The 230,686-nt window shown below is 47.4% G+C and carries 212 protein-coding genes, 3 tRNA genes and 2 pseudogenes (2 of these 217 only partly in view); 108 read left to right on the top strand and 109 right to left on the bottom strand.

Annotated elements, in window-relative coordinates:
• From OIR97_RS09280 to OIR97_RS09350, 15 genes are all read right to left on the bottom strand, one after another.
• On the bottom strand, nt 1-392 hold the 5' portion of the coding sequence (locus tag OIR97_RS09280) for an alkaline phosphatase family protein (protein WP_169545365.1). Its footprint begins 1,183 nt before the window's first position; only the first 392 of its 1,575 coding nucleotides appear in the window; its start codon is at nt 390-392; its stop codon lies off the left edge, out of view.
• Nucleotides 385-1,233, bottom strand: coding sequence for an alpha/beta fold hydrolase (locus OIR97_RS09285; protein WP_169545366.1), 849 nt, complete (start codon nt 1,231-1,233; stop codon nt 385-387). The genes OIR97_RS09280 and OIR97_RS09285 overlap by 8 nt, the downstream gene beginning before the upstream one ends.
• A 77-nt stretch (nt 1,234-1,310) precedes the next feature.
• Complete coding sequence (locus OIR97_RS09290; RefSeq protein ID WP_169545367.1) at nt 1,311-3,914, bottom strand: PAS-domain containing protein; 2,604 nt, start codon at nt 3,912-3,914, stop codon at nt 1,311-1,313.
• A complete protein-coding gene (locus OIR97_RS09295; RefSeq protein ID WP_169545368.1) occupies nt 3,898-4,836 on the bottom strand; it encodes an ATP-binding protein in 939 nt (312 codons plus the stop codon). The genes OIR97_RS09290 and OIR97_RS09295 overlap by 17 nt, the downstream gene beginning before the upstream one ends.
• On the bottom strand, nt 4,826-6,079 hold the full coding sequence (locus tag OIR97_RS09300; RefSeq protein ID WP_169545369.1) for a SpoIIE family protein phosphatase: 1,254 nt from the start codon (nt 6,077-6,079) through the stop codon (nt 4,826-4,828). Before OIR97_RS09300 ends, OIR97_RS09295 begins: the two co-directional genes overlap by 11 nt.
• A 10-nt stretch (nt 6,080-6,089) precedes the next feature.
• Nucleotides 6,090-6,398, bottom strand: coding sequence for an STAS domain-containing protein (locus OIR97_RS09305; RefSeq protein ID WP_169545370.1), 309 nt, complete (start codon nt 6,396-6,398; stop codon nt 6,090-6,092).
• A gap of 15 nt (nt 6,399-6,413) precedes the next feature.
• On the bottom strand, nt 6,414-7,667 hold the full coding sequence (locus tag OIR97_RS09310) for a methyl-accepting chemotaxis protein (protein WP_246201979.1): 1,254 nt from the start codon (nt 7,665-7,667) through the stop codon (nt 6,414-6,416).
• 75 nt (nt 7,668-7,742) lie between these two features.
• Nucleotides 7,743-8,807 carry a protein-glutamate methylesterase/protein-glutamine glutaminase gene (locus OIR97_RS09315; RefSeq protein WP_169545372.1) on the bottom strand — a complete coding sequence of 355 codons (1,065 nt, stop codon included), beginning with the start codon at nt 8,805-8,807 and terminating at the stop codon, nt 7,743-7,745.
• A gap of 9 nt (nt 8,808-8,816) precedes the next feature.
• Complete coding sequence (locus OIR97_RS09320) at nt 8,817-9,464, bottom strand: hypothetical protein (protein ID WP_219821707.1); 648 nt, start codon at nt 9,462-9,464, stop codon at nt 8,817-8,819.
• Nucleotides 9,465-9,468: 4 nt separating this feature from the next.
• Nucleotides 9,469-10,332: a CheR family methyltransferase gene (locus OIR97_RS09325; RefSeq protein WP_169545373.1), complete on the bottom strand. Its 864-nt coding sequence runs from the start codon at nt 10,330-10,332 to the stop codon at nt 9,469-9,471.
• Between the two features lie 57 nt (nt 10,333-10,389).
• Entirely contained in the window at nt 10,390-13,590 is a 3,201-nt protein-coding gene (locus tag OIR97_RS09330) for a methyl-accepting chemotaxis protein (RefSeq protein ID WP_169545374.1), read from the bottom strand.
• A 25-nt stretch (nt 13,591-13,615) separates the two neighbouring features.
• A complete protein-coding gene (locus OIR97_RS09335; protein WP_169545375.1) occupies nt 13,616-14,173 on the bottom strand; it encodes a chemotaxis protein CheW in 558 nt (185 codons plus the stop codon).
• Nucleotides 14,174-14,177: 4 nt separating this feature from the next.
• Entirely contained in the window at nt 14,178-16,373 is a 2,196-nt protein-coding gene (locus OIR97_RS09340; RefSeq protein ID WP_169545376.1) for a chemotaxis protein CheA, read from the bottom strand.
• A gap of 29 nt (nt 16,374-16,402) precedes the next feature.
• The gene (locus tag OIR97_RS09345; protein ID WP_169545377.1) at nt 16,403-16,768 is read right to left on the bottom strand and encodes a response regulator; all 366 of its coding nucleotides are present in this window, start codon (nt 16,766-16,768) and stop codon (nt 16,403-16,405) included.
• Nucleotides 16,768-17,070, bottom strand: a complete 303-nt coding sequence (locus tag OIR97_RS09350; RefSeq protein ID WP_169545378.1) for an STAS domain-containing protein — start codon at nt 17,068-17,070, stop codon at nt 16,768-16,770. Before OIR97_RS09350 ends, OIR97_RS09345 begins: the two co-directional genes overlap by 1 nt.
• A gap of 576 nt (nt 17,071-17,646) precedes the next feature.
• Between OIR97_RS09350 and OIR97_RS09355 the strand changes: the two genes are divergently transcribed.
• The gene (locus OIR97_RS09355; RefSeq protein ID WP_169545379.1) at nt 17,647-18,474 is read left to right on the top strand and encodes a GGDEF domain-containing protein; all 828 of its coding nucleotides are present in this window, start codon (nt 17,647-17,649) and stop codon (nt 18,472-18,474) included.
• Between the two features lies 1 nt (nt 18,475).
• Here the strand turns inward: OIR97_RS09355 and OIR97_RS09360 are convergent, their stop codons facing one another.
• Both OIR97_RS09360 and OIR97_RS09365 read right to left on the bottom strand, forming a co-directional pair.
• A complete protein-coding gene (locus OIR97_RS09360) occupies nt 18,476-19,129 on the bottom strand; it encodes a pseudouridine synthase (RefSeq protein WP_169545380.1) in 654 nt (217 codons plus the stop codon).
• 71 nt (nt 19,130-19,200) lie between these two features.
• Nucleotides 19,201-20,349: an acyl-CoA dehydrogenase family protein gene (locus OIR97_RS09365; RefSeq protein ID WP_169545381.1), complete on the bottom strand. Its 1,149-nt coding sequence runs from the start codon at nt 20,347-20,349 to the stop codon at nt 19,201-19,203.
• Between the two features lie 392 nt (nt 20,350-20,741).
• On the opposite strand from OIR97_RS09365, the gene OIR97_RS09370 reads away from it, so the two are divergent.
• Together OIR97_RS09370 and OIR97_RS09375 are read left to right on the top strand one after the other, a co-directional pair.
• Nucleotides 20,742-22,034: a GGDEF domain-containing response regulator gene (locus OIR97_RS09370; RefSeq protein ID WP_169545382.1), complete on the top strand. Its 1,293-nt coding sequence runs from the start codon at nt 20,742-20,744 to the stop codon at nt 22,032-22,034.
• 83 nt (nt 22,035-22,117) lie between these two features.
• On the top strand, nt 22,118-22,897 hold the full coding sequence (locus OIR97_RS09375; protein WP_169545383.1) for a hypothetical protein: 780 nt from the start codon (nt 22,118-22,120) through the stop codon (nt 22,895-22,897).
• A gap of 4 nt (nt 22,898-22,901) precedes the next feature.
• Here the strand turns inward: OIR97_RS09375 and OIR97_RS09380 are convergent, their stop codons facing one another.
• The 8 genes and pseudogenes from OIR97_RS09380 to OIR97_RS09415 form a co-directional block, all read right to left on the bottom strand.
• Nucleotides 22,902-23,240, bottom strand: a complete 339-nt coding sequence (locus OIR97_RS09380) for a HesB/IscA family protein (protein WP_219821708.1) — start codon at nt 23,238-23,240, stop codon at nt 22,902-22,904.
• A gap of 15 nt (nt 23,241-23,255) precedes the next feature.
• Nucleotides 23,256-23,624, bottom strand: a complete 369-nt coding sequence (locus OIR97_RS09385; RefSeq protein ID WP_169545384.1) for an SUF system Fe-S cluster assembly protein — start codon at nt 23,622-23,624, stop codon at nt 23,256-23,258.
• 10 nt (nt 23,625-23,634) lie between these two features.
• On the bottom strand, nt 23,635-24,090 hold the full coding sequence (gene sufU / locus OIR97_RS09390; protein WP_169545385.1) for a Fe-S cluster assembly sulfur transfer protein SufU: 456 nt from the start codon (nt 24,088-24,090) through the stop codon (nt 23,635-23,637).
• The gene (locus OIR97_RS09395; RefSeq protein WP_169545861.1) at nt 24,090-25,313 is read right to left on the bottom strand and encodes a SufS family cysteine desulfurase; all 1,224 of its coding nucleotides are present in this window, start codon (nt 25,311-25,313) and stop codon (nt 24,090-24,092) included. Before OIR97_RS09395 ends, sufU begins: the two co-directional genes overlap by 1 nt.
• Before the next feature lie 5 nt (nt 25,314-25,318).
• On the bottom strand, nt 25,319-26,611 hold the full coding sequence (sufD, locus tag OIR97_RS09400; RefSeq protein WP_169545386.1) for a Fe-S cluster assembly protein SufD: 1,293 nt from the start codon (nt 26,609-26,611) through the stop codon (nt 25,319-25,321).
• Between the two features lie 35 nt (nt 26,612-26,646).
• Nucleotides 26,647-27,384 (bottom strand): annotated as a pseudogene (gene sufC / locus OIR97_RS09405) (Fe-S cluster assembly ATPase SufC); the annotation flags it as partial.
• A gap of 66 nt (nt 27,385-27,450) precedes the next feature.
• On the bottom strand, nt 27,451-28,920 hold the full coding sequence (gene sufB, locus OIR97_RS09410; protein WP_169545388.1) for a Fe-S cluster assembly protein SufB: 1,470 nt from the start codon (nt 28,918-28,920) through the stop codon (nt 27,451-27,453).
• A 3-nt stretch (nt 28,921-28,923) separates the two neighbouring features.
• Nucleotides 28,924-29,397, bottom strand: a complete 474-nt coding sequence (locus OIR97_RS09415; RefSeq protein WP_169545389.1) for an SUF system Fe-S cluster assembly regulator — start codon at nt 29,395-29,397, stop codon at nt 28,924-28,926.
• Between the two features lie 659 nt (nt 29,398-30,056).
• On the opposite strand from OIR97_RS09415, the gene OIR97_RS09420 reads away from it, so the two are divergent.
• Complete coding sequence (locus OIR97_RS09420) at nt 30,057-30,836, top strand: DUF169 domain-containing protein (RefSeq protein WP_169545390.1); 780 nt, start codon at nt 30,057-30,059, stop codon at nt 30,834-30,836.
• Here OIR97_RS09420 and OIR97_RS09425 read toward each other — a convergent pair.
• Nucleotides 30,820-31,335 carry an HU family DNA-binding protein gene (locus tag OIR97_RS09425; RefSeq protein ID WP_169545391.1) on the bottom strand — a complete coding sequence of 172 codons (516 nt, stop codon included), beginning with the start codon at nt 31,333-31,335 and terminating at the stop codon, nt 30,820-30,822. The genes OIR97_RS09420 and OIR97_RS09425 overlap by 17 nt on opposite strands.
• A 1-nt stretch (nt 31,336) precedes the next feature.
• Entirely contained in the window at nt 31,337-31,984 is a 648-nt protein-coding gene (locus tag OIR97_RS09430; RefSeq protein ID WP_169545392.1) for a hypothetical protein, read from the bottom strand.
• Between the two features lie 184 nt (nt 31,985-32,168).
• On the opposite strand from OIR97_RS09430, the gene OIR97_RS09435 reads away from it, so the two are divergent.
• Nucleotides 32,169-33,662: a flavin-containing monooxygenase gene (locus tag OIR97_RS09435; protein WP_169545393.1), complete on the top strand. Its 1,494-nt coding sequence runs from the start codon at nt 32,169-32,171 to the stop codon at nt 33,660-33,662.
• Nucleotides 33,663-33,768: 106 nt separating this feature from the next.
• Nucleotides 33,769-34,656, top strand: coding sequence for an SDR family oxidoreductase (locus OIR97_RS09440; protein ID WP_169545394.1), 888 nt, complete (start codon nt 33,769-33,771; stop codon nt 34,654-34,656).
• Here OIR97_RS09440 and OIR97_RS09445 read toward each other — a convergent pair.
• Nucleotides 34,653-35,219, bottom strand: coding sequence for a hypothetical protein (locus OIR97_RS09445; protein ID WP_169545395.1), 567 nt, complete (start codon nt 35,217-35,219; stop codon nt 34,653-34,655). The genes OIR97_RS09440 and OIR97_RS09445 overlap by 4 nt on opposite strands.
• Nucleotides 35,220-35,351: 132 nt before the next feature.
• Between OIR97_RS09445 and OIR97_RS09450 the strand changes: the two genes are divergently transcribed.
• On the top strand, nt 35,352-35,975 hold the full coding sequence (locus tag OIR97_RS09450) for a LysE family translocator (protein ID WP_169545396.1): 624 nt from the start codon (nt 35,352-35,354) through the stop codon (nt 35,973-35,975).
• A 5-nt stretch (nt 35,976-35,980) separates the two neighbouring features.
• Nucleotides 35,981-36,415 (top strand): gamma-glutamylcyclotransferase family protein, encoded by a 435-nt coding sequence (locus OIR97_RS09455; protein WP_169545397.1) that lies wholly within the window; start codon nt 35,981-35,983, stop codon nt 36,413-36,415.
• A 31-nt stretch (nt 36,416-36,446) separates the two neighbouring features.
• Here the strand turns inward: OIR97_RS09455 and trhO are convergent, their stop codons facing one another.
• On the bottom strand, nt 36,447-37,358 hold the full coding sequence (trhO, locus tag OIR97_RS09460; protein WP_169545398.1) for an oxygen-dependent tRNA uridine(34) hydroxylase TrhO: 912 nt from the start codon (nt 37,356-37,358) through the stop codon (nt 36,447-36,449).
• A gap of 246 nt (nt 37,359-37,604) precedes the next feature.
• Here trhO and OIR97_RS09465 point away from each other — a divergent pair, with 246 nt between their 5' ends.
• Nucleotides 37,605-39,431 carry an ABC-F family ATP-binding cassette domain-containing protein gene (locus tag OIR97_RS09465; protein ID WP_169545399.1) on the top strand — a complete coding sequence of 609 codons (1,827 nt, stop codon included), beginning with the start codon at nt 37,605-37,607 and terminating at the stop codon, nt 39,429-39,431.
• Nucleotides 39,432-39,445: 14 nt separating this feature from the next.
• On the opposite strand, the gene OIR97_RS09470 is transcribed toward OIR97_RS09465, so the two are convergent.
• The gene (locus OIR97_RS09470) at nt 39,446-41,329 is read right to left on the bottom strand and encodes a hybrid sensor histidine kinase/response regulator (protein ID WP_169545400.1); all 1,884 of its coding nucleotides are present in this window, start codon (nt 41,327-41,329) and stop codon (nt 39,446-39,448) included.
• Nucleotides 41,330-41,440: 111 nt separating this feature from the next.
• Nucleotides 41,441-42,118, bottom strand: coding sequence for a TetR/AcrR family transcriptional regulator (locus OIR97_RS09475; RefSeq protein ID WP_169545401.1), 678 nt, complete (start codon nt 42,116-42,118; stop codon nt 41,441-41,443).
• 284 nt (nt 42,119-42,402) lie between these two features.
• Here OIR97_RS09475 and OIR97_RS09480 point away from each other — a divergent pair, with 284 nt between their 5' ends.
• The 11 genes from OIR97_RS09480 to OIR97_RS09530 all read left to right on the top strand — a co-directional run bounded on the left by OIR97_RS09480 (nt 42,403) and on the right by OIR97_RS09530 (nt 55,351).
• Entirely contained in the window at nt 42,403-43,278 is an 876-nt protein-coding gene (locus OIR97_RS09480; protein ID WP_169545402.1) for an isocitrate lyase/PEP mutase family protein, read from the top strand.
• Between the two features lie 126 nt (nt 43,279-43,404).
• Entirely contained in the window at nt 43,405-44,637 is a 1,233-nt protein-coding gene (locus OIR97_RS09485) for an aminotransferase-like domain-containing protein (protein ID WP_169545403.1), read from the top strand.
• Between the two features lie 166 nt (nt 44,638-44,803).
• A complete protein-coding gene (locus tag OIR97_RS09490; protein WP_169545404.1) occupies nt 44,804-46,351 on the top strand; it encodes an acyl-CoA synthetase in 1,548 nt (515 codons plus the stop codon).
• A 173-nt stretch (nt 46,352-46,524) separates the two neighbouring features.
• Nucleotides 46,525-47,871, top strand: a complete 1,347-nt coding sequence (locus tag OIR97_RS09495) for an NAD(P)-dependent oxidoreductase (RefSeq protein WP_169545405.1) — start codon at nt 46,525-46,527, stop codon at nt 47,869-47,871.
• Nucleotides 47,872-47,885: 14 nt separating this feature from the next.
• Nucleotides 47,886-49,160 carry an NAD-dependent dihydropyrimidine dehydrogenase subunit PreA gene (gene preA / locus OIR97_RS09500; RefSeq protein ID WP_169545406.1) on the top strand — a complete coding sequence of 425 codons (1,275 nt, stop codon included), beginning with the start codon at nt 47,886-47,888 and terminating at the stop codon, nt 49,158-49,160.
• Nucleotides 49,161-49,174: 14 nt separating this feature from the next.
• The gene (locus OIR97_RS09505) at nt 49,175-50,410 is read left to right on the top strand and encodes a Zn-dependent hydrolase (RefSeq protein ID WP_169545407.1); all 1,236 of its coding nucleotides are present in this window, start codon (nt 49,175-49,177) and stop codon (nt 50,408-50,410) included.
• 135 nt (nt 50,411-50,545) lie between these two features.
• Nucleotides 50,546-51,337 (top strand): ABC transporter ATP-binding protein, encoded by a 792-nt coding sequence (locus OIR97_RS09510; protein ID WP_407696679.1) that lies wholly within the window; start codon nt 50,546-50,548, stop codon nt 51,335-51,337.
• Entirely contained in the window at nt 51,330-52,247 is a 918-nt protein-coding gene (locus OIR97_RS09515) for an ABC transporter permease (RefSeq protein WP_169545408.1), read from the top strand. The genes OIR97_RS09510 and OIR97_RS09515 overlap by 8 nt, the downstream gene beginning before the upstream one ends.
• A complete protein-coding gene (locus OIR97_RS09520; RefSeq protein WP_219821711.1) occupies nt 52,244-53,380 on the top strand; it encodes an ABC transporter permease in 1,137 nt (378 codons plus the stop codon). Before OIR97_RS09515 ends, OIR97_RS09520 begins: the two co-directional genes overlap by 4 nt.
• A gap of 83 nt (nt 53,381-53,463) precedes the next feature.
• Complete coding sequence (locus tag OIR97_RS09525; protein WP_407696680.1) at nt 53,464-54,465, top strand: ABC transporter substrate-binding protein; 1,002 nt, start codon at nt 53,464-53,466, stop codon at nt 54,463-54,465.
• Nucleotides 54,466-54,631: 166 nt separating this feature from the next.
• On the top strand, nt 54,632-55,351 hold the full coding sequence (locus tag OIR97_RS09530) for a substrate-binding periplasmic protein (RefSeq protein ID WP_169545410.1): 720 nt from the start codon (nt 54,632-54,634) through the stop codon (nt 55,349-55,351).
• Nucleotides 55,352-55,427: 76 nt separating this feature from the next.
• Here OIR97_RS09530 and hydA read toward each other — a convergent pair whose 3' ends face one another.
• Nucleotides 55,428-56,885 carry a dihydropyrimidinase gene (gene hydA / locus OIR97_RS09535; protein ID WP_169545411.1) on the bottom strand — a complete coding sequence of 486 codons (1,458 nt, stop codon included), beginning with the start codon at nt 56,883-56,885 and terminating at the stop codon, nt 55,428-55,430.
• 180 nt (nt 56,886-57,065) lie between these two features.
• Between hydA and OIR97_RS09540 the strand changes: the two genes are divergently transcribed.
• Nucleotides 57,066-57,938 (top strand): nitrilase-related carbon-nitrogen hydrolase, encoded by an 873-nt coding sequence (locus OIR97_RS09540; protein ID WP_169545412.1) that lies wholly within the window; start codon nt 57,066-57,068, stop codon nt 57,936-57,938.
• 12 nt (nt 57,939-57,950) lie between these two features.
• On the opposite strand, the gene OIR97_RS09545 is transcribed toward OIR97_RS09540, so the two are convergent.
• Complete coding sequence (locus OIR97_RS09545; RefSeq protein WP_169545413.1) at nt 57,951-58,895, bottom strand: AEC family transporter; 945 nt, start codon at nt 58,893-58,895, stop codon at nt 57,951-57,953.
• Between the two features lie 160 nt (nt 58,896-59,055).
• Here OIR97_RS09545 and OIR97_RS09550 point away from each other — a divergent pair, with 160 nt between their 5' ends.
• Nucleotides 59,056-59,742 (top strand): hypothetical protein, encoded by a 687-nt coding sequence (locus OIR97_RS09550; RefSeq protein ID WP_169545414.1) that lies wholly within the window; start codon nt 59,056-59,058, stop codon nt 59,740-59,742.
• 5 nt (nt 59,743-59,747) lie between these two features.
• On the opposite strand, the gene OIR97_RS09555 is transcribed toward OIR97_RS09550, so the two are convergent.
• Complete coding sequence (locus tag OIR97_RS09555) at nt 59,748-60,359, bottom strand: pyridoxamine 5'-phosphate oxidase family protein (protein WP_169545864.1); 612 nt, start codon at nt 60,357-60,359, stop codon at nt 59,748-59,750.
• A gap of 125 nt (nt 60,360-60,484) precedes the next feature.
• Between OIR97_RS09555 and OIR97_RS09560 the strand changes: the two genes are divergently transcribed.
• Nucleotides 60,485-60,907 carry a GFA family protein gene (locus OIR97_RS09560; protein WP_219821713.1) on the top strand — a complete coding sequence of 141 codons (423 nt, stop codon included), beginning with the start codon at nt 60,485-60,487 and terminating at the stop codon, nt 60,905-60,907.
• Nucleotides 60,897-61,301 carry a VOC family protein gene (locus OIR97_RS09565; protein ID WP_219821714.1) on the top strand — a complete coding sequence of 135 codons (405 nt, stop codon included), beginning with the start codon at nt 60,897-60,899 and terminating at the stop codon, nt 61,299-61,301. The genes OIR97_RS09560 and OIR97_RS09565 overlap by 11 nt, the downstream gene beginning before the upstream one ends.
• Here the strand turns inward: OIR97_RS09565 and OIR97_RS09570 are convergent.
• Nucleotides 61,298-62,185 carry a DMT family transporter gene (locus OIR97_RS09570; RefSeq protein ID WP_169545415.1) on the bottom strand — a complete coding sequence of 296 codons (888 nt, stop codon included), beginning with the start codon at nt 62,183-62,185 and terminating at the stop codon, nt 61,298-61,300. The genes OIR97_RS09565 and OIR97_RS09570 overlap by 4 nt on opposite strands.
• A 59-nt stretch (nt 62,186-62,244) precedes the next feature.
• Entirely contained in the window at nt 62,245-63,495 is a 1,251-nt protein-coding gene (locus OIR97_RS09575) for a D-amino acid dehydrogenase (protein WP_169545416.1), read from the bottom strand.
• A gap of 137 nt (nt 63,496-63,632) precedes the next feature.
• Between OIR97_RS09575 and OIR97_RS09580 the strand changes: the two genes are divergently transcribed.
• Entirely contained in the window at nt 63,633-64,433 is an 801-nt protein-coding gene (locus tag OIR97_RS09580; protein ID WP_169545417.1) for a crotonase/enoyl-CoA hydratase family protein, read from the top strand.
• A gap of 55 nt (nt 64,434-64,488) precedes the next feature.
• Here the strand turns inward: OIR97_RS09580 and OIR97_RS09585 are convergent, their stop codons facing one another.
• Nucleotides 64,489-65,685, bottom strand: a complete 1,197-nt coding sequence (locus OIR97_RS09585; protein ID WP_169545418.1) for a serine hydrolase domain-containing protein — start codon at nt 65,683-65,685, stop codon at nt 64,489-64,491.
• Between the two features lie 83 nt (nt 65,686-65,768).
• On the opposite strand from OIR97_RS09585, the gene OIR97_RS09590 reads away from it, so the two are divergent.
• Complete coding sequence (locus OIR97_RS09590; protein WP_169545419.1) at nt 65,769-66,746, top strand: alpha/beta hydrolase; 978 nt, start codon at nt 65,769-65,771, stop codon at nt 66,744-66,746.
• Here the strand turns inward: OIR97_RS09590 and OIR97_RS09595 are convergent.
• Nucleotides 66,712-67,407 (bottom strand): HAD family hydrolase, encoded by a 696-nt coding sequence (locus tag OIR97_RS09595; RefSeq protein ID WP_169545420.1) that lies wholly within the window; start codon nt 67,405-67,407, stop codon nt 66,712-66,714. The two genes, OIR97_RS09590 and OIR97_RS09595, sit on opposite strands and share 35 nt — an antisense overlap.
• 112 nt (nt 67,408-67,519) lie before the next feature.
• On the opposite strand from OIR97_RS09595, the gene glmU reads away from it, so the two are divergent.
• Both glmU and glmS read left to right on the top strand, forming a co-directional pair.
• Nucleotides 67,520-68,857, top strand: a complete 1,338-nt coding sequence (gene glmU, locus OIR97_RS09600; protein ID WP_169545421.1) for a bifunctional UDP-N-acetylglucosamine diphosphorylase/glucosamine-1-phosphate N-acetyltransferase GlmU — start codon at nt 67,520-67,522, stop codon at nt 68,855-68,857.
• Between the two features lie 31 nt (nt 68,858-68,888).
• The gene (gene glmS / locus OIR97_RS09605; protein WP_169545422.1) at nt 68,889-70,712 is read left to right on the top strand and encodes a glutamine--fructose-6-phosphate transaminase (isomerizing); all 1,824 of its coding nucleotides are present in this window, start codon (nt 68,889-68,891) and stop codon (nt 70,710-70,712) included.
• Here glmS and OIR97_RS09610 read toward each other — a convergent pair.
• Together OIR97_RS09610 and OIR97_RS09615 are read right to left on the bottom strand one after the other, a co-directional pair.
• Nucleotides 70,640-71,284 (bottom strand): hypothetical protein, encoded by a 645-nt coding sequence (locus OIR97_RS09610; protein WP_169545423.1) that lies wholly within the window; start codon nt 71,282-71,284, stop codon nt 70,640-70,642. The genes glmS and OIR97_RS09610 overlap by 73 nt on opposite strands.
• Nucleotides 71,285-71,339: 55 nt before the next feature.
• Entirely contained in the window at nt 71,340-72,083 is a 744-nt protein-coding gene (locus OIR97_RS09615; RefSeq protein ID WP_169545424.1) for a sulfite exporter TauE/SafE family protein, read from the bottom strand.
• Nucleotides 72,084-72,250: 167 nt separating this feature from the next.
• Between OIR97_RS09615 and OIR97_RS09620 the strand changes: the two genes are divergently transcribed.
• The 7 genes and pseudogenes from OIR97_RS09620 to OIR97_RS09645 all read left to right on the top strand — a co-directional run bounded on the left by OIR97_RS09620 (nt 72,251) and on the right by OIR97_RS09645 (nt 77,334).
• On the top strand, nt 72,251-73,786 hold the full coding sequence (locus OIR97_RS09620) for a sensor histidine kinase (RefSeq protein WP_169545425.1): 1,536 nt from the start codon (nt 72,251-72,253) through the stop codon (nt 73,784-73,786).
• The gene (locus tag OIR97_RS09625; RefSeq protein ID WP_169545426.1) at nt 73,783-74,385 is read left to right on the top strand and encodes a response regulator transcription factor; all 603 of its coding nucleotides are present in this window, start codon (nt 73,783-73,785) and stop codon (nt 74,383-74,385) included. The genes OIR97_RS09620 and OIR97_RS09625 overlap by 4 nt, the downstream gene beginning before the upstream one ends.
• A 147-nt stretch (nt 74,386-74,532) precedes the next feature.
• Nucleotides 74,533-74,991 carry a heme-binding protein gene (locus tag OIR97_RS09630; protein WP_169545867.1) on the top strand — a complete coding sequence of 153 codons (459 nt, stop codon included), beginning with the start codon at nt 74,533-74,535 and terminating at the stop codon, nt 74,989-74,991.
• A gap of 44 nt (nt 74,992-75,035) precedes the next feature.
• On the top strand, nt 75,036-75,713 hold the full coding sequence (locus OIR97_RS09635; protein ID WP_169545427.1) for an ankyrin repeat domain-containing protein: 678 nt from the start codon (nt 75,036-75,038) through the stop codon (nt 75,711-75,713).
• Nucleotides 75,714-75,794: 81 nt separating this feature from the next.
• A pseudogene (locus tag OIR97_RS18800) lies at nt 75,795-76,376 on the top strand (recombinase family protein).
• 25 nt (nt 76,377-76,401) lie between these two features.
• A complete protein-coding gene (locus tag OIR97_RS18805) occupies nt 76,402-76,587 on the top strand; it encodes a recombinase family protein (RefSeq protein WP_169545430.1) in 186 nt (61 codons plus the stop codon).
• A gap of 165 nt (nt 76,588-76,752) precedes the next feature.
• Nucleotides 76,753-77,334 carry a hypothetical protein gene (locus tag OIR97_RS09645; protein ID WP_169545431.1) on the top strand — a complete coding sequence of 194 codons (582 nt, stop codon included), beginning with the start codon at nt 76,753-76,755 and terminating at the stop codon, nt 77,332-77,334.
• Nucleotides 77,335-77,841: 507 nt separating this feature from the next.
• Here OIR97_RS09645 and OIR97_RS09650 read toward each other — a convergent pair.
• The 3 genes from OIR97_RS09650 to OIR97_RS09660 form a co-directional block, all read right to left on the bottom strand.
• Nucleotides 77,842-78,402 (bottom strand): PadR family transcriptional regulator, encoded by a 561-nt coding sequence (locus OIR97_RS09650; protein ID WP_169545432.1) that lies wholly within the window; start codon nt 78,400-78,402, stop codon nt 77,842-77,844.
• A gap of 95 nt (nt 78,403-78,497) precedes the next feature.
• Nucleotides 78,498-79,310, bottom strand: coding sequence for an alpha/beta fold hydrolase (locus OIR97_RS09655; protein WP_169545433.1), 813 nt, complete (start codon nt 79,308-79,310; stop codon nt 78,498-78,500).
• Between the two features lie 35 nt (nt 79,311-79,345).
• Nucleotides 79,346-80,755: an MATE family efflux transporter gene (locus tag OIR97_RS09660; protein ID WP_169545434.1), complete on the bottom strand. Its 1,410-nt coding sequence runs from the start codon at nt 80,753-80,755 to the stop codon at nt 79,346-79,348.
• Between the two features lie 769 nt (nt 80,756-81,524).
• Here OIR97_RS09660 and OIR97_RS09665 point away from each other — a divergent pair.
• The 3 genes from OIR97_RS09665 to OIR97_RS09675 all read left to right on the top strand — a co-directional run bounded on the left by OIR97_RS09665 (nt 81,525) and on the right by OIR97_RS09675 (nt 83,533).
• Nucleotides 81,525-81,788 carry a hypothetical protein gene (locus OIR97_RS09665; protein ID WP_169545435.1) on the top strand — a complete coding sequence of 88 codons (264 nt, stop codon included), beginning with the start codon at nt 81,525-81,527 and terminating at the stop codon, nt 81,786-81,788.
• 626 nt (nt 81,789-82,414) lie between these two features.
• Nucleotides 82,415-82,840 (top strand): hypothetical protein, encoded by a 426-nt coding sequence (locus OIR97_RS09670; protein ID WP_169545868.1) that lies wholly within the window; start codon nt 82,415-82,417, stop codon nt 82,838-82,840.
• A 57-nt stretch (nt 82,841-82,897) separates the two neighbouring features.
• On the top strand, nt 82,898-83,533 hold the full coding sequence (locus tag OIR97_RS09675; RefSeq protein ID WP_169545436.1) for a MarC family protein: 636 nt from the start codon (nt 82,898-82,900) through the stop codon (nt 83,531-83,533).
• An 18-nt stretch (nt 83,534-83,551) separates the two neighbouring features.
• Here OIR97_RS09675 and OIR97_RS09680 read toward each other — a convergent pair whose 3' ends face one another.
• Together OIR97_RS09680 and OIR97_RS09685 are read right to left on the bottom strand one after the other, a co-directional pair.
• Nucleotides 83,552-84,052, bottom strand: a complete 501-nt coding sequence (locus OIR97_RS09680) for a PAS domain-containing protein (protein WP_169545437.1) — start codon at nt 84,050-84,052, stop codon at nt 83,552-83,554.
• A gap of 33 nt (nt 84,053-84,085) precedes the next feature.
• Nucleotides 84,086-85,015: a cation diffusion facilitator family transporter gene (locus OIR97_RS09685; RefSeq protein WP_219821717.1), complete on the bottom strand. Its 930-nt coding sequence runs from the start codon at nt 85,013-85,015 to the stop codon at nt 84,086-84,088.
• A 214-nt stretch (nt 85,016-85,229) separates the two neighbouring features.
• Here OIR97_RS09685 and gabD point away from each other — a divergent pair, with 214 nt between their 5' ends.
• The 15 genes from gabD (at nt 85,230) to OIR97_RS09760 (ending at nt 104,155) form a co-directional block, all read left to right on the top strand.
• Complete coding sequence (gabD, locus tag OIR97_RS09690; protein ID WP_181017940.1) at nt 85,230-86,687, top strand: NADP-dependent succinate-semialdehyde dehydrogenase; 1,458 nt, start codon at nt 85,230-85,232, stop codon at nt 86,685-86,687.
• A 45-nt stretch (nt 86,688-86,732) separates the two neighbouring features.
• Entirely contained in the window at nt 86,733-88,088 is a 1,356-nt protein-coding gene (gene gor, locus OIR97_RS09695; RefSeq protein WP_169545439.1) for a glutathione-disulfide reductase, read from the top strand.
• Between the two features lie 163 nt (nt 88,089-88,251).
• Complete coding sequence (locus OIR97_RS09700; protein WP_169545440.1) at nt 88,252-89,631, top strand: class II 3-deoxy-7-phosphoheptulonate synthase; 1,380 nt, start codon at nt 88,252-88,254, stop codon at nt 89,629-89,631.
• 11 nt (nt 89,632-89,642) lie between these two features.
• A complete protein-coding gene (locus OIR97_RS09705) occupies nt 89,643-90,794 on the top strand; it encodes a nicotinate phosphoribosyltransferase (protein ID WP_169545441.1) in 1,152 nt (383 codons plus the stop codon).
• Nucleotides 90,795-90,943: 149 nt separating this feature from the next.
• Nucleotides 90,944-92,302, top strand: coding sequence for an MFS transporter (locus OIR97_RS09710; protein ID WP_169545442.1), 1,359 nt, complete (start codon nt 90,944-90,946; stop codon nt 92,300-92,302).
• 95 nt (nt 92,303-92,397) lie between these two features.
• Nucleotides 92,398-94,062: an NAD+ synthase gene (locus OIR97_RS09715; RefSeq protein ID WP_169545443.1), complete on the top strand. Its 1,665-nt coding sequence runs from the start codon at nt 92,398-92,400 to the stop codon at nt 94,060-94,062.
• Nucleotides 94,059-95,390 carry a glutamate--tRNA ligase gene (gene gltX, locus OIR97_RS09720; RefSeq protein ID WP_169545444.1) on the top strand — a complete coding sequence of 444 codons (1,332 nt, stop codon included), beginning with the start codon at nt 94,059-94,061 and terminating at the stop codon, nt 95,388-95,390. The genes OIR97_RS09715 and gltX overlap by 4 nt, the downstream gene beginning before the upstream one ends.
• A 20-nt stretch (nt 95,391-95,410) precedes the next feature.
• The gene (gene cysS, locus OIR97_RS09725; protein WP_169545445.1) at nt 95,411-96,808 is read left to right on the top strand and encodes a cysteine--tRNA ligase; all 1,398 of its coding nucleotides are present in this window, start codon (nt 95,411-95,413) and stop codon (nt 96,806-96,808) included.
• Nucleotides 96,808-98,412 carry a citramalate synthase gene (gene cimA, locus OIR97_RS09730; protein ID WP_169545446.1) on the top strand — a complete coding sequence of 535 codons (1,605 nt, stop codon included), beginning with the start codon at nt 96,808-96,810 and terminating at the stop codon, nt 98,410-98,412. The genes cysS and cimA overlap by 1 nt, the downstream gene beginning before the upstream one ends.
• Before the next feature lie 12 nt (nt 98,413-98,424).
• Nucleotides 98,425-99,171, top strand: coding sequence for an RNA methyltransferase (locus tag OIR97_RS09735; protein WP_169545447.1), 747 nt, complete (start codon nt 98,425-98,427; stop codon nt 99,169-99,171).
• Between the two features lie 122 nt (nt 99,172-99,293).
• Nucleotides 99,294-99,677, top strand: coding sequence for a hypothetical protein (locus tag OIR97_RS09740; RefSeq protein ID WP_169545448.1), 384 nt, complete (start codon nt 99,294-99,296; stop codon nt 99,675-99,677).
• A 35-nt stretch (nt 99,678-99,712) separates the two neighbouring features.
• Complete coding sequence (locus tag OIR97_RS09745; protein ID WP_169545449.1) at nt 99,713-100,636, top strand: alpha/beta fold hydrolase; 924 nt, start codon at nt 99,713-99,715, stop codon at nt 100,634-100,636.
• A gap of 88 nt (nt 100,637-100,724) precedes the next feature.
• Nucleotides 100,725-101,342, top strand: a complete 618-nt coding sequence (gene rpsD / locus OIR97_RS09750; RefSeq protein ID WP_169545450.1) for a 30S ribosomal protein S4 — start codon at nt 100,725-100,727, stop codon at nt 101,340-101,342.
• A 567-nt stretch (nt 101,343-101,909) separates the two neighbouring features.
• Nucleotides 101,910-103,184, top strand: a complete 1,275-nt coding sequence (locus OIR97_RS09755; RefSeq protein ID WP_169545451.1) for a sensor domain-containing diguanylate cyclase — start codon at nt 101,910-101,912, stop codon at nt 103,182-103,184.
• A gap of 236 nt (nt 103,185-103,420) precedes the next feature.
• Nucleotides 103,421-104,155 (top strand): TerC family protein, encoded by a 735-nt coding sequence (locus OIR97_RS09760; RefSeq protein ID WP_169545452.1) that lies wholly within the window; start codon nt 103,421-103,423, stop codon nt 104,153-104,155.
• A 38-nt stretch (nt 104,156-104,193) separates the two neighbouring features.
• On the opposite strand, the gene purN is transcribed toward OIR97_RS09760, so the two are convergent.
• Together purN and purM are read right to left on the bottom strand one after the other, a co-directional pair.
• Nucleotides 104,194-104,796 carry a phosphoribosylglycinamide formyltransferase gene (gene purN / locus OIR97_RS09765; RefSeq protein WP_169545453.1) on the bottom strand — a complete coding sequence of 201 codons (603 nt, stop codon included), beginning with the start codon at nt 104,794-104,796 and terminating at the stop codon, nt 104,194-104,196.
• A gap of 35 nt (nt 104,797-104,831) precedes the next feature.
• On the bottom strand, nt 104,832-105,914 hold the full coding sequence (gene purM, locus OIR97_RS09770; protein WP_169545454.1) for a phosphoribosylformylglycinamidine cyclo-ligase: 1,083 nt from the start codon (nt 105,912-105,914) through the stop codon (nt 104,832-104,834).
• 66 nt (nt 105,915-105,980) lie between these two features.
• Here purM and OIR97_RS09775 point away from each other — a divergent pair, with 66 nt between their 5' ends.
• From OIR97_RS09775 to OIR97_RS09810, 8 genes are all read left to right on the top strand, one after another.
• Complete coding sequence (locus tag OIR97_RS09775) at nt 105,981-107,132, top strand: DUF2066 domain-containing protein (RefSeq protein WP_169545455.1); 1,152 nt, start codon at nt 105,981-105,983, stop codon at nt 107,130-107,132.
• Nucleotides 107,133-107,181: 49 nt separating this feature from the next.
• Nucleotides 107,182-107,727 (top strand): CDP-alcohol phosphatidyltransferase family protein, encoded by a 546-nt coding sequence (locus OIR97_RS09780; protein ID WP_169545456.1) that lies wholly within the window; start codon nt 107,182-107,184, stop codon nt 107,725-107,727.
• A 6-nt stretch (nt 107,728-107,733) separates the two neighbouring features.
• Nucleotides 107,734-108,816, top strand: a complete 1,083-nt coding sequence (locus OIR97_RS09785) for an AI-2E family transporter (protein WP_169545457.1) — start codon at nt 107,734-107,736, stop codon at nt 108,814-108,816.
• Complete coding sequence (locus OIR97_RS09790; RefSeq protein WP_169545458.1) at nt 108,813-109,490, top strand: HdaA/DnaA family protein; 678 nt, start codon at nt 108,813-108,815, stop codon at nt 109,488-109,490. Before OIR97_RS09785 ends, OIR97_RS09790 begins: the two co-directional genes overlap by 4 nt.
• Nucleotides 109,490-110,269: an SDR family oxidoreductase gene (locus tag OIR97_RS09795; RefSeq protein ID WP_169545459.1), complete on the top strand. Its 780-nt coding sequence runs from the start codon at nt 109,490-109,492 to the stop codon at nt 110,267-110,269. The genes OIR97_RS09790 and OIR97_RS09795 overlap by 1 nt, the downstream gene beginning before the upstream one ends.
• Nucleotides 110,270-110,293: 24 nt before the next feature.
• Nucleotides 110,294-110,728, top strand: a complete 435-nt coding sequence (locus OIR97_RS09800) for a DUF2147 domain-containing protein (RefSeq protein ID WP_219821718.1) — start codon at nt 110,294-110,296, stop codon at nt 110,726-110,728.
• Nucleotides 110,729-110,819: 91 nt separating this feature from the next.
• A complete protein-coding gene (locus OIR97_RS09805; RefSeq protein ID WP_267177707.1) occupies nt 110,820-112,973 on the top strand; it encodes an RNA degradosome polyphosphate kinase in 2,154 nt (717 codons plus the stop codon).
• A 52-nt stretch (nt 112,974-113,025) separates the two neighbouring features.
• On the top strand, nt 113,026-114,552 hold the full coding sequence (locus tag OIR97_RS09810; RefSeq protein WP_169545460.1) for a Ppx/GppA family phosphatase: 1,527 nt from the start codon (nt 113,026-113,028) through the stop codon (nt 114,550-114,552).
• On the opposite strand, the gene rnd is transcribed toward OIR97_RS09810, so the two are convergent.
• The gene (gene rnd, locus OIR97_RS09815) at nt 114,536-115,687 is read right to left on the bottom strand and encodes a ribonuclease D (protein WP_169545461.1); all 1,152 of its coding nucleotides are present in this window, start codon (nt 115,685-115,687) and stop codon (nt 114,536-114,538) included. The genes OIR97_RS09810 and rnd overlap by 17 nt on opposite strands.
• Nucleotides 115,688-115,883: 196 nt before the next feature.
• Between rnd and aspS the strand changes: the two genes are divergently transcribed.
• Both aspS and OIR97_RS09825 read left to right on the top strand, forming a co-directional pair.
• Nucleotides 115,884-117,668, top strand: a complete 1,785-nt coding sequence (gene aspS / locus OIR97_RS09820; protein ID WP_169545462.1) for an aspartate--tRNA ligase — start codon at nt 115,884-115,886, stop codon at nt 117,666-117,668.
• A gap of 97 nt (nt 117,669-117,765) precedes the next feature.
• On the top strand, nt 117,766-119,466 hold the full coding sequence (locus OIR97_RS09825; RefSeq protein WP_169545463.1) for a sensor domain-containing phosphodiesterase: 1,701 nt from the start codon (nt 117,766-117,768) through the stop codon (nt 119,464-119,466).
• A gap of 211 nt (nt 119,467-119,677) precedes the next feature.
• On the opposite strand, the gene OIR97_RS09830 is transcribed toward OIR97_RS09825, so the two are convergent.
• Nucleotides 119,678-123,358 (bottom strand): vitamin B12-dependent ribonucleotide reductase, encoded by a 3,681-nt coding sequence (locus tag OIR97_RS09830; protein WP_169545464.1) that lies wholly within the window; start codon nt 123,356-123,358, stop codon nt 119,678-119,680.
• 484 nt (nt 123,359-123,842) lie between these two features.
• On the opposite strand from OIR97_RS09830, the gene OIR97_RS09835 reads away from it, so the two are divergent.
• The 3 genes from OIR97_RS09835 to OIR97_RS09845 are packed head-to-tail and all read left to right on the top strand — an operon-like array spanning nt 123,843 to nt 125,183.
• A complete protein-coding gene (locus OIR97_RS09835) occupies nt 123,843-124,208 on the top strand; it encodes an NADH:ubiquinone oxidoreductase subunit NDUFA12 (protein WP_169545465.1) in 366 nt (121 codons plus the stop codon).
• 45 nt (nt 124,209-124,253) lie between these two features.
• Nucleotides 124,254-124,718: an outer membrane lipid asymmetry maintenance protein MlaD gene (gene mlaD / locus OIR97_RS09840; protein WP_169545466.1), complete on the top strand. Its 465-nt coding sequence runs from the start codon at nt 124,254-124,256 to the stop codon at nt 124,716-124,718.
• Nucleotides 124,719-124,766: 48 nt separating this feature from the next.
• Nucleotides 124,767-125,183: a DUF2155 domain-containing protein gene (locus OIR97_RS09845; protein WP_169545467.1), complete on the top strand. Its 417-nt coding sequence runs from the start codon at nt 124,767-124,769 to the stop codon at nt 125,181-125,183.
• Here OIR97_RS09845 and aat read toward each other — a convergent pair.
• From aat to aroQ, 4 genes are read right to left on the bottom strand one after another with little or no spacing between them, the layout of a single operon-like run.
• Nucleotides 125,120-125,770 (bottom strand): leucyl/phenylalanyl-tRNA--protein transferase, encoded by a 651-nt coding sequence (aat, locus tag OIR97_RS09850; protein WP_169545468.1) that lies wholly within the window; start codon nt 125,768-125,770, stop codon nt 125,120-125,122. The two genes, OIR97_RS09845 and aat, sit on opposite strands and share 64 nt — an antisense overlap.
• A 26-nt stretch (nt 125,771-125,796) precedes the next feature.
• The gene (gene accC / locus OIR97_RS09855; RefSeq protein ID WP_267177708.1) at nt 125,797-127,140 is read right to left on the bottom strand and encodes an acetyl-CoA carboxylase biotin carboxylase subunit; all 1,344 of its coding nucleotides are present in this window, start codon (nt 127,138-127,140) and stop codon (nt 125,797-125,799) included.
• A 13-nt stretch (nt 127,141-127,153) separates the two neighbouring features.
• Nucleotides 127,154-127,618 (bottom strand): acetyl-CoA carboxylase biotin carboxyl carrier protein, encoded by a 465-nt coding sequence (gene accB / locus OIR97_RS09860; protein ID WP_267177709.1) that lies wholly within the window; start codon nt 127,616-127,618, stop codon nt 127,154-127,156.
• 20 nt (nt 127,619-127,638) lie between these two features.
• Nucleotides 127,639-128,079 (bottom strand): type II 3-dehydroquinate dehydratase, encoded by a 441-nt coding sequence (gene aroQ / locus OIR97_RS09865; protein WP_169545469.1) that lies wholly within the window; start codon nt 128,077-128,079, stop codon nt 127,639-127,641.
• 201 nt (nt 128,080-128,280) lie between these two features.
• On the opposite strand from aroQ, the gene thiS reads away from it, so the two are divergent.
• Complete coding sequence (gene thiS, locus OIR97_RS09875) at nt 128,281-129,258, top strand: sulfur carrier protein ThiS (protein ID WP_169545470.1); 978 nt, start codon at nt 128,281-128,283, stop codon at nt 129,256-129,258.
• Nucleotides 129,259-129,323: 65 nt separating this feature from the next.
• Entirely contained in the window at nt 129,324-130,070 is a 747-nt protein-coding gene (locus tag OIR97_RS09880; RefSeq protein WP_169545471.1) for a DUF3750 domain-containing protein, read from the top strand.
• Nucleotides 130,071-130,087: 17 nt separating this feature from the next.
• Here OIR97_RS09880 and OIR97_RS09885 read toward each other — a convergent pair whose 3' ends face one another.
• Nucleotides 130,088-130,564, bottom strand: a complete 477-nt coding sequence (locus OIR97_RS09885) for a MarR family winged helix-turn-helix transcriptional regulator (RefSeq protein ID WP_169545472.1) — start codon at nt 130,562-130,564, stop codon at nt 130,088-130,090.
• Nucleotides 130,565-130,649: 85 nt separating this feature from the next.
• On the opposite strand from OIR97_RS09885, the gene hppD reads away from it, so the two are divergent.
• Nucleotides 130,650-131,720, top strand: coding sequence for a 4-hydroxyphenylpyruvate dioxygenase (gene hppD, locus OIR97_RS09890; RefSeq protein ID WP_169545473.1), 1,071 nt, complete (start codon nt 130,650-130,652; stop codon nt 131,718-131,720).
• Between the two features lie 17 nt (nt 131,721-131,737).
• Here hppD and OIR97_RS09895 read toward each other — a convergent pair whose 3' ends face one another.
• Together OIR97_RS09895 and OIR97_RS09900 are read right to left on the bottom strand one after the other, a co-directional pair.
• Nucleotides 131,738-132,511: a DsbA family protein gene (locus tag OIR97_RS09895; RefSeq protein WP_169545474.1), complete on the bottom strand. Its 774-nt coding sequence runs from the start codon at nt 132,509-132,511 to the stop codon at nt 131,738-131,740.
• Between the two features lie 92 nt (nt 132,512-132,603).
• Nucleotides 132,604-133,953, bottom strand: a complete 1,350-nt coding sequence (locus OIR97_RS09900) for a M48 family metalloprotease (RefSeq protein ID WP_169545475.1) — start codon at nt 133,951-133,953, stop codon at nt 132,604-132,606.
• Between OIR97_RS09900 and OIR97_RS09905 the strand changes: the two genes are divergently transcribed.
• Nucleotides 133,940-135,460 (top strand): gamma-glutamyltransferase, encoded by a 1,521-nt coding sequence (locus OIR97_RS09905; RefSeq protein ID WP_169545476.1) that lies wholly within the window; start codon nt 133,940-133,942, stop codon nt 135,458-135,460. The genes OIR97_RS09900 and OIR97_RS09905 overlap by 14 nt on opposite strands.
• Nucleotides 135,461-135,484: 24 nt before the next feature.
• Entirely contained in the window at nt 135,485-136,633 is a 1,149-nt protein-coding gene (locus tag OIR97_RS09910; RefSeq protein WP_219821719.1) for a pyridoxal phosphate-dependent aminotransferase, read from the top strand.
• Between the two features lie 135 nt (nt 136,634-136,768).
• On the opposite strand, the gene OIR97_RS09915 is transcribed toward OIR97_RS09910, so the two are convergent.
• Nucleotides 136,769-139,549 (bottom strand): ribonuclease E/G, encoded by a 2,781-nt coding sequence (locus tag OIR97_RS09915; RefSeq protein ID WP_169545477.1) that lies wholly within the window; start codon nt 139,547-139,549, stop codon nt 136,769-136,771.
• Between the two features lie 463 nt (nt 139,550-140,012).
• On the opposite strand from OIR97_RS09915, the gene OIR97_RS09920 reads away from it, so the two are divergent.
• From OIR97_RS09920 to prfB, 3 genes are all read left to right on the top strand, one after another.
• Nucleotides 140,013-141,200, top strand: a complete 1,188-nt coding sequence (locus tag OIR97_RS09920) for an N-acetylmuramoyl-L-alanine amidase (protein ID WP_169545478.1) — start codon at nt 140,013-140,015, stop codon at nt 141,198-141,200.
• A gap of 113 nt (nt 141,201-141,313) precedes the next feature.
• Complete coding sequence (locus OIR97_RS09925; protein WP_169545479.1) at nt 141,314-143,749, top strand: penicillin-binding protein 1A; 2,436 nt, start codon at nt 141,314-141,316, stop codon at nt 143,747-143,749.
• A gap of 61 nt (nt 143,750-143,810) precedes the next feature.
• Nucleotides 143,811-144,918, top strand: a protein-coding gene (prfB, locus tag OIR97_RS09930) for a peptide chain release factor 2 (protein WP_169545480.1) whose coding sequence is annotated in 2 segments (ribosomal slippage) — nt 143,811-143,879 and nt 143,881-144,918 — 1,107 coding nt in all. Because the reading frame shifts where the segments join, the coding sequence is not laid out codon by codon here.
• Nucleotides 144,919-144,957: 39 nt separating this feature from the next.
• Here the strand turns inward: prfB and OIR97_RS09935 are convergent.
• From OIR97_RS09935 to purC, 9 genes are all read right to left on the bottom strand, one after another.
• Nucleotides 144,958-145,698, bottom strand: a complete 741-nt coding sequence (locus tag OIR97_RS09935) for a substrate-binding periplasmic protein (RefSeq protein WP_169545481.1) — start codon at nt 145,696-145,698, stop codon at nt 144,958-144,960.
• Nucleotides 145,699-146,655: 957 nt separating this feature from the next.
• The gene (locus OIR97_RS09940; protein WP_169545482.1) at nt 146,656-147,630 is read right to left on the bottom strand and encodes a nucleoside recognition domain-containing protein; all 975 of its coding nucleotides are present in this window, start codon (nt 147,628-147,630) and stop codon (nt 146,656-146,658) included.
• A gap of 5 nt (nt 147,631-147,635) precedes the next feature.
• On the bottom strand, nt 147,636-148,667 hold the full coding sequence (locus OIR97_RS09945) for an alpha/beta hydrolase (protein ID WP_267177711.1): 1,032 nt from the start codon (nt 148,665-148,667) through the stop codon (nt 147,636-147,638).
• 165 nt (nt 148,668-148,832) lie between these two features.
• The gene (gene grxD, locus OIR97_RS09950) at nt 148,833-149,171 is read right to left on the bottom strand and encodes a Grx4 family monothiol glutaredoxin (RefSeq protein WP_169545484.1); all 339 of its coding nucleotides are present in this window, start codon (nt 149,169-149,171) and stop codon (nt 148,833-148,835) included.
• Nucleotides 149,172-149,202: 31 nt separating this feature from the next.
• Nucleotides 149,203-149,439: a BolA family protein gene (locus OIR97_RS09955; RefSeq protein ID WP_169545485.1), complete on the bottom strand. Its 237-nt coding sequence runs from the start codon at nt 149,437-149,439 to the stop codon at nt 149,203-149,205.
• Between the two features lie 6 nt (nt 149,440-149,445).
• Nucleotides 149,446-151,653 (bottom strand): phosphoribosylformylglycinamidine synthase subunit PurL, encoded by a 2,208-nt coding sequence (gene purL, locus OIR97_RS09960; RefSeq protein WP_169545486.1) that lies wholly within the window; start codon nt 151,651-151,653, stop codon nt 149,446-149,448.
• Nucleotides 151,654-151,661: 8 nt separating this feature from the next.
• Nucleotides 151,662-152,351 (bottom strand): phosphoribosylformylglycinamidine synthase subunit PurQ, encoded by a 690-nt coding sequence (gene purQ, locus OIR97_RS09965; protein ID WP_169545487.1) that lies wholly within the window; start codon nt 152,349-152,351, stop codon nt 151,662-151,664.
• A gap of 24 nt (nt 152,352-152,375) precedes the next feature.
• Nucleotides 152,376-152,618 (bottom strand): phosphoribosylformylglycinamidine synthase subunit PurS, encoded by a 243-nt coding sequence (gene purS / locus OIR97_RS09970; RefSeq protein ID WP_169545488.1) that lies wholly within the window; start codon nt 152,616-152,618, stop codon nt 152,376-152,378.
• Nucleotides 152,619-152,668: 50 nt separating this feature from the next.
• On the bottom strand, nt 152,669-153,433 hold the full coding sequence (gene purC / locus OIR97_RS09975) for a phosphoribosylaminoimidazolesuccinocarboxamide synthase (protein WP_169545489.1): 765 nt from the start codon (nt 153,431-153,433) through the stop codon (nt 152,669-152,671).
• A gap of 306 nt (nt 153,434-153,739) precedes the next feature.
• Here purC and OIR97_RS09980 point away from each other — a divergent pair, with 306 nt between their 5' ends.
• Nucleotides 153,740-154,060, top strand: coding sequence for a DUF1476 domain-containing protein (locus OIR97_RS09980; RefSeq protein WP_169545490.1), 321 nt, complete (start codon nt 153,740-153,742; stop codon nt 154,058-154,060).
• Nucleotides 154,061-154,090: 30 nt separating this feature from the next.
• Here the strand turns inward: OIR97_RS09980 and OIR97_RS09985 are convergent, their stop codons facing one another.
• Nucleotides 154,091-154,660, bottom strand: coding sequence for a GNAT family N-acetyltransferase (locus tag OIR97_RS09985; protein ID WP_169545491.1), 570 nt, complete (start codon nt 154,658-154,660; stop codon nt 154,091-154,093).
• Nucleotides 154,661-154,665: 5 nt separating this feature from the next.
• Nucleotides 154,666-155,958: an adenylosuccinate lyase gene (gene purB, locus OIR97_RS09990; protein ID WP_169545492.1), complete on the bottom strand. Its 1,293-nt coding sequence runs from the start codon at nt 155,956-155,958 to the stop codon at nt 154,666-154,668.
• A 268-nt stretch (nt 155,959-156,226) separates the two neighbouring features.
• On the opposite strand from purB, the gene OIR97_RS09995 reads away from it, so the two are divergent.
• Complete coding sequence (locus OIR97_RS09995; RefSeq protein WP_169545493.1) at nt 156,227-156,772, top strand: TetR/AcrR family transcriptional regulator; 546 nt, start codon at nt 156,227-156,229, stop codon at nt 156,770-156,772.
• 56 nt (nt 156,773-156,828) lie between these two features.
• On the opposite strand, the gene radC is transcribed toward OIR97_RS09995, so the two are convergent.
• From radC to sfsA, 3 genes are all read right to left on the bottom strand, one after another.
• Nucleotides 156,829-157,470, bottom strand: a complete 642-nt coding sequence (radC, locus tag OIR97_RS10000) for a RadC family protein (RefSeq protein ID WP_169545873.1) — start codon at nt 157,468-157,470, stop codon at nt 156,829-156,831.
• A gap of 184 nt (nt 157,471-157,654) precedes the next feature.
• Nucleotides 157,655-158,479 carry a type I methionyl aminopeptidase gene (gene map / locus OIR97_RS10005; RefSeq protein ID WP_169545494.1) on the bottom strand — a complete coding sequence of 275 codons (825 nt, stop codon included), beginning with the start codon at nt 158,477-158,479 and terminating at the stop codon, nt 157,655-157,657.
• Between the two features lie 66 nt (nt 158,480-158,545).
• Nucleotides 158,546-159,247: a DNA/RNA nuclease SfsA gene (gene sfsA, locus OIR97_RS10010; protein WP_169545495.1), complete on the bottom strand. Its 702-nt coding sequence runs from the start codon at nt 159,245-159,247 to the stop codon at nt 158,546-158,548.
• Between the two features lie 116 nt (nt 159,248-159,363).
• Here sfsA and OIR97_RS10015 point away from each other — a divergent pair, with 116 nt between their 5' ends.
• From OIR97_RS10015 to OIR97_RS10030, 4 genes are all read left to right on the top strand, one after another.
• Nucleotides 159,364-160,134: a competence/damage-inducible protein A gene (locus OIR97_RS10015; protein ID WP_169545496.1), complete on the top strand. Its 771-nt coding sequence runs from the start codon at nt 159,364-159,366 to the stop codon at nt 160,132-160,134.
• Nucleotides 160,135-160,153: 19 nt separating this feature from the next.
• Nucleotides 160,154-161,752 (top strand): AMP-binding protein, encoded by a 1,599-nt coding sequence (locus tag OIR97_RS10020; RefSeq protein ID WP_169545497.1) that lies wholly within the window; start codon nt 160,154-160,156, stop codon nt 161,750-161,752.
• Between the two features lie 91 nt (nt 161,753-161,843).
• Nucleotides 161,844-161,930: transfer RNA gene (locus OIR97_RS10025), tRNA-Leu, on the top strand.
• Nucleotides 161,931-162,288: 358 nt separating this feature from the next.
• On the top strand, nt 162,289-162,921 hold the full coding sequence (locus OIR97_RS10030) for a TetR/AcrR family transcriptional regulator (RefSeq protein WP_169545498.1): 633 nt from the start codon (nt 162,289-162,291) through the stop codon (nt 162,919-162,921).
• A 6-nt stretch (nt 162,922-162,927) separates the two neighbouring features.
• On the opposite strand, the gene OIR97_RS10035 is transcribed toward OIR97_RS10030, so the two are convergent.
• On the bottom strand, nt 162,928-164,037 hold the full coding sequence (locus tag OIR97_RS10035; protein ID WP_169545499.1) for a DUF2855 family protein: 1,110 nt from the start codon (nt 164,035-164,037) through the stop codon (nt 162,928-162,930).
• Between the two features lie 129 nt (nt 164,038-164,166).
• Here OIR97_RS10035 and OIR97_RS10040 point away from each other — a divergent pair, with 129 nt between their 5' ends.
• A complete protein-coding gene (locus OIR97_RS10040; RefSeq protein WP_267177712.1) occupies nt 164,167-164,781 on the top strand; it encodes an MlaC/ttg2D family ABC transporter substrate-binding protein in 615 nt (204 codons plus the stop codon).
• Entirely contained in the window at nt 164,778-165,617 is an 840-nt protein-coding gene (locus OIR97_RS10045; RefSeq protein WP_169545501.1) for a tetratricopeptide repeat protein, read from the top strand. Before OIR97_RS10040 ends, OIR97_RS10045 begins: the two co-directional genes overlap by 4 nt.
• 82 nt (nt 165,618-165,699) lie before the next feature.
• Here OIR97_RS10045 and OIR97_RS10050 read toward each other — a convergent pair.
• Nucleotides 165,700-165,775, bottom strand: a tRNA-Lys gene (locus OIR97_RS10050).
• Between the two features lie 258 nt (nt 165,776-166,033).
• On the opposite strand from OIR97_RS10050, the gene OIR97_RS10055 reads away from it, so the two are divergent.
• Nucleotides 166,034-166,561: a peptidylprolyl isomerase gene (locus OIR97_RS10055; protein ID WP_169545874.1), complete on the top strand. Its 528-nt coding sequence runs from the start codon at nt 166,034-166,036 to the stop codon at nt 166,559-166,561.
• Nucleotides 166,562-166,639: 78 nt separating this feature from the next.
• On the opposite strand, the gene OIR97_RS10060 is transcribed toward OIR97_RS10055, so the two are convergent.
• Nucleotides 166,640-167,398 carry a glucose 1-dehydrogenase gene (locus OIR97_RS10060; protein WP_169545502.1) on the bottom strand — a complete coding sequence of 253 codons (759 nt, stop codon included), beginning with the start codon at nt 167,396-167,398 and terminating at the stop codon, nt 166,640-166,642.
• Nucleotides 167,399-167,499: 101 nt separating this feature from the next.
• Nucleotides 167,500-169,488, bottom strand: coding sequence for a sensor histidine kinase (locus OIR97_RS10065; RefSeq protein ID WP_169545503.1), 1,989 nt, complete (start codon nt 169,486-169,488; stop codon nt 167,500-167,502).
• Between the two features lie 308 nt (nt 169,489-169,796).
• Between OIR97_RS10065 and OIR97_RS10070 the strand changes: the two genes are divergently transcribed.
• The gene (locus OIR97_RS10070) at nt 169,797-170,555 is read left to right on the top strand and encodes a DUF502 domain-containing protein (RefSeq protein WP_169545504.1); all 759 of its coding nucleotides are present in this window, start codon (nt 169,797-169,799) and stop codon (nt 170,553-170,555) included.
• Here the strand turns inward: OIR97_RS10070 and recG are convergent.
• On the bottom strand, nt 170,552-172,645 hold the full coding sequence (recG, locus tag OIR97_RS10075) for an ATP-dependent DNA helicase RecG (protein ID WP_169545505.1): 2,094 nt from the start codon (nt 172,643-172,645) through the stop codon (nt 170,552-170,554). The genes OIR97_RS10070 and recG overlap by 4 nt on opposite strands.
• A 109-nt stretch (nt 172,646-172,754) precedes the next feature.
• Here recG and OIR97_RS10080 point away from each other — a divergent pair, with 109 nt between their 5' ends.
• The 3 genes from OIR97_RS10080 to OIR97_RS10090 are packed head-to-tail and all read left to right on the top strand — an operon-like array spanning nt 172,755 to nt 176,785.
• Nucleotides 172,755-173,048: a succinate dehydrogenase assembly factor 2 gene (locus OIR97_RS10080; protein ID WP_169545506.1), complete on the top strand. Its 294-nt coding sequence runs from the start codon at nt 172,755-172,757 to the stop codon at nt 173,046-173,048.
• Nucleotides 173,041-176,538 carry a transcription-repair coupling factor gene (mfd, locus tag OIR97_RS10085; RefSeq protein WP_169545507.1) on the top strand — a complete coding sequence of 1,166 codons (3,498 nt, stop codon included), beginning with the start codon at nt 173,041-173,043 and terminating at the stop codon, nt 176,536-176,538. The genes OIR97_RS10080 and mfd overlap by 8 nt, the downstream gene beginning before the upstream one ends.
• Before the next feature lie 10 nt (nt 176,539-176,548).
• Complete coding sequence (locus OIR97_RS10090) at nt 176,549-176,785, top strand: DUF2164 domain-containing protein (RefSeq protein WP_169545508.1); 237 nt, start codon at nt 176,549-176,551, stop codon at nt 176,783-176,785.
• Nucleotides 176,786-176,790: 5 nt separating this feature from the next.
• On the opposite strand, the gene OIR97_RS10095 is transcribed toward OIR97_RS10090, so the two are convergent.
• Nucleotides 176,791-177,435, bottom strand: coding sequence for a DsbA family oxidoreductase (locus OIR97_RS10095; protein WP_169545509.1), 645 nt, complete (start codon nt 177,433-177,435; stop codon nt 176,791-176,793).
• 64 nt (nt 177,436-177,499) lie between these two features.
• Nucleotides 177,500-178,804, bottom strand: coding sequence for a diguanylate cyclase domain-containing protein (locus tag OIR97_RS10100; RefSeq protein ID WP_169545510.1), 1,305 nt, complete (start codon nt 178,802-178,804; stop codon nt 177,500-177,502).
• Between the two features lie 162 nt (nt 178,805-178,966).
• On the opposite strand from OIR97_RS10100, the gene OIR97_RS10105 reads away from it, so the two are divergent.
• Nucleotides 178,967-179,734 (top strand): SDR family NAD(P)-dependent oxidoreductase, encoded by a 768-nt coding sequence (locus OIR97_RS10105; protein WP_169545511.1) that lies wholly within the window; start codon nt 178,967-178,969, stop codon nt 179,732-179,734.
• 30 nt (nt 179,735-179,764) lie between these two features.
• Here OIR97_RS10105 and OIR97_RS10110 read toward each other — a convergent pair whose 3' ends face one another.
• A complete protein-coding gene (locus OIR97_RS10110) occupies nt 179,765-179,989 on the bottom strand; it encodes a hypothetical protein (RefSeq protein ID WP_169545512.1) in 225 nt (74 codons plus the stop codon).
• 216 nt (nt 179,990-180,205) lie between these two features.
• On the opposite strand from OIR97_RS10110, the gene OIR97_RS10115 reads away from it, so the two are divergent.
• On the top strand, nt 180,206-181,213 hold the full coding sequence (locus OIR97_RS10115; protein ID WP_169545513.1) for an aspartate/glutamate racemase family protein: 1,008 nt from the start codon (nt 180,206-180,208) through the stop codon (nt 181,211-181,213).
• A 79-nt stretch (nt 181,214-181,292) separates the two neighbouring features.
• Nucleotides 181,293-182,546, top strand: coding sequence for a flavin-dependent oxidoreductase (locus OIR97_RS10120; protein ID WP_169545514.1), 1,254 nt, complete (start codon nt 181,293-181,295; stop codon nt 182,544-182,546).
• On the opposite strand, the gene OIR97_RS10125 is transcribed toward OIR97_RS10120, so the two are convergent.
• From OIR97_RS10125 to OIR97_RS10135, 3 genes are all read right to left on the bottom strand, one after another.
• Nucleotides 182,543-182,995 (bottom strand): GNAT family N-acetyltransferase, encoded by a 453-nt coding sequence (locus OIR97_RS10125; protein WP_169545515.1) that lies wholly within the window; start codon nt 182,993-182,995, stop codon nt 182,543-182,545. The genes OIR97_RS10120 and OIR97_RS10125 overlap by 4 nt on opposite strands.
• A 59-nt stretch (nt 182,996-183,054) precedes the next feature.
• Nucleotides 183,055-183,660 (bottom strand): NADPH-dependent FMN reductase, encoded by a 606-nt coding sequence (locus tag OIR97_RS10130; protein ID WP_169545516.1) that lies wholly within the window; start codon nt 183,658-183,660, stop codon nt 183,055-183,057.
• Nucleotides 183,661-183,783: 123 nt separating this feature from the next.
• Nucleotides 183,784-184,077: a DUF1330 domain-containing protein gene (locus OIR97_RS10135; RefSeq protein WP_169545517.1), complete on the bottom strand. Its 294-nt coding sequence runs from the start codon at nt 184,075-184,077 to the stop codon at nt 183,784-183,786.
• Between the two features lie 63 nt (nt 184,078-184,140).
• Here OIR97_RS10135 and OIR97_RS10140 point away from each other — a divergent pair, with 63 nt between their 5' ends.
• Complete coding sequence (locus OIR97_RS10140) at nt 184,141-185,073, top strand: LysR family transcriptional regulator (RefSeq protein ID WP_169545518.1); 933 nt, start codon at nt 184,141-184,143, stop codon at nt 185,071-185,073.
• 91 nt (nt 185,074-185,164) lie between these two features.
• Complete coding sequence (locus OIR97_RS10145) at nt 185,165-186,376, top strand: sensor histidine kinase (protein ID WP_169545519.1); 1,212 nt, start codon at nt 185,165-185,167, stop codon at nt 186,374-186,376.
• Nucleotides 186,377-186,531: 155 nt separating this feature from the next.
• Here OIR97_RS10145 and OIR97_RS10150 read toward each other — a convergent pair whose 3' ends face one another.
• Nucleotides 186,532-186,951, bottom strand: coding sequence for a hypothetical protein (locus OIR97_RS10150; RefSeq protein WP_169545520.1), 420 nt, complete (start codon nt 186,949-186,951; stop codon nt 186,532-186,534).
• A 546-nt stretch (nt 186,952-187,497) separates the two neighbouring features.
• Complete coding sequence (locus tag OIR97_RS10155; protein WP_169545521.1) at nt 187,498-187,818, bottom strand: YciI family protein; 321 nt, start codon at nt 187,816-187,818, stop codon at nt 187,498-187,500.
• A gap of 115 nt (nt 187,819-187,933) precedes the next feature.
• Here OIR97_RS10155 and OIR97_RS10160 point away from each other — a divergent pair, with 115 nt between their 5' ends.
• A complete protein-coding gene (locus OIR97_RS10160) occupies nt 187,934-188,536 on the top strand; it encodes a TetR/AcrR family transcriptional regulator (protein WP_169545522.1) in 603 nt (200 codons plus the stop codon).
• Between the two features lie 374 nt (nt 188,537-188,910).
• On the opposite strand, the gene OIR97_RS10165 is transcribed toward OIR97_RS10160, so the two are convergent.
• Nucleotides 188,911-189,000 (bottom strand) — tRNA-Ser (locus OIR97_RS10165).
• Nucleotides 189,001-189,229: 229 nt separating this feature from the next.
• Here OIR97_RS10165 and OIR97_RS10170 point away from each other — a divergent pair.
• The 8 genes from OIR97_RS10170 (at nt 189,230) to OIR97_RS10210 (ending at nt 196,259) form a co-directional block, all read left to right on the top strand.
• A complete protein-coding gene (locus OIR97_RS10170; RefSeq protein ID WP_169545523.1) occupies nt 189,230-190,213 on the top strand; it encodes a lytic murein transglycosylase in 984 nt (327 codons plus the stop codon).
• 20 nt (nt 190,214-190,233) lie between these two features.
• Nucleotides 190,234-191,229 (top strand): septal ring lytic transglycosylase RlpA family protein, encoded by a 996-nt coding sequence (locus OIR97_RS18710; RefSeq protein ID WP_169545524.1) that lies wholly within the window; start codon nt 190,234-190,236, stop codon nt 191,227-191,229.
• Nucleotides 191,230-191,297: 68 nt separating this feature from the next.
• Nucleotides 191,298-192,485: a D-alanyl-D-alanine carboxypeptidase family protein gene (locus OIR97_RS10185; protein ID WP_169545525.1), complete on the top strand. Its 1,188-nt coding sequence runs from the start codon at nt 191,298-191,300 to the stop codon at nt 192,483-192,485.
• A gap of 7 nt (nt 192,486-192,492) precedes the next feature.
• Nucleotides 192,493-193,140 (top strand): dTMP kinase, encoded by a 648-nt coding sequence (gene tmk, locus OIR97_RS10190; protein WP_169545526.1) that lies wholly within the window; start codon nt 192,493-192,495, stop codon nt 193,138-193,140.
• A complete protein-coding gene (locus OIR97_RS10195; protein ID WP_169545527.1) occupies nt 193,137-194,228 on the top strand; it encodes a DNA polymerase III subunit delta' in 1,092 nt (363 codons plus the stop codon). Before tmk ends, OIR97_RS10195 begins: the two co-directional genes overlap by 4 nt.
• Nucleotides 194,229-194,245: 17 nt before the next feature.
• Nucleotides 194,246-195,031 carry a TatD family hydrolase gene (locus OIR97_RS10200; RefSeq protein WP_169545528.1) on the top strand — a complete coding sequence of 262 codons (786 nt, stop codon included), beginning with the start codon at nt 194,246-194,248 and terminating at the stop codon, nt 195,029-195,031.
• Nucleotides 195,031-195,789, top strand: coding sequence for an MBL fold metallo-hydrolase (locus OIR97_RS10205; protein ID WP_181017917.1), 759 nt, complete (start codon nt 195,031-195,033; stop codon nt 195,787-195,789). Before OIR97_RS10200 ends, OIR97_RS10205 begins: the two co-directional genes overlap by 1 nt.
• Entirely contained in the window at nt 195,786-196,259 is a 474-nt protein-coding gene (locus tag OIR97_RS10210; RefSeq protein ID WP_169545530.1) for a GNAT family N-acetyltransferase, read from the top strand. The genes OIR97_RS10205 and OIR97_RS10210 overlap by 4 nt, the downstream gene beginning before the upstream one ends.
• 2 nt (nt 196,260-196,261) lie before the next feature.
• On the opposite strand, the gene OIR97_RS10215 is transcribed toward OIR97_RS10210, so the two are convergent.
• A complete protein-coding gene (locus tag OIR97_RS10215; protein ID WP_169545531.1) occupies nt 196,262-196,759 on the bottom strand; it encodes a winged helix-turn-helix transcriptional regulator in 498 nt (165 codons plus the stop codon).
• Nucleotides 196,760-196,882: 123 nt separating this feature from the next.
• Between OIR97_RS10215 and OIR97_RS10220 the strand changes: the two genes are divergently transcribed.
• Nucleotides 196,883-197,860, top strand: a complete 978-nt coding sequence (locus OIR97_RS10220; RefSeq protein WP_169545532.1) for an NAD(P)H-dependent flavin oxidoreductase — start codon at nt 196,883-196,885, stop codon at nt 197,858-197,860.
• 82 nt (nt 197,861-197,942) lie between these two features.
• Here OIR97_RS10220 and OIR97_RS10225 read toward each other — a convergent pair whose 3' ends face one another.
• From OIR97_RS10225 to OIR97_RS10245, 5 genes are all read right to left on the bottom strand, one after another.
• Nucleotides 197,943-198,947, bottom strand: coding sequence for an alpha/beta hydrolase (locus OIR97_RS10225; RefSeq protein WP_219821721.1), 1,005 nt, complete (start codon nt 198,945-198,947; stop codon nt 197,943-197,945).
• Between the two features lie 195 nt (nt 198,948-199,142).
• Nucleotides 199,143-199,568 carry a VOC family protein gene (locus tag OIR97_RS10230; protein ID WP_169545533.1) on the bottom strand — a complete coding sequence of 142 codons (426 nt, stop codon included), beginning with the start codon at nt 199,566-199,568 and terminating at the stop codon, nt 199,143-199,145.
• Nucleotides 199,569-199,636: 68 nt separating this feature from the next.
• Nucleotides 199,637-200,512: an alpha/beta fold hydrolase gene (locus tag OIR97_RS10235; protein WP_169545534.1), complete on the bottom strand. Its 876-nt coding sequence runs from the start codon at nt 200,510-200,512 to the stop codon at nt 199,637-199,639.
• Nucleotides 200,513-200,631: 119 nt separating this feature from the next.
• Nucleotides 200,632-201,513, bottom strand: a complete 882-nt coding sequence (locus OIR97_RS10240; protein WP_169545535.1) for a DMT family transporter — start codon at nt 201,511-201,513, stop codon at nt 200,632-200,634.
• Nucleotides 201,510-202,439, bottom strand: coding sequence for a bifunctional helix-turn-helix transcriptional regulator/GNAT family N-acetyltransferase (locus OIR97_RS10245; RefSeq protein ID WP_169545536.1), 930 nt, complete (start codon nt 202,437-202,439; stop codon nt 201,510-201,512). Before OIR97_RS10245 ends, OIR97_RS10240 begins: the two co-directional genes overlap by 4 nt.
• 216 nt (nt 202,440-202,655) lie before the next feature.
• Here OIR97_RS10245 and OIR97_RS10250 point away from each other — a divergent pair, with 216 nt between their 5' ends.
• Complete coding sequence (locus OIR97_RS10250; RefSeq protein WP_169545537.1) at nt 202,656-203,735, top strand: NADH:flavin oxidoreductase; 1,080 nt, start codon at nt 202,656-202,658, stop codon at nt 203,733-203,735.
• Between the two features lie 444 nt (nt 203,736-204,179).
• On the opposite strand, the gene OIR97_RS10255 is transcribed toward OIR97_RS10250, so the two are convergent.
• Nucleotides 204,180-205,118: an alpha/beta fold hydrolase gene (locus tag OIR97_RS10255; protein ID WP_169545876.1), complete on the bottom strand. Its 939-nt coding sequence runs from the start codon at nt 205,116-205,118 to the stop codon at nt 204,180-204,182.
• Nucleotides 205,119-206,084: 966 nt separating this feature from the next.
• The gene (locus OIR97_RS10260; RefSeq protein WP_169545538.1) at nt 206,085-206,693 is read right to left on the bottom strand and encodes a regulatory protein RecX; all 609 of its coding nucleotides are present in this window, start codon (nt 206,691-206,693) and stop codon (nt 206,085-206,087) included.
• A gap of 462 nt (nt 206,694-207,155) precedes the next feature.
• On the opposite strand from OIR97_RS10260, the gene mazG reads away from it, so the two are divergent.
• Nucleotides 207,156-207,983: a nucleoside triphosphate pyrophosphohydrolase gene (mazG, locus tag OIR97_RS10265; RefSeq protein ID WP_169545539.1), complete on the top strand. Its 828-nt coding sequence runs from the start codon at nt 207,156-207,158 to the stop codon at nt 207,981-207,983.
• A 54-nt stretch (nt 207,984-208,037) separates the two neighbouring features.
• Nucleotides 208,038-209,567: a sensor histidine kinase gene (locus OIR97_RS10270; RefSeq protein ID WP_169545540.1), complete on the top strand. Its 1,530-nt coding sequence runs from the start codon at nt 208,038-208,040 to the stop codon at nt 209,565-209,567.
• A gap of 15 nt (nt 209,568-209,582) precedes the next feature.
• On the opposite strand, the gene hflX is transcribed toward OIR97_RS10270, so the two are convergent.
• From hflX to dusB, 10 genes are all read right to left on the bottom strand, one after another.
• A complete protein-coding gene (gene hflX / locus OIR97_RS10275) occupies nt 209,583-210,896 on the bottom strand; it encodes a GTPase HflX (protein ID WP_169545541.1) in 1,314 nt (437 codons plus the stop codon).
• Nucleotides 210,897-210,940: 44 nt separating this feature from the next.
• Nucleotides 210,941-211,180 (bottom strand): RNA chaperone Hfq, encoded by a 240-nt coding sequence (hfq, locus tag OIR97_RS10280; RefSeq protein WP_169545542.1) that lies wholly within the window; start codon nt 211,178-211,180, stop codon nt 210,941-210,943.
• Nucleotides 211,181-211,389: 209 nt separating this feature from the next.
• A complete protein-coding gene (gene dat, locus OIR97_RS10285) occupies nt 211,390-212,241 on the bottom strand; it encodes a D-amino-acid transaminase (RefSeq protein WP_169545543.1) in 852 nt (283 codons plus the stop codon).
• Between the two features lie 13 nt (nt 212,242-212,254).
• A complete protein-coding gene (locus OIR97_RS10290) occupies nt 212,255-213,742 on the bottom strand; it encodes a TrkH family potassium uptake protein (protein WP_169545544.1) in 1,488 nt (495 codons plus the stop codon).
• Between the two features lie 3 nt (nt 213,743-213,745).
• On the bottom strand, nt 213,746-215,122 hold the full coding sequence (trkA, locus tag OIR97_RS10295; RefSeq protein ID WP_169545545.1) for a Trk system potassium transporter TrkA: 1,377 nt from the start codon (nt 215,120-215,122) through the stop codon (nt 213,746-213,748).
• A gap of 28 nt (nt 215,123-215,150) precedes the next feature.
• Nucleotides 215,151-216,557, bottom strand: coding sequence for a nitrogen assimilation response regulator NtrX (ntrX, locus tag OIR97_RS10300; protein WP_169545546.1), 1,407 nt, complete (start codon nt 216,555-216,557; stop codon nt 215,151-215,153).
• Nucleotides 216,558-216,559: 2 nt separating this feature from the next.
• Nucleotides 216,560-218,785, bottom strand: a complete 2,226-nt coding sequence (locus OIR97_RS10305; RefSeq protein ID WP_169545547.1) for a sensor histidine kinase NtrY-like — start codon at nt 218,783-218,785, stop codon at nt 216,560-216,562.
• Between the two features lie 113 nt (nt 218,786-218,898).
• Complete coding sequence (gene ntrC / locus OIR97_RS10310) at nt 218,899-220,347, bottom strand: nitrogen regulation protein NR(I) (RefSeq protein WP_169545548.1); 1,449 nt, start codon at nt 220,345-220,347, stop codon at nt 218,899-218,901.
• Between the two features lie 3 nt (nt 220,348-220,350).
• Nucleotides 220,351-221,451, bottom strand: coding sequence for a two-component system sensor histidine kinase NtrB (locus tag OIR97_RS10315; protein ID WP_169545549.1), 1,101 nt, complete (start codon nt 221,449-221,451; stop codon nt 220,351-220,353).
• Complete coding sequence (gene dusB, locus OIR97_RS10320; RefSeq protein ID WP_169545550.1) at nt 221,451-222,440, bottom strand: tRNA dihydrouridine synthase DusB; 990 nt, start codon at nt 222,438-222,440, stop codon at nt 221,451-221,453. The genes OIR97_RS10315 and dusB overlap by 1 nt, the downstream gene beginning before the upstream one ends.
• A 127-nt stretch (nt 222,441-222,567) precedes the next feature.
• On the opposite strand from dusB, the gene OIR97_RS10325 reads away from it, so the two are divergent.
• From OIR97_RS10325 to OIR97_RS10335, 3 genes are read left to right on the top strand one after another with little or no spacing between them, the layout of a single operon-like run.
• Entirely contained in the window at nt 222,568-223,710 is a 1,143-nt protein-coding gene (locus tag OIR97_RS10325) for a bifunctional 2-C-methyl-D-erythritol 4-phosphate cytidylyltransferase/2-C-methyl-D-erythritol 2,4-cyclodiphosphate synthase (RefSeq protein ID WP_169545551.1), read from the top strand.
• Nucleotides 223,707-224,183, top strand: coding sequence for a phosphatidylglycerophosphatase A family protein (locus tag OIR97_RS10330; protein WP_169545552.1), 477 nt, complete (start codon nt 223,707-223,709; stop codon nt 224,181-224,183). Before OIR97_RS10325 ends, OIR97_RS10330 begins: the two co-directional genes overlap by 4 nt.
• Nucleotides 224,183-224,680 carry a CinA family protein gene (locus tag OIR97_RS10335; protein WP_169545553.1) on the top strand — a complete coding sequence of 166 codons (498 nt, stop codon included), beginning with the start codon at nt 224,183-224,185 and terminating at the stop codon, nt 224,678-224,680. The genes OIR97_RS10330 and OIR97_RS10335 overlap by 1 nt, the downstream gene beginning before the upstream one ends.
• 36 nt (nt 224,681-224,716) lie before the next feature.
• Here OIR97_RS10335 and OIR97_RS10340 read toward each other — a convergent pair whose 3' ends face one another.
• The 6 genes in view from OIR97_RS10340 to pdhA are tightly spaced (at most 58 nt apart) and all read right to left on the bottom strand, a layout consistent with a single transcriptional unit that may run on beyond the window.
• Nucleotides 224,717-225,148: a type II toxin-antitoxin system RatA family toxin gene (locus OIR97_RS10340; RefSeq protein WP_169545554.1), complete on the bottom strand. Its 432-nt coding sequence runs from the start codon at nt 225,146-225,148 to the stop codon at nt 224,717-224,719.
• 33 nt (nt 225,149-225,181) lie between these two features.
• The gene (gene lipA / locus OIR97_RS10345; protein WP_169545555.1) at nt 225,182-226,132 is read right to left on the bottom strand and encodes a lipoyl synthase; all 951 of its coding nucleotides are present in this window, start codon (nt 226,130-226,132) and stop codon (nt 225,182-225,184) included.
• Between the two features lie 58 nt (nt 226,133-226,190).
• A complete protein-coding gene (gene lpdA / locus OIR97_RS10350; RefSeq protein ID WP_169545556.1) occupies nt 226,191-227,591 on the bottom strand; it encodes a dihydrolipoyl dehydrogenase in 1,401 nt (466 codons plus the stop codon).
• A 14-nt stretch (nt 227,592-227,605) separates the two neighbouring features.
• Complete coding sequence (locus OIR97_RS10355) at nt 227,606-228,937, bottom strand: pyruvate dehydrogenase complex dihydrolipoamide acetyltransferase (protein WP_169545557.1); 1,332 nt, start codon at nt 228,935-228,937, stop codon at nt 227,606-227,608.
• Between the two features lie 11 nt (nt 228,938-228,948).
• Nucleotides 228,949-230,352 (bottom strand): pyruvate dehydrogenase complex E1 component subunit beta, encoded by a 1,404-nt coding sequence (locus OIR97_RS10360; RefSeq protein ID WP_169545558.1) that lies wholly within the window; start codon nt 230,350-230,352, stop codon nt 228,949-228,951.
• A 32-nt stretch (nt 230,353-230,384) separates the two neighbouring features.
• Nucleotides 230,385-230,686, bottom strand: partial view of a pyruvate dehydrogenase (acetyl-transferring) E1 component subunit alpha gene (pdhA, locus tag OIR97_RS10365; RefSeq protein ID WP_169545559.1) — the end only. The gene runs 697 nt beyond the window's last position; the window shows 302 of its 999 coding nt (coding positions 698-999); its start codon lies beyond the right edge, outside the window — the gene reads right to left on this strand; it ends in the stop codon at nt 230,385-230,387.

Here is a 230,686-nt window from a genome sequence, read left to right on the forward strand (position 1 = left end):
AAGCCACATTGGGCGGCAAGAACCCCGTTTTTTGAAAGCGGATCAATTCCAAGACGATCCATATTGGCCCGATCAGCACTCATATGTGTTTTCCCCAGAAGGCCGGTTTGCACCCCCAGTTCCCGCATATGATCCCCAAGCGTTGGCTGCGCGATATTCAGGGGAACACCGTTATATGTGGCACCATGGCTGAACATATAGCGACCCGTGTAAAAACACATGCGTGAAGACCCGCAAACAGGGGCTTGTACATAGGCCCTTGAGAAGTTAACCCCGCGGGCCGCCAATTGGTCGATGTTCGGCGTTTTGATTGTCGGATGACCGTTACAAGCGAGATAATCCGCTCGCAACTGATCACACATGATAAACAGTATATTTCGGGTTTTAGACATGAGTTTCTTTTGAGTAGGGAGTTCCATTGAGAAAACTGAAGATTTCCTGCCAGGCAACCGGGTTTTCTTTCATAAATAAATGACCGCCTTCATAAACCCGCAAGGTTGCCCCGGGAATAGCCTCTGCAATGGCTTCTGAATTATGGACAGGTGTAATGCCATCATCCTGTCCACAGGCGACCAAGGTAGGGCAGGAGATCTGTGGTAACTGATCATAGATATCATGATCCCTTCGGGCTTTCATCTGGGCCTTCATGGCAGCTTTTTTTACAGGATCATTAAGGGTGGCGGATGCACTTTGGAAATGATACGCAAAAATTTCTTCAGCCTCTTTGGGATTGGCCCGTTGCCACTCATCATGGTGTTTTAAATTCAATAATTTCATGAAGGCTTGCGCATACTCGTTGGCGGTTAACTCCTGAAGTTCCTGAAGCGGATAGGACGACCCGCCAGCACCGCCGCTGCTTGTGCAACACAGGACAAGACGGGTTACTCTTTCTGGATGATGTACGGCAAAATGCTGGGCGATCATACCACCAAAACTAATGCCAACGATATGGGCTTTTTCCCAGCCCAGGTGAACCATAAGATGGGCAACGTCATCCGCGTAAGCACCCATGTCCGGTGCTTGTTGAGGAGAAGAGGATTGCCCCATGCCACGGTTATCAAAACTCAGGATGGTAAATTTTTCAGAGCCAGGAACATCAAAGATATTCGGTTTATGCCGGGTGTCTGAATTGGTTCCCGAAATCAAGATCGTTTTCGGGCCTTCTCCTGATATTTTATAAAAAAGAGAATGGTCGCCTAAATTAAAAAATCCGCGTTGATATTTTTGGCTCATTCAGGGATCCGGCAAAGTGAAATAGAAGTTCGCCAGTGTCGCAGTGGTAAGCAGATTTTGCAAGCAGGGAACAGCCGTTAATCTTGAGTTGTTTGAGAACCTGGTTTCGGAGTGAAATCGGCGTTTGCAAACTCATGAAGTTTTTCGATGGCTTCATCACATTTTTGCAGCAATTCGGGGATGCGTTTGAACGCCTTATCATATTTGTTTTCTTTGCAAAGCGTATCGATTTGGATGGCGACACTCGATGCAGACATAAGTCCAAATTGGCCAAAGATGCTTTTCAACATATGAACCTCTCGGCGCAGCCTTTCAGTGTCCTTCTTATGATGTGCGGTTGTTATCTCCCTGTACCGGATTTCATACTGATCGAACATTTTTCGAACGAGGTTATGAACTATCTTCGTTCCGAGTACGTCGGTAAGTTCATTAATGAAGTGCGGATCGAGAATAACGCTCGGGCGCGATTTTTTATGAGCTTTGGGTTGAATTTCCGGTATGCAATGTCCGGTTGCGTCTTTTTGCGCCGCGGTGGTGTTGGTTGTTCCGTATGGTTGCGTGGTGTGCTTAAACAGACAAAGAACCAGTCCGTTTTGCGAAAAATGGGTAATCTGGAGTGAGACGATATCAGGACCCAGTTGAACGTCAGGAACAGTTTGGGCCCGGGGTTTTGCGTTTGGGCTCTCCGCATGGCTGGTGAGATGGAAGATCAAGTCCCGGTTTCGATCAAGGTCGATCTTCAGGAAACGGATTAAATCAGTGTAGTGCGATCCTTCTTTGAACGTTTTACGATTGAGATCGAGCATTTCGAATAAATCGGTGTTGCAGGAGACAAGAATGTGCTGATCGTCAAAAATGCAAATACCGGCGGGAATACCGGCCAGCATATCCTTTAGAATGGACTGATTGTTCAAAATCGATGTTTCCGACGGCTGAAAACCAGCCGTATCAGTCCAAATTTCGATACTACCGGATGACGGTAATCGGATTTCACAGAATTGCAATATCCTGCCGTCGGACCATTTCTGCAAGATCCAGTCATGCCCCTGTTTATGTTCTTTAAGACGCCGTTGTATCCAGTGTTGCTCCGATCCCACTGCGTCAGTAACTTTACCGCTATAGGCTGACGCCGTAAGCAACTCGACAAATTCCAGACCGGGCTCAATTATCCCTTTAAATTGATTGTTAAACCTAACAAACCTGTCATTGAAAAGGATCAACCGGTCGTGTTGATCAAAGGTTGCAATTCCTGCGGGGAGTTTCTCCAGAAGTTCCAGAACGAGAGTTTCCTGATCAGCAATGCTTTGGGTGTGGGAAACTCGAACGTAAAGGCCCGCGAGTAGCTCGGTGATTGATTTGGAAATATCCAGAAACAGCGTATCCAGCGGTGCCGGTTTTGTTCTGAAAAATTCAAGGATAGCTACGGTTTTGTTATCAACGATAACCGGCAGACCAAAACCGGATTTTAATCCTGATGCTCTAAAGGCATCCAGTCGTCTGAAGTCAGTATTGTCTGACACGTCTGTCAGACAGGATAGCTGGCAGGTTTCCCATATCGTCCCAGTGAACCCTTGCCCATATTCAATCTCCTTATCAATCGTCGCTTTCTGAAACGCGGCAAAACGTTCGGGCGTGTCAGAAAACCAATGATGTTTAAACGCGTCTGTTTCCGGGTTAATGACAAGCGCATGACCCAGATCCCATTGTCCAAATCGCGTGAGAATTTTGACATTTTTGTACAGGGCATCTGTAAAGCTTGTTGAAGCAGTCGCAATGGAGGTCCCCTTGTTCAGAATATCAATTGCAACAGTCTGTCGGTTAGCGATTGCCGAGAGTGATTTTTCCTTCTGCAAGATCCTGAGAGACCGGGCCAGAAGTCCGGCAAACAAAAACAGATATCCGAGAGTTCGGCTGAGTTCCTGCCCGATAGTATCAAAAAGAAGACTGTGTCCTTGTTTACCGAAAATCCAAAGCGTTGGAAAAAGGAGCGAAAGCACCATCAAAAAAAGCCAGAAGTCTGCACGGTACGGGGACAGGTGCTTTCTGGTGGCAAAGATGAGTGCGGCTCCGCTTTGGATACCCAGAAGGCCGAGCAGGATGGGTATTAAATGGTCTGCAAAAAATTCTGAAATAGGGATGACTTCGCCAAACAGACTTATTCCTGAAGTAATCAGGAAGAATATACTGAACAACAGATAGACACTTTTTGAAGAAAAGGGCGTGTTGATAAAACGGGTTCGGTGAAGCGCTATAACACCGGACATCACGGTTAGAAACAGTACAATAAAGAACGAATAGTAGGACAAGGCGGTCTTGGAATAATCAAAAGTCCGCATAGGATTAAAATGAGGGAGGGAGGCAAAACGTTCACCTTCAAAAAAGACGGCACCGCCCAACAACAGGATAAGAAGAAGAGAAAAACGGGTAGGGTTTCTATAATGAAATATGAAGATCGATATAAAAAGGATGCCACTCAAGAGAATATTGGCGGATTGCATGGAAAGACTGAATTCCGCTGTTTGTTTGGCTCCTAGCCACAGTGTTGCCAGGAGCGGGGGTAAGACGATGGTTAGGATTAATCCCATAGTAAGATAATCCGGGTTCCCTAATGATCGTCGCCTGATATCCGGGATTACCCGGGCGCGCTTTCGGTCCTGATGGCTATCACTGAAGAAGGCCATTATCAGCCTGACGTAATATGCTCACTTTGACCTGATTGCCGCGTCCCAGATATTCCAGATCGTCGAAACAGATTTGTTTCGCCACCTGAATACCTCGTCCATGAAAGCTGGTAAAATTATCCAAAGACATTCTTTTGGGTTTTTGGGGCAAGGCATCCAGATATTCTGACACGTTAAAGCCCGGTCCTTCATCGGAGATCGTGAAACTTATTCCGTCTGGTGTTTGTACAAATTCAATTGTTGCGGACCGTTTTCCAAGGTCTGGATCAAGAAGTCGTTTCAAAATCTCGGACTGCCATCTTCCAGCATTAAGTAACTGTCCCTTTTCTTCAAAAGAAATTTCAAGATTTCCGTGCTCAATACTGTTGATCATAAGTTCAAGCAATCCAACCGCAGCGTCACTGCTGTTCGGGCAGATCAGGGAAAGAAGTTGGGAGAGTGATTTTGCTTCTGAAAGTGTCCGGTAGGTAAAAGATCCTTTTGTCATTGCTTTCAACGAATGAACAACGGAATTCAGGTCCTCACTTAACGCCTTTTTCTGCTGATAATGACGATGGTAATCGGTCACAGTGTTTCTAACCGCATCCACGTCGATAGGGAGCGGAAGGATCTCCGAAGCTTGTGCCAGTAAGCCGGGTACCATGGTTTCAATATCGTCCGGATTGAGAAGCAGAACCAGTGAAACATCCGTGAAGCGGGAATCTCCCAAGGTATCTGCTAGTCGGTTATTAAGTGTTGGGGAGCACTGGGTGAGATCGACCACAATGACCCGTGGATCTTCAGCAATCATGTGAGGGGTTTCAACAAACGCATTGGCCGATAAAATGGAAAAGTTGGATCCCGTTTCAGTCAAATGGTCAAATGCAGGAGGTTGTTGTTCCGTTGAATAGAGAAGCAAGGCTTGCTCGGCGTTAGACGACATTGGCGTGCCCCTCATTTTTAATATGTATAATGGTTAGATCATCGTCAGCATGGGACCCTACGCGTTGATGGAAACGGTCGATCAGTTCTGAAAGCGATTTGGAGGGGGAATGTTCGTGGTACGCCTTCCAAATTTCATTTACTTCCTGTTCAAGCCCTTTTTCCCCGAGAAATCCCCCGTCCATGAGATCAACTTCAACCAATGCATCACTATATAAAATCAATTGCGCACCGATTGGAAAGTCTACAATGTTCACCGCATAATCCCAGTCAGGCCTTAATCCCAGTGGCATTCCTTTTGACTCAAGAAGTGAAAAAGAATCGAAAGGGGCGCTGCTTTGTTTTAATAACGGCGGCTGTGTTCCCGCCGCTGAATATTCAAGGACATTGTTTGTCAGATCGAGACACCCAAACAGCATGGTTGCATAGGATCCTCTGGGCAAACTCTGATACAGAAACTGATTAAGTGCCTTCAGAAGCAGATCTGGTTGGTCATATAAACTGGTCGATGAACTAAGCCAGGTCTGCATCCTGAATGTATTGAGTGCGGCCGCCACACCATGACCTGAGAAATCTGCGATATAAAAAGCGATCCGGTTTTCGTCGATGGGGTAAATGCCACCGATATCACCGCCCAATTCGGAGGAAGGCTCATAATGCCAGCCAATTCGTAATCCATAAAGAGAGTGAAATGATATAAGTTCTTCTTCTGATGGGCAAATATCCAATTGCAATTGACGCGCCTGTTCAAGTTCGCTAGCCACCCGATCATGAAAGTCGGTCAGCTTTTCAACAAAAAATCGGTGTTCCAGATGGACTTTTGTACGCGCCAGGATTTCAAACTTTTTGATGGGCTTTACGATCATATCGGTGGCCCCTAGATCAAAGGCCCGCGTGATGTCTGCCGCAGTGTCGCGGCCGCTCTGAATTAAGATAGGAATACTGGCTGTTGACTGACGGGACCGAAGTTCTTTGCATAGTTCGAAGCCATCCATGATGGGCATTTCAAGATCAAGGATTATAAGATCCGGAACTTGAAGTTCGATCACCTCTAACGCATCCTGTCCGTTTTCCGCATAACTGATGTTGAAATACCCATCGGTCATTAGGCATGCACAGATTAATTCTCTGATTAGGTCAGAGTCATCAACAACCAGGATACGGGCATTCTTAATTTTCACATCATGGCGTGTTTTCAGTAGTTCGATAGTCGATTGGGTTTCACTGGCAGCAGAAGACATCATCAGAACCTGTTCAGTCGTGCGTAATAGTCATTACTCGGTCAAATTGGGAAATTTCCAGCAATCGCTTAACCTGACCGGTTGGGGAACGGATCTCAAATCCAACTCCTTCTTTTTCGGCAGTTTCAAAGGCGATCATTAGCATCCCGAGGCCTGCGCTATCGATACTTTCAAGATGTTTTAGATCTATCTGACACTGACTTTGCTGATCTTTGTTTACCATCTTTAGAAGTTCACGAAATTTGTTGTGATCTTCAAATGTTAGTTTTTCAGAGATTACTATCTCCAAAGTGCCATCAGACTTGTTTACCTGTTCTTTCATAAACATACTCCAATGTTAAAAGAGTTCGATGTTGTCATCGTCATCGTCATCGCCATCGTCGCCAACGTCGCCATGACCGCTGTTGCTCGATTTTTGGTCGTTGCCGGTTTGGTCAAAAAGTCCATCAGTGTGGCCCCCTTCGGTCGGTTCTGGTGTTTGCGTTCCATGGACTGCGACATGGAACCGATCCCTCATTTCAGCCAATTTGACGGCCGCTACAATCTCGTTGATCCATTCCTGTTCGCTCAAGTCTGTTTCAAGCGGACCAGCATGCTGTGCCGTTAGTTCTTCGCAGGATTGCAGCGTTTGCATCGAAATTTGAGCAATGGAACACAGATTTTCCAGATGCTGGGTCGCGCGATCCTGGAATTGGAGCTGCGTGATAACGCCTGCTATATCCTGTGATATATCCTTTGATATTTCTTCAGACGATTTCAGGGCATCGGTATAATTATTGTTTTGCAGGACAATGCAATCCATCAGGTCCTTGATGGTGTCCTTGACCAATATGTTTTCCGATAGATCAATATTGGTAACTTCCTTAATTTGGGTATGTCCATCTCGAACGCCCGTCGCGACTTTAGAGACTTCCTGGCGCATGGTTGCCGCGAGTGAGTTAACGGATTTCGCCAGATCCTGAACTTCATGAGCAACAACCGCAAACCCTTTTCCAGCGTCGCCTGCACGGGCCGCTTCAATGCGGGCATTCAGGGCCAATAGATTTGTCTGTTTGTTAATGCCTTCAATGCCATCAATAAGCTTTTCAACCCGGACAACATCCTCTGCGACATCATCAAGCGCGTAAACAACCTTTACCCCATGTTTTGATGTCTCGACGATTTTGTTGACCATTTCGGAAAGGTGTTTGTCGATATTTGCCACCACTTCCGAAAGGTCAATTGGCTTACCCCGATATTCAACATGTTTCGCCGCGCCCGCGAGATCACTTACCTTGCGGCCCTGTTCGCTGGTATGAAGCGCGAGGTCGCGAAAGGTTGAGGAAATTTTTGAAATGTTTGTTTCAACAAGGTCCGAAATGCCAGTCATTTCGTCCATCATAAAATACAGGATTTTTCGCTGCCCCTGAGAAAGAGACGCCCATTTATTTAAAAGTGCGGCTGGCTCATAGGATGGCTCTTCCGTGGGCAAACTAATTTCATCAGGTTCGTTCATGAGCATCGGTGTTTCATCTGCTGTCGTAATTGGCTCAGAGAGATCGGCAGTAATTGTGTTGTCTTCCGGTTCCGTATTCATGCTGTGTGCATTCATAAGTTTGTCCTGGCTATGCATGTACGCCGCCATAGTTTTCTCCTTTTGTGCAAAGCACAGACAAGATGATGGTGATCATATTCGGATTGCCTTTGTGTCGTAGCCTTCGAGGCAGTTGAAAATTTCAGAGGCAATTTTACTGAGGGGATACTGTGTTTCGACGGCACCGCATTCAAACGCGACTTTCGGCATGCCATACACGATACTGGAGGCCTCATCCTGTCCAATGGTGTGGGCACCTGACTTTCTTAAGTTCAAAAGACCGGACGCGCCATCTCGTCCCATTCCGGTTAGGATGACACCGACCGCGTTGGCGCCCGCCGTTTTCGCTCCGGAATTAAACAGGGTATCCACAGAAGGTTTGTGTCCGCTAACCAACGGGCCATCATGCAATCGGCAGATATAGTTCGCCCCTGATCGTGCCAGCTCCATATGTTTGCCGCCGGGCGCAATATATACATGACCGGGCAGAACACGTTGCCCGGCGCTCGCTTCGCAGACAGTCACTTTTGAAACCTGATTGAGGCGCTGTGCAAATGACGTTGTAAAGGTCGCAGGCATATGTTGGGTCACCATCACAGCCGGACTGTTGGGCGGAAGGACGGTGATAATTTCCTTGAGCGCTTCAACACCTCCCGTCGAGGCACCGATTAAAATGATCTGTTCTGTTGATTTGTAACGGCTGTAGGTAAGGGGGGACTTGGAAACAGGTGACTTGGTTTTGGAGAATATCCGGGCACGAGAGGCCGTTTTTACTTTCGTGATGATTTCCGCTGTCTTTTTCTCCAGCCCATGTTGCAGGTCACTGGTGGGTTTCGCGACATAATCAACTGCGCCTAATTCAAGCGCTTGTAAAGCCACGTCCGCGCCTTCCTGAGTGAGGGAGGAAATCATGACTACGGGCATGGGGCGCAAGGTGATTATTTTTTCCAGAAAGGCCAGTCCATCCATTTTCGGCATTTCAATATCGAGGGTTAGAACATCAGGGTTCAATCGCTTGATCATCTCGCGGGCTGTAATCGGATCTGGGGCTGTACCCAAAACAGTTATATTCGGATCAGACTCCAGCATTTTTGTAAGCATCTGACGGATTAACGCAGAGTCATCTACAATAAGAACTGTTATTTTTTTTTGGCTCATTGGATATTCCTAAAACAGATCAACTTCACCACCGGCATCGATGGCATCAGGCAGACGTACACGATATTCGTTTTCTTCTTTGAGATAGACGGCATCATCTGAACGTTTGAGAAGCAGGCGGTCGACCTTACCGGTTTCCGGAAAATAGTGGATGCGCCGAGCATGAGGACCACCAAGGTCATGAGCCAATGGTGCCAAGCCTTCAAATTTCAAGTAATTAAGGGCGAACTGACCGTTATTGTCGCCCACCTTCACAATCCCCGGAGTGACGTTGCCACCACCAAAAAGTTTGATTTCCAGTCTCTCTTTCGGGCAACCGGTTTTGAGGATGGCGTTGATCAATGTTTCCATTGCGAAGTTTCCATATCGCATTGTGGCACTTACTGCTCCCCAGTTTCCGGTACTGCTTTCTGGCAACATAAAATGGTTCATTCCGCCAATACCGGTCTCAGGATCCCGGATGCAGGCTGCAACGCACGATCCCAGAATGGTTACAATCATTTCATTTCGGTGCGTACTGACATAGTGATCGCCCGGTAAAACCCGAACAACGTTCTTGTCATGCTTTGGATCGTAATAGCTGCGCCGACCGCTTTGCATCGCGGTTAGGATTTTTTCTGGCTGCCTACGATCAGCCTGCTTTATGGGGGAGGGCATGTTTTTACTCCTCCTTCTGGTAGGCGGTTCGACCGATAAGGGTCAATCCTTTGATCTTGGTTTGCAGGGATTCAGAGTGACCGAGAAATAACATACCGCCCGGGCGTAACAGATCAGTATAGCGCTTGACCAACATGTGTTTTGTTTCTGCGTCAAAATAGATAAGAACATTTCGGCAAAATATAGCGTCATATTTCTGTTTCATCGGCCACGGGTGCAATAGATTGAGTTGCTTGAAATGAACCAATGCTTTTGTGCGGTCCCGTATGTATATTTTGTCGCCTTTTTTTGTCGTGTTGTCGTTGAATACACGGCGGTATTCTGACGGAATGTCTTTGATTGCATTCACGGAATATTGACCCGCTTTTCCGGTATCCAGCATATTTGTATCTAGATCTGTCGCCAGGATTTTAACATCCCACTGGGCTAGGGACGGAAACCGGGTCAGAACAGTCGAGGCAATAGAATAGGGCTCTTCGCCCGACGAACAGCCAGCAGACCAGAAAAATACTTTTTTGTCGCCGGACCGTCTGGCGGTGTCTGATTGAATGCGACCGATATGGTCCGTTAGAAAATCAAAATGGTGGCTTTCACGGTAAAATTTAGTCAGGTTTGTGGTAATAGCGTTGACCAGAAAACCTGTTTCCTGGTTTGCATTTTGGCTATCCAGCAGGGCGCAGTATTGGGCAAATGACTGCATGCCCAACTTTCTCAGACGACGCGCCAATCGGCCGTAAACCATTTCTTTCTTATGATCACCCAGTACAATACCCGTAAGTTCCCTTACAATACCGGTCAGTCTTTTAAACTCGGTATCAGTAAAAGCAAACTCACTCTCACTGGATGTAGTCTGGCCGTTTGGGTTCATTTTTTTCTTTCCGGATACCCCTCCTGTCAGCGTTACAGGAGGGGATTAAAGGTGGACTTAAAACTCGCTCCAGTCCTCGGCGGCTGATGAGCCGTTTGCACCAGCGGATTTCGCCATCGGCATAGACGAGGGCGTTGGTGCGGACTGATACGCCGGGGCCGGGGCGTCAGCGCGGGCCTGGACTTTTTTCCGTTTTGGACGCGCACCTTGCGTTTTTTCAAGCTGGAAGAAAGAAACCCTGTCGCGCATCCCTTCGGACTGTTCCTGCAAGGTGCGGGACGCTGCGGCATTTTGCTCAACCAATGCAGAGTTTTGCTGTGTCATCTCGTCCATTTGAGAAACAGAGCGATTAATCTCTTCAATGCTTGTTGATTGTTCATTGCTGGCTGCCGCAATTTCAGAGACAATATCGCTTAGGCGGCGAATTGAATCGACGATTTCAGTCAGGGATTCACCTGCGTTTCCGACAAGTTGGACACCGTCTTTTACTTGCGATCCACTGTCATTGATTAGGCCTTTGATATCTTTCGCGGCCTGGGACGAGCGTTGGGCGAGGGTGCCGACTTCAGCAGCAACCACAGCAAAGCCTTTACCAGCGTCTCCGGCACGGGCCGCTTCCACCGCAGCGTTTAACGCCAGCAGGTTTGTCTGGAAGGCAATTTCATCAATAACACCAATGATGTCAGAGATTTTTTGTGACGAGTCTTCAATGCGTGACATGGCATCAACTACTTCGCCGACAACTTCACCACCTTTTGTCGCAACATCACGCGCCGAAATCGAAAGCTGGTTTGCCTGTTGGGCGTTTTCAGCATTCTGTTTAACAGTAGAGGCCATTTCTTCCATGGCTGCGGCTGTTTCTTCAAGGTTAGAGGCTTGCTGTTCCGTTCTTTGGGACAGGTCCATTGTGCCGGTGTTGATCTCTTGTGCGGCGCTTGCCACCTCAGAGGATGCGGCCGTAATATCGCTGACGATCTCTGAAAGTTGATCCGCTGTATTATTGGCATTCGTTTTCAGGGCATCGAACAAGCCAGCATATTCTTTTTCAATGCGCCGGGTCAGATTGCCGTCTGAAAGAGCAGAGAGCGACTGTCCCACATCTTCCATCGCGTCAGATACTGTGTTTGACAGAGAATTGATGGCTTCGGATAATTTAAGCATAAAGCCTTCTTTACCCTCCAGCTCGAGTTTGGTTGAGAAATCGCCACTGACAGCGGCCGTAACAACTTTGTCGATCTCAACTTCGATGCTCCGTTCAGCCGTAATATCGGCCCATTCAACAACAGTCCCAATGCGTTCACCATCGTCATTCGTAACCGGACTTGCGATCAGATTATAATGGCGCCCCCCAATTTCGATATCCGTATTAAAGGCACTTGTTAACCGATCGAGCATGCCCCGTTGGTGGGCCGGGTTTTTGTGGAAAATATCAATATTTGCACCGACAATTTTTCGAGCATCGAATTGAGGCAGATCTTTTTTCATATCTGCATCGTTGCGGGTAAGCATCTCGTCCATAGTTGTGTTGATATAGACGATATTATAATCCGCATCGGCGACCATCATATTGGTCGTGCAATTGTTCAGCGCAGATTTGATGCGAGAATTTTCATTCGCAACACGTTGCTCGTCACGTTCTCTTGCAAGTTTTTCGGTAACATCAGCCCACTCAACAACCGTACCAATACGGTGACCGGCGTCGTCGATGATAGGGGATACGACCAGATCAAAATCCAGTCCACCAACCTGAAGAGAGGCTTCCATAGTGTTGCGAAGCCCGTCCAGCATCTGGCGTTGATGAGCCGGATTTTTATGAAAGGTATCAATATTGGTTCCGATGATGCCTGCGGCATTAAATTTTGGTAGATCCTTTCGGAGGTCGCTTTCATTGCTGTGAAGCATATCAATCATGGTTTGGTTGACGTAAACAATGTTGTAGTCGGTATCAGCGACCATTACATTGGTCCGACAACTGTCGAGTGCTGTTTTGGTTCTAAGATTTTCTTCCGACTGTGCCACAATCATTTCAAGTGAACGACTGACGGCGGCGATCTCGTCTTCCTTCTGGGGATCGGGGAGGACCGCCCTTTTGCCTTGAGCAATATTACTAACGCCTTCTACAAGCTGTTTTAAAGGCCCCGCAATGGCGCGAGACGTAAAGAATGCGATCGCGGTAGAGCAGATGATTCCGATGGCCAATAGCGACCAAAGAAGGGTTACCAAAGAGTCGGATTGATTGGTTACCGTGGTCATGTTGGTTTCCAGGGTTGCCCGTTCTCCAGACACTAAACCTGCTGACTGAGTTCCATCGGCCTGTTTATGGCCCCTTAGAATTGTCAGGAGAGATTCTGCTTTTGGGGTTGCATCTGTTTCCAGATAATGGGCGGCAAGGTCCCATTTATTAGACTGACGAATTGCAACAATCTTAGATGAAAAACTGTTGAATTTATTTATGAAATCAATGTTCTGGTCGAGAATGCGAGCCTGTCCCCGGTTGACCAGATTGCGATTTTCCTCCAAACGTTGAAGCTGAACTGCGAGGGTTTCAGCCGCTTTATTAAAAGCGCTCAATGCAACAGTGCTTCCGTTCAACAGATAGGAGTTAAGCAGGCTGCCACTTTTTAGAAGTGTGGCTTCTACATTGACAATATCAACGAGCATCGTGCGGTTATCCTGAAGCGTATTTTCCGGATTCAGGTTTTTGGCCAACGTCGCCAGCATCGCTGCCATTTGGTCAATGAGCGGTAGCATCGTCGTGTTGAATTCCGTTACATCCGGACGCTGATCGGCACTGTGAGCAATATCCTCAACGCGTTTCTGGGCTGTCTTGAAATCTGCTAGAGTTGCCATAAAGCGCTGCCATTCAGCCTGCTTCTCGGCTGGCCACTTCGATGACAGGGCTGTGAGCGCCGAAACGCTTTTGTCCATGGCTTGCATCGTGGCCTGTCGGTCGTTTTTATAAGCCGGGTTGCCAGATGCCATCCATCCATGCAGGTCAGCCTGTGTCCGAACAATTTCTCTTTCGATATCAGCAGCCGTAAAAGCAATAGGGACTGTGACCTCTTTTGCAAGATGGATTGTGTCTTGCTGTTTTCTGGCATCCAGAACCGTTATACCGACGGCAATCGCTAAAACCGCGGTGACCACAGTAAAGCCTGCAATCAGTTTTGATTTAATGGTCAAATTGGGAATAAAAGATTTTTTCTTGGTAGCTTCGTTGAGGTCTGACCCGCCAGAAGTTGTTATTGTATTCGTCATGTTTTCTATCCTTATGCAAAGTCCACTACGCTGACAGGTCTTCAGCAGTTTCGACTGTTTGTTCAATAATCTCGGATTTAAACAGGCTCGCTGTGTCCAGCAGGGCGACCATGCGCTCTTCTGCGGTAACGAGCCCGATGATATGTTCCCCTTCCTCGCGGTCATCGATATCCGGAACGGGCCTGATTTCACTGCTGTCCACTGTTAGTATGTCAGACACGCGATCAACCAGAATTCCGATAATCCGGTCTCCCACGGCAATAATCACCACGACATGAATGTTCGTGGCGTTTGTTTTGCCTTGGTTGAACCGAGATCGAAGATCAAAAATTGGTACGATAATGCCACGCAGATTCAAAACACCGCGCATGTAGGAGGGTTGGTTCGGTAGAATAGTGACCTCCGTCCAGGCTTGAATTTCCCGCACCTGCATAATGTCGACTGCATATTCCTCGCTGCCGATTGCAAAGGTGACGAATTGCTGGGTTCCGACCCTTTCATGGTTATTCTCACCAGCCTTATCACCCTCGACCGGGCGATTGATCATTTGGGCTTGCATTTGCTCGTTTTGCGCAGCTTCCATGTGCTTATCCTATAGGTGAAGTTTGAAGGGGGGCGGCGTCTGACGGAAGAATTGACGTTTCATCCATCTCAAGAGGTGAAAAAGTCTCACTTGATCTTTCGATGTAACCCTCCTGATCGTAGGAACCATTTTTGATCATTTTTTGGGAGAGGCTGTAGAGGGCCTCTATATCAAGGATCGGAGCGACTTTTCCGTTGCCCAGAATTGTGGCCGCTGAAATTCCGGAAACCGGCTTGTAATTGGATTCAAGGCTTTTAATGACGACCTGCTGTTGACCAATAAGCTGATCTACCACAATGCCGATTGTGCCAAATTCTTCGCTTTCGACGAGAACAACCAGCGCTTTGGCCGGATCCTGCGTTGCATTCTCAATTTTAAAAATATGGCTCAGCGGGCATAACGGAATATATTCTCCGCGAATACGCACAAGCGCCTGACCATTTGGCAGTTTTTTCAAGGCATCGCGTGGGGGGCGAAAACTTTCGACGATGTTTGGAATGGGGATGACATATTTTGAAAGTCCAACCTCTACAATCATGCCATCCATGACAGCAAGTGTTAGCGGCAACGTCATCGTAAAGCGCGAGCCTTTACCGGGCGCAGAATGAATAGACACACGACCGCCAAGCGCCTGAATATTGCGGCGAACCACATCCATACCCACACCTCTACCAGACACGTCAGTCACTGTTTCCGCTGTGGAAAAACCTGGCGCAAAAATCATGTTATCGATTTCATCATCCGGTGGTGTCGCATTTTCGGCGATCAGACCCCGATCCCGGGCGCGTTTCAAAACAGCCTGACGGTTGATACCACGGCCATCATCTGAAATCGTGATCACGATCCGTCCACCTCTATGTTCGGCAGAAAGCGTTACAGATCCTTCTTCAGGTTTTCCTGCGGCCAACCGTTCTTCAGCGGTTTCCAGACCGTGATCGAGCGAATTTCGGATCATATGGGTAATTGGGTCGCTGATTTCTTCGATAACAGTTTTATCGACCTCTGTGTTTTCGCCGATCGTTACCAGTTTTACTTTCTTGTTTAATTTCACGGAAAGTTCCCGAACCAGACGGGGCATTCTGGAAAATACCGATTTCACTGGCTGCATCCGGATCGCCATAACGCTTTCCTGTAATTCTCGGGTGTGAAGGGCCAGTTCCTCCAGACCACGCGACATATTTGGAAATTGGTCGCTGGGTAGTTCATTGGTTTGCTGGGATAACATGGACTGTGTAATGACCAACTCACCAACCATATTCACCAAGCGGTCAATGCGGTCTAGGTCAACCCGTATTGATGTAACTTTTGACGCTGCCGGAGGACTGTTTGCCGGGTGTGGACTGTTTGGTTTTTCCGCGGATTTTTTGGCGTTGGATTGAGCATCATCAGGCACATTTTCTGACTGGTTTTCAGCGGGCGCAGGCTTGTTTGGATTATCCTCGAGAACGGAAATGTTGAGCGTGCAATCTTCGGTGACAAACTCAAAAACCTCTTCGACATCTTCCAAAGAGGCGCTTGTTTCAAGGAGAAATTCCCATGAGATATAGGCTTCTTCAGCATCCATCTTTGTAATTAGGGGTAGGTTGTCCAGATTTGGTATGGCCTTTAGTGTACCCAAAGCTTTCATTTCGCGGACCAAAAGAAGAGGCTCATTAGCATGCTTGAACAACTCTGACTTTGGGGCAAATGAAATTGAATAGGTTTGGGTGGTTGTATCCGCAGGACTCTCAGGATCTGCATTCGACGCATCGGATGAAGGACTATCCTGTGTTTCAGACGAGGCCGTTGATTTGTTGTCGGTTTTCTCAGGGTCTTTTCCATGAACAGTGCTTGAAATCTCGTCGAGGATTTGTTTGCCAAAATCCGAAGAAAGCTCTTGCTCATGTTCAGCGGCTTCTATCATCGCGGACAGGATGTCGGACGCGCGAAAAAGGAGGTCGATCCCTTCGTTCGTGACAGCGATGCGCCCATCCCGCATTCGATCCAGAAGGGCTTCATATTCATGAGAGAATTCCGCTAGACTCGTAAATTTGAAAGCACCTGCCCCTGCTTTGATGGAATGGACCGCCCGGAAGATTGCATGCAATATTTCAGGATCGTCTGATCCAGAACTCAATGAGGAGAGTTGAATTTCAACATCTCCCAAGAGTTCTGCGCATTCGGCGAAATAGGTTATTTTGAATTGTGCAAAATCATCCATGGTCCATATGTCCGATCAAGAGTTTTGGTTTAACTGCAAACTTTTTGAACGACTTTCAGGAGCTTCTCTGGTTCAAACGGTTTGACGATCCAACCGGTTGCTCCGGCGGCGCGACCTTCATCTTTTTTAGAGCTGTCGCTTTCAGTCGTAAGAACGAGAATAGGGGTAGAACTATGGACCGGGTTTTGACGAAGTGCTTTGACCAGACCGATCCCATCCATGTTTGGCATGTTGATGTCGGTGATAACCAAATCGACAGCGTTGTTTCCGATCGCATCCAGAGCGAGCAATCCGTCTTCCGCTTCAACCACGTCGTAACCGGCGCCCTTGAGGGTAAAGCTGACCATGTCTCGCATCGTTTTTGAGTCATCGACGGCAAGGATCTTTTTTGACATTATTTGTCACTCCATTTTTGATAGATATCCATTAGACCCAAATCATCAAAGGCCTGAATGAAGGGTGTGCTTGGGCTCAGAATGGTGAAAGTATCGCCGTTTTTCTCCATGGTTTTCCCGGCTGAAATGATGACCTGCAAACAGGGTGTCGTCAGATTAGTGACGTCTGATGCATTACAAACAAGACTGGAATGCGCTACTAATGAGTGTGTGAATTTTTCTTTTAACTCTTCGGCGGCAGCTAGGTTCAATACTGGCGGGAAGTGTAAGACAGTATCTTCCAAGCAATTTTTTTCAACCATGGTGTTGGAGCCCTTTTAACACGGAAGTCTCAGATTTTAGTTCTTTGGATGTGGCGATGAACTAATACTAACTGTGTATATAAGATGTTAATTAGTGGTTAAAAAAATTAACGATAGGATGTTTTGCGAGTATTTTATTTATGTTTATACGTGTCGAAACAAAAAAGGTTGTTTGTATCAGAAAAATATTGTCTTGTGAGTACATCGCCTTTTCATTAAAAAAAATTATTTTAAATCAATTAGTTAATGTTTGTTTATGAAGTGTTTTTACGATTCACTTATCCAAAGTTGGATTGTTTTAATGAGTTGGTTTGGTTTTTGTAAATTTAGAAAAGTAGTGATAATATGATATGATAATTTAATAAACTTAGTTGATTCTAATAATAAAACAAAGGTAGTAGATCGCGTGAATTTTTAAAACATGTTCAAATAGACGTATTGGAAACTGTCATGGCGAATTCGATACCAAAGATCAGGAACAAATTAATTTCTATTTTAATCGTTCAAGATGAAAAGGGTGAGTGCAACAAAATTAAATTAGGTGTTGAAAATAGTCTTTTTACGAGTGTTCGGATAATGGCATTTGAGGCAGTCCGCGAGACCCTTAAAAAAGATCGTCGCCCGGCTCTGGTGATACTGGATGCGACGGCCTTTGATGATAGGGTTTTAGAACGTGTGCCTGAGCTTATCAGTATGCACGAGTTGCCGGACATATCTCTTCTGTATATTGTTGATCGAAAAATGATGGGACGAGGCCTTTTTCCGATAGAAGATGGTTGTATTGACTTCCTCATGAAACCCTATCGCAAAATGGATTTGAATGCGCGTCTGGAGATATGTGCCGGAAATATCCAGAATGCAGTGCAGGCAAAACAGGCGATTACCCGGGACCCACTGACAACGCTTGCGACACGGCAAAACTTTCTGGAACATTCACGCCCCTTATATGCTAGTGCAAAGCGGGATCAGGCCACGTTATCATTGATGATTATTTCTCCGGATAATCTGGATCGGATAAATCGGGAATATGGCCAACTTGCCGGGGATATTGTTCTAATGGAAATGGCGGGTTTGCTGGATAAACGAAAAAGGGACACCGATATGCTGTGCCGTTTTGCGGGCAGCAGGTTCTGTTTGTTGACCCTGAATATGGATGAAACCCATCTAGTAACGTATCTCGACGATATGCTGGCTTTGGTACAATCCCATGATTATATCGTTGGCAAGGACGTCATTAATATTACCGCCAGCTCTGGGGCCACAACAAATATCGGAAATGATATTCACGATATGATTTTTCTGGCAGAGCAGGGATTGTTAGCTTCAAGAGAAGCCGGTCAAAATCGGTTCACCGTCTATAATGAGCTTCAGAACGTTTCATCCAAGGCCCATTCAGTTAGTTAGATCAAAAAGGGGCCGGATCTGAGACTATAATGGGTTGTTTCTTTACCGGATGCGAAAATCCGAGCGAGCAGGCATGAAGTAAAAGTCTGGATGCCTTTTGTTGCCCTTCTCGATCGCCGTACAAGCTATCCCCAAGGATGGGATGACCGATACTGAGCATATGGACCCTCAGTTGATGAGAGCGCCCTGTGATCGGTGTGAGTTCGACCCGGCTGCTATCTCCCTTGATCTTGTCAACAAGTTTCCAGTGGGTGACAGATGGTTTTCCAACATCAAAATCCACTTTTTGGCGTGGTCGGTTTGGCCAGTCGGCGATAAGCGGTAAATCAATCGTGCCTTCCGATTGCTCGGGATGCCCATCGACAATTGCGTGATACTGTTTGTTGATGGTTCGGCACTGAAAGGAAATACTTAAGGCCTTGTGGATCTCGGGCGAGAGGGCAAGCATAATCAATCCGGATGTTTCCATATCAAGGCGGTGGACAATAAGGGCGGTGGGGTGCGTCCTTTGAACCCGGCTGATCAGGCAGTCCTGTTTGTCTTCACCGCGACCGGGAACACTCAACAAGCCTGACGGCTTGTTGGCAACGATTAGAAACTCATCCTCATATACAATAGGAATTGTATGATCGGGGGGCGGTGAATAAGTGCTCATAAGGGCCCAGACATATAATGGATCGTGCTGTCATACGTCAAAGACCCCTGAATTTGCAATCCTGAAGTTTGTCAGGAATATTCTGAAATAAGCTCTTTTGAAATAATCTGCTTCATGATTTCAGAAGAGCCGCCGGCAATGCGGGTCATACGGTTGTCTGCCCATGCCCGAGTGATGGGATACTCCCACATATATCCGTATCCGCCATGAAGTTGAACGCATTCATCAAGCACCTGACACAGAATTTCAGTGGATTGCAATTTGGCCATTGCGGCTGTATTGGAATCAAGCTCTCCCGTCAAATGAGCAGCAAGACAAGCATCCACGAAGCTACGGACCATCACCGCCTGGGATTTTATTTCAGCGAGTTTAAAACGGGTGTTCTGAAAATCGGAAACGCTTTTGCCAAACGCCTTTCTCTCCATCGTGTATTTTACGGTCCAATCCAGCGCGGCCTCAATGCAGGTTGCAGATCGAAGGGCGATGACCAGGCGTTCCTGCGCGAGTTGCTGCATCAGTTGATAGAAACCTTTTCCTTCTTCTCCCAGCAGATTTGTTCTTGGAACCCGAACATCGTTGAAGAATAATTCCGATGTGTCCTGCGCTTTATAGCCGACTTTCTCCAGATTGCGGCCTCGCTCAAATCCGGCGCGATTCCCTTCCACAAGGACAAGGCTAACTCCTTTCCCTGCCGCACCCGGATCTGTTTTGCAAGCCAGAACAACCAGATCTGCCAGTTGGCCGTTACTGATAAAGACCTTTTGGCCGTTAATGACAAAATCGTCGCCCTCCGGCAGGGCAGTAGTTTTAATATTCTGCAGATCAGATCCTGCACCGGGTTCCGTCATTGCGACAGCCGAGATAACCTCGCCTGAAACCATTTTGGGGAGCCAGTATTTTTTCTGTTCTTCCGACCCGTAATGAATAAGGTAAGGGGCAACAATTTCTGAATGAAGATGAAAAGCAGGACCAGTTGCGCCGACACGGGCGACTTCCTCACAGAAAATCGCACTATACAGAAAATCGGCTCCCGGGCCGCCATATTCTTCTGGCACGGTGCAGCATAAAAAACCGGCTTCTCCGGCAGCCCGCCAAAGGCTTCGCGGCACCTGACCCTGTTTTTCCCATTCAGCATGAAAGGGAACAATCTGGGTTTCCACGAACTTCCTTGCGGAAGCCCGAAAGATGTTGTGATCTTCGTTAAACAGCGTGCGCTTCATTCTGGTTCTCTTTTTATAATTGTTGATGAATGATGGCTTGATATTAACAGTCCATGATGCAGATGCAACAGGGTGCCCATATTCAGTTTTTGTAGGGAAAATCAAAATCCGTCAGAAGACAGATGACCGATAATATCACGTTATACGGGAGTATTTATTTTAAAAAACTATCTAAGAATATATTGCAAAAATAAGAATGTAATAACGAAAAGTTGATCTGGGGCAAAATCCGGCAAAAACTATTGAGGGTGTTGTTCTTAAAGTATTTAGGGCGCGCAGATATTACTCAATTCAGAAGAATTATTTTTACACAAACTGAAATAGAGTTGAACAGTTTGTTAATACTCCTTATTTAGTTTAGTGTGTGTGTAATATAAGGCTAGGAATTGGTGTTGAAAGTATCTCCAACTGTTGATGTGGTGACTGAAATAAACAACGATCGGATTCTGGTTGTTGAGAATTCGGAAATTTACAGCAAACTAATAAAAAACTCTTTGGCGAATATCTTCGCTGGCGAGATAGATACAGCAAATTCCTTTGATCGCGTAAAGGAGTTGGTTGAGCTCTATGGCGACCGGTACTTTCTGTCCTTGCTGAATATGAGTGTTGAGGGGGCCCCAAGTGGCGAGGCCGTGGAATATGTTTGTTCCAGAAAAATACCCAGCCTTGTTTTTACCAGCAATACAGACGCAGAGTTTATCAAGAAAATAAGGTCTTATGGCGTTATTGATTATATCTTCAAGGAAAATGTTGCGAACCTGAAGGTTATGACCGGTCTGGTAAAAAGATTGTCACGAAACCGGTATTCGACGGCGCTAATCGTAGATGACAATCAGATCAATCGATTGCAGATTAACGCACTCTTATCCAAATATCTTTTTAATACAATCATCGCTGAGAATGGTCAGGAAGCGTTAGAAATTCTGAATGATAATCCGAATGTCGACCTGCTCATAACTGACTATATGATGCCGGTGATGGATGGTTTTGAACTTATTAAGAAGGTTCGGGAACACCAGGATTCAAAAGAACTTGCAATCATTGGTATCTCTGCGAATTCAGAGGGCACGCTGGCCTCGAATTTTATGCGCTTTGGTGCAGATGATTTTGTGACAAAGCCGTTTGGCCAGGAAGAATTTTGTACGCGAGTATCCATTTGTATGGACAAGCGGGACCTGCTGCAGGATTTATCGAAAAGTGCAACGACGGACTTTCTGACCGGTCTGTCAAACCGGCGGTATTTTCTTGATAAAGCCGTGTCGACCCATGCCAGCTTCAAACGCCAGCAATTGGATCTTAGCTGCGTCATGCTGGATATCGACCACTTTAAAAATGTGAACGATACCTACGGGCATGACGCTGGTGATCAGGTTCTTGTCGAGGTTTCACGTGTCCTGAAAGAACGCATACGGGATACGGATTTGCTGGCGCGCTTTGGCGGTGAGGAATTTTGCCTGCTTGCCGTAAATGCGGAAAGAGGGGAAGCTCATCAATTTTTTGAGGAAATCAGAAAGTTAGTGTCTTCGATTTCTTTTGAAATCAATGGTAAAACCTTCAGTGTTACGATCAGTATGGGGGTCTGTGATCAGTCTCTGGATACGCTTGATCAAATGATACTGGCCGCGGACCGCGCGTTGTATCAGGCAAAGAACGCGGGCCGTAATCGCATTGAGTTTGCCCGCTAACCTCCTGACGACCTGTTAATCATTTATTCACCGTGTTTTTGTAATATTGGTAATCAAATGGTTTACATCTTTATGGAAGTACCGTGACGAATTCCTTTATCGACATTGCTGATATTTATACCGTTCAAACGCTCTATGACGGAAAATGGCGGTTTGATGGTACCTATGAAACGGAGCAGGGGGCCCAGAAATATGCGGCACTGCTTGTTCCTGACTGGGGCAAGGCGCGTGTTCGGGTACTTGTGGGCCGATATGATGCGGCGCTTTGTAAGCGTCGCTATTTTAAGCTGGAAATGACCCCGCCGCTCAATTGGTATCAGTCGGTTGGACAGAAGATGTTTTCATTCACCAGTCGGACACCCTCGCAAAAGGCAGGCCCTTTACTGGGAGGCATGATCCTGATGATTATGTTGGTTGGAGGTATTGCAGCATTTCCAAGTAATGCCGCAAATTCCTCACCAACGCAAAAGGCATCATCGGTCGCACAAAATCAGGTTACAATTCCCAAAAATGTTAAGCAGTTGTTTGGAGATCTGTCCCAGAAGGGGTTTAACAAAACCAACACGTTGGCGCATGCGCCGGTACGACTCCATGGACTATGGGGTTTCTCTTGTCCAAGTGGCGGGCGGGAGTTGTTTGTGTCTAAGAACACCATTACCCATGTTGACGGGGCTGTCGCACAGGATATTCCATTGCAAGCCGTTTTCCAATCTGGACAAACTTATGGTTTTGTTCATGAAAGTGGCGCAGTCAGTGTTGTGGAGATGGTTTCGTTCGATCAGATAAAACCTGTGGGGCTGCTGGACCCGGAAGGACGGTTCGAAGCAGCTCCCAACGGTGAACTATTAAAACGCTGTCTTTAGAAGATTACACGTGGAAGGATGAGCCACAACCACAGCGGCCTTTTTCATTCGGATTTTCAAAAGTGAAACGGGACTGCAAGCCTTCTTCCAGCCAATCCATCTCAGTCCCATCGACAAATTCAATGGCGTCCTTGTTAATCAACAGTTTGAAATCGCCACTATCTATGATCGCATCATCCTGCCGCTCATCTGTTGCATAATCCATTGTATAACTCAGGCCATTGCAGCCGGTATTGGTTATACCAATGCGCAGTCCAAGGATTTCCTGATTGTTTTGAGCGATCAAAGCGCGAACACGTTCGGCAGCTTTGTCGGTTAATGTCATAATCTGTGCGTTACTCATGATCTCAGTATACTCCTAAAACATTCCAAGGTCGAGTTTTGCGGCCTCTGACATGTGGTCAGGTGTCCAAGGCGGATCCCACAAGATTTCCACCTCAACAGTATTAACTCCGTCAACGGGTTGGACAGCATCTTTTACCCAAATCGGAATTTCACCGGCGACAGGGCATCCCGGCGCTGTCAATGTCATCCCAATATAGATATTGCCTGACGGATCAATATCAATGACGTAAATCAGGCCCAAGTCATAAATGCTGACCGGTATTTCCGGGTCAAAAACAGTGCGAAGGGCCTCGATTACCGGTTCTTCCAACGCAGAACCGGTCGTCCCTTCAACAAAAGGCCCTGTTGCAACTGGACGTTCAATGGTTGTTGTGGCTGTCATTCTACTGCCTTTACTCCGTTGTCGTTTCTGCCGCGCCTTTAAACGCGGAATTCATGGCATGCCAGGATAGGGTTGCGCATTTTACACGCATCGGAAATTGTTTTACACCTGCCAGTACCATAAGCCTTTCGGTATCCTCGCCAGCATCCAAGTCCGTCCCGTCAGCTGCGACAAGTTTATGAAACTGGTCAAACAGCGACAGGGCCTCGTCTTTGGTTTTGCCCTTTAGGATTTCCGTCATCAGGGAGGCAGAGGCCAGAGAAATGGCACATCCTTTCCCATCAAAAGAAACTTCCTGAATGGTGTTTTGTTCGTCTAACGTCATGTAAACATTAACTGTATCGCCGCAAAGTGGATTATATCCATGGGCTTCATGGCTGAAATGTTCCGGTTTTCCAAAGTTTCTGGGATGCTTGGAATGGTCCAGAATAACTTCCTGATACAGCTCTTTCAGACTGTCAGACATTATCCAAAAAACTCCTGCACTGTTTTAATGGATTGGACAAGATGATCCACATCATCGCGATTGTTATACAATGCAAAAGAGGCGCGCGCCGTAGACGGGACATCAAAAAAGTCCATCAGCGGTTGCGCGCAATGATGGCCCACCCGAATGGCGACGCCGCTTTGATCCACAATCGTCCCGATATCGTGTGGATGCACCCCTTCCATTGTAAATGAGATAATCGCTGCTTTTTGCTTGGCTTGCCCGATGATCTTGACAGAATTTAGTTGGGAAAGCTGATCTGTTGCATAGGCCAACAACTTCTGTTCATGCGCCGCAATTGTATCAAATCCGATCGCGTTGACGTAATTAATCGCGGCTCCAAGACCGATAGCCTGCACAATAGGGGGGGTCCCGGCTTCAAACTTGCTGTGACCCGTTGCATATGTTGTTTTCTCAAAGGTCACCCGGTTGATCATGTCGCCGCCGCCCTGATAGGGAGGCATTTTTTCCAACCATTCATTTTTAGCATAGAGAACGCCAATGCCGGTGGGGGCAAAAACCTTGTGGCCCGTGAAGACATAAAAGTCCACGTCCAGCGCCTGGACATCAACTTTCATGTGCGGCATCGCCTGCGAACCATCCAGAAGGACGGGAATACCCATGTTATGGGCGGCTTCGATTACCTCTTTGACCGGTACAATAGTACCGATCGCGTTGGAGATATGCGTGATGGCGACAATTTTTGTTTTTGGCGAAAGGAGCTTGAGATATTCCTCCATCAAAAATTCGCCATTCTGATCAATCGGAACGGCTTTTACGGTTGCACCAACCTTTTCAGCGGCCAGTTGCCACGGAACGATGTTGGAATGGTGTTCCAGATAGGAAAGCAGGATTTCATCGCCTTCTTTTAGCGCAAGCTGACCATAGGACTGGGCGACCAGATTGATGGCTTCTGTGGTGTTCTTCGTAAAGATGATTTCATCAAGACTGGTCGCGTTCATGTGGGACCGGACAATTTCCCGTGCCCCTTCATATAACTCAGTCGATTGCTGGCTTAAATGATGAACACCCCGATGAACATTGGCATAAGTCTTGGCATAGGCATCATGAACGGCGTCCAGAACAGCCTGAGGTTTTTGAGCTGACGCGCCGCTGTCTAAAAAGGTCAGGCGTTTGCCATGCACTTTTTCGGAAAAAATCGGAAAATCCTGACGAATTCTTTCTACGTCAAATACGGTCATGTCATTCATGGCTTTGCCTGTTCTGTTGTGAGCCAATGTGTTGAAAGGGTTGAAAAATATTCTTTGACCTGTTGGTTCTTAACAGTCTCCAGAACATCTCCCAAAAAGGCCTCAATCAACATTTTCCGGGCGCGTTCCTCAGAAATTCCGCGCGATTGGAGGTAAAAGAGGGCATCCTCATCCAATTCGCCCGATGTTGCTCCATGACTGCATTTCACATCATCTGCAAAAATCTCAAGTTCAGGTTTACAATCTACCGCCGCGTAATCAGACAACAAAAGTGCCTTGCTTAACTGATCGCCCGTCACTTGCTGGGCATCTTCAGAAATATGAATTTTACCCTGAAAAACACCATGGGATCTGTCGTCCAGAACCCCTTTATATATCTGGCTGCTGGTGTTTTTTGGAACTGTATGCTCAGTCAGGGTGGTCGTGTCGGTATGTTGGCTGCCACGCATCAGATAGGCGCCGTTCAGATGGCTTTCCGCGTCTTCCCCGATAATCGTGCTTTTCAGCTCGTTTCTGGAAATCCGGCCCCCTGTGGACAGGCAAAAATTAGTGTAGTTCGCACCTTTGGCAATTTCACTGTCAATTAACGCCAGATGAAAGGCATCAACGCTTTCATTCTGTAGCTTGTAATGTTCCAGCGTTGCCCCTTCGGCCAGGGAAATTCGGGTGACCGGATTGGCAAAATACGCGCCGTCACCCTCATGTCGTTCCAAAATGGTGAGCGATGCATTCTTGCCCAGCGAAATCAGGTTCCGGCTATGATAGCCTGTATCGGATTTTGCCGAGTTGCGGAATGTAAGAACCAGTACGGTTTCAGGTGTTGCGCCGTCATCCACATGCAGGGAAAACCCGTCCTGCATATAGGCTGTATTAAGCGCCATAAGGGCCCGGTTTTCATCTTGTTCCAGATTAAATACGGCCCCCGTTCCCAAACTGCTTGCCAGATTGGATAAGGTAACCCCCTCTGGCAGAGTTGATAAAGAACTTGCTTCCGCAGAAAACTGGCCATCAATAAAAACCATCTCACAGTCTGATGCAAATTCGCCGTGAAGCGGTGCGAATGTCTGTTTCGCGGCCTGACTGTCATTGGCAGATGGTTTGGTCAAGGCAGCGAGATTTGTATAGCGCCATTCTTCAATGCGCTTATGCGGGAAGTCCAAACCGGAGAACCGGGTCAGTCCTTCTTTTCGAAGCGCTGTTACACTCCGATTATCCGATCCGGGCATCCGGGTAACAGCCTGATCAAACTGATCGATATACTGCTTTGCGAGGGGGGTCAGGTTTTTCATAATCCTATCCTTGAAATTGGGTAGTGAAAAGCAGCTTAGGCGGCGCTGATTTCCGTGTACCCTTTCTCCTCAAGTTCCAATGCCAGTGATTTATCGCCGGATTTGACGATTTTTCCGTCCGCAAGTACATGGACGAAATCCGGAATAATATAATCCAGAAGACGCTGATAGTGGGTGATCACCAGTGCGGACCGTTCCGGGCTGCGTAGACGATTGACACCATCGGCCGCGACTTTAAGTGCGTCGATATCCAATCCTGAGTCTGTTTCGTCCAGAAGCATCAGGTCAGGCTCCAGTAATGCCATTTGCAGAACTTCGTTCCTTTTCTTCTCGCCGCCGGAAAAGCCAACATTTACAGCCCGTTTCAGCATGTCATCCTTGATGCCCAGTTCAGTTGTTTTTTCGCGAACAAGTTTCAGAAACTGCATTGCGTCGAGTTCGTCTTCACCCCTGTATTTTCGTTGGGCGTTGAGGGCTGTTTTCAAGAAGGTGGCAGAGGCAACACCCGGGATTTCCACAGGATATTGAAACGCCAGAAAAATGCCGCTGCAGGCACGTTCATCAGGATCCATTTCCAAAAGGTCCTGCCCTTTATAATGAACGGAGCCACCGGTCACTTCATATCCCTGACGGCCTGATAAAACGTAGGACAGAGTACTTTTACCGGCGCCATTCGGTCCCATGACCGCATGAATTTCGCCTGGATTGATGGTCAGATTAATCCCTTTCAGGATTTCTTTTCCGCCCACTTCTGCCCGAAGATCTTTAATTTCTAACATGATCTAGCTCTTTATTTATGACTTTAAAAAATACACTTAATGTATTATTTTTAAATACAATTACCCGACACTGCCTTCGAGGCTAATGCCAACCAGTTTCTGTGCTTCTACTGCAAATTCCATCGGCAGTTTCTGCAGGACTTCCTTACAAAAACCATTGACGATAAGTGCCATGCTTTCTTCTTCTGAAAGTCCGCGCTGCTGACAGTAAAAAAGTTGTTCTTCACTAACCTTTGAGGTTGTCGCCTCATGTTCAATCTTGGCTGTACGGCTTTGGTTTTCGATATAGGGCACCGTATGGGCACCGCATTTATCACCGATCAAAAGGCTGTCACAAACGGTGTGGTTACGGGCGTTTTCTGCCTTGCGCCCCATACGCACCAGTCCGCGGTAGGTGCTTTGTGCGCGACCAGCGGAAATGCCTTTGGAAATGATCGTGCTGGACGTGTTTTTACCTAGATGGATCATTTTTGTCCCGGTATCCGCCTGTTGAAGATTGTTTGTTATCGCAATCGAATAAAATTCGCCAACAGAATTATCGCCCTGCAGAATGCAGGATGGGTATTTCCACGTAATTGCCGACCCCGTTTCAACCTGTGTCCAGGACACTTTGGCATTCACGCCCCGGCAGGCAGCCCGTTTTGTCACGAAGTTGTAAATCCCGCCAACACCGTTTTCATCGCCCGGATACCAGTTCTGGACCGTCGAGTATTTGATTTCGGCGTTGTCCATAATGACCAGTTCAACCACCGCTGCATGCAACTGGTTTTCGTCCCGCATCGGGGCGGTACATCCTTCCAGATAACTTACATAGCTTTCATCGTCAGCTATGATAAGGGTTCGTTCAAACTGACCGGTCTGCGCCGCATTGATCCTGAAATAGGTGCTCAATTCCATCGGACAGCGAACGCCTTTTGGTATGTAGCAGAAAGAACCATCGGTAAAGACAGCAGAATTCAGGGCGGTGAAATAGTTATCCGTATAAGGAACGACAGAGCCAATATATTTCTTCACCAACTCCGGATGGTTTTTAACCGCCTCAGAGATCGGGCAGAAAATCACGCCTTCTTTTTCAAGGCGTTCCCTGAAAGTCGTGGCCACAGAAACACTGTCAAAAACTGCATCAACCGCCACATTGGCAGCGCCTTCAACGCCCGCTAAAACTTCCTGTTCTTTCAGAGGAATACCCAGTTTTGCATAAACTTCCAGCAACTCTGGATCTACTTCATCCAGGCTTTTCGGTTTATCCTTCGTTTTGGGCGCTGAATAGTAATAGATATCCTGATAATCGATTTCAGGATAATCGACTTTAGCCCAGGTAGGCTCTTCCATTGTCAGCCAGTGCCGATAGGCCTTCAAACGCCATTCCAGAAGCCATTCAGGCTCTTCTTTCTTGGCTGAAATAAAACGAACGATATCTTCGTTCAATCCTTTAGGTGCCGTATCTGCTTCAATGTCACTGATAAATCCGTATTTGTATTTTTCAGAGACAGAGGCGACCTGTTCAACAGTTTCTTGGCTAATAGCCATGATTTACTCCGATACTAAATTGGTGGCAGTGGGCTCAGATCCAGCGCCGACCATTGGGGTAAAAGGTTTTTGGCTGTCCTGACACATATCGGCCAGGGTTACTTCTTCCATTGCTGTGTTAATAGCGCGATTAATTTTTTCCCAACCGCCACGCATGGGGCAGCAGGTTTCCACCGAGCAGTCGTCATGACTTTCGTCAACACAAGACGTTACAGCAACGGGTCCTTCCAGAACGCGAACAATTTCAGCAATGGAAATCTGGTCAGGACGTCTATCTAAACGATATCCACCATGGGCCCCTCTGATAGAGGTGAGGAGACTGCTTTTAGCGAGTGCCCGCAAGATCTTTGCAGCAGTCGGTACTTTCAGTCCTGTATAAAGAGACAAATCAGGTGCGGTCAGAATTCGCCCTTCAATTCGGGCCATTTCTGACATAATCACAACGCCGTAATCTGTCATTTTGCTCAGTTTTATCATGGTATATTCTATATCGTACTAATTTAGTCTGATTTCAAGATTTTATAACAGACAAATTTGGTCTTGTATATAGGGGAAGGTGTATTTTTGAGCAAGAAAAGAAATACCCTGAAGTGCGATATTCGTTGCGAATAATACGCATTATCAGGCTCGGTTTTATGAACGATCGGCAGCGGTCCCGCAGGCAGCCTTTATTAGGAATTGAACAAAGGCAGTAATCCGCGATATCCTCATATTAGATCAATCTTTAGTGATCTTTTTTTGTTTTGTTGGACTTCGTGTCAATGAAAGAAATAGCGCTAAGTCTGCCCCTCCGGACCCTTAAAAATGCTTGATCCGTTCTGATCTTTTAACGTGGATTCACATCTTGGGCAGCGCAAGCGGATCTGCTTATCTGTTGTCGTTTCAAACCGGGCTGCTGGATGTCCGAGCTTAGTACAATCCTGCCATGTTTCGCCTCAGCGAAGGGCCAGTAATTACCACCAGCAGGGATCGTTTTCGAATGAGATTCTGCGACCCGTCGCCTGATTTTGTGTCTGTGCCTTTAAATGGGTTTTGTGCATTCGGCACTATTTAATATCGAGGTCCGGACGGGTTCCTGCTGACTTTTGTTTCAGAACATGCCAAGCTTTCTGAAAATAAAGAAAAGGGGAGCAAACATGAGCGACATTCTTCAAGGCCATTACGACTGGGACAAAATTCTGGATGGATTAACCCGGTATTTGCGTATTCGGGCAACGCCCATCGGGATGAAACTGTTTGAGACAGTTGAAGAAATGGAAGCTGTTCCGCGTATTCGCCGTCCGAACTCTATCCATACAGCCGATCAGATCGTCGGGCAGGCGTGCCGTCTTGGATGGACCGTCGGCGCGACCGCCGAGGATTTTGTAGGCTCTCAATGCGGCGCGGTTTTGGGCCTGCATCCACAAGATGAAGAGTGGAAGAAAGGCGAGCGCTATGTCGGGGTCTGGTGGGAAAGCGAAGAAGACACCAGAAAACATCAGGAAGCGATGACGGTTGTTCCGTCCGGCCAATATAAGGCCATGGCAGTGTCGCCTTTGGCTTCTGGCCGGCTTGACCCACCTGATATCTGTATGATTTATGCAACGCCAGCCCAGATGATCTTGTTCATCAATGGCTTGCAGTGGGCGGGGTATAAGAAGCTCGACTTTTCCTGTGTGGGCGAAAGTTCCTGTGCGGATAGTTGGGGCCGGGCTTTGTCAACGGGCGAGCCCAGCCTTTCCTTGCCCTGTTTTGCTGAACGTCGGTATGGCGGCGTTATGGAAGACGAATTGCTGATGGCGCTGCCCCCCGCGTATCTTCCGGGTGTCATAGAAGGACTTGCGAAACTGGACAAAAACGGACTGCGCTACCCGATACCGCCTTATGGTATTCAGAATGATGCGCGAGCTGGCTTAGGTGTTAGTTACGGGAAGTAACGGCCTGTTTCAGATTTTTTCCGGCTTTGAACTGGAGGTCTGCGCCTTTCCCTCGGGCAGGGGGCAGATCTGCTCCAACCACTGTCGTGATCTCACGGTTTTGGGCAACAGTAAAGGTGCCAAAGCCTGTCAGGCGGACAGCCTGTCCTTCCGTCAACGCATGGGTGATGGTTTCAAGAGCCGTATCGACAACGCGTCGGGCATCTTTAATTGTCATACCGTTTTTTTTAGCAACACTTGTTGCAAGGTCTGCTTTGGTCAAGGGATGGGCGGTCGGCGCAGAGGGAGACGGCGCTTTTGCCGGCAATGCCTTGACCATCTCGTCAAGATTAGCGTTGCCGCTTTCTGCTGCCAGCAGAAATTCACCGATTTTGTCGACGCCTTCTTCCGTGAAGCTCGTTTCCATCGAATTAAAAAACTGCTCTACCGCATTGTCATCAGCGGCATCATATCCATAATTGTGAAGCAGGCACTCTATTACTGTGTTATCGGTTGGCATTTTAACTCTCGCGGTAAATGTCAAATGTCGTCAATGCGACTTCTGACTGGGTCTGATCGAAATACAGATAACGTCCGTCATTCCGATCAGCGCCGAAGCGCAAAATCTTTACCTCTGACGGAATTTGTTTCATACCCCAGCTTATGTAGGTATTGATCAGCTTTTTTCCACCCCGTCCATCGGCATGTAACCAAACGCAGCCATTATGCCCTTTTTTGAGCGATTTTACCAGCGTTGTGTCCAAACTGCCCCGGCCAATAAGGCCAGGAAGCTGTTTTTCCTCGATAAAGGGGGTCAGTGCCTCTTTAGGGGCGCCGCTTAAGTACCAGACAAATAAAGCCTTTTCCTGATCACCTACCGGAAAACGTTCATCACATAAACACAGGCAGAGTGACAGAACAACAGTGCCATTTATTCCTTGAGTACAAAGCGCGAAATACTGTGGGTCTTTCTGCGGGTAGGCCCGCCGCATAAAATAAAGGCGCTTCCAGTTCCAGTCATGATCAGCGCGTTCAGTTTGTGTTGAAATGGAAGGCTGAATATTCTGGTGCCACCAATCAATGTAATTTGAACTGGTAAGTTGTTCGACCCAAACAGGTTTTTCCTGCGTTGATTTTAATGGCAATTTGCTGATGTAATTTCTTGCCATGTCGATGCAACGCTTCCCGATCCAATTATTTGATATATGATTGATTGTTCACAGAATATGTTATCGTTACACGGTTGCAGGTTCAATGGGATTTTGTTCACGAAGGGTTTGTTTTTCTGATTTTTTAGACTAAGCTTGGAAAAAATAAAACAAACGACTTAATTGGTGGGAGAAGACCGTGAAAATGGCGAACCAAAAAGCCAAGGGCATCGAAAAAACAAAACATTATGATGTATTGATCGTTGGGGCCGGGATCTCGGGGATTGATGCGGCGTATCATCTCAAGAATGAATGCCCCGAAAAGACCTTTGCTATTGTCGAAAATCAGGAAAGTTTTGGCGGAACCTGGCGGACGCATACCTATCCTGGTATTCGATCTGACAGCGATCTTTTCACGTTTGGGTACAAGTGGAAGCCCTGGTCCGGAACGCCAATTGCGACGGCACCGGAAATTCTTAAATATTTAGGCGAAGCGATAGAAGAGCATGGGCTGGAAGAGCATATCCAGTATTCCCATCAGGTGAAGTCTGCACATTGGTCCAGTAAGGATAACCTTTGGACATTGGTGCTGCTGGATAAGAACGCTGATTCGTTAACCGAGATTACCTGTGAATTTCTTTGGATGTGTCAGGGTTACTATCGTCATTCAAAAGGGTATACACCGGATTTCCCCGGTATGGAGAATTTCAAGGGTGATATTATTCATCCACAAAACTGGCCGAAAAACCTTGATTATTCAGGCAAGAAGGTGGTTGTCATCGGCTCAGGTGCCACCGCAGCAACACTTATTCCTGCCATGGCAGATACGTGCGAACACATCACAATGCTTCAACGGTCACCCACCTATTTCTTCCCGGCGCCCAATCGAAATGATCTGGCGGATACACTGCGGGAACTGGATGTGAAACCTGAATGGATACATGAGATTACGCGGTTAAAAGTACTTCAGGATCAGAAAGTTGTTGCCCGCCGTTCGTTTGAAGAACCAGAAAAACTCAAGCAAGAGCTGATTGCTGGTGCGCGACATTATCTGGGGCCAGACTTCGACGTGGAAACTCATTTTACGCCCAGTTATCGCCCATGGCGCCAGCGACTGGCATTTGTGCCTAATGGTGACCTGTTTTCTGCAATCAATGATGGGAAAGCCTCCGTCGTTACGGATCACATTGAACAAATAACAGAAAACGGGATTTCACTGAAGTCCGGGGCAAGCCTCGATGCGGATATTATTATTACGGCAACCGGGTTTAACCTGTCCGTGCTTGGGGATATCGAGTTTGTTATTGATGGACAGGAATTGGATTTTGCAGATACCTGGGCCCATCGCGGGATCATGTTTTCAGGGATCCCCAACATGGCGTGGGTGTTCGGGTACTTGCGGACCAGCTGGACCATGCGGGCCAATCTTGTGTCTGAATTCGTCTGTAAATTGCTGAAGCATATGGATGAAAAAGGGGTGAAGCGCGTTACACCTCAGTTGCGCGAAGAAGATAAGGATATGCCGAAACTCCCGTTTGTGGACGAGGAAAACTTCAACGCAGGCTATTTGATGCGCAACATGCATTTAATGCCCAAGCAGGGGAACCGTCAGCCGTGGATTTTCAGTCAGGATTATTACCGGGAAAAAGATGAAATCCCCGAAGCAGACCTGGAAGATGGCACTCTGATTTATAAATGATTTTCTATTCAAGAAGAAAGGTGTTCGCCGACTTGGACAGGCGCGGGAATGCGCTGTATCATAAATTAAAAAAAGGTGACTAATGTCACCGGTGCGGAGAGTTCACATGGTTTATGACAGCGTCTTCAAAAACGATCTTTTTTCAGGACAAACCCATATTGTAACGGGTGGCGGCAGCGGGATCGGTCGCTGCATAGCGCATGAATTAAGCAGTCTAGGCGCCAAGGTGGTATTAACCGGACGCTCTCAGGAAAAACTGGACACGGTCGCCGCTGAAATCCGGGAAGATGGCGGAACGGTCGATACTGAGGCGTTTGATATTCGCTCTGAAGAGACGGTTGTTGAAAAAGTAGCCGCAATTTTGAACAGAAATGGCCCGGTTCATGGTCTGGTGAATAATGCAGGGGGTCAGTTTCCGGCTTTACTGGAAGATATCAGTCTTAAGGGGTGGGATGCCGTCATCCGGACAAATCTGACCGGTGGTTTTTTAATGAGTCGCGAGCTGGTCCGCCAATCCATGTCTGATAACGGGGGAAATATTGTCAATATAGTCGCCGATTTTTGGAATAGCATGCCGCGCATGGGCCATTCCGGTGCGGCACGGGCCGGGATGAGCAATTTTACCAAAACAGCGGCTGTAGAATGGGCGCATTATGGCATTCGTGTGAATGCCGTGGCGCCGGGAACAATCGCGTCTTCAGGACTTGATACCTATGACGAGGCGGCACATCAACGTCTTCACAAACGTAAGATGATGATGCCTATGAAACGATATGGAACAGAAGCCGAAGTTTCTGGAATGGTGGTATTTTTATTAAGCCCCGCCGCGAATTTTATTTCCGGCGAGACTATTCGGATTGATGGTGCTGTTCCCAATATGACAAATGCGTATCAAGTGCCTGACCATGAAAAGTCCCATCCATTTAACGGATTTCACAGGGCAGTCGATCCGGAATTTATGTCCCGGAAACCAGACGGGGACGACGGCGATTAATACTCGCCTCTCACCCGTTTATCTTCTATTTGAAGATATTCTTCCAATTGCTGTTCTATATAAATCGCTTGTCGGTCATTGGGCAAACCAGATAAAATTTTGACGTCTTTTCCCGAATGCATTTTCGCACGCACCTCATATGAAACGGATGTGCTGTTCTTGCTCCTGCTGATCTTCTTTTTAACGTAAATCTGTCCGATTTGCGACACTTCAATCTTTTTTGCCCCGAACCATGGAAATGGTTTATGCATGATTTCCATTTTTGTGTGATCCGCAAAGATATAAGAGGTATTAAACCAGCTGGCCAAAGCAAAATATCCTATACCGACCCCGGCGAGAACATGCGGAATAGGGATCAAGGAGCCCAAGCTAAATTGGGTTTCATTGGAAAAGAGTTCCGGCAGAATTTTTAGCAATATAAACCACCAAAACACGCAGAAACCCGTTAGGATAAAGGCGGTTATTCCTCGCCAGCGACGGGAAATTTCCAGGTAACTTCCATGGTTGACCAAATTCATTTGTGCCGGTAGCTCAACGGCGCCTTCATCCCATCTGTCAGCCACAAGAGGTCCTTATAATTGGTTTTTCAAGGTCAATATTCGTAATTTTACCCTTTGAAATGCTGGTAAAATTAAAGGTTGTTTTTTGCACTTTATCGGTCTTAAGTAAGCTGAAATATTACATAGGAAAAAGAAATGTCAATCGAACTCTGGGTATCGTTTGCGGTTGCCTGTTTTGTCCTGGTGTCAATCCCGGGTCCGACAGTTTTGCTTGTTGTCAGCTATGCGTTAGGACGCGGCCGGCAAACCGCAATCGCGACGGTTCCGGGCGTTGTTCTTGGTGACTTTACAGCGATGACCGTCTCTCTCCTTGGGGCAGGTACCATTATCGCGGCCTCTGCCACCCTCTTTACCGCTTTAAAGATTGTTGGGGCGCTTTATCTTGTCTGGCTTGGCATTGGTCTTTGGCGCGAAGGGGGTCAACTAACCGCTGTTGCAGCCGAGCCAACCGAAAAGGCCCTTGGAAAGATGTTCTGGAATTCCTGGCTTGTGACGGCTCTTAACCCCAAAGGGATCGTATTTTTTATTGCTTTCGTGCCGCAGTTTGTTGATCAAAGTCAGCCTGTATTACTGCAATTTGCCGTGTTGGAGGGAACCTTTTTGTTCTTTGCCGGGTTGAATGTGTTGTTGTGGGCGTTACTGGCAGGCAAATTACGACAACAATTTCAAAAGCCCGGTTTAATGAAGGTTATTAAACGGCTGGGAGGCAGTTTTCTGGTCGGAGCCGGTCTTTTGACCGCAATGGTTCAGCGGGCATAAGACGAATGACGGACACTTATATTTTTGTCTATGGGACGCTGAGGAAAGACAGTCCGCAGGCGATGGCGCGATTACTGGTTGCCAATAGCGCGTTTCTGGGGCCGGCACAGATGAAAGGAATGCTGTACGATTTGGGGCGTTACCCGGGTATGGTTCGCCTCTCCGACGCTGGCAGAAATACCTCTTCGTTTGTGAACGGGGAACTATTTCACGTGTTGGACCCGGACACTGTTTTACCAGCACTGGATTATTATGAAGAATGTGGGGACAATTTTTCTCAGCCTACGCTGTATGTTCGCGAGAAGGAAACCGTCTTTTTTAATGGCAATCATACCGTTCAGGCGTGGGTCTATCTGTATAACCGAGACATCACGGGTTTTCATTACATAGAAAGTGGTGACTATCTGTCCTATCTGACTGACAAAAGCGGGACGGGTTAGACAGTCACCATCATTGGGGCTTTATATCGGGCTAATCCGCTTTACTGCCGATATGGGCTTCTCCGCGTTTTGCAGCTAACTGGATCTGTTTTTGGCGTTCTGCAAAACGGGCCCGTTTTTCTTCTGTCAGGCTGTCGTGGCAGCGCGGACAGGAAACCCCTTTTTCATAATATTCTGACAGTTTATCTTCTTCTGTGATCGGGTATCGACAGGCATAACACTGGTCGTATGAGCCTTTTTCAAGATCATGGTTGACCGTCACGCGCTGATCAAACACAAAACATTCACCTTCCCAGCTGCTTTCTTCTTTCGGTACATCTTCCAGATACTGCAAGATCCCACCTTCCAGGTGATACACATTTTCGAACCCTTCACGAAGCAGGTAAGACGTTGATTTTTCGCAGCGAATACCCCCGGTGCAGAACATGGCTACTTTTTTGTGTTTGTCCTTGTCCAGATTGTTGGACACATATTCCTTGAACTCGCGGAAGGTTCCGGTTTCCGGGTTAATAGCCCCTTGAAAAGTTCCGACTTCATATTCGTAATCATTGCGGGTATCGATCAGGATAACCTCGGGATCATTGATCAGGTCGTTCCAATCCTGAGGTTTTACGTACGAGCCAACCATTTTAAGCGGATCGGTTCCCGGCGCGCCCAGTGTTACAATTTCTTTTTTCAGACGGACCTTCATTCGGTAAAATGGCTGCTCTTCATTGATCGCTTCCTTGTGTCGCAGATCGGAAAGGCGCTCGTCCTTTTTCAGATACGCAAGAAGCGTGTCAATCCCATCGCGAGACCCTGCGACAGTGCCGTTTATTCCTTCTTCGGCCAGCAGAAGTGTTCCAAAAATGTTGTTGTCCATACAGACTTTCAGGATCTTCGGTTGAAGGTCCTTATAGTCGGGCAAAGACACAAATTTATACAGGGCTGCTATTACAAACATGGTTTTCTCGAATGATCAGTCAGTGTTTAGTTCGCATTGGGAACAATAGTTGCTGGTCTTATAATAAAAATACCCTATTTCCGCAACCAGCGAGTGGGGGGCTTTCTGTGACAAATTGTCTTATCTATCGCGTGTCCCTAATGTACCGATCAGATCGTTTTACAGCGATAGGGGTATAGAATTTGCTGTCTTCCGCGTTAAATGATAGAAGCCTTTCAGTTTCTTTATTATTGGATTTACTTTGTTATGGCAGCTCCGGTTCTTGCGTTACAGGATGCACGTATTACCTTCGGTGGTGGCGATCTTTTTAATGGGATCTCCCTTGGGATTGAGCCTGGAATGCGCATTGCGCTTGTTGGTCGTAACGGATCAGGTAAATCGACATTGCTGAAAGCCATTGCCGGTGATATCGAGTTGGACGGTGGGGACCGTTTTCTGCAAGCTGGGACACGCGTTGGATATTTGAAGCAGCAACCCGACATTGTCCCCGGGCGCACGGTTGCAGAACAGGTGCAGCAAGGACTGTCGCCTGATTTAACGGCGGATGGAATGGAAACCGGTTATTTGGTCGATCAGGTTCTTGAAGGTGTTGGTATCGATGGCAGCCGGCTTCTTGAAACCTTGTCCGGCGGTGAAGCGAGGCGTGTATCCCTTGCAGAAGCCCTTGTTTCCGATCCCGATGTCCTGTTGCTCGACGAGCCCACCAACCATCTGGATATCAAGACTATTTTGTGGCTTGAAGAAGAACTGAAAGGTTTCCGCGGCGCCTTGATGGTGATCAGCCATGATCGTCAGTTTCTTAAAAATCTGACCAATCGCCTGTTTTGGCTGGATCGCGGCAAACTCCGGACCCATGGGAAAGGCTTTTCGGCTTTTGATGAATGGTCTGAGGAGATTTTACGCGGCGAAGAAGTCGAGCTTAAAAAGCTTGATAAAAAAATTGCTGAAGAAACAGACTGGTCCCGAAAAGGGATTACGGCCAGACGGGCGCGTAATGAGGGTCGCATCAGGGCGTTGCATCGTTTGCGGGCCGAACGTCAGGAGCGGACCAGTCGCGTGGGAAATGCGAAGCTGGAAGTAGCCTCTGGATCCAAAAGTGGCAAGGTGGTGATCGAAGCCAAGGATATTTCTAAAACGTTCACAGACGAAGACGGAAACGAAAAGACGGTTATCAAGAATTTCTCCAGCCGGATTATGCGGGGGGACCGTGTCGGGATTATCGGGGCGAACGGCGCCGGAAAAACAACGCTCTTGAACATGTTTATGCAGAAGTTGGCGCCGGATACCGGTTTTGTTAAACTGGGAACAAATCTGACAGAGGCCGTTTTTGACCAACAGCGGGAGAGCCTTGATCCAGAAGAGAGCCTTTGGGACACTTTGGCCGACCCGGGCAGTGGGCAGCTTTTGGTTAAGGGCGAAGTGCGTCATGTGGTTGCGTATCTTAGAGACTTTCTTTTTGATGAAAAACAAGCCAAAAGCCCGGTCAAATCATTATCGGGCGGCGAGAAAAACCGGTTATTGCTGGCTAAACTTTTAGCGCGCGAAAGTAATCTTCTGGTGCTGGATGAACCGACCAATGATCTGGATATGGAAACGCTGGATCTGTTACAGGATATGCTGGCCAGCTATGACGGGACGCTGCTTGTTATCAGCCATGATCGTGATTTTCTGGATCAACTGGTGTCGTCGGTCATCGTAATTGATCCGGGTGGGGACATAGAAGAATATGTCGGTGGATATTCGGATTATGTGAGGCAGCGGACTCACCTTGAAATTCCGAAGGCGAAAAAGGGCCTGCCGGAAAAAACGGTAGCGAGTAAACCGAAACAGGCCCGAAAGCGGCTTTCCTATAAGGACCAGCGGGATCTGGATCGTCTTCCTGACGTCATTGGCGCGCTGGAAGAACAAATCAAGTCGATGGAAAAGGCGTTGGGGGATCCGGATCTGTTTACAAAACAGCCCGATCAGTTCAACAAAATCTCGAAAGAACTGGTTGTTGCACAGGAAAAGCTTGCCTTGTCCGAAGAACGATGGCTTGAACTTGAAATTCTGCAAGAAGAGATGACCGGGTGAGGGGCTTCCTGCCGTTAAGTACTGGCCGCCAGCGCCGTACTGATTGCCTGTGATAAATCCGCCTTCCTGAAAGGCTTTTCTAAAAGCGTGATGGGTATTTGGCCGGTCTCGTTATCTTCAAAAGCATCTTTTGTGTATCCGGACATAAAAACAATTTTAATGTTCGGGATAATTTCTGCGGCTGCTTTGGCAATATCCGGACCCTTCATGCCGCCAGGTAAAACGACATCTGTCAGCAATAAATCGATGGTCGGAGTTTCTGTCAGTTTATCGAGGGCCTTTGGCCCATTCTCGGCGGCGCACACATCGTATCCGAGGCTGTTCAATTGCGCGACAATCAGGCTTAAAACATCCTGATCGTCTTCGACAACCAGAATAGAGCCACTTCCTTGTATATTTTTTTGATTTATCATTGTCCCCCGCGTTTTCGTTTCTTGTTGTGATCTTGGAAGATAAAGTTTGGCAACCGTTCCTTTCCCGGTTTGCGAGTCAATTACTACATTGCCGCCCGATTGTTTGGCGAACCCATATACCATACTCAGGCCGAGGCCCGTGCCTTTGCCGATTTCCTTTGTTGTAAAAAAGGGCTCGAAAATATGCTTCAGGTTTTCTTCTGGTATCCCGCGTCCTGTGTCCGATACCGTCAAAAGAATATAATCGCCCGCGTCCAGATCAAGAGGCTGAGCTTCCTGTTGATCAAGGGTAACATTTTTTGTCGTGATGGCGATTTGCCCCCCATCGTCCATTGCATCTCTGGCATTTAGTGTCAGGTTTAGCAGGGCATTTTCAACCTGTCCGACGTCCGCAACGCATCGCCACAAGAATTCTTCATGTTTAACATGAAGCTGAATGGTTTCATCCAAGGTGCGTTTGAGAAACTTTATAACGTCGACAAGTTCCTCATTCAGGCAGATGTTTGACGGCTGTAAATCCTGTTTACGAGAAAACGCGAGAAGGTTATTCGTCAGTTCAGCCCCCTTGTTCGCGGACTTTATGATCGCCTCAATAGAGCTTTTTGAAATAGGTTGACCATTTTCCAGTTTTTCTTGAATTAGCTCTGAGTTTCCAAGAATTATTGCGAGTATATTATTAAAATCATGGGCCACACCGCCAGTAAGCTGGCCAACGGCCTGCATTTTTTGAGACTGACGTAGCTTTTCCTCCAATTCGATTTCTTTGGTCAGGTCTGTGCCTGTTCCGCGGTATCCTAAAAAGGCACCGTGGGCATCAAAGACGGGTTTGCCATTGGTCGACCAATAATGCGTCTTTCCGCTGGGATCCTGATGGCAATAAATAAAATTTTTGTAAGCACGCCGATTTTCCAGATCGTCCAGATGGGATTCCCAGTTTTCATCGATATCTGTGCCATACCGCATTTCACCACGGCTTTTACCAATAAAGTCCTTCTTTTTCAGGCCAGTTACCTGCGTCATTCTATCAGAAATATAAGTGATCCTGAGCTGGTCATCCATTTCCCAATACCAATCAGCAGCAAGTTCAATCAGATCCGCAAACCGGTCTTCGCTCATTTCTTTGGATTTCAGGGCTTCGTTTAAATAGGAAATGTCCTGTGTTATGCCAAAATAAGCGACGTGTTTTCCGTTTTCGTCATACTCGGGTTCAAAGACACCTCGAACATACCGGATAACGCCATCCTGTCGTCGAACCCGGTATTGGAACTCCTTCGGGCCCGTTTGTTTAGCATATGTATCAAACAGATCGGCAAACAGATGAGTGTCTTCTGGAAGTTTAAAGGACTTGGCCAGGTCACGGGTGATTTTTACTTTTGCCGGATCAAGGCCGTAAATTCGATAGAGCTCGTCGGACCAGTATAGCTCCTCCGTCTCAACGTCTATACGCCAGTACCCAACATGGGCAAGAGAAAGCGCAGAATCCATGTCTTTTTTTGGGTCAGCCAGCTTCTATCTCCGATAACACAATAAATTCTAATAAAGAGTAGTCTCGGAAATCCTAAAAGTCATGTGGAATTGTTACAAAAGCAATAACATTCAACAAGTTCCATTCTTCAACCGCTCTGGCAAAGGCATTAAACCGCAGTTGCGAAGCACTGTTGTAATGATGGAATTTGTGGCCTGTTCATAATCTTCATCTAAGAGAACACCTTCCTCCCGCCCAAGGACAGAGGCCCACTGGATCTCAAAATCCGCCCAGGTCTGCGTCATCGCCCATATATGAAATATGAGCCGTTTACTGTCAACGGGCGCCATTTTGCCTTGCTCAATCCAAGTATCCAAAACCGCTGATTTTTTTTCAACCCAGGCTTTCAGATCCCCTGAGAGATAGGGTTTGATACGCGGCGCTCCCCGAATGAGTTCATTGGCGAACACGCGGGAGGCTTCTGGCCGGTTTTTGGAAAGCTCCATTTTCGCGCGGATATAATCAGCAAGGGTCGACGCCGGGTCATCCTCCGCCGTGATTTCCCGAAAAGAAGAAAGCCACAACTCGACGATTTCATCAACAACGGTCCTGTACAATTCTTCCTTCGTGCCAAAATAGTAATGAATATTCGCTTTGGGCAATCCCGCCTGTTTTGCAATAGAGGCCGTTGTTGATCCTCTAAATCCGTTTTCGGCAAAAACTTTTTCCGCAGCGTCCATGATCCGTTTCCGGTTTTCCAAGCGAATGCGACCCTGATTATTTAATGCGACGGCTTCTTTTTCTGACATATGTAAGCGTGGCCTCTATTATATGCGGTATCAGGAGAATGGTGATTAAATGCCTGAAGGATACTATTATTCTATTAAAACTTGACCAGATGGTCAATAAATGTGCGTGAATACACCGTTAAACCGGCTGAGTAGCATTTTAACGAGCGGATCAGCAAGGGAAGATCTGATTAAACTTCAGGCTGAGTTCCCTTATGAAAAAAGGTTGAATACCGTAAGGGAAAGAGGTATAGAACAAAAAGGGAACAAACTGCATTAAAAAAGGGACGATAAGGGGCGGACAAATGAACATAGAATTGCGGCGCGCGCGCTTTTCAGCGTTACACTTTCGGAAAAATACCTTTGTTCTGCCAAACCCTTGGGATATTGGCTCCGCGAAAATGATGACGGCTTTGGGAGCAGAAGCCCTGGGCACAACAAGTGCGGGATATGCGTTTTCACAAGGACGGCCGAGTGATCTGGGGGAGATTGGCCGGGAACAGGCGTTGGCGCACGCAAAGCAGATCCTGTCTGCGACCTATTTACCGGTGAGCGCTGATCTTGAAAATGGATATGGCCATACGCCAGAGGAGGTGGCAACAACGGTCGAGAGGGCGATTGAAACAGGTTTGTCAGGTTGCACCATTGAAGATGCAACGGGTGATCCTGAGAATCCGCTTTATGACAGGAATTGTGCTATCGAACGAATTGCGGCTGCCAGCGAACGGGCAAAAAAGCTGGATGTTAATTTCGTTCTGACTGCGCGTTCAGAAAATTTTCTGAATGGGTGTCCAGATCTGGACGATACCGTCGCCCGATTAAGGGGCTATCAGTCTGTCGGTGCTGATGTTTTATACGCCCCGGGTTTACCAGATCTGGGTTCCATCACTGATGTCTGTCAGGCCGTCGACAAACCCGTAAATGTGGTCGCGGGCATCGGTCTTGAAGGGGTATCATTTGGGCAACTTCAAAAAGCAGGTGTTAAGCGTATCAGTACGGGGTCGGCCTTGTCTCGCGTGGCGTATGGCGCAATGATAACGGCGACCAATCGTATCTTGCAATCGGGCTCGTTTGAGGATTTGGACCAGTCGGCCAGCTTTAACAGTATTGACGGGCTGTTTCGTAAGGCCGACCTGTTCGCCGAACATGGAAGATGGATTGGTTCTGGCTGGGCCTGCTAAATGTTTCTGGCTGCTTTTTGTTTCAACTTTGGGTAAATTGTTTTTCGTTAATTCCAATAATTTGACTTGACGCGCAACTAAATAAAGGTCAATAGTGCTGACACTTAAGGTGTGAAAGGCTTCGTAATGAATTGGGAAAACAGACTATCCAAAGATGCACAATCGATTAAAGCATCTGAAATCAGGGAGTTGCTGAAAATTCTGGAAGATCCAGAAATTTTGTCTTTCGCTGGCGGGATACCCGACCCGCAGTTATTTCCCATGGACCGCGTCAGGGATATTCGAATAAATCTTGAGAAAAATCCGGCGGCAGATCGCCAGGCTATGCAATATTCCCAGACGGAAGGGTATGCACCTTTGCGCGATTGGATAGCTGATCGATGTTCAACTGAAAACACGATTTTAGAGCGAGAAAACGTTCTGATCACCAATGGTGCGCAGCAGTCCCTTACGCTTCTTTCCACCATATTCCTGGAGGCCGGAACCAAACTGGCCGTTGCCAGTCCGACATATCTGGGTGCCTTGCAGGTCTTTGGAACCCGCAGACCTGACTACATCACTGTTGATACCGACGAAAACGGAATCATCCCTGAAAGTCTGGAAGAAGCCTTTAAAAAAGGCGCGCGGCTTTTTTATACAATTCCTGATTTTCAGAATCCGGGTGGCATGACAATTCCAGAAGATCGTCGTGTAAGGATTATCGAGCTGGCCCATCAGTATGACGTTGTTATTTTTGAAGATACTGCCTATCGAACCCTGTATTATGATGCCCCGCCTCCGCCTTCGTTGCTAGAGCTTGAAGGCGCGTTTCTGGGCAAAGGGCAATGGCAGGAAAAGGGCCTTGTTATTCAAATGGGCACAGCCTCAAAAACATTGATGCCCGCCTTGCGTGTTGGCTGGACGACGGCCCCCAAGATCATTTTGGATAAAATGGTATTGTTGAAACAAGCCAATGATCTGCATACTTCGACCCTTAATCAGATTATCGCCCATGAGCTTTTTTTCAATGGCCTGGACGAACATGTTGCGATTTTACGGGAAGTCTATGGAAAGCGCCGCGATGCGATGCTGGACGCTTTACGGCAATATATCCCCAATAGTGCCAGCTACACTGTCCCCAAGGGCGGTATGTTCGTTTGGATTACGTTGCCGGAAGGGATGGACGCAAAAGATCTGCTTGAAAAATCCATTGCTCACGAAAAACTGGCCTTTGTTCCGGGGAAAGCGTTTTTTGCCGATGAAAAAGGGGCCAACACATTGCGTCTTTCTTTTTCGACCTGCTCCCCTGATGTGATCCGTGATGGTATGAAGCGACTGTGCGCCCTTATTCAAAGAGAACAAATGGCGCAGGTTGCTTGATTTAGTGTCATGGTGCGAAATGATAAAAAGCCGGCTTTTTGCCGGCTTTTTTGCATTTATGTGGTGGTGTTAGGGGAGCCTTTTTCCGCATTCTACAATTAGTTGCTTTTAATCGAAATTTTCTTTGGCTATCCTTTTTTTATAACAATAATAAAGGGAGGGGACCATGGGATCGGTTCGAGTATTTGACTGGTTGGAGCATCACGCAAATTTCCGCGGAACTGAAAAAGCCGTTTGTGATCTGGAAAGCGGGCGATCCTATAACTGGATTGAATTTAACGATCGGTGTAGCCGGCTCGCCGGATATCTTAAGCACGAGTTATCCATCAAAAAAGGGGATCGGGTTGGGGTTTTAATGGCCAACTCAACCGATTTTCTGGAAATTCAGTTTGCCTGTAATAAAGTCGGCGCCGTATTCCTGCCGCTTAACTGGCGTCTAACGGTCCCTGAATTGGTGTTTATCGCGGGCGATGCTGCGCCTGAAATATTAATTTGCGGGTCTGAATTCAAAGAGGTTGCAGACGCTGTGGCCGCCGAGGTGATCTGTGTCAGGCATGTGATCGAGGCAGATGGGGCGGGCGGAAAAACGGCCTATGAAGACGGCATATCCCATAATACACCGCTTGCTTCAATTTCGGACTTAACCCATGATGATTTGGCGGCGATTATGTATACTTCTGGCACAACGGGCTTGCCGAAGGGGGCGATGATCACCCATGGCATGACCTTTTGGAATGCCATCAATCTGGGCATGCCACACCGGATTTCCCCTGATACCGTTCATCTGTCGGTTTTGCCCCTGTTTCATACGGGCGGCCTTAATTGTTATACCAACCCCGTAATTCATGCAGGCGGTACTGTATATATCATGCGTAATTTTGATCCTGTCGAATGTCTTCGGATTATCGGGGATCCTGAGTATGGTCTCACCCATTTCTTTGGGGTTCCAGCGAATTATCAATTTATGGCGCAACAGCCTGAGTTCCAAAAAACCGACTTTTCGCGCATCAAGACGGCGGGAATCGGGGGGGCACCGGTGCCGGTTCCTTTGTTGGAAACCTATCATGCGCGGGGACTTTCAATCGCTCAGGGCTTCGGTATGACCGAGACCAGCCCCACGGTTCTGGGTTTGGATACAAGCGAGGCGATGGCCAAACCGGGTTCCACCGGAAAACCTGTTTTGCATAATGAAGTCCGCATTGTTAATGAGAACGGTGAGGACGTCGTCCCAGGCGAAATGGGCGAATTATGGGTGAGGGGGCCCAACATTACCCCGGGTTACTGGAACAGACCTGATGCGACTGCCGAAACCATTACAGATGGTTGGTTGCACACGGGAGACGCCTGCCGGATGGATGAAGACGGGTTCTACTATATTCTGGACCGGACGAAAGATATGTATATCTCGGGCGGGGAAAATGTTTACCCCGCTGAAGTAGAAAATATTCTGTATCAACTGGATGAAGTTGTGGAGGCCGCGGTTATCGGCTTGCCAGATGACAAGTGGGGCGAAACAGGATGCGCCGTCCTTGTCTTGAAAGCGGGTGCCACAACAACCGAAAATGAAGTTTTGACGCATTGCAGATCACAGCTTGCCAGTTTTAAGATTCCGAAGAATGTGACCTTTGTGAAAGCCCTACCTCGAAATGCGACGGGTAAAATTCTAAAACGGACGCTTCGCGAGCAATTTGAGAAAGGCTCGAAAATACAATGATATACAAGGGTTTTCTAAACGTTCTTTTATAGATGTATAGGCAAACGGAATAAAACCTGACCAGATGGTCAAATTATTTCTTGACCATTTGGTCAGTTTCTAGCTATGGTTTTTTTATGGGAAAACCGGCGCTATGCCGGGGTATAAGTTTAACTGGGCTAGGAACTATCAAGATGGGTGATATCGCAGATATCGCAGCCGGACGTCTGTCCGCTGACGAGCTCTCACAAAATTTTAAGGACATGTATCCGCCGTTGGATCCGCGGCAAGCTGGCATTGAAGCAAGCCGCTGTTATTTTTGCTTTGATGCACCATGTATGGAAGCCTGTCCGACAGGGATCGATATCCCAAACTTTATTCGCAAAATTCAGACAGAAAACTATCGCGGTTCTGCCATCGATATTCTGACAGAAAATATCATGGGCGGTGCCTGTGCACGGGTTTGTCCAACTGAAATTCTGTGCGAAGAAGCCTGTGTGCGGACCACGCAGGAAAGTAAACCGGTTACAATTGGTAAACTGCAACGCTTTGCCACGGACTGGTTGATGGAAACCGGCGAGCAGCCTTTTGAACGGGCCGCGTCAACCGGTAAAAAAATCGCAGTCATCGGGGCAGGACCAGCCGGTCTTTCAGCGGCCCATCGTCTGTCGATGCTCGGACATGATGTTGTTGTGTTTGAAGCAAAAGAAAAAGCTGGCGGACTGAACGAATATGGCATTGCAGCCTACAAAGTTCCCAACGATTTTGCGCAGGAAGAAGTCAACTTCATATTAAGCCTTGGCGGTATCGAGATCAAATATGGCCAGGCGCTTGGCAAGGACATTTCACTTGCTGGATTAAAGGCAGAGTATGATGCTGTCTTCTTTGGCGGCGGTTTAGGCGCGGTACGGTCTCTTGGCCTCGATGATGAAAGTGTCAGCGGTGTTTATAATGCGGTCGACTTTATTGCTCAGCTGCGCCAGTCATCCACGAAAACAGATGTTCCGATTGGGCGCAAAGTTGTCGTGATCGGCGGTGGTAACACGGCAATTGATATGGCTGTGCAGGCGAAACGTTTGGGGGCAGAAGAAGTAACCCTTGTGTATCGCCGGGGGCCTGACGCCATGAGCGCCACCCATCACGAACAGGAATATGCACAGATTAACGGCGTAACCATTCGTCACTATGCCAAACCTTCGCGGATTTTGTCATCTGATGGTGTCGTGACAGGAATGGAGTTTGAATATACGGAAATTGGCAACGACGGTAAGCTGAACGGCACCGGCGAAACCTTCACCCTACAGGCAAATATGGTCTTTAAAGCAATTGGGCAGGTCTTTGTTGCCGACCCTGTTACGGAAGAGGCCGCGTGTCTTGAAGTGCAGGATGGCCGAATTGTCGTCAACGACGACAAAGCAACCTCCATTAGCGGAATTTATGCAGGCGGTGACTGCATTTTGGGCGGAGAAGACCTGACAGTAGCCGCTGTTCAGGACGGTAAACTTGCCGCCCATGCAATCGACAAATATTTAAGCGCCTGAGGAAGGATTATAAAATGGCAGACTTAAGCTATGATTTCGTAGGAATCAAAACCCCCAATCCTTTCTGGCTGGCCAGTGCGCCTCCGACGGATAAGGAAATTAACGTTGTTCGTGCCTTTGAAGCAGGCTGGGGCGGCGTTGTCTGGAAGACTTTGGGTGAAGATCCACCGGTGGTGAATGTCTCATCTCGTTATGGTGCCATCAATTATGGTGGTCAGCGGATGGCAGGGCTGAATAATATCGAACTGATCACAGATCGTCCGCTGGATGTTAATCTGGAAGAAATCAAACGGGTTAAAAAAGCATGGCCGGATCGGGCGATCATTGTTTCATTGATGGTCCCCTGCGAAGAGGAGCCGTGGAAATATATTCTTGGACGGGTCGCAGAAACCGGTGCCGATGGGATCGAACTGAATTTCGGTTGTCCGCATGGCATGTCAGAACGCGGCATGGGCGCCGCGGTTGGTCAGGTTCCTGAATATGTGGAAATGGTGACTGCCTGGTGCAAACAGCATTCGGATATGGCGGTTATTGTTAAATTAACACCCAACATTACGGATATTCGTCAATCTGCTCGTGCAGCAGTGCGCGGCGGTGCAGACGCGGTTTCTTTGATCAATACAATCAATTCGATTGTGAATATTGATCTGGATATCATGGCGCCGACCCCCACCGTGGACGGAAAAGGCGCTCATGGCGGTTATTGCGGCCCTGCCGTGAAGCCAATCGCTTTGAATATGACCGCCGAAATCGCACGTGATCCTGAATGTCAGAATATTCCAATGTCCGGCATTGGTGGTATTTCCAACTGGCGCGATGCTGCCGAGTTCATTTCTCTTGGATGCGGAACTGTTCAGGTGTGTACCGCCGCCATGCATCACGGTTTTAAAATCGTTGATGATATGAAAACGGGTCTGTCAAACTGGATGGATAGCAAAGGGTACAAGACCATTGATGATTTCCGCGGCCTTGCGTCGGGGAACGTCACGGACTGGAACCAGCTGAACATGAACTATGACGTTAAGGCGCTGATTGATCAGGACAAATGTATCAAATGCGGGCTTTGTCATATTGCCTGTGAAGATACGTCCCATCAGGCGATTACAGCGGGTCGTGTTGATGGCGATCGTCGTTATGAAGTGGTTGACGAAGAATGTGTTGGCTGTAACCTGTGTCAATTGGTCTGTCCGGTTGATGAATGTATTACGATGGTCGAACAGGACAACGGGAAACCGTATATGAACTGGAATCAGGATCCACGAAATCCTCACCGTACAGCAGCAGAATAAGTGGTGAATTGATAATGAAAAATATGAATGTAACAGGGGATCGTCTTTGGGACAGTCTCATGGAAATGGCGAAAATCGGCGGAACAGAAAAGGGCGGCTGTTGCCGCCTGGCTCTCACTGATCTTGATAAAGACGGTCGGGACCTTTTTTCCAACTGGTGCAAGGATGCTGGATGCACCATTAAAGTCGACAAAATGGGCAATATCTTCGCTCGCAGGGCCGGTCAGGATGATGATTTGCCTCCTGTGATGATGGGCTCCCATCTGGATACTCAGCCGACCGGCGGTAAGTATGACGGTGTTTACGGTGTTCTGGCGGGTCTTGAGGTTCTTCGGACACTCAATGACTATGATGTAAAGACCAAGCATCCGGTTGAAGTTGCGGTCTGGACAAATGAAGAAGGGTCCAGATTTGCGCCTGCCATGGTGTCATCCGGCGTTTTTGCTGGTGTTTTTGATTTGGATTACGGTCTCAGCCGTGCCGATCTTGACGGAAAGACCATGGGCGAAGAACTGGCACGCATCGGTTATGCCGGTGATGAAGAAGTAGGGGGCCGCGAAATTAAAGCATTCTTTGAAGCCCATATCGAGCAAGGTCCTATTCTGGAGCATGAAGAAAAAACAATTGGCGTTGTAAAAGGCGCTCAAGGGCAACGCTGGTACGAAATTAAAGTAACCGGTCAGGAAGCCCATGCCGGCCCAACACCAATGGCCCGCAGAAAAGATGCCTTGGTGGCAGCCTCAAAAATCGTGACAGAGGTAAACCGGATTGGACTGGACAACCAGCCATATGCCTGTGCAACTGTGGGTTTGATACAATCCAGCCCTAATTCCAGAAATACCATTCCGGGTGAAGTGTTCTTCACTGTCGATTTCCGCCATCCTGACGATGCAATTTTGTCTAAAATGGATCGCGAGCTTCGTGAATATTCTGAAAAAGTCACTTCAGAAGGCGGCTTTGAACTGGAATTCGAACAAATCTGGTATTCACCACCCGTTGCGTTTGATGAAGATTGTGTCAAAGCAGTTCGTCACGGTGCAGAAATGGCTGGTTACAGCCATATGGACATTATTTCCGGTGCTGGGCATGACGCCTGCTATATCAATCGTGTTGCCCCGACCGGGATGATTTTTGTTCCGTGTGAAAACGGGATCAGTCATAACGAACTTGAAGAAGCCACCCCAGAAGATCTTGCTGCCGGTTGCAATGTTTTATTGCATGCGGTTGTGGAACGGGCGAATGTAGCGTAACAAGTGTAATCGAAAAGAGTACGTTGTTCAGGATGGGAACCTTTCTGTAAAAGAAAGGTCCTGACTGCGTTTGTATAAGAGAGGTAAAGCATTGGGATGCACCGATCATTGGGGCTTGACGAAGGGACGAATGCGATGACTGATATGGGAAAACCGGTCATCGAGATCGAAAAGCTGAATTTAATATTCGAGACACCGGATGCTCCGGTTCACGCGTTGAGTGATGTGGATTTAACGATCAATGAAGGGGACTTTGTTTCTTTTATTGGACCATCTGGTTGCGGTAAAACCACGCTTATGCGCGTTATTGCCGATCTGGAAAAACCGACGAATGGAACGATTTCTGTTAATGGAATGACGCCGCAACAGGCCCGTGAGAAACGCGCTTATGGCTATGTGTTTCAGGCGCCAGCGCTTTATCCATGGCGAACGGTTCAGAAGAACATCATGCTTCCCCTTGAAATCATGGGGCTTTCCAAAGAAGAACAGTTGGCACGAGCCAGAAAAAATCTGTCGCTGGTCAACCTGGAAGGGTTTGAAAAAAAGTTTCCATGGCAGTTGTCAGGAGGGATGCAGCAACGGGTCTCCATCGCACGGGCTTTGTCAGTTGAACCTGACCTTCTGTTAATGGACGAGCCATTTGGGGCATTGGACGAAATCACACGGGATCATTTGAACGAACAATTGCTCCGGCTGTGGGATCAAACAGGAAAAACGGTTATTTTCGTAACCCATTCTATTCCTGAATCTGTGTTTCTTTCTTCAAAAATTGTCGTAATGTCACCGCGGCCTGGTAAGATTACCGATGTCATTGATTGTAATCTTCCAAGGGACCGAACACTGGATATTCGGGAAACTCCAGAATTTCTGGAAATAGCCCATCGGGTCCGCGAAGGGCTTAGGGCAGGACATTCATACGATGACTGATATGGCACTTAATCCAGCGGGTGCCACAGTTTGGCAGAGGCTCTATTACGGAAAAACGCTGCCGGTTCTAACAGTTCTGCTCAGTCTTCTTGTTATTTGGTATGCAGGGGCAGTGTATCTGAACAAAGATACCCTGATTTCCAATTACGAACGCAATGATATTTCCTGGGATGCAGAAAAACTGATTTCGGATGCATGGGCGATGGAGCGGCCCATCCTGCCGGCCCCGCATCAAATCGCAACCGAAATCAATAAAACCGTCTTTCAAAAGAAAATCACCTCAAAACGCAGCCTTGTTTATCACGCTTGGGTGACAACCTCAGCCACGTTGTTAGGTTTCGGGATGGGAAGTATTCTGGGGATCCTGTTGGCTGTGGGAATTGTCCATGTCCAGACACTGGACCGCAGTCTGATGCCTTGGGTTATTGCCTCGCAGACCATTCCAATTCTGGCAATTGCGCCGATGATTATTGTGGTGTTGGGGAATTTGGGTATTACCGGTACAATTCCAAAATCCATTATCTCCATGTATCTGTGCTTTTTCCCGATTACCATTGGCATGGTCAAGGGGCTTCGTTCTCCCGATGTTCTACAAATGGACCTTATGAGAACCTATAGTGCGTCAACAGGTCAGATTTTCTGGAAGCTCAGAGTCCCTGCATCGGTTCCGTTTTTATTTACATCCCTGAAAGTTGCTGTTGCCATCAGTCTTGTTGGTGCAATCGTTGGTGAACTGCCAACGGGCGCGGTTTCTGGTATCGGTGCGCGGTTGCTAAGCGGTTCCTATTACGGACAAACCATTCAGATTTGGTCAGCGTTGATCGTGGCTTCTGTTTTGGGAATGTTGCTGGTTTATCTGGTGTCGATGATTGAAAAAATTGTAATGAGTAAAATGGGATATAGGGCATGATCAGGACAATATCTCAAGATCGCCCCATGTTGGTTTTTCTGATACTGGGGCTTCTTTCCCTGCTTTTTCCCGTTGGCATGGTGGAAGAGGCAGGCTTTGGCTGGACCAATGATATGTTTGCGCTTAGTTTGGCGATCATCGGGCTGGCAATTGCCGTTTTTTATATGATCACACGGCCAACCGGCAGGGGGGGGGCCCTGGTGGTTATTGCCGGGGTTATAATTGCAGCGGCTGCACCGCTTGCCTTAATCGAAGCAAATACCGTTCATTCCTTTAGCGCTTATGGCCTATGGCTGTTTGTGATCGGGCTGGGATTTTATGCCTGGCGTGCCATGGAACATATGTCAGGGCAGGTGAAGGATAGCAAGCTTCTGTCCCTTGTGGTGCCGGCGTTGTTTGGAATGTGGCTTTTATACATCTGGCAGGTCGTTACAACCGGTTTCAAGGTACCCTCGGTCTTATTACCAAGCCCAGATTTGATTGGTTTGGCATTTATGGCAAATCTGGACATTCTGGCCGGTGATTTTTACCAGACCTTTGTTAAATCTGTGTTGAGCGGGTTTGCTTTTGGGTGCGGATCGGGGTTTTTGGTCGCCATACTCGTCGACAAAATTCCGTTCATGCAGCGGGGCCTGTTGCCTTTGGGCTCATTGGTTAGTGCTATTCCGATTGTTGGTATTGCGCCCATTATGGTGATGTGGTTCGGGTTTGACTGGCAGTCAAAAGCGGCAGTTATTGTTGTCATGACCTTCTTCCCCATGCTGGTGAATACGCTAGCAGGGTTGGAGGCCACCAGCCATCTGGAAAAGGATCTAATGCGGTCTTACGCAGCGTCTTATTTTCAAACTCTTTTCTTCGTCAGATTACCAAATGCGTTGCCGTTCATTTTTAATGCATTGAAGATTAATTCCACGCTGGCGTTGATCGGGGCGATCGTGGCAGAATTTTTTGGAACACCGATTGTCGGGATGGGATTTCGCATTTCGACAGAAGTAGGAAGAATGAATGTGGATATCGTTTGGGCGACAATTGCGGTTGCTGCGGTCGCCGGTTCGTTATTTTACGGTATTCTTGCAATAATTGAGAGGTCACTTACTTTCTGGCACCCCTCATATCGGAGTTCAAGAAGCTAGACGCTGAAGAATTTATACAGGATAATAAAGATAAAAATAATAAGGGAAGAAACAAATATAAAAGTCTAACAGGAGAGGTGAAGATTATGAAAAAGATTGGGTTAATGGCGACAGCAGCGATGCTGAGTTTGGCGGCCGTAACGGCACAAGCAGCAGATAAGCTGACATTGCAGTTAAAATGGGTCACTCAGGCACAATTTGCGGGCTACTATGTTGCAAAAGACAAAGGCTTTTACGACGAAGTTGGCCTGGACGTTACAATTAAACCGGGCGGACCGGATATTGCTCCAGCACAGGTTCTTGCCGGTGGCGGGGCAGATGTGGTCATTGACTGGATGCCTTCTGCACTGGCAACACGGGAAAAAGGTGTTCCACTTGTCAATATCTCACAGGTATTCTCCAAATCAGGCATGATGCTCACCTGTCGTAAGGACATGGGAATTTCGGGCCCTAAAGACTTCAAAGGGAAAACTTTGGGCGTCTGGTTCTTCGGAAACGAATATCCGTTCCTTTCCTGGATGGACAAACTGGGTCTGAAAACAGACGGTACCGGGGCGGATATTACGGTATTGAAACAGGGCTTTAACGTTGACCCTCTATTGCAGAAACAGGCCGCGTGTGTGTCTACAATGACATATAACGAATACTGGCAGGTTCTGGATGCAGGTCTGAAGCCGGCAGAACTCAGCGTTTTCAAATATGAAGAACAGGGCGTAGCAACGCTTGAAGACGGTCTTTATGTCCTTGAAGACAGCCTCAAAGATGCAAAAATGAAAGACAAACTGGCACGTTTTGTTAAAGCATCCCTTAAAGGTTGGAACTACTCTGTCGAAAATGTTGATGAAGCCGCGGATATTGTTCTTGAAAATGATGCGACCGGTGCACAAACTGAGAAACATCAGCGTCGGATGATGGGCGAAATTGCAAAACTGATTGATACGGAAAAACTGGGACGTTTGAACGAACGGGCTTATAAACGGACAGTTGCAACTCTGTTGTCTGGTAAATCTGCACCCGTGATCAGTAAAGCGCCAGTTGGTGCCTATACTCAGGAAATTTGGGATATGGCTTCCAAAATTAAATAACGAAATACATATTTCTGGATCAAGGGGCGCTTTGGCGCCTCTTTTTTTTATCCTGAAGCCTTAATTTACTCATTTTTTTTGCAAATAATAAGATTTATCTTATATTAATTCGCTTTTCTGTTAGTCTTTTAGCGTCGGTTTTTATGTAGTATTTTGGAACCTTTGTATGAAATCTGCGGTTTGGTATTTTTTTGTTCTGTGTCTTGCAGTATTGGTTGTTTTTGAAAACGATACGGCTGCGAACGAACGTCCTGCCCGCTTACTAATTTCGCAAAGTATGGGGGTTCCGACCCATGAAGCAGGGGCACGCGTTTTAACTGCACTTTATGCGAAAATGAACATCGACGTTGCCTTCAAAATATTGCCTGCCCGCCGAAGCCTTTTATCCGCTGTAAATAATGAAACAGATGGCCTTGTGTTTAGGATTGCTGAAATCGGGGATCTGTATCCAAATCTGATCCGGGTTCCAACACCCTTCATGCGTATTAGTGGATATGCCTATTCGATCGATGGCAGAATTGTCAATTCCCAAAAAGAGCTTAAAAATCTGAGGATTGGAATCATTAGAGGAATTGTCTGGGCGGAGAGGATAGCAAAGAAGGCGCATATTGTTTACTTCGATGATTACTCGGCTATGTTAGGTAAGTTATTTGATGGTGGAATTGACGTTGTCGTCTCTGTCGAGCATAGCATCCAGCGCGAAATCAAGGCCAAAAACTATAAAAACAAATTTTATCGGGGGCGAGCGCTGACAGAATTTGACCTCTATCATTACTTGAACATCAAACATAAAGCATTGGTGGATCGAGTGGACTATTACCTGCAGGTCATGCAAAAAAGTGGCGAGTTCGATCGTCTATTCAGTAATAGAAAGCAATATCCATAATCCAAAATAAAAACCCCCGTTGCGGGACGGGGGTTTTTATCGTTAGACAGGCACGAATAATCGGACTTGTCTCCCTTTACTCGGCGGCAGCAGAAGGTCGGTTGACGCTTTTGGGAGCCGTTTTTTCTCTTCTGATTTTCAAGGCATCAAAGTGACTGTTGAAAGTTGGACGCTTGATATAGCGGCCGGCGCCTTTAACAACATTCAACTGACCATCTTTAAAGACAACATTGCCCTGACTGATGGTGTGGCTTGGACTTCCTTTGACTTCCATTCCTTCAAAGATGTTGAAATCGATGTTCTGGTGATGGGTTTTGACCGAAATTGTCCGTGTCATTTCAGGGTCCCAGACGACAATATCTGCATCGGCGCCCACACTGATGGATCCCTTGCGCGGATGAATGTTAAAGATTTGAGCGGCGTTGGTTGAGGTGACCTTCACAAACTCATTGATCGTCAGTTTGCCTTGATTAACCCCATGTTCCCAAAGGACCGCCATGCGATCTTCTACACCGGATGTTCCGTTTGGAATCTGGGTAAAGTCGTTGCGACCTGCAGCTTTTTGCGGGGCACAGAAACAACAGTGATCGGTTGCCGTTGTCTGCAAATTACCAGACTGCAAACCGCGCCACAATTCCCGCTGGTGATCTTTGGGGCGGAAAGGGGGGCTCATTACATGGGCCGCAGCAAATTCGAAATCTTCGTTGTAATAAACACTGTCATCAATCAAGAGATGTCCCGCAAGGACTTCGCCGAACACTCGTTGGCCTTCCAGGCGCGCCCTGGTAATGGCTTCCAAAGATTCTTTACAGGAAACGTGAACAATATAAACCGGAGTTTGCAATACCTGCGCTGTCCGAATTGCCCGGTTCGCGGCTTCGCCTTCTACTTCAGGTGGGCGGGATTGCGGGTGACCTTCCGGGCCCGTGATACCCTGTTTCAGCATTTCCTGCTGAAGGTAATAGACCATTTCACCATTTTCAGCATGGACAGTTGCCATTGCGCCCAGTTCGCGGCAGCGGTTAAAGCTTGCCATCATCATCTCGTCAGAAACCATAATCGCATTTTTATACGCCATGAAATGCTTGAACGAGTTAATACCTTCCTGTTCGGCCAGAATACCCATATCCCGGTGAACGGTGTCATCCCACCAGGTAATCGCGACGTGGAAGCTGTAATCCGCAACAGATTTTTCAGCCCAACCGCGCCACTTTTGATAGGCTTCCATAATGGGCTCTTCAGGATCAGGAATAACAAAATCGATAATTTGTGTCGTTCCTCCGGCAAGTGCGGCGGCGGTTCCTGTATAGAAATCTTCCGACGCAACTGTCCCCATGAACGGAAGCTGCATATGGGTATGAGGGTCAATGCCGCCCGGCATGACATATTGACCACCAGCATCGACCACTTCTGCGCTTGATGGTACTTCCAGATTTTCACCGATGGCCTTGATGATGCCATCCTCGCAATAGACATCAGCCCGAAAACTTGTTTCTGATGTGACGACGGTTCCGCCTCTAATCAGGGTTGACATACCCACCTCCTGTTTATCCATTTCTCTAGCGATAATGTGGCGCAAGTCCCAGTTCCCGGCCATCATTTTTTCTATTTTAACTTTGCCTTTTAAAAAAGGATAGTTAAAATCCTGACCAATTGGTCAAAAAATGTATTTTGTCATCCTAAACGGCATAAAACAGCAAACAGGAGAGGTGTCATGGCAATCGTAAAATCCGGTCTTATCCAGGTAGGATTAAAAGGAAATACAGATATGTCGCCAAAAGAAATCAGTGATCTGATGATCGAGGCGCATATTCCGTTCATTGAAGAAGCTGGTCAGAAAGGCGTTCAGGTTCTCAGTTTCCAGGAAGTATTCAACCAACCTTATTTCTGTCCGTCACAGGATAGTAAATGGTATGCGGCCGCTGAAAAAGTGCCTGATGGTCCCACTGTCAACCTGATGAAAGAATATGCCAAGAAATATAACATGGTGATCGTTGTCCCAATTTATGAAGAAGAGAAAACAGGGATTTATTACAATACGGCAGCGGTGATCGATGCGGATGGCACCTATCTGGGTAAATACCGTAAAACCCACATTCCGCAAGTCGCAGGCTTTTGGGAAAAATTCTTCTTCCGCCCCGGAAATAGTGGATGGCCTGTCTTTGATACGGCTTATTGCAAGCTGGGTGTCTATATTTGTTATGACCGGCACTTTCCAGAAGGATGGCGGGCTCTTGCATTAAATGGTGCTGAATATATTGTTAATCCGTCTGCAACCGTAAAAGGGGTCAGCCAGTATCTTTGGGAGTTGGAGCAACCCGCCTCGGCCGTTGCAAATGGTGTTTACATTGGTGCCAGTAACCGGGTTGGCACCGAAGCGCCGTGGAATATTGGTGAATTTTACGGGTCATCCTATATCGTCAATCCGCGTGGTGAACTGATTGTTCAGGCATCTGACAACAAAGACGAATTGATTGTTGCTGATATGGACATGGATATGATCCGCGAGATCCGCAACAACTGGCAGTTCTTCCGGGATCGGCGCCCAGATACTTATCTGGATCTGGCGGACGATCACGTCAGTTAAACCGTCCCGGTCTTATGCGGTGACCCGCTGGGCAAATTCAAGCCAGAAGGGAATCGCCATAAGGGATAAAATAACCTGAAGGGAAGAGGCGTTTGCGTAAAGCGGTGCGTCTCCTCCCATTTCTCTGGCCAACAGATATCCATTTGCAGCAGTTGGCATGGCAGCAAGGATCATCAGAATGTTTAATTCCAGCCCATTGATGCCCAGTAACAGGGCAATTACAAGAACCAAAGCAGGCATAAAAACCAATTTGAAGAAGCAGGCCAGAAGAAGCTTAAGGCGCATCGCTTCCAGATTGCCCAGTGTTAATCCGGCGCCGACCGTAAGAAGTGTAATGCCAAGAGAGGCCCGCCCCAGAATTGTCAGGCCCTCATGAACGGGTTGCCAAAGCGACAAACCGCTTAGATTAATAGCAATGCCGACCAGACATCCAATGATTAACGGGTTTTTCAGGATCTTGAGAAGGATTTGACCGGGTGCAATCTGTTTATCGGTCAGGAGCCACGTCATGACTGTAATATTGACCACGTTGATAGGTGGGATCATTGTGATTAAGCCCAGTGCAACAATGGCTGTTGCATTTTCACCGTACAGGCTGGCCACCAATGCGAGGGCAATAAAACCGTTGAACCGTGTGGATGTTTGAAACAGGGAGGTATAGGCCGCTATTTTCTGTTTGTTCTTACGGGTAAGGGAGGGGTAAAGCAGTGCAAGTATCACAAAGGTGGTGGCTAACGCGCATAGTAATGTCAGGACAAATGGCCAAACATCCAGGGAGGCCATGTCGACCGAGGCCAGAGCGACGATGATAAAGCAGGGCATCAAAATCAGGAATGTTATTTTTTCAATGGGAATCCATTGGCTGTCGTCTTTCAAAACACGGCTTTTAAGATAAAAACCGAGCATCATGATGCCGAATACAGGTAAAAAGCCGTTTAACAGAACACCAATATCCATGCATTGATCCCTTTTTTTTTGATGGCATCCTATACACAAATTTAGTCTTGTCAAAAAAATGCAGTACGGGTATTGTTTTTAGATAATTCAGTATTAAAGGGTATTCAAAACTGCTTTATCGAAAGCGTTATATCCCGTGGGCAGGGCGTTCGTGAACACAATGAGTATAATTGCCAGAATATTTCTGGGGTCTTTTGCTTTGGCAGGATGTCAAACGATAGACGTCCAAAATGGCAGCGGGGATATCTATTTTTTCAAGGATGGTTTTGTTTCAAGCTATAAGGCTTATCGGACCGGTTTCCAATTAGGAAACGACAACCCACGCGCGTTTGCCTTTGACCCGACAACTGACACGGTTTCCTGGAATTCTGTACGGAAGCTGGATGGGGTTGATGCCGCCAGGAACAAGGCAATTATTCAATGTGAAGAACACGCAAAAAGTGGGAATTGCCGGTTGTTTGATGTGGATGGTGTCATTGTATGGACGGGGCTCGATCCCAAACGAAAAAAGGAACTCCTCGATGTCGCATCAAAGACCGTTGATCTTACCAATACGCCGGTGATCGATTATCAAATGGACCGCTTTAAACTGTCCAGCAGACAGATTAAACTGGCAAAAACCTATATTGAGGCATCTGAAAAATATGACGCGTCTGCATTTTTTGTCAGTGCAAATGCGTATTCGACAGGCTGGTCCTTTTATAACGGCACGGATGCCTATCAGACGGCTGTTCAGGCGGCACTGGTCCATTGTAAACAAAAGTCTGAATATTCAGATTGCTATTTATTTGCCGCAGATGGCAAGCCCATCAACAAAGATGCTGTGCAGGCATTGGGCCCGTCATAATCTATTTAATAGAGTGTTTTCTTTTGCCGCGAAAGCAAGGTTTGATCATAGTTTATGGCATCAAATGTCGGGTTTCCGGACTTCGCCATTTCGCCGGCAGTTGGAACTTGGTCTTGTGTCAGAAATAAATCCGGGTTCCAAAAGTCAGATCGGATCAGCGCGCGGGCACATTGAAAATATACGGTTTCGATTGTTACCAGTATAACGCAGGTTGGCCGTTTTCCGTTCATTTCAAAATTTGTGGTCCATTGGGGATCCGTGGTCAACCGGGCTTTCCCATTTACACGCAGGCATTCATTGATCCCCGGTATCATAAACAGCAACCCGACCCTTGGATCCTCAACAATATTGCGCAAAGTATCAATCCGGTTGTTTCCGCGTCTGTCCGGGATGGCCAGAGTCTGGTCGTCGATGATTTGGAACAACTCCCCCTTGACGTCCCCGCGAGGAGAGCAATCAAGACCCTGACTACCCGAACTGGCCAAGGCAAAAAAGGGCGATTGTTCGATCCATCGTCTATAAACAGGATTTAGGCTGGTGACTTCTTTTTCCAAGGAGGTCGACGCAGGTGGCTGATACAGATTTTCCAATTGCTCAATGGATGTGATCAAGTGCATATTTTTCACTGGTTTTACTTTTTTCGTTGCCGGAATCGCACCATACTACCCAAAAAATTATTTCAAGACTAAGACAGTTTTTCCCGTCCATTTGAATGGGGATTATTTTGAAAGGATAATGAGGCATGTCACAAGGGCAGAAAACGAAAACAGGAGCCTGTATGTGCGGGGCGGTTACATTTCGTGTGACAGGCCCGTTTCGAGATCTGATCATGTGTCATTGTAACCAATGTCAACGGGCAAGCGGGCATCATATTGCCGCGACAGCAGCACCGATCGAGAATTTTGAATTTTCTCAAGATCAAGGGTTGCGATGGTTTCAATCCTCCAGCCATGCAAAACGCGGCTTTTGCGAAAAGTGCGGAAGCAGCCTTTTCTGGCAAATGGCTGGAAACAAGGACAGGAGCATTTTTGTCGGATGCCTTGATGGGGATGTTGATCTGCCTGTTTCCATGCATGTTTTTGCCAAAGGCCGCAAATCCTATTATTCCCTTGAACAGGATGTCCCTGTTTATGATTATTATCCGGGGGCCGACAATGAAGGGTAACTCCTTGCAGATTGCTCGGGCCGGCATCATTTTAAACACGGAAAATTTTAACGCCTGTGTTTCTTTTTACAAGCAGGTGCTGGGCTTGAAACTGTTGTTTGAAGAGCAGTCAGAAGGTTTTAGGCTTGCCTGCCTGGAATGCCTTGGAACCTATCTGATGATCGAAACAGGGGGTGTTTCGGTTCCTTCTGGAAAAACAGTTTCACAAAATCCGACCAAATTACGATTTAATGTAAAAAGTATGGAAAATACCCTTAATTATTTGAAATCAAAGAACATTGACGCCAAAATTACCAATAATTCGTGGGGTCAGTGTATTAATATATTTGACCCTGACGGAAACCGTGTGGCCTTTCGGGACGAGTCCACTTTTGTCAGCCAAATCAAAAATTAAGTTTGTTTGCGAACACGTTCCCGATACAGGATGTACAGGCCACTGGCGACAATAACAATCGCGCCTAAAATTGTATACTGATCCGGCAAATCTCCAAACGCAAAATACCCGAAAATGGCAGTCCAGACCAATTGGGTGTAGGAGAATGGCGCGGCCGTTGACGCAGAGGTATAAGAGAACGCTTTAATGATCACAAAATGACTGACCCCACCGATTAACCCGATCACAGCCAGCAAACCCCATCCTTTGGCATCTGGCGCTGTCCAGACAAAAGGGGCAACAATGGACATCACAACCGTTCCCACAAGCGCCGTATAAAACAGGGTGGTTACAGAACTGTCTATGCCCGCAAGTTTCCGGGTCGCGATCTGGTAAGACGCATAAAAAACAGACATGCCAACGACGAGAAACATTGCAGGATGAACAATGCCAAGTCCGGGGCGCAAGATAATCAAAGCCCCCATAAATCCAATGATAACAGCACTCCAGCGGCGAAAGCTTACTTTTTCCTTTAATATTAAAACGGAAAGAACCGTCACAAAGAGCGGAGATGTGCTGCCCATGGCACCGGCGTCGGCGAGGGGTACATATTTAAGGGCTGTAAAGAAGCAGATTGTCGCGCCCAGTAGCAGCATGGACCTGAAAACCTGCAATTTCAAATTGCTGGTTCGGATAAGTTTCATGCCTTGACTGGGGGCAAGAAACAATGTCATCAACACCATGTGAAAGAAATATCTGGCCCATACGACTTGTGACGGATCGTAAAATTGCGCCGTGTATTTTACGATACTGTCCATGCACACAAACAGAAAAATTGCGGTGCAATACAGCAAAATCCCTTGATAGGACTGCGTTATTGGTAATGCGTTGGATGGAGCAGACATTGATTGTCCAGTTCTTATTGTTTGCGGACATTTTCAACGGATAACGACTGTCCTAATGATCAGAAACGATCAACTGAATACCCCAAGATGTCAAGCTTTGTTGTTTTTCCGGCAATATGTTTAGCGATCAGGTCTGCTGACCCGCAGGCGAGAGTCCAACCCAGCGGACCATGCCCGGTATTTGTGTAGAAATTTTTAATTTTGGTTGGGCCAACCAGAGGGACGCTATCCGTTGTCATTGGCCGTAACCCTGCCCAACGTGTAGCTTTGGCAGGATCTCCGCATTCCGGAAACAGGTCCATAACGGATTTAAGGACCATATCCTCCCGTACGGAATTAGGGTCTGTCTGATACCCGTTAATTTCAGCTGTTCCAGCGGCACGAAGGGTATCCCCTAGGCGACTTATTACAATATGGCGGGTTTCATCAGTGATGCTTGTCATTGGGGCGGTATTGACGCCTTTCACCGGAATACTGACAGAATAACCCTTTACCGGATAGATCGGCAGGTTGACCCCGGCCTTTTGAGCAATGGGTCGGCTGAAAGCACCAGAGCATAACACAAAGGCGTCAAAACGTTCTGTCTGGTCATTTACAATCATCGCGTCAATGGTTGTGGCTGTGGTGTCAAAGCCGTTGATTGTTGCGGAATAGTGAAATTGCACCCCTTTTTCTTTCAGAATACTTTCAAGGGCTTTGGTAAAGGCTCGGGCATTACCACTTTCATCCCCTTTTGAATAGGTTCCCCCAATGAAGTTGGAGGCTGTATTGTGAAGAGATGGTTCAATATCCATGCAGCCTTCGCGCGACAGAAACTCCTGTTCAACACCATGGTCGCGCAGCCATTTTTGCCGGGCCAGGGCGTCTTCTGCTTCTCTGTCTGTTTCAAACAGCTTTAAGATACCTCTTTGTTCCCGGTCATATTTCAGATTTTCTGCGCTGATCAGATCATTCAAAGCGAGTTGGCTGTATTTGGCCAGCTCAACAATTTTTTCTGCGTTCTTAAAAAACAAACTGGTCCGGCAATTCAAAAGATATCGAACACCCCATGCCCATTGATAGGGATCAGCCTGCATTTTAAATACAAGCGGGGCGGCGTCATGGCCTAACCAGCGGATGAGTTTGCGCGGTAAATCAGGGCTGGACCATGGGAAGGGCTGACTAACAGAAATCTGGCCCCCATTTGCAAAACTGGTTTCTTCGGCGGAGGCAGGCTGGCGATCAAATACAGTGACCGCGTATCCTTGACTGGCAAGGGAGTAGGCTGTTGTTACGCCTGTAACGCCGGCTCCAAGGACTGCTATTTTCACGATGAGAATTCCCGAGTTGTCACTTGCGGTGCACCATACTCAATCCCGTTAAGGAACCCCACCCAAAAATGAAAAAAAGTGACAGGGATATCTATCTTGTTTCCAAGACGGCAAAACTCTTCTAAAGTTATCGGATCATGACTGAACCATTAATTTATGAACAGAATGAGGGGATTGTAACCCTCACGATCAATCGTCCGGAGGAGCGAAATGCCCTCTCTGACGATCTCATTTTTCGCGCATTTGTCGATGCTGCGGAGCGAATTAACAAAGATAACAGCGTCCGCTGTGTGATCCTGACAGGGAAAGGCAAAGCTTTTTCTGCTGGCGGGAATGTGAAGCATATGCGGGACAAGGAAGGGCTTTTCGCAGGATCTCCGACAGAACTGCGGCAAGGCTATCGTCACGGCATTCAAAAGATCCCGCTGGCCTTTTACAATTTGGAAGTGCCAACAATTGCGGCAGTAAACGGACCCGCCATTGGTGCCGGGTGTGACCTTGCCTGTATGTGTGATATCCGAATTGCTGGTAAATCAGCCAAGTTTGGCGAAACCTTTGTTGCTTTGGGGATTATTCCCGGTGATGGCGGCGCTTGGTTTTTACCCCGGACAATTGGTCGAAGCCGCGCGGCTGAACTGACCTTTACAGGGGATGTCATTGATGCGGAAACCGCCCTTGAATATGGTATGGTTTCCCGCGTTGTTGAAGATGACGATCTTTTGGCGGCGGCGAATGAGCTTGCGGGACGGATTGCCAGAAATCCCCCTCATGCATTGCGTTTGTCTAAAAAACTGATGCGGGAAGGTGAACATACACGCCTCGACAGCCTTTTGGAAATGTCTTCAGCATTTCAAGCCCTTAGCCACTATACTGAAGATCATATGGAAGCAATTGACGCGTTTTTTGAAAAACGCCCGGGCGACTACAAAGGGAAATAACAATCGATGGGTCAGTATCATCATGTGATTGCTGACCCATTTCAAACGGCGAACTTCAAAGTTTGTTCCACTGATCGTAAATGGACATAAACTGAAGGCCGGATCCGGCGTCCTGTCGGTAACTGAATTTTATCATGATTTTGTCTGTTTCCGGATTAAGTGCCAGCATCTGGCCCGCATAACCCAACCCCCAAAATCCCGGTGCCCTCTTATTATCGGTCCACCATTGATACCCATATCCTCTGAAAGATGTTTTCAGGGTGCTGGGAAAGGTGATTTGTGTGGTGGTGGCTTTCTTTAAATACTCCGCAAAACAGGTATTTTGTTTGCGTTCTTTTAGGATCCAGACGGCAAGGCGACCCCAATCTTTAAGGCGGGCCTGAAACCCTGAACTCGCCATGGTCGCTCCATTTCGATCGGCTTCCCAGTGGGCAGGGCCTTCAGGGCCGGTTTTCTGCCATATCATCTGGTCAAAATACGCGGCCAAGGGTTTCCCGGTACGGCGCTCTACAATTGTTGATATCGCAAGCGTATCTGCCCCTTTATAGATGAACATGTCTCCGGGAGAATGCACGTTTTTGTTTTCAATCCGTTCCCATAGTGGGCCCCAAAGAATGTCGGAAACCGTTACCTGACCCAAACGGATTGGCCAGGAATAACCGTTGAAGGGTTTTCCTGTTCTGGGGTTTGAGCCAATGCCGCCGGTAAATTTAGGCTGGCCACTTCTGGCGGATTGATAGGCGCCACTGCTCATGGTCAACAGGTGCCGAACAGTCGCGTGGCCAAAGGGTGTTTCGCCAAACTCAGGCACGAACTTGTTGGCGCTCTGATCGAGGGATGGGATAAGTCCGCCGCAAACGGCTTGTCCGGCAGCAAGACTGGTCAGGCTTTTGGCAATGCTCATGCTATAAAATTCAGAGTTTTCAGATCCAGCGCCCTGATATGCTTCATACAATATCTGGCCGGCCTCTATGGCAAGGATTGCTGTTGTGGCAGGATAGGCCTTTAAATAGTCCTGCAGGTTCTTCTGGTGCCCGTTTTGAAAAAACTGTTTTCGCGCCTGTTCGCTGGCAACCTGTAATTCACTGGGAAAAGGCGAGGGCTGAAAAACATAATCCACGGTTGGTCCCACATCGATATACCCACCTACATTATGCGCCGGTGTCATCTTTTTAATGTCTGCTGCCGCCATTCCCCCTGTTAAAACGATTAAGAAAAGGCTCAGAAGGGCCGTGTGTAATAAAGCGAGCATGATTTAGGGAACCCCTTTCATCCTTTCATAGAGTTGCACTAGAATATAAACCAATCAATCGTAAAAGAGTGGACGTGATCCAAATGCGCTACAAGTTAAAATACTGTTTTGTCATTGCTGTGCTTTTCATTGGTGCCTGTTCACCGATGGTTCAACGTTCAGGAACGATAAATCAGGCGCCGGAACTGAAAGAAAATCAATTTATTGCACAAGACGGTGTTTCATTGCCGATCAAACAATGGCCGGCCCTTGAGGACGAGAAAGCGGTGATTGTTGCGGTTCACGGGTTTAACGATTATCGAAACGGCTTTTCCTTTCCAGCAAGCTGGTGGATGCAAAAAGGACTGACAACCTACGCTTATGACCAACGGGGATTTGGGGAAACAGAACAGCGGGGAATTTGGGCGACAAGCGACCGTTTAACCGGGGATTTGTCATCGCTTGTTGCGCTCATCAAAACTCGGCATCCCGGCAAACCCATTTACCTATTGGGCGAAAGTATGGGCGGTGCCGTTGTCATGAGCTCCATCACTCAAGACGATTTTCCAGAGGTTGATGGTGTTATCCTGTCAGCACCCGCAGTGTGGGGCTGGAAAAGCCTGAATCTGTTTTATAAGAGTAGCTTATGGGTAAGTGCTCATGTTTTTGGTTCGGTAAAAGCAACGGGAAAAGGCCTTGGTATACAGGCCTCTGACAACATTCCCATGCTAAGAAATCTTGGTCGCGATCCATACTTTATCAAAAAGACGCGTTTGGATGCCGTATACGGTTTGGTTGGTCTAATGGATGAGGCCTATGAAAGCGCAGAAGAAATGACGTTGCCGACCCTTGTTTTATATGGCGCAAACGATCAGGTCATCCCAAAGAAACCGGTTGAAGATGTGGTGCACAGGTTACCGAAAAGCGCTGATATCGTCCTGTATGAAAAGGGATGGCATCTTTTGCTTCGCGATTTGCAGGCCCCAGTGGTCTGGGAAGATATCCGTAGCTGGATCGAGAAGAAAGAAATCCCGTCGGGCAGTAAAGTCAGGACCCTTCCGCTTTTTCCAGATGATGCCTAGAGATTTTTTCCAAAATTCCGGTCAATTGATCAAAATGATCAATCATAAAAGTGGCACCCAGTTGATCCGCGGGGGTTTGAGAATACCCAAAGGTGACAGCAATGCTGTAAATTCCGGCGGACGTTGCCGCATCGATATCATTGTGGGTATCCCCGATCATGACCGAGGGGCCGTTCAACGGGGGAAGTATTTCCAGCGTTTTGGTAATATGGGCAGGATCGGGTTTTCGGGTATCAAAACTATCCCCGCCCGTGATAACGGAAAAATAATCCGCCATTTGGTAATCATGAATGATCGTCTTGGCAAATTCATAGGGTTTATTGGTACAAACACCCATCTTGCACCCAGATTTTTGCAAGTGGTCCAACGTTTCGCCTACAGCAGGGTAGGGAAAACTATGAACGGAAAGGTGATCCCGGTAATGATCAAAGAAAAGAGTAACCAGTTCTTCAAATTCATCATTGGCAGGTAACCCCCCTGTCGCTTTCAGGCTTTTTTCCAGCAAAACACGGGCGCCTTGACCAACCATATGTTTGACACTTTCAAGAGATACGAGGTCTCTATCAAATGTTTTCAAACAATGATTTAGGGTATTGTGAAGATCTGGCGCGGTATCCAAAAGGGTCCCATCCAGATCAAAAAGCAGGTTCATAGGGTGCATTTGTGAAAAATCCCGTAACATTGTTTGATTTGGGAGCAAAGTAATCATTGTGTAAGAGTGCAATCAACAGATAAAAGTTGATCTATTGCAATATTTTATATTGAGAGACTAAATGACAGCGATCGCGACCGTTATCCTGGCGGCTGGTGCGGGTTCCCGCATGAAGTCGAAAATGCCAAAAGTACTGCATCAAATTGCCGGACGGGCAATGGTGTCTCATTTGCTGGATACTGTTTCCACTTTAAACGCGACCAAAAACATTGTCGTTGTAGCACCGGGTATGGATGACGTGCGGGCAGAAGTGGCCCCAGCACAGACAGCTGTGCAGAAAGAGGCGCTTGGAACCGGTCATGCTGTGGCCGCAGCCCTTCCTGACCTGGAAGGCTTTGTCGGGGATATACTGGTCCTGTACGGTGATACACCGTTAATAACAGCGGAAACATTGCGGACGATGATCGAGGCACGCCGGGCATCAACGGGCAATGCTGTGGTGGTTCTGGGCTTTGAGCCGGAGGACCCGCTGGAATATGGCCGACTGGTGACAAACGAGGCTGGAGATCTGGAAGCGATCGTTGAATTTGCTGATGCAACAGATAAAGAAAAATCGGTAAGGCTCTGTAATTCTGGCGTTATGGCGATTTCGTCAGAACATATTGAGGGGTTGATTTCAGCGGTTGGCAATGAAAATGCCAAAGGTGAATATTACCTAACGGATATAGTTTCGATAGCCCGTTCAAAAGGATTGACCTGCAAGGTGGTCAAGGGTCAGGAGACTGAACTCCTGGGCGTGAATAACCGGGTTCAGTTGGCCGAAGCAGAAGAAATTGCGCAGGAACGCTGGCGCAAACAGGCCATGACACAGGGCGCAACGCTGATTGATCCTAAAAGTGTCTTTTTCAGCCATGACACAATTTTGGGGCAGGATGTGGTTGTCGAGCCCAATGTTTTCTTTGGTCCAGGTGTCACCATTTCGGACGGTGTGCGCATCAAAGCCTTTTCCCATATCGAAGGTGCGACAGTTGGCGTCAAATCGCAGGTTGGTCCTTATGCCCGCTTGCGGCCCGGCGCCGCCCTTGGCGAAAAGGTGAAAGTTGGAAATTTTGTTGAGGTGAAAAAAGCGTCTTTGGACGATGGAGCCAAGGTCAGCCATCTTTCCTATATCGGGGATGCGTATGTGGGCGCACAGGCTAATATAGGGGCCGGCACGATTACATGTAATTACGACGGTTATGACAAAGCAAAGACGGTTATTGGGGCCGGTGCGTTTGTTGGCTCCAACACGGCCCTTGTTGCACCTGTCAAGATTGGGGATGGCGCAATCATCGGGGCCGGTAGCACTGTTACAAAAGAAGTGGCGCCGGATGCGTTGATGGTGGAGCGGGCCTCGGAAACCCAAAAGGCGGGATGGGCAAAACGTTTTCGGGCAATGAAAGCCCGGCTTAAGAAATAATTCAGAAGCTTTTTAGCGGATAAGAGGATCTATGTGCGGAATAATCGGTGTCTTGGGCAAAACAGATGTTGTCCCATCTCTGATCGGTGGCCTTAAACGGCTTGAATATCGGGGATATGACAGTGCGGGCATTGCCGTCCAGACGGGTGGTTTGATGGACCGCCGACGGGCAGAGGGGAAGCTTGTTAATCTGGAGAAAGTCGTAACTGATGATCCCTTGACCGGGCTTACCGGTATTGGTCACACCCGGTGGGCAACCCATGGGGTTCCCAATGAAACCAATGCTCACCCGCATATGACACCGCTTGTTGCCCTTGTGCATAACGGGATCATTGAAAATTACCGGGAACTGGCCGCTGAGCTTGAGCCGCGGGGCTATTCTTTTTCATCAGAAACAGATACGGAAATAGCCGCCTGGGTCATTACCAGTTTTCTGGAGGATGGCAAAACACCTGAAGAAGCCATTGCACTGTCTCTTAAAAAATTTCAGGGCGCCTTTTCGCTCGCCGTTATCTTCAAGGGGGAAGATGATCTGATGATTGGCGCCAAGCGTGGCGCCCCTCTTGCCATTGGCTGGGGGGATGGCGAAATGTTTTTCGGCTCTGATGCCATGGCGCTTGCACCGCTTACCAGCCGGATTTCCTATCTGGAAGAAGATGACTGGGCGGTTTTGCGCCGGGAAGGGGCAACCATTTATGATGGAAATGGTGCACAGGTTGATCGGGAAATCAAGCTCACCAAGCTTTCAGGTGCGATGATCGGCAAAGGAAACCATCGTCATTTCATGATGAAGGAAATAGTCGAGCAGCCGGCGGTGATCGGGGAAACACTGAACGGGTTTTTTAACCCGAAATCACGGACCATCACATTGCCTGATCTTCCGTTCAGCTGGACGGACCTGCCAAAAGTAACAATTGTAGCCTGCGGAACGTCCTATTATGCCGCCATGGTTGCCAAATACTGGTTTGAACGTCTGGCCCATTTACCGGTTGAAGTGGATATCGCCTCTGAATTCAGGTATCGCAGTATGCCATTACCAGAAGGCGGATTGGCAATGTTTATCTCCCAATCGGGAGAAACGGCCGACACGTTGGCAGCATTACGCTATGCCCGGCAACAAGGCCAGCATATTGCCAGTATCATCAATGTTGAAGAAAGCTCGATGGGGCGCGAGTCGGATTTTGTCTTTCATACCAAAGCAGGGCCAGAAATCGGGGTTGCCTCGACAAAAGCCTTTACCTGCCAGCTGGTGACCCTTGCCTGTATTGCGATTGATGCTGGTGTGAAGCGGGGTACGTTGTCCGCCGAAGAAGAAGCGCATTTAAGTTCGGCCCTTTCCGAGGTGCCCGCGCGGGCTGCCGAAATTCTGGATCATGATGGCGCTATTCGTGAGCTTGCCAAAAAAATCTTTGAAGCCAGAGACATTCTCTATATCGGCCGTGGACCCGGTTATCCCATTGCCCTTGAAGGGGCACTGAAATTAAAGGAACTGTCCTACATCCATGCGGAAGGATACGCGGCGGGAGAGCTGAAACACGGCCCCATCGCGCTGATAGACGAAACCGTTCCGGTCATCGTGGTTGCACCGACCGATCATTTCTTCGAAAAAACAGCATCGAACATGCAGGAAGTCATGGCGCGAAATGCCCAGGTGATTTTCCTGTCGGACGCGGAAGGAATGAAGCAACTGGGCGAACATGCCTTGGGATCGATTGAAATTCCGACGGTGGACCCGTTTGTCACTCCGATCCTGTACGCAATCCCTGTTCAGATACTCGCCTATCATGTCGCGGTTCTAAAAGGCACCGATGTGGACCAACCCCGCAATCTGGCAAAGTCCGTTACTGTCGAATGATTTGATCGGTGCCGATAACGTTCTCCGACAGTAATACCAAGGTCATCATCGGTGAACAGAGGCACCTTTAACCCAATAGAAACAACGTGTTCCTTGTCTTCTGGAAGGTGCTGAACGTCGATACGTTCAACGACCTGTGACAGCCATTTTTGTTTTTTACGTTTGTTGAAAGCGTTTAAACGGTCAAAATCAACCACCAGACTTTGCAAATTCAACAACCAACCGTCTTCGTTGCTTTGGTGTTTATAGCATATTGAAGCCTGTTCCAACAGTTCCAGTACCGATTGTCGTTCAGTGTTTAGATTGTCAGAAACTCGGTCGTAGATACGCTTGGGGGTCTTTCCCATGCGATAATCGGTTTCCACATCAGCCAGTGACGTATCAAGGGTGTCTAACTGTTCTTCAAGATTATGAACACGCTTGTGAATTGCAGCACGACGCTTCCTGTAACTGTTGTCGATGCCAAATTGTTCTGACAACTGGTTATGAATTTCTGATGGGTCAGATAAAGTTCCCATAATCGTATCCCAAACGATTTCATCTGTACGAAGAATGTTTAGGGATTTGATCATGTCGCAACCTCTGCCGCGTTTCCATTTTTGTTTATCCTGCGGTGGGTTTATTCGGCTAACTCGTAACGAAGAACGCAATTGCCATTAAAATCCCGACAACGACTATTATCCGACGAACCATTTCTTTGGATAACTTTCGTGCAAGGAGCGCACCAACATACCCACCCACTGTTGCTGAAATCATCATGATCAGTGCCCAGTCCCAATTAATAATCCCTGCTATAGTAAATGTAACTATTGATGCAATTGAAAGGATGAACGACAGTAAGTTTTTCAATCCGTTCATCAAGTTAATGTCTTTAAAACCCAAGACCGAAAATAACGACAGCAGAACAATACCTAAACCGCCGTTAAAATAGCCCCCATATGTTGTTACGATAAGAGATATGGCATTGCTCTTAAATGGTGTGAGAACTCTATTTCGTGGTAAAAGTGCCGTAATTTTGTCCCCAAATGCAAACAATGCAGTGGCGAATATCAGAAGATAAGGAACAATGGTTCTGAAAATTTCATTCGGAGTGATGAGGAGTAAAGTCGCACCTAAAACTCCACCAGCAATCGAGATGAACACTAATGTGAGAAGCGGTTTTAATCCGAAATTTTTCAGCTCTTTCATAAAACCAAAAGTGCCACTGAGGTAAGCAGGGAAGACAACAACAGCACTCGTGGCATTAGCGGATACTGATGGCAATCCAACATATACCAAAGCAGGAAACGTCAGGAAACTACCTCCTCCTGCAATGGAATTTAAGCCGCCTGCTAAGAAAGCCGATAAAATTAATAGTGAGGTTTCAAACATCAAATACCGTCGGATATAAATTTCAAATTAGACTATGCATTCCATCTTTGAATAAACGATTTGGTTCTTTCTGAAAATCTCAATTACACTACCTTGAGGGGACAGGTATTAAATTCACCGTTTTTTGTATTGATCTGTCTGGTGAAATTGAGAGTTCAATTATTTTAATGAAACACTTTTTAAAACATAAGAATATCGTTTCATGGGTTCTCGTATCGGCAATAGTTCTAAGCATACTTGCATACCGAGACTTCAATTCTATTCGCACTGGACTGAATGCAAAAGCAACATCACTGCATCGGCTTGTTTCGCAACGTGCTGATCAGCATGATGCTCACTTAACAGGGTTGTCTGCATTAGCCTCAGCAAATGAAAAACCATTAGAAGGGATGATGTTGAATTTATCGGAGACAATTCGGAAATTCTACTCACGCATTGAACATGTTGACCTGATCAAGTTGGACAAAAACAACCCTGAAACAGTTTTTTCAACTCGGTACTCCCATTTAGCACAAGACGATACCCGTGCGATTAATGATGCAGCCTTTGCGTCTGATGGTCGACTACAGATCATCCCGGCATCAAATGGATACTTTTTAGTCAAGCGTTCTCCCAATTCGGATAATGCAAGATATGGGTTAGCACTATTTATCAATGCTGAGAAATTGATAGAGAATGAACTGGATTTCAATTCAAATACACAAATCGACCTAAAAACAAATTCTGGCATGACTGTTTACTCTGTGGGACAACTTGAAGCCACGAATCGATTTACTCGAAACATTTCCTTTTCAAAGGTATTAGGTAGCAGAAGTCAGCCCTTGACATTAGTTGTTACGCTGCATCTGAATGTAACTGACTATATCCGGTGGCAAACAATTCTGCCTGTTATCTTATTCATGGTGTTAGGAATTGTGTTCAGCCAAGCCTTTTTAACACAGCGACAAAAAACAAGACTTGCCGAAGAACGAGCATTACTTGGTGAACATGAAGCAAGAATCGCACAAGCATCACGAATAAATGGATTGGGTGAAATGGCTTCTGGTTTGGCACATGAAATCACTCAACCTTTAACAGCGATCCTTAGTCAAAGTCAGGCAGGAGTTCGTCTAATTGATGCAAGACCGGATGACCTTGAGACTTTGAAACAGGTGCTTGGAAACATATCCAAGCAAGCGAAAAGAGGCGGAGATATTGTTCAGAGACTTCGAACATGGACCACCCATAGCACTGAAACGATTGAAACGTTTGACCTGAATTCTGTTGCTGAAGGTATCCGTGATTTAACGAAAGCAGATTTAAAAGAAAAGGGTGTAACGATTGAAACCACACTCCATTCTAACCCTTTAATGATTCAGGCAGACCATGTTGCGATTGAACAAGTGATTTTCAATCTATCACGAAATGCAGTAGATGCGATGGAGGGGGTCGAGTCAGGGTATCTTCATTTATCGACATACATTGATCAACAATACGCAATTTTCATGGTTAAAGATAATGGCAAAGGCATTGATGAAGAGACACTACAGCACCTTTTCGAGCCATTTTACACCACCAAAGAAAAGGGTATGGGATTGGGATTATCCCTATGTGAAAACATCATCAACCGATACAACGGACAGATTGAAATTTCAAATAATGATGGTGGTGGGGTCACTACACTTGTGAAACTTCCTCTTAAAGACAACGGAACAGGACAATGAATACACGGGTCTATCTGGTCGATGATGATGAAGCCGTGCGTGACGGATTGAGTTTGCTATTACAAACCATTAACTATGATGTTACGACATTTGCGGACCCTATGAAGTTCTTGGATGACCTTCCAACCCTGTCAGCAGGGTGTATCATCATGGATATTCGAATGCCCATGATTTCAGGTTTGAAAGTGCAAGAAAAACTGGTGGAGGCAAACTGTTCGTATCCTATCATTATTATCAGTGGTCATGGCGACATCAACGCTTGTCGCAAGGCATTTAAAAACGGTGCCATTGATTTTATCAGCAAACCGATTGATGAACAGGACTTGATTGATGCTATCCAAAAAAGTGAAGCAGTCCTTCAAAGCGAGAACCAAAAACAAGAAGAAGTAAATGAAGTCATTTCGCTGGTTGAAAAACTTACGCCACGGGAAAAAGAGGTTCTTGAAATGATCTCGCGCGGATGGACTACTAAAGAGATCGCATCAAGTCTTGACCTCTCTCCACGAACAGTAGAAAGCCATCGTGCAAAAATTGCAGACAAGATTGGTACAACATCCGTTGCTGAAATGGCACGGATCGTTATTGAGGCCGGTTTATAGTATCCGTAGCACTACGGATACATAGTCGTTACCCTACGAATTACCACACCAACACAAAAGTCATATCTTAATTCCAGAACAACACATCATGGAGTTAAGGTTATGAAAAACATTCGTTCTACATTTGTTAAATTTGGTTTCGCTGCAATGGGTGCAGCAATGACAACATCTGCAACAGCAGCAGACCTGCCGACTGCACCGTACCTGCCGCTTGAAATGGCACAAAAGGCAGCAAGTGCCGCGATCAAACAATGTAAAGCCGATGGGTTCAATGTTAGCGTTGCGATTGTTGCACGTTCTGGCGAGACAAAAGTTTTGCTCAAAGCCGATGGCTCTGGTCCCCACACGGTTGGTAGCAGCACAGGTAAAGCCTTCACATCAGCAAGCATGGGTCGCCCGACAATGGGGCTGGCAAACTTCCTGAAAGATCACCGTGAATTGGACGGTCTTCGTGACATGGACTCTCGTTTGGTCATTCTCGGCGGCGGACTACCGATTAAAATCAACGGTGCGTTGGTTGGTGGCATTGGTGTCGGTGGCGCACCGGGTGGCGACAAAGATGAAAAATGCGCACAAGTTGGCTTGGCTGCTATTGGTGCTGAATAATTAAAATCGGATCGGGGTATGTGAATTGTGAAAGGAATAAGACTATGTTGAAGAAGTTTGTATATTGCACATTGTTTAGCATTTACCTTCTGTCTGCATCCGACAGCAAGGCACAGACCCCACCGTCTTCCGATGAAGTCACTCAATATTCACCTTTCTTTAAGGCAGTGATCGAAGGTGATGTTGAAAAGACACAAAAATATATAAGTCAAGGTGACGACCTTGAACAACGAGATACGGCTGGTCGTACAGCACTACACATTGCCGCGTATGAGTCTAACGAAGAGATGTTTACACTGCTTGTTCAAGCAGGGAGTAATGTAAATGCATTTGAAAACGACGAGTATGATGTCGTAACAATAGCCGCAGTAGCAAATGACATTGAAATGTTGGAACTGGCTTTGTCATCAGGCGGTGATGCCAAGAATACAACCAGCCCATATAAGGGCACGGCATTAATCGCTTCGGCTCACCTTGGTCATGTCAAAGTCGTGGAAATGCTACTGAAAGCGGGTTCAAACATTGACCATGTGAACAATCTCGGTTGGACCGCGCTTTTGGAAGCGATCATATTAGGGAACGGAAGCAGCAATTATATTAAGGTTGTCGAACTGCTTATGGCTTTTGGTGCTGACAAAGCGATTACTGACAATCAAGGTGTTTTGCCAATTTCACATGCTCGACAAAGAGGTTACACTGAGATCGTTCACTTACTTGAATAAACTTCTCTGGAATATCAAAAAAAGCCCAGTATTCTGGGCTTTATGACAAAAATACTTCACGTTTCATCGGCTATTCAGGAAATGCAAGGAACGTCTTTACAGACCCAAGAAGAACTTGGGATCGCAAAGGCGAAAGAACTCGGTTTCGCCTATAAACTTTGGAATGAGGGTGGGCAACCGTCAAGGTTTGAAGACCTTCACAATAGACCAGTTCTTCGCAAGTTATTGCTTGAAATAGAAGATGGAAAAGTTCACCACCTTTTTGTTTTCAATACTGATCGACTAAGCCGCAACCAGAAAACGTAGGGCGGGATACGATGGAAACTCAAAGAAAACAGGGTGAAACTTCATACAGCATCAGGTGCCATTGATTTTTCATCATCAATGGATGAATTGATTATCGGAATTCTGTCAGAGATCAGCCAGTATGATAATGCGCTTCGTTCTGAAAAAAGCCAAATCGGGAAATTAAAGAAAGTTCAGGCTGGCTGTTGGATGGGTGGACCCGCACCTTTTGGGTACAAACTTGTTGATGGTATGCTTGAAGAAAACCCAGATGAAAGCAAATGGGTTAAACGTATCTATGAACAATATCTGGATGGGGTACCCAACGTTAAAATCAAAGCGGAATTGGAAGAAAACGGTGTAATGCCTCGTCGTTAAAAAAGCGTCATGGTCATTAGGTTCTTTGCAAAAAATTCTTCAAAACACACTCTATATCGGACGATACACCTACCGTGACAAGAAAATGATAGAGCCGTTGGAATGTCAGTGTCCTGCTTTCATTTCAGAAGCCACATGGAACCGCGCTCAAGATAAACGTAAGAAAATTCTGAAACGCAAAGGTCAAATCAATAAGACCAAACACTTCTAACTGTTACGGGATTTCATGTACTGTGCACACTGCGGTAGTTTTATGTCAGCGAGAAAGTGTAATGATGGATGCGAACAGCATTATTACTGCTCCTGTAATGAACGTAATTGGAAGTTAAACCCACCGCAGGATAAACAAAAATGGAAACGCGGCAGAGGTTGCGACATGATCAAATCCCTAAACATTCTTCGTACAGATGAAATCGTTTGGGATACGATTATGGGAACTTTATCTGACCCATCAGAAATTCATAACCAGTTGTCAGAACAATTTGGCATCGACAACAGTTACAGGAAGCGTCGTGCTGCAATTCGCAAGCGTGTTCATAATCTTGAAGAACAGTTAGACACCATTGATACGTCACTGGCTGATGTGGAAACCGATGATCGCATGGGAAAGACCCCCAAGCGTATCTACGACCGAGTTTCTGACAATCTAAACACTGAACGACAATCGGTACTGGAACTGTTGGAACAGGCTTCAATATGCTATAAACACCAAAGTAACGAAGACGGTTGGTTGTTGAATTTGCAAAGTCTGGTGGTTGATTTTGACCGTTTAAACGCTTTCAACAAACGTAAAAAACAAAAATGGCTGTCACAGGTCGTTGAACGTATCGACGTTCAGCACCTTCCAGAAGACAAGGAACACGTTGTTTCTATTGGGTTAAAGGTGCCTCTGTTCACCGATGATGACCTTGGTATTACTGGCAAAGTCCGTTACAGTCGAGTAGGGAACGGGCCTTGATTCCACCGCGTGTCGGTGAACAATAAAGTTGTTAATTTCGATATCTGAGTGAATTTGGCATTCATTCGCTCAGCGGACCATTTTGGATGGGCAACAAGCGGTTGTTAAGGGCATTACAATGAAAGCCCATCACGGGTGGGAAGCGGACGTTGGCTGATATTGCATAGCACAAATAAACTCAGTCAATTGCAGACTTCGCTGTGATTACTGTATCAACCGAAACTTTGCCCAAAGCCTTTTGCGCGACCCTTCATAATATCGTTCTCTTAAGATCGGATTATTTCGCTTTTCAAGGCTCTAATTGCATTAGGGCTCTTAAGATCCTTCTTTTAGTCATAGCTACTATCTTTTGCCTTGATCTCATAATTTAGGTTCATAACTAGTCCTAACAAACGCTCAGGAATTTCTTCAAGAATCATGTTACGCTCAACCGGTAAAAGTTTAAATATATTGGATAATATTCTGCTCGGTGACTGCGTTTCACTTTTGCTATTTAGCGCAACACAATCATTTTCCAATGTGAGTATCTGGCTGAATTTTTAGCTGTTCGGTAAGCCAGCGTTTGGTGCATCTTTGTTGGGCGGCACCAAGATCCAGCAGGGCGATGCGGTTTTGATCTGCGCCCCGTTCTATCATTCCGGTGCGAATTTCAGCAAACAGTTTGAGTTTGGTATTTGTTCGTTGCAGATGGGCTGATAATTTTTCGAAGCGTTGTTCTTTTGAAATGCGATCAAAGAACTGCATTTTGACAAAGAACGGATTACCCAGGAAAAAATCGTAGAGAGTTGCCTCTTCCTCATTGGTATCACTTTCCAACCAGTTCATGAACCAGTCCCGGCCTTTCGGAGTCACCGAATAGATTGTTCGGGTTCTGTTGCTGGCACTGACATCTTTGCGGCCGCTGATGATTTCTTCTTTTTCCAATTTTCGCAGCAGTGGATAAAGCACACCGTCATTAATGGTTTCTGACTGTGAGACACGCGGCGCAAGAAGGCGTTTCAGCTTGTAAGCGTGATTGGGATGTTCCAATAACAAGCCCACCAACGCCTCCCGTAGATTTGTTGACATTTCATGCCCTTATCCAAATTTGACGACGAGCATGGTAGGTTTATGACACCAAGAATGCAAGAGCCCCTCACCGTCAATTGTATAGATCAAATCAGCTAGTGACTTAAAAAATCCCCGACGATTGTGTTGAGTTCTTCTGACGCCAAAATGCGTGTATGGCCATACTCTTCTGTTTTAACGAGAGAAGAGTTTGGATGTAGGGTATGGATTTTGTCACCCTCTGTATGGGGAACAAACTTGTCTTTTTTGTCATAAATCAATAGCATTTTGGAGGTTGGGTTGGTGTAGAATTCCGATGTTTCCAGCTGATTCCATGGAATTTCAAACTGTTTACTGATATGGGCCTTGTATAAAGACATCACGGAGGCCCGTGGATTAAGCTTGCGCCGCACACCTTCAATCGGCGGGAACGGAAATGAGGGAGCACATACGCAAATGAGTTTTTTGGCCTGAATGCGACCGTGATGATGGGCGGCCATCATGGTCATGCCTCCGGCAGAATGGCCGATATAAGCATATATTTCTTCGTTCAAGGAGTTGGACAGGTCGGTGATGTCGCGGATAAAATAGTCCCATTGCGTGTAGTTTTTGCTCGATCTTCCATGACCTGTAACGTCGAATATGATACATCGAAAACCGCGCTTGGCGATTTCCATAGCGTGCGGTGCCATCTGACTTGCCTGTCCGCCCCATCCATGAATGAGAACTACGATCGGTCCTGTTCCCCATTCCCATGCTCGAATCTGCTTTTTTTGGCCCAGATAAATTGGTTTTGCTTGCGAAAGCGCGGCCTGTTCAAATTCGCGGACATCAAGTGGTTTCACAATGCCAGCGGCTTTACCGATTATACGCAAAGCGAGCGTATCTGGAAGGATTGGGAGAATCTTTTTTACAATTTTTGTGGGCATATTGGCTCGCCTTTTTTGAATGAATTAGATTATGTTTAGGTTTTTACTGCCAAAGTTTGAGGGGGCGTCGTCGGCTTCCAGTTTGTTTGATAAACAGAAATTGCGGCAAAAATTCCGTAAATAGACATGCCAATTCCAACAAGCATGAAGAAATGCCGTGGTGTCGCGTCGATTTGCGAGAGGAACAAGCAGCCGATAGTGACAACAATCAGCCGAACAGTTCCAGCCAGCACCGGCCCAAGTACTTTTTGAGCCCCTTGGGAGGCAAAGAGCAGACATAGCCCAAGACCAAAAAAAGCATAGGCCGGTCCCGACCAGATAAGGTACGAATAAGCAACGCCAAGAACTCTGGGATCAGACGTGAATATGTCGGCCCATAAGCCCGGCGCGATTATAACGATCAATCCTATGAGGCCAACAATGAGCGCCGCCAAACCACCGCCATAGGCAGCTGCTCTGCGCGCGCGCGATACATCTCCTGCCCCGATAGCCATGCCGACAATTGGAACACAGGCGACGCCAATGCCAAAGGCAATGGGGATAAGGACCATCTCCAGTCTGGCACCGATCCCATATCCTGCAAGGGCATCCTTGCCATAATGAGCAACGAAACCAGTGGTGATCAGGACTGTCAAAACAGTCTGCAGGGGGGAAATACAGCTAACTAAGCCTACATACAGGATTTCTTTAAATAGATGCCTTTGAAGTCTAACGTTGGAAAATGAGAGAGGAATTCTGGATTTTCCGGCCCAAAGATACCAAAACAGGAATAGAAAAGAGCCGGTAAAGGCGATGACATGACCGTAAGCGATACCGGCCATCCCCAATTCAGGCAAAGGACCAATACCAAATCCCAGGCCACCGCTGATAACCGACTGCATGATCAGAACAAGGAGCAGGATTTGGGAAGGAATTTTCATATCACCGCAACCTCGGATAATAGACATCAGCATACTGGTTTGCCATACGGCGACGGATCCAAAGAATATGACATTTCCATAGGATAACGCCTCAACCACTGCGTCTTCCCGTGCGCCAAGAAAAGAGAATATGGGGCGACCAAAACCCAGCATCAGGCCGCTAAAAACAACGCCGCCAATCAAGCCAATGAGTAATGCATGAATGGCAAGATTTTGGGCACGTTCCTCATCCTTCGCACCCAGAGCCCTGCTTATTGCAGAGGACACGCCGCCGCCCATAGCGCCATTGGAAAAGGATTGTTGCAAAACTATGATTGGAAAGACAACGGCAATACCAGCGAGCGCTGACGTTCCAAATTTTCCGACATAAGCCATTTCGATAATAGCGGCCAATGCTGACGCCAGCATAACAGCCATATTGGGCAAACTAAGCCGAACTAGTGTTGGAAAGATCGGGTCGCTAAGAATGTTTGAGGGGGAAGCCGTTTTCAAAGAAGCTTCTTTTTCCAGATTTTGTAAGGTCATTTTATTTTTATCCATTATACCTATAATCTAGGTATATGGCTATAACATCAAGTTTTCATATATGTCAAATCTAAATTTCTCTTTAGTTGTAATCGTTTTCTAAATTCAGGTGTGCGATCTGTTTTGTCTCGTTCGATTTAGGATGCTGAAACTTGCGGAGTTTCCCACTATTGGATACATCTAATTCATATGTTTGGTATATTGCCTGTTGAAACTCACAAGTTTGCCAAAATTGCGCCTGCAAACAAGGGTTAAACAATCCCATGACATCTTCCAATAGCACCCACCCAGGGCTACTTGCCTGGTCGCTTCTACTCCAGCTCAGTTTGATTTGAGGGTTTGCATTTGCGTCTGCCGTGACTGGTAATATATTAAAGAAGGGCACGTTTTAAGTTATCAAATTGACTATCTTTGCGCGATCGTTCGCTCCTGAGATTATGGATGATGATTGCATTGATGGATGAACGGCAGCTAAGGGCCGCAAGATATTCAGAATGAGCTGCCCAAATCAGAACCTCTCCAGCAAGCGTGGCTGTACAGAAAAGCGTGGAAAATAGGGTTCACTTCTAACGTTATTCATTAGCTCCCAATACATAGAGCGGATAAGCGGATCAGTGATTTCTGTCGGGACGTTAAATCGGTAGGCTTGAATGCCGTCTAACATATAGGGCTGGTATGCGCGTTGAAACTCGGACCGCAGATAGTAGTAAATACCCCAGCGGATCTCATTCAAAAAAAACGCTACTGTCGTCGAACTAGCCATGAAGACATGATCTCGGAACCATTCCTGAAATTCTGGGATCACGAGATAACTTTGACCTTCATTGATGTCAGTGCCATTGTCAGCCAACACTTTCTGAATTTTCCTAACTATGTCACCGAGGCGGGTAAAGCCGTGCTTAGACGCAGTACCACATATCTTCAAATAATTCATCCGCTGGACTGTGATGGTTCCTTCTCGGTTAATCGATGGAAGCCAGACCTTATCCACGCTGACCGATCCATCGAGCCACTCAGCGAAGGATTTGGCTGACGAAGTTAGTAGTGTTGTGTCTCCCCGGAAATGGGGCTTAGCGCTAACATCAAGTATGTTTCCCAAATAAGTCCTAGCAAGGCTTCCCGAACCATGCCGGTGGGAGAGACCAAACGTGCCTCTTCTGGGTAGTGAAAGGAAGTCGGCAAGAATGATCAAGAAAAGTTTGCTACACTCGGAGGTCTGAAACATCAGAATCGTTTCTCTTAGGCTATGCTTTTTTTCGAAATGAGCGTAATGCACCATTGACCCGATTAGGTCCCAAACGGCTGAAAGTACGATGATCTCGCGGTCAAGATCTGAATACCGGGCTGGTTTCATAAAATTATATTAGACATGTTGCGGCTTACTGCAAACCCTCATTAAAATTGACCAATACTTAGTGCCTACGACATTCACCAATGTCCGCTTCGGGCCGAAAGTGCTGACGAAATGATGAACGTAACACCCTTTTATTTTAGACAATCGTCTTTCTCATGGGTCCTGATCAGGGCCCGTACTTCCTGTTAGCGTTGATAAATCAGACTATTGTCTTCGTTTAAAAGAGGGCTTGTAAAAAGGGAACAGTTTTATGGTATGATTTTCTCTGGTATCAATGGTTTAGATTGGACCGATTTAACGACATTATGGTATTCTCACACGCGCCCATTATTCAACAGCATGTAACCGGTTGTGCCCTTGCGAGTACGGCATGGATTGCAGGACTGAGCTATGAGCGGGTTCTGGCCCGCGCTGAAGCGTTGGACATTGACATAAAGAACCCGACCCTGTGGTCAGAAACAACTGAGGCCCGGCGGCTTTTACAGAGTTATAAGGTGCAATTATCTCCTGACGAAATCCCGTTTACAAATTGGGAAAGTCTGCCAGACCGGGCACTTCTGGCGGTGAAGTGGCATTTAGAGAAGGGAAAACCTCATTGGCACTGGGTTGTTTTTACGCGATTTGGTAACGATCCGATTGTAATGGACCCTAAAAAAGGGCTAAAAAACAACATTCGAAGGGATTTTGGTCGTATAAAACCCAAATGGTTTATCGAAATATTCAATCCTTGAACGTATAACACTCGGGGTGCGGCGTGGCGGTACCGTTTTTTGGTGAGGGCCCCTAGAATGGATATGATATTTGCGACCAAGTTTTTTGGGGCGCTTTTTGCAATTATGAACCCTTTTTTGATCTTGCCGATCTTTCTGGCGATGACCAGTAAAGAAACGGTCAAACAGCAACGTGTTATTGCGGTGCAGACGGTTCTGTCCTGTTCGATCCTGTGTATTGTTGTAGCGTTTGCTGGCCATAATATTATCGGATTTTTCGGTATTACCGTTGATCATTTCAGGATCGCTGGCGGCATTGTTTTGTTTGGTATTGCTTTTTCCATGCTGAACGGTCGGGAGATGTCGTCTCATACAGGAACAAATACGGAAAAAAACTATCTGGATACTGAGGGTGGGGTAGCATTTTATCCAATGTCCTTTCCCATCATTGTTGGACCAGGTACGATTACAACCCTGACCATTTATGCGTATCAGACGAAAAAGATGGAGCAGTATGTTGCTTACGGTGCATCGTTGTTATTGATCATGGCCATCATGCTGATCGTTCTGTTTTTTGCCAGTGCGATTGGCAAGATGCTCTCCAACAAGATACGGATCATTGTGACGCGTATAATGGGCATGATGCTGGTTGCGGTATCCGTTGGAATGGTAACAACAGGTTTAAGTGTTTTATTGCCGGGGCTCGCTGGATAAGCAGACGAAGATCCTGCTTTACCTGACTTCAGCGAAAACCCCTAAAATATGAGTGACAATACCGTCCTCGTTTTCGAGCGGGCAATCAACAGATTCAAAATTGATAAATTCTTTGTCCAGGATCGCAAGGTCCCCAAAACACTGATACGCCACCTTTTCGGTTGCAACCCTTCGCATATGCTTGGCTAACAGGCGGTCATCAAGGCTGCCATTCTCGTCAGAAAATTCGTGATTAAGGGTTCTGCGGCCGATCAGATCCGCCACCGTATCACCATGAAGGCGATAGAGAAAATGACCAGGCCCCAGAACTTCGATTAAGAATATGTTGGCGGGTAAACTGCGATGCTGTGTGATGTCGAAATCAGTGCGCGAGGGAAGGGCCGGGGCAAACCCGGCCCACCATTCAAACAACCTGCGGGGTAATGGAGAAACGAACTGATCAGCAGATAGGGCCGGGACCCTTTCTACCTTATTAAAATTTTCTTCGCGTTTTAGGTCCCGGTTTGGATCCTGCTCCATAGTCTGTACTGCCTCTACTTAATACTAAACGCGCTAGGTCGCTAAATTCTGGCGATGCCCAGCAATACTTTGTGCTTCTATAAAAATACGCCGAATTTGTGGAAACTCAGCCTTAATAAGTCGTTCCAAACGGGATGTGGACGCTTCAACTTCATTTGCCCCCATCTCTTCTTTAAAGTCGACACTGATGTTCAGCAGGATATCATCAGGGCCTAAATGCATGGTCAGTGTTTCATTAACGGCCAGAATTCCGGGATCACTTTTGATAATGTTTTCGATTTTCCCGGTTACTTCAATCGATGCACTTTCACCAATTAACAGGCCTTTACATTCTATGGAGAGAATGATGGCGACTGATGCCAGTAGAATACCAATGAGGACGGATGCAATGCCATCAAAAACAGGCGCATCGTAGTATTGCGCAATTGAAATACCGACGAGGGCAATCAAAAGACCCAGCATCGCGGCAGTGTCTTCCAGCAAAACCGTAAAGATGGTCGGATCTTTACTGCGCTTGATTGCCCGCCAAAGACTTTGTTGGCCGATCACTTTTCTGAATTCACGGTAAGCAACAGACCAAGCCCAGCCTTCAAAGATAAGGCCAAGGCTCAAAATGGCGTAGTTCCAGTTCGGATTTTTGATCGCTGTCGGTGACTGGATCGCATGAATACCTTCATAAAAGGAGATACCGGATCCCAAAGCAAATATAAGGATCGCCACCATGAAAGACCAAAAATAAACCTCCATACCATATCCAAACGGGTGGAGTTTATCGGGCTGTTTTTTTGCACGGGACAGGCCAAGCAACATGAGTGTCTGGTTGCCTGTATCCACCAGCGAATGTATGCCTTCACTGAGCATGGCAGAACTGCCAGTTACCGCGGCTGCCGTAAATTTTGACACAGCAATCAGAAAATTACCAATAAGTGCCGCATAAATAACCTTTTTTGAACCGCTGGCCAAAATTTTTCCTTGAACTTTTATATCAATGGGTCGGACCCGCCGACAACAGATTTGAGAGTAGTTGGACAAAGTTAAAATTTCCATGTGAAATCGAAGAAGTGGCTAATTTTGTCTGAATAGGCAATTGCGGCTGTGAAAAATCTGCCTTAAACTCTCGCCTCCTTTTCGCGTTTCTATTCTGGAGGCAGCAATGCTTGACGTCACTGAAAATCCCTTGAACCTCAAAGACCCTCAACTTTTTCGTCAGCAGGGCCTGATCGATGGAAAATGGTGCGACGCAGATAGTGGTGCGAATTTCGAAGTTACCAATCCGGCAACAGGCGATGTGATGGGAACGGTTCCGAAAATGGGCGCTGCAGAAACGAAACGGGCGATCGATGCGGCCAAGAAAGCCATGCCCGCCTGGGCAGGCCTTACGGCAAAAGCGCGGGCGACGATTTTACGTAAATGGCACGATCTGATGATTGAAAACACGGATGATCTGGCACGCCTGATGACCATGGAAATGGGAAAACCGCTCGCCGAAGCCAAAGGTGAGGTTGCATATGCCGCGTCATTTATTGAATGGTTTGCCGAAGAAGGGAAACGCATTTACGGCGACACAATTCCTGAACATCAAAGCGATAAACGGATCATTGTGTTAAAGCAACCGATCGGCGTCACTGCGGCCATTACACCCTGGAACTTTCCGATTGCGATGATTACACGTAAAGCAGCGCCTGCGTTGGCCGCAGGGTGTCCAATGGTGATTAAGCCAGCGGAAATGACACCGTATTCGGCCTTTGCCATGGCGGTTTTGGCTGAACGAGCCGGCGTGCCCGCTGGCATTTTAAGTGTAGTAACCGGTGTGCCACAGGATATCGGCGGCGAAATGACCAGTAATCCGGATGTTGCCAAGTTGACCTTTACCGGATCAACAGCAACAGGAAAGCTTCTGATGGAGCAATGCGCAGCAACCGTCAAAAAAACATCCATGGAGCTGGGCGGCAACGCGCCGTTTATCGTATTTGACGATGCAGATCTGGATGACGCTGTTGAGGCGGCTCTGGCGTCAAAATATCGGAATGCCGGTCAAACCTGCGTTTGTGCCAACCGCCTTTATGTTCAGGAAGGCGTATATGACGAATTTGCAAACCGCTTGGCCGAAAAAGTGAAAGGCATGAAAGTTGGGAACGGACTTGAAGACGGGGTAACACAAGGGCCGCTTATCAACGAAAATGCTGTTAAAAAAGTTGAAAGCCACATTGAAGATGCGCTGTCAAAAGGCGCTAAGATCTTGGTCGGCGGTAAACGCCACGAATTGGGCCATACATTTTTTGAGCCAACGATTTTGACCGGCGCCACGACAGATATGAAAGTTGCGCGCGAAGAAACCTTCGGACCCATGGCGCCGTTGTTTAAATTTAAAGAGGAAGACGAAGTCATTGCCCTTGCCAATGACACGGAATTTGGGCTGGCGGCCTACCTTTGTGCCCGTGATATTGGCAGAATCTGGCGTGTCAGTGAAGGTCTGGAATATGGAATTGTCGGAATTAATACAGGCATCATCTCAACCGAAGTTGCCCCTTTTGGGGGTGTGAAACAATCCGGAATTGGACGAGAGGGTTCAAAATACGGATTGGATGACTATCTTGAGATTAAGTACATGTGCTTGGGTGGCTTGGATAAGTAACACAGGCACGAATAGGGCGGGCGCTCTTTTATAAGGAATAGACTTTTGGCTTTTGATTATGATCTTTTTGTGATCGGTGCAGGTTCTGGCGGAGTCCGGGCCTCTCGTATTTCGTCTTCCATGGGGGCGAAGGTTGCGATCGCGGAAGAATTCAGAGTTGGCGGAACATGTGTCATTCGTGGCTGCGTTCCGAAGAAATTGTTCGTGTATGCAAGCCATTTTGCGGAAGATTTTGAAGATGCTGAAAATTATGGCTGGACAGTTCCAAAAGCCAAACACGACTGGAAAACCCTGATCCGTAACAAAGACACGGAAATTGATCGGTTGAACGGCATTTATCATACAATCCTGAGCAATAATAATGTTGAGCTGTATGAAAGCCGGGCGACAATCCTGGATAAGAATACCGTTCAGGTGGGCGATAAAACAGTTACTGCGAAATATATTCTGATTGCTACTGGTGGCACGCCAACCATGCCGGACGTGCCGGGCATTGAACATGCCATTTCGTCCAACGAAGTCTTTCATCTGGACGAAATGCCCAAGCGTGTTGTTGTTGTAGGCGGTGGTTATATTGCTGTTGAATTTGCCGGAATTTTTAACGGCCTCGGCGCCGACGTAATCCAACTGTATCGCGGCGAACAGATTTTGCGGGGCTTCGATCATCATGTGCAGGCCATGGTCGCTCAGGAGATCACGAAGAAAGGCGTGGATTTAAGAACACATGCCAACCCGGCAAAAATTGAAAAAACCGCCGATGGACTGGCGATTACTTTGGAAGACGGTTCTGTCATCGAAGCGGATGCAATCATGTATGCTACCGGCCGCCGACCAAATACCGAAGGCTTGGGCCTTGAGGCGGTAGGGGTCGAAACATCCCTTAACGGTGCGGTCGTGGTCGATGCTTTTTCAAAAACCACCGTGGATAGTATCTATGCTGTGGGCGACGTTACCGATCGGATCGCACTGACCCCGGTTGCCATTCATGAAGGGATGGCCTTCGCAGAAACAGTGTTTGGCGGCAAGCCGCGTGCATTTGATCATAGCAATGTGCCGTCAGCCGTGTTTTCGCAACCCCCTGTTGGGTCTGTGGGTCTGACAGAATTGGAAGCCCGTCTTCAATTTGGTGAAGTGGACATTTACAAGTCTGAATTCCGTCCCATGAAGCAAACCCTTACACAGGGAAGCGAACGGGCCATGGTCAAATTGATCGTTGATCGTGCCACGGATCGTGTTCTGGGTGTTCATATCGTCGGTGCTGATGCAGGTGAAATCATTCAAGGCATTGGGATTGCTGTTAAGTGCGGTGCCACAAAAGAGCAGTTTGACGCCACTGTAGGGGTGCATCCCACACTGGCTGAAGAAATTGTCACGATGCGCGAAAAATATACCGGGGACTGAAAGTTTACCTCGGGTTTGCGCCATAAACACTGATTTGTGGCGCAAAAATGAGCAATTTGTGTGCCTACACACTGCTTAAGCATTGCTTTCATCGTAAAAGCCTGTAGTAATTTGTAAAAAATGCTGTTTTGCAGTGCGAATATCTGTTTAGGGAATTAAGACAATGTCAAATTTGTGGACACCTGAAAGCTGGAGAGAGAAGCCAATCCGCCAGGTTCCGACATATACCGACGAAGCGCTTCTACAATCTGTTGAAAAAGATCTGGGCGATTTTCCGCCGTTGGTTTTTGCAGGTGAAGCGCGGAACTTGAAGAAAAAACTGGCTGAAGTGTCAGAAGGCCGTGGTTTTCTGTTGCAGGGTGGTGATTGCGCTGAAAGCTTTGCCGAGTTCCATCCGAACAATATCCGCGACACCTTCAAGGTTCTGTTGCAAATGGCGGTTGTCCTGACCTTTGGTGCAAACAAGCCCGTTGTAAAGGTCGGGCGTTTGGCCGGTCAATTCGCGAAACCTCGCTCTTCAGATACGGAAGTGATCGATGGCGTCGAGCTTCCAAGTTATCGCGGAGATATCATCAACGGATTTGATTTCACGGAAGAAGACCGTATCCCTGATCCAAAACGGATGCTGACGGCTTATTCTCAGGCAGCGTCGACGCTGAACCTGTTGCGGGCTTTTGCACAAGGCGGGTACGCGGACCTGCATCAGGTTCAACAGTGGAATATGGGATTTGTTGCCAGTCGCCCGCAAGGCGCCCGTTACAAAGAAATGGCAGACCGTATTCAGGAGTCACTTGCCTTCATGGAAGCATGCGGCGTCAATTCTGAAAATACACCGGCCATGGGCAAAACAGACTTCTTCACGTCGCATGAAGCCTTGTTGCTTCGGTATGAACAGGCCCTTACCCGCATCGATAGCACTTCCGGTGAATATTATGACACGTCAGCCCATATGCTTTGGATTGGCGATCGTACGCGCGACCCGGATGAGGCGCATGTTGAATTTTTGCGTGGTGTTTCAAATCCGATCGCAGTTAAAGCAGGCCCTTCACAGGATCCTGATACACTGCTTCGTCTGATTGACACTTTGAACCCGGAAAATGAAGCGGGCCGAATGACGGTAATCTGTCGTTTTGGCGCGGGAAATGTTGAGAAGCATTTACCAGCCCTGGTTCGGAAAATTAAGCAGGAAGGCCGCAACGTTGTCTGGTCCTGTGATCCGATGCATGGAAACACCATCAAATCGGGAACAGGCTATAAAACACGTCCTTTTGATCGTATACTGTCAGAAGTTCGTGAGTTTTTTGATGTTCACGCAAGTGAAGGGACCTATGCAGGCGGCGTTCACTTTGAAATGACCGGTAAGGATGTTACTGAATGCCTTGGCGGTGCTTTCGAAGTCACTGAAGAACGCCTGAGTGATCGGTATCATACAGCATGTGATCCTCGTTTGAATGCAAATCAGGCGTTGGAGCTTGCTTTCCTGATTGCCGAAACCCTTAAGAAAGAAAGAGGTAATGACGTTTCAGCTGCGGCTGCGTCATAATCTTCGGGCAAATGAATCAGCAATCCATAAAAACCGGCCTGACGGCAGTTGATCAGAGTATATCTGATCATACAGATCAGTATTTTAATAAAACGAAGAAGGTCGTCCGGGAGTTTGGCGATAAAATAGTCACTTACGCCATTTTTATGCGGCGTCCGGTTATCTTTTGCCCTCGCCTTGTTGTCGAATGGTTGGAAGAGATCAATCGTCTTCGAGGATATACTTTTCAGGTGGAACCCTGTTTTGAAGAAGGTGACTGGGTTGGGGCAGGCGAGCCGCTGATTTATATCACTGGCAGTTTTATTGATCTTGTTGATCTTGAGACCTTGTATCTTCAGAAACTTGGTTCCGCCTGCGTTGCCGCTTATAACGCGTATCTGATGTGCGGTCATTTGCCCAATGCTTCGTTTTTGGCAATGGATGCGCGCCACTGTGCCGGTTCTGAAATGGCAGAAATGATGGCCTATGCTGCATCGGTAGGCAGTAAAGCTGCGCAAAACGAGCATGGTGCAATCGGTTTTATTGGGAATGCCAATGACAGCACAGCTCATTATTTCGGGAATACAAAAGGGCTCGGCACCATGCCGCATGCCCTGATTGGATATGCGGGCAGTACGCTCCGTGCAGCCGAAATGTTTATCGAAAGCTTTCCCGGTGAACCGATCACGGTCCTTGTGGATTATTTTGGTAAGGAAATCACCGACGCGCTTGCCGTATGTCACCGTTTCCCTGAGATGGCGGCCGATGGCTTGATCTCTATTCGAATGGATACCCATGGCGGGCGATTTATCGAAGGGCTGGATCCGGCTGGATCTTATGCGGTTGTCGAACGTTACATGCCGAAAGGTATTCGTCAGTATCGGTCTGAAGAAGAATTGAAATGGATCGTCGGGACCGGGGTCTCGGCGGCAGCGATCTATCGCATGCGCGAATGTCTTGATGAAGCAGGTTTCGACAAGGTTCGGATTGTTGCTTCCTCAGGTTTTTCAGCAGAAAAATGTCGGATCATGGGCAGTCTGAATGTGCCGATTGATGTGATCGGGACCGGGTCCTATCTCCCCTCCAGCTGGACAGAGACTTATGCGACCGCAGATATCATAGCTTATGACGGTGAACCCAGTGTGAAACTGGGCCGGGAATTTTTGTTGAAAAAGGAAAAATAGTGTCTCTTTTGGGATAGGGCCGCAAGAGGACAGGCGCTATACCGCCTGTCTTTGTCTTATGACGCGTATTATTAGCGTAAGTGATCGGATACAGCCCCGTGAGATCAGCTTTATCGGCATGTTGGCCACTATTATTTGGAATCGCCTTGATGATGCTCGGCAATGGTTTGCAGGGCAGTCTTCTAGGTGTGCGCGCCAATATCGAAGGCTTTCCGACTGCACTGACCGGTTTCATCATGTCAGCCTACTATGTAGGCTTTCTTTTTGGATCGATTGTCACTCCAAAAATTTTGGTTACAGTGGGCCATGTCCGTGTATTCGCGGCATTGGCGTCGCTTGCTTCCACGACCACGTTGTTGCACGCCGTTATTCCCGATCCGTATATGTGGGGGATTTTCCGGATTATTACAGGCTTTTGCTTCGCCGGGCTTTATATTGTCAGTGAAAGCTGGCTGAACGATGTTGCGAGCAATGAAACCCGCGGGCAAATCCTGTCCTTTTATATGACAATCATATGGGTTGGTATGGCCGGCGGACAGTTCCTTCTGACCGTTTCCGATCCGGGCGGATACAACCTTTTCATTATTGTTTCTGTACTGGTTTCGTTTGCGCTTATTCCATCAGCGCTCACCGCGTCGCCACTCCCGAATATGGAGACGACCCGCAGTCTGGGCTTGAGGCAGCTTTACAAGATTTCTCCGTTGGGGGTAATTGGTGTTTTCTCAGTTGGTGTTGGACATGGTGCGTTTTTCGCTATGGCCGCGGTATATGCGGGCTTGATCAACCTGTCATTGATTGAAATTTCGACCTTTATCAGTGTGAGCATTATTGGAGGGGCCCTGTTGCAAATGCCAATCGGTCGACTGTCAGATCATTTCGATCGTCGGCAAGTGATCTTTGGCACGGCCATTTTAGCCGCTGCAACCGGCGCCATGATGTTTGTCCTGCAGGATGGCGAGAGTAAACTCCTGTTTTTGTTGGGAGCAGGGGTCTTTGGTGGCTTTTGTATGCCGATCTATTCTTTGTGTCTGGCGCATACAAACGATTATCTTGAACCCGACGAAATGGTGGCCGCGAGTAGTGGGTTGATTTTGACCAATAGTGTGGGGGCGGTAATCGGCCCGTTGATCGTCTCTTTTCTGATGTCCAGTTTTGGTGCGTCGGCCTTCTTTGTTTTTCTGGCAACAATCTTTGCGTTTATCGGGTTTTTTACCCTGTACCGCATGAGTATTAAAGAATCTGTTCCGGTCGATGAACAGGTTGAATTTGTGGCCATGCCAATTCGTTCAGGAACCATGGTTCCAGTCATGAACCCTGAATCAGAGGAATGGATTGAAGATGAACCCATCGATTTTGAACATTATGAAAACAAGGATATTACCCATCCGTTCTTTCTGAGCAAAGCGTCCATGAGCATAATGGAAGATTATGTTGAAGATGATGACGAAGACGATGAGACCGGTAGTATTATGGACGACGGTCCCTCCTTGTGGAACCGAAACGGCTAACAGACTGTTGTCTGCCTGCCGTCTTTTCCAGCGGATTTGCAAAAAAGACGAAACTCCCCATTGCTGGACGGGCAAAGGAGAGTTAAAACCTTTGCATGACTGATAAATTACGTATTGCAATGGCACAGGCCAACCCGACATTGGGTGATATTGCAGGAAACATCAAATTGGCGCGCGAATTTCGGCAGGAAGCTGAAGCGGATGGCGCTGACCTGATCGTTTATCCCGAACTTTTCTTGAGCGGATATCCGCCGGAAGATCTGGTTCTGAAGCCCGCTTTTATTCGAAGCATCAAAGCCGCTATTGACGAGCTTACAGAACTGACACTGGATGGCGGACCGGCCATGTTGATGTCGGGACCGGTGTCAGAGAACGGGAAGCTTTATAATTCTGTTTTCCTGTTGGAAGATGGGAAAATGTCGGCCATTCGTCATAAAGCCAAATTACCTAATTATGGCGTTTTTGATGAAATGCGAGTATTTGACGCAGGGCCGTTGCCCGGGCCAATCCCGTTCAAAGGGGTCCGTCTCGGTGTCATGATCTGCGAAGATATGTGGTTCAATGATGTGGCCGAATGCCTTGCTGAAACGGGTGCAGAATTGCTGATTGTTCCCAATGGCAGCCCGTTTGATCATGAAAAAAGTGACTCCCGTATCAATTATGCGGTGGAACGTGTAACCGAAACCGGTTTGCCATTGATGTATGTTAATCAGATTGGCGGACAGGACGAACTTGTGTTCGATGGCGGGTCTTTTATCCTTAATTCGGATCGATCCTTGCCCGTGCAGATGAGTTGTTGGAAAGAGGATCTTCTGATCACGGATTGGCGCCGCAATGATGAAGGAGCTTGGCAGTGCGACACGGAGCATCTGAAAGATCCCGGTGCATCATTGGAACGGGTTTATCATGCCATGGTTCTGGGTTTAAAAGATTATGTGGAAAAGAACAAATTTCCGGGTGTTGTTCTGGGCCTTTCTGGCGGAATTGATAGCGCCCTAAGTGCCGCTGTTTCCGTTGATGCATTAGGAGCGGACCGGGTTCATTGTGTTATGATGCCGTCCAAATACACCTCACAGGAAAGTCTGGATGATGCCGCGGAATGCGCCCGCCTTCTTGGAACGCGTCTGGACAGTGTTCCAATTGTTCCCGCTGTTGATGCTTATGAGACCATGCTGGGCGGTCTGTTTGAAGGAACTGAAGCAGATATTACCGAGGAAAACATCCAGTCCCGTGTGCGTGGCGTGACGTTGATGGCTATTTCCAACAAATTTGGCAAGATGGTTCTGACGACTGGCAATAAATCCGAGATGTCCACCGGCTATGCAACAATTTATGGGGATATGTGCGGGGGATACTCTGTCCTTAAAGACCTTTATAAAACCCTGTGTTTCGACGTTTCGGAGTGGCGGAATGCGAACATGTCGACTTTGTTCAAGGGGCCAGCTGGCGCTGTAATGCCCAGCAATGTGATTACCAAGCCGCCGTCTGCAGAATTGCGTGAAGATCAGAAAGATGAAGACAGTTTGCCTCCTTATGAGGTTCTGGATGCCATTTTGCATGCGCTTGTGGAGGAAGAGAAATCCTTTGCGGAAATAGTTGCTGCAGGCTATGAACGCGAAACTGTTAGCCGAATTCAAAACTTGCTTTATATTGCAGAATATAAACGGCGACAGGCTCCTCCTGGCGTGAAAATTACGACCCGAAATTTTGGTCGGGACAGACGCTATCCTATTACCAACGGATACAGAGATAAAAGATGACTGCAAAATTTAGATTTGCCCCTAGCCCGACAGGTTTCCTTCATGTCGGGAACGCTCGACTGGCGCTTATTAACTGGTTGTATGCCAAAAAAACGGGCGGCCAGTTTGTCCTGCGTTTGGATGACACAGATGAAGAGCGGTCAACCGAGGAATATGCCGTTGGTATTCAAGACGATTTGACATGGCTGGGTCTCGATTGGGATGACCTGAAAAAACAGTCGTCACGGAAAGAGGAATATGATCGGGCAATTGACGCGTTAAAATCGTCAGGTCGGGTGTATGCCTGTTACGAAACCGCAGAGGAGCTGGAATATAAACGTAAGCGGCAGATCGCCCGAAAAATGCCTCCCGTTTATGATCGGTCCGCCTTAAAACTGACCGAAGACGAGATTGAAAAATTCAAAGCAGAGGGTCGTAAACCCCACTGGCGTTTCCTGCTGGATCAGGAAAAAGTGACCTGGCAGGATGATGTTCGCGGTGAAGTCAGTGTTGATTGTGCCAGCATGTCAGATCCCGTTCTTATTCGGAGTGACGGACGCCCGCTTTACCATCTGCCATCCGTTGTGGATGATATTGATTTTGGAATTACCCATGTTATCCGGGGCGAAGACCATGTAAGCAACACAGCCCTGCATATCCAGATTTTCAAAGCCCTTGGCGCCGATGTTCCCGCATTTGCCCATCTTCCGTTACTGATGGGGCCGGATGGCGGCCCCCTGTCTAAACGGGAAGGCAGTCAAAGCCTGCGGGAGCTTCGAGGCACTGGATTGGAGCCAATGAGCATCAATAGCCTGCTTGCCCGACTTGGAACGTCTGACAATGTGGACGCGCAGGGAGACCTGGCGGCGGTTGTTGAGGGGTTTGATATCAATCGGTTCAGCCGTGCAGCTGCAAAATTTGATCCAGCGGAACTTAAAAACATTAATGCCCGCATCCTTCATGAAATGTCATGGGAGCAGGCGTCCAAGCGGCTTAACCTTGAAGGGGCCACCGAAGCATTTTGGCTGGCTGTTCGGGGGAATCTTGAGACAATCAAAGATGCTGAAGGCTGGTGGAACGTTGTCTGTGGTCCGATTACACCGGTTGTTGAGGATCCCGAATTTCTGGCAAAGGCCGCTGAATTGCTGCCAGAAGGGCCGTTGGATGCGGGAAGCTGGAAGATTTGGACCACTGCAGTGAAGGACGCCCTTGGCGTGAAAGGAAAAGCCCTTTTCATGCCTTTGCGTCAGGCGCTGACCGGACGGTCTCATGGTCCGGAAATGAATAATATGTTGGTTTTGATCGGGCGTGAAAAAGCGCTCGCGCGTCTTGCTGGTAAACAGGCCTGATTGGCTTGAGGAGAAGTAGAGTGTCCATTCAGTTATACAATACGGCGAAGCGGCAAAAAGAAGCGTTTGTCCCACGCGATCCCAAAAATGTGGGAATGTATGTCTGTGGACCAACGGTTTATGATACAGCCCATATCGGAAATGCCCGGCCAGCCGTTGTGTTTGACGTATTAGCGCGCTTGCTTCGTCACGAATATGGCGACGATCACGTGACCTATGTGCGTAATATAACGGATGTAGAAGATAAAATTATTGAAGCCGCGGCCGCCAATAACGAAAGCATTGCTGACCTCACGGCACGGACAACCAAGGCCTATCATGATGATATGGCGGCGTTAGGTGTTGGGCTGCCGGACCGCGAACCAAAAGCAACCGAGCATATCGACGGCATGATCGAGATGATCGGCGTGTTGATCGATAAAGGGCACGCCTATGAGGCGGAGGGTCATGTTCTTTTTGATGTCCCAAGTATGCCTGATTACGGAAAACTTTCCGGGCGCAACCGTGAAGAGCTGATCGAAGGGGCGCGGGTGGAAGTTGCTCCTTATAAGAAGGATCCCGCAGATTTTGTCCTGTGGAAACCGTCTCCGGGTGATATGCCTGGATGGGAAAGCCCTTGGGGCAAAGGTCGGCCGGGTTGGCATATCGAATGTTCTGTGATGTCCAAGGCCGAACTTGGAGAAGCGTTTGACATTCACGGTGGTGGTCGCGATTTGATTTTCCCTCATCATGAAAATGAAGTTGCGCAAAGCTGCTGTGCCAATGAAGACAGTACCTTCGCCCGCTATTGGGTTCATAACGGTTTTCTGACCGTTGAAGGTAAAAAAATGTCCAAGTCACTGGGCAACTTCTTTACGGTTCGCGATTTATTGGATAAGGCCAGCAAGCTGGAAAACTGCGCCGGTGAAATCTATCGTTTTCTATTGCTCAATACAGACTATCGTCAACCCTTGAACTGGACTGAAGTTGGTGTTGAAAATGCTGAAAACTCTTTGAATACGCTTTATACGGCGATGCAGAAGCTGGAAGATGTTGGCGCGGAATTGTCGGTTGTCCCCGATACGATTGTTGATCATCTGAAAAATGATATCGATACCCCATTTGCGTTGAAAGAGCTGATTGCGATCGCGAAAAAAGCCAATGTGGCCAGCGATCAAGAAGAACGCGCAATCCTGAAAGGCCAGTTAATCAAAGGCGGGCAATTGCTCGGTGTATTGCAGCAGTCTGTTGACGACTGGTTTAAAGGGGCTGCTGGCAGCGAATTGGACGGGGCGGCCATTGATGAGTTGATAGAAGAGCGTATCCAATCCAAGAAACAGAAGAATTTTGCACGGGCAGATGAAATTCGGAATGACCTGATGGAACAGGGAATCATTTTGGAAGACGGACCCGAAGGAACAACCTGGAAGAGGGCATAATGAGCAAAGAACGGCTATATCTTTTCGACACGACGCTACGGGATGGCGCGCAAACCCAAGGCGTGGATTTTAGTGTTGAGAACAAGATTTTTATTGCCGAAGCTCTGGATAAGTTGGGGATTGACTATATCGAAGGCGGATGGCCCGGCGCCAATCCTGGCGATACGGCTTTTTTCGAAAATCCGCCAAAGTTTAAAAACGCTACCTTTACTGCGTTTGGAATGACCCGTCGTCCCGGACGCAGTGTGTCCAACGATGTGGGACTTGCGGCTGTTCTTGATGCGAAAACGCCCGCAACCTGTCTGGTCGGAAAAAGCTGGGATTTTCAGGTTGATGTTGCCCTCGGTATTTCAAATCAGGAAAATGTTGAACTGATCTCGTCCAGTATCGAAGAATGTGTTCGTCAAGGGCGCGAAGCGATGTATGACGCCGAACATTTCTTTGATGGATATAAGGCCAATCCAGATTATGCGATGGAATGCTTGAAAGCTGCCCATGATGCGGGTGCCCGCTGGGTTGTCCTGTGTGATACAAATGGCGGGTCCATGCCGCATGAAGTCTCCCGGATTGTAAAAGAGGTCGTTAAAGTCATCCCCGGTGATCATGTTGGTATTCATACCCATAATGATACGGAAAATGCGGTTTCAAATACGCTTGCCGCTGTTCTGGCTGGTGCCCGGCAGGTGCAGGGAACCATCAACGGGCTGGGTGAACGCTGTGGTAATGCCAACATGATGAGCCTTATTCCAACTTTCATGTTGAAAGAGCCGTTTAAATCGCAGTTTGAAACCGGGATATCGGCTGAAGGCCTGAAAAGCCTGACTTCTGTTTCACGGCTTTTGGATGAAGTGCTAAACCGGGCTGCCAATCGGCACCAGCCCTATGTGGGACCCTCTGCGTTCACCCATAAAGGGGGACTGCATGTCTCGGCGGTTCAAAAAGACCCAAGCACCTATGAACATATCGAGCCGTCACTGGTTGGAAACTCGCGTATTATTCCTGTTTCGGATCAGGCTGGTCGGTCAAATGTTCTTGCACAGTTAAAAGACTTTGGTATGGACGTTGATCCAAAGGATCCGCGGATCGATCGCCTTCTGGAAGAGGTGAAAGAACGGGAATTTAACGGTTATAGCTATGATAGTGCGCCGGCCAGCTTTGAATTGATGGCGCGCCGTCGTCTGGGAATGGTGCCTAATTACTTTGAGGTTGAAAGTTTTCGTACGCAGGTTGAACGGCGCCACAATGCCAAAGGGGACATGATTTCTGTCTCGGATGCAGTGGTAAAAGTGATTGTTGACGGTAAACGATATATGTCTGTAGCTGAAGGAAATGGTGCGGTGAACGCGCTTGATATGGCCCTGCGAAAAGATCTTGGAAAATATTCTCAATATCTGGAAGACCTCCGGCTGGAGGATTTCAAGGTGCGTATCCTGACAACCGGGACGGAAGCTGTCACACGGGTTACCATTGAAAGCATTGATGATACCCTTAAGAACTGGACGACGGTCGGGGTTTCCCCGAACCTGGTGGATGCCGCCTTTGCCGCATTGCAGGATAGTATCATTTACAAACTTCTGAAGGCCGGTGCGCCCGCAGGAAAATAGAAGTAATTTTACATGACGAGTAACACACAAGCGCCAGCGATTATTCTCGTAGAACCCCAGATGGGAGAGAATATTGGTGCCGCAGCGCGGGCCATGCTTAATTTTGGTCTCACCGATCTGCGTCTGGTCGCCCCAAGAGACGGCTGGCCCAATGACAGGGCCATACCGCTTGCGTCCGGGGCGGATGTGGTATTGGAAAAAGCCAGACTGTTTGACACGTTGAACGAGGCAATCGCTGACTTGCAGCATGTCTATGCGACCACGGCCCGCCCGCGTGATATGATAAAACGGGTTGTAACCCCCAATGGCGCGGGCAGGGAGATGCGCAGTTCCATTGACAAGGGCGAAGCGTGCGGGATCTTGTTTGGCAAAGAAAGCTGGGGGCTGTCTAGCGACGATATTACATATGCAGACACAATCATCACGGTTCCTTTAAATCCGGACTTTTCATCGATTAATCTGGCTCAGGCGGTGTTGCTTGTTGGGTATGAATGGTATCAGCAAGCCGATGATACGCCTCAGTCCGTAATCAGGAATGAAGAAAGACTGGCGACTAAAAAGGAACTGGTTCATCTGTTCACACGGATTGAAAATGAACTGGATGCCCGCGGCTATTTTGATTCAATCATGAACCGACGGCCGGTGATCCTTGCCAATATGCGCAATATGTTCCACCGGTTTAACCTGATGGAAACTGATATCAAGGCGATGCAGGGCATTATCAAGGGGATATCCCGGCCTAAGAAAAAAGACGATTAGTTAAAGATTTCGTTCTTTTTGCCGGGAAAATCGCCCGATAATTACTTGTTAGTTGATAAAATAACAAAAAGCTTATTTACTGTTTCCTGAATTGTTCCTGATTTTTTTTGGGGGGAGGCAGAATGCGCGGAACTCTTGATCTATTTCACCTTAAGGTCGGTTTTTTGTGGCTCCTGACGGGCGTCACTTTTGGTACATGGATGGGAATTACGGAAAATTTCCAATATGCAAATGCTCACGCCCATGTGGGTCTGTTAGGGTTTGTTTTGCCCGTAATGTTCGGAATATTGCTTAAACTATATGGGCGCCTGAAGCAGGCAGCGCTGTCGGTCCTGCAGTTCTTTGTTTTTCATATCGGGGCGGCGACGCTTATTGCTGGCAAGGTTATTGTGACGAAATCTCCGGAACTTTTCCAAGTTGCAGCAATCGGTTCAATAATCACAATTTTGGGTGTTTTGCTTTTTCTTGTCATGATCTTTGGGTTAAAACACAAGCATATTGAATAAGACAAAGATCGGGATAAGCCCGACAGGAGAAGAATGTGACGATAACAAATGGTTTTGCTGAATTATCAGATATAACGCTGCATTACGCGGAAGTCGGGCGAGGCCATGACACGCTTGTTATTTTCCTGCATGGTTTTCCTGAATTCTGGTATACTTGGCGTCAACAGCTGCCGGTAATAGGGACACATTTTCACGCTGTGGCGCCGGATCTGCGCGGGTACAATCTGTCAGATCGGCCAGAAGATCCTAAAGCCTATACAATTGGTCCCTTAATCAATGATGTTATCGAGCTTGCGCATCATTTCGGACATGAGAAATTCTATCTTGTCTCTCATGACTGGGGGGCTGCTATTGGCTGGTCAGTTGCCCTTGCGCACCCAGATCGGGTGAAAGGCCTCTGTGTTTTAAACGGCCCGCATCCTTATATTTTCTCAAAACTGTTGGAAGAAGATGAAACCCAAATTGCCCACAGTCAGTATATGGCAGATTTTCGGGAGCCGGGGATAGAAGAAAAGCTGCAAGCCGATAATTGTGAATGGTTGTGGGACTGGACCTTCAAAAAACATTTCGAAAATGGGCAAATGACACAGGCCGATAAAAACGCCTATCTGGCCGCGTGGCAAAAACCCGGTGCCATTCGTGCCATGCTGAATTATTATCGAAACTCGCCGCTGACGCCACGTCCTAAATCGAAAGGCGTGAAGGGCCTTGAACTGGACCCCGATGCCTTCATTGTCAAGGTTCCCACACTTTTGGTCTGGGGCGAACAAGATCATGCGCTAGTGCCCGCAAATATTGACGGTATCGAAGTGTTTGTTCCTGATTTGAAGATCCTCAAAATGCCGAATGTCAGCCATTGGGTAACCCATGAAGCCCCAAAAGAAGTTGCCCGGGAAGTCTTGGCGTTTTTGACCGATTTGCAAAAGCGACAGAATGCAGCCAAAAATGCTGCAAAGTAAGTTGACTTCTAAAAACGCATGATTATAGTGCGCGTCTTGTGCAAGCCTCGTCGGCATGCCTTATCCTTTGATTTATTGGAATAAGATTATGACTAAACGTATCCAAGCCAAGTATAAAATTGATCGCCGCATGGGCGAAAATATCTGGGGTCGTCCGAAGAGCCCTGTTAATTCACGCGAATATGGACCAGGCCAGCATGGTCAGGGCCGTCGCGGTAAGCTCTCCGACTTTGGTATTCACCTTCGTGCAAAGCAGAAGCTGAAAGGTTACTACGGTAACATCACTGAAAAATCTTTCCGTCGTTTGTATGCTGAAGCCGTTCGTCTTAAAGGCGATACATCAGAAAACCTGATTGGTTTGCTTGAGCGTCGTTTGGATGCTGTTGTGTACCGTATGAAATTTGTACCAACTGTTTTCGCTGCTCGTCAGTTCGTCAACCACGGCCACGTGACTGTAAATGGTAAAAAAGTAAATATTGCTTCTTACCAGGTTAAAGTTGGTGATGTGATTGAAGTTCGCGAGAAATCAAAACAGATGGCTCTCGTTCTGGAAGCAACCGCAAGCGCAGAACGCGAAATTCCAGAATATATGGAAGTGGATCACAAAGCGATGAAAGGAACGTTCAACAACATTCCTGCATTGGCTGATGTTCCTTACCCGGTTGTCATGGAACCAAACCTGATCGTTGAATTCTACTCTCGTTAATTCGAGGGACCACATTTACAACATTTCCGATGTTGTTATCAGAGCCCCGCAGCGTTGTTGCGGGGCTTTTATTTTGTCCGGTGCGCTGACCTCTTTGTATTTGCTTGTTCGGAAAGGAGGATGGGGCGCATTATTCACAACAAATCACAGGCAATTATTTATGCAGGAAGGCGTCCTAAGAATGCCTGTTATAATTGCGAATTGCGTTGAAAAAATTATACATCCCTTTCCAAGATTTAGATCATTTTCGAAGTAACCGGCAATCATAGGCTCGCTACAATTGATTGTTTTCTTATGTTGAAAAGTTATATTACTGTTTAGACGATAAAAACCGACCTGTAATTTTATTGTTTTTTGGTTTTATTTTAAAGTTACTGTTTTTTTGGGGAATGGCGGTTTTTTGAATATTGTATCGGCATTACCGACGTTAAAATGTGACGACAAGTTTTCAGATATATCCTGTAGTTTTAAAATAGATTTATTTCTGAACAATAGAATGGCACCATTGCGATCTCTGTTCTGAGTGTTTTTGAAATATTGAATCAAAATAAATGAAGGGAGGTTTGGTTGGAACTGGGCAATCTTGATGCTGAAGCGTTGCTGAGAAGTCTGAATGCAGGCGTCGTCGTGCATAACAATCGAACAGAAATACTTTTTGCAAACCCGAAGGCATTGGAGCTTCTCCGGCTTTCTAAAGAGCAGGCCTTGGGCAAAGATGCAATGGACCCTAAGTGGCATTTTATTGGCTCTCATGGGGGGACGCTGACTATTGACCAATATCCAGTCAATCAGGTTCTTCAAAAACGTAAGGGGATTGCAAATCTGGAAATCGGGATATGTGATAGCACAAAAGATGAAGTGACATGGGTCTTGTGCAACGCCTATCCAGAATTTGAAAACGGGATCGTCGATAAGGTTATTGTGACGTTTATTGATGTGACCAAAGAACATCAAACAATACCGTACAAAGATATTGTGGATCTTTCTAACGATGTGATTGTTGTGACAAAAGCACGGCCTATCGATAACGAGGGGCCTGAAATCGTTTATGTAAATGATGCATTTACGGCCCTTACCGGCTACACAGCTGAAGAAGCAATCGGCAAAAACCCCAGAATTTTACAACGTGACGAAACTGATCCAGAAACAAGAAAACGCGTTCGAGATGCCTTGATTGCCAACGAACCATTACGCGAAGATATTTTGAATTTTTCGAAAAATGGCCGCCCGTACTGGCTGGATATGAATATCGTGCCTCTTAAAGATGAATTTGGCGAAATATCTTATTTTGCGGCCATTGAACGCGATGTTACTGAGACTAAAAACCTGCAGAACAAACTTCAGGATTTGGCCATCAAAGATCCTTTGACGGGTTTATATAACAGGCGCGGCTTTAGCGAATTAGGGCAAGAGAGTTTTTATATCGCCCGCCGTGTTCATCAGAAATACGCTGTTGCAATGATCGACATTGATCATTTTAAGAGTGTGAATGACGCCTATGGCCATGATATTGGTGATCTTGTTATTCAGGATCTTGCAAATTGCCTTAGAAATAGTTTTCGGGAAAGCGACCTTGTGGGCCGTATGGGCGGCGAAGAGTTTGCCGTTATTATGCCATCCACCAGTTTGGAGGCGGCCTATAAAAAACTGGATGAGTTACGATTGAAAATTTCCAACCGAAATTTAAAAGAACTGGAAGGACGTCCCTTTACTGTTAGCATCGGTCTCTGTCCATTAACAGACGAAACCAGAGGATTGGATGAATTGCTGAAAAACGCGGATAAGGCACTCTATGAAGCAAAAAAATCTGGCAGGAACAAAGTAACCGCCTTTTTTGAATAAATTATTCACAGCATTGCAGAACGAACCGTCGACACCAAACCGTTTGTTTGGGTTGATCGGGAACGTGCACTTGCCCGGTGTTGAAGTTCATTTTCAGGGGGTGCAAAGTTTTCGCCTGCAAAATCAAAATCAGTTATGCCCCAGCGTCTGATTGATCTACAAAGTAAAGCACCTTGATCGACATTGTTCTCTTTAGTACTTATGGCAAACTCTTTCCTAAATGAAGTGTAGAAAAAATGGAATTCTTAAGCATTTTTACCAGTCCAGAAGCCATCATTGCTTTGTTGACCTTGATCGTAATGGAGGTTGTTCTTGGGATTGATAATCTTATTTTTGTCTCGATCCTGAGTAATAAATTACCAGAACATCAACAGAAAACGGCACGGATGATCGGGATCAGTTTAGCGATGATTATGCGTCTGGGACTGTTGTCCGTGGTTGCAATCATCGTTAGTTTGACCCAGCCCGTTTTTACGATATTGGACCTTTCTTTTTCCTGGCGGGATCTGATAATGCTGGCCGGCGGCCTTTTCCTTGTCTGGAAAGCGACTACTGAAATCCATCATCATGTTGAAGGGAAGGACAATGACACGGAGGCGGGAGGGATTGTAAAAATCAGTTTCACGGCCGCTGTTACTCAAATTATCCTGCTGGATGTCGTTTTCTCGATCGACAGCATCATCACGGCGGTTGGAATGACAGACCAGATTGCAATTATGGTTATCGCGGTTGTTGTTGCGGTTTCCGTTATGTTGTTTGCGGCAAATCCGTTATCCGAGTTTATTTCGCGCAACCCAACAGTTGTTATGCTGGCTCTTGGTTTCTTGTTGATGATCGGGATGACATTGATTGCCGAAGGCTTTGGCGCTCACGTACCGAAAGGTTATTTGTATGCGGCGATGGCATTTTCCGCGCTGGTTGAACTGCTGAATACATTAACAAGAAAGAACCGGAAAAAGAAAAGCGCCTAAGAAGGCGCTTTGTCTATATTGGATTTTGATGGATGTGTTCAAGCTTCGGGGTTTAACAGAGAAGCCTCTGACTCAACACATCCCTCAATGCGCGCGATGGACCCATGGATTTTCACTTTTCTCTGGGCCATCAGCTTTAGCGCCAATGGATAAATTTTATGTTCCTGTTCAAGGATCCGCGCAGCCAGGCTTTCCGGTGTATCTTTTTGTAAAATCGGAACAGCAGCCTGCGCAATAATCGGTCCATCGTCCATTTCGGGCCGAACAACATGAACCGTACATCCGGTAAAGCGCGCCCCTGATTCAATAGCGCGTTCATGAACATGCAGGCCTTTGAACGCGGGCAGAAGCGATGGGTGAATATTGATGATAGAGTCGCGCCAACGGTTGACGAAGTCGGCCGTCAAAAGACGCATGAAGCCTGCAAGGCAAATAAGGTCAATTTGCATGCCTTCCAGATATTCGTTAATCGCAGCATCAAAATCATCGCGATTGTCGTAGTCACGATGATTAATCACTTTGGTAGGAATATTATGCGCTTTGGCAAATTCCAGCCCGCCAGCATCTGGATTATTTGACAGGATCGTTACGATCTCTGCCGGGAACCCTTCTTCCTGACTGGCTTTAACCAGGGCCTGCATATTTGAACCCCGGGAAGAAATGAAAATTGCTACTTTCACTTTAAAAACGCCTCTTCCAAATCAGGAATTGAAACCTGCTCAGCATCGGTCTCTCGGGCAATGAGGCGACCCACTGTCTGAGCGTTCTCTCCGTGATCGGATAACAATTGCAAGGCAGCCTCTTCATTTTCAGGGGCCACGGCAACAATCATGCCCAGTCCACAGTTAAAGGTTGTCGCCAATTCCCGCGGCGCAATATTGCCAAGCTCGGCCAGCCATTTAAACAAGGGCGGCAATGTCCAAGCATTCGCGTCAATTTCCGCAGTCAGGGTGTCCGGCAAAATACGCGGAATATTTTCATAAAGCCCGCCGCCAGTAATATGAGAAAGGGCCTTGATATGACCCGCACGAATGCTGGCAAGGCAGCTTTTTACATAAATTCGGGTCGGGGCAATCAAGGCGTCGCCCAAAATAACATTTTCATCGAACGGGGCCGGTGCTTCCAGATCCAGCTTAAAGTCGCTGAGCAGCCGACGGACCAGGGAATAACCGTTTGAATGAACACCGCTGGATGAAAGACCAATTAAAATGTCTCCTTCATTCAAGGTGTCTGCTTTGAGAAGCTGGTCTCTTTCAACCGCGCCGACTGTAAAGCCGGCCATGTCATAATCGCCCTTCGCATACATGCCCGGCATCTCCGCGGTTTCACCACCGATCAGCGCGCAGCCAGCCTGCTTGCAGCCTTCGGCGATACCGGCAACGATATCCCGGGTTGCTTCGACATCCAATCCACCGGTTGCAAAATAATCGAGGAAGAAAAGAGGTTCTGCCCCCTGAACGACAAGGTCATTCACGCACATGGCAACCAGATCGATCCCAACCGTGTCATGCTTGTTCATATCGATGGCGACTTTTAGTTTTGTACCAACACCGTCCGTTGCTGAAACAAGCAGTGGATCTTTGAAGCCTGCCGCTTTAGGATCAAAAATCGCCCCAAAACCACCCAGATCAGCATTAGCGCCCGGCCTGCGGGTCATTGCTGCAAGTGGTTTGATGGCATCAACAAGAGAATTGCCTGCGTCAATATCGACACCTGCATCTTTGTAATTGTAACTTTTTTTGGAGCTATCGGTCTTCATAAGATATGCTGTATCCGGTATCCTGATTCTAGATGCGTCAACATACGTTTTTTCCAGTGGTTTGCAATGACGGAAACGAAACACATTCGAAGTTATTTTGCCTTGCTATCGTTCATAATAGCGAGTTTTCTCCTTTTCGGCATTAACAATGCGCGGGCAACGGATAGTAAACTCTATTCAGTGAAAGGTATTTCGGTGGACGCCACAGCGGCTTCTGCAAGTGAAGCGCGGACGCTTGCGGTCGCCGCAGGACAGCGGCGGGCGTATAAAGCATTGTTAAGAAACCTTATTCCAAGGTCTTATCATGATTCCCTGCCAGAAGTTTCAGATGCCGACTTAACCGCGATGATAACTGGTTTTCAGGTATCCAATGAAAAAACGTCGGCGACGCGTTATCTGGCGGATTTGATCTTTGATTTCAAACCGGAGAGCGTCCGGCCGATTCTACAGGCCAACAATCTTCCCTATGCTGAGACCCGAAGCAAACCGGTTCTGATCCTGCCCGTGTATGACGCATTGGGCGCCAAGACCCTTTGGGGGGAACCTAACCCGTGGCGTGATACCTGGATTGACGTTTTTGAAAATGGAAACGGCCCCATAGGGAACTCCAAACGCTTGGACGACTGGGCGCAAACGCGGGTCGTGCCTATCATGGTTCCCAGCGGTTCGCTTGACGATATTCGAACAGTGTCTGTTGAAGATGCGGTCGGTTTAAACGGTCCAGCGCTTACCGAGATTGCGGATAGTTACGGGGCCGGCGTTGTTATGGTCGTGTATGCCAGCCTGCAAAATCAGGGGGGGATACGTCGTCTGGATGTATCTATCCAGCGGAATGATGCTTTTAGTACCGCTGTGGTCGAAAGTTACACCGGCGGACAAACAAACAGCGATATTTTCCGAACGGCCATCTTTGATATTGTCGATAACCTTCAGGAAGGTTGGAAAGATCAATATATTCTGGATCGCAGTATCGAGAACAAGCTGGCCGTTTCTACAACAATTTCCAGTCTCTCAGAATGGATGGCCATTCAGGAAAAAACAAAATCAGTTCCCGCTGTTCAGCAAATCAAAATCCGGGAATTGTCCGTAGAGAAGGCATTTTGGGAGATTTCATTTGTCGGTGAAATTGACCAGCTCTCCAGCGCGTTGGCGCAACGGGATTTGTTCTTGAATTCAGTCGATGGCTTTTGGCTTTTAGAAGCAGCTACACACGAATAGTAAGATTGTAAATAGTGTCTCTTCTTTAGAATACAGTTCGGAAAATAGCTTGAATATACCCAATAGCATAACTTTGGCGCGTATCCTGACGGTACCGTTGATTGTATGGCTGATCCTTAGCGAAGAAATGCTGATTGCCTTTATTGTCTTTGTTTTGGGCGGGCTTTCTGATGCTCTGGATGGTCTGATTGCCAAACAGTTTAATCTGGTAACCCATCTGGGCAAATATCTGGACCCGTTGGCTGACAAAATCTTGCTGGTTTCCGTTTATGTCACGCTGGGGATCAAGGAATATATCCCAAGTTGGCTTGTGATCCTTGTTGTCAGTCGTGATTTACTTATCGTGGGAGGGGTCCTTTTTTCTCATGCAATGGAACGCAACCTGCGGATCCATCCTGTTTTGATCAGCAAGATAAATACATTCTTTCAAATTGCATTAGCCGCGGTCGTGTTGGGAACAGCAGGCTTTAATGTTGAATTAGGTGTTTGGCAGGTGAGTATTGTCTATACTGTTGCAATCACGACGGTTTTGTCTGGATACTACTATCTGTCAAGTTGGATGAAACAATCCGAACAAACTGGAATGAGGGGCTGAACGGATATGACAATTCAACAACATATGAGGTTTTGGACAGTTCTGATCGCACTGTTTGTCCTTTTTCTCATTCTATTAAGTGACATCCTGCTGCCTTTTGTTCTTGGCATGGCCGTTGCGTATTTCCTCGATCCTGTTGCGGATAAGCTGGAAGCGAAAGGATTGGGACGGACAACCGCGACATCGATTATTGTGGGCATTTTCTTACTGTTAAGTTGCCTCTTTATCATTCTGTTAGTGCCGGCGCTCATTGATCAGCTAATCGGCTTATTGAAAAGATTACCCGGTTATATCACAGCGCTATACGATTTCTTTAAACCCATCATTGCACGGTTTGTGGATATTGAAATGCTTCAGGCCAGCGAAGAATTCCGCGCGGCCATAAGCAGTTATGCCTCTAATGCTGTCAAAAATCTGGGATCGTTATCTTCTAATCTTCTCAGCCAGGGGCTTGCACTGGTAAATCTGTTATCGCTGCTTGTTATTACCCCGGTTGTTGCTTTTTACCTGTTGCGTGACTGGGACCGGATTACCGCGAAAGTGGATAGTTGGATTCCCCGAAGCAAACTGACTGAAATCCGGCAAATCGCAACAGATATCGATTTCGTTCTTGCCGGATTTGTCCGCGGGCAGTCGACAGTATGCCTTATCCTTTCAATCTATTATGGAACGGCCCTGTTGGCTGTCGGCTTGGAATTTGGTCTTGTGATCGGCATTGTAACTGGCTTGATCTCATTCATACCGTTTGTTGGGGCCATCGTCGGTTTTATCGCCTCGGTGGGTGTGGCCATTTTTCAATTCTGGCCTGACTTTTTTCAAATTGGCATTGTCGGGGCCATCTTTATTGTCGGTCAGGTTCTCGAAGGATATGTCCTAACACCCAAGCTGGTCGGCGAAAAAGTGGGGCTTCACCCGGTTTGGGTCATGTTTGGCTTGTTGGCAGGCGGTAGCCTGTTCGGTTTTGTCGGTGTGTTAATTGCGGTGCCCTTGGCTGCTGTCGTCGGTGTCGTAAGCCGTTTCGCGCTTTCCCAATATATGAGCAGTCCGCTTTATGGGCGAAATCAGGAGCAGTTGGAGGGGGACGAGTGAAGTCAGAACAACTGCCCCTTGACCTTGCGTGGAGAGCCGCACACGGACGGGATGATTTTCTGGTTGCGGGCCCTAATAAAGAGGCGGTTGCCTGGATCGACCGCTGGCCAGACTGGCCAAGCCGGTTTCTGTTGCTGACTGGCCCTGATGGGTGCGGAAAAACCCATTTGTCTCATGTCTGGATGGAACGGAATAAAGCGGCCCTGATAACATCGGAAGAGTTGGGTATGCTACCAATGGACACGCTGTCTAATTTTGCCCGTGCCCCCCTGGTCATTGAAAATATTGGCCCTGATGTGCCCGAAGAAAATCTGTTTCACCTGTATAATCTGGTAAAAGAGAAAGGGGGGTCTGTTCTTATGACGTCCCGTTACAATTATTCAGAATGGCCCCTCACGCTCCCCGATCTCATTTCGCGCCTTGGTACCGTTCAGGTCGCTAGAATTGAAGAGCCGGATGATGAGTTATTTGCTTCCGTTCTGGTAAAGCTATTTGCCGATAGGCAGTTACAGGTCACCCCTGAAATCTTGCAATATCTAATGGTTCGCCTTGAAAGATCGTTTGGGCAGGCACGGCATGTGGTGTCCGCTCTCGACGATCTATCATTGGCCCATAAACGGCGCATAACCATCCCACTCGTAAGGGATCTATTGGAAAAAGAAGGACAATTATAATGGATTTCGGAATTAAGGGTCGCAGGGCAATTGTATGCGCTTCCAGTAAAGGGCTTGGACGGGCCTGTGCGGAAGCCTTGGCAGAAGAGGGGGTAAATCTGGTTTTGACAGCCCGAACAGAAGGCCCCTTGCTAAAAACCGCAGAGGAAATTCGTACAAAATATGACGTGAATGTTGTCGCCATTGCAGGGGACATTACCACGGAAGAAGGACGGGCTGCTGTTCTGAAGGAATGTCCTGATCCTGACATCTTGATCAATAACGCGGGTGGCCCACCTCCAGGTGACTTCAGGGACTGGTCTACTGAAGACTGGATGAAAGCGTTGAATGCCAACATGTTGACGGCTATCGAATTGATCCGTCAGACAGTGGATGGGATGCAGGAACGTAAATTTGGTCGCATCATCAATATAACATCGGCGGCCGTAAAAGCGCCGATCGATATTCTAGGGCTCTCCAATGGCGCACGCGCCGGTTTAACGGGTTTTGTCGCCGGGATTTCGCGCAAAACAGTCGCCCATAACGTGACAATCAATGGCTTGTTGCCCGGTCCATTTGATACGGATCGGCTGAAATCAACATTGGAACCCGCGGCAAAAGCCACGGGAAAATCCATCAAGGAAGTGGCCGCGGAACGCGCCGCACTGAACCCGGCCGGGCGTTTTGGTCAGCCCGAGGAATTTGGGGCCACCTGCGCGTTTTTATGCAGTGACAAAGCTGGTTTCATTACAGGCCAGAATATTCTCTTGGACGGGGGTGCCTTCCCGGGTACTCTTTAACCAACAAACAAGACGGGGGCTCGCATGAAGAAATTAGTACGTGGATTAACTTTTATGGCCGCTATAGGGATGAGCGGCACAGCATCTGCAAATTCAGGTGTCATCGGCATATGGGAAACGGTCGAGGGTAAAAGTCATGTGCAGATTTCTTCCTGTGGAGAGAATAAATATTGCGGTGAACTGATTTGGCTCAAGGAACCGAACACTGAAAAAGGCGAGCCAAAAACCGACATTAATAATCAAGACGAAAAACTTAGAAATAGACCGATTATTGGTATTCAGCTGCTGAATGGGTTGGAAAAAACTGGGCCCAACGAATGGGATGATGGGACAATTTATAACCCGGAAGATGGCAATACCTATAGTTCTGAAATGCGCCTTATCGATACCGATCAGCTACAGGTTGAAGGATGTGTATTGTTTATTTGCAAAGAACAAATCTGGACACGAAAGAAATAGGAAATACTTGATAAAGCTGCATTTTGTCACAAAATGGTGATATACAGGTGGTATGGGAATGGAACTTATCCCAATCCATTAAGGTGGTGCTGTGAATTCTCCTATTATTGTCTCTGATCAAGAAGAGTTGTCTGATGTAAATCCAGAAAGCCATAGTCGGTTTATAAACCGCGAACTTTCCTGGCTTTCTTTTAACTGGCGGGTCTTGGAAGAGGCCGAAAATAAGAACCACCCCTTGTTGGAGCGGTTAAGATTTTTGTCCATTTCGGCGACCAATCTTGATGAATTCTACATGGTTCGGGTTGCGGGGCTTCTCGGCCAGATCAACGCCCGTGTTACAACCTTAAGTTCAGATGGTTTAACGCCGGCACAGACACTGGAACAAGTGGATAAAAAGGCCGCGCGCCTTATCGATCAGCAGCAGATTATCTGGAAAGACCTTTTGCAGGATATGCAGCGTGAGGGTATTTCTGTCGTCAGTCCAGACGGCCTTTCTGGCGATGACAAGGCGTGGCTCGCGAATTATTTTGAAGAACAGATCTTTCCGATCCTGACGCCGATGGCAATTGATCCGTCTCATCCATTTCCGTTTATTCAAAATCTTGGCTTTGGCATGATTTTGCAATTATCGGGTCGAAAAGCAGAAAAACGCCTGAAGGCCCTAATTCTGTTTCCGCAAACCCTGCATCGTTTCATCAGGCTGCCTGGTAGTGAAATTCGGTATATCACGCTGGAACATACGGTAACCCTGTTTCTGGATCGGCTTTTCCCCGGTTATTCGGTGGATGGGCAAGGTCTTTTCCGGCTTGTTCGTGATAGTGATATTGAGGTTGAAGAAGAAGCCGAAGATCTTGTGCGACTGTATGAAAGCGCGTTGAAACGCCGACGCCGGGGCAGCGTTATTCGGTTAAAAGTTGATGCGGGCATGCCTAAGCCCCTCGCGGATTTTTTGGCCGAAGAGCTTAATATTGATGTTCGCGCTATCATGGTGATTGATGGTATTCTCGGCATTTCAACCATCAATCAGATGATCGGTGAAGAACGACCTGATCTTGTGTTTGAACCGGCGGAGGCGCGTTATCCTGAAAGGGTCAGGGATGCCGGTGGTAATGTCTTTAATGCCATCAGTGCCAAAGATTTCATTGTTCATCACCCGTATGAAAGCTTTGACGTTGTCGTCCAGTTTCTCAGGCAGGCCGCTGCCGATCCCGACGTAGTTGCGATCAAGCATACTTTGTATCGAACATCATCAGACTCCCCGATTATAAAAGCATTGATAGAAGCGGCCGAAGCAGGAAAGTCGGTCACTGCCCTTATCGAACTCAAAGCAAGGTTCGATGAAGAAGCCAATATCCGCTGGGCGCGGGATCTGGAACGGGCAGGGGCTCAGGTCATTTACGGGTTCTTTGATCTGAAAACCCATGCGAAAGTCTCTCTGGTGGTTCGCAGGGAAGGCGGACAGCTGAAAAATTACATGCATTTTGGAACTGGTAACTACCACCCGGTGAATGCCCGTATCTATTCAGATTTGTCACTCTTTACGGATGATGCTGACTTGGCAAAGGATGTGGCCCTGATGTTCAATTACATCACCGGGTACGCAACGCCCAAAGGATTATCGAAACTGTATTTGTCGCCCTATAGCCTGCGGAATTCACTGATCGAAATGATTGATCAGGAAATCGCCTTTGCAAAAGAAGGTAAGCCCGCCTCTGTATGGGCAAAAATGAATTCACTGGTCGATGCCAAAATCATCGATAAACTATATGAAGCCAGCAATGCCGGTGTCGATATCCGTTTGATTGTCCGCGGAATTTGCTGTTTGCGTCCGGGGGTCCCCGGACTTTCCGAGAATATCTATGTGAAAAGCATTGTTGGTCGTTTTCTGGAGCATTCGCGGGTCGTTTGTTTTGGAAATGGGGCCGAAATGCCGTCTGAAGAAGCCCATGTTTTTATTACTTCGGCTGATTGGATGCCTCGAAATTTCGACCGTCGGATTGAAACATTGGTACCGATTACAAACGAGACTGTGAAAAGACAGGTGCTCGATCAAATTATGGTCGCCTGCCTGAAAGATACTGAGCAAACCTGGGTTCTCGGTCCGGACGGAGAATACCAACGTTTACAGGATGTTAAGAATGAATTTTCTGCGCATAAATATTTTTTAACAAATCCGTCTTTATCTGGGCGCGGAAAAGCTTTAAAGGTGAATAATCCGGTTCCGATTTTGATTCCACCAAGTTAATGGATGTTGCACTTGGGACAGGGTACTGGGTGCCATAGCAAAGAGTAAATTTGTGCAGGATATAGTTGATCATCGAGACAGAAGTCTGGATCCCGAAGTAAAGTCATCCAAGAAACTCACCGCTGTTATTGATATCGGGTCTAACTCGGTGCGGCTTGTTGTTTTCGATGGGCCTTCACGTGTTCCAATGCCGAAATTCAACGAGAAGGTCCTTTGCGGACTGGGCCGGGATTTGGGGAGCTCTCAACTGTTGGGACAGGATGCGATGGATCAAGCCATGGCAGCCCTCCGTCGGTATGCGGCACTGGTTAATCAAATGGGAATTGACCGCGTTCTCGTTGCGGCGACCGCCGCGGTCCGTGAAGCAGATAACGGTTCTGAATTTGTCGCGGATGTCGAACAGGAATGCGATTTCAATGTTCAGGTGTTGAGCGGTAAACAGGAAGCTCGTTATGCAGGATTGGGTGTTTTGTCCGGAATGCCATATGCACATGGGCTTGTGGGGGATCTGGGCGGCGGTAGCCTTGAACTTGTTAAGGTTGATGACCACCGCATTGAAAACACGGCAACCCTTCCGTTAGGGGCGTTGCGATTGTGGCAAATGGATATGGATAATCAGCAACTTGCTGATTATCTGAATGATTACTTTTCAAAAGTGGACTGGCTTTCAGAATTGAAGGGCAAAAACTTTTACGTCGTAGGCGGGGCCTGGCGCGCCCTTGCCCGATATCATATCTCGAAAACCGGTCATTCGCTGAACATAATACACAATTATAAATTGTCGCTTCCAGAAATGCTTGAGACAATTTCCGAAGTAAAAGAGCTGTCTGACGATTATCTTCGGGCGATGCCGCTTGTTCCTAAATCCCGCGTCAGCACCATGAGAACTGCTGCAATTATCATGGAACAGCTGTTCACTATCATCACCCCGAAGAGCATTATTTTCTCTGCAAACGGCCTGCGCGAAGGCATGCTTTTTTCTGAACTAAAAAAACCGGTGCGCAAGCGGGATCCGTTGCTGGAAGCCTGCCGCGATATGGCGGCCCGCGAAGGTCGTTTTGCCGAACATGGTGAAGAAATATTCAGTTGGATGAAAGGCGCATTTTATCACATCCCTGAGAAAGGGCAGCGTCTGGCACTGGCCTCTGCAACTTTGTCAGATATTGCCTGGTTGATGAGTACCGATTATCGGGCCCCGCAAGCGTTCAGGCGAATTTTCCGTGCGCCGTTTAGCGGCATTGGTCATAAGGGGAGGGCGATTGTCGCCCTCGCTGTATATGCCCGATATCGCGGCAATCTGGATGGTAACGCTCCAGAAGACGGATTGGCTCTGGTATCTGAAGAAGAACGCGGACACTCGCTTAGCCTGGGTTTGGCTTTGCGCCTGTCTCACACTTTGAGTGGCGGTACCATTGGGATTTTACCGCGTACCAAACTCACAGTGGAGGGTGATGTGGTTGTTCTTTATCTTCCTGAAGACCTTTCCATGTTGAGAGGTGTTCACGTTGAAAGCAGACTGAACAGTCTCGCTGCAAGCTTTAACAAGACGTCTGAAATCCGGATTATGAGAGATCGATAATCCGGATTTTATTGTCTTTAGCAGTAAAGCCGATTTTACCTTCTTTTAAGGCGAGAGCGTGCTGGCCAAAAACTTCATGCCGCCACCCTTTCAAGGCTGGTATATCAGCATTGCTGTCACTGGCAATTTTTTCCAGATCGCGGCTGTTACAAACGAGTTTTTGAGCGACGTTTTCTTCTTCGCATCGTGTTTTTAGTAATACCTTCAGCAGATCCATCAAAGGACCCAAGCCTTTGGGCATTTGTGCTTTCAATGCGACTTGTGGACAATCATCATGCGGCATTTCTATGCCTTCATTGATAGCGGACAGCAGACCAGCGCCCATTTTTCCTTCCGCAAATTTCTTTCCGATCCCCCTTACATGAGAGAGTTTCTCTGCGTTCCGGGGCGGATTTGCTGCAATTTCCAGCAAAGCTTCATCCCTGAGAATGCGATTGCGCGGAATATTCTGATGATGCGCCTGTTTTTCCCGCCATGCCGCTGTTGTTTGAAGGATGGCCAGAAAACGTGGCTTGTTATTTCTGGCTTTGATTTTTTGCCAGGCTTTTTCCGGCGGCAGAAAATAGGTCTCTGGCGATTCAAGGATCGCCATTTCGGATGTTAGCCATTGGGACCGACCCGATTTTTCAAGCTCCGCCTTAAGATGCTGATAAACATCGCGCAGATGGGTTACGTCGGCTTCGGCATAAGACAACTGCCGCTCAGTCAGGGGGCGGCGTGACCAGTCCGTAAAGCGCGAGGATTTATCAATCCCATGTCCGGTAATTTTTGTGACAAGCGTATCATAGCCAACGGATTCGCCAAATCCACACACCATTGCAGCAACCTGAGTGTCAAAGATCGGAATAGGGACATGTCCCGAAAGGTGGTGAAATATCTCCAGATCCTGACGGCCTGCATGAAAAACCTTCAACACATTCGTGTTTTGCAAAAGCTTAAACAGAGGAGCTAAATCAATCCCATTGGCTAACGGATCAATGATCGCAGATTCATCATCACTGGCAATCTGCACCAGACACAGTTCAGGCCAAAAGGTATTTTCCCTTAGAAACTCGGTATCTATAGTGACATAGGAATGTTTGGAAAGCCGTTGACATAAGTCTGAAAGAGTATCTGTCGTGGTCACAATCTGCATGAAATTTATTACTCTTTTTAATCGTTGAACAGACGCTTTTGCCACTGTCCATGACGGTATTTTACAGGAAAGTTGAGATTAGCCCATTTTTTACCACAAAGGAAGGTTGGCCTTTGGAGAAAAAGCATGTAATACAAGCCCTTTGGTACTCACTATAGAGTATTTTGATCCTTGATAAACGCTTAAGAGAACCGTGATGCATAGTTATCGTACACATACTTGCGCTGAACTTCGTGACAGTGACGTTGGTAAAACAGTCCGCCTTTCAGGCTGGGTCCATAGAAAACGCGATCATGGCAATCTGCTGTTTGTCGATCTGCGCGATCATTATGGAATTACACAATGCGTTGTTGAAACGGATGTTCCGATTTTCAAACAGGTTGAAGCTGCCCGATCTGAAAGTGTTATCACGGTGACCGGTAAAGTTGTCGCCCGGAGCGAGGACACGGTTAACCCAAACCTGCCAACGGGTGCAATTGAAATCGATATTACCGATTTTGCTTTGCAGTCTGCCGCCGATGATTTGCCCATGCCGGTCTTTGGGGAACAGGAATATCCGGAAGATATTCGCCTGCGTCACAGATATCTCGATTTGCGCCGGGAACGGCTGCATAACAATATCATCTTGCGTTCCAACGTGATCTCAAAACTGCGCAGCAGTATGATCGATCAGGGTTTCATGGAATTCCAGACACCTATTCTGACGGCGTCTTCTCCGGAAGGGGCACGGGACTTTCTGGTTCCAAGCCGGATGCATCCTGGCCAGTTCTATGCACTGCCTCAGGCACCGCAACAATTCAAGCAGCTGGTAATGATGTCTGGTTTCGATCGGTATTTCCAGATTGCACCTTGTTTCAGAGATGAAGATGCACGTGCGGATCGTAGTCCAGGTGAATTTTATCAGCTTGATATTGAAATGGCGTTTGTAACGCAGGACGATGTTTTTAATGCTGTTGAGCCGGTTTTGACAAATGTTTTTCAGGAATTTGCCGGTGATCGTCGGGTTGAGACACCATTTGTCAAAATTCCTTTTGACGAAGCAATGCTGAAATATGGTTCTGACAAACCTGACCTTCGTAACCCCATCCTCTTGTCAGACGTCACAGAAATATTCAGAGGCTCCGGCTTCGGTTTGTTCGCTGGCGCTGTTGAAAAAGGGTCTGTTGTTCGAGCTATTCCTGCACCAGGTGCGGGAAATCGGGCACGGAGTTTCTTTGATAAAATGAACGATTGGGCCCGTAAGGAAGGGGCCGGTGGTCTTGGCTATATCATCTTCAAGGATGGAGAAGCGAAAGGACCGATTGCGAAAAACCTGGATGCGGAACGTATCGCAAAAATCCAGGAAACCGCGGGCGTTAAAGACGGTGACGGTATCTTCTTTGCATGCGGAAAAGAATTGGAAGCAGCTGAACTGGCAGGTAAAGCCAGAAATATTGTCGGCACTGACCTCGATATTTGTGAAAAAGATGTTTTCAAATTCTGTTGGGTCATTGATTTCCCAATGTACGAATATGATGAAAAAGAGAAAAAACTCGACTTTAGCCATAACCCGTTTTCAATGCCACAAGGTGGCCTTGAAGCATTGGAAACAATGGATCCGCTGGATATCAAAGGCTACCAGTATGATATCGTTTGTAACGGTATTGAACTGTCTTCCGGTGCAATCCGGAACCACCGTCCAGACATCATGATGAAGGCGTTTGAAATCGCTGGTTATGATCCCCAGGTTGTTGAAGACCGTTTTGGTGGCATGTTGAACGCATTCCGTTACGGCGCGCCTCCGCATGGTGGTATTGCCCCAGGTGTCGATCGTATTGTTATGTTGCTTGCTGACGAGCCAAATATTCGGGAAGTGATTTTGTTCCCAATGAACCAGCAGGCGCAGGATCTGATGATGCAGGCGCCAGCACCGGTTCCAGCGAAAAACCTGCGCGAACTGCACGTTCGGACGGTTATGCCTGAACCAAAAGCAGAGAGCTGATTATTTAAGTTGAAAGCCTGGAAAAACCGGGCTTTCAACTATTTTACCAAAATTTTAATTTTGTTAATGATTTGCCGCATAATATTAGCGCTTCTCAATGAAGGGCTGTACTGTGGTTGCATCAGAAAAACTAAACTCCCTAAAAGATGATAAAGAACGCTTTGTGGCCTTTTCGTTTGCCGCAGCCGACTTGCTTATCGAGTTGGATGACAAGGGAAAGATTTGTTTTGCGTCTGGTGCCGCAAAAGGGATTACCGGAAAAACATCAGAAGAACTTCATGGAACCGATTTTACGGATGTTCTGGACCCGCTTGATCAACGAGTGATTTCGTACCTTTTCAAGAATATGAAAGAAGGGGAGCGTATCAGTCCTGTTGCTGCCCGGATGAAAAAATCCAATGTGACTGCCGTTGTCGGTGCCTGCAGTTTACCGCGAACGCACGGACATTTATATCTGACCCTCAATGTTACTGGATTGCCCGCTGCACAATCTTTGGCCGTCAATCGGGACGAAGACACGGGTTTGCTTGACAAAAATGACTTTATCACGCTGGCCAATGATCAATTATCAATTGCATCGGAAACGGGACAAGACCTCGAACTCACCCTTTTAAATCTGTCCAATCTTGGGGATATGGCGGCAAATGTCTCGGAAAACGACATGGGCGAGTTTCTGCACAAAATTGGTGCCGTCATGCGTAGCTATTCCTTCGGGGGCGATTCTGCGGGCCGTATTGATGAAGATAAATATGGTGTACTGCACAATAAAAGCTTTGATGAGTCCCTTCTAAAAGAGAAGGTAGAGACGATTTCGAACGAGATGGCACCGGGTCACGGAGTGAAAGTAACCCCGAGTACGGTTGATCTTGATAAAGGGAATCTCTCCTCAGAAAATGCCAGCCATGCTCTGATGTTTGTGATCAATAGTTTCGTTGCAAAAGAAAATGGTAGCTTTAGTATTGAAAACCTGGCCGATGGCTTACAGGGCCGGATGGAATCGACAATGAACAGGATTTCAAGCCTGAAAAATGTTTTCAAACGTCATGATTTCAGCCTCGTCTATCAGCCCATTATTGACCTGAAAACAGAAGACATACATCACCACGAGGTCTTGTGCCGATTTGCGGATGGTGAATCACCATTTGAAACAGTGACCTTTGCCGAAGAAGTTGGAATTATCCTGGATTTGGACCTTGCTGTATCCAAAAAAGCCATCGATTACGTTTCAGGCTTTCGCCAGAAAGGGTACGAACATCCTAAAGTTGCCATTAATATTTCCGGCCATTCAATAGAATCTGATGGGTTCGTTGACTCGCTCTTATCAATGCTGATGACGGCACCAGACCTACATCCCTTTATTGGGTTTGAAATTACTGAATCAAGTCAAATAAAGGATCTTGTGAGGGCTGAACGTGTTATTCAACAGATCCGAAAAAATGGTATTGAAGTCAGTCTGGATGACATGGGAGCAGGGGCAGCCTCTTTCCAATATATTCGGGCGATTAGTGTCGATCATGTAAAAATTGACGGGGCTTATGTTCGCGATGTTCTGAACAATGAAAAAGACGCCGCAATTTTACGCTGCATGGCCCGCCTGTGCCAGGAACTCAAAATCGGCACCATAGCCGAAATGGTCGAAACCAAAGAACAGGCAAACTATCTTAAATCACTGGGGGTTGATTATGGACAGGGTTGGCTTTTTGGAAAGCCACAACCTGAAATCGTAACATCCAAGAAAAAAAGAAAGATTTCCATGAATGCCCGAAAAAAAGGAGTTACCTTGAGTTGGGGATCCTAAAAAAAGGCGACATCCAAAAGTTTAGATGCCGCCCAAATAATCACAGACTCAAGTAAAGAAACTAACAAGCTCGTGAATCAAATCATTGTCGGAGTAAAACAGGTTCTGCAGGTCCTGCAAACAACAACTTGATCCCTACAAACACGCTACATTACCAGGTACACAACGTTAATTTTATACTGGGTTCTTTGTAACTGACTTACAAAGCCCATTAAGAACAACCGCTTGTGGAGCCACATGTATCACATTTCATACAGGTTCCGTTCCGCACCAAAGTGAAGTTACCACATTCTCCGCAACTATCCCCTTCATATCCTTTCATTCGCGCTTCGCGAACCTTATCCATTCGGCTTGATCCGGCTGAACCGGCTTTTTTGCCGCTGGACGCAGGTTTTGACCCTGACCCCGGTGTAGATGTTGGCGGTGGCGTCATAGTTGTCGCTGCTGGGGCCGCCGTTTCGGTCTGACCGACTGCCATGGACATGTTATTCAATCCGCCTTGCAAGACCTGAAAATTGTTAGAGCGCACATAACCGGTGGAGGCAAGATTGATGACATTACCCAAAGGGCTGGAAGTTTCCTTGACTTCCTCGTCAGAGATTTCCGCCTGTGACTCACCGCCGCCCATGGCGTCAATATGCAGATCATCAACAACAACATGTGCCAGATCATTTCTGCCAAGATAAGAAATCGCCAGTTCACGGAACAGATAATCCAAAATTGAGGTAGACATCTTAATGGCATCGTTTCCTTCAACAATCCCTGACGGCTCAAACCGCGTGAAGGTGTAGGCCTCGACAAATTCCTCAAGTGGAACGCCATACTGCAAGCCAATGGAGATTGCGATAGCGAAATTATTCATCAAGCTTCGGAAGGCTGCGCCTTCCTTATGCATATCAATGAACAACTCACCAATAGAGCCATCATCATATTCACCGGTTCGCAGATATACTTTATGACCGCCGACGACGGCTTTCTGTGTGTATCCCTTACGGCGCGTTGGCAACTTACGACGTTCGTTCGATAGACGTTCAACAATCCGTTCGGCAATAACCGTGCTTGCGACCGCTGGTGCCTCCTGAAGTTTTTCTTCCAGCTCCATCTCGTCCTCTTCATCAATTGATATGGCGGAGAGAGGCTGACTGAGTTTAGATCCATCCCGATAAAGGGCATTTGCTTTCAGACCCAGTTTCCAGGACAGAAGATAGGCGTCTTTACAATCTTCTACGGTAGAGGCGTTCGCCATATTGATCGTCTTGGAAATAGCACCGGAAATAAACGGCTGCGACGCGGCCATCATTTTAATATGGCTATCAACAGACAGGTAGCGTTTACCAATGCGGCCACATGGGTTGGCACAATCAAATACCGGCAGATGCTCTTCTTTTAAAAGAGGCGCGCCTTCCAGTGTCATGGAGCCACAGCAATATGTGTTTGCCTGTTCAATCTGAGCGCGGGTAAAGCCGATGGCAGCCAGTAAATCAAAGTTATAATCATCGAGATCATCGGCATTCAGGCCAAGGATATCGGTGCAGAATTCTTCCCCAAGGGTGAATTTGTTAAACACAAACTTGATATCAAAGCTTGCGGCCAGTCCTTTTTCGATTTCCTGCAGAATATCGTCGGTAAAGCCTTTTTCACGAAGTGCTTCATGATTAACGCCCGGCGCATCCTGCAAAGTTCCATGCCCAACGGCATAATTGATAATGTCCCGAACTTCCGAACGGCTATACCCCAGATTATCCAGTGCTTCCGGAACAACCCGGTTGATGATCTTGAAATATCCGCCGCCTGCAAGTTTCTTGAATTTCACAAGGGCAAAATCGGGTTCGATCCCTGTGGTGTCACAGTCCATCACAAGTCCGATGGTTCCGGTTGGCGCAATTACGGTTGACTGAGCATTGCGGAAGCCATGTTTTTCGCCAAATTCTAGGGCTTCGTCCCATGAACGGATGGCGGCATCTACCAATGTGGCATCCGGGCAGTTTTCAATATCAAGGGGAACCGGTTTTACGGTCAGGCCTTCATAATTACTGGATTTTCCATAAGCGGCCGTCCGATGGTTTCGGATAACGCGCAGCATTTCAGCGGAATTTTTCTTGTATCCCGGGAAGGGGCCAAGTTCAGATGCCATTTCAGCACTTGTTTTATATGCTGTACCAGTCATCAGAGCCGTAATAGAGCCACAAAGAGCCCGACCTTCGTCTGAATCATAGGACAGGCCCTGTGACATCAGAAGGCCACCAATATTGGCAAATCCTAAACCAAGTGTCCGGAATTTATAAGAAAGTTTGGCGATTTCTTCTGATGGGAACTGTGCCATCAAAACCGAAATCTCCAATGTAATTGTCCAGATCCGAACAGCATGTTCAAACCCTTCAACATCGAAACTTTTATCCGGACGGCGGAAATTCATCAGGTTAAGAGACGCCAGATTACACGCTGTGTCATCAAGGAACATATACTCTGAGCAAGGATTGGACGCATTAATGCGGCCATCTTTCGGACAGGTATGCCATTCGTTGATTGTTGTATCATATTGCAGACCAGGGTCGGCGGACTGCCAGGCGCTTTCGCCAATCATTTCCCAAAGGTCGCGGGCTTTGATGGTTTTCGCGACTTTACCGTCAACACGGCGAATAAGATCCCAGTTTCCATCTTCCAGAACGGCTTCCACAAACTCGTTGGTAATCCGAACAGAGTTGTTGGAGTTCTGACCGGAAACTGTCAGATAAGCTTCAGAATCCCAGTCTGTATCGTAAGTGGCAAATTCAATTTCTGTGTAACCTTGCTTGGCAAACTGAATAACCCGCTGGATATAGTTTTCAGGGACCATTGCCTTACGGGCGCCAATAATCGCCTTTTTCAGTTCCGGATTTTCTGAAACATTAAAGGCTTCATCCCCCTCTGCGGAGTGACAGGCTTTAATAACGTTATTCAGGTGACGACCACAGAGTTTTGAACCTGCGACAAGCGCAGCCACTTTTTGCTCTTCTTTGGCTTTCCACTGAATATATTCTTCAATATCAGGGTGGTCGATGTCCAGTGTGACCATCTTAGCAGCACGGCGCGTTGTACCGCCGGACTTGATCGCGCCGGCAGCCCTATCACCGATTTTAAGAAAGCTCATCAAACCAGAGGACTTGCCGCCGCCAGAAAGGCTTTCACCTGCACTTCTTACATTTGAAAAGTTTGTGCCTGTTCCAGAGCCATATTTAAACAGTCGCGCTTCACGCACCCACAAATCCATAATCCCGCCTTCATTGACGAGATCATCGTCAACAGACTGGATGAAGCAGGCATGGGGCTGAGGATGTTCATAAGAATTAACGGATTTCTTCAGCTTGCCTGTCTTGTAATCCACATAGGAATGACCTTGTGCGGGGCCTGAAATACCATAAGCCCAATGCAAACCCGTGTTAAACCATTGCGGTGAATTCGGCGCGCCCATCTGACGGGCCAACATATAGCGCATTTCATCAAAATACGCTGAAGCGTCGGCTTCGGTATCGAAATATCCGCCTTTCCAACCCCAATAAGTCCAAGTTCCTGCAAGACGATCAAATACTTCAGTCGCAGATGTTTCCGGAACATACCGTTCTTCTTCTGGGAGATCTTTCAACGCTTCTTCGTCAGCAACCTGACGGGACAACCAATCAGGCACATCCGCTTCTTTATCGGATTTCAGACGGGCAGGGACACCGGCTTTACGAAAATACTTTTGCGCAATGATATCGCAGGCAACCTGAGACCAGTCAGACGGTACATCGATATTGTCGAGCTTGAAAACGATCGAGCCATCCGGATTCCTGATTTCACTCGACGCCTGACGAAATTTGATCTTGGCATAGGGTGAAGAGCTTTCATCGGTAAATCGCCGTGTAATCCGCATGTTAATCGTCCTTAAAGTAATCCCCAATTCTTGTGTCTTAAAAGGTGAATGAATACTCAGAACGCGACCCGTGCACAGTCAGTAAAACTGATCTTAATGCACTACATCTGGTAGGCCTCCCCCTTCGAGACGCTAGGATGGTGCCAATGACATTCCCTTAAGTCAACCACCTCATAATCCATATCTTGTAGTGAGATGTCCGTTAGTCGTCCACATGTCGTGGAATGTCGCAGTTTTGTTTCGTTTTTCTTTGGCAAGTAAAAAACGCCGTTCTCACATTTTTTTTATGGGGTGACCGAAAAACAACAGTTCGGTTAATCAGACTGAATTTCACAAGAATCAAAACCGCAAAAAGGGACACTGGAATATAGATGTCACAGATTCATCGAAAATTGATCTTCTCTGGGTAAAGTTTGGCTGGACTGACAGGAAGTTGGATGCCATATTCCTGCAAATTATTGAGTTTCAGACGGAAGAGAACGCTATGGCTACGCTGGGCACAAGACTGTTTACCTGGAGAAAAGGGGAACAGGTTGGTGAAGATCAGTTTGGTAATCGCTACTATAAAGAAAAAGGAAAGCCGACAGGTCCATTGGGCCGGGAGCGCCGCTGGGTCCTTTATAAAGGGAAGCCGGAAGCGTCAAAAGTCCCTGCGGCCTGGCATATCTGGCTTCACTACACGACCAATAACCTTCCTTCAGAACAAGCCGTTGAGGCGAATAAGTGGGAAGAAGAGCATTTGCCAAATTTGACCGGTACAGACTATGCTTACCGTCCGGGTGGATCTGTTGTTTCACCTGGTGAACGACAGAAGGCAACAACCGATTACGAAGCTTGGAAACCAGAATAAGGTTTGTTTGCGTCGGAAACATTACGTTAAGCGGGAGGCTTGGGTTTGGGAAATAATATTGTTGAAACCATTATCGGGGGCGTGGTCCTCGCTTTTGCAACGATTTTTCTTGTCTTCGCCTATCGCACCGCTGATATCGGCACGACCGGTAATGGCCTTAACCTCACCGCCCGTTTTGATAAAGTGGATGGCCTTCAGGTCGGCAGTGACGTCAGGATGAGTGGTATCAAGGTCGGTACCGTTGTCAGTCAGGTGCTGGATACAGAAACGTTTCAGGCAATCATTGGGATCAGTATCCGTGATGAAATCGCCTTACCAGAGGACACAGCCGCCAAAGTCGCGTCAGAAAGCCTGCTGGGGGGAAGCTATCTTGATCTTGAACCCGGCGGCGCGGAAACTGTACTGCAAAGTGGCGACGAAATCACATATACGCAAAGTTCTGTCAGTTTGATGGATCTTATCGGGCAAGCCATCTTCAGTGCCGGTTCCGGTGACGATAAAAGTGATTGATATCTCCGTATATTCTTCAAAAAGATTGGGTAGGGAGTGCAATTCTAAATGCCTCTGAAACGCCGTTTCCTATTCTGTTTGCCTGTTGTTTTTGCCGGGTTTATTGTTGCTGCAGATCACGCAAATGCAGGGTCTCTGGTTGGGGAGGCATCGATTGTTCGCGCGTTGGACAAGGTGACAGCCCGAACACTTGACCTGATCATCCCAATTGGTGAAAGCGTGCAGTACGGCACGTTGGAAATCACAAGTCGTAAATGCCTGAAACGTCCTCCTGAGGAGCCACCTGAGACATCCACATTTTTGGAAATTCGGGAAACCAAACAGGAAGAAGAAACGGTAGAATTGTTCAGTGGATGGATGTTTGCGTCAAGCCCTGCATTAAATGCTCTTGAACATCCTGTTTATGATGTTTGGGTGATCGATTGCAAAATGGCGGAAGACGATAAACCGCCTTCTAAAGAATAAAAATCACCTTCAACGTCCAGAGCCTGATCCAACCGACGATGATATTCTTCTCTAGAGATTTCAATCGCCCCCATCGAGGCTAGGTGGTCGGTTAAGAACTGGGTATCAAGAAGCTTGAACCCGCCTCGTTTCAAGCGGGCAACGAGATATACCAACGCAATTTTGCTGGCATTGGTCTGACGGGAAAACATGCTTTCTCCGCAAAAAACTCCGGCAAAGGATACACCATACAATCCGCCCACCAACGTATCGCCGTCCCAGCATTCGATTGAATGGGCATGGCCTTCTTGATGAAGTTCCGTATAGAGATCAAGGATGGTTCGATTGATCCAGGTTGTCTCGCGCCCGTTTTGCGATGCTGCGCATTCCTTCATAACCTGCCGAAAACAAGTGTCCGCCGTGATTTTGAAAGGGTCCTTGCGGATCGTTTTGGCGAGACTTCGCGGAACATGAAAATCATCTAGTGGAAAAATGCCACGGCGCTCAGGGTCGACCCAGAAAATTTCTGGATCGTCCTGAGATTCCGACATTGGAAAGATACCGTGTGAATAGGCACTCAACAAAATTTCTGTCGTCAGCGCGGTCATTATACTATGTGATCAATCAATAAAAACTATTGTCGATCCTCAATGAATTTTTCCAGCCAGTGAATATTGTATTCGCCTTTGATAAATTCATCGTTCTTGATGAGGTCCTGATGCAGTGGCAACGTGGTTTTAATGCCTCCGACAACAAACTCCTCCAACGCGCGATCCAGGCGCATCAGGCATTCTTTCCGATTGGCACCATGAACAATAAGCTTCGCGATCAGGCTGTCATAGTAAGGCGGAACATTGTAGCCGGAATACAACGCGGAATCGACCCGAACCCCTAAGCCACCTGGCGCATGAAACTCCAGCACAGGGCCAGGGGATGCCGCAAAGGTGTTAGGGTCTTCTGCCGTGATCCGACATTCAATCGAATGCCCATTGAAGGAAATATCCTCTTGAGACAGGCTAAGTTTCTGACCGGCCGCAACATTAATCTGTTCGCGCACAAGATCAATACCCGTAACCATTTCTGTAACCGGATGTTCCACCTGAAGACGGGTGTTCATTTCAATGAAATAAAATTCATCATTTTCAAACAGGAACTCGATAGTGCCGACGCCTTCATAGCGCATTTCCCGGATCGCATCAGACACCGTTTTACCAATGCGTTCCCGCAAAGTATCGTTCAGCGCAGGGGATGGGGTTTCTTCCAGTGCTTTCTGATGACGGCGCTGCAGAGAACAATCCCGTTCCCCCAGATGCACTACATTGCCCTGTCCATCAGCCAGAACCTGTATTTCAATATGCCGAGGTGTGCCCAGATATTTTTCGATGTAAACCGCATTGTCGCCAAAGGCCAGTTGCGATTCAGCCCGTGCAGAAGAAAAGGCTTCTGAAATTGAGGCATCGTTAAGAGCAACCTTCATGCCGCGCCCACCGCCACCGGCAGAAGCCTTGATGATCACGGGATATCCGATATCCGCTGCAATCTTACGGGCTTCTTCCAGCGTTTTAACTTCGCCGTCTGAGCCAGGGACACAAGGAACACCAAATTTTTTCATGGTATCCTTTGCCGCGATCTTATCTCCCATCAGGCGGATATGATCAGCAGACGGGCCAATGAACTTGATGCCGTGTTCCGTGACGATATCGACGAATTTAGCGTTTTCAGACAAAAATCCATACCCTGGATGAATGCCGTCTGCATTGGTTACTTCGGCTGCAGCGATAATTGACGGAATATTCAGGTAACTTGCTGTCGACGAAGGCGGCCCAATACACACACTTTCGTCTGCAAGACGCACATGCATGGCAGCGGCGTCTGCTTCGGAATGGACAGCGACTGTTTTGATACCCATTTCACGACAGGCGCGGTGAATTCGAAGGGCTATTTCGCCGCGATTTGCGATGAGAATTTTTTTAAACATCAAGTATGTCCACTCACTCGATAATAACGAGAGGTTGACCGAATTCGACTGGTTGCGAATCTGAAACGAGAACATCCAGGATTTTGCCGCCTTTTGGCGCTGCAATCGGGTTCATTGTTTTCATAGCTTCAACAATCAGCAGGGTCTGCCCCTGAGAAACAGAATCACCAACTTTGATAAACTCGGCAGCGCCGGGCTCTGGTGACAGATACGCTGTGCCGACCATTGGTGATTTCACAGCGCCCGGATGAGAGGCGGCATCCGCAGCAGGGGCCGCTTCAACAGCTGCAGGAGCCGCTGGAGCCAATGGAGCAGGGGCAGCCACCATTTGAGGTACTGCCTGACTTGCAACAGAAGAATTACGGGAAACACGTAGTCTGCTGCTTCCATGCTCAACTTCAATTTCACCCAGTCCGGTTTCATTCATGATTTCGGCCAGTTCCCGGATGACGTCCTTGTCGATGTCAAGTTTACTCATAATTGTTCGACTTTTCGTTTCTATTGATCAAAAATTTCGGAAAGCGCGTCTAAAGCCAGAGTATATCCTTTTGCTCCAAACCCACAAATCACGCCAGTGGCGGCAAAAGAAATGTAACTCGTGTGGCGGAAAGACTCGCGTGAAAATACATTAGACAGATGAACTTCTACACATGGCAGGTTCACTGCTTTTAACGCATCCATTAACGCCACGGATGTGTGCGTATAAGCGGCTGCATTAATAATTATACCGGAATGCGTCTCTCCGGCTGCTTGAATGGCATTAATCATCTCGCCTTCAAGGTTACTTTGCATGAACGCACAATCCATTCCCAGGGTTTTTGCATGGACGCGGCACAGTTCTTCAATATCTGACAGTGTTGTACTGCCATATATTTCTGGTTCACGCTTCCCCAACATATTGAGGTTCGGACCATTTACTATCAGAACTGACTTTCCCATTTCCTCTCCCTAAGGGCCTGTGGCCATTTAGTAGACGGCTCACTTATACTCAAGTTTTAGAGATTGATAAAGCCGTAGCATAGTTAATTATGAATAAAGTATGACAGAAACAAGGTTGATGGTTGCAACAGTGGCGTGTGAGCACCATAATCGCCGAAATTGTCACCCTGATTATGAACTGCAGAGTAAAGGTTGAGTTACATGAACCTCACAATAAATGGCGAAAAGAGAGTCTATGACCGCTCTTTGTCCATTGACGAGCTGTTGAATGACCTTGAATTGGATGGTCAGAAAGTAGCGTTAGAACGAAATCTGGAAATTGTCCCTAAATCGAGCTACAGCACAACGATGCTGGAAGAGGGCGACAAACTTGAAATAGTTCATTTTATTGGAGGTGGTTCCGTGGATACGGATGATGTTTTTGAAGTCGCAGGCCGTAAGTTAAACTCCCGGTTAATTGTAGGCACAGGAAAATATAAAGATTTTGAAGAAACCAAACTGGCGATCGAGGCATCGGGCGCTGAAATGGTCACCGTTGCTGTTCGGCGTGTGAATATTACAGATCCCAAACAGCCAATGCTGGTCGATTATGTGGATCCGAAAAAATATATTTATCTGCCAAACACGGCATTTTGCTATACGGCAGATGAAGCCCTTCGTACCTTACGCCTCGCACGGGAAGCGGGAGGCTGGGATCTGGTGAAACTGGAAGTCCTCGGTCACGAAAAAACACTCTATCCCAATATGCCCGAAACCCTGAAAGCCGCACAAACCCTTATAGATGAAGGGTTTAAGGTTATGGTTTATTGTTCAGATGACCCTATTCAATGCCAGATGCTGGAAGACATGGGCTGCGTGGCCATTATGCCTTTGGGGGCACCTATCGGCTCTGGATTGGGTATTCAGAACCCTGTCGGGATCGGCATTATCAAAGATCAGGCGAAAGTGCCGGTGATCGTTGATGCAGGGGTAGGAACTGCATCAGATGCGACAATTGCAATGGAACTGGGATGTGACGGCGTGCTTATGAATTCTGCCATTGCACATGCAAAAAATCCGATCATCATGGCCTCAGCAATGAAAGACGCTGTAACAGCAGGTCGCAAATCCTTCCTGGCAGGCCGGATGCCGGTCAAAAAATATGCGGATCCTAGTTCTCCTCTCGCAGGATTGATATAGTTTCGCCTTACTCTTGACGGATTGATACGGTCTCCTCATCTTTATATTAATGGATGAGGAGACGAATGAAACGCACGCTCATTAAAATTCTGGCAGGGTTCGTTCTGGTTTTATTTCCATTTCTGACCCCCCAGTTCATTTCGTTCGCCAGCGAATATGGTGTTGAAACCAAACACTGGTCAAACGCGCGGTATGATCGCACCTATCTTTCCCCTGATCCCCAGATCATCAAGGAAGCCGTTGTTCAGGTTATGGCCGCTCGCACATGGGGATGGCGTGGCAGTTTCGCCGTTCATACATGGATATCCGTCAAAGCCGCAAATGCCCCCGGCTTTACACGCTATGAAGTCATCGGCTGGCGGCACACCCCACTTACCATTCGCATTGGTGTGCCTGATAATTACTGGGCCGGTAACCGTCCGTTTCTTATAACGGATATCAGGGGCCAAAAGGCGGCAGACATCATTGAAAAACTGGATAAGGTCGTTGATCGGTATCCCTATAAAGACAGCTATAAGGTCTGGCCCGGGCCCAATTCCAATACGTTTATCGCTTATATCAGCCGCGAAATCCCGGAGTTGGAGCTAGACCTTCCCCCAACTGCAATCGGAAAAGACTATCTGGTGGGCGATGGGGTGATCGGGAAAGCCGTCAGCGGACGAGGGGTGCAGTTTTCGGCCGGTGGGTATGGCGGATTTGCGTTCAGTCCGGTAGAAGGGCTCGAATTTCATCTTCTGGGATTAACAACGGGATTTGATTATGGGGATATGGCGTTAAAGTTACCGGGGTTTGGACGGGTGCCCTTGTTTTGAAACTCTCCAAAGGGGGGTTAGTCACTGTTCTTTTTCAGATGCGGGATCAATTCATCGGCCCGTTTGTCCAGCCGATTTAAAAAGCCATCAAGCATTTCAATCTCGGAAGGGGAAAATTCTTCTAACAATAGATCCTCATATTCGGACGCCAACGGAATTATTTTTTCAAGGACCGCTTTGCCGTCTTCCGTCAGGATCAACGAAAATGCGCGGCGGTCTTCGGCAACAACCTGACGGGTAATGCGCCCTGATTTTTCGAGTTTTTCAGTGGCACGGCTCATATTAACTTTATCAAGAGACGCCAAAACGCCCACTTCACGGGCAGTTAATCCGGGTTTTTCGCCCAAGATAGCCAGAATGCGCCACTCCTGAATGGTAAGGTCAAACTGACGGGAATACCGCTCTGCCAGGCTTCGGCTGATAACGCCGGAAAGCTTTGTCAGGCGATAAGGCAAAAATCGTTGCAGGTTAAGTTTACTTGACTCTTTCTTCATCCGCCTATCTTGACTTTTAAGCGAGCAAAGAACAACTTGAAAAATAATAGTTTCATATGTAACTATATACCTACTGAAATTTGTGATGGAGGCTTTTGTGGCTGATTTATGGGAAAACCCGATGCAAACCGACGGGTTTGAGTTTGTGGAATATGCGGCACCGGATCCGGAAGCTCTGGGAAAATTATTTATCCAGATGGGTTTTCGTCCCGTCGCGAAACACAGATCAAAGGATGTAACCCTTTATCGCCAGGGTGATGTTAATTTTATTGTGAACGCAGAGAAAGACAGCTTTGCGCAGGCCTTCGCCCGGATTCATGGCCCTTGCGCCTGTGCGATGGCCTTTCGGGTAAAAGATGCAGCAAAGGCAGTTGAACAAGCCCGTGCTGGTGGTGCATGGGTAGTGGACGCGACACCCGGCCCAATGGAGCTCAGTATTCCAGCAATCAAGGGAATTGGCGACTCGCTGATCTATCTGGTTGATCGGTATGGCGACAAAGGCTCCATTTATGATGTGGATTTTGTGCCGATTGAAGGAGAAGAACGCAACCCGGTTGGAGCAGGTCTTACTTATATTGATCACCTGACCCATAATGTACATCGCGGTCGCATGGATGAATGGTCAGAATTCTACGAACGTCTGTTTAACTTCAAGGAAATTCGGTATTTCGATATTGAAGGCAAATTGACCGGGCTTAAAAGTAAAGCCATGACCAGCCCATGCGGTAAAATCCGGATACCGATCAATGAAAGTTCCGATGATAAGTCACAAATTCAGGAATATCTGGATGCGTATCATGGGGAAGGTATTCAACATATCGCTTTGGGAACAGATGACATCTTTAATTCAGTTGAGGTCATGAAAGCGCAGAATGTCGAATTTCAATCCTCACCGGATACCTATTATGATCTTCTGGATGAACGGGTTAAAGATCATGGGGAAGACACGGCACGGCTGAAAGATTTGAAAATCCTTCTGGACGGTGCCCCAACTGAAGGGCAGGGCCTGTTGCTTCAGATATTTACACAAAATGTCATTGGACCGATTTTCTTTGAACTTATTCAGCGAAAAGGGAATGAAGGATTTGGGGAAGGCAACTTCCAGGCCTTGTTTGAATCAATAGAACTGGACCAGATTAACCGAGGCGTCATCTGATCCAGCTTGCATGATACTTAGTTGGTTGCGGATGATTTTTTGGATCTTGCTTCCGCAACCAACCTTTTCATGGTGTCTGCAGGTATGGCACCGGGGGCTAATTGGCCGCCAATTACAAAGGCTGGTGTCCCTGTAATATTCAGTGCCTGCGCTAATTCGTAGGTTTGACTGAGACTCTTTGAAATCGTGTCTGACCCCATGTCTTTGGCCAGTTGCTGAACATTCAGCCCAAGACCTTGCGCATAGGACATGATTTTGTCCAAAGACAGACCCCCACGGGATTCCATCAGGACTTTATGAAACTCGTTATATTTCCCCTGTTTCTCTGCCGCCATAACAGCCCGGGCTGCTAAAACTGACTCGTCTCCCAAAATTGGAAACTCTTTCATCACCAGGCGAATATTTCCGTCTTCTTCAACGGTCTTCATCAGGTCAGGATAACTTCGTTTGCAGTATCCGCATTGGTAGTCGAAAAATTCGACAATCGTAATATCGCCGTCTGGATTCCCAGCGACAAAACTGTATCCATCATTTTCCAGCTCGTTCAAACGGGAAGCCAGTTGCTCTTTTGCTTTTTGGCGGGCTTCTGCGGCTTCCGTCGCGCTGAGCACTTGAATGGCTTCGCGAATTACCGCGGGATTTTCCAAAAGGTAAGCTCTTACCTGTGCGCCAAATATATCCTTGGTATCTTCTTCAGGTTTTTGCATTTGATAGAGGTTAAGACCAACCATCGCTGCCAGACCAAGACATAAAACACTGATGAGGGCCACAGTACCCTTCGAATTTTGCATAGAATAAACCTTTAACAATAGAACTGAATTGTAAAGGTATACAAAGACACCTTCTATTCAAAGCACAAGGTTGTGAGTACAAAGTTATTTGATCAACGACGGCTTTCCAACTGGGCCGCAATTGTGATGATATCATCGGCGCGAAGAAAGCCGGGGGTTCCCGTTCCCAGGTTTTCCTGAGCCCGTTTCGCATGAAATATGGCTTTATCGAATTTTCCGATTAACAGAAAACGTTCTGCTGTTGCGAGGGCCAAATTACCCGTATCACCAATACGACTGTAACCGGTCGCCAATTGATGCCAGCTTTCAGAATTATTCGGATCATAAGAAACACTGGTGCGCAGAACCTCGACGGCCTTTAAGTCATCTTCCCGGCGACCGGACGCCAGTAAAACGCGGCCATACAAGGTTAGAATAAGAGGTTCAAACGGGGCTGTCTCTACGGCCGCTTCCAGAGAGGGAAGGGCACCGAAGATATCTCCATTTTCATATAACATTTGCCCTTTTAACTCGTAAAAATAGGGATTTCCGGGAAATTCAGCGATCAAAGAGTCAATTTCTACAGTCGCTTTGGCAATGTCAGGTCTGCGGAAATATCCAACCGCGCGCGCATAACGCGCCTCAACCGATTGATCTTCCACTGGATATTTTTTCAATGTCTTGGCGAGGCTATTGGTAAAACCAAAAAGCTTGCCCTGTATCCGTTTCAGGGCCGCCACTTCGTGCGGCGGATCTTTGACATCTTTAAACGGTGAGTTATTCACCTGTTGTTCCAAGGCCTGAATTCGCTCACTGCTGATCGGGTGACTTCTCCAGTAGGGATCGATTTTCCCATAATTGGCCCGATCTGATTCCCCCAGAATTTTTAAAAATTCCAGCATTCCAACACCGGATACGCCCACTTGGTTTAGATAGGCCATCGCGGCCTGATCCGCAGATGATTCTTGCGTACGGTTATATTTTAGAAAATTTTTGGTTGCGAGCGCTTGTGAGCCCATAATAATTCCTTGTCCACCCGCACCGCCTCCCGCGATAATTGCGGCAGCACCCAGCAGATACCCGATGATACTGGCGGTTGTCGCTTTCTCCAGGGCTTCCTGTGTTCGTGCAAGATGTCCACCGGCGATATGTCCGGTTTCGTGGGCAATAACTCCTTTTAACTGACTGGGATGTTCGACCCGTTCCAAAAGCCCGGTGAAGAAAAACATACGTTGCCCGCCAGCGACAAAGGCATTTAGTGTTTTATTGTTAATCAGGTGAATGGACACATCATTTGCATTTAGTCCCGCTGTGGTGAAGAGGGGGCTTGCGTAGGATCGCAGGGTATGTTCAATTTCAGCATCACGAATGTAGGACAGCTTCGTCTGTTGAGCATAAGCGCGCACAGAAGGCAGGGTCGCAAATACTATGGCTAAAAAAGATATAAGTATGCGTTTAATCAAGAACTCTTTCCCATTGTTTCAAAGTAAACCTAAGAACAGAACAGGCCCACGTCAATGGTTGAGAAAAACCAGTTTGTTATTGGCCGGTGGCGTCTTTCTACTTGCGGCCTGCGATACGCCAGCAACGAAACAGGTCGGAGAAATTGACAGCGTTGATGGACCTTTGGGTGGCGCGGCTTCAGACGAGCCCCGGGCGACCTTGATCGCGCAGGATATTCTATCTGCAGGCGGGACCGCTGCTGATGCGGCCACGGCACTTTATTTTACCTTGGCAGTTACCTATCCTATTGCAGGATCACTCGGCGGCGGCGGTGAATGCATTGTTTATAACAACGAGAAAAACCGTCTGGAGAATTTGAAGTTTCCGGTCGGTGTTCCGGCTGCGGGCGGCAGTGTTGGAATTCCCGGTAATATTCGGGGCTTTGCCGCCCTGCATGCGCGCTATGGCCGCTTTGAATGGTCCGCACTACTGTCTTACGCCGAAAAGTTTGCCAATTTTGGAGAGAATATCTCTCGAGCCCAAAGTATGGCAATGATTTCAAGCAGTGCCAAATTCCGTCTCGGTTCCCGGCTTCAGGAAATCTATATGGATGAAAAGGGCGACTTCAAAAAAGAAGGCGAAAAAATTCAGCAAATCCGATTAGCCAGTGTACTGACAACGTTGCGAACAAATGGTGGAGCGCATTTCTATAGCGGAAATCTCGCTCGATCATTTTCAGAAGATGCGAACGCCATTGGCGGGGCCATTACCAGTCAGGATATGTTTAATTATCGGCCAACCTGGGAAACAGCGATTACTTTTAATGTTGACGCCAACACGGTGGGCGTTTCAAACAGTCCTTACGGCGAGTTATTTAAAAACGTTTGGACTGATACCTTTGAAGGCAAAGGATTTCTGTACCTTTCAGATGATGTCACGTTACCGAAATTGATCGAGTCAAACGGCAAGAATTTTTCCAAATACCAATCCCATTCTCCCTTTGTGTCGCATGCGACAACGTCTTTTGTAACCTCTGACAATGAAGGAAACGCGGTTTCCTGTGTTGTTGGCATGAAAAAGCCGTTCGGAACCGGTTTTGCCGGTGGCATTACCGGAATTGTCATGGCACCTGTGGTCCCGGATGAAAAAGCTGAATTCCCGACCACACCGATCCTGATGGTCAACGAACCCAACAAGGACTTTTATTTTGCCAGTGCTGCGTCAGGCGGGGCGGCGGGAACGGTTGCTTCGGTTTATACAGCGCTTCAGGTGTTCGCGAACGAGAATAATCTGGAAGCGGCCATCAGTGCTCCGCGGGCCTTTACTATGGGGCCAGGTTTGCCTTTGTTATTTGAAAGCCAAACCGATCGGTCGATGATATCTAATCTTGCCGGAGCGCATCCGGTTCAGTTAGAAGTTGAACGCCTGGGGCGCGTGAATGCAATTCACTGCAAAAACGGCAAACTGTTTAACTGTCAGTCCTATACCGATCCAAGAGGGTATGGCCTGTCGATGATCCGGCGTTAATCACGCAATTGCAAAGGTAAAAACGTGACTTATCCGTCTCGGGGAAAGCTTTCCCCATTTTTTGCTATGGAAGTATTGAAATCGGCTAACCAGAGGGAAGCCGAAGGAAAAACTGTCTTTCATATGGAAATCGGGCAACCCGCAACATCCGCCCCGTTGGCTGTGAAAGAAGCAGCCGCCAAGGCCCTTCAGGATCAGCCGATCGGATATACTGAGGCGCTGGGCATCCCGCCTTTGCGGGCAGCCATTGCCAACCATTACAGCGATATGTACGGGCTGGATGTTGATCCGTCCCGGGTCGTTGTAACGACAGGATCCTCGGGAGGGTTCCTACTGTCTTTTTTAAGTTTATTTGCAGCCAATGACCGGGTTCTTCTGGCAGAACCTGGTTACCCTGCCTACCGGAATATTCTGCAATCTCTGGATATCATTCCTGTCGGCCTTCCCTGTGGGCATGAAACCAATTTTCAACCAACACCACAGTTAATCGATGCGGTGCCGGGAACACTTGATGGCCTGCTGGTTGCCAGCCCTGCCAATCCAACCGGTACAATGCTTACACCAACTGAATTAAACGCATTGGTTCAGTATTGTGATGAAAAAGAGATGCATTTCATTTCTGATGAAATCTATCACGGCCTGACATACGGCACGGAAACCGTCTCTGCGCTCTCATTTTCTCAAAATGCAGTCATTATCAACTCATTTTCCAAGTATTTCTCCATGACCGGATGGCGGCTTGGTTGGATGGTCGTGCCAGAGGCATTGGTCCCGCGGATCGAAAAAATCGCCCAAAGCCTGTTCATATCGGCACCCGCCTTAAGCCAGTATGCGGCGCTGGCAGCCTTTGACTGTAAAGATGAGTTGGAAGAGTATAAGGCGAATTATGAAATAAACCGACGCCTGTTGCTGGACGAACTCCCTGCTATGGGGCTTGATAAATTAGCAGCGGCCGATGGCGCTTTCTATATCTACGCTGATGTTCGTCATTTAACGGATGACAGCATGGTGTTCTGTCAGGAAATGTTAGAAGGATGCGGTGTCGCGGCTACTCCCGGTCTGGATTTTGATCCTGTTCGGGGGAAACATTATGTCCGGTTCTCTTTTGCTGGTGCGACAGACGTCATTGAAAAAGCAGTGGAAGCCTTGAGGCTCTGGCTTGCAAAACGATAACCGGAACGTTGATTATCTGAACATCGATAAACTGTTTAGAGGGTTCTTGAAAAAAACGACCCTCTAAACAAACAGAAACAAAAAGCAAAAAAGGCGCCGTGAAAGGCGCCTTTTTTAGTCAGCTTTTTCAACTTCTCAGCTTTTACGGCGCCACCAGCCAGACCGGCGAGGGCCTTTTGGTTTTGCTGTTTCTTCAGGTTCGGAAGAAACAGGAGATGTTTCTGGAACCTCGGTAATAACCGGTTCAGCCTTCACTTCAGGTGTGTTGGCAACTGAAGGTGTTTCAACTTTTTCTTTTCTCGCCCGCGTACGTTTTGGTTTTACAGACGCTTCCGCAGGGGCCGTTTCACCTTCCACTACCGGCGACGACACTGTTGTCACCACTGCTTCTGTTGCCACCGCAGAAGTTTCTACGTTCGCTTCAGAAGCCGGTTCAGCAGTTTCGCCACTCTTTTTACGGGGTGAACGGCGCCTTCGGGGACGCACCTTTTCAGGTTGTTCTTCAGGGGCCTCTTCCGTAGATTGCTGTATAGTAGAAGCCTCAGCCTCTGTTGCAGGAGCGTCCGCAGATACTGTTTCAGTATCATCACGGGCAGTATCCGGCTTTTTACGAGTGCGAGGTCTGCGGCGACGTGGCGTTTTCGGCTTTTCAGCTTCTTCGCTTGTCTCCTCTGATTTCTGTGTTGGTGTTTCATCAGAAGGTTCATCTGAATCACCAGATTTCAGGATAATACCGCCTTCATCAGTTTCCGGCATGGTAATCGGAATAAGAAGAACTTCCTGATTTTCCGGGTTTTCAGTGGCCACTATGGCTTGGTTTTCATCACCATTTTCGGAAGAAGGCTGACGTGACCGACGACGACCACCCCGTTTTCCACGGCGGCGTTTGCGCGGCTCTTCATCCGTTTCCTCAGATTTTGCTTCTGTCTTATCGGACTCGTTTTCTTCTGAAGTTTCAGCATTTTCAGCATTTTCAGCATTACCATCAGCATCATCACGTGGCTTCCTCCGCCTACGACGACGACGACGTTTGGCTGAGTTGCTTTCACTCTCTTCGTTATCCGCTGTTTCCTCAGTGGTTTCGTCTTCTTCTTCTGGTTCTGAAACAGCAGGAGGAAGAACAGACTGGGTCGGTGCGTTTGGCTTGCCACGCTCACGTTCAATCTGGTGATCGTTCAAATTGGTTGTTGGATCCGCAAGAATGACAATTGTCAAACCATACAAACCTTCGAGTTCCTGAATGACACCACGTTTCTGGTTGAGCAGATAAATTGCAACATCCGTATGAACCGTAATTGTAATCTTTGCACTCCGCTCGCGAACCCCTTCTTCTTCAAGGGCACGAATGATCAGCAAAGCTGTCGATTCAATTGACCGAACAAAACCGGAGCCACCACAGGTATGGCAGATATTTGTACTTGCTTCGAGGAAAGAAGGACGCAGACGCTGACGCGACATTTCCATAAGCCCGAACGGACTGATGCGACCAACCTGGATCCGTGCCCGATCAGATTTCAGACAATCTTTCATCCGACGTTCAACCGCTTTGTTATTTCGGTTGTCGTCCATATCGATAAAATCGATAACGATCAGGCCAGCAAGGTCACGCAGTCGAAGCTGACGGGAAATCTCTTCAGCCGCTTCCAGATTAGTTTTAAGGGCTGTTTCCTCGATGCTTCTTTCTTTCGTCGCCTTACCAGAGTTGACGTCGATTGAAACAAGCGCTTCGGTAGGATTGATAACAATATAGCCACCGGATTTCAGATGAACTTCCGGTAAATACATTGATGCAAACTGCTGCTCTACCTGAAAACGATGGAATAGGGGGATGCGATCCCTGTAAGGCTGAACCTTTTTGGCATGGCTTGGCATCAGCTTGCGCATGAAGTCCTTGGCAATCCGATAGCCGTTATCACCTTCAATCAGGATTTCGCTGACCTCTTTGGAATACAGGTCGCGAATAGATCGTTTGATCAGATTTGCTTCTTCGTAAACGCAGCAGGGGGCAATGGATTTCAGCGTTGTCTCGCGAATGTCGTCCCAAAGGCGCATCAGGAATTCATAATCCCGGCGAATTTCCACTTTTGTCCGATTTAGACCGGCTGTTCTGATAATAACGCCAATCCCATCCGGAACATCCAGCTCCGTCGCGATTTTCTTTAACCTCTTGCGATCCGCTGGGTTACTGATTTTACGGCTGATACCACCGCCGCGGCCTGTATTCGGCATAAGCACGCTATATCGGCCGGGTAAGGAAATATATGTTGTAAGCGCGGCGCCTTTATTGCCCCGTTCTTCCTTAACCACCTGAACCAACAGGATTTGCCGACGCTTGATGACTTCCTGAATTTTATAGTGGCGTTTAACATTTACCTTGGGTGCAAGGTCAACATCATCTTCGCCGCCGATATTCTCAACAGAATCGTCTTCGTCGTCTCCAACAGTTTCAAGACCGCCCAATGTGTCGTCTTCATCATCGACAACACCTTCTTCGTCGTCTTCGTCGCTGGTGGAGGTTTCACTATTTTTTGCGGATGAATTATTTGGTTCGTCATCGGTATCGGACGGAGCGGCAGATGTTGTATCCTCGTCTTCGTCTTCGTCCTCTTTACTCAGCGCCTCTTTTTCAGCAACACTTTCCTGCTCAATCAGCTCTTCGCGGTCAGAAACCGGGATCTGGTAATAATCAGGATGAATTTCAGAGAAGGGAAGGAAACCGTGGCGATTTCCGCCATATTCCACAAACGCCGCCTGCAGCGACGGTTCTACTCTCGTTACTTTGGCAAGGTAGATATTGCCTTTTAGTTGTTTCTTCGAAGCAGTTTCATAATCAAACTCTTCAAGGCGAGTACCTTTAACAATTACGACGCGCGTCTCCTCATCGTGAGTCGCGTCGATTAGCATACGCGTAGCCATTTAAAAGCTCCGTCAGTTACAAATTTCCTGGTGAGACAGGGGCAAAGTAACCAAATTTTTTAAGGAAGTCGTTGGCGCCGGTCCCCCTCTAACCGGAGGGAAAGGAATGTCCTATTTAACACTGGACCCTAAATCGGCTGCCGATCCCGCCAATGTATGTCAAAGACGGAACAACTTCTGTTTCAACCATTTTTCTGCATTGTCTTTAGCGCTGTTTCCAGACGCTTTGGGGGATCGAAAAGTCGATGCCAGCAAAAGCTGTCGAAAACGGCGCCGCCTCCATATATTTTTATATTCGAGGACTGACCACAGAAACTCACACCCAGATGATAGTTACTTGGCAGCAACATAACAAACGAATAATTACATATGGTTAAAAAAACTTTTGACGAATAAGATGCTTTGGTCGATTGCCTACTAGTAGGCGTTTTAAGAGATGTCGTTTTACCAAGGGGTTTGTAGTTTGAGATATAGGCGTGTAACAGGTTTACTGAGTGTTCTGTTGCTTTGTTTTCTTTTCGGTGAAACAGCAATTGCAAAACCAGAAGTGACTTCTGTTCGGCTTGGCTTACACAAAGACAAAACCCGCTTTGTAATGGAGATGTCCGAGAAGCCGGAATACAAAATATTTTTCCTGCCCAACCCCTATCGTATCGTCATTGATATGCAGGAAGTTTCCTGGAAACCGGGGAACAAAAAAGTTCGAAAAACAGGGGTTATCGAAAATTATCGTTACGGGTTGTTTCGTCAAGGTACGTCTCGGGTTGTGCTTGATTTGAACCGCCCTGTTAAGGTCCTTCGAAAAGTAATTCTGCCCCCCTCAGAAGGGAAGCCCTATCGATTTTTCATTGATGTCCAGAAAACCGACCAGTCGACATTCCAAACCGCCGTAACAGAATCGCGAAAACGTCAGGTAGCGATGACCGTTCCGGCCATTAAAACGGCGCCGCCCCCGAAAAATGAGAAGCAGTTAAACATTATTATTGATGCCGGGCATGGCGGGATTGACCCAGGGGCTATTGGCAAAAGCGGCGTTTATGAAAAACAGCTTACCTTGGCCGTGGCCCGTAAACTGAAACAGAAACTTTCGCTGAATAAGCGATATCATATTCTGATGACCCGCTCGAACGACACCTTTGTCAGTTTGCGTGAACGAGTGAATTTTGCCAGAAAGAACGAAGCAGATCTGTTCATATCCATTCACGCCGATTCTATTGGCCGTTCAGACATCCGCGGATCGACTGTCTATACCCTGTCCGAAAATGCATCGGATGACGAAGCGGCCGCCCTTGCCAATACGAATAATAAATCGGATGTTATTGCCGGTGTAGATCTGGAAGAACAGGACGATACGGTTCAGGGAATCCTGATTGATCTTGCGCAGCGGGAGACAATGAATTTTTCGGTAAAATTTGCCAAGATGCTGATCCCGGAAATTGCCCGTTCAGGAATGAAGGTCGGTGGCCATTCTCATAGATTTGCAGGATTTCGGGTTTTAAAGGCCCCGGATGTTCCTTCAGTTCTGGTTGAGTTGGGATATCTTTCCAATAAAAAAGATGAACAGATTTTAAAATCCGAGATTGGTCAACGAAAGCTGGCAAATTCCATTGCATTGGCAATCGATAAGTATTTTGAAGCAATCAAGCCTTAAAATCGCCACTCGGAACGCTAATATTAGCAATATAAACGAAAAATAGACAAAGTTGCCGTTAAGTATGCAAACGATAAAAAACGCAGGCGTTCCTTTGTTAAGTGTTGAGCTCTATGAATAGATTTTTGAAAATATTTTTGATTTTATCTGGTTTGGGTCTGCTGGGTCTTTTGATCGGTGTCAGTGCGATTTTTTACGGGTTCTGGCATTTCGGCAAAGGGTTACCCAATTACGACCAGCTTGCTGGCTACGAACCTCCCGTTATGACACGGGTTCACGCCGCAGACGGTAGCCTGATTGCGGAATATGCGCGCCAACGACGACTTTTTGTCCCCGTGGATGCTATTCCAAAAAAGGTAAAACAAGCTTTTCTTGCAGCAGAAGATCAAAATTTCTACGAACATATCGGAATTGATTTTCAAGGCATTGCCCGCGCCTTCTTCGTGAACCTTAAAAATTTGGGGCAGGGGCGTCGCTTGGTTGGCGCGTCAACAATTACCCAGCAGGTCGCAAAAAATATGCTGCTGACCAACGAAGTATCCTATGAACGCAAGGCAAAGGAAGCGATCCTTGCCATCCGTGTCGAACGGATCCTGCCGAAAGATCGCATTCTGGAACTGTATTTAAACGAAATTTATCTGGGACATCGGGCGTATGGTGTCGCGGCGGCGGCCCTGTACTATTTCGACAAATCGCTGAATGACCTGACGATCGCCGAAGCGGCGTATCTGGGGGCGCTTCCAAAGGCTCCGAACAATTATAGTCCCTTCCGATACCCGGAACGGGCACTTGCGCGCCGGAACTGGGTTATTTCCAGAATGCTGGATGAAAAGTTCATTACTGCGGAAGAGGCGGAGAATGCAACAAATCAGCCTTTGAATGTAAAGCAGGGCGGCGACGCACAGGTCATAGAAGCAAAATGGTTCGTTGAGGAGGTACGCCGGGAACTCTATACGCTTTACGGTGTGGAAGGCTTATATGACGGGGGCCTGTCTGTTCGAACAACCATGCAGACCTCCTTACAGAAAATTGGCGAGAAGGCGCTTCGTGAAGGCCTCCGGCGGTATGACCGCCGCCACGGTTGGCGCGGTCCGATTGCTCAGATCAAACCTGAAGAAAACTGGATTGAACAGCTTAAATCGGTGTCCCCACCCAAAGGTCTCGGGAACTGGAAATTAGCTGTCGTCCTTGAAATGAGCAAAAATGAAGTAGCCATCGGATTTGACACGGGTGCACAAGGTCGGATCGAATTGCAGGACATGAAATGGGCACGGCCATGGCTGAAAGATCAACGGGTTGGTCCGGGCGTTTCAAAAGCATCCGATGTTGTCGCCGTCGGAGATGTGATTACTGTGACCCCAATAACCGGAGAACGGGCGAAAGAAGGGCTTTATAGCCTGGAACAGATACCTGATATTTCGGGCGGACTGGTGGCGATGGATCCGCATACAGGGCGCGTTCTGGCACTTGTTGGTGGATGGGATGCTGACGCGTCAGAATTCAACCGTGCCGTTCAGGCGCGCCGCCAACCCGGATCCTCGTTCAAGCCCTTCGTCTATGCAGCCGCATTGGATAACGGCTTTACACCAGCCAGCAAAGTCATGGATGGCCCATTCGTTTTGAACCAGGAAAACGGCGACCGATGGAAACCGTCCAACTATACAAAGAAATTTTACGGCCCCAGTACCTTGCGTCTGGGCCTTGAAAAATCCAGAAACCTTATGACGGTTCGATTGGCGCGTTCAATTGGAATGGCTACCGTTGCCGATTATGCTGAACGATTTGGCATCCACGATAATCTTCAGGAAACCCTGGCCATGTCATTAGGCGCAATGGAAACAACTCTGTTAAGGATGACAACGGCGTATTCCGAACTGGTAAATGGGGGTAAGGAAATTGCACCAACCCTGATCGACCGCGTTCAAAACCGCCGCGGTATTTCCATCTACCAGCATGAAACGCGGGCCTGCACCGGCTGTCGTGCCAGCCGCTGGCAGGATCAGGAAGAACCGGAAATTGAAGATAATCGCAAACAGATTATTTCTCCTGCAACAGCCTATCAGGTTGTCTCTATGCTGGAAGGTGTTGTGCAAAGAGGAACGGGGCGTAAGGTTTCTGTCATCAAGAAGCCACTGGCCGGAAAAACAGGGACTACCAATGAAGCGCGGGATGCTTGGTTTGTCGGTTTTTCGCCAGATCTGGCTGTTGGTATCTATATCGGATTTGACACACCTAAAACGTTAGGCCCCAAAGAAGGCGGCGGCGGGGTCGCTTCTCCCGTTTTCCGGGATTTCATGCAGGAAGCCCTGAAAGATAAATCTGCTATTCCTTTTCGGGTGCCGGAAGGTATCCGTCTGGTTCGGGTTAATCAGACAACTGGAATGCCGGCAACCGCTGGTGACAGAGAGGTCATCCTTGAAGCCTTTAAAACATCGGATGCCATCAAGGCCAATTCAGTACTCGATGGGTCAGATGGGGGTGGTCTTTCGATCATTTCCAACGATTTACCAAAAAATCCGGCAACACATGGCACAGGTGGTCTTTACTGATCGACAACTAACCATTAGTTTCTCAAACCAAATCGAAATTCAAGAATGAAGTGGAATGAACATGCGCGCCGAACATCAGGCCGTTGTTGATGAAATCAAGCAGGCATTAGGACTGCTGAGGAGGCATCTTTGACTGGGAAAACGCGACAAGACGCCTCGAAGAATTAAACTCGCTTGTTGAAGATCCTGATCTTTGGAACGACTCGTCCAAAGCACAGGCTTTGATGCGGGAACGAACCAATCTGGATACCGCCATTACCGCCTATAACCGAATTGTACAGGATCTGGACGATACGGTAGAGCTGATGGAGCTTTCAGAGATGGAGGACGACGAAGAAACTCTTGGCGAAGCGGCTGAAGCCCTGCGTGAGTTGCAGGTTGAGGTGGATAAACGACGCCTCGAGAGTATGCTTTCCGGTGAAGTGGACGGAAACGACTGCTATCTTGAAATCCATGCTGGGGCGGGGGGAACCGAGTCTCAGGATTGGACCCAGATTTTGCTGCGTATGTATATGCGTTGGGCGGAACAGCATGGCTGTAAGGTTAAAACACTTGAAGAAAGTGCGGGCGAAGAGGCGGGCCTCAAGTCCGTAACGATCGAGATTTCCGGTGAGAATGCCTACGGATGGCTGAAAACGGAATCTGGTGTTCACCGGCTTGTCAGGATATCTCCGTTTGATTCTAATGCGCGTCGCCATACCAGCTTTTCCTCGGTCGGTGTTTTTCCTGTGATCGATGACGATATTGACATCGAAATTGAAGAAAAAGATCTGCGTATTGATACATATCGCGCGTCTGGCGCCGGTGGACAGCACGTGAACAGAACCGAGTCGGCGATCCGGATTACGCATATTCCGACAAATGTTGTGGTTCAATGCCAAAACGACCGTTCACAGCACAAAAACAAGGCCTCTGCCATGAAAATGCTGAAGTCTCGTTTATATGAGTTGGAACTTCAAAAACGTGAAGAAGCGGCACAGGAAACCCGAGGTCAGCAAACAGATATTGGTTGGGGGCATCAGATCCGATCTTATGTGCTTCACCCCTATCAAATGGTCAAGGATTTGAGAACCGGTGTCGAAAAAGGCAACGCGCAGGGTGTTCTGGATGGCGATCTGGATGATTATCTTGCCGCCGCGTTATCCCAACGGGTAGGCGACGGAGAGTAAAAGATGTGGGGCCAGCGATGAGTCAAATGGCTGGTCCCGCTAATTCACGGTTAGATATTCCGCCCGAATTCTACTATACAAACCGGATGATTTTATCGCCCGTAATCCACGATTAAACTCTTTTAGAACGCGGTCCCCGTCAGGGATCTTTCTGGAAATACAGACATAATTTGGCTGGGTAGAGATTTCCGAATAATCCAGCGGCAGCTCTAATCCCATCAAATTCAAATCATATAAGATTATATCGCGATACGCGTATATATTCTTAACCCGGTCACTTTCCAGCATCCGGATCAATTGTATTTCGTCTTTTACACCGACATTTTCTACGTCATGATCATTAAGTTCTTTTTGCAGCACATACCCGGTTATGGTTGCAACTGTTTGCCCTTTCAGCTTGGAAAGGCCGTTGATTGACTGCTCCGCATTCTTTTTTTTGCGAAAAACACCCTGACTGATATTGCCAAGCATATCTGAAAAGAAAAAGCTGGTTTCCCGTTCTTCGCGATAACTGCACCCACATAAAGCGTCATAATCACCGTTTTTCACGAGTGCCATGGCGCGAGAAAACGGAAAAAAATCAAACGATACTTTTCTGCCTTGGTTAGCCAATGCCGCTTTAATAACATCGACGTTCATACCCGAGGCGGTTTGCTGTTTAAAGTTATAGGGAGGGAAATGATTACAGGCGAATTTCAGGTCCGGTTTTGTTTCAGACGCAGAAACAACAGAAACAAACCCTGAAGTGATCAACCCAATTAAAAATAGTACTCTTTTCATGCAACTGCCGATCACTATGTAAGTTTCATATATGACATGCCGTTCATTCATTATTCTTCATTTTTATTACATTTTCCAGTAATTTTTTTCATCTCTATCTTCTGTATACCTCACTATATTTTAAACGATCGCTTATAAGTAGTTGATATTAAATTAATAAAATTAAGGCAAAAAGCACTCGATTATTGAATTTATAATATTATGATAATACTGATATTACAAAAAGTTACATTTTAGATGCGCGTTAAAGATGTGCATTTTTGATGAGGCAGGCTGTTGTGACCAATAAAAAAGTCGAAAAATTTAATCCTTAACACAAACGCTTATTAGGAAAGAACGAAATGGGGTATTCGAGATCATGAATTTTGATTTATCCTTCACCCTCATGGGGATATGGCATTTCTCCACGTACCAATTAGAATAAAAACCAGAAAAGACCGCGAATATTTTATTCGCACATCTATTCAGGCCCGCCTATTTGACGGCATGGAAACTCCCAATCTTCTCAAACCTGACTTAAAATACCAGAGGTTGGATAAACGGGCGCCCTATCGTTGATTATAAAAACTACAAAATGCTGAATATTTTCCGTGTCTCTTATTGGTCATATAAGGCGTCATGGGCCGTGGAATGGGATTGCTTTTTTTTACGAGCAGGGATGTCCTGAAGCCATTCGTTCCTCCAATTTTTTTAAATCCGGTTGTTTGGGCATGCCTGCGGGGCTCCGGTATTTTGGTACTCCCTCTGGAATTGAATTAGGTGCCCTCTCGCGTGACAGAAAGCCAGGACTGCGCGAATTTTATCCCGCGTTCTCCAAGTCGAGTGTCACAACACCGCTTTTATGGCCTTCACGATTAAGGAACTGGGGCGTAACACACACTTGCAATGCGTTTTCAAACGGGCCCGAAAAGCGTCGGTCAATTACCCGCCAGGCAAACCGGCAGGGTTTATGTCACCTTAAGGGCTACTCTTTTTACTGTACCAGTAGCGAAAGAAAGTCTTATCGGAAACACGCAGAACATAGAAACTGACAGGAAGGATCAGCAGGATTGAAATGACAAGTCGGCCAACCAGAACACCACTCCAATGCCCACCATAGGCAATTGCAATAATCGTATCTTCAATCAGGCTATGACACAGCCCCATAAAAATCATGGAGATAAATATACTTCTCGGCTGAAGGGCCCCTTTTTCGACTTCGCGTAAGATGAGCGCGCCTCCAAAAGAAAGGCCCAGCAATATTCCAATCATCGCAAGGGGGGCCGCATTTGGTCCGACCCCCATGAGGCGCAGCGCGGGTGTTAAGGCCCGGGTGATAAGCTTTGTAATACCAAGAAATTCCAGAACACGAAGCAGGGTGATCAAAAAGACGAGAACACCGAAAACTGAAATGAGACCGGTAAGGGAAGAGATTCCCCACGCCATCCAGCTGGTATCACCCGTCTGGTTTTCCGCCGTGATCAATATGGTTGCCGGACCATCAAGAGCGCCAAAAAACTGATAGACCACATGCATTATCCAACCATAAAATCCCGCGGCAAAAACCCGAGTGAAAATGGAAAAAACAAGCGGTGTGCCGGTCTTTTTTACGATCGTCTGTTCCACGGGAAGGGCATGCGCAAAAAGGAGCATTCCTGCCAGAACGGTCATATTTTCAACAGTAAGATCCAAACCGGGGGCCAAGGTAACAAGGGCAGCCCCGGCACCATAAAGGCCCACAATCAGATTGGTCGCCAAAACAAGGGAAAGCTCAGCTGGAAGGCCGAACACAGACATTATAGGTGCGCACCATTTACTAATGATTTCCACGACGCCCAAACGAACACCGATTTCAACAATAACCATGACGGGAACCATGATTTTCAACAGTCCCCAATAGACAATGAAACTTTCCTGGAAAATTTCCGTTAATGCCTTAAGCATCGCATTCATCGCAATCAAACCTTGGAAAATACAGTTTTCAAGGTGTCTGCAGAGGTCCGAATTGCTTCATCTCCCTTTTCCAATAAACCGCTTAGCGACATAAAGCCATGTACCATGCCTTCATACCGGATAACGCCCATGGGAACCCCGGATTCTTTTAAACGTTTGGCATAATCTTCTGCCTCATCTCGCAACGGATCAAATCCTGCGGTAATGATCAGGGCGGGCGCAAGCCCTTCAAGATCTTCCTTCAATCCCGGTGAGGCTCTTTCATCATTCCAAAGGTCGGGATCAGGAAGATAGTGTCCTCTATACCAATGCATTCGCTCCGCTGTTAGGAAAAACCCATTTGCAAATGTGCGATGGCTGGGTGCCGTAAAGTTGGCGTCTGTCGTGGGGTAAAGCAATAACTGAAATACGGGCGAGGGGGTACCATTGCGCAGTGTATCCTGTGCAACGACTGCCGCCAGGTTACCGCCAGAACTATCGCCGCCGACAGCAACCTTTCCGGTATCCAGACCTTTCGACTGGCCGTTCAAACGAGCCCAGTCATAGGCAGCGTAGGCATCATCTACAGCAGCAGGAAAAGGACTTTCCGGGGCCAGATGGTAATCAACGGATAAAACAGCAAAACCGCCAAATTGAACAAGGCGCCGGCAAAGCCCGTCATGTGAGTTAATTGACCCCCGAATAAACCCACCCCCATGATAATAAACCAGAACCGGAAGCAGGCTGTTATCAGTTTCTGGTTTATACAAACGGACAGGGATGTCGCCTAAGGGACCGTCAATGGTGAAATCTTCTATAGACCCTATGTGCACTGCCTCACCAGACAGCAAGTCAGAAAGGTTCTCCATTTGCAGCCGTGCGTTTTCAACGGTTTCCTCTTCAATAGGGAGGCTTTGTTTTTCAACGATGGAACACAAAAACTGTGCCTTTGCGTTCAGGAGTTGTTTGTCCTTTTTGATCCGCCGGGCAATATATAAAAGATTGAACAACCCATCGGGTAACGACGCAATGATTTTCACTAGTTTTTCTTGATTCACATTGCCCCCCAGAGTGCAAATTCCCTCATTTTCTGTGGGCAGAGTAGATTATTTTTTAAAGACATCAACGTATTTTCGTCGAAATGTCAGGGGGATCTTTCGAATTTAGGTCAAAAAAAACGGCGCTCTACCGCACCGTTTTTTGATCTCGTCAGGTATAGGCAATTAAGCAGTTGCTTTGGCAACATTCTTTTCTTCAAGAATGCCCTGCAATTCCCCTGTTTCAAACATTTCGCGCATAATGTCGCAACCGCCAAGAAACTCGCCTTTTACATAAAGCTGAGGGATGGTTGGCCATTCACTATATTGTTTTATGCCGTCACGAATGCTGGGATCACTGAGGACATCAATGCTGTGAAACTTGACATTCAGGTGCGATAAAATCTGAACCGCTGTCGCTGAAAAACCGCATTGCGGGAAGATTGCCGTCCCTTTCATGAACAGGACAACATCGTTCGAGGACACTTCCTGTTTAATCCGTTCTTCGGTAGCTTGATCAAGCATTTGTAAGTCCTTCTTAAACTATTAACGTAATTTATGATTTAGGGGTTGATGTCTGCAATGCAAGTGCATGCAGGTCACCGCCCATTTTCCCTTTGAGAGCGTCATACACCATTTGATGTTGTTTGACACGTGGAATACCTTCAAAAGCCGAAGATTCAACCAGCGCAGCATAATGATCGCCATCACCCCGCAAATCTGTGATTTGTACGGAAGCACCCGGGATACCTTCGAGAATGAGGCGTTCGATTTCACCTGCGTCCATTGCCATGCTTAATTACTCCTGCTCAACACTTTGTTTTACCATCAGATTTGGCAGCCAATTGCTGTGCACCTGACGGATATCTTCTACAGATATGTGCAGTTCACCTGCAATATTCAATTCATTATGACCGGTCGTTCCAATAATTTGAAGGGGAACGTTGGCATTCTTTGAATTTTCCAGAAGTTTCTCTGCATTTTCAGGCGATGCCGTCATTACATAACGACCCTGATCTTCTGCAAAAAGTGCCGCATGCGAAGGAAGATCCATATCCAGATCGATCGTTGCGCCCATCTTACCGGCAAGCGCCATTTCGCTCAAGGCGACAGCCAAACCACCATCTGAAAGATCGTGACACGCTGTTACCAAACCAGTGTGAATTGTCTGTCTCACAAAATCACCGTTTCTTTTTTCAACAGCAAGATCCATCCGAGGCGGTGCCCCTTCTTCACGGCCCTCGATTTCTCTCAGGTAAATAGACTGGCCCATGTCTCCCGATGTATCACCAACCAGAAGAACAACATCCCCTTCGTTTTTAAAAGCGATCGTGGCCATATGATCGGACTGTTTCAACAAACCTACGCCGCCAATTGCGGGGGTCGGATGAATGCCGGTTCCGTTTGTTTCGTTATACAAGGACACATTACCAGACACGACTGGATAATCCAGATCTGTGCAGGCTTTTCGCATGCCGTCAATACATCCAACAAACTGTCCCATAATATCAGGACGTTCCGGGTTTCCAAAATTCATGCAATCCGTAACCGCAAGAGGCAGGGCCCCGGTTGCGGTCAGATTACGCCAGGTTTCCGCAATCGCCTGCGCCCCGCCGGTTTCTGGATCCGCATAACAATACCGCGGTGTACAGTCTGTTGTGACGGCAAGCGCTTTATCTGTTCCGTGGATACGGACAACTGCGGCATCGCCGCCAGGACGTTGAATGGTGTCGCCCATGACCATATGGTCATACTGTTCCCAAATCCATTTTCGGCTGGCAATTTCAGAAGAGCCCATAATCGTCAGCAGGGCCTGTTTCAGATCCTTGCATTCGGCGACATCTGCGGCCTTGATCGGTGCAGGCGTTTCTGTCTTTACCCATGGACGATCATATTCAGGCGCGGCATCCGCCAAAGGAGCAACCGGAAGGTCTGCCACCACATCACCGAACATTGTCAGGACCATGCGCCCTGTGTCAGTAACGGTTCCGATGACTGAGAAATCAAGTTCCCACTTGTCAAAGATCGCTTTTGCTTCTGCTTCCCGACCGGGTTTCAGAACCATAAGCATTCTTTCCTGACTTTCCGACAGCATGATTTCATAAGGCGTCATGCCTTCTTCGCGCATCGGAACGTGATCAAGATCCAGCTGAATTCCAACGCCGCCTTTATCTGCCATCTCAAAAGAAGAAGAGGTCAGACCGGCAGCCCCCATATCCTGAATAGCAACAATCGCGTCCGTTGCCATTAATTCGAGGCAGGCTTCCAGAAGGAGTTTTTCCGTGAACGGATCCCCTACCTGCACTGTCGGGCGTTTCTCTTCGCTGTCATCATCGAATTCGGCTGATGCCATCGTGGCGCCGTGAATACCATCGCGCCCGGTCTTCGATCCCACATAGACAACCGGATTGCCGATACCGGCGGCGGCTGAATAGAAAATATTATCGGTATCTGCAAGACCAACGGTCATCGCATTTACCAGAATATTACCGTCATAAGACGCATGAAAATTGGTTTCACCGCCCACTGTTGGAATGCCCATGCAGTTGCCATAGCCACCGATACCAGCCACGACACCAGACACCAGATGTCGTGTTTTTGGGTGCTCTGGTCGGCCAAACCGAAGGGCATTCAGATTAGCAATCGGGCGGGCGCCCATTGTAAAGACATCCCGCATAATGCCGCCAACACCGGTCGCTGCACCTTGATAGGGCTCGATATAAGAAGGGTGGTTATGGCTCTCCATTTTAAAAATGGCGGCCTGGCCATCGCCAATATCAACCACACCGGCATTCTCCCCGGGCCCGCAAATGACCCAAGGGGCTTCAGTCGGTAGGGTCTTGAGCCATTTTTTGGAAGATTTATAGGAACAATGCTCACTCCACATTACAGAGAAGATCCCAAGTTCCGTCAGATTTGGTTCGCGTCCCAGAATTTCCAGAACCCGTTCATATTCGCTTTCGGATAAACCGTGTTCAGCGACAATTTCTTTTGTGATTTCGGTCATGTCGTCAATCAGTTCAGAGAATTGATAAGATTATCGAAGAAAACTTTGCCGTCCGTGCCACCAAGCTGGTCACTGATCAGGCGTTCAGGGTGAGGCATCAAACCAAGGATATTTCCAGCCTTGTTATAAACACCGGCAATATTATTGCGCGAACCGTTTATGTTGCTCTCGCCTGAAACAACGCCATTTTCATCGGCATATTTAAAGGCTATCTGGCCTTCACCTTCGAGCCGGGCAAGGGTCTCATCATCGGCAAAATAATTACCGTCATGATGGGCCACAGGAAAGCGCACAATATCACCTGAAGAAAAACCAGCTGAGAAGTTCCGGTTTTCGCCCACAACTTGCAAATGCACATCTTTACAAATGAAAGCCTGATTAGCATTGCGAAGCAACGCACCGGGAAGCATTCCGGTTTCCGTTGCGACCTGAAATCCGTTGCAGACCCCAAGAACTGGCGTCCCGGAGGCCGCTTTTTTCACAACTTCTCTCATGATCGGTGAGTTCCCCGCGATTGCGCCACAACGCAAATAGTCGCCGTAGGAGAACCCGCCGGGAATGGCAATTAAATCGCATTCCGGCAATTGACTGTCTGCATGCCAGACCATAGCCGGGGCGGTACCCAAAGACTGTTCGATCGCAACTTTCATGTCACGGTCACAGTTGGACCCCGGAAAAACAATAACGACGGCCTTCATCGGTCTTTAGTCTCCCAGTAAAGGTTAGTCCAACAATTCAATGGAGTAATTTTCGATCACTGTATTGGCCAACAATTGTTTACACATCCTGTCGACAGTGTCCGGTGCTTCATTTTCTGAGATATTCCCCAGATCGAGTTCGATCACTTTCCCCTGACGGACATTATTTGCCTGTTCAAAGCCCAACCCGTGCAACGCATTTTCAATTGCCTTGCCTTGTGGATCCAGTACACCGTTCTTGAGTGAAATAGTAACGCGAGCTTTCATTTATCCTTACCTTCTTGAAATGCCCAAGAAAAAAGGCGCAAAAATGCGCCTTATTGAATTGCTGTAGAACCTTTAAGATCACCGGGACCGCCCTCGGGCAGGATACCCAGCCGCCGAGCGACTTCCTGATAGGCATCTTCAATCCCACCAAGGTCCCGACGGAATCTGTCTTTGTCCATTTTTTCGTTGGTTGCAATATCCCAAAGACGGCAGTTATCAGGGCTTATTTCATCGGCCAGAATAACCTGCACTTCATCGTCAGAATAAAGACGTCCAAATTCCAGTTTAAAATCGATCAGTTTAATGCCGATCCCAGTGAACAGTCCGGTCAAAAAGTCATTGACCCGCAAAGACTGGTTCATAATGTCGTCCAGTTCCTGCGGCGTTGCCCAGCCAAAGGCTGTGACATGCTCTTCAGAAACAAGGGGATCGTTCAGTTCATCGGACTTGAAGCAGTATTCAATGATGGTCCGCGGAAGGGCTGTGCCTTCTGTAATCCCTAAACGACTGCAAATAGAGCCTGCAGCGACATTCCGAACAATAACTTCCACAGGAATGATTTCGACTTCCCGGATCAATTGTTCGCGCATGTTCAGGCGCCGAATAAAGTGATTATGAATACCGATCTCAGAAAGGCGGTTCATCAGATGTTCTGAAATACGGTTATTAAGGACGCCTTTACCGGTCACGGTGGATTTCTTCTCGCCGTTGAACGCAGTTGCATCGTCTTTAAAATATTGAACAAGGGTTCCTGGCTCTGGTCCTTCAAAAAGAACTTTTGCCTTGCCTTCGTAGACACGTCTACGTCGGGTCATGGACGTCACTCCAGCTATGGGGCTATAAAAGCCAACAGTAAATAGGGAACGGCTGACTTGATCTGTCGCAATGACTTGTCAACAAATCCGGTCTATCCGTCTTGAAATACCAGTGATTAGTGATTTCACGGGGAACATAGTTCAGTTATGCCGCAAACACAACAACTCGTGACACATTATAGGCGGATAATTTCAAAAAAAGTTCTTGTCGCTTTTTAAAGAAATAACCATCTTACATGTTTAGTCTTGTGATAAGCTGTAATAACAGTATTTTCGGCACTGAAAAGTGACTTTAAGGGGTTAAGAATGTCAGGTTTGGACGATTTTGGTAAAACACACGAAAACAAGTTCGCGCATGATAGCGATCTTGAGTTCAAAGCAAATGCGCGCCGCAACAAGCTTCTGGGTCAGTGGGCCGCAGAATTGATGGGACTCTCTGGAGATGCCGTTGCCGCTTACGCAAAAGAAGTAATCACGGCCGATTTGGAAGAAAAAGGCGACGACGATGTCTTCCGTAAAATCCGTCGTGATTTCGATTCAAAAAATGTTGAAATGTCGGACCACCGAATTCGCCGGGAAATGGATGAATTGCTGGTGAAAGCCCGCGAACAGATCAAATCTGAATAGGATTTGACAAACAGTTGAAAAAGAAGCCGGTTATAAAGACCGGCTTTTTTTATGCCAGTCGTCTCTGGACAATCGGTATAAAACATGGGGACGAAGGGGATGCCCTTCAGGAACATCAGGATGATCGAAGTCTTCATCTTTGTTCTGTCGGAAGCCCAGACGCTGCATTACTTTTTGCGATTTAAGATTGATCGTCGCTGTGAAAGAGACAACCTCCACCAAGCTCAGATTATCAAATGCAAAATCCAGACACGTCGCCGCTGCTTCAGTGGCGTAACCAAATCCCCATGCTTCTTTGCCAAGACGCCATCCGATTTCAACACAAGGTTTAAAGGGCAGGGGGGCAGCGGGATTATTAAGGCCGACAAACCCGATAAACTTCCCCGTTTCTTTCAACTCGACCGCGAAAAAACCATATCTATTGCGATCAATCTTTTCGCGAATAACAGCCGCCATCGCATTACTTTGTTCAGCCGAAAGGATCGCCGGGAAAAATTCCATGACGTCCGGGTCACCGTTTAAAACGGCAAAAGGCTCCAGATCAGTTTCTTTCCAGTCCCTGATCAGAAGCCTTTTTGTTTCAATCGCTTGAAACGGCATTTTATTTAGCCAAAAACGCGCTTGAACAATGTGTCTACATGTTTCGTATGATACTCAAGATCAAACACACTCTCTATTTGTTCGTTGGAAAGGGCTGCTGAAACTTCGTCATCATTTTTCAACAGATCCATAAAGTCGGCGCCTTCACGCCAAACTACCATGGCATTCCGCTGCACCAGGCGGTACGCATCTTCGCGGCTGACACCAGCTTGCGTCAACGCGAGAAGAACACGCTGTGAATGGATGAGCCCACCAAGCTTGTTCATGTTGTTCATCATATTTTCGGGATAAACAACAAGTTTGTCGATGACGTTTGTCAAACGAACCAGTGCAAAATCAAGTGTGATTGTTGCGTCTGGACCAATGCCACGTTCAACAGAAGAATGCGAAATATCGCGTTCGTGCCACAGGGCCACATTTTCCATCGCAGGAATGGTTGCCATCCGAACCAGACGGGCAAGCCCCGTCAAATTTTCGGTTAGAACAGGATTACGTTTATGCGGCATCGCAGACGATCCTTTTTGGCCTGGGGCGAAATACTCTTCCGCTTCCAGAACCTCTGTCCGCTGCAAATGACGGATTTCAACGGCCAGCCGTTCAATAGAACTGGCGATCACGCCCAATGTTGCAAAAAACATCGCGTGGCGGTCACGCGGAATGACCTGTGTCGAAATTGTTTCCGCTTCAAGCCCCAAAGCTTTCGCGACATGTTCTTCAACGAACGGGTCAATATTGGCAAATGTCCCGACTGCCCCGGAAATTGCGCAAGTCGCGATATCTTTTCTGGCGTTTATAAGACGCTCTTTATTCCGTTCGAATTCGGCAAACGCCTGTGCCATTTTCAAACCAAATGTAACAGGCTCGGCATGGATACCGTGAGACCGGCCAACACAAACATCGTCTTTATGCTCGTAGGCCTTTTTCTTCAGGGCCGCCAGCAATTTGTCCATGTCGTCCAACAGAATATCGGATGCCTTGGTCAGCTGTACGTTCAGGCAAGTATCCAGAACGTCTGATGACGTCATTCCCTGATGCACAAAACGGGCTTCGTCACCGACATATTCCTGAAGGTTGGTCAGGAACGCGATGACATCATGTTTTGTTTCCCGTTCGATTTCGTCGATGCGATCGATTTCGAAATTGCCTCGGTCCCAGACAGCCTTGGCGGCCTCTTTAGGGATGACGCCCAGTTCTGCCTGTGCGTCACATGCGTGGGCTTCAATTTCAAACCAAATGCGGAATTTGCTTTCTGGTTCCCAGATTGCTGTCATTTCCGGGCGGGCATAACGGGGTATCATGGAGCGTCACCTTGTATGTAAAACAAAAGGGTGTCTTTTGTTATCAGAGATTGTCAAAGACCAGTTATCAGATCGTTGCGCACTCACTAACAGGAAGCATCAAGAATCTCAACCATTTCTGAAGCCAATTGCTGAAATACAGGTCGCTAAAAACAGTATGAGCCCCGTGGAAAGTAACCAAAACTGCGATAACGATATTTTTTCAGTTGCTATTCTCCCCAATCGACAGTCTGCTTAAGGCGGGGTCAATTAACGATGAATTGATTGTATGGTAACTGACGAAGACATTATTGAAGCAACAATCACAACCCTCGCTCATAAACCCGAAGCCACGATGCAGGAAATTGCGAGAGAGGCCGGGGTAAGCCGGATTACGATCAATCGAAGATTTGGATCCAGAAATGACCTACTACAAATAGCAGCAACCTATAGCCTTGATTTATTTGAGGATATCCTTCTAAACGCCCAAAAGTCCCGCAAACCGCCGCTGGATCAAATACGTCAGATTTTTGAAGGTTATGCGGGCTTGAGTAATCACTACTTCTTCTGGATGAGAGGGTTTGTCGAGGACCGCAAAAAATATGAGACAATCTTCCTAAATCAACTGGCCATGGTGGAAAAGCTGGTTCTGGCCGCACAAGACCGGGGGGAACTCAGGAAAGATTTGCCAACCGGCTGGATCGCGGGGATGTTTGACTATCTTGCCATCACTGTAAATTCGTCGTTGAATCGAGGCGTTATCGCTCAACGTGACGCACTGAACCTGGGGTGGGATACATTTTTGAACGGTGTGAGCCCGAAAAAATTCTTTTGATCCATGGCGCCCAATATTGCTAAGGAAAGGCAAAGGCTGGTTTGAAGCTGAAAACGCTACATCAAGCCCAAAGATTTCAGGCTGGTACTCTCATTGGCGCTAACAATCAGATGATCGTGAACTTTGATACCCAATGCTGCCGCAGCGGTGACAATTTCCTTCGTAATCGCAATATCCGCCTTAGAAGGGGTTGTGTCGCCCGACGGATGGTTGTGCACCAGAATAAGCGACGTGGCACTAAGCTCTAAGGCTCGCTTAATAACTTCTCGGGGATAGGCTGCGGTATGGTTGACCGTTCCCGTCTGTTGCACCTCATCAGCAATCATGTGATTTTTATTATTCAAAAACAGAATTCTAAAATGCTCGATTTCGCGATGCCCCATGATCCCTTGACAATATTCCAGCAACGCCTGCCACGAACTCAACACATTGCGTTTTTCCGTTTTGGCGCGAAGGAGTTTCACCCCCAGTGTTTCAGCAACCTTCATGGTCGCGATGGTCGCATCACCAACCCTGTCAACTTTTCGCAATGCTTCTGGGGAGGCCGTTAAGACCTTCGCCAGTGAGCCAAATTCCTTGATCAGTGATTTTGCAATTGGACGGGTATCCCCGCGTGGTGCCGCAGCAAAAAGCAGCATTTCCAATATTTCGTATTCCGCAAGGCTTTCCGCGCCGGCAGAGAGCACCTTGCTTCGCATGCGTTCACGGTGTCCCAGTTTATGATCATGCTTCTTTTTTAACGAAGCACTGCCTTCTTCTATATTGAAATAAAAATCATCCGGCAGGATCGTTAGACCAGAATGATCCGTAAATCCGGCAGTATTCCCCTCCAAATCCTGAGAGGATATGCTATCTGCCGAACTTTCCGGAGTATCTTCTGTCTCAGAGGGCATAAGGCGGGCAATTCAATCCTTCAGGCGACAGCGTAAAAATTTCGTATCCGGTTTCGGTGACGCCGAGAGAATGCTCAAACTGCGCAGACAGGGACCGATCTTTTGTAACAGCGGTCCAACCGTCTTCCAGTACTTTTACCTGCCATTTTCCCAAATTAATCATGGGCTCAATGGTAAAAATCATACCGGCTCGCAGTTCAACCCCTTCACCTGGTGTCCCATAGTGAACAATGTTCGGTGCGTCATGGAAAATTTGCCCAAGGCCATGTCCACAAAAATCGCGAACAACAGAACAGCGTTTACTTTCCGCATAGGATTGAATGGCATGTCCAATGTCACCAGTTGTTGCACCGGGCTTAACAACATCAATCCCGCGCATCAGGCATTCATAGGTAATGTCAATCAAACGACGGGCTTTTACGCTGGGCTTTCCTGCAACAAACATTCGGCTGGTGTCACCGTGCCAGCCGTCAACAATTGGTGTCACATCTATATTGATAATATCGCCGTCTTTCAGTTTTTTGGGGCCGGGAATGCCATGACAGACAACGTGATTTATGGAAGTGCACACTGATTTCGTAAAACCGCGATATCCCAAGGGCGCGCATATTCCGCCCCGTTCAGTAATAAAATCATGGCAAAGAGTATTGATTTCTTCCGTAGTAATGCCGGGCACAACATGTTCTGCGATCATGTCCAGTGTTTCCGCACCTAACCGACCTGCTTTACGCATGCCTTCAAACCCTTCGGCACCATGAAGTTTGATGACACCGTTGTTTTGTTGGGGCGCGTCTTTGCTATCAATATATTTCATTTATCTCGGTTCTTAACTAATTTAAGATTTATATCATACTCAATCTATTCAATGATAGATCAAAATTTATTCTACCATCTGGATAGCCGTTCTGACGTCAATACCATTCGGATCTATCGTGCAGTCATAACAATATACTTCGACTCCACGGGATTTTGCATCCAAAAATGCAGCGCGGTATGTCGGGTCAATATCTGATGCCAATTGGAAAGACTGGCAATCGCTGCGTTGGACTAAATAGAACATAGCGGCTCTATAACCACTTTCAACCATATTTGCCAGTTCATTCAGGTGTTTTGTGCCACGGCTTGTGACCGCATCTGGAAATTCTGCGATGCCAGCATCCCGGCTCAAAGTCACACTTTTCACTTCAACATAGCAATCGGGCCTGTTTTCGTCGGTCAGCAGAATATCAATGCGCGAATTCTCACCGTATTTTACTTCATTCTTTAATCCACTATACCCGGCAAGAGGCTCTATTTTACCGGCTATAATGGCGTCAGAGACAATTTTGTTTGGCAGGGAGGTGTTTATCCCCACCCATGAACTCCCCGGATTGACCAGCTCCCATGTGAATTTCAGTTTTCGTTTTGGGTTGTCAGACGGGGATAAACAAACGGCATAACCCGGTTCTTTCAAGCCCATCATTGATCCTGAATTCGCGCAATGTGCCGTGACGACAGAGCCATCCTCCAGCTCAATATCGGATAAAAAGCGTTTATACCGCTTTATCAGGGTGCCTTTTACAAGCGGGTGACTGAATTTCATATTGCGTCCCAGATACTTTTAGATTGGAATAAGTTTAATTTACTTTGAAATTTTTCGGGTTCCGGCGATAACATATATCCAAGTCAGACAATAATAATGTGATCGGGAAAGCGCAAATGGCAGATACTCCTTCTGGAAAACAAATTGTAACAGCCTCCATGCTGGTGATTGGCGATGAAATTCTGTCGGGCCGGACACAGGATAAAAATATTGCCTTTCTTGCGACAAAACTCGGAGATGTTGGAATTCAGCTGAAAGAAGTTCGCGTAATCCCTGATATTGAACAGGAAATTGTTGAAGCGCTGAACCATTGCCGGCAAAAATATGACTATGTTTTTACCAGTGGTGGCATTGGGCCAACACATGACGATATTACCGCAGATTCAGTCGCCAAGGCGTTTGAGATCGGCATTGATCACCACCCAGAGGCCATGAAAATCCTGACGCAGCACTATGATCAAAACGGTATCGAATTTAACGAAGCCCGCAAACGAATGGCAAGGATCCCGGATGGCGGTATCTTAATCGATAATCCGGTTAGCAAGGCGCCCGGCTTCCGGGTTGAAAATGTCTATGTTATGGCCGGCGTCCCGCAGATCATGCAGGCAATGATGGAAAGCATTCTTCCGACCCTGTCTGGCGGCGAGAAAATGCGAAGCCGGACGTTGAATGTTAACATGCCCGAAGGGAAGGTCGCAAAAACCCTCGGTGAACTACAAGATGCTTATCCAGCCGTTTCAATGGGCTCTTATCCCTATTTCAAACAAGGAGAACTCGGCACCAATCTTGTCCTGCGGTCAATTGAGCCGGACACATTGGACGCCGCCTTTGACGCTCTAAAAGAAGCCCTTATTACCTTTGATTGCGAGTGTGTTGAAACAACCTGAAAGATGGCGGTGATAATAAATGAAAACAATTCCGCAACTACTTGATAAACAAAAAACATTGTATGGAAGTAACATCGCGATCCATGACCGCGGAGCCTCCTATAGCTATGACGATTTACATGATTTGAGCCTGCGATTTGCCAACGGATTAAAGGCTCAAGGACTTGGAAAGGGAGACCGGGTCGGCCTGTGGCTTCCGAATATCGCCGCCTATCTAATTGCGTTCATGGCCTGCGCACGGCTGGGCATCATCGTCGTTTCCATAAACACCAAATTCAAATCTTTCGAAGTCTCAGACATTGTTACCCGATCAGGATGCAAGGCTCTTGTTCTTTGGCCAGATTTCAAAGGCATTCCGTTTTTAGATATTTTGGAGGAATTACCCGAAGGCGCGCTTGAAAATATTGAAACGGTTATTCTATACACGGAAAATGACATCACAGTTGAGTGTCCGCCCTGTCTGCGGGCCTCCCAAATTATCTCGTTTGATAAAATCGCGTCGTTCCAAACAAACCCTGTCCCACCGGTAGAGGCGGAAGAAGGGGTTTTAATTTTCACCACCAGTGGAACAACAGGAAAGCCAAAATTCGTCCTTCATTCTCAGTTTAGCTTAACTCAGCATGCCATTGAAGTTGCTGAACATTATTCTTATGAGAACAGGGTTTGCCGACTGCTGCAAGCGGTCCCTCTATGCGGTACATTCGGGCTAACACAGGCACTGGCTGTTTTGGCTGGCGGGGCGACACTTTATTGCTTGCCGGTCTTTGATCCTCAGGAAGCGGCGCGGTTGATACGGGAGTATGCGGTAACCGACATGAACGGGTCTGACGATATGTTTGCCATGCTGCTCGATCAGGGAACTGGAGCGGTTCCTTATCCAAGCCTGAAAAAGGCGGGTTATGCCGCCTTTAACCCGTCCCTTACCGATATTGTCGAGCGGGCAGAAGCCGCCGGAATAAAATTAATGGGTCTTTGGGGTATGAGCGAAGTTCAGGCCCTGATCGCTCATCAGGACCCGAACCTGCCGGCAGAGCTTCGAAAGCGGGCTGGTGGGCGACTGATATCACCTTCTGGTCATATTCGAATAACCGATCCGGACACCGGCGCAATTCTGCCTTTTGGTAAAAATGGCGAGATAGAGCTTAAACTGCCCAGTCAACTGAAGGCCTATTTCTTAAATCCGGACGCGACTGAACAGGCTTTTACGGAAGATGGGTATTTTAAAACCGGAGATTTGGGATATCAGGAAGAGGCCCGTAGCTTCGTATTTTTGACCCGCATGGGGGATGTCCTGCGTTTGGGCGGTTATTTGACCGATCCGGTGGAAATCGAAACCTGCCTGCTGGACGTCGAGGCGGTCCGACAGGTTCAAGTGGTGGGAGTTGTCACACCAAAGGGCGAAAGAGCTTATGCTTTTGTGACAAGTAACCGCCAACAGGTGCTTGATCTGGACGATCTTCAGGCGCATTGCCGACAAAAACTGGCCGGATATAAAGTACCGGTGAAGGTTCAGCAATTATCTGAATTTCCGATGACAGAAAGCGCGAACGGAAAAAAGATACAACGATCCAAATTGCGTGAAATTGCTCAAAGGGCCATTGATGAAGGTCGATCATAAGATAAGTTGCATATGATAAAAAAAATAGTTTTCAAGCCAGGCTAAAATAGCACTTGTCTGTAGAACAATCTGCTATTAGGTTAGCCCTGCTGCCCGCATGGTGAAATTGGTAAACACAGTAGACTTAAAATCTGCCGCTCGTATGGGCTTCCCGGTTCAAGTCCGGGTGCGGGCACCATCTAAAAAATCCGTCGCTTTTGTGGCGGTTTTTTTTGTGTTTTTTTCACCGATAGCAGGAGAGACTGGTACTTATTGCCAGGTATCTGGTTTTCCAGCACTGACATCTGGACTAATGATCCAAATAGGCTCGGTGACACTTCCCGAAGTGGCAACTCCAGCTTTCAGGGGCAGCGTCTAACTGACTTTACATAACACTGTTATCTGATCATTCATAACAATGTTATGTTTAGAAAGAAACTTCATTGAAGGTTATATTTTTCAATCAGTTATAGAACAATGCTTGACACCTAGTCTTTTATCAACCGTTAATAGATTTCTCGTATCATATGACAGTTACTTAAAAAAAAGAGAAAAACGTGACTGAAATACCGCCTAAAAACAATCAGGCAAAAGCCTTCTTAGTTCGCCAACAAATTCTGGAGGCCGCACGGATTTTGTATCGGGATAAAGACGGACAGGAAGTATCTGTTCGGGACATAGCCGCCCGTGCCGGATATTCAACAGGTGCCGTTTATTTCCATTTCAAGAATAAAGAAGCGATTTATGCAGAGCTATTAATTCAAGGCCTTACTGACCTTTCAACGCAGGTAAAACAGGCTTCAGAGGCAAAATCAGACGCTTTTAGCAGCCTTATGGCGGGCTATTTATCATTTTACCGGTTTTATGATGAAAACCCGGGAGACCTTATTGATATCCTGTCCCGGATACATTCTCCGTTGATGAAACAGAGAGACGAGCCGGTTCGGGTCGCCATAAATGAACATTTTCGGCAAATTAAATGGTGTTTCAGGGAAAACCTTGTGCGCTTTGGTGTTTCAGATCGTCAGGCAGAGCAGGAGGCCGCCGTCTTAATCAGCGACATAATCGGCCTGCTTCTGTCCTCTGCCCGCAAAACTGATATTCTGTTCAGTATGCCATCAGACGATCTTCTGAATACCCATTTGGAGCGCTTGCAAAAACGCATTCAACATATCATTCACACCCCATAAGGACGATCAAACCTTAATCAAAAGAGATTTCTGCGGATCAACTGCGCCGTTCACAAGCTGATCATAGGTGTCTTTTGCCGCTTGCGGGCCTGTCAGGTCCATCATCTGTGTTAAAGTGGGGGCAAGGGCCGCAAAACTATCCCAGGCGGCATTCATGCGTGCCTTCAGGCCACCAGCGCCCCAATCAGCTGAGCGGGCCTTGATGCGGCCGGGGGCGAAAAAGGGAGTGGGTTGAGGACCAGGAAGCCCTTTTGCGGGACGGGAGGAGTCCCAGTGCGAAATACCGACAAGCAAACTAAATGTCAGATTTTCAGTAAAATGCTGATGAACCGAATTGATAAACTCACCATTACCCGCCATATCGATCAAGGCTGTCTTCGTCCCGGGGCTCAATTCCGAAATGTCATCATAGGTTATAACATGGTCATAAAGCTTTGTTTTTTCTGTATATTTTTTGTTTTTTGATGATGTAACACCGATCAGTTTCGGCGCTCCCTCAAACAGCCTGAACGAATTGGCTGTCATCATGGCGGTTTTGCTGGAGGCACTGGCAATCAGGATCTGGTCAGCGCCATAAAAACCGTTTTCATCAAACTGATCACAAATCATGTAGCCCGTAACCAGTAGAGGGCGGAAAACGGGCCACAGGTCCTTTTCCTCAGCTTTCAAGTCGTCCATGGCCTGCACCCGGTTATACTGGTTGTAGACGGGTGCCAGCGCTTGTCTGTGGGCGGTCATATCGACAAGGGAACCTTTACTGATATGCCCCGGGGTCATTCTCAAGTGCGACGATAAGGGGAAATAGCCGTAAAGCTCTTCACCCACCTCTATATCTGGATTTTCTGAACCGGTCACAGTGGCAAAACCCCAAACAGGCAATTGACCAACCGTCTCGCTTTCAGCTGGAAAAAAGGCCCAGTAACCGGGCATATCTGTCCAGCTACCGAAGGACTTTCCCAATGTCGCATAGGTAATATTATTCGCGGTCAGGGCAAACCTGTTCAAGGCGACTTCGATCTGTCCGGCTTTTAACGGAGTATGGTCCGCGGCGGGATGCAAGCTTGATTTGGTTATGTCATCTTTATCAATCAGGATTGTCCAGCGAGAGAGCGTCATTATTCTTTTCCGTTCATTTTGTTTTTGTCCCAGTTTCTATTTTAGTTTGATATTTTTATCGTGGAAATATCAAGTGCTGCGTGTCATATTTGGTTTAAATAATAGACAGACAATTGGGAGGTCTGGTTTTTGTTGCCCGCGGTGAGAATATTTATCGTCATCCTGTTGATGGTTAGCCTGCAAAGTTTTCCTGCCCGGGCAAATGACAGAACAACCGAAGCAGAACGGATGGTCAGCAATCTGATCAAGACAGCCACAAAAATTCTGAACGATCCAAACGGAACCCTGACAGAACGTGAAAAATCCTTTCACGCAGTTTTAAGGGACAATATTGATTTCCCTTTCATATCCGTTCTGGTCGCCGGAAAGTTCTGGGAAAAAATGGCGCGCGAACAACAGCTTGAGTTTCAAGAACTGCTCACCAGTTTTTACCTATGGTCCTATGGGCCTCTACTGGGGGGATATCCAGGCGATAATACAGTCTTGGTTGCAGCCAAACAAATCGGATCGTCAGATGTCATTGTCACGACCCGGCTGAAACGAAAACAGAGAAAAGATGCAAATGCAAAATGGCGTCTTCGCGAAATAGCCGGAGATCTCAAAATTATCGATGTGGTTATTTCAGGATCAAGTGTTGGTTTTTCCCATCGATTTGGTTTTACACAGCGGATGGAGAAAAAAGGGATAGAGGGCCTATTGACCCTGCTTCGGGTAAAAGCAGAACAGGTGAGGACAACACCATGACGAGATCACTGTCACGCTTTGGCAAAGAAACAGGCCGCGCGCTACTGACTGTATTTATTGTTCTCTGTATATGGCTGACGCCCGGTATTTCTCTGGTTTCGGCAAACGACCACTCTCTGAGCAGAGCCATGGAGTATTATCAATCCGGACAATTTGCCAGCGCGTTGAAAATTTGGAAAAAACTCGCCTCGGAGGGGGAGGCGGAAGCCCAGTATAATCTCTTTTTATTATACGAGCAGGGGCGCGGAACCGACCCGGACCCTGATCAGGCGCGGCGCTTTCTCAACATGGCCATACAGAAGGACTATGCGCCCGCCCTGCATTATCAGGCCCTCGACCTGACAGCACAGGATAAATTTGCGGAAGCCCAGGGCTTCTTAATCCGGGCCGCCGGGCAATCTTTTCCCTCATCACTCTATACGCTTGGAAAGTTCTATCAGGCCGGATTACTAGGGACAGAAAAGCCAGCTCTTGCCTTTCGTTACATTTCCAAAGCCGCAGACCTGGGACATGTAAAGGCGCAGTATAATATGGGGAAAATGTACCGTGATGGATATGGTACGTTGCAAAATGATGTCATATCCACTGCCTGGTTCCTAAGAGCCGCGAAACAGGGGCATCCATCGTCCCAGGGAAAACTTGTAACACGATATATGAAGGGGGTGGGAGTCCCCAAAGATGAAATAGAAGCCTTCAAATGGATGCTTATTTCAGAAAAGAACGCCAAAAATATCTCACTGGATATTAAAAACCGACTGAAGTCCCAACTCACCACCGAAGAACAGAAACGGGCGGTACACGCGGCAAAAATCTTTACACCAACAATAGAAAAGTAAGGCTGCACGGCGATGAAGATGAGGGGGAGGCTGTCATTTGGACAAAAAAAATCCTAGCAACATTTCTGTTCCCAGGATTGAATGGTGAGCCCGACAGGATTCGAACCTGTGACCCACTGATTAAAAGTCAGTTGCTCTACCAACTGAGCTACGGGCCCACACTCTCAATTACAGCGTTGGTTTGTCGTTTGTTAAAAGCGACATGCCGTTGCTGTGGAGCGCAACATAGGGACGTCTTTAAGATTGGTCAAGCCGCTTTTTTACATTTTTTTATGAGAAGTGAAATTTCATTATTTATGAGGAAATGCTATATGAAACAGGAGGTTTGTAAAACAGTTTGCAAACTTGCTGAAAACGCCTGAAAACTAACATTAATGAGAGAATTCATGGGTCTGCCACAATTATGCAAATGCCTGATGGCTTTAGCGGTTTTTTTTCTGATCTCCACACCGGTCAAGGCCGCGGATATTAAAAATCCAGAAAACACACTTCTGCTCGAGCTTAAATATGGTCAGGTTGTCATCGAAATGCTGCCCAGAGTGGCACCACGACATGTCAAACGGATCAAAGAACTTACACGCCAGAAATTTTACGATGGGGTTAAGTTCCATCGGGTAATCGAAGGGTTTATGGCTCAGACCGGCGATCCAACCGGGACGGGACGCGGCGGATCGGGTAAAAAAATTCGCGCCGAATTTTCCAATGAGCCCCATTACCGAGGCGCCGTCTCAATGGCGCGGGCAAACAACCCCAACAGTGCAGACAGTCAATTCTTTATTGTCACCGCTGATTCCAACCATCTGGACGGAAAATACACACTTTGGGGAAAAGTTCTGTCAGGCATGGAATTTGTCGACATGATCAAAAAAGGATATGGGAGTGGCGGCACGGTCCGTAACCCCGATATCATTGTCAGCATGCGTGTAGCGGCTGACGTCAAATAAGCCTGCTTGTTTGAGTCAAAGAAAAGGGGACTGATCAAAAATCAGTCCCCTTTATAATGATAGAGTGATCCGTCGGTATTAGATGCAGCGCCCGCCATCAACTTCCATGGCAACACCTGTAATGAAAGACGCTTCGTCAGATGCGAAATACAAGGCTGCATTGGCAAGATCACGCGGCGTATTCATCCGGCCCAACGGAATCGTCGAAACAAATTTATCGCGAATTTCCTGAGTGTCCACACCCCCCATAAACTCGACGGTCATACCGGTTTGCGCGATCACGGGACACAACGCGTTCACTCGAACCTGTTGCGGCGCAAGCTCGACAGCCATGGCTTTTGTCATCGTCACAACAGCACCTTTACTGGAGTTATACCAGACAAGGCCCGGGCGCGGGCTCAGGGCCGCTGTAGAGGCGATGTTGATGATGTTTCCTCCGCCTTGCTCAAGCATCACAGGAACAACCGATTTCGTGGTTAGAAAGATGCTTTTGACATTTACATCATAGATTTTTTGAAAGGTCTCTTCGTCAACATCGAACATTGACCCATTTCGCTGAGGCATACCTGCATTATTGACCAGAATATCCACCTGACCGAAGGCATCCAGCGTATTCTTTGTCATGGCAGCGACATCGGCGGCAGAAGAAACATCCGTGACATCAACAATGGCAGTTCCGCCATTTTCCGTTATGTCCTTAGCAACACGTTTCGCGGCCTCTTCGTTAATATCACTGACAACGATTTTTGCGCCTTCTTCAGCAAAGCGAATAGCCATGCCTTCACCAAACCCGGAACCGGCTCCTGTAATGATGGCAACTTTATCTTGCAGTCTCACATTTTCCTCCTTCAAGAAAAACCATGTGTTTACTATCCGGTTTTACCGGACGCATTGTTAATTCGATTGAAATCAAACAATATACAGGGATCAGGGAGAGATCAAGCGGCGCTGCGAGTGACGCGTTTTTGCGGCAAGGTCACGATTACTGTTGTGCCTTCTCCATGAACACTTTCCAGAGTCAGGCTACCGTCATGAAGTTCCATGAGGTTTTTGGAAAGAGGGAGGCCAAGACCGGTTCCATTATATTTTCGGTTCAACTCACTATCCACCTGGACAAAGGGTGTCAGTGCTTTTTGAATATCATCTTCACGGATACCAATCCCGGTATCTTTGACAAAAAAGTTAAGGGACCCATCTGCACCAAATTCAGAGAAGAGGAAAATTTTCCCCCCATTGGGCGTAAATTTGATGGCATTTGACAACAGGTTAATGACAACCTGCTTTATCATCTTCGCATCAGCATGAATAAGTAATGGAAATCCGGAAAGATTATTCAGGACGACGACATTTGAAGCTTCCTGTTGTGTATGGGTTAATCGCACACACTCATTTACCAATTCTGTAAAATCAAGTTCTTCCTCAAACAACTGCTGTGTACCCGCTTCAAATTTTGACAAATCAAGAATGTCATTGATCAAATCCAATAGATGTCTGCCACTTGCGTGAATATCTGCGGCATATTCTATATATTTCGCATGACCAATTTTACCGAAAATCTCGTTTCGAATAATTTCAGAAAATCCGATGACAGCATTCAGTGGTGTCCTTAATTCATGGCTCATATTGGCAAGGAAAGTGCCTTTCATTTGAGACACATATTCGGCTTCTTCTTTGGCTTTCAGCAGAATTTCTTCCGCTTCTTTCTGCGCGGAAATATCCCGCAGGATCAGTTGCATAACGGGGCGACCACCATATAGCAAAGCTGTGGCCTCGACCTCTACATCGGTTTGTTTCCCGAATTGATTGATTGTACGGGTTTCGATGGGCGAAATATTATCACCCGGTTCCATATGATCCGCATTTCCAAGATGATGTTTTAATTGCTCGTAATCGATTGTTGGAAAAAACTTTCGAACCTGTTTGCCGATCAGGCTATGCAGATCCCGTTCACCAAATAATTTAATGGCAGAGACATTTGCATAAATGATCAACCCGTCCTTTTGAACAAGAATAGCATCGGGGGAAAGTTCGACCATTTCACGGTGGCGGGTTTCGCTTTCCTGTAGCATCAACTGAGCGGTTTTTGTCAGGGTAATGTCTGTAAAGGTACAGATATAGCCGCCGTCCGGTAGTTTGGATCTTTGTATCTCGACAATCTTACCAGATTTCGTTTTCCGCTCTATTTTGGTATAAATATTGGCCTGCAACGCCCGAATAGCACTCGCTGCATACTCTTCCGGGGAGTCACCAACCTCATCATAAGAGGAATAGTGCGCCTCCAGCAATTGCTGCATATGAATGCCTTTGAATATTGTATTGGGTTCAACATCCATGATTTTCATGTAGTTCTGGTTCCACCGAACGACGCGGAAGGTACTGTCCAGAACACAAATTCCAATGGCAATCGTTTCAAACACGTTCGACAACAAGGCTGATTTTTCGTACAACTCTTCCTTCTTCTGATGCGTCTCAGTTATATCAGAGAAGATTGAAATTAACCCGTTTTCCTTTGTTTCTTTCTCCAGCACCTGAATTACCTTGCCGTTTGGCAAGGCCCATTCCTGCGCTTTTCTGGAAGAAGCTAAAGTTACTTGGGCACTGTCCAGCTCTTTCTTGGGTTCGGTGGCCATACCTTCGTCAGCCAGCCATTTTCTGATCGCGTCCGATATTTCGTTCCGGGTAACACCGGCGGTAATTGAAATCCCAATACCTTCAAGCATTTTATCGACCGTTTTATTAGCAACAATCACTTTCCGGTCTTTGTCAAACAGCAGGAAACCTTCGTCAAGAGATTCGACTGCATCAAAACACTGCGTCATCAGTACGGCAGCTTCGTTCGTTTTAGATTTGAACTTCAAGGAGGAACAGACCGCCATTACGAGGCCAACCGACAATCCTGTGGCAATAAATAATGTTATATCCAGCATGAAGCTTCGCTCGGCGGCTGGTAGTAAAAAATTAACGATCAACAACCCAACACTAACGCCAAGCAGCCCTATACAGGCATATGTCGGCTTGGTTATTAAACGAAAATCAAACAAGAATTGTCTCTACACAAATGGTTCTACAAGTGCCGAAGCTTCAGTTTTCTGGCAACAGCAGTGAACATAGACGAAGACCGTTAAAGTAAAGTTTATGAAACTTCATCAAGAGGGTGAAAAATTAAAAAGCTATCTTAGATATGAATATGGTAGCGTTGTCCAATGAACGGTTCGTGTGTCAGGAAATGGTGAATATGAAAAAGAATAAGAGGTCTGGTGAGAAGTCTGATCACCCCAAAACAAAGGCGCTCGTTGAACCTGCGCCCAAGGTTGGGGCCTGGTCGAAGTTACGAAATTATTTTCTGACGGGTATTGTCGTAACGGCACCAATCGGTATCACGATCTATTTAACTTATGTGTTCGTTGATTTCGTCGATGCAAATATAACACCCTTGATTCCGGCCCGGTATAACCCTGAAACATACCTGCCGTTTGGCGTTCCGGGTTTGGGCGTTCTGATCGCTGTTTTCGCGTTGATCCTCATTGGCTTTTTGACAGCCAACTTTTTAGGTCGGTCCTTCCTGCATTTTGGGGAACGGATTGTCGGGCGGATGCCTGTCGTTCGATCCGTTTATAATGCCTTGAAGCAGATCATGGAAACGGTCCTTGCCCAATCCAGTACTTCCTTCAGGGATGTTGTGCTGGTTGAATATCCCCGCAAGGGTTTGTGGGCCATTGCTTTTGTGACGAGTACCGCCAAAGGTGAAGTCGCGGAACTGGATGACGAAGACATGATCGGGCTGTTCCTGCCAACAACTCCAAATCCAACATCAGGATTTCTACTCTTTTCTCCAAAACGAGATTTGAAATTCCTCGATATGTCCGTGGAAGAGGGGGTTAAGCTTGTTATTTCAGCCGGTATGATCTGGCCGGAAGATCAGCTTCCTGAAAAAGTTCAGCCCCAACCAAACGATCAGGACGGTGAAAATACAGTGAAAAAAGAAACCGCTTAACCTGACCGCAAATAGTGAATAGCGCTATCTCTTTCAAATAAATAGAGAAGGGTGCGGACAGCATTTCCGCGCTTTGATTGAAGTTCTGGATCTTTCTCAAGGAAAAGCCGGGCGTCATCCCTTGCGATAGTGACCAGATGTCCGCATTTTTCCAGTTCCGCAATTTTAAACTCGGGCAGGCCACTTTGCCGGGTGCCCAAAAGTTCCCCAGCCCCGCGCAATCGCAGATCCTCTTCGGCGATCACAAAACCATCTTCGGTTTCGCGCATGATTTTAAGACGGGCTTTTTGAGTCTCTCCAAGGGGACCGGCATATAATAAGAGGCAATTTCCAGCGAGACCGCCGCGGCCGACCCTGCCGCGCAACTGATGAAGCTGCGCAAGTCCGAAGCGTTCGGCATGTTCGATGATCATGACGGTTGCCTCGGGCACATCAACACCCACTTCAATGACAGTTGTTGCCACAAGGATTTGCGTCTCCCCTGACTTGAAGGCCTCCATCGCGGCTTCTTTCTCGTCAGATTTCAGCTTGCCATGGACAATGCCAACCTGACCGGGATACAGGGCTTCCAGATAGGTCTTGCGGTCTTCCGCAGCCGCAAGATCACTGACCTCGCTTTCTTCAACAAGAGGGCACACCCAATATATACGTTCATTTTCCGCTATTTTTCGCCCCAAGCCTGTCGCCAGGGCATCCAGTCGTTCAATTTCAATAGCCCGTGTGTCGACCGGCTTTCGTCCCGGTGGCTTTTCATCAATGATCGACACGTCCATATCGCCGTAGGCCGTCAGGGCCAAAGTGCGTGGAATGGGTGTTGCGGTCATCACAAGCACATCAACCCCGCCGGTCTCTGGTTTTCCTTTGGCGCTTAAGGCCAAGCGCTGGTGCACACCAAAACGGTGTTGCTCATCAATGACCGCAAGACCCAGATCATGATATTGAACATCCTCCTGAAACAGAGCATGGGTTCCAATGGCCACATGGATCGTTCCCTCAGCCAGTTCCTGTAAAACGGCAGCCCGTTTTTTACCCTTCAGGCGTCCGGTCAATAAGGTGGTTTTAAGGCCAAGTTGTTTGAAATATGGATCCAGGCCTTCCAAATGCTGACGCGCCAGAATTTCAGTGGGGGCCATCAGGGCTGCTTGCGCCCCGTTTTCCAAAGCCTGCAGGATGGTCATAAGGGCAACCATGGTTTTACCGCTTCCCACGTCCCCCTGAACCAGTCGCAACATCCGATAGTTTGCGGTTAGATCCGCCGATATTTCTGAAATTGCGCGGCGTTGAGCCCCTGTTAAAGCAAAGGGAAGCAGATCAATGACCGCTTCCGTCAGGGTTCCATTGCTCGGCAGGGACCGGCCTTTCTTACGTTTCATACTCCGCCGGGCAAGCTCCAACGCCAATTGATTTGCAAATAACTCATCATATGCCAGCCGCTGCCTTGGAAGACTTTCTGGCTCCAGATCCTTCTCCCCCGTTGGATTATGAACCGTCATGACGGCAGTTTTCCAATCGATCCATTTTTCCCGGGTGATCAATGTCGGGTCCTGCCATTCAGGAAGGACGGGCACGAAAGAAAGGGCCTGTTGGATGGCTTTGCCCAGCATATTATTCGTTATACCCCCCGTTAGCGGGTAAACAGGCTCATGAATTGAAATATCAGCGTGATCATTAACGTCGAGAATATGATCGGGATGGGTAATTTGATAAACGCCGCCATATTCTTCAAGCTTTCCGGCAACGATCCTTTGTTTATCCAGTGGAAGTTTTTGCTTTAAATAGTCTTCCCGTCCGTTAAAGAAAGTCAGTGTTAAAGCTTCGCCATTAACATCGCAGTCTATTTTGTAGGGAACCCGACGGCTTCTGGATGGATGGTGTTTTCGGGTGGTCACGGTCACAATCACCTGACCTGTTACATAATCCGGTAACAAGTGGTCGATTTTTTGCCGTGTCACGATACCGCTGGGCAGATGCCAGACAAGATCAATGACATGTTCGCCCGTTAATTTACGCAGCAAACCCATCATGCGCGGCCCCACGCCTTTTAGACTTTCAGCTGATTTGAAAAGCGGAAATAGTAATTCCGGGCGCATACGGGATCCTTGCCTATATCAGAAAGATAATCATGTTGTTGCGTAGCTTAATGCTGACAGAAGGGAACATAAAGGGTATATCCTTGCTCATTCAATAAAAGAGCTAGTCATGACCGAAGATATTGTTATACGCCGAAAACGTCTGTTACATCGTTCCCGCTATACCGGAATGAAAGAGACTGACCTGATGCTGGGACGGTTCGCTGAGAAATATGTGCATACATTTGATCAGGGTGAACTGGACCTCTATGAAACATTGTTACATGCAGGGGATCCCAGTATTTATGCCTGGGCTGTTGGGCGGGAAGAAACACCCGCAGAGTTTGATACGCCCGTCATGGACAAGCTCAAGAATTTCGCAGTATTTGAACATGATCCGGCTAATTTAAGACGTGATGACTAACACCCTTCAGTCCAGCGTAATCAGTAAACTGATTGGCCTCGAAAAAACCAACCAAAACTGCCGTCTTGAATCTGTTCCTGAAGGATATGACGCATATTTGCTGGCGAAAATAGCCGCGCAGGCGTCGCACGACATTCTTTATGTTCTGCGCGAAGATATCCGCATGGCCGCGACAGAATCGACCCTTAACTTTTTTGATCCTTCTTTGGAAGTGATCAGCATTCCCGCCTGGGATTGTCAGCCCTATGACCGGGTCTCTCCCAACTCCGAGATTGTCGCCCACCGCATGACAAGCCTTGCCCGATTGACAGAAAGGGCGGAAAAGCCGCGCATCATTCTGACCACGGTCAACGCGATGTTACAACGCACTCCTTCCATAGACATGATCAAAGGGGCCAGGTTCTCTGCGAAGGTAGGCGACACTGTTGATATTTCAGCGTTGACCGCGTTTCTGGTTGCCAACGGTTTTTCCCGGATCGGTACTGTGATGGAGCAGGGGGAATTCGCAGTTCGCGGCGGATTGATAGATATTTTCCCACCTGCCCTGAAAGAACCTGTGCGTCTCGATTTTTTTGGTGATACTCTTGAAGGGATCAGAACCTTTGACTCGCTCAGTCAAAAATCAACTGGCAAACTGAAACAAATTGAATTTACAGCAGCAACGGAATTCCTGTTGGATGATGCCGCCGTTACCCGGTTCAGAAAAGGGTATCGCGAGAATTTTGGAAGTGTAACAGGCGACGACCCTTTGTATGAAGCGGTCAGTGAAAAGCGCAAACATGCCGGTATGGAGCATTGGTTACCCTTGTTCCATGACAAAATGCAGCTGATAACGGACTTCCTGCCAGATGCGATGATCTTTCTGGATTATTTGTGTGATGAATCTAGGGACGCCCGTCTGGAAACAATCAAGGATTATTTCGAAACCCGCGAAGCGGCCGCCATTGGTAAAAATGTCGACTATCACCCGCTTTCACCTGAAAAACTGTATGTCACACTGGAAGAATGGAACGACTTGCTGTCGGTTCGGGCAACGTGCCAGATTTCTCCATATCGCAGCGGCGCTGAAGGCGCGGACATTTTCGATGCTCAAGGAAAAGAAGGGCGTGATTTTGCCCCTGAACGAAAACTTCAGGACAGCAATATTTACGACCATCTGCGAAAGCATATTACGCAGATACTGGGGCAGGGCAAACAGACCATTTTGACCCACTTTTCAGAAGGCTCCCTGGAAAGAAACGAAAAGGTTCTGAAAGACCACGGGATCAGCCCGATCAGTCGTATTTCGTCTTTTGAAGACCTTAAAAGCAACCTGAACATCCCTTATTTAACCGTATTGGGTTTGGAAAAAGGCTTTGAGGCACCAGATTTCGTTGTCATTGGAGAGCAGGATGTTTTGGGAGACCGTCTTGTTCGGCCCCGTAAAATATCCCGTAAAAGTGACAATTTCATTGCCGAAGCTTCACAGCTATCGCCAATGGATTATGTTGTTCACGTTGATCATGGTGTAGCTCAATATGAAGGATTGAAAACCATCGATATTTCCGGCGCACCGCATGATTGTGTCACGCTGTTATATGATGGTGGGGACAAAATCTACCTGCCTGTTGAAAATATTGAAATGCTGTCCCGTTATGGCGGCGCTGACGCGGGGGCGACCCTTGATCGGCTTGGCGGTAGTGGCTGGCAGGCTAAAAAAGCCAAGCTGAAGAAAAAGGTCATGGAAATGGCCGATCAGCTTATTAAAATTGCCGCATCCCGCCACTTGAAAAAAGCCGAACGATTGATACCGCCGGATGGGGCGTATGCAGAATTTTGTGCGGGCTTTCCATTTGAGGAAACCGAAGATCAGCTAAATGCCATCAATAATACGCTGGATGATTTGACCTCTGGCAAACCCATGGACCGATTGATCTGTGGGGATGTTGGGTTCGGTAAAACAGAAGTAGCGCTGCGGGCTGCTTTTTCAGCCTCCCTTGCTGGCAAGCAGGTCGCAGTTGTAACGCCAACAACGCTTCTGTCCCGTCAACATTACAAAACTTTCAGTCAACGATTTTCTGGCCTTCCCGTTAATGTTGCGCAACTGTCCCGCATGGTCACAACGAAAGAGGCAAACCTGACCAAAAAAGGGCTGGCCGCCGGTCAAGTGGATATTGTGATCGGTACTCATGCTTTGCTTGGAAAAAGTGTCGATTTCAAAAATCTGGGCCTTGTGATCGTCGATGAAGAGCAGCATTTTGGTGTGGTTCATAAAGAACGACTAAAAGAAATGCGAGCGGACCTGCATGTTCTGACATTGACAGCAACCCCCATACCCAGAACCTTGCAACTGGCAATGACAGGCATTCGGGATCTATCGATTATTGCAACCCCGCCTGTGGACAGACTTGCTGTTCGCACATTTGTCTTGCCCTTCGATCCGGTTGTGATCCGCGAAGCCTTGCTGCGCGAACATTATCGAGGCGGCCAAAGCTTCTTTGTCTGCCCCCGATTGGCCGATTTGAAAGAAGTCGGCAAATACCTGAAAGAGCATGTCCCCGAAGTCAAATTTGTAACGGCTCACGGACAGATGCCCGCAAAAGAGCTGGATGACACCATGAACGCCTTTTATGACGGGGCTTATGATGTTCTGGTCGCAACAAATATTGTTGAGTCTGGTTTGGATATTCCAACAGCCAATACCCTTATAACTTATCGCGCGGATATGTTTGGTCTGGCGCAACTTTACCAAATTCGGGGTCGAATTGGCCGTTCGAAAACGCGGGCCTATGCGTATCTGACGTTACCCCCCCGCAAAAAACCGACAGCCGCAGCCGAACGGCGGCTGCGTGTTCTTCAATCTCTTGATACCTTGGGAGCAGGCTTCACATTAGCCAGCCATGACCTTGATATTCGTGGTGCCGGAAACCTGCTGGGGGATGAACAATCCGGTCACGTGAAAGAGGTTGGGTTCGAGCTATACCAGGAAATGCTGGAAGAAGCCGTTGCGGCTGCCCGTGATGGTACCCTTGAGGGCGGTGAAGAAGCCGAAGATAAATGGTCCCCATCGATCAATATCGGTACATCAGTGTTGATTCCTGAGACTTATGTCTCTGACATTACGGTCCGGATGGATTTGTATCGCCGGATCGCGGCCCAGGACACAGAACAGGAAATAAATGCATTTGCTGTTGAAATGGTCGACCGTTTTGGCTCGATGCCGGAAGAGGTTAAACATCTGGTGGAAGTCATGACCATCAAACAATATTGTAAAGCCGCAAATATTGAGAAAATTGAAGCGGGACCAAAAGGGGCCGTTTTGACCTTCAGGGATAATCGTTTTGATAATCCGGGCGGACTGGTCGCTTTCATATCGAAACAACCCGGTTCGGCGAAATTGCGAGCCGATCACAAAATGGTCTACACTCGGTCGTGGGATCACCCGGATGATCGTTTGAAAGGTGTTTTATGGTTGTCCCAAAATTTGGCCAAAATTGCCAAGGCAACATAGGGTCAGGAACATGCAGATAGGGCTAAGTGACGAAAACAAGGATCAGATCGCGACGGAACTTGGTCGGTTCTTCGCCACAGAATTTGACGAAAATATCAGCCATTTCAGAGCGTTACAACTCGTAGACTTCATGGTGAAGAAAGTGGGTCCGTCACAGTATAATCAGGCTGTGACGGATATTCAGGCATTCCTGCTCTCTAAGGTCGAAGATCTGGACATCGAATTTAACCAGCAGGAAGAAGACTGACCCTCCTAAGAGGTCGCTTCTTTACCTTCTGCCTCGATCTGTTCAATGACCTGTATAAAGGTTGCAGGATCCTGTGCACCTGACAACGCATATTTGTTGTCAAAAATGAAGAACGGCACGCCGCTGATACCCATTTCACGGGCCCGCGCATCTTCTTGGGACACAAGTTCGACATCGGCGTCACTTTCCAGAAGGTTCTTGACGATCTCGACATCCATTCCTGCTTCTTTGGCAGCATCGATCAACACCTGGTCATCGCCCAGATCGGCCCCTTCCATAAAAAATTTCCGAAACAGGATTTCCACGACTTCATTTTGCAAGCCCGCTGTTTCGGCCCACCGAATAAGCCGGTGCGAATTCAACGTATTGGGAGATCGCTTTACCTTGCCGAATTGAAAGTCAAGTCCGACGGCGGCACCCGCCTGCCTGACATTTTCATACAATTCTTTGGCCCGTTCTATGCTGCCAAATTTTTGGGTAATGAATTCCGTCCGATCGGCGCCTTCTTTGGGCATATCGGGATGAAGCTGAAAGGGATGCCAAGTAATCTCGACATCCAGATCAGGTCGCTCTGCCAACGCAGTTTCTAGTTTGCGTTTGCCAATAAGGCACCAGGGACAGACCGTATCAGAGACAATATCTATTTTCATAGGATATAGGATAGGGAGCCCGGCGGTCTGAAACAAGCCCCTTATTTGAATGATTGTTCCAGAATTAACTGGCCGCCGCTTGTGTTGTGACCATACTCACACCTTTGCACCGTCGAATGGTTTCTTCGACAGTTTCCTGTTCCGCCATTTCAGCCAATCCCATCTCAACCGTAGCGGCAACCGGTTTATCCTGTCCCGCAACCGCAAATTCGGTCGTTTTTGTAACACCGTAAACACGATTTAGGGCAAAGCGGGCCTGATCAATTCCGGTGCCGGGCAGGGCGATCAGAAATTTGTTCCCTTCATACCGACAGCAAATATCTTCACCGCGCACCAGAAAGGAAATGATATTTCCAATCTGCCGCAAGACCTGATCCCCGGCGGCATAGCCGAATTCTTCGTTAATGGCGCCCAGATTAGTGATATCCAAAGTCGCAATCGTCAAATACTTGTCTTCCGCACGATGATCTGAGATCAGGTTGTTCAGATGGGCCCGCATGAAGCCAAAAGAATACAAATCGGTGGGACCATCTGTAACCGGCAGCGGTTTTGACGTTTTAAAAAGCTTTTGAAGGGAAAATCGATAGTCAGCCTGATTGATATGCAAAAAGGTTCTTACGCGCAGATTTTTCATTTCAGACGGATTTAAAACAATATCGGAAGCGCCGTGGATATAAGCCGCCTGCCGATTGCTTTCATGATCAAGAATAAAGATGATTGGCAGATTGAAAAGCCGGCTATTTGCCCGAACATCGTTGGCGAAGCGAAGATTCACATCTCCTTGGCCTGCCCCTAACAGGATCATCGCGTCATATTGCGTAGACTGCAACTCGTCCATCGCTGACACGGCGTTTTGGCAGACATTTATCTGGGTTCCGCGATCCAGCTGCAACATCACTTGGCCTAAAACGTCGCTCTCTGTACCCACAAGAAGAATATTTTTGCTGATTTCGTCTGATACGGGATCCGGAAGATCTTTTGTTTTCAGCCCATATAGCGCCGTGGTTTCAGAGCGTCTTATAAATTCACGTTTCATGACCTGCAGGCGCACAAGAGAGGCAAGCCGTCGTTCCAGTTCCATATCACAAAATGTCGTGGGGATAGACTGGATGCTGTCTGAAAAAGGATTTTCTCCGATGATCAGGATTTGAGAAGTCTGTTCGGTCAATGCCTCCTTCAAGCCGGATAACTGATCACGCCCATCATTATTCAGGAACAAAATCAGGTCATATAAAGGGGAGACAATTTTTTCACTTTTGAACTTGGAATAGTCCATTCTTGAGGCGGCATATCCAAAGCCCGTCAGGCATTTGGTCAGGGCCGCTTCCTCATTATTCGAAACGACCAAAATCTGAGCGGAGACAGACATATTTTTTCTTCCCTGATTTATTAGTACCCTATTGAAGCAAAATTTAGTTAAAATTGTCTTTTTCGCGGGCCAGAATTTTGAGAAATCTCAAAGCCTTGATTTTATTCGGCCTGCAGTGAATGATGTGCGCCAATGAAACAAGAAAAAATGAGGAGATAAACAGTGAATTCACCCACATTTCTAGAGGGAAAACATGCTCTGGTGACAGGAGCCTCTTCCGGATTAGGGTGGCAGTTTGCTCTGACGCTTGCCCGGGCTGGCGCCAAAGTTACGCTGGCTGCGCGCAGTACCGATAAGCTGGAAACACTGGCGAAGGAAATCGAAGGCTTCGATGGCCGCGCCCTACCTGTTCGGATGGATGTAACAGATGTTGCAAGTATCCGTTCGGCAGTTGCCGCCGCTGAAACAGAATTGGGACCGGTTGATATTCTGGTCAACAATTCAGGAATAAGCGCGTTGTCTCCTTCGGAAGCCATTAGTGAAGAAGATTTCGACGCTGTGATGGATACAAATGCCAAAGGGGCTTTTTTTGTCGCGCAGGCGGTCGGTCAAAGCATGATCAAACATGGGCATGGCGGTAAAATTATCAATATCGCGTCCGTCGCCTCAAACCGGGTCTTGAAGCAGAATATTGCCTATTGCATGTCAAAAGCAGCCGTTAAGCATATGACAGCCGCCCTTGCCGATGAATGGGGGCGTTATAACATCAATGTAAATGGCATTAACCCTGGATATATTGTCACTGGTATTAATCGCGATTATTGGGAAACGGATCACGGGAAAAAACTGATCAGTCGTTTGCCGCGCCGCCGTGTGGGGGATCCTGAGGTGTTGGATGGCGCTTTACTGCTTCTTGCAGGACCCGGCTCTGATTTCATGACCGGTAGCATGATTGATGTTGATGATGGTCTAACAGCCAAGGGATTCTGATTTTTCTCTGGACAACAGGTGATACCCAGATCAGGTTTCACCTGTTTTTCCCGGACGCAAATTCAGGGAAACTACAAAATGTTTAGCTTCTTCATCTTCCATGCTGGTCATCGATGCCAGAAGCATTGACGCCCCTGTAACACCTTCTTTATGTGCGATAAGCTTGCTGTGGCCGGCCCCCATAGCCTCATCAACAGTTTCGAGATAACATTCTTCAATCATTTCAAGGATTGACGGATCAATTTCAACGCTCATCCAAAAATTTCCACTTAAAATTTAAACAAGCTTTCGGTGACCAAAACCCATTTTATCCAATCAGGGATATCAGCCAGAATGAAAGCAAGTGACATAGTACAGTATTAAAAATAGACAGCTTGCACACATCTGTCATCCAATTATCTACCTGTCACTTTTTTAGAAACACATCAATACCACTTACTTTAAATCATAAATAAAAGTATAGGTTGTATTATGTGTCCTCAAAGAAATTTTATTGTCGTTGGCGGTGGGGTCGGACCCGCAGCTGGCGTTGCTTTTCATCAGAAACTTATTGATATGCTTGATAACCGAGGCATGGGAGATCAGGGGCATGCCCCGGTAATTCATCTTTCAATGTCACCCTACGTTCTTGATCGGACTGCGTACCTGCTTAGTAACCAACAGGGGATCAATCCTGGAACGGCCATGGGATCTTCCGTCAATGCCGCCTGTCTTGCATTTGAAGGAGTGGCGCAGAAATTTGTGGTCGGCGTTCCCTGCAACACTTTTCACTCTAAAGTTGTGTATGAAGCCTATCTCGAACAATTGGAAAGCAACCAGATTTGCCCCATCAACATGATCGAAGAGACAAAAAATTACATTCAGCAGAAGCTGCCGACCGACAAGATCATCCTTTTGTCGACCTCTGGCACTCGGGAAACCCAAGTCTATAGTTCGCAAATTCCAGTTCTCGAAACTAGGGATGTTCCCAACCCACAGGACAAAAACACTAAGAGACTGAGTTACTTCCTAACGCAGGAAGGAAATCCTGACCTAAGGAAAATCAGTGTTGCGCCGCAAGCGGCTGTCATGGCTGCAATTTATGACCCGGAAATCGGTGTAAAGGGAAGTGAGCCCAATTTTTCCCAAGCAAAATGGGTTTTTGATGTTGTCATCGATCTATTGAAAGAAGGCCATGCCCAACGGTCTGCAAAAAAGGAAAATTACAGCGTCATTATGGGGTGCACAGAAATACCGCTGGCCTATGCCTATGGCGAAGGCCCGCTCATTTTAGGAGAGTTCGAAAAATATATCGATCCAATGGAAATCCTGGCCGCCCGCTTGATCACTGCCGCGGGGTATCCGCTTAAACGGGCGTTTGCAGAAAAGTATGATTACATGTTGAGTTCAGAAGTGCTCGCAGAACCGGAGGACAGCGCACAAATTCGCCTTCACGTCGAAGACTTTGCGGAAAACATCAAGATCCGGTCGAAACTGTAATTGCCGAAGACCCTTGCGTTTGAACCAGCCCCCTGGATATAGTTACAAATAAAACTAATTAGCGGGAGGATAAAGGGTCGTGCAAAAACCAGAAGGCATTATCGTAGGGGGAGGGCTCGTTGGTTTGACGTTGGCCCTCGCCTTGCACCAAAAAGGATATAAATGCCGCATTTATGAGACCGTTCCTGAACTATTACCGCTTGGTGTCGGGATTAACCTTCTTCCGCATTCCGTCCAAAATCTGGCGAAACTGGGTTTATTGGACGCCCTTAAAAAGGTTGCGATCGAAACATCCAGTCTCAGCTATTATACCGAAGATGGGAAAACAATCTGGAGCGAACCCAGAGGCTTGGCCGCCGGTTATGACGTCCCTCAGTTTTCCATACATCGCGGCGATTTTCATATGATCCTGTTGGCGGCAGTCAAAGAACGCCTGGGCGAAGACTGCCTGTTTATGGATCACCGTTTCAGTCGTTATGAACAGGATGGCGACGGTGTAACGGCCTATTTCACAAACCATGCGGGTACCCAGGAACAGCAAACAGTCCATGCTGACTATCTGGTTGGCGCAGATGGCATCAATTCCCGTTTACGTAAGATATTGTATCCTGATGAAGGACCGCCGCACTATTCCGGTCAAATGTTATGGCGCGGAGTGACAGAAATGGCGCCCTTCAAGGACGGGAAATCCATGTTCATGGCGGGACATAATGATTTGAAACTCGTCGCTTATCCGATCCGGGCGGAAAGTGCGGCGCGTGGAAAATCCTATATTAACTGGATCGCAGAACGGCGGATCCCGTCTGATTTAGCGGGACGGCAGGCTGATTGGAATGCAGAAGGCCTGTTATCAGAGTTCAAATTTGATTTTGACTCGTGGGATCTTGGTTGGCTGGACGTTAACGCATTATTTGATAACGCAATTTCCATTCACAAATTTCCCATGATTGACCGGGACCCAATTCCGAAATGGAGCTTTGACAGGATCACCCTGATGGGTGATGCGGCCCATGCCATGTATCCGAATGGATCCAACGGAGTGTCTCAGGGCGTACTGGACGCCATGGAGTTTGTTTCCCTATTGCAAAAGGGCGGAAACATTACCGATATTCTGACACAATATGAAGGTAATCGGCGCCCGCATACAACACGCATCAGTCTTGCCAATCGGGAGACAGGGCCGGAAAAGGTCATGGAAATGGTGAAAGACGCCTGTACCGGAGACTGCGCGGACACGCATACCTGTATTCCGGCCGACAAACTGGAAGAGGTTGCGACAGCGTATAAAAAACTTGCTGGATTTGATAAGGAGAGCTTGAAAAAAGCCCTTTAAAGGGTTTTGAACATGCAGACGCGCGGTTGCCTATCCAGACCCTGCGCTTTTTCCTGTTGACGAATTTCCAAAAGCGCGGGCCACGCCGCGGATGGCGTAAAAACTGTATATCCCATGCTCTCATAAAAAGGGGCGTTGAAAGGTATAAATTCATAGGTCGTCAGGGTTATCTTTTGATAGCCCTGATCCCTGGCCCATTTTTCTGATAGTCCAAGCAGTTGTTTTCCAATTCCCTGCCGCATATATCGGCGTAAAACTGAGATTTCCTTAAGGTGCGCCTGACCGTCAATTGACTTCACAAAAGCAAACCCAATAGGCTTGTCGGCTGCATCGCAGGCAACAAGCAGCAGGCACTCTTTTTCAAGTCCAATCGAGTAGGCATCAGAATTAACCGGCAGGTCAGCAACGTTTTCAAGGCCATATGCACGTAAAGCTTCCCCTGCATCCATCTCAATTGCCGAAATTTCGACACAATCCTGCTTTTTAGCATTTCTATAAAGGAAAATGATTACATTCCATTTTTATATTTTTTCAGATTTTGGTTCTTCTCGCGAACCGGCTTCAACGCTATTGCGGTATCAACCAGAAATCCTAGAGAATAATTAAGCCGCTCGGTTAGTTCCAGATCCAGACTATTCGGCGGTGTATCTGCAAAAAGCTTTGTCACATTTCGTAAAATCATGTGATCGGGTAGCCACATCAGCATGTTGTTTTTATATCCGCTCATCCGTAGTTCAGCAACAGGATAGGCGCCGCCCATACCAGAACTAATTCCGATCAACTGACAGGGTTTATGGGCCAGTTCACCCTTGTCGCACATCAATAGGAAGTTTTTAAGATGAGGAGGGGCCATTCCAGCCCATTCAGGAACCACAAAAACAAATCCATCACACTCAGACAACTTACGTGAAAGCGGCAACCAGTTTTGACTAACCGGACTATTGCTATCCCATTTGTCTTCAGTCCATAAAGGAAGGTCCAGCAGACGCAAATCAAAAATCTCTGTATCGCAATCCAAATGAGTCCGGTGCAATAAACCATCAACGTAATGAGATACTCGGGAAGACTCAGAATTTTCCCTGATACTTCCAATTACTATACCAATTTTGATCATGCTATTTCCTTAAAGTATGTAGACCTTTTAGGTAAGCACGCCTGTAATTACGTCAAGCAAAACTAATGAGGACGGGGGTTTCATTGGTTAATAAAAAGACACCCCCGCCTGATTAGCAAAATTTTATTTTAAGGCAGGAAGGGCTAAAATAGTCGAACTTCCGGCCCCATTTCTTAAGGCATGAACCGGGGCAAGGTCTGGATCCTGGCGCCACGCACGCGCATGGTCAATTGATGGAAATTCGAGGATTGCAATAACATCCGGTATTTCACCAGTCGCTTCCAACGCTTCAGGAGCAGGAAGCCCGCCAAGTACTTTTCCCTGATGTTTCGCCAGGGCGTCCGACGACACTTTTTTATACTCATTCATTTTATCCGGATGTTTTACAGAAATAAGCGCGATGAATTGTACTGACATTTCAAAAACCTTTAATTGTGGAAGTTGTTGCTTTTTATCTAGCCAGCATCGACTTGATAATAAATGCTAAACATTGCGAAAAATCTGTGCAAAAATGCACATATGGAAGATTGGGATAGTTACAAATTTATACTGGCTGTGGGGCGGCACGGTAGCCTGAGCGCTGCAGCGCGATCGCTTTCTGTGAACCACACGACGGTTTCCAGAAGAATTACCGCCATTGAAGAAAAAATGAATGTTCGGTTATTCGACAGAATCGCTAAAAATTTTGTGCCAACAGATGCCGGACATAAAGCGATTGCCTCGTCTGAGCGCATTGAGAAGGAAGTCTTTGCGTTGCGCCGTGAAATCGCATCTAAAGACTCGGAAATTGCAGGTCCCTTACAAATTACGGTCGCTGATCAGCTATATCAGACCTATATCGCAGATATCGTGCATTCCTTTATGGCCCTATATCCTCAAATCGACATCACCGTCCGAACGGCGAGCGAGAATTTCAATCTTAGCAAAAGGGAAGCCGACGTTGCCATCCGGGTCGGAGATCAACCGGACACCCACTTATTTGGTCGCCGCATTATGCGGCAAAATCGGTGCTTTTATATCTCTGACACTTACTTGTCCCATTTGCAAGCAACAGATGGGACAATAGACAAATCAACAAACATAAAGTTTATCAATCATGTAGAATGGTCCTCAACTATTTTAGATGAACTGAAAAAAGTATATCCAGGCTGCAATGAAATTCTTAAAACAGATGCGATGATTGTTCTTCTGACCGCTGTTAAAAAGGGGGTCGGTGTTAGCCGATTGCCCTGTTTTTTAGGGGAGAGTGATCCCGATCTTGTACAGTTACCCGGCTGCACGCCCACAAAAAATAAGGATATTTGGGCGCTCACCCATCCCGATCTAAAGAATGTGTCGCGGATCCGGTTGTTTATGCAATTCGTGTCTGACAGATTGAAAAATCACACCGACATTTTCTTGGGAAAGGGATGATATTACAGCATTACATTAATTAAGATTAACAATAAATAAAGGAAAGATGAAGTAAGAAGACATTAGTTTAAACGAAAGTTTTTGGTATCAAATGAGCGAAATCGAAACATATTTATCTGCGATCAGGTTCACTATTTTAGCGATCGCATTTTTATACTTTTTTCGAATTCGCCGACAGGTCCCGTATTCAGACAAAGGGATAAATCTTATTCAAGTTGGTTTCGGTGCCTTAGCTGTCGCGGGACTTGCCAACTTACTATTCCTATCGCCAGTTTTTATTGATACTTTTTCTCCCACTTTCGAAACACGTGACATCATCCGTATTTCCTATAACAGCGCATATTATGTGGGTATTCTTTGCGTCGTTATTGGTCTCATACGATGGAGTAAAGCTGTCATTCTATTGAATGATCAAATCAGAAAAAGACGGACTTTACAAAAAGAATTAGAGGAAAATAATAAATTCCTGAGCTTACAGGCCCGAGATCTTGAGGTTTTGACCGTTGAATATATCGAGCAGCGGGAAGTGGCCATACAGGCGGAAAAATCGAAAACTGATTTTTTAAGAAATACCAGTCACGAACTCAGAACTCCATTGAATGCGATCATTGGTTTTGCCGATATTCTGAGGGGCAGCCCCCCGGTTTCGGATGAAGAAAAAAAGGAATACGCCAATTATATTTCTGTTTCTGGCAACAGACTTCTTAATCTGGTGAACTCCATCATCGAAATGGCCCACATAGATACCCGAAATTATGTGGCTAAAATCGAGCCATTGAATATCCTGGAAACGCTTGATCCTTTGGTAAAGCATATGCGATCAATCGCAAAAAACAGGGACATTACGATAAAAATAAAAGCAAACGGTGATACACCAATCTTTGCTGAGTTTGACGAAAACGCAACCCGGCAGGCTATAATGCACGTGCTTGATAATGCCATTAAGTTCTCACCTGCAGAAGACACTATTATTGTCCAGATATCTGAACAGCTTAAAACCGACTTCGTCGCCATTTCTGTCACTGATAATGGCCCCGGAATTCCGCCCGAGCAAATAAAAACAGTCTTCGATATTTTTTCCAAATCTGGAAATGCTTTGACGCAGGCAGATGAAAATCTTGGTCTTGGCCTGACTTATTTTCAGAAATTGGCTGAATTGCAAAATGGTAAAGCGGCTGTCGAAAGTGACGGTAAGAACGGCACGACATGTATCTTGTACTTACCAAAAGTACGACACACCACCAATCAAGCGAAACCAGACGCCATCGAAACTGACGACTTAAAAGTAAGCCCAGAAACATAACCTGACGGTTAGGTTCACAGAATGGGCTTGATGCGAGCCTTAATAAGGCCAATCCATCAGGCAATTCCTCTGCAATCTGGATCAAAAATAAATCACGCCACGCAAAATGTACAAAGATTAAAATCAAACCTAGAAGCGCCCATCTGTTCCGATTGCTAAAAGGGGAGCTTATAATCTCTGGGAAGACCTAACCATTCCAAGGCGGGTTCTGGTGCTGTGAATATATTCACTGTCGGCAACCCTTCGTTCAGGAAGCTACCATACATGCGGGAAATACCGTGGGTTAGTTTTGAAGCTGTAACAAATGCGATTGGAAAAACACCGCGCCAGGCCATCTTCTGTTGAACGAAGTTATTTACCTTCCGCACATCATCACTTGTGAGATCAATCCGTTCACAAGCTCTGAAATCAACAAAACTGCCATATCCGGGCAATAGTCCAGGTGTTTCATTCGCTTCCGTTGCGACACGCATCAGAATGTCGAAATTTAATACCGCACCATGTCTAATAAAAATCACACCTGCGGTTTTATCAAGAAAAACTTTATGTGAGAAAGCATCCGAGTTGCTCGTCATTAGTATAAACGTCCATTTCAAATTGAATTTTTCACGTTATACAAACTGAACTGGTTTTATTCTGGATACGAAGAGAGTATCTTGTCAAGTCATTCAACAAATAAGCGTAGAATAGTATGACGTTTCATATCTGGCTTAAACCAGCCGATACAATCTGAAAATAAACCCACTATCGATATAGCAATGGCAGGGAATAAATCAGAACACCGTTGTTTTGGTGCGGGAGAAAACAAAGAGAGAAGGGCCGGGGATCAAACGCCCCATGTTCCTGCATCTGGTCTTTCACATTATCAAGACCAATAAACCCTTTTGTGCGGTCCGAACCTGAAACTGTTTACAGTTCCGCCATTAGACTGGTCGAAGGTTCAAAAAAGCCCGAAATTCTAGTCTTATCCCGAATTTACCGTGATGGACCATAGGGATTTCTCGATATTTTGGTGACGGCAGCATTGTGTGTCAGCAAGGCGCCAGGGGTATAAGTCGCGTTTTCCAGAATATTGGGACGGCCATTTTCGACCACCCCCCCTCCAATCTGGTCTGGTCAGGTCACATTTCCATATTAAGGGCAGGCGCGATTTCAATTGATCCGCCACCCTTTATATGTGGGCATGGCTTTGTCATCCTGATTGCAGCCTCTATATCTTCAGCCTCGAGGATTGTGTAGCCAGAGATCGGATTGGCCCCTCCATCATCGGTAACGGTTCCATCTGATTGAATTGTTTTGGAGGGTCCGACAGGCAACCCTGGCTCAGCGACAGCATCCCCTAATGATTCCATCCAAGTACGCCATTCTGCCATATGTTGCGCCCCGTCTTCATTCGATTCAATTTTGGGTTGGCCATGATAAGCCAATACAAATTTGGGCATGTCTTAATCCTTTTCGCTACAAGTGTGTTGAGAAGAAGAATTTTGACATCGATCTAAATATGATCAAGATCATATTAAAAATAATGCTATGCTTGCCCGATATTGGAGAAAACCCATGCCTTATAGCGCCGAGCACAAAAAAAACACCCGCGCCACCATCATCGAGACGGCACGGACCCTTTTTAATATTCATGGATTTCGGGGGGTGACGATTGGCATGATCATGAAGCAGGCCGGCCTGACCCATGGCGGTTTTTACAATCATTTTGATAACAAAGAAGCGCTTTATGCAGCGGCGGTCAAAAGTTTTCTTGGCGGGCGCGGGGCCCAATGGCGCGAAGAGGCCGGTATTGATCCCAGCCGTCTCAATCCTGAAATGGCCCAACATATGCTGGACAGTTATTTGTCAAACGAACATCTGGAAGATATGGAAAACCAATGTCCGATGATTGCCCTGCCGTCTGATGTGGCGCGGGCCAGTCCCGATGTCCAACAGGCCTATCAGGAACTTCTAACAGCAATGGTTTGGCTGTTTGAAAACACCTTGGACGGTCCAGAAGAAGGCGTGCGGCAACGCGCCTTATCAATGGCAGCCCTTTGCGTTGGTGGCATGGTGCTTGCCCGGACCCTTCCGGATTCAGGACTTGCAATAGAAGTTCGCGACGCGGCGCTCAAAGCGGCCAGTGATATGAGAGAAGTGTCTACAGCTACCCCATGAGATTTATCTATTGGGATCAGGTATCGCTTTGCAACCTGCTTGCTTTAACGCCAAAAAAGATTGAGAAACCTCGCTTTTTTCCTACCCTTCGCGGATAACGGTGAGGTGCGGACCCCGCATATAGAATAGATCGATTTCGCAATTTTCGAAATATGAGTTGGCTGTCTCACTTGGGGCGAAATGCATGGCACTTCACCGGGCTTAACCAAAGATTGCCAGCCTGCAAACGTTTGGATGCCCTGTTGATACCAGTGTTCTGTACCATTAGTCTGTTCGCCTTGATTTGTTTGAAAAGCACTTTAGGATCGCGTGAAAAATAACCGCATTAAAACCAATAGGTTACATCTTACTTGATCGTTAGGGTGAAGATAAAGTGGCGGAGGGACGGGGATTCGAACCCCGGAAGGGCTTGCACCCTTGCTGGTTTTCAAGACCAGTGCATTCAACCGCTCTGCCATCCCTCCGCAATACTCAAAATCAATTATTATCGATTTTGAAGGCCAAAAGACCTTCGTCTGTTTGGCGTTCGAGACGTTTACTCGTTCAGGCACCACGCTGTCAATAGGGTAGATTGGTAAAAAATCATTTTTGGTAGAAAAAAGAGGCAATTATGAACAAGTTTCGGCCATGCAATCGTTGCACCATATGGCTGGGTATGGCAAAAAGGATAAAAGCTTGTTCTAAGAGGGGTAAATGCTGAAAATTTCCACAAAATTAGGATCTTTGGTTGTCGCAGTTGCGATGGCAATGCCGATCAGCAGCGCGGTCGCTGCAAAAAAGGAATTTGGTCTGTGGCTAGAAGAATTGAAAGCGGAAGCCCACGCCAATGGAATTAGTAAGCCGATACTCGATACTGCCTTTCGAAATGTGAAGTTTAAAGAAAAAATTATTACTTTGGATCGCAAGCAGCCCGAAGTAACACAGACCTTTCAGCAATATATGGCGAAAAGGCTCCCGAAATCCCTCGTTGATATGGGAAAAGCCCGGCTGCGCAAACATAAAGCCGTATTGGATGAGGTGAGCCGGATATATGGTGTTCAACCCCGCTTTATCGTCGCTTTGTGGGGTGTGGAAACCCGTTTTGGAAAATATACAGGCGGGTTTAATGTTGTCGAAGCCTTGACCACACTGGCATATGATGACCGCCGCGCCGATTATTTTCGCAAAGAACTGATGATCGCACTGAGGATTCTCGAAGACAGGCATATTAAGCCCGGCGACATGAAAGGGTCCTGGGCAGGAGCCATGGGTCAAGCTCAGTTTATGCCATCAAGCTTTGTGAATTTTGCGGTCGATCATGATAAGGATGGTCGGCGCGACATTTGGACAACCAAACCGGATGTTTTCGCGTCTGCGGCAAATTACTTATCTAAATCGGGCTGGCGTGGGGATCAGACATGGGGACGGGAGGTTAAGCTTCCGGCCGACTTTGATAAGAACCTGATCAGCCTGAAGATACAAAAGCCCATGCAGGAATGGCAGAATTTGGGTGTCAGAAAAGTAAACGGCACAGATTTACCCACCCGCCAGCTCGTGGGCTCGCTTGTCCAGCCAAAGGGCGGGAATGGGCAGACTTTTCTGGTCTACAATAATTACCGGACCATTTTGAAATGGAATTATTCAACTTATTTTGCCATGTCCGTTGGACAGCTGGCAGATAAATTGGTTTCGCCTTAATCTAAAAGGGTTATTGCAGTATGGGTATTACAAGACATTTTCGGCATTTCAGAATTATCGGCACGACCACAGCGATATTGATTTCGGCGGGTTTATTATCCGGTTGCGCCGAGATTAGTTTGCTGGGGCATGCTGCATCTGAGATGAAATCATCAGATAACACGGATTTGTCAAAGGTCAATCGGGGGAGCCGGAAAGTCGGGAAGCCCTACAAAGTAGATAATATCTGGTATTATCCGGCAGAAGATCCACAGTATAGCGAAACCGGTATTGCATCCTGGTATGGCGAGCCATTTCATGGACGTAAAACTGCGAACGGTGCAGTCTATGACATGAACCAGCTGACAGCAGCCCATAAGACCCTGCCTATGCCGACAGACGTCAGGGTCACCAATCTGGAAAATGGCCGTTCGCTGGTCGTAACCGTTAATGATCGCGGGCCATTTGTCCATGGCCGGATCATTGATCTCTCACGGCGGGCTGCGCAGCTTCTGGGTGTTATTCGAAATGGCACGGCCAAAGTTCGCGTAGAGTTGGCCAATCCGGCCGGGCAGGATGTACGATATCTTGCAAAAGCAGAAACAACAGAAGAAGAAAAGAAAAAAGTAAAAGCGGCGCCCAAGGCAGATGTACAAACAGCCACATTGGCACCGCCAAGCGATGTTAAGGCCGCGCCAAAACCGGATGTGGCTGAATTGCCCAAACCAGTGGATAGGGCAAACGAAACAACACCGACCCCGTCCGTCCCGGATAATGTACTATCAGTAGAGCCTGTCGCGGACAGTGAAATTTTTATTCAGGCAGGCGCGTTCATCGATTTTAACAATGCTAATCGGCTAAGCGCTCAACTATCCGGTCTTGCACCAACAAAAGTAAATCAGGTTCTGGTGAACGGTCAGGATTTCTACCGTGTTCGGCTTGGGCCCGTTTATAGCGTGGACGAAGCGGACATTCTATTGGCGAAACTGATCAATTCTGGTCATACAAATGCCAGAATTATCATCGAACAACAGTGACCGACCCTTCGATACTCAGATTAAAGAATGTGACTTTGAAAATTATTTGGCAGAAAAAAAGTGAGAGAATGTTGAAATTTCTTCCCGCTATCGGAATCAAACTCAGAAAAACGCTTGTTTTTGCAGCCGCGGTAACTGGTCTCACGATCATGGGATCGTCGGCGCAGGCGTTGGAAACAGCTGCCCGGCAAGCCTTTCTAATGGATATGGATACCGGTGCCGTTCTTCTTGAAAAAGATGCCGATACCTTAATGCCACCCGCATCAATGAGTAAATTGATGACAGTGACCATGTTGTTTGAACGGTTGAAAGACGGCTCACTTAAAATGGATGATACATTTCCAGTAAGTGAAAAAGCCTGGCGTAAAGGGGGCTCCAAAATGTTTGTGGAGGTCAATAAACGTGTCAAAATCGGAGACCTTCTTCGCGGTATCATTGTTCAATCCGGTAACGATGCCTGCATAGTTGTCGCCGAGGCTTTGGCCGGGTCAGAAGCTGCCTTCGCAGACTCAATGACCGCCCGCGCCCGAGAAATTGGACTCGAAAAAAGTATTTTTGCGAACGCTACCGGTTGGCCGGACCCTAATCACCGCATGACTGCCCGGGAACTGGCGCTGCTTTCTAAATACATAATCCGGAATTTCCCCGATTATTATGGAATATTCAGCGAAAAAAGTTTCACCTTTGGCAAAACCAACAAAGGTAAAGACATCAAACAAGGAAACCGCAACCCGCTTTTATATTCAAATAATGGCGCGGATGGTCTGAAAACCGGTCATACGGAAGAATCCGGTTACGGCTTGACGGGCTCAGCAAAACGCGGGGATAGACGTTTAATCCTTGTTGTTAATGGGTTATCCAGTGCAAAGGAACGGGGCAGGGAGTCAGAACGGTTGCTGGAATGGGGATTTCGCGAGTTTGACAATTACGCCTTGTTTAAAAAAGATCAGGAAGTTGCCAAAGCGCGCGTCTGGTTGGGCGAAAAGGAACTGGTTTCCCTTTCCGTCGAAAAGGACCTGACCGTCACGATGTCTCGTAAAGACAGACGATCCATGCAGGTCAAACTGGTCTATAACGAACCTATTCCGGCCCCAATTCTTAAGGGAACCCCCGTCGCACGGCTGATCATTACTGCGCCAGAGATGGAAACCATCGAAGTTCCATTGATTGCGTCAGAAGACATTAGCCGGCCCGGCATTTTTGGCCGCGTCAGCGGAGCCATTAAATACGTTCTTTTCGGGGCTTCAGCCAACTAGGTATTTTATGAGTAATTCAATAACTTATCCCGGAAAATTCATCACACTTGAAGGTGGGGATGGCACTGGAAAATCTACGCAAGCGCGATTGCTGAACGAGTATATTCAGGCAAATTTCAACACGAATGTATTGCTTACGCGAGAACCCGGCGGTGCGCCCGGTGCTGATGAAATTCGCGAACTGATCTTGACGGGCGATCCGGATCGCTGGGACGCTGTTGGCGAAACTCTGTTATTTTATGCCTCCCGCCGAAATCATCTGCGCCTCACGGTTTGGCCCGCATTGGAAGTGGGAACATTTGTTATTTCTGACCGATTTGCCGACTCGACAATGGCGTATCAGGGTTACGGAAATCAGTTGGGTGTTGAAAATGTCCAGAAAATTCATGATGTGACGGTCGGTGACTTCGAACCTGATCTGACCCTCATTCTGGATATTGATGTGGCGCGTGGCTTGGCCCGGACCCAGGGCCGGTCCCATAATGAAGATCGGTTTGAAAAAATGGATCTGTCGATGCATGAGCGCATGCGGCAAGGGTTCTTTGATATTGCTGAGAAAAACAAACATCGCTGTGTGATTGTCGATGCAGACCGCCCAATTGATGAAATTCAATCTGATCTACGGGCCATCGTAAAAGAAAGGCTCTTTTCTTGAGCGAAGAGCCAACAGCAGATGCCCTGGAAGGGTTTCCTCATCCACGGGACAGCGGAGCTCTTATCGGGCATCACGCCGCTGAAACTGAATTTCTGGCAAGTTTCAACGGCGGCCGATTTCATCATGCCTGGCTGATTTCTGGAAAAATGGGGATCGGTAAAGCCAGTTTTGCCTACCGGGCAGCGCGTTTCCTTCTGTCGCAGGAAGGATCGGGAAGCGGATTGTTTGGCCCACCAGACAGTCTGGATACGCCAGCGGATCACCCCGCCGTAGCGCTTATGAACGCAGGATCCCATCCCGGATTGGCGGTTCTTAGACGCCAGTATGACCCTAAAGGAAAGAAACATTTCAAAGTTATTCGGATCAATGACGTACGGTCACTGTCCAACTTTTTTGGATTGAAATCCAGCGACGGAGGATGGCGGGTCGTTATTGTTGATACAGTCGACGACATGAATGTCAGTGCGGCCAACGCGTTCTTGAAAATTTTGGAAGAACCCCCTGCACGCACCATTTTCTTCTTGTTATCCCATACCCCGGCAGGATTGCTTCCGACCATTCGGTCCCGGTGCAGAATGCTGCCCCTTAAACCACTGGAAGATCAGGATTTAAAAACGGTTTTAACAAGTTTAAGCCCTGATCTAGCAGATCACGATCTGGATATTTTGGCCGTGCTTGCTGAGGGAAGTCCCGGACAGGCGCTCAGGTTGCAACAGGCGGGCGGTACCCAGGTCTTCTTATCAATGCTTGAATTATTTAACGGATATCCCCATTTCTCGCCGGATAAGCTTCATGGTCTTGCTGATGCCGCTGGTAAAAAAGGCGGCGAGACGCTTTACGATGTGCTCACGACGGTGTTTCCCTGGTGGATCTCCCGACTTGTGAGAGGGATTAGCACCGGATTTGATGGTACGGTATATGTGCAGAATGAAACAGATGTGATGAACAGACTTGCCAGCCATCAATCTGTTGCATTTTGGATAGATATCTGGGAAAAGTCGAACCATCTGATCAATCGGGCGGAAAGCGTCAATCTGGATCGCAAACAAGTGGTTTTGGATTTGTTTTTAAGCACAGCCCGAAAATAAATAATCAAGGATGAATTATGCTTGTTGATAGTCACTGCCATCTCGATTTTGAGCAGTTATCATCACAAATGGATGATGTATTAAGACGCGCCGAATTGGCAAATGTCGGCCATATGCTGACAATTGGCACTAAACTGCGCCAGTTTGATGGGGTCCGCGCTATTGCAGAAGCCCATGACAATATTCATTGTTCCGTCGGGATCCATCCTCATGAAGCGGAAGAAGAGGGGAGTGATATCACTGTTCAAAAGCTGGTGGATCTTGCCAGCCATCCAAAAGTTGTAGCCATCGGTGAAACCGGCCTTGATTACTTTTATGAGCATTCCCCCCGCGACATTCAAAGACAGTCTTTCAGAATTCATATCGAAGCCGCCCGGGAAACCGGCCTGCCGTTAATCGTTCATACGCGAAACGCGGATCAGGACACCATCGATATTCTACATGAAGAATATGCGAAAGGCCCTTTTACGGGCGTTATACATTGCTTTAGCTCTGGCTGGGAAGTTGCTGAAAAATCAATGGAAATTGGGTTTCTTATTTCTATATCTGGAATTGTCACATTTAAAGCCGCTGAGGATTTAAGAGACCATGTTCGGAAAATTCCGCTGGACAAATTGCTGGTCGAAACTGATAGCCCTTATCTTGCGCCCATTCCCAACCGGGGAAAAACAAACGAACCCTCGTTCGTCGCCCATACCGCGGCCAAGGTTGCCGAGTTAAAAGAAGTAAGTCAGACTGAAATCGCGGACATTACTACGCAGAATTTCTTTGCTTTGTTTAATAAAATTCAACGAGAAGATTGATGAAAGTAAGAATTTTAGGATGCGGAACGTCAGGCGGCGTTCCTCGGATAGGGAACGACTGGGGTGCTTGTGATCCGAACGAGCCGAAAAACAGGCGTAGTCGGTGCAGTATTCTGGTGGAGAACGAGGGAACAAAGGTTCTGATTGATACTTCACCGGATATGAGAAATCAGTTACTGGATGCGGATGTGGGTAAACTGGATGGGGTCGTTTGGACCCATGAACATGCGGATCAATGCCACGGCATCGATGAACTGCGTGTCCTGGCCATCCGCAATCGGGAGCGCGTGAAGGTGTGGGGGAACAAGGTTACTCTTGACGTGTTGATGCGCCGTTTTGACTATTGTTTCCAGCAACTGGATGGTAGCCCATATCCCGCAATCCTTGAAGAACATTTCATTGATGGCCCTTTTGATATTGGCAATATCAACTTTATTCCGTTCGATCAGGACCATGGCAGTGTCATCAGCCTTGGATTCCGAATGGGGAATATCGGCTATTCAAACGATCTGGTCAATCTGGATGATAATGGCTTTGATATTCTCAAAGGTGTGGATACCTGGATTGTTGATGCCATGCGCTACACTCCCCATCCCACCCACGTTAATCTGGAAACCGCATTGAAATGGATTGAGCGCCTGAAGCCGCGCCGGGCAATTTTGACAAACATGCATGTTGATCTCGATTATCAGACACTCCTCAAAGAACTCCCGGCAGGGGTTGAGCCTGCCTATGATGGAATGGAGATAATAACTTGACCGACATTGACTTTATAATCCGTCAGGCCACTGAAGAAGACATCCTGCAAATTGTCTATCTTTTGGCGGACGATCAGTTGGGCGCAATTCGGGAACAGGCTGAAAACCCATTGCCAGATTTCTATATGAACGCCTTCTCACAGATGCAGCAGCAAATGGGCAACGAACAGTATGTTGTTGAAAGTAAAGGAAAGATTAAAGGGTGCATGCAACTGACAAAGATTGCCGGTCTTTCCAGAAAAGGAATGAGCCGCCTGCAGATTGAAGCGGTGCGGATTGATAAATCGATCAGATCATCAGGTCTTGGGCGAAAAATGATAGAGTTTGCGATCGAACATGCAAAAACGACAAATTGTGAGCTAGTGCAACTAACAACGGATTTAACCCGTAAGGATGCGCATCGGTTTTATGAAAACCTTGGTTTTGAAGCCTCTCATGTCGGTATGAAGCTGGATCTTTCAAAGAACTGATTTTATTGAGAAAAAGATCTTCGGTGATGGACCAGATCGATCATCGGTTCGTCAGCTCCATTGCCTGGACGAACCTGCACATCACGTGCCGTTAAAGGACGTCCGTCATGGGCAAGCACGCTCACCGGGCCGATCGGCTTTCCATCCTGGCGGTCAACGAGCAGCAAGCGCTCCCCACAAGAGGAGGGCGCATATTTCTCGCCCCAATCCATCAGCGCGATCAAAATTGGATAGATATCCAACCCTTTTTCAGTGAGTTTATATTCCACAGAACGGCCATCTGTTTTGCTTTTCCGTTTTTCAAGAATATCGTTTTCCGTTAGTTTCTTAAGCCGCTGACTTAAAACCGTTGGTGAAATAGACAGTTGCTGCTGAAAGTCTTCGAACCGACGAATTCCCATAAAGGCATTGCGCAGGATCATAAAGGTCCAGTGTTCTCCGATCTGGTCCAGTGTCTGTGCAATACTGCAATTCAGATCTTTAAAATCCTTTTTGCTCAATGAAAATTCCTCCACCCTTTGGCTGAAATACCGGATGATGCATTTATACGGGTGACAAATTTTAATTGCCGCCCCATTATTGCGTTCAATAACTACAATAATAGTAGCTAAATGGAGCTGAAAATGAAAACAAAAATCACAGAATTATTTGGTATCCAACATCCTATTATTCAGGGTGGTATGCACTTTGTCGGTTTTGCGGAAATGGCAGCAGCTGTTTCAAATGCAGGGGGACTTGGCATTATTACAGGGCTGACCCAGAAAACGCCAACTGATCTGGCCAACGAAATCGCCCGCTGCCACGATATGACCGACAAACCGTTTGGCGTAAATCTGACCTTCCTGCCCGGTTTTGCTGCCCCGCCTTATCCTGAATATATTGAAGCAATTGTAAAAGGCGGCGTCAAAATCGTCGAAACGGCGGGCAGAAGCCCTGAAGCCTATATGCCTGCGTTGAAAGAAGCCGGCATCAAGGTTATTCATAAATGCACGTCTGTTCGCCATTCGTTAAAAGCAGAGAAAATTGGCTGTGATGCAGTCAGTGTTGACGGCTTTGAATGTGGCGGCCATCCTGGCGAGGATGACATTCCGAATATGATCCTGCTTCCGCGGGCAGCGGAGGAACTTTCCATCCCTTTCGTTGCCTCTGGCGGTATGGGAAATGGTAAGCAACTGGTTGCGGCCCTGGCTTTGGGCGCGGACGGCATTAATATGGGAACCCGTTTCATTGCAACAAAAGATGCGCCGGTACATCAGAATGTCAAAGACGCATTGGTTCAGGCAACTGAACTGGACACGCGCCTGATCATGCGCCCGCTACGGAACACAGAACGGGTTCTGGCCAACCCAGCCGTCGAGAAAATCGTTGAAATTGAACGAGAAAAAGGCGCAAGCCTTGGTATTGACGATATTAAAGAGCTTGTGGGTGGGGTCTATCCTAAAGTCATGCAAGAAGGGGACATGGATGCCGGTGCCTGGAGTTGTGGCATGGTCGCGGGCCTTATCCATGACATACCAACCTGCCAGGAACTTGTTGATACGATTATGGCGGATGCTGAAGCTATTATCCAACAAAGGCTGAACGGCATACTATCCGCTTGAATCCCATGAATAGAAGCGCGTCTGACACGATATTTGACAGACGCGCTTCGATAAAAAAATATTTAATAACAATGTGTTATTTTTATTGTTGAATAAACTGCTTTATCAGCTCGTGGGCACGGCTGTTATTGACAATATCCAAATGTCCAACCCCTTCAATCAGATGATAGCTGCCCTTATCCGAAACGCTGCTGAGTAAGGGCTGAAAAGCGTCTGCGACAAAGGCTTCGTCTTCTTTTCCGACCAACAATAGGAAGGGGGGAAGTTGCTTTATATCAGCCAGATAGTCATTTCGCGGGGCATAGCTTGCATTCAGGCGATAGGAATACGACGGGGTTGCCGTATGGCCAAGAGGACCGTTCAGAACGCTGTTTGGTATTGCAAACTGAATAACCGTTAAGTCATTGAGCCCTTTAATCCCAACCTGATTGAGCATGCTTAACCCGATTAGTCGCCGGGTCAAGGCAAAGGCCCAGCCACCTGAATTTGGCCGCATCGTCGGGGCGTCATACTTCAAAAAAGGGGCCAGCAAAATGGCTTTATCGATGCGGTCTTTATAGGGCCCGCCAACCATCCTAACGACCAAACCTCCTCCCGAAGAATGCCCGGCAACGACAACCTGCTGATTATCTGATCGCATATGGTCAATCAGATCTGCCATGTCTTCTTCAAATTGCCCGATATGATCAACGTCACCCCGTTTTTCAGGCGCCGCCCCATGGCCACGCAAATCAGGCACAGCAACAACTGCCCGTTTGGATAACTCAGTTGCCAGAGCGTGATATTGAAGCCCATGCCAACCTGATCCATGGATCAGGACAACAAGGGTCCCTTGATTTTCCCGGCCATATACCCGTACTGGCAACGCGTAACCATCCCGCATCGGAAGGATGTCAGGCACGGGCGGGTTTATGGCTGATTTGCTGGTAATTTTAGAAAAGTCTAACCCTTTGCCTCCTGTATTCAGCTCTTTGGGCCACTGTGAAATAATCAGAGCACCAGCGATACTGAAATAAATAACAGGAAAAAGGAGAATAGCGCCTAGAAACCGGCGGATTATTGGAGTTTGTAATAAGTCTAAAACCATCGGGGCCTTCTAGGGAGAGAAAAACAGGGCGTAGATCTAGACCATAATTCCGGTCTGGATGAAAGGAAAACTTCTTATTCAGCATTAATCAAACCGTCTTCTTTTCTGCTGTCCTTCCATTGCAGGTGCTTGACCGATCCTGGTTATCTTCAACCTTCAAGAGCGCTTTTTGCACGCCGGGCAAGTCCACTTTGGTTATCCCTCTTTTTCCTGCTGCGTAATCAAGCCAATTTCCTGCCCATAGGCCAACTCCAGGGAATGCCCGTCAGGGTCACTGATAATGGCCCAATAACCAACTGGCGGGCCCGACCGTGTTGGCCCCATTTTAAGAATTCCTTCGTTTCTGGCCAAGTCGCAGAACGCGTCTACATCCGCCTCGGACGGGCATCCAACCCCTAAATGCGCAATGGGCTTGAGAATGGGATCTGCGGTCTCTTCTTCGATTAAGACAAGAACAAAAGGACGCGTTTTATCAGAAAGCCAGACAACACGCATCCCTGATTCCGGATCGGCTCTTTGGTGCACGGGTTCCATTTGAGCGTATTTTTTGTAAAACCCGATGCTTTTATCCACATTCGTAACCGCAAGGGCAACATGTGTAAAACCAATATCTACGGTCATCTTACTTCCTTTCCGTCAAAAGGGCTCAACAAGGATATAAACGAAACGGTTTGCCCGCAAGACGGATCCTAGCGCCGACCTTCGATATATTCCGCCGTTAATGCCGGATCTTCCATCGGAATAAAGTGACTTAAATGTTGAAGCCAGACATCCCGGCCATTTTCAAAGGCATGTGCCAGCTTTTCATCTGTGGGGGACGCAGAAAAATCGATTTTATGGGGAGCATCTGGACGCCTGCCACGAGCCCGCAAAACCAACACAGGGCATTTCAATTGAGACATCACATTGTGCAGATTGACACTGCAATGGCCCATATAAACAGAGGCCTCGATATCCGGTGCGCAGGCAAGACTGGCCCTTAACGGGTTATCTTTCGCTGGAACAACGCCATGGCGACAGTAATTTTTCAGAATTTCAGGCTGCCAGTCAGAGTAGGGGGCACGGGCCCGAAAAATGTCATACATATCGCGCCAGTCTGAAAAATCGTTTTTGCGGCGGGCAATCGGATTGTCTTTCGGATGTCCTTTCTCAAAGTCGGAAAGCGTGTCATAGCGTTCTAATGGAAAGACAACCGGATCGATCAAGACAAGGCGTTTGAACCGTTGCTGTAGCGCCAGGGCGGCCTGAAGCATTACATGCCCGCCCATGGAGTGTCCCACACCGATAATGTCATTCAGATCCAGTTTTTCAATCAAATTAATGGCATCGTTTCCCATCAGCGACCAATCCAGCAAATATTGGTCCGACTGACTGCGCCCATGCCCGCGCTGGTCAACTGCAATAATATGATAGTCAGATTGAAGCTGTTGAATTACCGCTTCCCAAACCAGCCCATGCATACCGGTTGCGTGTATAAAAAGAAGGGTCTGGTTTTGCGGATCGCCCCATTCATAGTAGGATAGCGAGAAATCCTCTAGGGGAAGAAATTTATTTTTATAAGTCACGTTTTTTCGTTCTTATTATTGATAGGCCAGCCGTAGTTTAGGCACGAAACACCGAAGAAACAATGACTTTAAAAACCGGGAAATACAGTTCAGTTTATCCGACGAATTCGGGAGGGTTTTCAACCAACGCTTTGTCGTTGGTAAAAACCGCATATAAGCCCGGCAATCACAAAAAGAATGCCGCCAAGAAGGTAAAAGGTGATCGCTTCGCTTAACAGCAAATATCCGAAGACCGCGCTGCTAATCGGCCCGAGTGACAGGAAAATTGTCACCCTTGTGGGGGAAAGATATTTCAGCGCCCATAACCAAAGAAAATAACCCGCAGCACTGCTAAAGCCAATAAACAGGATAACCCACCAACCCATTGTATTTATGCCCGTAATTGAGGGCAGTCCGTCCACTATAACAGCATATCCGCCTAGCACCAGTACCGATGCAAACATTGCGAGAACACTTACATTTTGGGCCGGGTATTTCCGCAGAAAAGGGGCATAAAGAACACTGCAGAGAGCGCCGGAGAATGCTGCAAAAAAGGCCGCAAGTATCGCGAAATACTCCGTTTCCTGCGGAATATTTAATGTCAGTTTATCAATGACGGAAATCCCGACACCGAGAATTGTCAGGAGTACGCCCATCGCTTTTAATAGCGTGAGTGTCTCACGTCCCCACAGCACAGAGAGGATCAATGTCTGTAAGGGAAAGGTTGAAAATATCAGTGCAACCTGCGCGGCGGGAAGAAATTGAACGGCGTAATTCAGGAGGGCAACCAGAAAACCAAACTGCACGACACCCAATGCCGATATCGGGACGATATCAATTACGTCGAATGCCCGCCGGGAAAAGAGCAACATAACAGGAAACAAAAATAGAAATGCTACGAAATAGCGAAGGGCAGCCAGTGTTGCCGGCGTGGTTTGGTCAATCACATAGCTGGATGCAACCAATGCTGCGCCCACCTGAAGGCCCGTCAAAATGGCCGCAACAATCGGCAAGCCCTTCATAACGGCCGGCTCCAGTTCTGACCAATCAGATCTTTACCGAAGCTATGATGCGGCTCTTCTTTTACTAATGTAAATCCAAGTTTTTTATAAATGTTAATCGCGGCAAGCAGGTTCGCATTTGTCCAAAGCGACATATGCCGATACCCGTATTTTTTCGCTGAATTCATACATTCTTCGACCAGTCTTTCTCCAATACCATGACCTCTAGCTTCCGGGTCAACTATCACCAGACGGAGTTTGGCGGTATCCGCATTTTCTTCAACAATCAGGGCCGAACCAACAGCCTTTCCGTCAAGTTCAGCAATCCAACAGACCTCTCGATCCGGTTTAAAATGCGTTAGAAAATCGGACGCGATTTGGGCGACCAAAGCTTCAAAACTGTTATCCCACCCGTATTCTTCTGCATATAAACGCCCATGAGCGTTGATGATCCAGCCCATATCCCCCGGTTGATGGTTTCGCAAGACGAGGGGAGGCGCAGGCAAATCCGACTTTTCAAGAAGAGATTGAATGGACCCCATGGCCCGCAAAAGCGTATTTTGTTGATCCTCATTCAGATTGTTGATCATTACACTGAACAAGGCGCTTGATTGTTGGTCCAGTTGTTCTGCCTCACGGTCGCCTTTTTCAGTAAGAACAACAATTTGCCGCCTTCTATCCGCAAGGTCTGTTTTTCGCGCAATAATGCCTTGTTTTCCGAATTTTGTCAGTAATCTACTGACATACGCCGGATCCAGATCCAGTTCATGGGCCAACTCTTTTGCAGTTGTTTGCCGTCGCTCATGAATTTCGTACAGAACACGGGCTTCTGTTAACCCGAAATTGCTGTCCAGTAGCATTTCATTCAGAATACCGGCTTTACGCGTATAAAAGCGGGAGAATGAGCGAACAGCCGCGACTTTTTCAAGAAAGGATTGGTTTTGCATTTGCTTATTGTCACTGGATTTGTCAATTAGATGATACTAGTCATATAATAGTTTGTCCAAATAGTGAACCCGCTTTCTTGAACATCCTGCTCAAAATCGATTTTTCGAATTATGTGACCGTCTTCACTGGATCAATAAACAACGTTGCGAAATAGAAGGGCGCTCCTTAAGTTGAGAAAAGCGCAAAGACAATATTCAAAGATTAAAGGTTCGAAAATGAACAAAGACCTATTCACATCGCTTAACTTCAATCATGGCAGCCATATCGAAAACAGACTGGCAATGGCCCCAATCACGAATATGCAAAGTCATGATGATGGGCGGCTTTCCGATGAAGAATATAAATGGCTGACCATGCGGGCAAACGCTGGTTTTGGATTGACCATGACCTGCGGGGCCTTTACTGAAATGTCGGGAAAAGGCTTTCCCGGACAGCTTGGTATCCATAATGACGACATGCTTCCTGGGTTAACCAAGTTCGCTAAGGGCCTGAAAGAAAATGGGTCTCTTGCGATTGTACAGCTTATTCATGGTGGTATGCGGGCCGCAGAAGAGCATACCGGCACTCAGCCTGTATCCGCGAGTGACCAAGCCAAGTTTAATGCGCGTGGTTTATCCACGGATGAAGTGAAATCAGTCATAGAAAATTACATTCAGGCGGCTCTTCGTGCTGAAAAAGCGGGCTTTGACGGTGTTGAAGTCCATGGGGCTCATGGATACTTATTGTGCCAGTTTTTAAGTGCCACTCTTAATCAACGAACAGATGAATATGGCGGTTCACCTGAAAACCGTGCTCGGATCATATTTGAAATTGTCGATGGTATCCGTGAAAAATGTCGGCCTGATTTTAACGTTAGCGTCCGTTTGTCGCCTGAACGGTTCGGAATGCGACTGGAAGACGCACTTTACACGGCTAAACGTCTTTTCGACGAAGAAAAGATCGATTTTCTGGATGTCTCATTGTGGGATTTCAAAAAAGAACCAGAAGAAGAGGCTTTCAAGGGCAAAAAACTCATGTCGTATTTTGCTGAGCTGGACCGCAAGTCAGTAAAATTGACGGTTGCTGGTAAAATCATGTCTGCTGCCGATGTTGATCTGGCCTATAAGATGGGGGCAGATTTTGTGATGGCAGGCCGGGCAGGTATCTTACATCACGATTTCGTTGCGCAAATCCAGAACAACGCTGATTTTGAAAGTGCCAAGCTACCAGTGAGCGAAGCATATCTTGCAGAACAGGGTCTGAGCGAAACGTTCGTAAAATATATGGCCACATGGGATGGGTTCGTCAGCAAATAACCATCGACCAATCGATCCGTATATATCAGCGAAAACCATTCGATGAAGGATTACCGTGATCTTCATCCGGTATCTTAAATACAGTCCGTCAAGTATTTGTCTTATTTGAAATTACCACTTTTCGGGCTGCCTATCTTTTACTGCTATGTATAAAGAGTTGGCCTTTGGCTCGGCGGCCTTTCAGCGCAAGTCACCTGCGCTAATAATTGCGATCTGTTAAGAAGATCAATCGCTTTGATGAACCCTTTCCATGGGATTACGGTCAAGTCTGAGCGTAATCCCATGGTGTGGTTTATTCAGGTCATCGAGAGGGGGTCTAACGGTCGGTCATGATAAAGTACAAGATCACTTATATCAGCCAGTGCCAGTCCCGGTAAAAACAGAAAGGCAAATTCCATAGTCCTTGGTTTTCCACTTTTTTAAAGAAAGTTGAAGGTTAAAGATTCAGGAATCTTTCTTTAAAAATTCAGAAACGAGCTGTGCTATTACCTGAGGAGCATCCTCCGGGCTGTAATGCCCGACACCAGGTAAACGCTCTACGCGCCCGTCCGGGAAAACTTGATCAAACAGCGGCAGTAAATGCTTAGCATGCAGGGTCCGGTCAGCCTCACCCCAGATCGCTAATGCCGGTTTCTTTGCTAATGTTTTTTTGGTGGCCAGATCGGGTTCTTCAAAAACATGGGCTCCCGTTGCAAACCCCTTTGCCCAGCCAATAGCGCCTAAAGCCTCTTCAGGCGTTGAAAAGGGTGCACGATAAGCCTGTAACCAGCTATCGGTGATGATGTCATTTTGTTCAAAGCCATTGAGCTTGAGCGTTGAGAGAATATTATAATCAAGCTGTCCGAGCACCTGTTCAAGCGTGCCGTCTTCATTGGCTTTAATTATCCATTGGAACCACGGCGATTCAGCAACATTGGCACCAATCCTTGTCAAAAAATCCGGCTGACCGGCAGGCGTTGGCCCATTCACCGACACAATATTTTTAATTTTTTCTGGATGACGAATGGCTAACCCCATACCTACAGGGCCGCCAAAGTCATGCATTACAAGTGTGATATTCTGCAAATCCTGCGCAAGGACAAAACGCTCCAGATTATCAATATGATCCTGAAGCCAATAGGTTCGGTCTTTAGGCGTACCACTCTTGCCAAATCCCATGTGATCAACGGCAATAACGCGATTATTTTGCGCCCATATCGGAATTTGATGGCGGAAAAGATAGCTCCATGTGGGCTCTCCATGCAGTAAAAGCAAGGTTTCAGAACCTTCGCCTTCATCAATATAATGCATTCGAAAACCGGGAGTGTCCGTGTACCGAGCGTGAAACGGCCAAGTATTGTCAAACGTCTCGTTCGGTTCAATAGTTGGGGAAGAATTACCCATCATTTTGTTCCTTTTCAGAACCTCTTATATCTATCTCAGACCAATGATTGGCCGAGACATTACAGAGGAAAATTATGCAGCCCGACGCAGCACATATGCGGTGACGGTAGGGAAATCAAACTCAATCTCGAACGTTTTGTTAAAATGGATGTAAAGGTGTCCATGGTCACATTCATTAAACCCAACGACTGTCAGAGCAGGCTGCTCTGTGATCTGTCGTGATAGGACGCCGTAGTTTGCACTATTGAAATTTAGATAGGTCTCAATTGATACTGGTCAATCAGTAAAAGTCTGAAAGGCAAACAGTGCTTAAGCCAATTTTTTATTGAAGAAAATCAATGCACAGTATTTTTCTCATTTCTTCATGTTGAGAATAAGAGGGTTTCCATCCGCCGTATCAGAAACAGGTAAATCATGATAAGGGAAACTAAAAGTAGAGCTGTGACGATTGATCCTGATGGAATAGTGTTTGATATGCATACTGCCCATAAAGTCCCGGAAATAACTTCAATATTTTCCATAATATAAATTATACGCAAAAATGATTACCAACGATCTGAGTAGTTTATTTATATTCGAACGCCGCTCTCCTCCTGGTTTTTCGTTCTGGCCAAACCCTCGTCCAATTTAGCGGACCCATCATATTGTTCGGTGGATATTCTCATTCGGTGTCCAGCACTGCGAATACTCAGGTGACAATTTCCCTAACTAAAACGTCAAGTAGCTGAAAACGCCCTTTCAGGAAATTTATCGCGACGATCTGTCATATCCGAACCTCAAACTATTAAGAATAACGTGAGATACATGCCCCCTTTTCTCAATTTTTACAGCCTACCATTACCGTCGACATTCTAACCGGCAATAAAACAAAGCGCCTTGAGTTTGTCATTATGGACCGACCCTCTGGGTAACCGTATGGCTAAACAGCTGTATTAATTGAAACCTTGCTGACGTTGTTTACCTTGTTCATTCAGAGGCGAAGATAATTTCTTCAATCTCTTCGCAACGCTCCATGGTCAGTAATGATTTGGACAAACTGTAGTCAAAACCATTCCGCACCAGCGTCTGCAGTTCCTTTTGCAATCGTTCCTTAGATTCACCGTCGGGTTTATAAGGCCCAAAGCGGCGTTTTTTTATATATTTTGCTGCCGCTTTACGTTCTGTATAGCCTTCTTCCTCCCTCAACTGGTCCAATGCGCGATCCGCTTCATTGTCTTTAAATCCCAGACTTTGTAATTTTACACTGATCTGTAATGAGGATTTACCCTGCCGTCCCATGGACCGCGCCTTACTTGCCGCATATTCCGTGTCATTTAAAATCCCAGCGTCGACAAGTTTGGAAATTTCAGCATCAATTATCTCCAGAACCGCCTCTGGCTCCGTTTGATGAAATTCAATTGCTTTGCTTGATTTGTTCATTAAATGGCGCCGCAATTTCATGGTTGTTGCGGCAAAACGATCCAGATAACGCAGGGCTTGTTGCCGAATGAGCGCAGGTGAAATTTCCTTAGGCGGTTTTTCCTTTTTAACCTTCTTCTTATTATGTTGAAAATCGTCATCCAGCTCATCAGTCATAGTGTAAGATTATGTATAAAAACAATAATTTCCAGCCAAAAATTAACGAAGTAGCTTATTCCTGGAATTTCGTCGAAACTGCTTCCAGGCCGCAGCCATCTTTGGACTGAGAATGTCCATGGCTTGACATATAAGGAAAGCCGAAGGCCTGTAATCCAAGTTTTAAATCTGCCTTACCAGTACGGATTACGGCAGCAGGATACTCCGACGCCTGAAAATTCGGGATTGGATTGAGGCACACATGCCAGAATAATTTGACCTGTTTTTTATAACTCTACCCATCTCGCCGTGTGAATAGTGATTTATACTGTCCGCAGTCTTTATTCTGCTTTAGTAAAAAGACAAACATCCGCACTATTTTTGCATTTCACGCTGATAGTACATGTCTGGTCCTTTACGAAGACACGGATAGGCGATTACACTGCACCACAACATCATTGACCAATTTTGATCCGAAAGCATATGTCTGTGTCTAAAGAAAAAACATCCCCAATCGAGCAGCTTCTGGAAATTATGGAAAAACTCCGGGATCCGAAAACCGGTTGCCCCTGGGACATTGAACAATCTTTCAAGACAATTGCCCCCTACACCATCGAAGAAGCTTATGAAGTTGCTGAAGCAATTGCCGATGGCGACATGGATGAGTTGAAATCGGAGCTGGGCGATTTAATGTTTCAGGTGGTGTTCTATACTCAAATGGCAAAAGAAGAGGGGCATTTTGATTTTAACGACGTTGTCCAGGCCATTGCCGATAAAATGATTGCCCGGCACCCTCATGTATTCGGGGTAAAATCCATCGCAGATGCAGAGGCACAAACCATCGCGTGGGAAGAAATGAAAGCGGAAGAAAGGCAACGTGCCGCTGAGAAAAAAGGGCGACCCCTTTCTGTATTAGATAATGTCGCACATACCCTTCCTGCCCTCACCCGTGCGATCAAACTACAAAACAGAGCAGCCCGGGTTGGGTTCGACTGGCCCGATACAGCACCGGTTTTCGATAAAATCAAAGAAGAACTTGAAGAATTGAGGGCAGAAATCGCCGCGAATAACGATCCGGACCGTATTGCCGAAGAATATGGAGACTTCCTGTTCGTCGTCGCCAATCTGGGACGCCATATTGGCGTTGAACCCGAAACTATTCTTGCGCAGACTAATAGAAAATTTACCAGACGCTTTCATTATATTGAGCAAAGGTTGCACGAGAACAATAAATCGCCTGAAACCAGTAGCCTCGAAGAAATGGACTATTATTGGAATGAAGCAAAAAAAACAGAGAAAGAAACATTGTAACAGTCTATTAGCGCTGTCTGTAGTTCCTCTTTTTGTTGCTTGAAAGGCAATATTTTGGCCGATCACGCCCCGCTACCTCATTTCAAGTCTCATCAGGAATTGTCGTCTTATAACCTTCTTTCCACGCTAGTCTGGGTTTATAAAATTGACGAAAATGCCTTTTGGTGGGCGAACAATGCCGCTTTGGAATTTTGGGAAACCGATGGCGTTGATGCTTTTGTCAGTATCGATCTGACAGAAGATACACCCGTTGTAAAAGACCGCCTGAATGATGTCTTCGAAAGATGCGCCAAAGGCGAAACCGTTGAAGAAAACTGGACGTTATACCCAAAAGATATTCCAAAAATGGTGATTGTTAATTTTCGTGCCATTTTGGTGGATGAAAACAAACGCGCAGTCCTGATTGAAGCAACCCCGTTTTTGAAAGATGAACTGGACCCGCGCGCGAAACGAATATTGGAGGCCGCCAGAAACACCCCTCTTCTCGTTAGCACCTATAGTCTTGACGGACATCTACTGGTTCAAAATCCTGCGGCTGTAAAGGCTTATGGCTTTTCAACAGACGAAATGGTCGCTTTTTCGGATCGATATCCTGATATAGATTTATTCAATGACCTGAATGAAAGCCTGAAGCAACACTCAGTATTTGTTAAAGAAGTTGAAGTGCTGACCCAAGAAGCCCCCAGATGGCACCGTATAACCGTTGAAAACGGACGGGATCCGGTTTCTGGTGAACAGGTTTATGTCGTCGCCGAAGAAGATGTAACAAAACGGGTTCAGGCTGAACAGGATCTGAAAAATTTGAATATGACCCTCGAACAGCGGGTTGCCGAACGCACTGAGAAATTATCCATTGCTCAAGCAGAAGCCGAGGCCGCAAATCAGGCAAAAACAGACTTCCTCGCTACGATGAGCCACGAATTACGAACCCCTTTGAACGCAATCATTGGTTTTTCAGAAATGTTGTCAGCCCGAGTTTATGGCAGCATCAATGAACGGCAGGCTTCCGCTCTTTCTGATATAAATGACAGCGGCCGGCGGCTATTGAACCAGATTAATGAATTACTGGATGCCTCTACCATCGATAGTGGAAACCTCAACCTTTTTGAAACGACCTTTCCCGTATCAAAAATTACAGATTATTGCGAACGGGTTTTCTCACTGGAAGCTTCCAAAAAAGGCCAGCGACTGGTCATCGAATGCCGAAATGCCGATACGGTCATTTGCGCAGATGAACACCGTCTTACGCAAGTCATCATCAACTTAATGACCAATGCGACGAAATATACCCCTAAAGGCGGGCAGATTTCCCTTATTATTCACAAGAAAGAAAATGGAGATGTGGTTTTTGAAATTCACGATAATGGCATTGGGATTGAAGAAAGCGAATTGAAGCGGGTTTTCGATGCCTTTATGCAAACGGAACAGGCATCCACGCTGGCATCGGGAAAAGGTGTTGGCCTGGGGCTGTATATCTCATCCCAGCTGATGAAGCTGCATAACGGATCAATTCACATGAGTAGTCAGGTTGGAAAAGGGACAGTCGCAACCGCAACGTTACCTGCCTCACGCGTCATTGCCTAAAAGCAGCGATCAGCACTAAAGGATTTCCACATTCATTTTTTCCAGTCTTCCCAGATTTTCTGGTGAAAACTTTACATTTAATACGGTTGCTTCTTCCTCTTCCATCCGTTCAACCACTGTTCCGTGTCGATAGATCCAGGAAAGCGAGGCGCCATCGTCACTTGGAACCCGTACACTCAACAATTTTTGATTATGCGTGAGCTTTCGTTCAATGGCCGCATTAAAGACGTCAACCCCCATACCAGACACAGCCGACATCAGTATTTTATCGTCCTTGCGGTCAACTTCATTTTGAAGAAGGGTCATCGCGTCTTCGTCCAGAAGATCCACTTTATTCAGGACTTCCAGATAATGCTTCTTGTCGTCTGTATTAACGCCCAACCGTTTCAGGACGTCGAAAACGTCTTTTTTCTGGGCTTCTGTATCCGGATGCGTGATATCGCGGACATGAACCACCAGATCGGCTTCCAAAACCTCTTCCAAAGTCGCGCGAAATGCCGCTACGAGCTCAGTGGGCAAGTCAGAAATAAACCCGACCGTATCAGACAGAATAACGGTTTGTCCGCCCGGTAGATCAATTTTGCGTAATGTCGGATCCAATGTCGCGAACAACAGATCTTTGGCAAAAACATCAGATTGCGTCAATCTGTTAAACAAAGTCGACTTACCCGCATTTGTATATCCCACAAGGGCGACAATCGGATAAGGTACCTTTTTCCGTTTTGAACGGTGTAGTTCGCGGGTTCTGACAACCGTTTCCAGTTGTTTTTTGATTTTTACGATCCGCTCGTCAATCAGGCGTCTGTCAATTTCCAACTGGGACTCGCCCGGCCCGCCAAGAAAACCAGCACCACCGCGCTGTCTCTCCAAATGGGTCCACGACCGCACCAAACGCGTACGCTGATACGATAGATGCGCAAGTTCAACCTGCAAGACACCTTCTTTGGTCTGCGCGCGATCGCCAAAAATTTCCAGAATAAGGCCGGTGCGGTCGATCACTTTTGCATGTAACCGACGTTCCAGATTTCTTTGCTGAACTGGGGAAACAGACCGATCTATGATAACAACATCGATGTCGTTATGCTTTACAAAATCGGCATATTCTTCAAGCTTGCCTTCACCGAAAAGAGTTCCCGGTTTAGGAGCCGCCAACGAAACGACTTCTGAATGGATTACGTCCAGATTGATGGCGGCTGTCAGTGAAACTGCTTCAGCCAAGCATCCTTCAGGGTCCCTGATTTGATTCTTTTCCCCTTTTCGCAAAAAGGGATGCAGAACCAGCGACCGATCTCCTGAGCGCGGCGAAGTGCGCTCTGTTTCGTAATCCATATTTTCCTGTTCTAACTCTCTACCTGTCCTGATAAGACCAGTGCTTATTGAGCAGATGGATCATATAACTGCACCGGTGATGCAGGCATGACAGTAGAAATTGCATGTTTGTAAACAAGCTGTTCGTGCTTGTCACGGCGCAACGTTACACAAAAATTGTCAAACGCACTAATGGTACCTTGCAGCTTTACACCGTTGACTAAGAAAATGGTGACAGCAACGTTATTTTTGCGACACAAATTAAGGAACACGTCCTGTACGTTTAGCGATTTTTCAGAGGCCATTTTGCAGTCTCTTTCCTGATTATTCTAAAATTCTTTTTTTACACTTTAAGCTGACTATCAACTTTTTAAATTAGCCCTTTTATTGAAGGGCAAAAAAGATCCCCTCAGATAAGGACTAAAACTGGAAAACACAAGTCTTTTAACCCCAAAAGAATAATAAAGTATTTTTAGCGACATAATAACAATTTATATCGTAACTCTATAAAAGACTAATTTTCCATATATTCTTTAAAAACTGTGCGTAGATTTGTAGCGATACTCCCTGGATTCCCATTGCCGATCACCACATCATCCACTTTTATAACAGGCTGAACATACGACGAACTGCTGGTAAGAAAGACCTCCCGTGCGTTCAGTAATTCTTCTTTGGAGAATGACCGCAGCTCAAACTTGATTTTGTTCTTCTCAAGAAGATCCAACAAAGCCGCCCGCGTAATGCCGGCCAATATCGAATTGTTGGTCGGCCGCGTGATCAAGGTACCATCCTGATCAACAATCCAGGCATTGGTTGAGCTGCCTTCTGTCACCATACCGTCCTCGTCAACCTGAAATGCTTCATACGCCCCCTTCTCGACCGCTTCCTGCTTGGCCAGAATATTGGGCAGCAGTGACACCGACTTAATATCACAACGTTGCCAACGAATATCCGGGACCGTAACAACGGCCACGCCTTCTTCCGCCTTGCGCGCCGATTTTTCCAACGATGTTTTCTTTGCGGTCATAACCAGCGATGGGAAGGCATCTGCCGGGAACGGATGATCCCGCGGCGCGACACCCCGCGTAACCTGCATATAAATCAACCCGGTTTCGACACCGTTTTTGCGCAAAACTTCCCGCATAACAAGTTCCATCGGCCGGCGTTTCATCGGCTCTTCGATCCGAAGTTCATTCATGCTCCGCCATAAACGGTCCAAATGACCGTCGGCATCAATCATTTTACCAGCAATAATCGGAATCACTTCATAAACACCATCGGCAAATTGATACCCTCTGTCCTCAATATGAACGGAAGCATCTTTGTGAGGAACATATTGACCATTTACATAAGCAATTCGTGACATAACGACACCTTAATTAACGCCGCCACAGTGACGGACTAAAAAGAGCAAGGATAGTGAAAAATTCCAGTCTACCGACCAGCATAGCGATGCATAATAGGACCTTAGAGGCCGAGGGCAAGTCACTGTAGGACGTAAACTCGACGCCGGTTCCATCAGCACCTGCAACAAGCGGCGTGATTGCAGCGCCGGCATTCGCCAAATTTCCAACGGCGAGCGCAGAAGCTGCCTGAAAATCAAGGCCTGTTAAAGCAAGAGCCAAAGAAATAAAGGCGATTGAAAAGCAATATAGTGTAAAAAAGCCCCAGGCCGACAAAACATTTTCCTGAGTGATTTTGTTTTTCCCGTATTGCAACGTAATCACTGCCGTGGGATAGCTCAGACGTTTGACTTCGGCCACCCCCTGCTTAAACAGCATAATGGCCCGCATCAGCTTTATACCGCCAGTGGTCGACCCAGTTGATCCCCCGATGCTCATCAGGAAAAACATCAGGAAAACAACACCAACAGGCCAGAAAAATTCACCAGATTCAGAGATCGGCGCTAATGTATAGCCAGTCGTCGTAAGGGCAGAAACCGTATTGAATACGGCATAGCGAACAGTCAAAAGCATCGGCATATCTGTCTCAAATGACAGTAAGATGCCCATCCCGGCGGTACTGACCAACAATAAATAGATCAGATATCGATATTCAGGATTTTGAAAATATATGCGCCGCTCGCCGTTGAAAAATGCCCAATGCAAACTGAAACTAATGGCCCCGATAATCATGAAAACAATCAGCGTAAGTTCAGTAAAGCGATTACCAAACAGCTCCAACCCATGATCCGTGACCGTAAAGCCACCTGTCGACAAGGTTCCAAATCCGTAACATAGGGCGTAGAACGGGTCCATCCCTGACAGCCACAGAAAAACAATACAGATTGCGGTCAATAACGCATAAATCTGCAAAATGGAAAGCACACCAAACCGTATTCGCCTTGAGAGACGCCGGCGGGTACTTCTGGCAATGGCCCGGTTGAGCGGTGTATTCCCCGGCATGTTAAAGGCAGATGACAATGTTGAGACAAGAATAATCAAGGCAAATCCCCCGACCCATTGTATCAACGAACGCCATAGTAAAATTCCGCGCGGCTGATCATCCAGATTATCAACTACCGAAGCGCCATTGGTTGTAAATCCGGAAAGTGCTTCAAAATATGCATCCAACGGATTGGCAACCGCTTCGCCGAGATATAAGGGGATCGCGGCAAAGGCGGGCACAACGGTCCAGATCAAAAACGCCGTGAGATATGTTTCCCGGCTGTTCAGTCTGGGCGTTTCCATCCGATTGGCCAAAATCAGGCCGCCCCCCAAAAAACAGGTTCCAATCGCCGTGACAAAAAAAGCGGCCGCGACAGTCATATCCTGATCCGATGCCGCGTAGACACTGGGAACCAGCATCAACACTGCTAGCATTGACAGGAACCAACCCAAAATTGTCAAGACGGGAGCAAGTAACATGGATCAGAAGAATTCCAGGCTGACAGAGAACATTTCTTCTACTTTGCGAACGGCATTGCTCAATGCGAAGATCACCACACGGTCATTTGGTTTGATAACGGTCTTCCCGCGGGGAATAATGACCGAATTCTCCCTCATAATGGCCCCGATAATGGTTCCTTTTGGCAATTTTATATTTCGAAGTTCCTTACCAACAAGCTTCGAGGTTTCAAGAGCCTCCCCTTCCACCACTTCCGCAGCGCCATCCTGAAATGAATGCAGGCCCCGAATACGGCCCCGGCGAACATGGCGCAGTATTTCAGAAACAGTAGTAGCTCGCGGATCAACAACAACATCCACGCCCAGCGACGTCATCAAACGGGTAAAAACAGGATTATTGATCAAAGTGATAGAAGTTTCACTGCCCTGCCCTTTGGCCAGCAGAGACGACAGAATATTTACTTCATCATCATTGGTCAGCGCGACAATCGTTTCGGCTTTACGTACATTTGCTTCTGTCAGAATATCCGGGTCCAACGCGTCGCCGTTCAAAACAATTGTATTTTCCAACTGATCCTGAATAAATTCGGCCCGCTTTTTATTGGACTCGATCAGTTTAAGAGACACATTTTTCATATCCCGCTGGATGGATTGCGCGAGATGCAACCCGATATTACCACCCCCGACAATAACAACATTCCGCGCTTCCTGTTCTTCGTGTCCGAACAGCGGCATAGCACGCGCAACATGTGTCACATCGGCCGCGAAATACACTTCGTCACCCGGGAACATCTGATCATCAGAGGTCGGTACTGTCATCCGGCCTTCTCGATAAATACCGACAACGACGATATTCAGATCCGGAAACAGTTCGGTCAATTGCCGCAGCGGCGTATTAACGATCGGACAACTTTCGTCCAGGCGAACGCCAATAACCTGTACCAAACCATCGGCAAAGGAAACCGTATCGAATGCGCCGGGGACTTTCAGGCGGCGGGCAATTGCCTCAGCCACTTCAACTTCAGGAGAGATGATAACATCGATCGGTAAGTGGTCCCGACTGTATAAATCAGACCAAATAGGAGCCAGATATTGTTGCGCACGAATACGCGCCACTTTTTTTGGAACATCGAAAAGAGAATGCGCGACCTGACAGGCGACCATATTGACCTCGTCACTATGGGTCACCGCGATCAGCATATCCGCGTCCCGCGCCCCTGCATTTTCCAAAATATCTGGGTGAGAGGCATGTCCAACCATGGCCCTTACATCCAATTCATCCCCAATTTTACGGACCAATTCAACATTTTGATCAACAAGGGTAACATCGTTCCCTTCACGCGCGAGCTGACGGGCGATATTTGAACCCACCTGCCCGGCACCGCATACAATAACCTGCATACTGGTCTGGCCTCCGCCTTGTATGAACCTACTCTGGTTCTTTTACCCGTTCACTGTTGTGAATGCCAAGGGATTTAAGTTTTCGGTGCAATGCAGAGCGTTCCATTCCAACAAAGGAGGCCGTTCTGGAAATATTTCCACCAAACCGATTGACCTGTGCTTCCAGATACTCTTTTTCAAATCTCTCGCGTGCATCCCTAAGCGGGAGTGTCATGATTTCAGTACTGTCTTTTTGCCCGCTCATCACCGATTGAGCCGCACCGGCATCCGCCGGGATCATATCCGCGGTGATCGGCGCGTTTTTCTCACCCGTCGCCAAAATCATGATCTGTTCAATCACGTTTTTAAGCTGGCGAACGTTGCCCGGCCAATTTGAGGCCTGAAGGGTAGCGATGGCATCTTCACCGATCTTACGGACAGGGAGCCCTGCACTTTTGGCAAATCGTTCAATAAAATACCGTGCCAGCGGCGCAATATCCTCCAAACGTTCCCTCAATGGCGGGATGGCTAACGGTACCACGCTCAAACGATGGAAAAGATCTTCTCGCAATCGGCCATTTTCCATGGCTTCCTTCAAGTCCTGGCTCGAGGATGAGATCACTCTTACATCTACTTTGACTTTCTCGCTTCCCCCGACCCGCTGGAAGGATTGCTCGACAAGGACACGCAGGATCTTACCCTGCGTTTCGAGTGGCATATCTGCAATTTCATCCAGGAAAATAGTGCCGCCATGGGCCTGTTCCAGCAATCCGCGACGCGCGCCTTTCGCTGAATTCATACGACCTTCCTCGACACCAAACAATTGAATTTCAAGAAGCTCCGGGGCCATGGTGGCCGCATTCATCGCGACGAAAGGCCTGTCGCTGCGCAGCGAATTCGTATGGATCATGCGCGCGACAACTTCTTTACCCGATCCGGACGGCCCGGTAATCATCACCCGACTATTGGTCGGCGCAACACGTTGAATGGATTGCTCTAATTGTACCATCACGTTAGATCGGCAGATCAATTCGTCTACAAATTCGCCCGCTTTCTGTCTTAATTCCTGTACTTCCCGTCGAAGGCGCGAGGCTTCCAGAGCCCGCTCTACGACTTGCATCAGACGTTCTGCTTTAAACGGCTTTTCAATGAAATCATACGCACCCATTTTAATGGTGTTAACGGCTGTTTCAATATTGCCATGTCCCGAAATCATGATCACCGGCAACTCGACTGCGACTTTCTTTATTTCCTGAAGGATCTCAATGCCGTCCAGCTTGCTTCCGCGCAACCAAATGTCAAGAATAACCAGACTGGGGCGCCTGTTCGCAATTTCTGCCATACATTCGTCACTGTTGGCCGCTTCCCGCGTTTCAAACCCCTCATCCTCAAGAACCCCGGCAATAAGGTCTCGAATATCAGCTTCATCATCGATAATTAGGATATCAGCAGACATGACTAGCTATTCCCTGTTTTAAGCATTTTTGTTTCTTCGATTTCTATTTTAAAAAACATGATCTGAACTTTCGCGCCGGGACCGTCATCGGCATCCATTAAAGCAAGAGATCCGCCATGTTCTTCCATTATTTTATTGACAATTGCCAAGCCCAGACCCGTTCCCTTTTCCCGATGAGTGACATATGGCTCTGTCAGCCTAGCCCTGTTTTCATTGGGTAATCCGCGGCCGTTGTCTGTGATTTCCACCACAAGCTGAGTATCATTTTCAATCATGCTGATCCCGATATGCCCGCGTTCCAAAGTAGCAGGATCACCGTCGCGCCCTTCGATACTATCGGCCGCATTCTGAAGGATATTGGTAAACACCCGTGTAATTTGCGGCGTATCCAGCTGACATAGAGATTCAGATAATTCTCCGTTGATCACATAATCGATCTCGGGATGCGCGACCTTCTGAAGGAAAACCGCTTCTTCCAGAATAATATTCAATTTTTCCGGCCTGAAACTGGGCGCTGGCATACGTGCAAAAGAGGAAAACTCATCGACCATTTGTCCGATGTCACCAACCTGCCGGATAATTGTGTCCGTGCACTTATGGAAAGTTTCAATGTCCGTTTCGATCTGCTTGCCATACTTCCTTTTTATCCGTTCCGCAGATAATTGGATCGGGGTCAGCGGATTTTTAATTTCATGGGCAATTCGGCGGGCAATATCACCCCAAGCCGCCATTCGTTGGGCCGACACAAGCTCTGTAATCTCGTCCATCGTGACAACAAAACCCTGAACCCCCATTTCCGAAATTTCCGCGGCAATCCGCACCAGCAGATGCCGGTGAACAGACGTGGTTTGAAGATTGATTTGCGCTTGGGCAATCCGAAATGGTTTTTCCCGGACTTCATCCAGAAGATCCGCAAACTGAGGCACGACATCTTTTAGTGGACGGCCAATCATGTCACTGGTCTCGATCTCGATCAGCTTACCCGCGGTCCGATTGGGAAGCGTAATATTACCACTCACATCCAGTCCGATCACACCCGCGGAGACGCCAGACAGAACAGTTTCAGTAAAACGTCGGCGTTCATCAAGCTGTGTATTTGTTTTTTCAAGTTCCAGATGCTGGCTCGAAAGCTCGCGCGTCATGTTGTTAAACGATTTTGCTAGAATGGCCATTTCATCATAAGCGGCATTCTCGTCAACTTTTGTATCCAGATCTCCGGTACTGACCCGCTCTGCTGCGTTGACCAATCCTTCGATGGGCCCCACCAGGCGGGATGCAATCGCCAAACCGAACCAAACTGCAGCCAGCACCACCATCATCGAGATAATGATAAAAATTGCTGCGAATTGGAGCTGAATACCGAATCCTTCGTCCTGAAGCCGTTTATAGTCTTTGGAGGCCTCTCTGGTGCGTTCCATATGCTCCAGCACGCGGGGCTCAATATAACGCGCGACATACAGATACCCATCGAAAAGCCGGTCCAGCCTAACAAGCGCCCGAACCCGGTCATCCGTATCACTGGTTGAAATGACAACATCATTAACCGCAGCCTCTTCCAACATTTCAGCAGGAATTTGCTCAAAGTCGGCAACAAAACTTAAATCCGATTGGGCAATCACCCGCTTTGTCCCATCAAACACAACAGCTTCACTCAAATTACGGGCGAAAACCTGATCGGTCAGGAAAACATTAAAGCGTTCGCGGTCATTCAATGCCGCGATAGGAACCCTGTTAATACTGGCCGCCATACTTAATACGTCAGCGCGAATTGTCTGGATATGTTCCTTGATATAGGCTTCAGCGACGGCTAAAGATTCAGAAACGGCGATATTGACCGGTTCAGAAAAGTGTTTTTGAAAATAAATATTGAAAAACAGGGCCGAAAACATCGCAACCATGATGGCGGGGGCAACAGCAATCAACGCAAACAGCTTCACCACCCTGCGATGCATGTTGCTGCCAGCCTTGCCAATGCGGTTTTTTCGCCACATTCGAATAATTCGGTGACTGACGATCGCGGTCAGCAACATCAGGATCACCAGATCGACCAGCACCAGAACGCGGGTGATGTAAACATCGTCACCGGCGAGTGACCCATAGGTCGCAATCCCACTCGCAATGGCAAGTAATGCCACAACAAAAGACGTTTTTGGACCAAGTCCAATCTTCCGTGACCACCGCGTAAAAGAAAAGCGTGGTTTGGATGCAACTTGCTGTGTCTGTGTCACTTGTTCCCCCCGAAACAGTGATCTGACACGTTTGCAGATCGTTTAATAATCAGTCCCCACCGAATAGTTCAGGCGAAAATTAAGGATCTTCGCCACCCTGTTGCATTAAAGCATCACTTTACTCCGCGGACAACCTGAATATCAAGTTCTCTGATCTTTTTTCTTAAAGTATTTCGATTGAGACCCAACAAATCAGCTGTCCTGATCTGGTTCCCGTTTGTCGCATCCAAAGCCAGAATTATCAGGGGTCGTTCGATTTCGCGTAACACCCGGTCATATAAGCCTGCAGGGGGTAAGCTTCCGGGATGGGCGGCAAAGTATTTTGCTATATGCCGTTCAACTGCAGCCCCCAGACTTTCATCATCCGGCACGACATCTGTCGCAGGGGTCGAATTTGCCGGTGCCAGTTCCTGTGCAATAATTTCCGCATCAATCACTTCTTCTGAGTAAAGCGCGACCAACCGCTGCACCAGATTTTCCAACTCCCGAACATTACCCGGCCATTTATGTTTTTTCAGGATATCAAGGGCATCATTATCAATACTTTTAACAGGCAGCCCTTCGTCCTGAGTAATTGCCAGAAAATGCCGAACAAGGTCTGGAATATCATCCGCACGTTCACGTAAGGGTGGCAAACGCAACGGAACAACATTAAGCCGGTAAAACAAATCTTCCCGGAAAAGTCCCTGACGTACGAACTGACGCAAATCCCGATTGGTCGCAGCGATAATCCGAACATCTGTTTTCAGCGCGGTCCGGCCACCAACCGTCGTATATTCACCTTGCTGCAGAACCCGGAGAAGGCGGGTTTGTGCGTCCAGCGGCATATCACCAATTTCATCAAGGAAAAGCGTTCCTCCCTGTGCCTGTTCAAACCGGCCAATGGCCCGACTGTCCGCACCGGTAAAGGCTCCCTTTTCATGACCAAAGAGTTCTGACTCAATCAATTCTTTTGGAATTGCACCCATATTAATGGGAACAAAGGGCCCGTTCTTTCGCTTGCCATATTCATGCAGGGCCCGCGCAACCAGCTCTTTACCGGTTCCGCTTTCACCGGTGATCATGACCGTCAAATCGGTTCCCATCAATCGGGCCAGAACCCTGTATATCTCCTGCATGGCGCCTGAGCGCCCGATCAGCGGAATCTTTGCGTCTTCTTCATCCCCTTCCCAAAGGCCGCCCCCTTTTGAGACTTTTTTAGGTTTGGACAATGCCCGCTCGACAACCTGAAGCAACTCTTTCAGGTCAAAAGGTTTTGGTAGATAATCATAAGCGCCCCGCTCTGTTGCTTTTACGGCTGTGAGCAACGTATTTTGTGCGCTCATGACAATGATCGGCAATTCCGGGCGAATTTTTTTCAAGCGCGGCAAAAGATCAAGACCATTTTCATCGGGCATAACCACATCGGTCAGGACCAGATCCCCTGCCCCTTCCAACACCCAATTATACAATGTGGATGCATTGCTGGTGGAACGAACAGTATAATTTGCGCGTCCAAGGGCCTGATCGAGAACAGTCCGTATCCCTTGGTCGTCATCTGCTACTAAAATTGTGCTGACCATGTCTTATTCTTTCTTTTGGGGGATATGATAGATGGGAAGGCGAATATGGAAACAAGCGCCTTCAGTCGTGTTGTCATATTCAATTATACCGCCGTGATCACCGACGATCTTGGCAACAAGCGCAAGCCCAAGGCCGCTTCCACCTGTTTTAGTTGTCACAAACGGATCAAATATATGAGGCAGTAATTCGTCCGATATTCCGGGACCATTGTCCCGAATACCAACCTCCAGCGGAAGTTGAATACGATTGGCGTTTCCCGGAACAGCCAGACGCACCCCCGGACGGTAAGCCGTCGTCAGGATAATCTCGCCGCCATCGCTTGGGACCGACTCAGTTGCGTTTTTCACCAAGTTCAACAGAACCTGCACCAGTTGATCCCGGTTGCCATATACAAATGGAAGAGACGGATCATACTCTTCAGTGAAGGTAACTCTTTTGGCGAATCCGTTTTCAGCCACAAGGCGAACATGATTAAGGACTTCATGAATATTCACGGCTTCGCGTTCGATGGGTCGATCATCGGAAAAGGCTTCCATCCGATCAACCAAGGCACAAATCCGATCTGTTTCATCACAAATCAACCGGGTCAGAGCCCGATCAGCATCTGACGCATTCATTTCAAGCAGCTGCGCAGATCCTCGAATTCCAGAAAGCGGGTTTTTTACTTCATGCGCCAGCATTGTTGCCATTCCGGTTACAGACCGCGCCGCGCCGCGATGGGTCAGTTGACGGTCCATTTTCGACGCCATGGTCCGTTCTTCAATCTGAACAACAACCTGATCACTGTCATGAAGGGAAGACACCTGAATATTGACATTCTTGATCCCGATCTTGGGTGTTCCCAGATCAACAGCATATTCCGACACGCGATCCCCGGAATGACGCACCTGTTCAATAAGGGACAATAAGGGACTGCCGAACGGAACCAGTTTATCAATCGGCGTTTTCTTCAATATATTTACAGAAGACGAGAAAAACTCCTCACCAGCTGGATTGGCATAGGGAATAAATCCGTCTTTACAGACAACAAAAATCGGATCTGGCAAAGCCCCCAATACGGCCAACGGACTCACAGCTTCATCACTGACCATGGAAAAACTCATCACGCTACCCTATTATTTTCTGCAAGCCCGGAATAAAATTTTTGGATCTGATCCTGAACGGCTCGCCAGTCTTCCATCCGGATAATGGTATCCCTGAATTCTTTTCCGCCCGGCAACCGCTCAGAATACCAGCCCAAATGTTTGCGGGCCACGCGGGTCCCCACTCTTTCTCCGTACAAATCGATGATCGCAGCATAATGCTCTTTCACGACATCGCCCTGTTCTTCAAAAGAAGGATCATTCACTTCGTTACCGGATGCTAGAAATTCAGATACTTGCGAGACAAACCAGGGGCGACCATAAGCACCGCGCCCGACCATGACACCATCGGCCCCGGATTGCGCCAAGGCTGTCCGGGCATCTGTTGGGCTTTGAATATCCCCGTTGGCAATCACAGGAATGGATACCGCGTCTTTAACCTGTTTAATAAACGACCAGTCGGCGCGCCCTTTGAAAAACTGACATCGCGTGCGGCCATGTACCGTCAACATTTTAATGCCCGCCGCTTCTGCAATTCGGGCAAGTACTGGCGCATTTCGGGTATCATCATCCCAACCGGTTCTCATTTTAAGCGTGACCGGAACAGAAACCGCATTGGCAGTCGCTTCCAATATCTTGCCCGCATGCTCAAGATCCCGCATCAGCGAAGATCCCGCCATACCGGACGTGACCTTTTTCACCGGGCAACCCATATTAATATCAATAATCTTTGCGCCCAGATCTTCGTTCAATTTGGCCGCATCCGCCATAATCTGCGGGTCACAACCGGCGAGCTGAACAGCCATCGGCCCTTCGCCATCCCCTGCCTTTACCATACGTAAGGACCGGCGGGTTTCAGCCACCATTGCCTTACTGGCAATCATTTCTGAAAAGACCAGGCCGGCACCATAACGAGACACAATCCGACGAAATGGAACATCTGTAATTCCGGCCATAGGAGCCAGCAAAACAGGATGATCCAATGTAATCTCACCAAGCTGAATGGTCATTTTTTGTGCAATACCAAATTTGACTAAGTTTTATGCAGTTTAAACTTTTTTATGGTGCAGTGCAACCAAATCATCGAAGGATCAATATTTTATTGAACCAACTTGCGAGGCCGCCTAATGTCTCGCCATGAAGACACTTGCACTTATAGTCGCAGCTGGTAGCGGCACCCGAACCGGATTGGACTACCCAAAGCAATATCTGCAGATTAATGGCGATACGCTTCTTGCGCGATCCATCGACAAATTTCTTTCCCATCCGTCCATTGACGGGGTGCAGGTTATTATCAATCCAAACGATCAGGATCTTTATCAGAAATCTGTAGGGGACCGGTCTCTGTTTCCCTGGGTTTCTGGTGGTGCTACTCGTCAGGCCTCTGTTCTGAACGGTTTGCGAGCCATCGACGGTCATAACCCTGATTACGTTCTTATTCATGACGCCGCACGCCCTTTTGTCAGCCATTCTGTTATCGATCGTTGTCTTGAAGCACTGGCAACAAGCGATGCAGTTCTTCCAGTAGTCCCGATGATTGACACACTCAAAACTATCGACGGGCAGAGTGTTACGGGTACGCTGGATCGCAACCGGATAAAAGCAGCGCAGACCCCGCAATGTTTTGTTTATTCGGCTATTCGGCAAGCGCATGAACGCTTTGCAGATCAGTCTGTAACCGATGATATTACGCTGGCAGAACTGGCCGATATCGCAATCCAGTGGGTTGATGGGGATCCAGATAATTTCAAAATAACGACAGCAGAAGATATTTCAGCCATGACACGCTCTGATTTAACGGACATTCGAACCGGCCTTGGATTTGATGTACACGCCTTTGAATCTGGTCGGCCCCTTTGGTTAGGGGGGGTTGAAATACCGCATGACCGTGGATTAAAAGGTCATTCAGATGCTGATGTTGCCCTGCATGCATTGACTGATGCCCTGCTTGGGGCAATCGGTGACGGTGATATCGGCACCCATTTCCCGCCCTCTGATGATCAATGGAAAGGGGCATCATCAGATCAGTTCCTTGAACATGCCGCCAGCCTGATTGCAGAACGCGGCGGAAAAATCGGTAATATTGATCTTACAATCATTTGTGAGTCTCCCCGGATCGGGCCTTACCGACACGCCATAAAAGAAAAAATATCCGAAATTCTGCAGTTGGATGTGGATCGGATTTCAGTCAAAGGAACAACAACCGAGAAACTTGGTTTCACAGGCCGTAAAGAAGGCATTGCCGCACAGGCTATTGCAACAGTCAGGTTGCCAGAATGACATCACAAAAAAATATTTCTCCGTTTCATCCAGCGACAATCCTGGCAACCTGGTTCTGGACTGGCCTTAGCCCAAAAGCACCGGGCACAATTGGCTCTCTTGCCGCCCTTCCCTTCGGTTATCTGATTTTTTCCCTTCTCGGCGATCAGGCACTTTTGATTGCGATTGGCCTCGTCTTTGTGATCGGGATGATTTCGACAGATATCTATCTTAAAAAAACAGGAGCGTCAGATCCGGGCGAAGTTGTTATTGATGAAGTTGCAGGTCAATGGATCCCCTTGTTGATTGCCGGTACCAACCCGCTTTATTATCTTTTTGCCTTTGTTTTGTTTCGGATTTTTGACATTTTAAAACCCTGGCCCATCGGCTGGATGGACAAACATATTAAAGGCGCTTTTGGTGTCATGTTTGATGATATCGCCGCAGGCATCTGTGCCGCCCTGATCCTATTTGTAATAACGCAGGTTTTGTGATGTATCTTTTTTCCGACGCCATTACGCAACTGGCAACTGATGTAATTCAGGAATCCCAAAAAAGAGGATGGTATGTCGCCACCGCTGAAAGCTGCACAGGCGGTCTCATTGGGGGTGCACTTACTGATATCGCGGGGTCCTCTGCCGTCGTTGATAGAGGGTTCATCACCTATACCAACAAAGCCAAAATACAGGTTTTAGGGGTCAAAGCCGAAACCTTAAAAGCGGTGGGTGCAGTCGCCGAACAAACAGCAAAAGAAATGGCGCTTGGTGCAATTCGCAAATCGTCCGCAAATATTGCGGTAGCGGTAACCGGTATTGCTGGACCTGGCGGAACCGCGGATAAGCCCGGAGGACGGGTTCATCTGGCCGTTGCAAACCGAGACGGTGTGATGGAGCATCGGCAAATGGATTATGGAGATATCGGGCGCCTCAATGTCCGCCTCGCAACCGTCACGACAGCCCTGGAAATGTTGCTGAAGGCAGCGAAATCCTAAATCGGGCTTGAATGAACAGACCGACAACCAGACGGATTATCCATACAGATCTTTTGCCCGGGTTTCAAAAGCCGCAATCATACGTTGGACCGCTTCGTTGAAAAGCATTCCAATTGTTTTTTGCAGAAGCATGGATTTAAACTCGAAATCGACAAAGAAATCGATATTGCAGCCTTCAGGATGTGGTTCAAAAATCCAGTGATTATTCAAATATTTGAACGGGCCATCCATATATTCCACATCGATCCGCATATTTTCCTGATCAAGGGTTACGCGGGACGTGAATTTTTCCCGAAACATCTTAAAGCCGATCACAAGATCCGCCATGATGACATCATCAATGCGGGAATTAATGCGCGCGCCAATACACCAAGGTAGAAATTCCGGATATTTATCGACCGCAGCCACCAGATCAAAAAGCTGCTGGGGGCTGTGAGGCAAGACGCGCTGCTCTGCATGTGTTGGCATGGTTACTCGTGCTTGTTTTTATCGTTTCAACTATTACTTAGCCTGAGCTTTTTCACGTGCAGCCCGCAACTTGGCAAAATCCTCGCCCGCGTGATGACTTGAACGGGTCAGAGGCGACGACGATACCATCAAAAAGCCTTTTGCATAGGCCTGACGTTCATACACGCCAAATTCTTCCGGCGTTACAAAACGATCGAGTGCATGATGTTTGACGGTCGGCTGTAAATACTGGCCAATGGTAATAAAGTCGATATCCGCAACACGCATATCGTCCATCACTTGCAGAACTTCTTCTTTTTCTTCGCCAAGACCGACCATCAGGCCCGATTTAGTGAAGATTGTGGGATCCAGTTCTTTCACCTGTTGCAACAATCGAAGAGAATGAAAATAACGGGCGCCCGGGCGCACCGTTGTGTACAATTTTGGAACCGTTTCCAGATTATGATTAAAAACGTCCGGTTTTGCTTTGACGACCACTTCCAACGCACCCTCTTTTTTCAAGAAATCAGGGGTTAGAATTTCGATTGTCGTGTTCGGGGACGTCTCGCGGATGGCCTGAATGACTTCGGCAAAATGCTGTGCCCCGCCATCGGCCAGGTCGTCCCGGTCAACAGAAGTGATCACCACATGCTCAAGCCCCATTGTTTTAACGGCTGTCGCCACATTAAATGGCTCAAACGGATCAAGCGCATTTGGTTTGCCCGTTGAAACGTTACAAAAGGCGCAGGCTCGCGTGCAGATTTCACCCATAATCATCATGGTCGCATGCTTTTTAGCCCAGCATTCACCAATATTTGGGCAGGCCGCTTCTTCACAGACAGTCGTAAGATTAAGCCCCCGCATCAATTCGCGGGTTTCGTGATATTGCTTTGACACAGGAGCCTTCACCCGTATCCAGGACGGCTTGCGTTTCACCGGGTTGTCAGGCTTGTGAGCCTTTTCCGGATGCCTTACACGTGCTTCAACTTGAGTATTCTCAGTCATGGCAATATCACTTTACTCGATCAAAGAAGGAAAACTGTCGATTTAACGAAGCTCTCCCTCACATATGGATAACCTTATCGTAGGCATCAAGAACAGACTCATGCATCATTTCCGATAACGTCGGATGCGGGAAGACCGTATGCATCAGTTCGATTTCAGTTGTTTCGAGGGTTTTAGCAATGCCGAAGCCTTGAATCAACTCTGTAACTTCGGCCCCGATCATATGAGCCCCAATAAGTTCCCCTGTTTTCGCATCAAATACGGTTTTTACCAACCCCTCGGGTTCACCAAGGGCGATGGCTTTACCATTTCCGATAAACGGAAAACGACCAACTTTCACTTCGTGACCAGCTTCAATTGCGGCCTTTTCTGTCAGCCCGACGGACGCCACCTGTGGGTGGCAATAGGTACAGCCGGGAATATTGGTTGTGACTAACGGATGGACATCTTTTTCGCCCGCAATTTTCTCGACGCAGATAATTGCCTCATGGGACGCTTTATGGGCCAGCCAGGGAGGGCCTGTCAAGTCGCCAATGGCGTAAACACCCGCCTCGCCTGTCCGACTGAATTCATCCACCTCAATGTGGCTGCGGTCAACTTTTACCTTCGTACCTTCGAGCCCAATATCTTCTACATTTCCAACAATTCCAACAGCCATGATCACCCGGTCAAAGGTGTCTGTGCTGGTTTTGCCCTTGGCATCCTTGAAAGTGGCAGTTACGTCCTTGGACGATTTTTTCAGTTCTGTCACATTGGTTGACTTTTTTATGGTCATCCCCTGTTTCTTAAAGGCTTTTTCTGCATGTGCCGAAATATCAGCATCTTCGACCGGCAGAATTCGATCCATGACCTCGACAACTGTCACATCTGACCCGAGCGCATTAAAGAAGCTGGCAAATTCAATGCCAATTGCGCCGGAACCAACCACCAGAAGTTTTTTAGGTGTTGTATCGGGCACCAACGCATCTTTATAGGACCAGATAAGCTTGCTATCCGGCTCCAGTCCGGGAAGGTTGCGGGCCCGGGCCCCTGTGGCAAGGATCGTATGTTTTGCTGAAAGAACGGTTTTGTTTCCGTCCTTTTCGACAGACACTTTTCCGGATCCTGCAATTTTCCCCTGTCCTTCAAAGACCGCGATCTTGTTTTTTTTCAGCAAACCGGAAATACCGCCGGACAACTGAGCCGCAACCTGACGGGATCGCTTGACAGTGGCGTCCAGATCGACAGAAGCCTTTTCAACCTTTATGCCATAACTTTCGGCATGCTGAATGTTGCGATAAACTTCTGCGGTTCTTAAAAGCGCTTTCGTCGGAATACAACCCCAGTTCAAGCAAATACCGCCAAAATGTTCCCGTTCAATAACCGCAGTCTTGAGGCCCAACTGTGCGCCCCGAATTGCGGCGACATAGCCGCCCGGGCCTGTACCGATGACGACCAAATCAAAATTTGTTTCTGCCATTTGTGCCGTCCTCTTTAAAGCATCATTGTCAAAGGTTCTTCGATATAGCCTTTGAAATATTTAAGAAGTTCTGCGCCAACAGCGCCATCAATAACCCGGTGATCACAAGACAAAGTCACGCTCATTACGGTCGCAACCGCCACAGCACCGTCCCGGATAACAGGCCGCTGCTCCCCCGCTCCTACAGCCAAAATGGCTGATTGCGGTGGATTGATCACAGCGGAGAATTCCTTGATCCCGAACATTCCAAGGTTGGAGATCGAGAAACACCCGCCCTGATATTCTTCGGGCATCAGTTTTCCGTCTTTCGCCTTGCCAGCCAAAGACTTCATTTCATTTGAAATACTCGCCAGGCCTTTTTGATCGGCAGTGCGGACAACCGGGGTAATCAAGCCCCCGTCAACTGCAACCGCAACAGCGATATCAATATCCTTGTATTGCAGTATTTTGTCACCGCCCCAGATCGCGTTGGCTTCTGGCAGTTTTTTCAATGCCAGAGCAGACGCCCGAATAACGAAGTCATTGACGGAAATTTTATAATCATCCCCCCGTGCGTTCAGGTCTTTGCGCATGGAAAGCAGATTATCCAGTTCACATTCAACCGTCAGGTAGAAATGCGGAATGGTTTGCTTGGCTTCGGTCAGGCGTTTCGCAATTGTTTTACGCATACCATTGAGCGGAATCTCTTCATGCTCTCCTGCATGCGGCGGTGTCGTTGCAACAGGCCCCGAAGAAGCCGTTGATTGAGCCGTTGTTCCGCCAGCTTTAGCACTGTCTTCCACTTTGGCATCCGGCTTACGGGCAGCGGCTCCCCCTGACTTCACAAAGGCTTCCACATCGGCTTTGATCACCCGTCCTCGTGGACCCGTGCCATCAATATCGGCAACATCAACCCCTTCATTCGATGCAATGCGCCGCGCCAGAGGGCTCGCAAAAACACGACCGCCTTCGGCGGCTTTGGCGTTCGGCGAACCGCCGGACTGCTTTATCGGCTTCTCAGAAGCCGGTTTTTCTTCGGACACGGCGGGTTTGTCCTCTGTTTGTGAAGAACCGGCTGACGGAGCACCGTCTGGAGAGTAATTGTCGAGAGCGCTTTGATCCTCCCCTTCCTCAAGCAGGATGGCAATGGGTGTATTGACGGCGACATTGTCCGTGCCACCATCAATAAGGATCTTTCCAAGAACCCCTTCATCGACCGCTTCCACTTCCATGGTTGCTTTGTCTGTTTCAATTTCAGCCAAAACATCCCCTGAAGAAACACTTTCCCCTTCTTTAACCTGCCAGTTGGCAAGTTTACCCTCTGTCATCGTCGGAGAGAGAGCTGGCATTGTAATTGTAATTGGCATCCGGCTTCCCCTTAAGAACGATATGTGACGGCTTTCACCGCATCGATGACGTCCTGCGCACTCGGCAGGGCCAATTTTTCAAGATTAGCGGCATAAGGCATAGGCACGTCTTTACCTGTTACCCGAATGACCGGCGCGTCCAGATAATCGAACGCTTTCTCCATGATTTGTGCGCTGAGTTCAGCCCCCACACCATGTTGCGGCCATCCTTCTTCGACGGTTACACAGCGATTTGTTTTCCGGACAGAAGCAAGAATTGTATCCATATCCAAAGGCCGAATTGTACGCAGATCAATTACCTCTGCATTTACGCCGTCCGCCGCAAGTTTTTCAGCTGCATCAAGGGCATATGTCATCCCCATTCCGAATGAAACGATGGTTACATCATCGCCTGAACGGGCGACTTTCGCCTTCCCGAGCGGCACAGTGAAATCTTCCAGAACCGGAACATCGAAGCTTTGTCCGTACAAAATTTCGTTTTCAAGGAAAATTACTGGATTTTCATCGCGAATTGCTGATTTCAATAGCCCCTTGGCATCTGAAGCGGTATGAGGCGCAACAACAATCAAACCGGGTACATGGGCATACCAGGCCGCAAAACACTGTGAATGCTGGGCCCCAACCCGTGAAGCCGCGCCATTAGGACCCCTGAAAACAATCGGGCTGGACATCTGACCACCCGACATATATCGGGTTTTAGCCGCTGAGTTTACAATCTGATCAATGGCCTGCATGGCAAAGTTGAAGGTCATAAATTCAACAATTGGACGTTGACCGTGAAAGGCCGCACCCACACCAATACCGGCAAAACCATGCTCAGTAATCGGCGTATCGATCACGCGGCGGGCACCGAACTCATCAAGCAAACCTTGCGTTACTTTATAGGCCCCTTGATATTCAGCAACCTCTTCGCCCATGACAAAAACGCGGTCATTGCTTCGCATTTCTTCGGCCATGGCATCCCTGAGTGCTTCTCGAACACTCATTTTGACCATTTCAGTGCCTTCAGGGATTTCTCCACTGGCATCATAAGCATCGCCCGAGCTTTCGATAACAACAGAAGACGAACGATCGTCTTGATTGTCGCTGCCGCCATCGTCATCGTTCTCTGCACTTTTGGAGGTCGCTTCCGGCGCTTCGGATGAATATCCGTCCAAAGCACTTTTATCCTCTCCCTCTTCCAGTAAAAGAGCGATCGGTGTGTTCACTGCGACATTGTCCGTGTCTGCATCAATCAGAATTTTTCCGACAGTGCCTTCATCAACGGCTTCCACTTCCATCGTCGCTTTATCTGTTTCGATCTCTGCCAGGACGTCACCAGAGGCGACAGTATCCCCCTCACTCACATTCCAGCGAGCAAGTTTTCCTTCAGTCATGGTCGGCGACAGAGCCGGCATTAAAATTTCTGTTGGCATTAGATACCCTCTTAATTCGAATTGCTCTGTGCTTAGGCTACGATATCAGTCATCAGTTCATCCGGATGAGGTTCCGGACTTTCCTGCGCAAACTCTACTGCTTTGGCAACAATTGCTTTTACGTCCCGATCAATTTCCTTCAATTCATCTTCCGTATAAACCTTGTCGTTCAACAGTTTTTCCCGAACCCGTTCGATGGGATCGCTTTCAGCCCGTTTTTTGTTCACTTCTTCTTTAGAGCGATATTTCGCCGGATCAGACATGGAATGCCCGCGATAGCGATAGGTTTTCATTTCCAGAATATAAGGACCTTTGCCACTGCGTGCCCATTCAA

Source organism: Sneathiella aquimaris (assembly GCF_026409565.1).
Classification (GTDB): domain Bacteria; phylum Pseudomonadota; class Alphaproteobacteria; order Sneathiellales; family Sneathiellaceae; genus Sneathiella; species Sneathiella aquimaris.

What these genes read in the sequence shown, in the direction of transcription:
- OIR97_RS09285 (WP_169545366.1), bottom strand. Translation starts at nt 1,233, where the DNA reads ATGAGCCAAAAATATCAACGCGGATTTTTTAATTTAGGCGACCATTCT.
- OIR97_RS09290 (WP_169545367.1), bottom strand. Translation starts at nt 3,914, where the DNA reads ATGGCCTTCTTCAGTGATAGCCATCAGGACCGAAAGCGCGCCCGGGTA.
- OIR97_RS09295 (WP_169545368.1), bottom strand. Translation starts at nt 4,836, where the DNA reads ATGTCGTCTAACGCCGAGCAAGCCTTGCTTCTCTATTCAACGGAACAA.
- OIR97_RS09300 (WP_169545369.1), bottom strand. Translation starts at nt 6,079, where the DNA reads ATGATGTCTTCTGCTGCCAGTGAAACCCAATCGACTATCGAACTACTG.
- OIR97_RS09305 (WP_169545370.1), bottom strand. Translation starts at nt 6,398, where the DNA reads ATGAAAGAACAGGTAAACAAGTCTGATGGCACTTTGGAGATAGTAATC.
- OIR97_RS09310 (WP_246201979.1), bottom strand. Translation starts at nt 7,667, where the DNA reads ATGAATGCACACAGCATGAATACGGAACCGGAAGACAACACAATTACT.
- OIR97_RS09315 (WP_169545372.1), bottom strand. Translation starts at nt 8,807, where the DNA reads ATGAGCCAAAAAAAAATAACAGTTCTTATTGTAGATGACTCTGCGTTA.
- OIR97_RS09320 (WP_219821707.1), bottom strand. Translation starts at nt 9,464, where the DNA reads ATGCCCTCCCCCATAAAGCAGGCTGATCGTAGGCAGCCAGAAAAAATC.
- OIR97_RS09325 (WP_169545373.1), bottom strand. Translation starts at nt 10,332, where the DNA reads ATGAACCCAAACGGCCAGACTACATCCAGTGAGAGTGAGTTTGCTTTT.
- OIR97_RS09330 (WP_169545374.1), bottom strand. Translation starts at nt 13,590, where the DNA reads ATGACGAATACAATAACAACTTCTGGCGGGTCAGACCTCAACGAAGCT.
- OIR97_RS09335 (WP_169545375.1), bottom strand. Translation starts at nt 14,173, where the DNA reads ATGGAAGCTGCGCAAAACGAGCAAATGCAAGCCCAAATGATCAATCGC.
- OIR97_RS09340 (WP_169545376.1), bottom strand. Translation starts at nt 16,373, where the DNA reads ATGGATGATTTTGCACAATTCAAAATAACCTATTTCGCCGAATGCGCA.
- OIR97_RS09345 (WP_169545377.1), bottom strand. Translation starts at nt 16,768, where the DNA reads ATGTCAAAAAAGATCCTTGCCGTCGATGACTCAAAAACGATGCGAGAC.
- OIR97_RS09350 (WP_169545378.1), bottom strand. Translation starts at nt 17,070, where the DNA reads ATGGTTGAAAAAAATTGCTTGGAAGATACTGTCTTACACTTCCCGCCA.
- OIR97_RS09355 (WP_169545379.1), top strand. Translation starts at nt 17,647, where the DNA reads ATGGCATTTGAGGCAGTCCGCGAGACCCTTAAAAAAGATCGTCGCCCG.
- OIR97_RS09360 (WP_169545380.1), bottom strand. Translation starts at nt 19,129, where the DNA reads ATGAGCACTTATTCACCGCCCCCCGATCATACAATTCCTATTGTATAT.
- OIR97_RS09365 (WP_169545381.1), bottom strand. Translation starts at nt 20,349, where the DNA reads ATGAAGCGCACGCTGTTTAACGAAGATCACAACATCTTTCGGGCTTCC.
- OIR97_RS09380 (WP_219821708.1), bottom strand. Translation starts at nt 23,240, where the DNA reads ATGAGTAACGCACAGATTATGACATTAACCGACAAAGCTGCCGAACGT.
- OIR97_RS09385 (WP_169545384.1), bottom strand. Translation starts at nt 23,624, where the DNA reads ATGACAGCCACAACAACCATTGAACGTCCAGTTGCAACAGGGCCTTTT.
- sufU (WP_169545385.1), bottom strand. Translation starts at nt 24,090, where the DNA reads ATGTCTGACAGTCTGAAAGAGCTGTATCAGGAAGTTATTCTGGACCAT.
- OIR97_RS09395 (WP_169545861.1), bottom strand. Translation starts at nt 25,313, where the DNA reads ATGACCGTATTTGACGTAGAAAGAATTCGTCAGGATTTTCCGATTTTT.
- sufD (WP_169545386.1), bottom strand. Translation starts at nt 26,611, where the DNA reads ATGAAAAACCTGACCCCCCTCGCAAAGCAGTATATCGATCAGTTTGAT.
- sufB (WP_169545388.1), bottom strand. Translation starts at nt 28,920, where the DNA reads ATGGCTATTAGCCAAGAAACTGTTGAACAGGTCGCCTCTGTCTCTGAA.
- OIR97_RS09415 (WP_169545389.1), bottom strand. Translation starts at nt 29,397, where the DNA reads ATGATAAAACTGAGCAAAATGACAGATTACGGCGTTGTGATTATGTCA.
- OIR97_RS09420 (WP_169545390.1), top strand. Translation starts at nt 30,057, where the DNA reads ATGAGCGACATTCTTCAAGGCCATTACGACTGGGACAAAATTCTGGAT.
- OIR97_RS09425 (WP_169545391.1), bottom strand. Translation starts at nt 31,335, where the DNA reads ATGCCAACCGATAACACAGTAATAGAGTGCCTGCTTCACAATTATGGA.
- OIR97_RS09430 (WP_169545392.1), bottom strand. Translation starts at nt 31,984, where the DNA reads ATGGCAAGAAATTACATCAGCAAATTGCCATTAAAATCAACGCAGGAA.
- OIR97_RS09435 (WP_169545393.1), top strand. Translation starts at nt 32,169, where the DNA reads ATGGCGAACCAAAAAGCCAAGGGCATCGAAAAAACAAAACATTATGAT.
- OIR97_RS09440 (WP_169545394.1), top strand. Translation starts at nt 33,769, where the DNA reads ATGGTTTATGACAGCGTCTTCAAAAACGATCTTTTTTCAGGACAAACC.
- OIR97_RS09450 (WP_169545396.1), top strand. Translation starts at nt 35,352, where the DNA reads ATGTCAATCGAACTCTGGGTATCGTTTGCGGTTGCCTGTTTTGTCCTG.
- OIR97_RS09455 (WP_169545397.1), top strand. Translation starts at nt 35,981, where the DNA reads ATGACGGACACTTATATTTTTGTCTATGGGACGCTGAGGAAAGACAGT.
- trhO (WP_169545398.1), bottom strand. Translation starts at nt 37,358, where the DNA reads ATGTTTGTAATAGCAGCCCTGTATAAATTTGTGTCTTTGCCCGACTAT.
- OIR97_RS09465 (WP_169545399.1), top strand. Translation starts at nt 37,605, where the DNA reads ATGGCAGCTCCGGTTCTTGCGTTACAGGATGCACGTATTACCTTCGGT.
- OIR97_RS09470 (WP_169545400.1), bottom strand. Translation starts at nt 41,329, where the DNA reads ATGGATTCTGCGCTTTCTCTTGCCCATGTTGGGTACTGGCGTATAGAC.
- OIR97_RS09475 (WP_169545401.1), bottom strand. Translation starts at nt 42,118, where the DNA reads ATGTCAGAAAAAGAAGCCGTCGCATTAAATAATCAGGGTCGCATTCGC.
- OIR97_RS09480 (WP_169545402.1), top strand. Translation starts at nt 42,403, where the DNA reads ATGAACATAGAATTGCGGCGCGCGCGCTTTTCAGCGTTACACTTTCGG.
- OIR97_RS09485 (WP_169545403.1), top strand. Translation starts at nt 43,405, where the DNA reads ATGAATTGGGAAAACAGACTATCCAAAGATGCACAATCGATTAAAGCA.
- OIR97_RS09490 (WP_169545404.1), top strand. Translation starts at nt 44,804, where the DNA reads ATGGGATCGGTTCGAGTATTTGACTGGTTGGAGCATCACGCAAATTTC.
- OIR97_RS09495 (WP_169545405.1), top strand. Translation starts at nt 46,525, where the DNA reads ATGGGTGATATCGCAGATATCGCAGCCGGACGTCTGTCCGCTGACGAG.
- preA (WP_169545406.1), top strand. Translation starts at nt 47,886, where the DNA reads ATGGCAGACTTAAGCTATGATTTCGTAGGAATCAAAACCCCCAATCCT.
- OIR97_RS09505 (WP_169545407.1), top strand. Translation starts at nt 49,175, where the DNA reads ATGAAAAATATGAATGTAACAGGGGATCGTCTTTGGGACAGTCTCATG.
- OIR97_RS09510 (WP_407696679.1), top strand. Translation starts at nt 50,546, where the DNA reads ATGACTGATATGGGAAAACCGGTCATCGAGATCGAAAAGCTGAATTTA.
- OIR97_RS09515 (WP_169545408.1), top strand. Translation starts at nt 51,330, where the DNA reads ATGACTGATATGGCACTTAATCCAGCGGGTGCCACAGTTTGGCAGAGG.
- OIR97_RS09520 (WP_219821711.1), top strand. Translation starts at nt 52,244, where the DNA reads ATGATCAGGACAATATCTCAAGATCGCCCCATGTTGGTTTTTCTGATA.
- OIR97_RS09530 (WP_169545410.1), top strand. Translation starts at nt 54,632, where the DNA reads ATGAAATCTGCGGTTTGGTATTTTTTTGTTCTGTGTCTTGCAGTATTG.
- hydA (WP_169545411.1), bottom strand. Translation starts at nt 56,885, where the DNA reads ATGTCAACCCTGATTAGAGGCGGAACCGTCGTCACATCAGAAACAAGT.
- OIR97_RS09540 (WP_169545412.1), top strand. Translation starts at nt 57,066, where the DNA reads ATGGCAATCGTAAAATCCGGTCTTATCCAGGTAGGATTAAAAGGAAAT.
- OIR97_RS09545 (WP_169545413.1), bottom strand. Translation starts at nt 58,895, where the DNA reads ATGGATATTGGTGTTCTGTTAAACGGCTTTTTACCTGTATTCGGCATC.
- OIR97_RS09550 (WP_169545414.1), top strand. Translation starts at nt 59,056, where the DNA reads ATGAGTATAATTGCCAGAATATTTCTGGGGTCTTTTGCTTTGGCAGGA.
- OIR97_RS09555 (WP_169545864.1), bottom strand. Translation starts at nt 60,359, where the DNA reads ATGCACTTGATCACATCCATTGAGCAATTGGAAAATCTGTATCAGCCA.
- OIR97_RS09560 (WP_219821713.1), top strand. Translation starts at nt 60,485, where the DNA reads ATGTCACAAGGGCAGAAAACGAAAACAGGAGCCTGTATGTGCGGGGCG.
- OIR97_RS09565 (WP_219821714.1), top strand. Translation starts at nt 60,897, where the DNA reads ATGAAGGGTAACTCCTTGCAGATTGCTCGGGCCGGCATCATTTTAAAC.
- OIR97_RS09570 (WP_169545415.1), bottom strand. Translation starts at nt 62,185, where the DNA reads ATGTCTGCTCCATCCAACGCATTACCAATAACGCAGTCCTATCAAGGG.
- OIR97_RS09580 (WP_169545417.1), top strand. Translation starts at nt 63,633, where the DNA reads ATGACTGAACCATTAATTTATGAACAGAATGAGGGGATTGTAACCCTC.
- OIR97_RS09585 (WP_169545418.1), bottom strand. Translation starts at nt 65,685, where the DNA reads ATGCTCGCTTTATTACACACGGCCCTTCTGAGCCTTTTCTTAATCGTT.
- OIR97_RS09590 (WP_169545419.1), top strand. Translation starts at nt 65,769, where the DNA reads ATGCGCTACAAGTTAAAATACTGTTTTGTCATTGCTGTGCTTTTCATT.
- OIR97_RS09595 (WP_169545420.1), bottom strand. Translation starts at nt 67,407, where the DNA reads ATGCACCCTATGAACCTGCTTTTTGATCTGGATGGGACCCTTTTGGAT.
- glmU (WP_169545421.1), top strand. Translation starts at nt 67,520, where the DNA reads ATGACAGCGATCGCGACCGTTATCCTGGCGGCTGGTGCGGGTTCCCGC.
- glmS (WP_169545422.1), top strand. Translation starts at nt 68,889, where the DNA reads ATGTGCGGAATAATCGGTGTCTTGGGCAAAACAGATGTTGTCCCATCT.
- OIR97_RS09610 (WP_169545423.1), bottom strand. Translation starts at nt 71,284, where the DNA reads ATGATCAAATCCCTAAACATTCTTCGTACAGATGAAATCGTTTGGGAT.
- OIR97_RS09615 (WP_169545424.1), bottom strand. Translation starts at nt 72,083, where the DNA reads ATGTTTGAAACCTCACTATTAATTTTATCGGCTTTCTTAGCAGGCGGC.
- OIR97_RS09620 (WP_169545425.1), top strand. Translation starts at nt 72,251, where the DNA reads ATGAAACACTTTTTAAAACATAAGAATATCGTTTCATGGGTTCTCGTA.
- OIR97_RS09625 (WP_169545426.1), top strand. Translation starts at nt 73,783, where the DNA reads ATGAATACACGGGTCTATCTGGTCGATGATGATGAAGCCGTGCGTGAC.
- OIR97_RS09630 (WP_169545867.1), top strand. Translation starts at nt 74,533, where the DNA reads ATGGGTGCAGCAATGACAACATCTGCAACAGCAGCAGACCTGCCGACT.
- OIR97_RS09635 (WP_169545427.1), top strand. Translation starts at nt 75,036, where the DNA reads ATGTTGAAGAAGTTTGTATATTGCACATTGTTTAGCATTTACCTTCTG.
- OIR97_RS09645 (WP_169545431.1), top strand. Translation starts at nt 76,753, where the DNA reads ATGATCAAATCCCTAAACATTCTTCGTACAGATGAAATCGTTTGGGAT.
- OIR97_RS09650 (WP_169545432.1), bottom strand. Translation starts at nt 78,402, where the DNA reads ATGTCAACAAATCTACGGGAGGCGTTGGTGGGCTTGTTATTGGAACAT.
- OIR97_RS09655 (WP_169545433.1), bottom strand. Translation starts at nt 79,310, where the DNA reads ATGCCCACAAAAATTGTAAAAAAGATTCTCCCAATCCTTCCAGATACG.
- OIR97_RS09660 (WP_169545434.1), bottom strand. Translation starts at nt 80,755, where the DNA reads ATGACCTTACAAAATCTGGAAAAAGAAGCTTCTTTGAAAACGGCTTCC.
- OIR97_RS09665 (WP_169545435.1), top strand. Translation starts at nt 81,525, where the DNA reads ATGATCTCGGAACCATTCCTGAAATTCTGGGATCACGAGATAACTTTG.
- OIR97_RS09670 (WP_169545868.1), top strand. Translation starts at nt 82,415, where the DNA reads ATGGTATTCTCACACGCGCCCATTATTCAACAGCATGTAACCGGTTGT.
- OIR97_RS09675 (WP_169545436.1), top strand. Translation starts at nt 82,898, where the DNA reads ATGGATATGATATTTGCGACCAAGTTTTTTGGGGCGCTTTTTGCAATT.
- OIR97_RS09680 (WP_169545437.1), bottom strand. Translation starts at nt 84,052, where the DNA reads ATGGAGCAGGATCCAAACCGGGACCTAAAACGCGAAGAAAATTTTAAT.
- OIR97_RS09700 (WP_169545440.1), top strand. Translation starts at nt 88,252, where the DNA reads ATGTCAAATTTGTGGACACCTGAAAGCTGGAGAGAGAAGCCAATCCGC.
- OIR97_RS09705 (WP_169545441.1), top strand. Translation starts at nt 89,643, where the DNA reads ATGAATCAGCAATCCATAAAAACCGGCCTGACGGCAGTTGATCAGAGT.
- OIR97_RS09710 (WP_169545442.1), top strand. Translation starts at nt 90,944, where the DNA reads ATGATGCTCGGCAATGGTTTGCAGGGCAGTCTTCTAGGTGTGCGCGCC.
- OIR97_RS09715 (WP_169545443.1), top strand. Translation starts at nt 92,398, where the DNA reads ATGACTGATAAATTACGTATTGCAATGGCACAGGCCAACCCGACATTG.
- gltX (WP_169545444.1), top strand. Translation starts at nt 94,059, where the DNA reads ATGACTGCAAAATTTAGATTTGCCCCTAGCCCGACAGGTTTCCTTCAT.
- cimA (WP_169545446.1), top strand. Translation starts at nt 96,808, where the DNA reads ATGAGCAAAGAACGGCTATATCTTTTCGACACGACGCTACGGGATGGC.
- OIR97_RS09735 (WP_169545447.1), top strand. Translation starts at nt 98,425, where the DNA reads ATGACGAGTAACACACAAGCGCCAGCGATTATTCTCGTAGAACCCCAG.
- OIR97_RS09740 (WP_169545448.1), top strand. Translation starts at nt 99,294, where the DNA reads ATGCGCGGAACTCTTGATCTATTTCACCTTAAGGTCGGTTTTTTGTGG.
- rpsD (WP_169545450.1), top strand. Translation starts at nt 100,725, where the DNA reads ATGACTAAACGTATCCAAGCCAAGTATAAAATTGATCGCCGCATGGGC.
- OIR97_RS09760 (WP_169545452.1), top strand. Translation starts at nt 103,421, where the DNA reads ATGGAATTCTTAAGCATTTTTACCAGTCCAGAAGCCATCATTGCTTTG.
- purN (WP_169545453.1), bottom strand. Translation starts at nt 104,796, where the DNA reads ATGCAGGCCCTGGTTAAAGCCAGTCAGGAAGAAGGGTTCCCGGCAGAG.
- purM (WP_169545454.1), bottom strand. Translation starts at nt 105,914, where the DNA reads ATGAAGACCGATAGCTCCAAAAAAAGTTACAATTACAAAGATGCAGGT.
- OIR97_RS09775 (WP_169545455.1), top strand. Translation starts at nt 105,981, where the DNA reads ATGACGGAAACGAAACACATTCGAAGTTATTTTGCCTTGCTATCGTTC.
- OIR97_RS09785 (WP_169545457.1), top strand. Translation starts at nt 107,734, where the DNA reads ATGACAATTCAACAACATATGAGGTTTTGGACAGTTCTGATCGCACTG.
- OIR97_RS09795 (WP_169545459.1), top strand. Translation starts at nt 109,490, where the DNA reads ATGGATTTCGGAATTAAGGGTCGCAGGGCAATTGTATGCGCTTCCAGT.
- OIR97_RS09800 (WP_219821718.1), top strand. Translation starts at nt 110,294, where the DNA reads ATGAAGAAATTAGTACGTGGATTAACTTTTATGGCCGCTATAGGGATG.
- rnd (WP_169545461.1), bottom strand. Translation starts at nt 115,687, where the DNA reads ATGCAGATTGTGACCACGACAGATACTCTTTCAGACTTATGTCAACGG.
- aspS (WP_169545462.1), top strand. Translation starts at nt 115,884, where the DNA reads ATGCATAGTTATCGTACACATACTTGCGCTGAACTTCGTGACAGTGAC.
- OIR97_RS09825 (WP_169545463.1), top strand. Translation starts at nt 117,766, where the DNA reads ATGAAGGGCTGTACTGTGGTTGCATCAGAAAAACTAAACTCCCTAAAA.
- OIR97_RS09830 (WP_169545464.1), bottom strand. Translation starts at nt 123,358, where the DNA reads ATGCGGATTACACGGCGATTTACCGATGAAAGCTCTTCACCCTATGCC.
- OIR97_RS09835 (WP_169545465.1), top strand. Translation starts at nt 123,843, where the DNA reads ATGGCTACGCTGGGCACAAGACTGTTTACCTGGAGAAAAGGGGAACAG.
- OIR97_RS09845 (WP_169545467.1), top strand. Translation starts at nt 124,767, where the DNA reads ATGCCTCTGAAACGCCGTTTCCTATTCTGTTTGCCTGTTGTTTTTGCC.
- aat (WP_169545468.1), bottom strand. Translation starts at nt 125,770, where the DNA reads ATGACCGCGCTGACGACAGAAATTTTGTTGAGTGCCTATTCACACGGT.
- accC (WP_267177708.1), bottom strand. Translation starts at nt 127,140, where the DNA reads ATGTTTAAAAAAATTCTCATCGCAAATCGCGGCGAAATAGCCCTTCGA.
- accB (WP_267177709.1), bottom strand. Translation starts at nt 127,618, where the DNA reads ATGAGTAAACTTGACATCGACAAGGACGTCATCCGGGAACTGGCCGAA.
- aroQ (WP_169545469.1), bottom strand. Translation starts at nt 128,079, where the DNA reads ATGGGAAAGTCAGTTCTGATAGTAAATGGTCCGAACCTCAATATGTTG.
- thiS (WP_169545470.1), top strand. Translation starts at nt 128,281, where the DNA reads ATGAACCTCACAATAAATGGCGAAAAGAGAGTCTATGACCGCTCTTTG.
- OIR97_RS09880 (WP_169545471.1), top strand. Translation starts at nt 129,324, where the DNA reads ATGAAACGCACGCTCATTAAAATTCTGGCAGGGTTCGTTCTGGTTTTA.
- OIR97_RS09885 (WP_169545472.1), bottom strand. Translation starts at nt 130,564, where the DNA reads ATGAAGAAAGAGTCAAGTAAACTTAACCTGCAACGATTTTTGCCTTAT.
- hppD (WP_169545473.1), top strand. Translation starts at nt 130,650, where the DNA reads ATGGAGGCTTTTGTGGCTGATTTATGGGAAAACCCGATGCAAACCGAC.
- OIR97_RS09895 (WP_169545474.1), bottom strand. Translation starts at nt 132,511, where the DNA reads ATGCAAAATTCGAAGGGTACTGTGGCCCTCATCAGTGTTTTATGTCTT.
- OIR97_RS09905 (WP_169545476.1), top strand. Translation starts at nt 133,940, where the DNA reads ATGCGTTTAATCAAGAACTCTTTCCCATTGTTTCAAAGTAAACCTAAG.
- OIR97_RS09915 (WP_169545477.1), bottom strand. Translation starts at nt 139,549, where the DNA reads ATGGCTACGCGTATGCTAATCGACGCGACTCACGATGAGGAGACGCGC.
- OIR97_RS09925 (WP_169545479.1), top strand. Translation starts at nt 141,314, where the DNA reads ATGAATAGATTTTTGAAAATATTTTTGATTTTATCTGGTTTGGGTCTG.
- OIR97_RS09935 (WP_169545481.1), bottom strand. Translation starts at nt 145,698, where the DNA reads ATGAAAAGAGTACTATTTTTAATTGGGTTGATCACTTCAGGGTTTGTT.
- OIR97_RS09940 (WP_169545482.1), bottom strand. Translation starts at nt 147,630, where the DNA reads ATGAATGCGATGCTTAAGGCATTAACGGAAATTTTCCAGGAAAGTTTC.
- grxD (WP_169545484.1), bottom strand. Translation starts at nt 149,171, where the DNA reads ATGCTTGATCAAGCTACCGAAGAACGGATTAAACAGGAAGTGTCCTCG.
- OIR97_RS09955 (WP_169545485.1), bottom strand. Translation starts at nt 149,439, where the DNA reads ATGGCAATGGACGCAGGTGAAATCGAACGCCTCATTCTCGAAGGTATC.
- purL (WP_169545486.1), bottom strand. Translation starts at nt 151,653, where the DNA reads ATGACCGAAATCACAAAAGAAATTGTCGCTGAACACGGTTTATCCGAA.
- purQ (WP_169545487.1), bottom strand. Translation starts at nt 152,351, where the DNA reads ATGAAGGCCGTCGTTATTGTTTTTCCGGGGTCCAACTGTGACCGTGAC.
- purS (WP_169545488.1), bottom strand. Translation starts at nt 152,618, where the DNA reads ATGAAAGCTCGCGTTACTATTTCACTCAAGAACGGTGTACTGGATCCA.
- purC (WP_169545489.1), bottom strand. Translation starts at nt 153,433, where the DNA reads ATGACCCGACGTAGACGTGTCTACGAAGGCAAGGCAAAAGTTCTTTTT.
- OIR97_RS09980 (WP_169545490.1), top strand. Translation starts at nt 153,740, where the DNA reads ATGTCAGGTTTGGACGATTTTGGTAAAACACACGAAAACAAGTTCGCG.
- OIR97_RS09985 (WP_169545491.1), bottom strand. Translation starts at nt 154,660, where the DNA reads ATGCCGTTTCAAGCGATTGAAACAAAAAGGCTTCTGATCAGGGACTGG.
- purB (WP_169545492.1), bottom strand. Translation starts at nt 155,958, where the DNA reads ATGATACCCCGTTATGCCCGCCCGGAAATGACAGCAATCTGGGAACCA.
- OIR97_RS09995 (WP_169545493.1), top strand. Translation starts at nt 156,227, where the DNA reads ATGGTAACTGACGAAGACATTATTGAAGCAACAATCACAACCCTCGCT.
- radC (WP_169545873.1), bottom strand. Translation starts at nt 157,470, where the DNA reads ATGCGAAGCAAGGTGCTCTCTGCCGGCGCGGAAAGCCTTGCGGAATAC.
- map (WP_169545494.1), bottom strand. Translation starts at nt 158,479, where the DNA reads ATGAAATATATTGATAGCAAAGACGCGCCCCAACAAAACAACGGTGTC.
- sfsA (WP_169545495.1), bottom strand. Translation starts at nt 159,247, where the DNA reads ATGAAATTCAGTCACCCGCTTGTAAAAGGCACCCTGATAAAGCGGTAT.
- OIR97_RS10015 (WP_169545496.1), top strand. Translation starts at nt 159,364, where the DNA reads ATGGCAGATACTCCTTCTGGAAAACAAATTGTAACAGCCTCCATGCTG.
- OIR97_RS10020 (WP_169545497.1), top strand. Translation starts at nt 160,154, where the DNA reads ATGAAAACAATTCCGCAACTACTTGATAAACAAAAAACATTGTATGGA.
- OIR97_RS10035 (WP_169545499.1), bottom strand. Translation starts at nt 164,037, where the DNA reads ATGACGCTCTCTCGCTGGACAATCCTGATTGATAAAGATGACATAACC.
- OIR97_RS10045 (WP_169545501.1), top strand. Translation starts at nt 164,778, where the DNA reads ATGACGAGATCACTGTCACGCTTTGGCAAAGAAACAGGCCGCGCGCTA.
- OIR97_RS10055 (WP_169545874.1), top strand. Translation starts at nt 166,034, where the DNA reads ATGGCTTTAGCGGTTTTTTTTCTGATCTCCACACCGGTCAAGGCCGCG.
- OIR97_RS10065 (WP_169545503.1), bottom strand. Translation starts at nt 169,488, where the DNA reads ATGCTGGATATAACATTATTTATTGCCACAGGATTGTCGGTTGGCCTC.
- OIR97_RS10070 (WP_169545504.1), top strand. Translation starts at nt 169,797, where the DNA reads ATGAAAAAGAATAAGAGGTCTGGTGAGAAGTCTGATCACCCCAAAACA.
- recG (WP_169545505.1), bottom strand. Translation starts at nt 172,645, where the DNA reads ATGCGCCCGGAATTACTATTTCCGCTTTTCAAATCAGCTGAAAGTCTA.
- OIR97_RS10080 (WP_169545506.1), top strand. Translation starts at nt 172,755, where the DNA reads ATGACCGAAGATATTGTTATACGCCGAAAACGTCTGTTACATCGTTCC.
- mfd (WP_169545507.1), top strand. Translation starts at nt 173,041, where the DNA reads ATGACTAACACCCTTCAGTCCAGCGTAATCAGTAAACTGATTGGCCTC.
- OIR97_RS10090 (WP_169545508.1), top strand. Translation starts at nt 176,549, where the DNA reads ATGCAGATAGGGCTAAGTGACGAAAACAAGGATCAGATCGCGACGGAA.
- OIR97_RS10095 (WP_169545509.1), bottom strand. Translation starts at nt 177,435, where the DNA reads ATGAAAATAGATATTGTCTCTGATACGGTCTGTCCCTGGTGCCTTATT.
- OIR97_RS10100 (WP_169545510.1), bottom strand. Translation starts at nt 178,804, where the DNA reads ATGTCTGTCTCCGCTCAGATTTTGGTCGTTTCGAATAATGAGGAAGCG.
- OIR97_RS10110 (WP_169545512.1), bottom strand. Translation starts at nt 179,989, where the DNA reads ATGAGCGTTGAAATTGATCCGTCAATCCTTGAAATGATTGAAGAATGT.
- OIR97_RS10115 (WP_169545513.1), top strand. Translation starts at nt 180,206, where the DNA reads ATGTGTCCTCAAAGAAATTTTATTGTCGTTGGCGGTGGGGTCGGACCC.
- OIR97_RS10125 (WP_169545515.1), bottom strand. Translation starts at nt 182,995, where the DNA reads ATGGATGCAGGGGAAGCTTTACGTGCATATGGCCTTGAAAACGTTGCT.
- OIR97_RS10130 (WP_169545516.1), bottom strand. Translation starts at nt 183,660, where the DNA reads ATGATCAAAATTGGTATAGTAATTGGAAGTATCAGGGAAAATTCTGAG.
- OIR97_RS10135 (WP_169545517.1), bottom strand. Translation starts at nt 184,077, where the DNA reads ATGTCAGTACAATTCATCGCGCTTATTTCTGTAAAACATCCGGATAAA.
- OIR97_RS10140 (WP_169545518.1), top strand. Translation starts at nt 184,141, where the DNA reads ATGCTAAACATTGCGAAAAATCTGTGCAAAAATGCACATATGGAAGAT.
- OIR97_RS10145 (WP_169545519.1), top strand. Translation starts at nt 185,165, where the DNA reads ATGAGCGAAATCGAAACATATTTATCTGCGATCAGGTTCACTATTTTA.
- OIR97_RS10150 (WP_169545520.1), bottom strand. Translation starts at nt 186,951, where the DNA reads ATGACGAGCAACTCGGATGCTTTCTCACATAAAGTTTTTCTTGATAAA.
- OIR97_RS10155 (WP_169545521.1), bottom strand. Translation starts at nt 187,818, where the DNA reads ATGCCCAAATTTGTATTGGCTTATCATGGCCAACCCAAAATTGAATCG.
- OIR97_RS10160 (WP_169545522.1), top strand. Translation starts at nt 187,934, where the DNA reads ATGCCTTATAGCGCCGAGCACAAAAAAAACACCCGCGCCACCATCATC.
- OIR97_RS10170 (WP_169545523.1), top strand. Translation starts at nt 189,230, where the DNA reads ATGCTGAAAATTTCCACAAAATTAGGATCTTTGGTTGTCGCAGTTGCG.
- OIR97_RS18710 (WP_169545524.1), top strand. Translation starts at nt 190,234, where the DNA reads ATGGGTATTACAAGACATTTTCGGCATTTCAGAATTATCGGCACGACC.
- OIR97_RS10185 (WP_169545525.1), top strand. Translation starts at nt 191,298, where the DNA reads ATGTTGAAATTTCTTCCCGCTATCGGAATCAAACTCAGAAAAACGCTT.
- tmk (WP_169545526.1), top strand. Translation starts at nt 192,493, where the DNA reads ATGAGTAATTCAATAACTTATCCCGGAAAATTCATCACACTTGAAGGT.
- OIR97_RS10200 (WP_169545528.1), top strand. Translation starts at nt 194,246, where the DNA reads ATGCTTGTTGATAGTCACTGCCATCTCGATTTTGAGCAGTTATCATCA.
- OIR97_RS10205 (WP_181017917.1), top strand. Translation starts at nt 195,031, where the DNA reads ATGAAAGTAAGAATTTTAGGATGCGGAACGTCAGGCGGCGTTCCTCGG.
- OIR97_RS10220 (WP_169545532.1), top strand. Translation starts at nt 196,883, where the DNA reads ATGAAAACAAAAATCACAGAATTATTTGGTATCCAACATCCTATTATT.
- OIR97_RS10225 (WP_219821721.1), bottom strand. Translation starts at nt 198,947, where the DNA reads ATGGTTTTAGACTTATTACAAACTCCAATAATCCGCCGGTTTCTAGGC.
- OIR97_RS10230 (WP_169545533.1), bottom strand. Translation starts at nt 199,568, where the DNA reads ATGACCGTAGATATTGGTTTTACACATGTTGCCCTTGCGGTTACGAAT.
- OIR97_RS10240 (WP_169545535.1), bottom strand. Translation starts at nt 201,513, where the DNA reads ATGAAGGGCTTGCCGATTGTTGCGGCCATTTTGACGGGCCTTCAGGTG.
- OIR97_RS10245 (WP_169545536.1), bottom strand. Translation starts at nt 202,439, where the DNA reads ATGCAAAACCAATCCTTTCTTGAAAAAGTCGCGGCTGTTCGCTCATTC.
- OIR97_RS10250 (WP_169545537.1), top strand. Translation starts at nt 202,656, where the DNA reads ATGAACAAAGACCTATTCACATCGCTTAACTTCAATCATGGCAGCCAT.
- OIR97_RS10255 (WP_169545876.1), bottom strand. Translation starts at nt 205,118, where the DNA reads ATGGGTAATTCTTCCCCAACTATTGAACCGAACGAGACGTTTGACAAT.
- OIR97_RS10260 (WP_169545538.1), bottom strand. Translation starts at nt 206,693, where the DNA reads ATGACTGATGAGCTGGATGACGATTTTCAACATAATAAGAAGAAGGTT.
- mazG (WP_169545539.1), top strand. Translation starts at nt 207,156, where the DNA reads ATGTCTGTGTCTAAAGAAAAAACATCCCCAATCGAGCAGCTTCTGGAA.
- hflX (WP_169545541.1), bottom strand. Translation starts at nt 210,896, where the DNA reads ATGGATTACGAAACAGAGCGCACTTCGCCGCGCTCAGGAGATCGGTCG.
- hfq (WP_169545542.1), bottom strand. Translation starts at nt 211,180, where the DNA reads ATGGCCTCTGAAAAATCGCTAAACGTACAGGACGTGTTCCTTAATTTG.
- dat (WP_169545543.1), bottom strand. Translation starts at nt 212,241, where the DNA reads ATGTCACGAATTGCTTATGTAAATGGTCAATATGTTCCTCACAAAGAT.
- OIR97_RS10290 (WP_169545544.1), bottom strand. Translation starts at nt 213,742, where the DNA reads ATGTTACTTGCTCCCGTCTTGACAATTTTGGGTTGGTTCCTGTCAATG.
- trkA (WP_169545545.1), bottom strand. Translation starts at nt 215,122, where the DNA reads ATGCAGGTTATTGTATGCGGTGCCGGGCAGGTGGGTTCAAATATCGCC.
- ntrX (WP_169545546.1), bottom strand. Translation starts at nt 216,557, where the DNA reads ATGTCTGCTGATATCCTAATTATCGATGATGAAGCTGATATTCGAGAC.
- ntrC (WP_169545548.1), bottom strand. Translation starts at nt 220,347, where the DNA reads ATGGTCAGCACAATTTTAGTAGCAGATGACGACCAAGGGATACGGACT.
- OIR97_RS10315 (WP_169545549.1), bottom strand. Translation starts at nt 221,451, where the DNA reads ATGAGTTTTTCCATGGTCAGTGATGAAGCTGTGAGTCCGTTGGCCGTA.
- dusB (WP_169545550.1), bottom strand. Translation starts at nt 222,440, where the DNA reads ATGACCATTCAGCTTGGTGAGATTACATTGGATCATCCTGTTTTGCTG.
- OIR97_RS10325 (WP_169545551.1), top strand. Translation starts at nt 222,568, where the DNA reads ATGAAGACACTTGCACTTATAGTCGCAGCTGGTAGCGGCACCCGAACC.
- OIR97_RS10330 (WP_169545552.1), top strand. Translation starts at nt 223,707, where the DNA reads ATGACATCACAAAAAAATATTTCTCCGTTTCATCCAGCGACAATCCTG.
- OIR97_RS10335 (WP_169545553.1), top strand. Translation starts at nt 224,183, where the DNA reads ATGTATCTTTTTTCCGACGCCATTACGCAACTGGCAACTGATGTAATT.
- OIR97_RS10340 (WP_169545554.1), bottom strand. Translation starts at nt 225,148, where the DNA reads ATGCCAACACATGCAGAGCAGCGCGTCTTGCCTCACAGCCCCCAGCAG.
- lipA (WP_169545555.1), bottom strand. Translation starts at nt 226,132, where the DNA reads ATGACTGAGAATACTCAAGTTGAAGCACGTGTAAGGCATCCGGAAAAG.
- lpdA (WP_169545556.1), bottom strand. Translation starts at nt 227,591, where the DNA reads ATGGCAGAAACAAATTTTGATTTGGTCGTCATCGGTACAGGCCCGGGC.
- OIR97_RS10355 (WP_169545557.1), bottom strand. Translation starts at nt 228,937, where the DNA reads ATGCCAATTACAATTACAATGCCAGCTCTCTCTCCGACGATGACAGAG.
- OIR97_RS10360 (WP_169545558.1), bottom strand. Translation starts at nt 230,352, where the DNA reads ATGCCAACAGAAATTTTAATGCCGGCTCTGTCGCCGACCATGACTGAA.